The following is a 230686-nucleotide window of genomic DNA, read 5'->3' on the forward strand; positions in this document are numbered from 1 at the left end:
TTCCGGCAACATTGTGAAGCCTTCGCGGGAAGCCAGCATAGGAATCGAGGTGAGGGCAACCAGCAAAGAGGCCAGCAGGGCGAAAGTAACGGTCAGGGCCTGATCGGCAAACAGGGCTCCGGCAATGCCGTCGACAAATACCAAGGGCACAAATACCGCCAGCGTGGTCAGGGTAGAGGCAAAAATCGCCCCGGCCACCTCTTTGGTTCCTGTGATAGCGGCCTGGCGGCGATCCATCCCCTGAGCCTTGCACCTGTCGATGTTTTCCAGCACCACGATGGCGTTATCCACCAACAGCCCCACCGCCAGCGCGATACCGCCGAGCGACATGATGTTAAGACTGATATCGGCAAAATACATCATGTTAAAGGTGGCTATCACAGAGAAGGGGATAGAGATGGAGATGATCAGGGTCGGGATGATGTCTCGAAGGAACAGGTAGATCACCAGCATTGCCAGCAGACTGCCGATAAGGGCTGATGAGGTCACTTTGCTGACGGCGCTTTCGATAAACTCCGACTGATCGTAAATTATTTCAGGCACTGGCGTGGCGCTGTCTTTGGCCTCAGAGCGCATCTGTTGTAACTGGCTCTTAAGCTTATTGGCTACGGCTACCGTGTTGGCATCGCCCTCCTTATAGATGGCGAGCTCAATGGACTCCTTGCCGCCGATGCGGGTGATATCGCTGCGCTCTTTAAAGGCATCCTTCACTTCGGCTATTTCGCCAAGACGTACCAGGGTATTGCCCTTTTGATAGACAATCACATTGGCCAGCTCATCGAGGGAGTGGAACTGGTTAACGGTGCGCACCAGGTATTCGCGGTCGCCCTGGATCACCTTACCGGCAGAAAGGTTGACGTTTTCTTCGCTGATGCGATTGCGAATGGCTTCACTGCTGAGATCCAGCTGCGCCAGTTTCTCTTGATTGAGCAGAATATGCACTTCCTGCTCCAGCCCGCCGGAAAGGCGCACGGCAGCGACTCCGGAAAGTGACTCGAGCTCCCGCTTAAGCTCCTCTTCGGCATAAGTCCGCAGGCGCTTGAGCTCGGCTTCTGTGGCCTTGGGGGCTGGCAGTGCCAGGCGCATGATGGGATCGAGATTGGGATTAAAGCGCAGCAACAAAGGCTTTTTTACATCCAGCGGCAGCTCTATGGTGTCGAGTTTTTCCCGCACATCGAGACTGCCCATATCCATCTCTGTGCCCCATTCAAATTCGAGCACTACATCGGACATACCGGAGCGGGAAATCGAACTTATCTGCCTCAAGCCTTTAACAATACCGACCGCTTCCTCGATAGGTTTGGAGATAAGCTGCTCCACCTCCACGGGTGCCGCGCCCTCGTACAGGGTGCGTATGGTGAGTGTGGGGTAGCTCAAGTCAGGCAACAGCTTTACCGCCAGACGGGAGAAACCCACCATGCCGAACAGGATAACGGCCAGCATAAACATCCAGACGGTCACCGGACGCTTGACCGAAGTGGTAATAATAGACATAAGAGGTGGTCCTTGTGACAGTTAGTTGGCCTTGGCCAGATCCAGCGGAGCTATCACTTCCACCAATGATTGATCCTTGAGATTGTGTTGACCGCGAACCACCACCTGTTCACCAGGACTTATGCCCTCAATGATTTCCACTTTATCGTCCTGGCGGTAACCCAGTTTGACCTCGCGGCGCTGCGCCTTGCCCTCTTCGATAACATAGAGCGCCTTGCGATCATCCTGATTGATGACGGCGTTATAGGGCACCACTATCACATTGTCGTGGGTGTCGTATCTGAGTTCCACCCGGGTAAACATCCCGGCCTTGAGACTGGCATCCTGATTGGGGATCGAAAGGGTTACCTTGAAAGTACCGCTGGTAGCTTCCACCACAGGGCTTATTCTGAGCACCTTGGCCGCCACTTGCTGCTGGCGGGAACTGATGACTTCGGCTTCCTGACCTATGCGCAAACTGCTCAGTTGCTGCTCCGGCAGATTGACTATGCCGTAGAGCTCATCCTGATTGACCAGGTAGAACAGCTCTTCAAACTCCTTGGCCATATTGCCCTGTTTGACAAAACGTTTGGCGACGACGCCATCTATGGGAGAGCGGATTTGGCTTTCTTCCACGTGCAGTTTGGCCAAATCCCGACGCGCCTTGGCGGCTTGCAGGTTGAATTCCAGTTTGGCCATGGCATCGGCACTGACAAACTCACGATTATTCATTTTCTTCAGCCGGTTGAGCTCCTGCTCTATGATTTGCACCTCGGCTTCGGCCTTATCCAGTTCATAACGTTGGCGACGGGAGTCTATCACCGCCAACAACTGTCCCTTGCTGACTCTGTCACCTTCCTCGACTTGCAGAGTTTCTATCAGCCCGGCAATACGGCTGACCACATGGGCTTCTTGTGGCGCTTCCAGTGTGGCTGTGGTGGCGTAGAAGGAGGAAACCTGGCCTTGAGTGACTATGCTGGTCTCGACCGGAATGGCAAAGGCTTGTTGTTCTTCTTCCTGCTGCTGTTCACTGCAGCCGCTGGCCAGAGACCCAAGCAGCAAAACCGTGCTCAGGGTGTAGGTGAGGTTACGCTTCATGTGAAAGTCCTTATCTTGATCTTTGTTGCGATAAAGCAAAACTGGTGCCAGTTTTAAATTTCCTTTTAAAACAATTGGTAATGGTATTTTTGTGTTTGCCCTATTGCGGTGTTTGATGCTAATGTAGCGAAAAAGTTTATTTTGTGATGTTTTTTGCCAGTGGTGTTCATTATAGCGTTTGGCTTTATGGGCAAAGAGTGAAAATAGGCCAGACTGAAGACTTCATACTGGCTCATTATGTAGCTTGGACAAGTAAAGAAGGACGCTGGAATAAGATTCGAGCCGGTAAAAGGTCTTCACTCAGATACAAGGCTCTGCTGGATGGTGAGTTGCAGCAAGCATAAGAAAATCCGATGACTTAAAGGCCATCGGATTGGGTTCTTTACTGCAAGCGTCGAACGCTTTTGTCACAAGGGTTATATGACACACTGATCGGCGGGTTGGCCCAATGCTGTGTTAGAAGCGGTAGCTGACGCTCAACTTGGCGTTGCGTTCAGCACCAGGCATGCCGCCAAGGAACATTGCCTTGTCGTAGTAGCGGGTGTTGAACAGGTTATTGAGGTTCAGCTGCACATTCCAGTCATCGGCCTTGTAGGCGATGGCCGAGTCCCAAACCGTGTAGGCGGGCACTTTGCCATCCGGGATCCCGAAGGAATCCGAGTTGGTGCTACGCTCATCGACATAACGAACCCCAAAGCTTATAGATAAGGGGTGCGGCAGCACCTGCCACTGATGACTGTAAGTGACCCAGGCACTGGCACTGACCTGAGGAACCCCTTTCTGGCGGCTGTTGTAGCCGCTGGAGTTGGGGTCATTCTTGTTGCGTGCATCCTGATACAGACCATTGAGGTTTATCAACCATTCTTCATTGAGGTGGGCGTTGAGATCCAGCTCGGCACCTGTGGTCTTGTCCTTGCCATCGTAGAAGAATTCGGGCACTGAGATGTTGTAATCAGGCGCGCCTTCTTTGTCATTGTATTCCGGGTTGCCGTAGCGCAGGTTAGTGCGCTCGCTCTGGAACAGGACCAAGGAGCCGAGCAACTGATCGTCAAAGCCCTTGAAGCGCATACCGAGGTCATAGCTCAGGGACTCTGAATCCTTTCTGTCCGCTGCACGGCCACTCTGTGCGCCCGTTACGGCACCGAGCACGCTGTAAGCCGTGCGCCCCTTGGCATGATTGACGAAGAATGACAGGTTATCGGTCGGCATATAAGTCAGACCCAGATTATAGGTCATACCGTGATCTTTGGTGTCCTGCTCCGGGGTCGGATCTTTTTTAGGGGTGCCCAGATGACTGTATTTCTGCTCAATCTCATTGAACGCCACACCCACCCTGGCAGTAAAGGTTTCACTCAGGTAACCCACATACTGCATGCCCAGCCCCCAGGCGCGGACTTGTTTGTTGTAGTTGTCCTTGAGATCCGGGTTGTAGTCCTCAAAGGCTTTGTCACCCCAGTTGGGATTGCGGATATCCAGAATATAAGGCAGTTCACCGCCGCCATCTTTGTCGTACAGTGCCCAGCTCTTGTAGGCAATATCTCTGTCTTCCAGATTGGCATTCAGCAACAGCTCACTGTCTATGCCTGCCAGGCTGAAGTTGTAGCGCATATCGGCAAAGTACTGCCAGGATTTCTCGTGGGCATCTACCTTGCGGTATTCCTGTCTTCTGGCGGCATAAGGATACAGGACATCATCAATCACCAGTGGCGCGCGGGGATCGGCATTGATCACGTCTACGGATTTGACCTTGCGTTTCCAGTACACATAGTTATAGGCGCCAGTTTGGCGGATGAACCCGGACTGGTAGTCTCTATACTGTAACTGCTGATTGAGCTGCAGATTGTCACTGAGGGCAATGTTGTGGTTCAGCTTGAAGCGCCACTCTTCGCCTTCATTGGGCCTGCTGATGGGAGAGGCCAGGCTGGTATCGCCTATGTCGAAGGGTTCGATTCCATCGCTCGCCACCAGGGAGTCGGCCAGTTGTTGCCGCTGCGCCTCAGTCAGTTGAATGCCGGCGCCATTGGGGTCGTTAACCAAATCTTGCCAGCTGACTTGTGCGCCGCTCAGGCCGCCGGTAGAGGCGGCGTTGTAGATACGTATCGGGTGGCCTACAGAGTCCACCTGCACAGAGTCTTTAATCCAAGCGGCCGACAGCACCAGATCTTGAGAGTTTGAAGGCAGAATTTTCAACGAGGCATAGACTTCATCTCTGTCGCTGCCGATATCACGATAGCCATCGCTACGGGCATGTTTGGCCACCAGGCGATAGGCCAGGGTGTCGCTCAAGCCTCCGGTAGAGTCGAGCCCCAGGCTGTAACTGTTCCAGGAGCCCACTTCGGCGCTGACTTCTGTGCTGTCCTGAAATTGAGGTTTCTTTTCAATAAGGTTGATGATCCCGCCGGCGCTGCCCATACCATAGAGCCCGGTCGCCGGGCCTTTGAGCACCTCAACCGCTTCTACATTAGTCATGGAGCGAGTGGGATTAAAAGTGTTGCCGAGTCCTGCGCCGCCGTACATGCCGTCATAAGTGTAGTTGGCGTCCAGGCCACGGATCACCAGGTTATCACCTATGCCGTAGTTGTTGCCGGCTTGGGTAACACCACTGATGTTACGCACCAGATCCTGCAGAGAGTCGGCCCCCTGGGCGGCAAACAGCTCTTTATCTATCACCACCAAAGCCGCCGGGGTTTCCATCAGAGACATATCTGATTTTGTCGCCAGCCCTGAATTCATTACCACCTTGTTTTGTTTGCCATAAACGGTAATGCGTTCCACATCCTGTGATACTTGTTGTGACTGAGTCGCTTCGTTTGCCTGTGCGGCCTGTGCCATGGTCAGCGACAGGCAAGCCGTCACCGCCAGAGATATTGCGGATTGCTGCATTTGAGATCATCCCCCTCTAAAGTAGGGTGCGAATGATAATGGTTTTTATTTGTGTTGCAACAAAAGTTTCAAACTGTGTCAACCGAGTGGATATTTTTTGACTAAGTCACTTGGATCCTGTTTCGGGAGCAAAATAGGCAAGTTTTTGAAAAAAATTTAAAAAAAATCGTTTTTTTATTGCTGCTGACCAAAGAGTTGGCCTGTGTTGATCACTATACGCAAGTCGTGAAAAACGGATCTCGATCACATTTAATTCTAACCTTTACGTAAAGGTTAGAATTAAACGCTCGTTTAATATCCATCACGGTTGCATTATTGTTAACTATTTATTTTTGTTGGTTATTTGAAGTTGACCCTGACGAGAGTTCGAAACGGATATTCGCGGATTAGACCTAAGTTTTAATGATATTTTGTGGAAATTAATTTTTCCTTTTTGTTATTTAATTACGTAATAAATTACTTTGTCGTTTGTGTGGTCAAGTTGTCTGACATTTTTCTGTAACCTGCAGCATGAGTCTTTGTGGTTTAATATTTTTTATTCTAAAAACAATCAATTGCTCTTTGGCTTTTGGCTTGGTCATACCAATTTTGAGTCAAGTTAAAGCCTATGTTTTGACGTTTTTTTAGACATGTCGACTGTTGCAAATACAAATGTTTATCGATAGGTTTTAGTACGAAACGAACATTTGCAGGGTTTGGCAGCCTTATCTGCCATCCAGGGAGACAGCAGCATGATAGCAGAGACAGTCGCACAGCAAGGGCTCAGTATAAAGGGGGCCGAAATACCACAGCAGCAGAGCCTTTTTACTGAAGGTGCGCTCAACTTCCTCGAGGCTCTGTGTCGGGAGTTTGCTCCGGAAGTGACCAGCTTGTTGGAAAAGCGTGAGCAACGTCAGCAGCGGATAGACGATGGCGAGTTGCCGGACTTTTTACCGCAAACCCGAGCCATTCGAGATGGTGATTGGCAAATTCGCGGTATACCGGCGGATCTTAAAGATAGACGGGTCGAGATCACCGGGCCTGTGGATCGCAAGATGATCATCAATGCGCTCAACGCCAATGTAAAAGTCTTTATGGCTGACTTCGAAGATTCGCTGGCACCCAGCTGGCAGAAGGTGGTCGAGGGTCAAATCAATCTGCGTGACGCCGTCCGCGGTGAAATTGACTTCACCGCGCCGGAAACCGGCAAACACTATCAATTGCAGGCCAACCCCGCGGTATTGATTGCCAGGGTGCGGGGGCTGCACCTGCCGGAGGCGCATGTCGAATTCAACGGTAAGCCTATTCCCGGCTGCTTATTCGACTTTGCTTTGTACTTCTACCATAACTATCGCCAACTGCTAGCCAAGGGTAGCGGACCTTACTTCTATATTCCCAAGCTCGAGAGCCATCTTGAGGCGCGCTGGTGGGCCAAGGTGTTTGCCTTCGCCGAAGAGCGTTTCTGCCTGCAGAGCGGCACCATCAAGTGCACCTGTCTGATTGAAACGCTGCCGGCCGTGTTCGAGATGGAGGAGATCCTCTATGAGCTGCGCTCCAACATAGTGGCGCTCAATTGTGGCCGTTGGGATTACATTTTCAGCTATATCAAAACCTTGAAGAAGCATCCCGATCGTATTTTGCCGGACCGCCAACAAGTGACCATGGATAAGCCGTTTCTCAGCGCCTATTCACGCCTGCTGATCAAGACCTGCCACAAGCGCGGCGCCCTAGCGATGGGCGGCATGGCAGCCTTTATTCCCGCCAAGGATCCGCAAACCAATGCCCAGGTGCTGGAGCGGGTTCGCAAGGACAAAGAGCTTGAGGCCCGAAACGGCCATGACGGCACCTGGGTGGCGCACCCTGGCCTGGCCGATACCGCCATGGGGATTTTCAACGAATATATAGGTGAAGAGCACGCCAACCAGCTGCATATCACCCGCGATGTGGACGCACCCATCCTGGCGGCCGAGCTGCTCAAACCCTGTGATGGTGAGCGCACCGAAGAGGGGATGCGACTCAATATCCGTATTGCACTGCAGTACATAGAAGCCTGGATTGGCGGCAATGGTTGTGTGCCCATCTATGGCTTGATGGAAGACGCAGCCACAGCGGAAATCAGCCGCGCCTCTATCTGGCAATGGATCCAGCACGGGCAAAAGCTTTCCAACGGCAAGCCGGTGACCAAGGCACTATTCAGCGCCATGTTGAAAGAGGAGTTGGCCAATGTGCGTGAAGAGCTCGGCAGCGAGCGTTTCGATAACGGCCAATTCAAGCAGGCAGCAAGCTTATTGGAAGAGATCACCACAGCCGATGAGCTGGTGACTTTCCTGACCTTGCCGGGCTACGAGCTGCTTACCCGATAACCCCATAACCATTAACGGCGGCCGCCCGCGGGGGCTGGGTGGCTGCCAAATTACCCTACGAAGGAGAGTCAAAATGACCAAGGCAACACAGAATTCACGTCAGGCGCAGATAGAAGCTTTGAAAAAGGATTGGGCTGAAAATCCACGTTGGCAGGGCGTTCGCCGTCCATTTACCGCCGAAGAAGTTGTGGCATTGCGCGGTTCAGTGGTTCCTGAAAACACCATCGCCAAGCGCGGCGCAGCCAAGTTGTGGGAGCTGGTTAACGGCGGCGCCAAGAAGGGTTATGTCAACTCTCTCGGGGCTTTGACCGGCGGTCAGGCCGTGCAGCAGGCCAAGGCGGGTATCGAGGCTATCTACCTCTCAGGCTGGCAGGTGGCGGCCGATGCCAACCTGGCGGGCACCATGTATCCGGATCAGTCACTCTATCCGGCCAACTCCGTGCCTGCCGTGGTGGGGCGAATAAATAACTCCTTCCGCCGCGCCGATCAGATCCAGTGGAACCAGGGTAAAAACCCGGAAGATGAGGGTTATGTCGATTACTTCCTGCCGATTGTGGCCGATGCCGAAGCCGGATTCGGTGGCGTACTGAACGCCTATGAGCTGATGAAGTCCATGATAGATGCCGGCGCCGCCGGGGTGCACTTCGAAGATCAGCTGGCCTCGGTGAAAAAATGTGGTCACATGGGCGGTAAGGTTTTGGTGCCGACTCAGGAAGCGGTACAGAAGCTGGTGGCGGCCCGTCTGGCAGCCGACGTATCCGGAGTGGATACTCTGGTGATTGCCCGTACCGATGCCAACGCCGCTGATCTGCTGACCTCAGATTGCGACCCCTATGATCGCGACTTCATCACCGGAGAGCGTACCCAGGAAGGTTTCTACCGGGTGAAAGCTGGTTTGGATCAGGCTATTTCCCGCGGGCTTGCCTACGCACCTTATGCCGACCTTATCTGGTGTGAAACCGCCAAGCCGGATCTGGAAGAGGCGCGTCGCTTTGCCGAAGCCATCCATGCCCAGTATCCGGATCAACTGTTGGCCTATAACTGTTCACCTTCGTTCAACTGGAAGAAGAACCTGGATGACGCCACCATTGCCAAGTTCCAACAGGAGCTTGCCAACATGGGCTACAAGTACCAGTTCATCACTTTGGCCGGTATTCACAACATGTGGTACAACATGTTCGATCTCGCCTACGACTATGCCCGTGGCGAAGGCATGAAGCACTATGTTGAGAAGGTTCAGGAAGCCGAATTCGCTGCTGCGCAGAAGGGATATACCTTTGTGGCGCATCAGCAGGAAGTGGGTACAGGTTACTTTGATCAGGTGACCAATGTTATCCAGGGCGGCCAGTCCTCTGTCACGGCTCTGAGCGGTTCGACCGAAGAAGAGCAGTTTTAATCCCCTGTGTTGGCGTCCTCGGGCGCCACTTCCCCGGAAATGAACCTACGCCATTTTCGGGGGTAATTTGTGACTTCCCAGTCATTTGAGCCTTGTTGCTTGTGTTTTGGCGACTCATTGAGTCGCCTTTTTTTGTTGTAATTGTGTTATTTCTTTGAAGTTTGTGCTTTATTCATAACAAGAGTTCCATTCTCAAGCCCACCGCTGGGCCAATACCTGAAAGAGTTGAGTCGTATTTGAAATCAGCCAACAAGGGGATGGATTACTGGACCCGCAGGATCAGTGATCAGGAAATGCCCGCACTTTGCTCAACAATAAGGACGTTGGAAAAACTCGCCAAGGACGATGTGTCCTCCATGGCGATTCTGGGGCGCAGCATAATGCACGACAATGCGCTCACTTCCCGTATTTTGCGGGTGGCCAACAGTGCCATCTATAACAAGGGAATAAGCCCTGTCACTACGGTCAGCCGCGCTGCCGTGGTATTGGGGTTCGACACCATTCGCAATATTTGCATTACTGCCAAGCTCCTCTCCAGTTTGCTGGAAAGCAAAAATCTGACTCCCTCGGTTTATCAAAGGTTACTGAAGCTGATGGCCCTGGCGTTTCAGGCCGCCATGTTGGCCAAGATGATGCTCGATGGTTACGATGAGGAGTTGCAGGAAGAGGTGTTTATCGCCGCGCTGCTCTATCACTTGGGTGAGAGTGCCTTTTGGAGCACGGGAGCCGAGCTGGCCGAGGAGCTGGATTCAGCCCTCAGCGCCGAGAGCGATGCCGTAAATAGGCTCAATCTGGTGCGCGAGGCGCTCGGGGCTTCATTCAATCAGCTCAGCCAGGGGCTGGCCCGCAGTTGGGGCCTGGGTGAGCTCTTGTGCAAGTCGCTCAGCAATCCCGATGAACGCACGCCGGAAATTCGCAGTATTTTTCTGGCCAATAAACTCAGTGAAGCGCTGGCCGGAGCCGCACTCAAACCCGAGGAGCTGGAACGGCGCCTTAAACAAGCCGCCGATATGCTTAAGCTGGATACAGATGAGTTTCGTGGCCGGGTCCTTCGCTGCTCCAACGCTACTGTTAAGTTGGCCGAAGCCTATGGCGCCAAGGTGCTTATCGAGTATCTGCCGGACACAGATCTGTTGCTGCCGCAGGAGAGGGGGACTGAGGTTGTGGTGCGCGAGGCAAATCTTGCGTTCCAGCTTAAGAAACTCAGAGAGCTGACTGGCTTTGCCGTCGAGAAGACTGATTTCAATAAGGTAGTGACCACGGCATTGGAGGGAATACTTGAGGGTATTGGTCTTGACCGCTGCGTCGTGCTCTTGCTGTCACCGAGCAGGCGCATGTTGCAGCCGAGGGTCGCGCTTGGAGACGGCGCCGAGGAGATGAGAAATGACTTTGTTCTTGAACTGGAAGGCCGTGGTACTTTGCTGAAGGATTGCATCGAAAATCAGCGCCTTGTCTGGCAGGGCGAGGGCGCTGATCAAGCCGTGCTCGGTGAACAACTGGCGAGAAAAGTCCCCGCCAGTGGTTTTTTGCTGGCACCGTTACAGGTGGATAATAAGGTGATAGGCGTCTATTACGCTGACAGAGCCAGTTCTGGCCGGGATATTTATCCCGACGACTTTGATAGTTTTAGTCACTTTGTACAGCTGGCCAATATCTGTTTCTCAGTTGCCTTCAGGCACTGATTTATTTAGCTCGGCCGGCTGCTTTTTGCGATACAGCTTTATCTGATCGGTAATTCTGGGCGCCAGGGCGTTGGGAATCGGGAAACTCAGACTGTACTGCAGTATTTGCCAGCCTTGTTCAGTTTTGACAAGCGTGCCAGTGCCCCGTCCAAGCCCATAGGACTGGCTGTCCAGCAGTTCATCGAACACTATCACATCGCCGTGCTGCACCAAGCGGCGCGAGAAACTTTGGTAAGTCCAGCCCTTGGTGGCACGGGCATACTGCTCAAATTCAACCATATTCCAGTATTCACTGGCATCTGTACCAATAAACCCCGCATCGGGGCTGAAGAGGCTAAAGTAGCTGTCCCAGTCGGCATTGGCGGCACTTATGTGCAGCTTATCCAATACCGAAGCGGCCTGAGCTTGGTTTTCATTGGGTTGGCCGGTTTGCTCCTGGCCGTTTTGATTACCGGCTTGCGGGCTATTTGCCAAGGCTGAATGGCCGTAAATTGGTAGCAGCAGCGCTGTAGTCAGCAACAGAGGTTTAAGGTACAACATAATGTTTCCCATTATAATTTTTTTATTATCTGTCCCAGCTTAACCCAATTGGGTACAAGATGTGAGCCAAAGGAGTGGGGGAAGCGTACAATTGTGCAGTTGCAAGGGGGATCTACTGCCAATTCAGGGGATCGAGACGATAGAAGCGGCTCAGCTCCTGGTAAAGTTCTGGATAATCAGCTTTCATCTGTTGCGGTTGCTCAAAGAACACTTCGCTTATTACGGCAAAGAATTCGGCCGGATTAGTGGCGCCGTAGTAACTGAATAGGCTCGGCTCACCACTGGCGGCCTGAGCCTGCAGTTTGGCAAACTCCTGCCCCAAAACCTGCGACCACACAGGGTAGGCGTTGAACTCACCGAGTCTGGGAGCGCCATTGGCATCACCTGCTTCCTGATCCAGTTGATGGGCAAACTCATGGATCACGACATTCCGGCCGTCTGCCGGATCGGCGGCGTCATCCAGAGTATTCTGCCAGGAAAGGACGACCTTCCCCTGACCCCAGGATTCTCCCGCCAATAACCTTTGGCTGTGCCATTCCAGGCCATTGGCATCCCGCTGCTGCTGGCGAACAATAAAGGCCGATGGGTACACCAGAATTTGTCTCAGGTTAGGGTAATAGTCGGTTTGGCGATTGAGCAACAAGAGACAGGCTTGCGCGGCTATGGTCACGCGGATTTCATCATCTATCTCCAACCCATCGCAACCGACAAACTGTTTTTCTGCCAGAAATACCTGGATGTGTTTCTTGAGCTGCAGTTGCAAGTCACTGGGCAGGGAACGGAAATAGGGCATACGTTTTTTCAGAATAGTGCGCCATTCCTTGGGAAAAGGCTTGGCGCGTATTTTGTTTCTGCGTCTGCGATCCCGCCAGGATTGGCTGAGGATCCAGCCTATGGCGCTGGCGCCGGCGGTAAGGGTGATTAGAATGGCCAGCATGATCCGGCTCCATGGCTAAAGCGTCTAATCCGATCTGTGGGGGCTCAGTGGGAATAACTCAAGCTCGGCGCATGAAAAACAAGCAAAAAAAAGCTGACAGCAAAGAGGTTGAAACCTGTTATCGGCTGTCAGCAAAGGGTGGGAGTGTCAAACAGTCCACGCAGTTCAAGGGAAAGAGTTAGTCCGGCATAAACTTCTGCTCCAACTCGCGGCGCTCTCGCGGCGCCAGGCTGTGATGATGCTTGATAAGCAAACGTATCAGGCGTGACTTGGCAATATCACAGTCGCTGGCCATTTCGGCCAGGTGACTGATGGCCGCTTCACTCAGGGTAAAAGTCGCCTTGCGAAAAGGTTCGTGGCGGCGTTTGGGTATCAGCTTTTGCTGAGTCGCTTCCTGATTGGTGGAAGCTGCATTGGAATACCGCTGTTCAACCGGCATAGTGGCCGCCGCTTGCTGTGTTTGTCCCATGGCGTAATAGATGGCGCCGTCGATAAACTCATCGAGGGATTGCATGGCCAACATACGCTTACGGGCATCGGCCTCAGATGGCGTAACGTTTTTCTTCAGATCGGCCAGTCCCATACTGAGTCCTCATGCTGTTGAGTTGGTTGGTCATCAGACGGCTGCGGATCTCAGTGGCATTCTGTGCCTGCAGCATTTCGCAGGCGATGGCACGGATCTCGCTGGCGGCCTTACCCTTGGGGTCGAATTCGATTACCGAACGGCCGGACTCTTCACTGTCGTCATAGATGTTACGGCTGTAGGTGATAGCATCCAGTACATTGATATCGTAGGTTTTACAGACTTCCTTGGCCTCGAGAATACGGCTGGCCTGATTGGGTAGGTTAGGACATTGGGTGATAACAAAAGAGGCGCGCATTTTGGGGTTTATCATCATGCAGGTGGCGACTATATCATCCATATGGCTAACCGTCTTGAGATCGCGGCGCTTGGGCCTGAGGGGCATAAGTACATGGGAGGCCACTGACATGGTGGCACGCAGCGCCAGGTTGTCCTGACCACCGCAATCGACTATCACATAGTCATAATGTTGCTCCAGGCTCAGCAGATCGTTGCGAATTTTGCCATAGAGTTGAACACAGTTGATCCCGGCTAGCTTGCTGTCGTTGTTGCGGGCCTGGATCCAGTCCGAGGTGGTTCGCTGAGGGTCGCAATCCACCATGATCACCGATGCGCCACATTCCACAGTGAGAAAAACGGCAATGTTTTGTGCCAGGCAGCTCTTGCCGCTGCCCCCCTTTTCACCGCCAACGAGTATGATCATTGTCTTGCCCTCTGAAAGCTTGCTTCTTAAGTTATTTGCTCTTTCCCTGATGGCTTACAACTTTCCTTTGTTCGGGAGTGTTCCCAACTTGATGTTTACCGTGTCGTTGCTTTAAGGCTCTCCAAGGCTGTCGCTGACGGAGGTGAACAGTGAACGGTAAAACAAATGTAAAAGTTAAATTGTTTTTGGTCAACTTGATGATTTTTATTGATTTTTATTGATTTTGCCGCGTCATGTTTTTGGCGTTGCCCCTTGGGTTGTCGTAATAATGGCGGTGCTATCTATGAGTAAGGGAGCCGGAGAAATTATCAATAAAATTATATCGTTAAAGAAATGTTGCCGCGTCATTTATTTGTTAAAACTGAACTGTGCCCGGAACCGAACCACCAGAGTCTCTTTTATGACGTCGCCAATACTATATATAGGAATTAAAAGTTTTTTTTTAGATTTAAAAGATATAAATAAATGTGATCTTTGTCGATTGGGCTGTTAATCAAACGCTTGGGGTGTCTATGGGCCGAGCAGGGAGTAGTCTTTTATTACTTTATGCCGCTCGGTGAGCTTAGCAACTGTCATTTCTTTGCCACAGAACTCTGCCATGTTGGGATACTCCCCAGACTTTTATCTGGACGTTCCAACCATCTGCATTTATGCAAGGAGGCATTTATGGGCCAAGTACTCAACCAGACCAGTCGCTTTGAAGTTGCAGAGTGTTGTCTGGCAATCCATGAACTCTTGTTGCTTAGAGACAGGGCTGGCCTGCCTGTGCATGGCTTGGACGACAGTTGTTTGCCTGCCAAGCCGCTGCTGTCCTTATGTATCAGGGAAAGCTCCGGTGGGGAAAATTTGCAGGAGGGACAACTGGTGGCGCTGGCTTTGGTGCGAAGTGGCTCAGCAGCTGGATCCTGTCGGGAGCCGGGACACTATCTGCTACAGGATTTTCTGGTGTTGCCTGAGTTTCGCCATCTTGGACTCGACAGCTTTTTGTTGGAGACAGTCATTGAGCGATTATCGCTTCTGGGCTCGCCTAAATGGCAACTGATGCTGGAAGTGCTTCCGGGGGACGAAGTCCTGGCGCAGCGCCTGGGGTTCAAGCCAGGCGGCCACAGTGTGCCGGGAAATCTTTGGCTGAGAAGCGTAGGTTGAATTGAAAGCCTGCCTCTCTGTTTGGGACCAGGCTAACGCTGCGTTGGTTGAGTTATCAAGTCGGCAGTTATTTGTGCAGTGGGTCGCCTATACTTTGCTGAATTTCCCCCAGAAAAAGGTTGGCGATTTCTCTTGCTGCCCCCAGGCCCTGTTCAGCAGATATGCGCCTTGAGGCGCTCCTGATGTCAGCGGAATATCTATAAAGGTCTGATTTAGCCTCCATTTGCATCGGCTATCATTTTGCCCTCGGGAGGATAGCTGCGATAACCATTGGCTTTACGTTGACGGTTTTCAGCAGCCCCATACTTTCATAGAAGCGGATCTGCGAGGGTGCCAGGCCGGTTTTCTGAGCCAGTTCACCAATTTTCATCTTTGTTCGTTCAAACTTGATTAATACTGCTTTCCGGATGAGCAATGCAGATTGGCAGGCTTTCCACTCAAGTTTACTTTTCCGGAGTATACTGGCAACTTTAGCCTGAAACGGAGAGAAGATGCAGCCGGAACAGCAGTTGTTGGAAGCGATTAATCAGACCATGCCTTTTGGCAAGTACGCCGGACGCAAGTTATTGGAGCTTCCCGAGCCTTATCTGGTGTGGTTTCACTCCAAGGGGTTCCCTGAGGGCAAACTTGGGCAGCAATTGGCGCTTATCTATGAGGTGAAGCTCAATGGTCTTGAGTCTATGCTGCGGCCCTTGCTGCGTCCTTGAAGCTGTCAAAAGTGTGAACCCTATTAGCGATTTATGAAATAACACATGTTTTAATGGCGTAGTATTTCCAACGACAACAGGAAGCAACAGACAATGGCAAAATTGGCAAAGATCTTGGCGACCGCGGCTTTGGCTCTGGGTATATCTTCAGCCTGGGCACAAGGTGCGGTACATGAAGGCACAGTGGTCGACACCATGAACAGTGGCGGTTATACCTATGTGCAGATTAAAGAAGCCGATAAGACCTTTTGGGCGGCAGGCCCTCAGGTAGCTGTGGCCAAGGGTGATAAGGTGCAGGTTACCGAGCAGATGTGGATGAACAACTTCACCAGCAAGACCCTCAACCGGACTTTTGACAAGCTGATGTTTGTTGGTGAAATCGATAAGAAGTGATTTCATCCACTCTCTGTTAAAGTCGCGACTCTGTTCGCGGCTTTTTTTTATTTGCGCTTAAGGGCTTTGCCTGAGCACAAATGTCGGGCAAAATGCCTGCAATTCAACTGTGTTGGTACCAATTCTCATGTTGCGGGTAGAGGTTTACTCTCATTCTCGTCACAGGCACTTGGGGGAGCAGATAGCCAATCTGTACCACAGTGCCGTTACTGCCATAGATGATGCCCGCTATAGTGCGGCTCAGCGTCTGGCTTGGTCGGCGGCGCCGCGCTCAGGGCGATACTGGCAGCTAAGGCTCAAACGGGCTCAGGCCTGGGTGATGCTCAAGGGCTGTGAGCAAAGTCCTCTATGTGTGGGCTTTGTGTTGCTGGAGACCACCTTCCGTGAGCGAGGTTACATAGCCTGCCTTTATGTGGCACCCGATAGCCAGCGTCAGGGTGTTGCATCATCCTTGATTGAAGCCGCCAAGAAGTGGGCACTTACCCAAGGCTATCATCACCTGACAACAGATGCTTCGGCGCTGTCCAAACCTGTGTTTGAACGCGCCGGGTTTCGTTTGCGTCACAAGAGCTACCAGGAAAAATCCGGTCAAATGTTCGGCAGCTACTTTATGAAGCTGATACTGCCGCCTTTGGAGCACGAAAGCTAAGCCGCCTATGATTTCACCAACGCCCATTCAAGCCGAGCACGGCTTTATTGTTCGCCAAGGTCGCCCCGAGGACAGCGCGGCCATCGCCGAGCTGTTTCATCTGGTGGTAAACGCCAGTACTGAGCAATACAGCCAGGCGCAATGCCAAGCTTGGTCGCCTGCACAGCGCAGCGAAGATGAGTGGCGGAATCGTTTGCAGGGGACGGCGCTCTGGGTTGCCGAAGATGGTCGCAATTTGCTCGGATTTATTAACCTAAAGCCTTTGAATGTGCCGGGTGAAGCCGAGATAGACTGCCTTTTTACTCACCCCAAGGCCCAGCGCCGGGGGATTGCCGCCGAGCTCTACCGGCAGCTATTGAGATACGCCGTCGATTCCGGGGTGCAGTGTTTGAGGGTAGAGGCTTCTTTCTATGCCAAAGCGTTTTTCGGCAAGCAGGGCTTTACAACCTTGAAGCGCAATCAGCATCAACGTCACGGGGAAGTGCTGACCAATTTCAGTATGCAGCTGCCGTTATAACCCAAGCCGCCCTGGAAAATCACCCAAGTGAAGTACCAAGGCGGCCTATGGACAAACGCCAAGAAATGCTGCTTGTTATGGCAAATCAAACACCAGGGCTACGGCACGCTTGTTGCTGGCCTTAATGGCAAACTCCTCAAGTTCGTTGATGTGAATGCCATCGCCACTTTGCAGGGTTTCACCCGCCAATTGCAGCTCTCCTTCCACCACTTGAGCATAAAAGTTACGTCCCTTTGCCAGCTTGAAGCTTGTCTGCTCGGCAGCGGTCAGCTCCAGGCGGTAGACGCTGGCGTCCTGTTTGATGGACAGGGTGCCATCGCGGCCATCGGGAGTGACGACCGGGGTCAGGGCCGAACTCTGGGCAAAGGCTTTTTGCTGATAACCCGGGGTGCCACCCTGGCTGCTCGGTTGGATCCAGATCTGCAAGAAATGCAGTGGTTCAGTTGCCGAGGCATTGTACTCACTGTGATAGATCCCCGACCCGGCAGACATAAGTTGGAACTCACCGGCCGGCAGGGTTTTCACATGACCAAAGCTGTCTTTATGGGCTATGGTGCCGGAAATCACATAGCTGATGATCTCCATATCCTTGTGGCCGTGGGTATCAAAACCGGCGCTTGGTGCGACTCTGTCATCATTGATGACCCTCAGGGCCGAGACCCCCATAAACCTTGGATCGTAATAGTTGCCGAATGAAAAACTGTGTTGGCTCCTGAGCCAGCCGAAGTCGGCCCGGCCGCGCTCATCGGCATGACGTACATAAATCATAATTCAGTTCTCCTGCTGGGAAGGTGCAGACAAGTCTTTTATGTGCTCTTCACAGACTTACAGGTCAAGATGCAAGGCCTGTAAGCAGTGAATGGCTTAAAGCAAGATGTGTGCTTCACAAGAATTAATGTGTCTTGCTGGCAATCATGTTGTCGACGGACAGTTTACCGGCGCCGGAAATCGCCAGGGATACAGTGGCGGCCAGCAATGCCAGACCAAACTCGTAACCGTTGTTGGACATAAACAAACCGTTGTCCAGGTGCACTGTGACTATCGCCATCAGCATGGTGAAGGCCAACACCGCGGAAGTGGGGCGAATCAGCAAACCTGTGATAAGCAGCAGACCGCCGAAAAACTCACTGGAACCGGCCATCAGCGCCATCAAATATCCGGGAGTCAGGCCGATAGAGGTCATCCATTGTCCAGTGCCTTCCAGGCCGTAACCGCCGAACCAGCCAAAGAGCTTCTGGGCGCCGTGAGCCATAAAAGTGATACCTATAGGCAGGCGCAGCGCCAGAGGCGCGAAACCGGCATCGGTGCGGAGCAGTTTTATTATCAGGTGTTTCATAATGGTGTCCTCAATGAATTTGAATAGGGTGGATAGGCTTTCCTGTCCAGTTACTGTGCAGTTTATTCTTGACCTTTGCGGCTGAAAATCGGAACATTTTGACATTGAACTTCAAAAAAATTGAACATAGGTTTTGTCATGCACTCTGTCATTAGCCTGGATGCGCTTAAAGTATTGGATGCTATAGATAGAAAAGGCAGTTTCTCGGCAGCGGCCGAGGCGCTTTTCAAGGTGCCATCTGCCTTGACCTATCAGGTTCAAAAGCTGGAGAGTGAGCTGGGAAGCAGATTATTTGAACGTAAGGGCACTCGGGCTCAACTTACCGAAGTGGGACGTTTGGTGTTGACCCAGGGGCGGGAGATCCTGGCGGCCACCGCCCGGCTTGAGGATGCCGTGAGGCAATTGGAAACCGGTTGGGAGGCGCAACTGACCCTGGCGCTGGATACGGTTTTGCCGCAGGCACCGCTGCTTTCACTAATTAAAGAATTCACTGAGCTGGGTAAACAGCTCACCGTCAGCGTGACCCATGAGGCCCTTGGCGGCGGCTGGGATGCGCTTTATTCCAACCGCGCCGATATCGCCATAGGCGTCACAGGTGAATTGCCAAGAGGTCAGTATGAACTGCAAAAGCTTGGTGAGCTGGAGTTTGTGTTTGTTGTGGCGCCTGAGCATCCCTTGGCGCAATTTGACACTGAGATAGCTTCTGAAGCCTTGTTGCAATTTCCATCTATCATAGTGGCAGATACCTCGCGCTCCTTGAGTCAGCGCTCCTGTGGGGTGTTTGACAGTCGTCAGCTTATCCGGGTGTCGTCGATGGAAGCCAAGATCACCGCACAGAAGATGGGAATAGGGGTGGGTTTTCTGCCTGTGCATTTGATCCGGGATGCGTTGGCCAAAGGTGAGTTGGTGCAGCGTGAAGTGGCCTTGCCCAGGCCTTCGCTGCCCATCTATATGGCCTGGCGAAAAGGGGAGATGGGAAAGGCGCTTGGCTGGTTTGCCGAGCGCCTGCAAGGCAGTGACTTTGGTTTATGAAGCGGTTGGTTTATGGAACCATAGGTTTATGAAGGCGGTAGGTTTATAAAGCAGTTTATAAAATGGCTTACAACCAGGGTTTAGGAGCAGAGCTTATGGCCTTGAATGGTTGCTTTGCCCGCACAGGGGCGAGGGATAACCGCGCTCAATGTGGCAGGCTTATTCGCCGGCTGCTTCGGCTCTGTGGCTGGTATAGTGCACATGGGGCAATAGCAACTCATCCAGTTTGGGAGCCTTTTTCAGGAAGTTGATGAAGGCGCCCGGCAATGTCAGTGATGGCATGGACTCCTGCCAGCGGGCTTGCAGCAGAGGCTCATAGCCTTCTTTCCCGGCCGTGGTGTAGCAGGTGGACACCCCGACATAATGCTGCTCTGGTGCCAGCGCTTGCCACAGGCCATTTGCCCGCAACAGCTCCAGCCGGAATAGTCTTTCTCCCTGCTGTCTGCGGCCATCATAGAAATATCTCAGCCCATAGGTATAGGGAAAACTGCCGGCGCCGGTACCTCGCACACCGTTGTTGGTGGCGGCGTTGATGGCCGACTCCAGTGCCTGGTAGAGGTGTTCCCCGGCGATTTCATATTTAACCAGCGGCAATTCAAACGGCAACAGGCGCCCGAGCACATCGGCTTTGGTCAGTTGTCCTTGGGGCACAGATTGACGCACGCCGCCGGCGTTATGCAGCGCAAAGTCTACTCTTTGGTCTTTGGCTCTGGACTCCAGAAACATACTGCGGCTGACCCAGGGGGCTATTTCACTGCCGTGGGGCAGGGTGCGGCTTGGCAGACGGGTATGCACCAGAGGTTTGGATACCAGGGCAAGCACCTGATTTTCCATGCAGCTTATCGCCGGGCGGAACTCGTTGGCTATCACTTGCTCCATGGCTTCATCGTTATCATCCCAGTGAATACCTGGGTGTTGCTCCAAGATCGCCTTGGCGGCTTGATAGTCGGCTTCGGTGGCCGCCTGGGGGCCGCTCAGCAGAAACTGACGGTCCAGCATAAAGATGTTACTGCCTTCGAGTCGGGTCACCCGGCCCGCGTCATCGAACTGAATGTCGGCGAGCCCCAGGGTTTCGGCATGTTTACCGGCATGGAGGATAGGCACGCCGTTGACGCTTTCACCATAGGGCAGGCATGGCAGGCCAAAACCGCGGAAATCACCCATCAGGGTATGGGTGTGGCCGCCGACGATCAGGCTGATCCCAGGGATGGTTTCGGCCAGTAATCTGTCTTGATCCAACCCTAAGTGACTGAGCACTATGATATGCACTATGCCTTTGGCTCTGAGGGCTTCAACAGTCTTCCTGGTAGTGACAAATGCATCGGTAAATTCGGTATCGGGATCCGGCCTGGCGATGGCTTTCATTTGATCCAGAGTAATACCAACTATCGCCAGCTGCTTGTCGTGGAAAGGTTTTATCAGGCAGCGGCCGATGCCTGAGGTAGTATCCAGATCATAGAGGTTGTCCAGCCCTCGAAGACGCCCGGGCTTATCTTCAGCTTCGCCGCTGAGATCCATATTGGCCGCTAGCACAGGGAAGCCGACCTCTTTGATAAAACCGGCCAGCAGAGCGTTGCCATCGTCAATATCATGGTTGCCTATGACCATGGCATCGGGTGCCAACATCTTTAGCAGTTTGGCGTTGGCCCGGCCTTTGAACTGGCTGTAATACAAGGTGCCCTGGAAACAATCGCCGCCGTGGAGCAGGATAAAAGGCTGGTTTTGTGCTTGGGCAGCGTCTCTTGCGGCCTTGACCTGAGCCGAGATCCGAGCGTAGCCACCACTGTGGCTGTGAAGATCAAACTCGCGTCCCTGAGAGTCAATCTTGAACTGAACCCGGCTGGGATCCAAGTGTGAGTGGGTATCGTTGAGATGGGCAAGTCTTAAAACATAATCTGTGTGCATATCATCCTCATTCTGCGAGCGGGGATTGTACACCTCCAGAGGCAGATGAAAAAGGGGGAGCTCAAGCTCCCCCAAAATGATGACTGTATTGATGGGTGGGTCGTTAGCCTGTCACACTATCTCCCACTAGGATGACATTTGTGTTAAAGCGCTGAATTAATAATCTGCAATCAGAGCCCTTGGGAGTCAGTGACCGGCTCTCTGTCATCCGAGAGGCGGATCCCTTTGTCTTTCATGCGACGTTTCCAAAGTCGCCTTGCCAGTTGCTGCATGTCGGTGGCCGGGTCGTTAATATCGACAATCTCCAGCCCCAGCAAGGATTCGATTATGTCTTCCAGTGTCACCAGCCCCTGACCGCTGCCGTACTCGTCAACCACCATGGCTATCTGAGCGTTGCGTTTGATCATCAGTTCAAACAGCGGCAGGATGCGGGCGGTTTCCGGCACTATCACCAAATTGCGCTTGAGGTTCCCTAGGGGCGCATCTGGGTTATCCCGTTCACTCAGCAGCACATCGGTACGATTGACATAACCTATAATGTCGTCGTGATCCTTGTCGAAAATAGGCACCCGGGTGAAAGGCTTATTGATATGCTGGCTGACAAATTCATGTTGAGTCAGGGCGGCCGGCAGAGTGAACATCACGGTTCTTGGAGTCATGATGGCGGTAACCGGCATCTCCTTGACGCTCAGCATCTGAGTCAGAATTTTGCTTTCCTGTTCATCCAGTTCACCGGATTCATGGCCTATTTTGGCCATGGCGCTCATTTCCTGACGGATATACTGGCCAGAGTCACCTTTGCCGAGCAAACGGGTAACCTTATTGGACATCCAGATAAGCGGCAGGGTGATGCGTTCCATCCACACCAGGGCAACAGACACACTGGGGGCCATGGCTCGCCAGTAGTTGGCACCTATGGTTTTGGGGATGATTTCGGAAAAGAATAGAATGAGGAAGGTCAGTACCCCGGAGAATACCCCCAACATCTCATCGCCAAACACTTTGGCGGCCTGGGCACCGGCCACGGCCGCACCTACGGTATGGGCTATGGTGTTGAGTGTCAAAATGGCGACCAGAGGAGATTCGACATTGTCTTTCTGTTTTTGAAGACGTTCGGCAGCGTCCGGGTTGGACTGGCGCTGCGACGCGATATAGCTGGGCGTTACCGAAAGCAGCACGGCTTCAAACACACTACAGAGAAAAGAGACGCCGATGGCGACCAATACAATAACGATAAGCGTTAGCATAAGGGGGGAATTATCACTCCGATGCAAAGGCCAACATTAGCCCAGCGCTATTCTATCATAGAGCTTGTGAGCTGAAGCTTAATTTTATGCTCGGTAGAGCGAAAGTAGGGTATAAGGGGAACCGCTGAATTACTGGCTATAGTTGCGGCCTATCTGTATAATTCGCCGCCCTGCTGCAGGTTTTGGTGTTGAGGAAAGTCAAATGAGTGAAAAAAAGATCAATCTTTTGGATCTTGATCGTAAGGCAATGCGTGAGCTTTTCGTCGAGTTGGGCGATAAGCCGTTTCGTGCCGAACAGCTGATGAAGTGGTTGTATCACTTCGGGATCAGTGACTTTGACCAGATGACCAATATCAACAAACACCTGCGGGCCAAGTTGAAAGAGCGCTGTGAAGTGGTAGCGCCGGAGATCTCCAGCTATCAGAAGTCGGCCGATGGCACCATCAAGTTTGCCATTAATGTCGGCGAAGGTCAGGAAGTGGAAACTGTCTATATTCCGGAAGATGATAGGGCGACTCTGTGTATCTCATCCCAGGTGGGATGTGCGCTGGAATGTACTTTCTGCTCCACGGCTCAGCAGGGCTTTAACCGTAACCTGACAGTGTCTGAAATTGTCGGCCAGATCTGGCGGGTATCCCACTTCCTCGGTTTTCAGAAGGAAACCGGTGAGCGCCCGGTCACCAATGTGGTGATGATGGGCATGGGTGAGCCCTTGCTGAATCTGGCCAATGTGATTCCGGCGATGGATATCATGCTGGATGACTTTGGTTTTGCCCTGTCCAAACGGCGGGTAACGGTTTCGACATCCGGCGTTGTACCTGCGCTGGATAAGTTGGGCGACGCCCTCGATGTGGCGCTGGCGGTCAGTATCCATGCCCCCAATGACGAGCTGCGTAACGAGTTGGTGCCTATCAACAAGAAGTATCCGCTTAACGAATTTTTGGCCGCTATTCGTCGTTATATCGCCAAGTCCAACGCTAACCGTGGCCGGGTCACACTGGAATATGTGATGCTGGATCATATCAACGACAGCACAGAGCAGGCCCATGAGTTGGCCAAACTGATGAAGGATACTCCTTGCAAGGTCAACCTTATTCCGTTTAATCCTTATCCGGGATCTCCTTACGGGCGTTCTTCCAACTCCCGTATCGACAGGTTTGCCAAAGTGCTGATGGAATACGGTCTGACTGTAATAGTGCGTAAGACCCGCGGCGATGATATCGATGCCGCCTGTGGCCAGTTGGCCGGTGATATACGTGACAGAACCAAGCGTCTGGCGAAAAAACGCATGCAAGCCAATCAAATTTCGGTCACAATGGATTAACTCTTTGTTTGTCCAGATTTATAGGTTTGCCAATGAAGCACGGATTGCCAGGTTTAACGCTCGCGTTACTGCTAGGGGCCATGTTGCCCGGATGTGTAACCGAGCGAACTTATGCCGGCACGGACATTCCGGTCTCGCAACGCCAGTTTGATAAAATTGCCGCCGCCAAGGAACGGACGCAGCTAGGCCTGACCTATCTGCAAAAAGGTAACTCCCAACAAGCCAAATATAATCTAGACAGAGCCATGGAATACGCCCCTCACCTTGAGGATGTGCATATTGCCATGGCTTATTATTATCAAACCGTGGGTGAAGTGGTGAAGGCTGAGCAAGCTTATGAAGCCGCCATAGATACCCGCAATGCCAGCGGCGACTCGATGAACAACTTTGGGGTATTTCTCTGCCAGCAGCAGAAATATGCCAAGGCAGAGAAGATGTTCCTGATGGCAATCGACAACCCCAGATATACCCGCACCGCCTCCAGCTATGAAAACCTGGGTATTTGCAGTCGGGATGCCGGGGAAAGAGAAAAAGCGCGACACTATTTTGAGATGGCGCTAAAGTATGAGCCCAGAAGACAGGTCTCATTACTGGAACTGACAGAATTGGAGCTTGACGCCCATAACTACGCCGCGGCCAGAATGCAATTGGAACGCCTCCACCGAGTAGTTCCTGAAACCGCGGAAAGCTTGGCGTTGGGCATTCGCATTGAGCAAGGGTTAAATGATGACGCGGCCGCCAAGCGATATGGAATATTGCTGCAGGCCAAATTTCCGGCGTCTCCCCAGGCTAAACAATACCGGGCAAGTATGCACTGATGACAGAGTTGAATAACCAAGTCAACAAGGATGAAGACGAGAACCCAAAGGTTCCCGGGCAAGAGGATACGCTCGGGTCATTACTGAAAAGCGCACGCGAACAAAAAGGTATCACTGTAGAAGATGCGGCTACCAGGCTGCACTTGCGCCCCTGCATAGTGACCGATATTGAAGCAGACTGTTTCAGCAATATCGATTCCTCCACCTATGTCCGCGGCTACGTGAAGAACTATGCCCGCATATTGGGCGTGGATAAAGAAGCTATCAACAATTGCCTGGCACGGCAGGTCCCCAAGGTGACTGAGCCGGCGATGCAGAGCTTTTCGCGCAAGACCAGCCGTCAGGCTACCGACAGCCGTTTGATGCTGGTGACTTACCTTATCGGTTTTCTGCTGCTGGCCCTGCTGGTGGTGTGGTGGCTGCAAAAACCTTCTGTGGTTTCCGATGTCGATTTCTCCCAACCTACGGCAGAAGAGGTGCAGCAGGCCAGAGAGTTTGAATCGCGTCAGGCACAAATAGCAGAAACCGAACTTCCGCCTGAAACTTCAACCGAAACACCTACCGCTGAAGTAGAGAAGAGTCTTGTTGAGGATAACAATACTGATGAAGTCAACTCTGGTGTTGTTAACTCAGATGTCGATATGACCGAGCAACCGGTGGCAACAGAGGCAACGCAGGCTTCTGTCGGTATCGAGCTTGATGGCGACTGCTGGATTAAACTTACAGATGCCAACGGCAAAACTTTGATAGATGGCTTGAGATCGCCAGGACAAACCATCAGGGTACAAGGCAAGGCGCCTTTTAAACTGGTCTTGGGCGCACCGCAGACAGTGAGTCTGACGTTTAACGGCCAGGCTGTGAGCCTTGCCGATTTCCCCAGCGGCCGGGTAGCCAGACTGACCCTGCCACAGGCATAATAGCACCAAGCAGGATAATTGAAGTGGCGCACTCATGGCGCCGAGTCAACAGAGCAGAATACGATGTACAGTGAAAATCCCATAAAACGCCGTCCTTCCACCCGCATCTATGTCGGCAATGTTCCCATAGGTGATGGCGCTCCGATTGCCGTGCAATCCATGACCAATACCCGCACCACAGATATAGAAGCCACAGTAGCGCAAATCCGGGCGCTGGAAACTGTGGGCGCTGATATCGTACGGGTGTCTGTGCCTACCATGGATGCCGCCGAGGCGTTCAAGCTTATCAAGCAGCAGGTCAAGGTGCCGCTGGTGGCCGATATCCATTTCGACTACCGCATAGCGCTTAAAGTGGCGGAATACGGTGCCGACTGTCTGCGTATTAACCCAGGCAACATAGGCAATGAAGAACGTATTCGTGCCGTGGTTGAGTCTGCCCGTGACAAAAATATCCCAATCCGCATCGGGGTAAACGGCGGCAGTCTTGAAAAAGACTTGATGGACAAATACAAAGAGCCCATCCCGGAAGCCTTGCTGGAATCGGCAATGCGCCATGTGGATATTCTCGACAGGCTCAACTTCGACCAGTTCAAGGTCTCGGTGAAGGCATCGGACGTGTTCCTGGCCGTGGAGTCCTACCGTTTACTGGCGAAACAGATTAAACAGCCATTGCACCTTGGGATCACCGAAGCCGGTGGTGCCCGTGCCGGTGCCGTAAAATCGGCTGTGGGCCTGGGTATGCTGCTTGCAGAAGGCATAGGCGACACTTTGAGAGTGTCCCTGGCAGCCGATCCAGTAGAGGAGATCAAAGTTGGTTTCGATATCCTTAAGTCGCTGCGTATTCGCTCCCGCGGAATTAACTTTATTGCCTGTCCATCCTGTTCAAGACAAGAGTTTGACGTGATAGGCACGGTCAACGCCCTGGAGCAACGCCTGGAAGATGTGACCACTGCCATGGATGTCTCCATCATAGGCTGTGTGGTCAATGGCCCGGGGGAAGCCCTGGTGTCTCATATTGGCCTTACCGGCGGTAACCGCAAGAGCGGTTATTATGACGAAGGCGAGCGTCAGAAAGAGCGCTTCGACAATGACAATCTGGTCGATGCCCTTGAAGCCAAAATTCGCGCTAAGGCGCAAATGATGGAAAACCGTATTTCAGTCAAAGAAGCCGAATAATCCCTGATGACGTGAATGTGAACTGGCCAGCGCTGGCCAGTTTTACGTTTGCCGGTGAAGCGCCTATAATGGCTGGCATTTTTGAATTTTTAGCCCCAGAGCAAAACGAGTCGAGATAGTGGCAAAACAGATCCAAGCGATTCGCGGAATGAATGACATTCTGCCAACCCAAAGCCCCGTATGGCAAAAAGTGGAGGCGGTACTGCGCGCCTCGGTTGCCTCTTTCGGTTACAGTGAAATCCGCACACCTATCGTTGAGAACACAGACCTGTTCAAGCGTTCGATAGGGGAGGTGACAGATATTGTCGAGAAGGAGATGTACACCTTCGCCGATCGCAACGGTGACAGTCTCACCCTGCGTCCGGAAGGCACCGCCTCGACAGTTCGTGCCGGTAACGAACATGGCCTCTTGTACAACCAGGAGCAGCGTCTGTGGTATATGGGCCCCATGTTCCGCCACGAGCGGCCACAGAAAGGGCGCTATCGTCAGTTCCATCAGTTCGGGGTTGAAGTTTATGGCATCAAGAGCGCCGATATTGACGCCGAAGTGCTGATGTTGTCTGCCTCTTTGTGGCAGAAGCTTGGATTGACCGAACATGTTTCGCTCGAGCTGAACACTTTGGGTGACAGCGACGAGCGCGCCGCCTATCGTGAAGCGCTGGTGGCCTTCCTCGAGCAACATAAAGACAAGCTGGACGAAGACAGTCAGCGGCGCATGTACAGCAACCCACTGCGGGTACTGGACTCAAAAGATCAGCAGGTTCAGGCCTTGCTGGCCGATGCCCCGGCGCTGATGGATTACCTGGGTGAAGACTCCAAGGCACATTTTGCCCGCTTGTGTGAACTCCTGGAGGCCGTTGGTATCCAATACAGGGTTAACCCACGCTTGGTACGCGGATTGGATTACTACAACCGCACCGTATTTGAGTGGGTCACCGATAGTTTAGGCGCTCAGGGCACTGTGCTGGCCGGTGGTCGTTACGACGGTCTGGTGAGCCAGCTTGGCGGTAAAGAAACGCCGGCAGTGGGCTTTGCCATGGGGCTGGAACGGATTGTTCTGCTGCTGGAAACCCTGGAGCTGAACGCCGATGTTGCTGCCGAAGTGGATGTCTACGTGACCGCCATGGGCGATGACTGCGTAATTGAGGCGATGAAAATTGCCCAGGAACTGCGTGAGAAGCTGCCCAAGCTTAAGGTGATGAGTCACTGCGGGGGTGGCAACTTCAAGAAACAGATGAAAAGAGCCGATAAGAGCGGCGCGGGTTTTGCGCTGATTATCGGTGAGACCGAACTGGCCAATAACAAGGTGGCGGTGAAACCGCTGCGGGGTGATGGCGCTCAGCAGGATGTTGAACGCCAGGCCCTGGCCGACTATTTGGCAGAACTGATTAAATAATTTAGAGGGGAAGTGCGGGTGGAAATCTACAGCACAGAAGAACAACAAGTTGAGGCGATCAAGCAGTTCTGGAGAGACTATGGTGTTTCGATAGTCGCTGGTGCCGTAATAGGTCTGGGTGGCCTTTATGGCTGGAACTATTATTCCGATGTCAAAGTCGAACGTGCCGAAGCTGCCTCTCAGGCTTTTAACCAGGCCTTGATGCAAGGCGGTGATGAAGCCACAGTGATGGCTGCCGCTGCCGAATTTGACAAGCAGCACGCCCAGGCCGGTTACTCGGCGCTGATGCAACTGATTGTTGCCAAGAGCGCGGTAGAGGCCGGTGACCTGGCAAAAGCTGAAGCTGCCCTCAAAACCGTGATTGCCGCCAAGCCGGGTGATGCCCTGACAGCGGTTGCCACACTGCGTCTGGCACGAATTCAGGCTGAACAGGGCCAGGTTGCTACCGCTTTGACCACGCTTGAGCAGGTTAAAGATAGTGCCTTTGCTACCCAAAGAGATGAATTCAAAGGCGATCTGCTGTTGCGTCAAGGGGAAACCGACAAGGCGAGACTCGCTTACCAGGAAGCCGTTAAAAATGGCGGCGTGACAACCAGTCCGGCGCTGCAGATGAAACTCGATAACCTGAATCAGGCATAAGGAAGGCCAATGAAGTCGTGGTGTAAAACTCTTTTGGCCTGTGGCATGGCCATAGGCGCACTGACGGGTTGTGCTTCCAGCGATGTGGAAGAAGAACCTGTAAGCCCGCTGCTGGAGCTCAACGCCAGCGTATTCCCAGAGGTCAGTTGGAGTGCTTCGGTTGGCAGTGGTGTTGGCGATTATTACTCCCGCCTGCGTCCGGCAGTGCGCTACGGCAAAATTTTTGTTGCCGACCGCTATGGTGAAGTAACCGCCTTTGACGAGAGCAGCGGCGAGAAGGTCTGGAGCACAGACTTCAGTGAAGCATTCCGTGATGGTGCCCTGAAAAAGAACAAGGGCGCTCGTCTGGCATCCGGCGTGACCGCGGCCCGTAACAAGGTGTTTGTCGGTGGAGAGAGCGGCCTTTTGGCGGCGCTTGACGCTGAAACCGGTGAAGTGCTTTGGCACGCCGTAGCAGAAGGCGAACTATTGTCCTTGCCCGCAGTTGCCGAAGACATGGTGGTGGTCAACAGCAGCTCAGGCTCGCTGGATGCCTTCAATGTAGATACAGGTGAAAAGCTTTGGAGCTATGAAGCTTCCTTGCCAAACTTGACTCTGCGCGGCAGCAGTTCTCCTGCGTATGCTCAGGGTGGTTTCTTTGTTGGTACGGCCGATGGCAAGGTCGCAGTTATTATCAAAAACAATGGCCAGCCAGCTTGGGAGCAACCGATTTACACCCCTAAAGGCGGTAACGAATTCAGCCGTATGGCCGATGTCGATATGACGCCGCTGTTGTTGGGTGACAACCTGTACGCCGTGAGCTACAACGGTAACCTGGTGAGCATGGAAATGCGCAGTGGCCGTATTGTCTGGTCGCGCAAGTACTCCAGTTTCCACGAGCTGGACACTGCGGGCTTGAGTCTGTATTTGGTGGACGATCACAGCCGTGTATACTCAGTGGACAGACGTAACGGTCTGGAGCTTTGGAGTAACTCGGATCTGACCAACCGGGATCTGACCGCTCCGGCAGTATTCCAGGACTATGTGGTTGTGGGTGACTTTGAAGGTTATCTGCACTTTATCGATCGCAGCAACGGCCAAATTGTGGGTCGGGTGCAGATCGACAGCTCGGGCCTGTTCAGTCAACCTCTGGTGGTTGACGACAAAATCTATCTGCAAACCCGGGATGGCAAAATTGCCACAGTAACTCTGCCCTGATCCCAGGCTTTGATACTGCCAAGCCCCTGGGAGTGTGTTCCGGGGGCTTTTTATTGAGAAGTTTTAAAGAGGCAAAAAGATGATTCCTGTAGTGGCCCTGGTAGGGCGACCCAATGTCGGTAAGTCGACCCTGTTCAATCGTCTGACCCGCACCCGTGATGCACTGGTGGCGGATTATCCAGGCTTGACGCGGGATCGTAAATACGGTCGTGCCTATCTGTCAGGTTACGAATTCATCCTGGTGGATACCGGCGGTATTGACGGCACCGAAGAAGGCATAGAAACCAAGATGGCCGAGCAATCGCTGGCGGCTATCGAAGAGGCTGATGTAGTGCTGTTTTTGACCGATGCCCGCGCCGGTTTGACCGCGGCCGATCAGGCCATAGCCCAACATCTTCGCAGTCGGCAAAAGACCACCTTCGTGGTGGCCAACAAGATTGACGGTATCGATGCCGATTCCGCCTGCGCCGAATTCTGGGCCCTGGGCCTGGGTGAGGTGTATCAGATGGCGGCGGCTCACGGCCGCGGCGTTACCAATATGATTGAGTATGCGTTGGCTCCTTTTGCCGAGGCGATGGGGATTAATCCTGATGCGCCCGAGGAAGAGAAGGTTGACGAGCGTCAATACACAGAAGAGGAAGCCGAAGCCGAACAGGCCAGACTGCAGGACTTGCCTATCAAGCTGGCAATTATCGGCAAGCCCAATGTGGGCAAGTCGACCCTGACCAACCGCATCCTCGGTGAAGAGCGGGTAGTGGTTTATGATGAGCCGGGCACCACCCGCGACTCCGTCTATATTCCAATGCAGCGTGAAGGCCGCGAGTACGTCATCATAGACACTGCCGGGGTGCGTCGCCGCGCCAAGGTGCATGAAGTCGTTGAAAAGTTCTCAGTGATTAAAACCCTGAAAGCGGTTGAAGACGCCAACGTGGTGCTCTTGGTTATTGATGCCCGTGAAGGCATCGCCGAGCAGGACCTTGGTTTGCTCGGCTTTGCCCTCAACGCCGGCAGGGCGCTGGTGATTGCAGTCAACAAGTGGGACGGCATAGACAACGACGTCAAGGAAAGGGTCAAGAGTGAGCTGGACCGTCGTCTGGGCTTTATCGACTTTGCCCGCATCCACTTTATCTCGGCGCTGCATGGCACAGGCGTGGGTCATCTGTATGAGTCCATCGAAGAAGCTTACGACAGTGCTACCAGACGGGTATCCACTTCGCTGCTGACCAAGATCATGCAGATGGCGCAGGACGACCATCAGCCGCCTCTGGTCAATGGTCGTCGGGTCAAACTCAAGTATGCCCATGCTGGTGGTTACAACCCGCCAATCGTGGTAGTACACGGCAACCAGGTATCCAAGCTGCCGGACTCCTATAAGCGCTATATGATGAACTACTACCGCCGCTCGCTGAAGGTTGTGGGTACGCCCATCCAGCTGCGCTTCCAGGAAGGGGCCAACCCCTTTGAAGGCAAGGGGGAGAAACTGACCCTGAGCCAGGAAAGACGCCGCAAGCGGATGATGGCGCACATCAAGAACAAGAAAGCCTGATAGGATTTTCGCAAAACAAAGCCGGGTTTAACCCGGCTTTGTTGTTTCTGATGACCAATATTGCACTTTAATTCAGTGAGTTGTGTTTAATAAAGGGCCTGTGAACTGGAATAACATTTGCTAACGATTCACGGGTATTTTTAATTTGGGCTCCTTCTCCAGCGAAGAGCCTTTATCTGATTGATGCTATTCCTCAATAATGGCTTCTATTCTTGAGAGCAGCACGCCCTGTTTCAATTGGGTGCGCATCTGCTCGCCGACCACGGCGTCCTCGCTGTTTTCCAGGACTTTACCGGCTTCGTTCTTGCTTATGCTGTAACCTCTGGACAGGGTCGACAGCGGGCTGACACTTTCCAGCGAATGGGCGCTGGCACCCAGGCGCGCCTTGGCCTCTTTCAGTTTATCGGCCATGGCGTCCTGCAACTGTTGACCGAGATAATTCAATCTGCCGCCTTCCAGGCTCAGTTTGTGGGTCGGGCTCTGGGCTTCGAGGCGGCTCTTGAGCTGCAGCTGTCTGTGTTCCAGCCGGTGCAGGCGATTGTTGATGGCGGCCGTCATTCTCAGTTGCTGCTCATCAAACTGCTGTACCAGCTGTTCCAGCCGCCGCTTGGGATCCTGGCGCTGCAACTTGTGATCCAGCAGCGACAGCTGTTGGCGCTTGGCCAAGTGCCAGTGTTGCCAGCCCTGGCGCAGCCTGGCCATGGTAGTGGTCAGCTTTTGCCGTTTATTATCGACATCCTGGGATACCAGTTCGGCGGCGGCCGATGGGGTAGGGGCACGCAGATCGGCGACATAATCACTGATACAGGTATCTACCTCATGACCCACAGCTGAAATTACCGGCAGGGCACTGTTGTAGATGGCGTGGGCCAGATTTTCATCGTTGAAACACCACATATCTTCCAGGCTGCCACCGCCGCGGGTCAGCAGTAACAGATCCACCTCCAGCCTCTGGTTGGCCAAGGTGAGCGCCTCAATAAGCTGGTTGGCGGCGGTACTGCCCTGAACCTGGGAAGGATAGATCACCACTTCGATGGAAGGATCGCGGCGTTTCAGCACATGCAGTACATCGCGAATGGCGGCGCCTGTGGGGGAGGTGATCACCCCGATGCGCTGGATGTTGGCCGGTAGTGGCCGCTTGGTATCGGCGGCAAACAGGCCTTCGGCCGCGAGTTTCAGCTTCAGCGCTTCATACTGCTGCGCCAGTAAGCCATCACCGGCAGGCAGCATGGTTTCGATAAGCAGTTGATAATCGCCCCTAGGCTCATACACACTCAGGGCTGCACGCACCAGCACTTGCTGGCCGTTGACCGGGCGGAAGGTCACGTTCTGATTGCGACCACGGAACATGGCGCAGCGAATTTGCGAATGATTGTCCTTGAGAGTCAGATACCAATGGCCCGAGCTTGGGCTGGCAAAGTTGGAAATTTCACCATTGAGCCAAATTCTGCCGAGGTTTCCCTCCAACAAGGCACGTACTTCGGCATTGAGGCGGGAGACGGTATATACCTGTTTTTTGAGCTCTGGCATGGAATTTGCGTTCAAATTGGAATTTTTCTCTATTTTCCCATTTACCACCCCGGGGTTGCAAGGTATAATGCCGCCGCAATATTTCACCTTCAATCTAACCCCCGGGGAGATGTTGCAATGCTACGATTAATTAAAGAAGCGCTTACCTTTGACGATGTGCTGCTGGTTCCGGCCCACTCGACCGTTCTCCCTAATACCGCCAATCTCAAGACCCGTCTGACCGACAAAATCGAACTGAATATCCCCCTGGTGTCCGCTGCAATGGACACAGTGACCGAAGCCCGTTTGGCAATCGCCATGGCGCAGGAAGGTGGCTTGGGCTTTATTCATAAGAATATGAGTATTGAACAGCAGGCCGAAGAAGTTCGTAAAGTGAAGATCTATGAAGCAGGTGTGGTTCAACAGCCTGTGACAGTAACACCTTCCACGACACTGGCCGAGCTTAAGGTATTAACCGAAAAGAACGGATTTGCCGGCTATCCGGTAATCAATGACGCCAACGAATTGGTGGGAATTATCACCGGCCGTGACGTGCGCTTCGTGACCGATACCAACCGCCTGGTTTCTGAAATCATGACCCCGAAAGAGCGTCTGGTGACTGTACCTGAAGGCACCAAGTTGGATGAAGTACAAAAGCTGATGCACTCCAACCGCATTGAAAAAGTGCTGGTTGTGAATGATGAATTCCAGCTCAAGGGCCTGATCACAGTTAAAGACTTCGAGAAAGCCGAGCGTAAGCCCAATGCCTGTAAAGATGAGCTGGGTCGTCTGCGTGTTGGTGCCGCTGTTGGTGCCGGTGCCGGTAACGAAGAACGTGTTGATGCGCTGGTCAAAGCCGGTGTCGATGTACTCTTGATTGACTCTTCCCACGGCCATTCTGAAGGGGTACTGCAGCGTATTCGCGATACCCGTGCCAAGTATCCGGATCTGCAAATCGTTGGCGGCAACGTGGCGACCGCCGAAGGCGCCCTGGCGCTGGTAGAAGCCGGTGTGAATGCGGTTAAAGTCGGTATTGGCCCTGGCTCCATCTGTACTACCCGTATCGTTACCGGCGTGGGTGTACCGCAAATCACTGCGGTTTCCGATGCTGCTGCTGCCGTTAAGCATCTGGGTATCCCTGTGATTGCCGATGGCGGTATCCGTTTCTCAGGCGATCTGGCCAAGGCGCTGGCCGCCGGTGCATCTTGCATCATGGCAGGTTCCATGTTTGCCGGTACCGATGAATCTCCAGGTGAAACTGAACTCTACAAGGGCCGTGCCTATAAGTCTTACCGCGGTATGGGGTCACTGGGCGCCATGTCTCAGGGCTCTTCCGATCGCTACTTCCAGAGCGACAACGCTGCCGACAAACTGGTACCTGAAGGTATCGAAGGCCGTGTTCCTTACAAAGGCAAAATCAAAGAGATTATCCATCAGTACATGGGCGGTCTGCGCTCCTGTATGGGCCTGACAGGCTGCGCCACCATTCAGGAATTGGGTGAAAAGGCCCAGTTCGTTAAGGTGACTTCAGCCGGTATGGGCGAATCCCACGTTCACGATGTGACTATCTCCAAAGAAGCGCCGAACTACCGTTCAGGTGTTTAATAAATTCGGGGCGGCATGAGTGTCGCCCTTGGTTTATAAGCAGATAAAAACTGTGCCTGTTACGGCAGGCACTGCAATCAAACTAAAGAGATAAAGGTTATCAATGAGCAATATTCATGAGCACAAGATACTGATCCTTGATTTCGGATCCCAGTATACCCAGCTGATTGCCCGTCGTATCCGCGAAATTGGCGTCTACTGTGAACTCTGGGCCTGGGATGTCAGTGAAGAGCAGATCCGCGAATTTGCCCCTCAGGGCATTATTCTGGCCGGTGGTCCCGAGAGTGTCACCGCTGACAACTCTCCCCGAGCCCCTGAGTATGTGTTTAACGCAGGCGTGCCTGTACTGGGTATCTGCTACGGCATGCAGACCATGAGCGAGCAGCTGGGCGGCAAGGTTATTCAGGGCATAGGCGAGGGCGAGTTCGGTTACGCGCAAATCGAACTGCTGGCCGAATCTGCACTGTTCAAAAACATCGAAGATGCCGTTAATGAAGCCGGTCGTCCATTGCTGGATGTATGGATGAGCCACGGTGACAAAGTCTCGGCCATCCCTGAAGGCTTTGTCGCGGTTGCCAAGACCGAAACCTGCCCATTCGCCGCCATGGCCAATGAAGCCAAAGGTTTCTATGGCGTGCAGTTCCATCCTGAAGTGACCCATACCCGTCAGGGCAAGCGCATGCTGGAGCATTTCGCGCTGGAAATCTGTGGCTGTGAAGCCAAGTGGAAACCCGCTTCCATTATCGAAGACGCCGTTGAGCGCCTGAAAAAGCAGATAGGTGACGACGAAGTAATCCTGGCGCTTTCCGGTGGGGTCGACTCTTCTGTTACTGCCATGCTGCTGCACCGCGCCATCGGCGACAGACTCACCTGTGTGTTTGTCGACAACGGCCTGCTGCGTCTGAACGAAGGCGAGCAAGTGATGGAGATGTTCGGCGACCACTTTGGTCTCAATATCATCAAGGTTGAAGCCGAAGACAGATTCCTCAATGCCCTCAAAGGCGAAAACGACCCTGAAGCCAAGCGCAAGATCATCGGCCGGGTATTTGTGGAAATCTTCGACGAAGAAGCCGGTAAGTGCGTTAACGCCAAGTGGCTGGCCCAGGGCACCATCTACCCTGATGTCATCGAATCTGCCGGCAGCGCCACGGGCAAGGCCCATGTGATCAAGTCACACCATAACGTCGGCGGTCTGCCGGAAGATATGGAGCTGGGTCTGGTTGAACCGCTGCGTGAACTGTTCAAAGACGAAGTACGCAAGATTGGCCTGGAGCTGGGTCTGCCTTACGACATGCTCTATCGCCACCCATTCCCAGGCCCAGGCCTGGGCGTACGGGTACTCGGCGAAGTCAAGAAAGAGTACTGCGATCTGCTGCGCCGCGCCGATGCCATCTTCATCGAAGAGCTGCGCAAAGCCGAACTGTACGACCGTGTCAGCCAGGCCTTTACTGTGTTCCTGCCGGTTCGCAGCGTAGGTGTAATGGGCGATGGCCGTAAGTATGACTGGGTTGTGTCTCTGCGCGCCGTGGAAACCATCGACTTTATGACTGCCCATTGGGCTCACCTGCCGTACGACTTCCTCGGCCGGGTGTCCAACCGCATCATCAATGAAATCGACGGTATCTCCCGCGTGGTGTACGACATCTCAGGCAAGCCACCGGCAACGATTGAGTGGGAATAATGCTCCTTTAAGAAAGGTCTGGCATTAACAAGCACTAAATCATACTTAAGTCCGCGTAATTGCGGACTTTTTTCGTTTTTGGCTTAGTCATTTTTGGCAATGTCTGGCAACGCCAAGCACGGTTTGACCGTGGTATTTTGATGGGTATGATTCATCGGTAATGCCATGGATTACGCCCGATACCATGCTGAGTGTTTTTGATGGGGCATGGTATTAAATTTACATATCTATCTGTTTTATAAAGATTAATATCTATTTTTTTAGAGGTTTTTCAGCATGGTATCAAACAATAATAATAGGTCGATACATGCTGACTGATACCAAGCTACGCAATCTCAAACCCAAAGATAAACTTTACAAAGTCAATGACCGTGATGGCCTCTATGTTGCTGTGACCACTGCGGGCTCTATTTCTTTTCGCTACAACTACTCGATCCATGGCAGACAAGAAACCATTACCTTTGGTCGCTATGGAGTAGGAGGCATCACGTTAGCAGAAGCGCGTGAGCGTCTCAATGAAGCGAAGAGAATGGTTACTGATGGAAAGTCACCGGCCAAAGAGAAAGCACGTGCGAAGGCGAGAACCAAAGATGCTGAAACCTTTGGTGCCTGGGCTATAAAATGGCTGCGTGGCTATCAGATGGCCGATTCTACCCGAGATATGCGTCGATCAGTCTATACCCGAGAACTTAAAGATAAATTTGGTAACTGGAAGCTTACAGAAATTACCCATGAAGATCTGCGAGCACTGACTGACGCAATAGTAGAGCGTGGAGCGCCCGCAACGGCTGTACACACACGTGATATTGTACTCCAGGTGTATCGATGGGCGATTGAGAGAGGGCAGAAAGTTGAGAACCCGGCAGACCTGGTGAGGCCCGCAAGTATCGCGCGGTTTGAGCCAAGAGACCGAACGTTAACACCGGCTGAGATTGGTTTGATGTACCGCTATATGGAAAAGGTAGGAACCACCCCTTCGATTCGTGCTGCGGTAAAGTTGCTATTGCTGACTATGGTACGCAAAAGCGAATTAACCAATGCAACCTGGAGCGAAATTAACTTTAGCGAAGCGTTGTGGACGATTCCTAAAGAGAGGATGAAACGGCGTAACCCTCACCTGGTATTTTTGTCACGCCAGGCTATGGACATTCTGATTGCCTTGAAGACATTTGCCGGTGGGTCTGATTACATTCTTCCTTCCCGTTATGACTCAGATGCCCCAATGAGCAGTGCGACAATGAATCGTGTATTGGCTTTAACGTACAAGGCTGCGCAGAAGGATGGGCAGTCACTAAGTAAGTTTGGGCCGCATGACCTACGTAGAACAGCGAGTACACTGCTGCATGAAGCAGGATACAACACTGATTGGATAGAAAAATGCCTGGCGCACGAACAGAAAGGAGTGAGGGCTGTTTACAACAAAGCCGAATACCGAGAACAGCGCGCGGCCATGTTGCAGGATTGGGCAGATATGATTGATGAGTGGGTTGTTTAATTTAGGGGATGTGTGCTTGTACAAATATACAGACTTGTTATATGGTTTTTCAAAATTGTGATTTAATGTTCATTAATAATATCAGCTAACTGATATTATTAACCATGTAATGAACCTAGTAGATAAGGATATAAAATGGCGTCAATTAAGCGCTTTGTTATTCATGAGCTATTTAAAGATAAAAATCCTGATGTAGCGAGTGAAATTTTAAATTTAGAAAACGATGTCATTTTAAAACTTGCTAAAGATTTAGTTAAAATTAAAGATAATAGAACAGCTGTTCTTTGGGGGCAATTCAAAGGAAATGGTGATTTCCCATTGAAGCTAAAAGAGTTAGATATTGATCAAACTGATGAGGAGAGAAATAAAACTTTCCTAGAGTTAACTGAGAAAACCATGAATTCCTTGTATGAAGAAATTGTTCATACAAATAGTAAAGGTGGATACATATGCTTTATTGAGTATAAATCATTTCATGATCATCGTTTAATGGCTGCAATGATTACTAATACTTCCGGTATCAAACTGACTAACTTAAAGCCAACGTCAGAAGTTCATGTTGATCTTAGCAAGTTACATCAAGCTGTTGATATAAATATGACTGGATATTTTAAATCATTAAATGATGAGTACAGTAAAAATTATTTAAGCTTTATTGGTAAAGGAAAGCACACAGACTATTTTACAAGTGCATTTGATTGTATTAATAAAATCACTCCTGCTAAAGCGGTTAATAAGGCCCCTGTAGTCCTAAAAGACTTTCTATCACAATTTAATGTCGATAATATTACACAAAAGAATGCTAGAGCACAGCTTGTTAAATACTTAACAGATAATACGCGAATTCAACTCCGAAGTGCACCACTCGCTAAATTAGGCTGCCTTGCGTAATTCATTGAATACCGCAATAGGTTGCCTGAAGCCGAGGCACTTTCTCGGTCTGGCATTTAATGCCCGTTCAATCTCACTAATTTGCTTATCTGTTACCGTCCGCAAATCGGTGCCTTTCCGTATGTATTGCCGCAGCAAACCGTTGAAGTTTTCATTCAGTCCGCGTTCCCAAGACGAATAAGGGTTAGCGAAGTAAACATCCGTTTTAAGCTTTTCTGCGACCTGTTCGTGGTCACAGAACTCGCTGCCGTTGTCCGCAGTGATAGTTCGAACATAACCTCGATATTTCCACAGCATACCAACCATGGCCCGGGCCACATCGGCTGCGCTTTTCGCTGGCACTTTGCGTATCAGGTACAGCTTACTTTTTCGCTCAACCAGGCTGACAATCGCGCCCGTACCTTGCTTGCCCAGAACCGTGTCAGCTTCCCAGTCTCCGAACCGCTTTTTCTTGTTCACGATAGCGGGACGATGCTCTATGCCTACGCGATTCGGGATAATCACACGCTTCGCACGGTTACCTTTACGGTATCTTCGGTGACTCTGGCGGAGCTGTTTGTACAACTTGCCGCCGCATAATTTATCACGCTGGACATAGCCATAAATCCACTCGTGACTGACGTTATATCCGATGATTTTACCGACACCGGCTATTTGTTCCGGACTCCATTTCTCATTGAGACCGAACTCAACAAAGGTGATGGTCAGTCCAGATATTCTAGACTTCGCGGACTGACAACGGCGTTTTAGTGCCTTCGCCTGAGCGACTTCCGGCAAGTAATGGTTATCCCGAATTCGATTGCGATTTACTTCTCGGCTGATTGTGCTGTGACTGACTTTCAGACGTTTTCCTATCTCCCGATAACTGAAACCCTCGCGTAAATAGGCCTCAATCTGGTATCGTTGTCCCTCGATCAACTGCTTGTAATTCATGGTAACTACTCATGTTTGTTTGGCGACTACAGAGTATCACCAACAGGCAGTTGATCTCTCCTCACCGTTTAACCATGAGTGGTGCACTTATTATCTGAATTCGGGTATAGGTAAGGAAGTACATCTTTCAAAAATTGAAGAAATAGCAGTATCTCATTTACCTGATAGTTGTACAGAGGAAGAAAAGCAAAGCTTTATTGCATTTAGTAAACAAGATAAATATGAAATGCCTGCGACCTTTGAAGCAAGAAAAAATAATGTAGACAAGTTAGCTAAAATTTACTATTCAACTGAGTCATTTAGTCTTAATTTTGATTTGGAAATTATAGGCTTAGTTGGGGTTGAAGCTGATTCAAATAAGCCTATATTATTCAATAAAGACAATGATGATATTATAATCAAAGGTAGAATGATTACACCAGAAGTTAGAGCTGCTATTGCGCAAGTAACACTCATAGATGAAGATGGAAATGAATAATAAGGTTGATACTTTATTTGACTATACTGTCAAACTATTTAAGTCTTTCGGAGGAAATATATCCTGTGAAAATGGTTTTTTACGTTTGACTAATAGTGTTGTTTTATCTGAAGACCAGGTGCCTTTACTAAAATTTCTGTTCGATAATAAAGACAAGTTTAGAAGGTTTGAGCTAGAGATAGATTGGGATGAAGCAAGAGCTGAAGATATATTGCCTGATAAAGAATGTACCGAATTTAAAATTGAATTTAACCTTTACAGTGGGAATGAGTTTAACTTCTATACTAATGAAAATGATTTATTCGAGAAGCTTTCACAATACTTAATACAAGGCAAGCGTCTACCAAAAAATTATTACTTTATAGAAGAGGATTTTAGAAGTGATAGTAATTTAGTATTACCATCATTGATTAAATTAGATTTAATTTGTAAGTGGATTGATTTTTTAACTAGAGTTTCAGATATAGATAAACAAACTGATGATGGTATAGCTCTTTACTACTTTATAAAGGGTGAGGATGATAAGTATGCCAAACCATTGGAAATTAAAATCAACAGCATGGTTGAATTGGTAAATATCGAAGACATATCTTCTATTGAAGATATTGAAAGTTTGATTTCAGAAGATGAAAATGGGAATCTGCACCATAGGGATAGGCAGTCTTTCTTTAAGTTAGCTTTAGTTGATACCTTTAAAAATATAGTAAAACGGGATTCATCAAATAAATCAGAAGCTGTTTTATTATTTGGTAATTTAGATCAAATCAAAAATTCTTATTATGAACATTACGATATATTTATTCATAACTTTGCAATAGGTGAATTTCAGCAACAAGTTGAAGAGAAAGGTTTTGATTATTCTGAGAAAATAAGCTCAGTTTTAAATGATATTCAGATAAGGCTCTATGCAATCCCAATAGTGTTAGTTAGCTTGGGTGCTTTAGCTAAGGTTGATAATATATATAGTTATTTATTCATTATTAGTGGTGTTGTAATAACCGCTATATTCAATTATTGGATGATTAACGATCAAGTCTTAAGGTTAGACCAGATTAAAAAAAGTAGCTCATTTACTTTTGATAAACTAAAAACCCAAGGCCATGAAAAATTAGAATCCTGCGAAACTTTAAATAATCTGGATGAAATTGTTGGTAATATTGAACGTAGAATTGATGATAGAAACACTAAAATAAAGCTCTATAAGGTGTTTTGTTGGGTTCCAACTGCAATTACCGTTATTCTTTTTATTGTGAAAGAGAAGGATGTTTTATTTGGATATTTTTCATTCAAATTAAGCAATCCAACTTTGGATGATTTTTTATGTATAGTTCTAAGTACTGCAAGAATTATAAATTATATTGTTATTAACTATGTTATCTAAGTTAGATAAATCTTTCATTTATTAGAAACTCTTCACGAATTGACTTTATCGCTTTCGAAACAGCTTGATTTGACAACTGCTTACCAGTGATTTCACCCAGCAATATACCAATCTGTTTATTAGAGTGGTTCTGTTTACGAAGAACCAGCATGCGTTTTTTATTGTCCGTTAGCCGAGAATCTACCATCTTTCGGGCTAAGTCGCGCAGTTCGGGCACATTAGTTGGGTTCAGTGAAGAGTCCAGCATGTAGTGGTAAAAGTACTCATCAATTAATCTATCTCCGGACTTAGCGTTATGACGGTCTGGATGCGCGATTTGGCGTCGTAATCTCAAGACTTCTTGCTCAAACTGTTCTGCAGAGCGTTTGGCTTGCTTATATAGAGAATTCCAAGAACCATCATGAAGCTTGGGACGATGGTTTAGACAGTAATTCGTACTCAGATCTGGTCGCTTTTTCTTTCCTTCTTTTTCATCATTGTCACTATCATTGTTTTCTCTCTCAATATATCCGTTTTTTGTCCATGTGTGCATGAACTGTGAAAACTCTGTTGGGTTTCCACACAGATGACATATTCGTGTTTTTTTATCCGCTTTAAAACTGATATCAGGCGCTAGTTTTGACCTATTAGGTTTCTTTCCTTCACAAATCATAAACAATGATTTGAGCATATCTTGAGTCGATATGAATATTATGTCTTGCTCTGTGTGGGAACTATTATCAACAAAGTCGCGTAAATAAAAGTGAATTTGGTCGACCGTATAACGAAAACCTCTCAACTTGATGAGGTCACTATAGTTACACTTTTCTCTTGAGATAGGGCAAAAGGACAAATACTGGCTTGGAAGGCTACTCAAGTATTCCGATACCACGGGATCAATCACCTGTTTAATCAAGTTTATGATGTTGTGGCTTTTAGACTCTTCCGAGTATGAATGCCATTTCTCCCTAAAAATGCGAATGGCATTTGCCACAGAGTTGTCAGAATTCTCCCATACAGGGATATAAAACTGACCTAGTCGTTCTGACGCATCCATCTCAGTTTCAAATATTTTCATATCCAACTTTTTTGTCCAATGATTAGTCTAATCTACAGGCAGCTCCTGGCATTATCAACCCAAGAATGTTGAAAAGGAGAGGGTTATGAATCCATCAATGACAAACAAAACGCTGATAAATCGCAAGACCTTACTCAGCATGATTCCTTTGTCTGATCGAACCATCTATAACCTGGAACAGCGGGGTGAATTTCCTCGTCGTATTGTTCTGACCAGCCGAAGTGTTGCTTGGGACCTTGCTGAAGTGGAGAACTGGATAGAAGAAAAGCGCAGGTCTGCGTTAAAAGCCGCAAGACCTGGTTTTATTTGGTAAGTCTGAGTTCACATGACGCTTAAAGATGTAACGGATGTTCAGGCTAGGGGAACTACTCGGCAAAAAAGTGCCTCGGGTGCCAGCGGTAAACTAGATCTAAGCACGAAATATATAGACAACATCATAGCAATCCAGGAGTGCAGTGCTCAGGAGGCTAATGAACTCGGTTTTATTGCTCGGCTTCTGATTCAAGCAACCATACCGCACAGTAAGCCAGAATCGAATGAGTGGAGTCGGAAGAATGGTAATTTCACAATGCACATGATGGCCCCCTCATCTGTAGGTTTGCCTTACGGTTGCTATGCACGTTTGCTTCTGGTTTGGATGACCACTCAAGCAGTAAGAAACAAGTCCAGATTGGATAAGGGTTATATCGGTGAGACAGAGGCGCGTAGGCTTGAATTAGGGAATTCTCAGAGAAGCTTTATGGCCGAACTAGGGTTATCGGGAACTGGAGGGAAAGATGGTTCTATTCCGCGTTTGCGTGAGCAGATGAGCAAACTTTTTAAAACCACCATTAGCGTTATGTTTACGGAACATAATGAAGGTGATGAATATATTTCTGAGGATGAGATTGGTGCCAGAGTAGCGGATGTTTCACATATATGGTGGAGCACAAAGCATCCAGATCAAAATTCATTATGGGGCTCTTGGGTAGATCTGTCGCCAAAGTTTTTTCAACTGATAACAGATAAACCAGTTCCTCTAGATATGAGGGTATTACGGTTGATTAAGCGTTCTCCTATGGCTCTCGATATATATTGCTGGGCAACATACCGAGTCAGCTATTTAAAACGTTCAACAGTCATTCCTTGGGAAGGGCTAATGGACCAAATAGGAGCCAATTATCCTAATACTTCTCAGGGGCATCGAGATTTCAGAAAACGGTTTCTCGACGGGCTTAAAAAGGTTCAATATGCATGGCCAGAGCTAGATGCTACTTCAACCGAAAAAGGATTGCTTTTGAAACCAAGTGCTCCGCAAGTACCTCGACGGACAAAGAGGTAGAGTGAGCGGCATGAAACATTATGTACGCACCATTCTTGATGTTATTAAGCCTGGGTATTTAGAAAGTTATCCACGCATGTTCTGTCCCGCTTTAAAGGGGGTATTTTGCGCATGTTCTGTCCCGGCTTACGCATGTTCTGTCCCGGAGTGCGCATGTTCTGTCCCGCGAAGTGCTAAAAATCTTTTTAATAACAGGTGGTTGTAGAACCCCCTATAGTACTTTCCTGTAGGTATACCTATATAAAAATTAACCTGTAGTTAAGCAAACAGATATTGTGGATAAGATTGATAAAAATAAATGGCTTAAAACTGTCAATGAAATCATTTTTTTGGAAGTTATGTATTTTTAACTTAATGAAAATAAAGCATTTTTTATTTTTTCTCCTTGGCGTCTAAACATTCATTGACACTTGAGGGGCAGTTAAACACGAAGGCTTTGAATTTAGCCTAGAGCGGAAAGTGTAGGAAAGCTGTGTTTTTCTGTGTCGTGATATTGAGTAAAGCCAATACAGATAAATCACTATAAGACCGCTATTTTAGCGCTATTAAATCACTATAAGTGCGGTGTCATACCGTGATAAGTGGCGGACTTATCGGTTAAACAGGTTTACACGGGAATAAACAGTTAAATACAGAGAAATGCACAAGGGCATGCATAACTTTCCGTGATAAAACCAAAGTTGAAATGCGGGCAGGATGTGTGAAGTAGGCCCTCCATGCAAGCATGGCGAAGCCTCTTCACTTATGACTTATTCGCACCTTCGGCACTCAACGTTGATCCTGCCCTGCGGGGCCTGAGAGAGGATACACAGATGGAGAACAACACAAATAAGACGACGAGAAAGAATAGTCCTCCGATTAAGGTCTATTGCCTACCGGAAGAGCGTGCGCTGATCGAATCCATGTCAGCACAGGCTGGGCTCAGTGCTTCGACCTATTTGCGCGAAGTCGGCCAAGGCTATCGTATCCAGGGAATTACCGAAGCAGAGCATGTACGCGAGTTAGTGCGGGTTAATGGTGACTTAGGACGTCTGGGTGGATTGCTGAAGTTATGGCTTAGTAATGATGCCAAGGTGGCACATGTTGGGGCCAATACGATCTTGGCAGTGCTTAATCGTATCGAGGCGACGCAAGATCAAATGAGTTCACTTATGGAGTCTATTCTTCGCCCGAGGGCGGACCAATGATCGCCAAGCATGTACCGATGCGTTCTCAGGGGAAATCTGACTTTGCAGGCTTGGTGAATTACATCACCGATCACCAGAGCAAAGAACATCGACTTGGTAGCGTTCGTTTAAATAACTGTGAAGCGGAAACCGTGCGCGATGCGATCAGTGAGGTGTTGGCGACTCAGTTTGCGAACACCCGAGCAAAGAGTGATAAAACCTACCACCTCATAGTGAGCTTTCCTAATGGTGAACAGTTAGAAGCGCATACTTTATCCGCGATAGAAGAGCGCCTTTGCCAAGGCTTGGGCTATGGCGAGCATCAGCGTGTCAGTGCTGTGCACAACGATACGGACAATCAACATATCCATATCGCGATCAATAAAATTCATCCTACGCGTAACACAATCCATGAGCCTTATTACCCACATAAAAAGCTAGCGGAAATGTGCGAGGCCATCGAGCAGGATTTTGGTTTGCAGCAGGATAACCACATACCGCGCAAGCGCGGGGCCGAATCGCGTGCCATGGATATGGAGCGGCATTCGGGTATTGAAAGCTTAGTGGGTTGGGTGAAGCGCGAATGCATGGACGAGATTAAATCAGCCAATAGCTGGCAGGCGTTGCACCAGGTCATGCAGGACAATGGTTTGCAGTTAAGAACCAGAGGAAATGGTCTAGTGATCGTTGCCGACGGTGAAGCGATCATCAAAGCAAGCACCTTAGGACGTGAGTTTTCTAAACCCAAACTCGAAGCGCGCCTTGGTCCCTTTGAAGCGACTGCATCGGATTCTGTTAAGCCGAGCCGCCAATATACACACCGACCTGTTCGCTTGAAGGTGAATACCACCGAGCTATATGCCCGTTATCAAGCAGAGCAGAAACATGCCGCAGAGAGTAAAACGCAAGCCCTTGAACAGGCTCGTCGTGATAAAGATCGACAGATTGATAACGCCAAGAGGAAAGGGCGTGGCCGTCGCGCAGCGATTAAGTTGACCGGTAGCAATAAGCTTACTAAGAAGCTTTTGTACAAACAGGCCAGCGATGCATTGAAAAGCGAGCTTGAGCGTATTCACAAGCGTTACCAAGAGCAACGGCAAACGATATATCAAAGCAATAAACGCCAAGCCTGGGCGGATTGGTTAAAAAGCCAAGCATTGCAGGGAGATAGCGAAGCCCTCAAAGCGCTACGTAGCCGAGAGTCTGCACAAAAGCTTAAAGGCAACACACTGAACGGAGATGCAGTTCAGGCAGAGCTCAAAGCAACGGTCGATACGATTACGAAAAAAGGCACCATTATTTATCGAGCAGGTAACAGTGCTGTGCGTGATGATGGTGAGCGTCTACAAGTGTCGACGGCTTCCAACCAAACCAGTGTTTTAGCTGCGCTAAAGGTAGCAATGGAGCGTTACGGTGATCGTATTACCGTGAATGGCTCGCCTGAGTTCAAGGCGCGAGTGATCAAGGCGGCAGTAGATGGCAACCTGTCTATAAAGTTTGCCGACCCAGGGCTAGAGCGTCGCCGTCAGGCATTAATAGCCCAGAGCAAAAAGGCCAAACGGTCAGATAAGCCTGGTGTGTTACCGATTGGCAAAGTGCCACCTTCACGCCGTGGCCGGTTGCAGAATCTATCTCAGTTAGAGGTTTTAGCTATTCAGTCAGCCCCTGTAACTGAAAAAGCGGTGGTCATGCCAGCATTAGAGCAGCGTAAAGCCAAGCTGCAAGCTGAGCAGGCAGCTAAAAAAGCGAAACGACAACATAAGAGCCGATCACGTTGATATGATGGCAAAGGAATCGACGGAAGCCCTAACCGCTTCGGTTGGTAATGACACCGATGTTTAACCCTATTTGACCGCGCGTTTAACGGTGTCGCGCTGGTCGGGCACCGAGATAGTAAGTGGCGAGCTAGCTCTGTACAGGCCCACATTCACCGCTGGTAACGGCAGGAGTAGAGATCAAGTTTCTACAGGTTGGTGAATGCAACTTTTAGTCATAACAACTAAGAGTAATTAACCATGCTAAAACGAAAAATTTTAGCGGCTAAAATTCCCGTGCTTGCCATCTCCTTGGCGTTAAACCTTTCTAATCCTGTATATGCGGGGATTCCGGTTGCTGATGGTACGAATCTAGTTCAGAACATCATGTCGGCAATGGAAGCTGTTACACAAACTGCTAAACAAATTCAGCAGTATCAAACCCAGTTGCAGCAGTACGAAAATATGCTGCAAAACTCGATGGCCCCCGCTTCTTATATTTGGGACCAGGCGCAGCGCACCATCAACGATCTGAACCAGGCGACCAACACGCTCGCCTATTACCAGAACCAGCTTGGTAGCCTCGATGCTTACCTAGGCAAGTTCCAGGACGTGGCCTATTACCGCAGTTCACCTTGCTTCTCGGCTGTGGGGTGCAGTGATGCCGAACGTTCTGCGATGGCTGAGAACCGTCGCCTTGCATCTGAATCGCAGAAAAAGGCAAACGACGCACTGTTTAAGAGTCTGGAACAGCAGCAAGACAACTTGGAAGCCGATGCCCGTCAGCTCAACCGTCTGCAATCTGGTGCTCAGAGCGCGGATGGCCAACTGGCTGCTATTGGTTACGCTAATCAGCTTGCTAGCAACCAAGCTAACCAGCTCCTGCAAATCCGCAGCTTGCTGATCGCTCAGCAGAATGCCGTTGGTACTCGGATGCAGGCGGATGCCGACCGCGAAGCTCAATATCAAGCATCCCGCGAAAGGTTGTTTGATATGGGCGAGCCAACTGACCGTTCAGAAAACAGGGGGTTCTAATCATGAAGAATATCACCCGAGTTTTTATCGTTAGCGCGTTGGCCTCTTTCGTTCTGGTGGGGTGCGGTGAAGATGAAGGGCCTAAGCCTGCAACGATCAACTGTGACAATCCGAACCTGACGAAAGATCAGAGGGAAGAAGGACATTGCTTTTGGGATATGGGGGAACCCACAGATCGCTCCAAGAACAAGGGGTTCTAATCATGAGTAAAATATTCATTCGACTTGTGATGACTCTGATCGTTTTTCTGACTTCGCAAACAGCATCAGCGGCCATTGAGCCTAATGGTGTCTTGGATGAAGTGGCCGTGCGTTTCATGACGGCCAGTGCTACTTGGGGCTCGGTAATTACAAACTATGCCGCCTGGCTGTTCTGGACGCTGGGCACTATATCCCTTGTTTGGACTGGCGGGACCTTAATCCTTAAACAAGCAGATATAAGGGAGTTCTTTGCCGAGTTCGTGCGCTTCATCCTGACGTTTGGTTTCTTTCTCTGGTTGCTCAGAAACGGCCCAGACTTTGCGACGTCAATCATCGACTCGTTGAGAATGATCGGTGCTCAAGCCGGTGGCCTTCCGAGAGATCTAACCCCGTCAGAGCCTATTAGTATTGCGTTCGACATTATTGTGAAAGCTGGTGAGTCCTATAGCATCACAAGCCCGATAGATAACTTATCTATCTTCTTAATCACGCTGGCAATTTTAGCATGTATGGCGGTAGTGGCGGCCAATGTGTTGTTGGCCTTGGTGACGACTTGGATATTGATCTATGCCGGTGTCTTCGTGCTGGGTTTTGGTGGTTCGCGCTGGACTTCAGATATAGCAATCAACTACTTCAAAAGCGTATTGGGCGTTGCTTTGAAGTTGATGACAATGACGTTGCTCATTGGCATTGCCATGTCGATCATGGACGGTTTCTATGCCGATCTATCCAATGATGCCCCTATGCGTGAACTGCTGGTGATCTTTGTCGTTTCACTGGTTCTCGTGATGCTCATTCACTCGGTTCCCAATGTGGTCGCCAGCCTGGTTCCTGGAGGCGGCGCGGCGGCAGGTGCAGGCAGTATCAGTGCCGGAGCGATGGCCGGAGCGGCTGTTGCCACTGGTGGTATGGCTGCCGGTGCAGCAATGGCTACCGCCGGTGGTGCGTCTGCTATTCAGGCTGCATTTGCAAAAGCAGGTGAGAACGTAGCGAACAATACTGACGTTATGTCGAGCCTGGGTGGAGCATTTAGCGGTGGCGGCGATTCTGATGAAGCTGGCTCCTTTTCCCAAGCTTCCGGTCAATCTTCTAGTGGTGGCGAATCCTCTGGCGGCGGCTTTAAAGGCAGCGCTGTAAAAGCGGGTCGTATTGCAGCAGATACCGGTGCGAATTTGATGAAGGGTATGAGTGATATGGCCGGGGATCGAATTGGCCGCACTGCTGGAGGTCGTTTAGCTAGCTCGATCCGAAACGGTACGAAAAATGACGGGGATGACGACGACAAGGAGGGCGACTGACGACGCTTCCCCTGCATTTGACAACGATAGCTTAGGCGGTGTCGGCACTGGCTGGATGAATCAAACAGGCGGCTTTGATGGCCTGTCCAGTGAGGACCAAGAAGAAGCCCGCCAAGCACACGCAGAATGGCAAGAGCGCGACCCGGAAAAGCACACCTTCGACGTTGAGGACTACGTGTCGTATGCCCAGGAACGCCAGCAGGAGCGCAACGAAGAGGTTGCCAGTTTTGTTAAAAAAGGTCGCATGACCTAACTAGATAAGGATTACTCATTATGGAGTTTAGCTTTCCACCTCAAAACCTTGCGGAGGTATTTGGTTTCTTCGCCGTGATGTTCATTGTGATGCTGGCCTTCTATTTTTTTGGGCAGTGGCTGCACAACACCGGGCACGGCCCGAAGATGAAAGCGATTGCCGACAAAATGGAGGTATTCCAAAACAAGCTGACCGGGCGTGCCTACAAGGACATGACGAGATCGGTCGATCAAATCGACAAAATGAGACGCTGGCCGTTTGGCCGACGCAAGTAGTTAGAAAGCACACGGGTCGGTGATTATGTAACGGCCCGCATTTACAAATACCACCTGCCAGATATGTCCCTCTTGGAAGCTGTTGCTATATGTTCAGTTTCCCCCCGAGATTGTCATAAGTATATTTGTCGATAGTACTAAATCTAATGTTAGTAGTTGGTTGAAAAGGGAGGCCTTTTCGATCGCAAAAATTAGACGTGAATGCTAGTATATCAGTCAGTTTTTATATGATTTAGCAGGTTGAAGAGGTCCTTTAGCCAAAAGCTAAAGAAGATAGATGATTATTTTAAATAATGCTCCTAAAGCATAGTGGTTTTTCTGGTGTTTAAATGAAAATCAATGACTTAAAAAAGCTTCCTGCTCTAACTAGGCTGTTTTCAGCTGCCGTCTTTAGAGAGATGGCAAGGAAGGGGCAGTCAGCTTTGTTCACTCGGTTGCTAAAAGAGGCAGGAATAGTTGACCAGTTGGCACCCAACGCAACAGTAGGTGAAGCGTTCGATTTTGCATTTAATATACTTAAAGTTGCTGGTTACCGTGATGAGTACATATATCGAGCAGCTGTTAGTCAAAAAGTGCTTCTGGGTACTCATTCACTGCGCACGGCTTCAATGCTAAGCGAGTTTCGAGCCGGTAGCTGTAAAGCGGACCTAGTAATTTTAAACGGTACAGCAACTGTTTATGAGATAAAGTCTGAGCGAGATTCTCTTACTCGGCTTGAACATCAAGTCGAAAACTACAAACGAGTGTTTGCCAAAGTTAATGTGATATCCAGTGAAGAGCATATCGATGGTATCCTTAAAGCCGTACCGGAAGATGTTGGAATTATGTGCCTAACTAAGCGTTATCAGATCAAAACTATGCGAGAGGCCCTAAATTGTCCTGAGAGAATCTGTCCTAGTACTGTATTTGACTCCTTGCGCATCTCTGAATGCGTCGAAATTCTTGAGAGCTTAGGGATAGCCGTACCCGTGGTGCCTAATATTGAAAGACATGCGGCATTGCGTAAATTGTTTTCTGAAATTGATCCGGCTACTTTGCACTTTGAAATGGTTAAAACATTAAAACGGACACGGGATCTTGCTTCACTTAGAGATTTTGTTGATCGTTTGCCAAAGTCCTTACAAACTGCTGCATTATCAGTGTCTGTACGTCTCTCTGATCAAACAAGACTGATCGATGCTACGGAAACTCCGTTACATGCGGCAATGACATGGAGTTAATCGACATATGTACTACCCATATTTTCGTGGAAAGCAATTTGAGTTAATAGCGATTCGTGAAATGGCTCAGCTTTTGGCTGACAATAACTTTATACCAGTCATTGAGCCTGTTCGTGAGTCATTAAATGGCCTCAAAAGAGCATTAGAAGCGATTAATGAAGCAGGTGGTAAAGCAATAGTTATAGTTAATCCCTACTATGGTGATCATCAAGATAATGGCGCTAATATCAGCAGCTTTCTTGAGGAAGGATTTTCTGGTTCGGATAATATATCTGCAGGAATCCTTCTGCGTAACGGTATGTCGGTTGATGACGCTATGTCTTGCTTCGAACAGCATGCATCCCATAATCGGGTTCTAGTCCATGCAGGTTTCACTGAGCCAAAGGATTTGGCGACTAAATTTGAAAGCTATATGTCGGAGCTAACAAATATATTTATAGATGATTACTCAAAACTATTATACCGAAAGCATTTTGGATCGAGTAAGCGTATTTTGATTCGTGATGGATTCAACCGCCAGCGCAATGCAGATTACCCTGAAGTTGAAATGTTTTCAGAACTCCATGCTACTTATCCTGAATTAGGGATGGAAGGGTTTGGAGACTTCTTGATGGTTGGGGATGCATACACCGAAGGTGGCGGGCCAGCTTATGCGGTAGCTATACATCTTACTTTCATAGATCGTAACAAGGATGATGTGATGTACATTTATCATTTCGTCTCAGATACAAAGGATACTCCTACGGACCCTGCAGGGAAGTTTGGTCAAGCTCTTGGAAAATTAATCAGGAAGCTTGAAAGTGGAAACTCTGGGCTTCTTGAAACTAATGCCATCAAAGAGTTTAAAGAACTTTATGAAAAACGGCACTTTCCCGGTTTAGGTTATGTGAAAAAGCTTTCGATGAAGCACCATATCGAAACGCTTATAGATTATTTGAAGTGAGGTCGCTATGGCTAAGCGTTACTGCTGCCCTGAATGTTTTGGCGATCGTGTTCTGCGAGATGAAATATTTCCTACTCTTGAGCCGATGCTAGGGAATTGCGACTTTTGCGGAACAATTAATACAACACTAGTTGAGCCTGCTGATTTAGCGGACTATTTTGAGCTTCTAGTTAACGTATATGAACCCGATCATGATGGAAAAACACTAGTTGAGTGGATGAAAGATGATTGGTTGATATTTAGCCATGAGCGTATGGACAACGCTCATGCAAAAGATCTACTTAGTGAAATTCTTAATGATGGTGAAGTAGTCCGCCGTCAGTTTAAACCTTCAAGTAGTTATAATAGTGATGGTCTAGCACTGTGGGATAAATTGCGAGATGAAATGATGCACTCGAATCGATGGTTTCTAGATGTAACTATCGACGAGGAGCGCCTCAAAGAGCTATTAGAGATGCTAATAGCTAAAGAGCTGCCTTCGAAGTGGTATCGTGCTCGAATCAAAACTGAGGATGAGGTTTTTCGAGGGTGTTCAAAATTCTGTGTCACGTTAAAAATCACAGATCGATGTGAGCATCCAGTCGTCCTTCAAAATGGATGGACAGCTGAGATAGCGTTAAATTCCAGTTTTGAATCGGGTGTGACCACCGCTCCTGAGCCTTCAATATACCGGCGTAGAGCAGTTTGAGTAAACTGTTCTCGTTGGCAAAACCACCCTTGGTTTTCGTCAGTTTACGAAACTGACGATGTACGGCCTCAACCGCGTTCGTGGTGTAGATAGCCTTACGCACGTATTCCGGGTACTTAAAATAGGTCGATAACAGCGCCCACTTGTTGCGCCAGGACTTGATGACCACAGGATATTTGTCGCCCCATTTGGCTTCTAGCTCGTCCAGCGCCATCTCAGCTGCATTGAGGGTTGTGGCTTTATAGACACACTTTAAATCAGCCATAAACGCCTTCTGGTTTTTAGACGCTACGTATTTCATTGAGTTACGAATTTGATGAATGATGCATGACTGCACCTCTGTATGTGGGTAAATGGTTTCAATGGCTTCAGGGAAGCCTTTAAGGCCATCGACACAGGCAATCAGGATGTCTTTAATACCGCGACTATGAAGATCGGTTAGTATACTTAGCCACTGATGTGCACCTTCAGTGTCTGAGATATACAAGCCCAACAGCTCCTTTTTTCCTTCTACATTGAGCGCCAGAATGGTGTACACAGCTTTGCTGACAAAGCGGCCATTCTCTTTGATTTTATAGTGAATAGCATCAAGCCAGAGGATGGGATACAGGGCTTCTAAATCACGTTCACGCCAAGCCTGAAGCTCAGGTAGCAGTTTATCAGTAATGGCGCTGATGGTGCCATTGGGGACTTCAATGCCGTAGATATCGGCGATATGGGCACGAATATCCTGATAACTTGTGCCCAGTGAAAATAGCGCAATGATTTTCCGCTCCATCTCATCGGTCAGGTATGTCTGGTTCTTTTTTACAACCTGAGGCTCGAAGGTGCCATCTCGGTCACGCGGAGTATGCAGCTCAAAGCTACCGGTAGCGGTCTTCAGTGTCTTACTGGTCTTGCCATTTCTGCGATTACCAGGCTGCTTATCTTCAAGATGTTGGTCGAGCTCAACATTGAGGGCCGCTTCAGTAAGCTGTTTAATGAGTGGGGTGAGAATACCATCTTTGCCGGTCAGGTCTTTACCTGCACGCAGAGCTTCAATGGCGGCTTCCATGTCGAATGTAGGTTTGGTCATTTGAATATCCTTTTGGGTGTATATTACTCAAATGACACAGATTTATGAACACTACCGGTTTTTCCAATAGATAAGATGGGGGCTCCACCTAAAAGGCGCTCTTCAAATGGACGAGCAAACCCGGCTGGTATTCCTTACCTCTATTTAGGTTCATTACCTGAGACTGCTGTTGCGGAAGTTAGGCCTCATACTGGGGAGGCCGCTTGTGTGGCTACTTTTGAAATTCCAGGCATTAAGGCTGCAGATTTGCGAAACCCTCGTGAACTTGTTTCTCCCTTCATTTTGGAGGACGCTAGGCAAATCGCCCAATTGCGGGCTGATTTACCTTTTCTAGAGCGCTTAGGTGAAGAGTTAACAAGGCCAGTTCAGCCGTCAGGTGCTGCAATAGACTACATACCTAGTCAATATTTATGTGAGTTTATTAAAAAGAAAGGCTTTGATGGAGTTGTTTATCGCAGTTCTGTTAGGGAAGGTGCGAATAAGTCCGAGATATGAGATCATCGTGTTGTAACCTGACCCCTGAATGAGTAACCGGATGAGCCAGCAACTGACTTTTGCCGACAGTGAGTTTTCCAGTAAACGCCGCCAGACCCGCAAAGAAATCTTCCTTGGCAGAATGGATAACTTGCTTCCCTGGGACAAATTACTTGGCGTTATCGAGCCTGTGTATCCCAAGGCCGGTAATGGTCGCAGGCCCTATCCGCTGGAAACCATGCTGCGTATTCACTGCATGCAGCAATGGTACAACCTGAGCGATGAGGCCATGGAAGATGCCCTCTATGAAATCGCCTCCATGCGACAATTTGCTCGCCTGTCACTGGATAAAGCCATTCCAGACCGCACTACCATCATGAATTTCCGGCATTTGCTGGAGCAGCATGAACTGGCCCGCAAAATCTTCAGTACCGTTAATCACTGGCTAGCAGAGTGTGGCGTTCTAATGACCCAGGGCACCTTGGTGGATGCCACCATCATTCAAGCCCCCAGCTCTACCAAAAACAAACACAACAGCCGTGATGAAGACATGCACCAGACCAAGAAAGGTAACCAGTGGTACTTCGGCATGAAAGCGCACATTGGCGTGGACGCCAAAAGTGGCCTGACCCACAGTCTGGTGACCACGGCGGCTAACGAGCACGACCTCAATCAGGTTGGCAAGTTACTGCATGGCGATGAAGAATTTATCTCAGCCGATGCTGGTTATCAGGGGGCCGAAAAGCGCGATGAGCTCAGCGATGTCAGCGCAGACTGGCTTATCGCCAAGCGTCCCGGCAAAGTGAATGCATTGAAGCAACACCCGCGCAAGAACAAGCTGGCCATCCGTTACGAATACCTGAAAGCGAGTATCCGAGCGAAGGTTGAGCATCCATTTCGGATAGTAAAATGTCAGTTTGGTTTCGTCAAAGCCAGGTACAAGGGGCTGGCTAAAAATGACAGTCAACTGGCGATGTTATTCACCCTGGCGAACCTGGTTCGAGTTGACCAATTGATACGGGCACAGGCGAGATCTACCTGAAATGAGGAAATTGGCCTGAAACAGGGCCAAAATCAGCCACGAAGAGACGATTTTGGGCTGAAAATTGGAAAATTTAGCCACAGGACGTCGATAAAGGACGGTTTGGGGCGTCATATTGGGAGCTGCGAACCACTTAATCGCAGCTTCCTTAGTGAAGGGATTAATCTTGCCTTGTTTAATCCCAAACAGGCTGTAGGTGGTCAAGTCTCCGTATATAACGTAGATCGAGTTTCAGTTCAGGTTGCGGCCTTAGAAACGCAGACCGATTTTCTATAAATCTTGGGGTGATTATGAGAGGTAATGATTGGCTCTTTGAGAAAGGTTTGTAAATGAATCATATATCGAAAATGACCAGTGTTATCGCTTTGACTTGTGAAGAGAAGCAAGAGCTTCGTCGTGATATGCAAGAATCGTCAACCTGGGCCAAATCTGAGCTAAAACGTCGACGAGCAGCAAAAAATCAAAAAAATTCTGCGCATGGTATAGATGATGGTATCGAGAAAAGTTGTCTATCTAACTAGCTGTTATGTAAATGCATTTTCTTCTCATTGATATTCGAGTGGGAGTGACGGGCACTGGCTGGCAATGTCTAGCAACGGCAGGCATTTCGGCTGAGGGTAAAAGAACTTTCCGCTAAGCGATAGACTGTATGTAAACACAGTATTGCAAGGACGCGGAACATGCCTCATGTGGCGGCCAGGACGGCCAGCCGGGATCGGGATACTGGTCGTTACCAGAGCCACCGACCCGAGCAAACCCTTCTCTATCAGATCGTTGACGAGTATTACCCGGCATTCGCTGCGCTTATGGCAGAGCAGGGAAAGGAATTGCCGGGCTATGTGCAACGGGAATTTGAAGAATTTCTCCAATGCGGGCGGCTGGAGCATGGCTTTCTACGGGTTCGCTGCGAGTCTTGCCACGCCGAGCACCTGGTCGCTTTCAGCTGTAAGCGTCGCGGTTTCTGCCCGAGCTGTGGGGCGCGGCGGATGGCCGAAAGTGCCGCCTTGCTGGTTGATGAAGTACTGCCTGAACAACCCATGCGTCAGTGGGTGTTGAGCTTCCCGTTTCAGCTGCGTTTCCTGTTTGCCAGCCGGCCCGAGATCATGGGGTGGGTGCTGGGCATCGTTTACCGCGTCATTGCCACGCACCTGGTCAAGAAAGCGGGCCATACCCACCAAGTGGCCAAGACGGGCGCGGTCACCCTGATCCAGCGTTTTGGATCGGCGCTCAATCTGAATGTTCACTTCCACATGCTGTTTCTCGACGGTGTGTATGTCGAGCAATCCCACGGCTCAGCGCGTTTCCGCTGGGTCAAGGCGCCGACCAGCCCAGAGCTCACCCAGCTGACGCACACCATCGCCCACCGGGTGGGTCGCTATCTGGAACGGCAAGGCCTGCTGGAACGGGATGTCGAAAACAGCTATCTGGCCTCGGATGCGGTGGATGACGACCCGATGACACCCCTGCTGGGGCACTCGATCACTTACCGTATCGCTGTCGGTTCACAGGCGGGGCGAAAGGTGTTCACTTTGCAAACTCTGCCGACCAGTGGTGATCCGTTCGGTGACGGGATTGGCAAGGTAGCCGGGTCCAGCCTGCACGCCGGCGTGGCGGCCAGGGCCGATGAACGCAAGAAGCTCGAACGGCTGTGCCGGTACATCAGCCGCCCGGCGGTATCCGAGAAGCGGCTGTCGTTAACACGAGGCGGCAACGTGCGCTACCAGCTCAAGACGCCGTACCGGGACGGCACCACGCACGTCATTTTCGAACCATTGGATTTCATTGCAAGGCTGGCCGCCCTGGTACCGAAGCCCAGAGTCAACCTAACCCGCTTCCACGGGGTGTTCGCACCCAACAGTCGGCACCGGGCGTTGGTCACGCCGGCAAAACGGGGCAGGGGCAACAAGGTCAGGGTGGCTGATGAACCGGCAACACCAGCACAACGGCGAGCGTCGATGACATGGGCGCAACGGCTCAAGCGTGTTTTCAATATCGACATCGAGACCTGCAGCGGCTGCGGCGGCGCCATGAAAGTCATCGCCTGCATTGAAGACCCTATAGTGATCAAGCAGATCCTTGATCACCTGAAGCACAAAGCCGAAACCAGCGGGACCAGGGCGTTACCCGAAAGCCGGGCGCCACCGGCTGAGCTGCTCCTGGGTCTGTTTGACTGACGAGCCTGAAGGCCAACGATACCAATCAAAATGCTGCGTTCACAGCGCCGCGGCAGGGATCCGCCGTGCTGGTTGTCGGAAAAGGAGCCGCTAGTGGGAAAGAGGAGGGTAAATTTTCAGCGTTGCTGGCTCCCCGTCAGCCGGATTGGGTTGCATCGCAGGGGTGTCGAAAGAGTCAACTGCGGTCCAAAGCTGTTGGACTTGGGTGAAAAGGGCGTTTATTCTTCCTATACGTATGATTCAAACTGCAGATGAGTTACATTTGAAAGAAAAGGTGAAAAAACCAATTGAGAAATTATTGCATGTGCTTAATGCCTCAAATAAAAAATTAATTATTCAATACCGATCATTATGAAACTATCATTAATTGTTGCCATGGATAAAAATTTTGGCATTGGTAAAGACAACGATTTGTTATGGAAATTGCCGGCTGATATGAAATTCTTTAAAGAAACTTCAACAGGTCATGTAGTAATAACCGGACGTAAAAATTATGAATCTATTCCTGAGAAATTTAGACCCTTGCCAAATCGTGAAAATGCCGTTTTAACTCACCAAATCGGCTATCAAGCACCAGGAGCTCATGTCTTTTTTTCACTTACTGAATGTTTAGAGTTCTATAAAAATGAAACCGAAAGAACTGTTTTCATCATTGGTGGGGGACAAATTTATGCAGAAGTTATGCAGCGAAACATCCTTCAAGAAATGTATATCACACAAGTAGATGGAGTGTTTGACGCAGATACTTTTTTTCCTAAATTTTCTGAATCTGAGTGGAATAGTGAAACTGTACTGAAACAGGGTATTGATGAAAAACACGCTTTTGCTTTTGAAATAAAAAAATATACACGTAAATAACTCTAAAACTTACTGTTTTTGTTGAAATGTTTTGTATGTAACGGTTTCAAAACTTCAACGACCTTACTAACTTTGCCTCCTTATGATTTTATGTATAGCTGAAAAACCTTCTGTGGCAAAAGATATTGCCGAAGTAATTGGTGCAAAACAACGCAACAACGGCTTTTATGAAGGAAATGGCTATTGGGTAACCTGGACTTTTGGCCATCTGTGTACATTGAATGAACCCCATGATTACAAAGAAAATTGGAAATACTGGAAATTGGAAGATCTGCCAATTGTACCTAAAAAATTTGGCATTAAACTAATTGATAACGATGGAGTAAAAAGGCAATTTGCTGTTATTGAAAAATTGGTAGCATCTTGTTCTGAAGTCATCAATTGCGGGGATGCCGGGCAGGAAGGGGAGTTGATACAAAGATGGGTATTGGCACCTGGTCAAGAAAGCGGGCCATACCCACCAAGTGGCCAAGACGGGCGCGGTCACCCTGATCCAGCGTTTTGGATCGGCGCTCAATCTGAATGTTCACTTCCACATGCTGTTTCTCGACGGTGTGTATGTCGAGCAATCCCACGGCTCAGCGCGTTTCCGCTGGGTCAAGGCGCCGACCAGCCCAGAGCTCACCCAGCTGACGCACACCATCGCCCACCGGGTGGGTCGCTATCTGGAACGGCAAGGCCTGCTGGAACGGGATGTCGAAAACAGCTATCTGGCCTCGGATGCGGTGGATGACGACCCGATGACACCCCTGCTGGGGCACTCGATCACTTACCGTATCGCTGTCGGTTCACAGGCGGGGCGAAAGGTGTTCACTTTGCAAACTCTGCCGACCAGTGGTGATCCGTTCGGTGACGGGATTGGCAAGGTAGCCGGGTCCAGCCTGCACGCCGGCGTGGCGGCCAGGGCCGATGAACGCAAGAAGCTCGAACGGCTGTGCCGGTACATCAGCCGCCCGGCGGTATCCGAGAAGCGGCTGTCGTTAACACGAGGCGGCAACGTGCGCTACCAGCTCAAGACGCCGTACCGGGACGGCACCACGCACGTCATTTTCGAACCATTGGATTTCATTGCAAGGCTGGCCGCCCTGGTACCGAAGCCCAGAGTCAACCTAACCCGCTTCCACGGGGTGTTCGCACCCAACAGTCGGCACCGGGCGTTGGTCACGCCGGCAAAACGGGGCAGGGGCAACAAGGTCAGGGTGGCTGATGAACCGGCAACACCAGCACAACGGCGAGCGTCGATGACATGGGCGCAACGGCTCAAGCGTGTTTTCAATATCGACATCGAGACCTGCAGCGGCTGCGGCGGCGCCATGAAAGTCATCGCCTGCATTGAAGACCCTATAGTGATCAAGCAGATCCTTGATCACCTGAAGCACAAAGCCGAAACCAGCGGGACCAGGGCGTTACCCGAAAGCCGGGCGCCACCGGCTGAGCTGCTCCTGGGTCTGTTTGACTGACGAGCCTGAAGGCCAACGATACCAATCAAAATGCTGCGTTCACAGCGCCGCGGCAGGGATCCGCCGTGCTGGTTGTCGGAAAAGGAGCCGCTAGTGGGAAAGAGGAGGGTAAATTTTCAGCGTTGCTGGCTCCCCGTCAGCCGGATTGGGTTGCATCGCAGGGGTGTCGAAAGAGTCAACTGCGGTCCAAAGCTGTTGGACTTGGGTGAAAAGGGCGTTTATTCTTCCTATACGTGCCGCGTTCCAGGCGGCGACTATGAGGGCTATGTCGATGCCCATGTGCGCCGGCTGGAGGCGCTACGCCGGGCCGGTATCGTCGAGCGGATCGACGCCGACCAATGGCGCATCCCCGATGATCTGGTCAGCCGTGCCGCCGCCCATGACGCCGGCCGAGACAGTCAGGCCAGCGTTCGCGTCCTTTCCCCGGTCGATCTGAACAAACAGATCGGATCGGACGGCGCGACCTGGCTGGACCGGCGGCTGATCCACGGCGAGACGGCCGACCTTGCGCCAACCGGCTTCGGGCAACAAGTCCGCGAAGCCATGGACCAGCGCCGCGAGCACCATATCGAACAGGGCGACGCCACCCGCAGCCGGGACAGCCGCGTCTTCTACCGGCGCAACCTTCTCGCCATCCTGCGGGAGCGCGAGGTAGCCGGCGTCGGATCGGATATGGCTTTGAGTAAGGGCCTGCCGTTCCGCGCCGCCACGGACGGCGAGAGCGTCAGCGGCAAGTTTACCGGAACCGTGCATCTATCGAGCGGCAAGTTCGCCGTGGTCGAGAAATCCCATGAGTTCACCCTTGTCCCGTGGCGGCCGATCATCGACCGCCAACTCGGCCGCGAGGTTATGGGCATCGTGCAGGGCGGGTCGGTGTCGTGGCAGTTAGGGCGGCAGAGGGGGCTGGAACGCTGAGTGCGCCCATGCCGCATTGCGAAGCAAAAGATAATCGGATAAAATGTAGCAATTCATATTCGTAAGCGTGGAGTAATCAGATGGGAAATTCCAAGTCAGCAGACAAGTAAGCCGCAACAACCAGTATTGTTGTTGCGGCGCTCTGTAAGGCTAGTCTCATCTGATTGCTGACGAGCAGACGTCGCCCGGTATTCCTTAATCGAGGGTTGATTCGTCATGACCACCACACGCCCCGCGTGGGCCTATACGCTGCCGGCAGCACTGCTGCTGATGGCTCCTTTCGACATCCTCGCTTCACTGGCGATGGATATTTATCTCCCTGTCGTTCCAGCGATGCCCGGCATCCTGAACACGACGCCCGCTATGATCCAACTCACGTTGAGCCTCTATATGGTGATGCTCGGCGTGGGCCAGGTGATTTTTGGTCCGCTCTCAGACAGAATCGGGCGACGGCCAATTCTACTTGCGGGCGCAACGGCTTTCGTCATTGCGTCTCTGGGAGCAGCTTGGTCTTCAACTGCACCGGCCTTTGTCGCTTTCCGTCTACTTCAAGCAGTGGGCGCGTCGGCCATGCTGGTGGCGACGTTCGCGACGGTTCGCGACGTTTATGCCAACCGTCCTGAGGGTGTCGTCATCTACGGCCTTTTCAGTTCGATGCTGGCGTTCGTGCCTGCGCTCGGCCCTATCGCCGGAGCATTGATCGGCGAGTTCTTGGGATGGCAGGCGATATTCATTACTTTGGCTATACTGGCGATGCTCGCACTCCTAAATGCGGGTTTCAGGTGGCACGAAACCCGCCCTCTGGATCAAGTCAAGACGCGCCGATCTGTCTTGCCGATCTTCGCGAGTCCGGCTTTTTGGGTTTACACTGTCGGCTTTAGCGCCGGTATGGGCACCTACTTCGTCTTCTTCTCGACGGCTACCCGTGTGCTCATAGGCCAAGCGGAATATTCCGAGATCGGATTCAGCTTTGCCTTCGCCACTGTCGCGCTTGTAATGATCGTGACAACCCGTTTCGCGAAGTCCTTTGTCGCCAGATGGGGCATCGCAGGATGCGTGGCGCGTGGGATGGCGTTGCTTGTTTGCGGAGCGGTCCTGTTGGGGATCGGCGAACTTTACGGCTCGCCGTCATTCCTCACCTTCATCCTACCGATGTGGGTTGTCGCGGTCGGTATTGTCTTCACGGTGTCCGTTACCGCGAACGGCGCTTTGGCAGAGTTCGACGACATCGCGGGATCAGCGGTCGCGTTCTACTTCTGCGTTCAAAGCCTGATAGTCAGCATTGTCGGGACATTGGCGGTGGCACTTTTAAACGGTGACACAGCGTGGCCCGTGATCTGTTACGCCACGGCGATGGCGGTACTGGTTTCGTTGGGGCTGGTGCTCCTTCGGCTCCGTGGGGCTGCCACCGAGAAGTCGCCAGTCGTCTAACCGACGACTGGTAGCAGGCCCGCTCCGATGCGGCGCACTAACCATCGAAACCTCGTGAATGTCGGTATCCTGTCTGGCAGGATACCGCTCATTTCCCTTGTTCAGTTCATCGCCGTCGCCGAGCATCTGAATTTTCGGCATGCGGCCAAGGCACTTGGTATCAGCCAGTCGAGCGTCAGCGCGCGTGTGAAAGCGCTGGAGGATAACCTTGGTGTCCTGCTATTTGAGCGCCATGCGCGGGGCGTTCGGCTAACAGACGCAGGCAGGCACTTCATGGAGCGTGTCACGGCGGGTGTCGATCAACTCGATCACGCAGTGAAGACCGCGGAGTGACGGGCACTGGCTGGCAATGTCTAGCAACGGCAGGCATTTCGGCTGAGGGTAAAAGAACTTTCCGCTAAGCGATAGACTGTATGTAAACACAGTATTGCAAGGACGCGGAACATGCCTCATGTGGCGGCCAGGACGGCCAGCCGGGATCGGGATACTGGTCGTTACCAGAGCCACCGACCCGAGCAAACCCTTCTCTATCAGATCGTTGACGAGTATTACCCGGCATTCGCTGCGCTTATGGCAGAGCAGGGAAAGGAATTGCCGGGCTATGTGCAACGGGAATTTGAAGAATTTCTCCAATGCGGGCGGCTGGAGCATGGCTTTCTACGGGTTCGCTGCGAGTCTTGCCACGCCGAGCACCTGGTCGCTTTCAGCTGTAAGCGTCGCGGTTTCTGCCCGAGCTGTGGGGCGCGGCGGATGGCCGAAAGTGCCGCCTTGCTGGTTGATGAAGTACTGCCTGAACAACCCATGCGTCAGTGGGTGTTGAGCTTCCCGTTTCAGCTGCGTTTCCTGTTTGGGGTCGTTTGCGGGAAGGGGCGGAATCCTACGCTAAGGCTTTGGCCAGCGATATTCTCCGGTGAGATTGATGTGTTCCCAGGGGATAGGAGAAGTCGCTTGATATCTAGTATGACGTCTGTCGCACCTGCTTGATCGCGGCCGCGATAGCTAGATCGCGTTGCTCCTCTTCTCCATCCGCGTTCCAAGCTGCGGAAAGGCACCCATAAGCGTACGCCTGGTCGAGCAGGCGACGCGGATCGACGTCCAGCGCACGAGAGAATGCGTCCGCCATCTGTGCAATGCGTCTAGGATCGAGACAAAGGTCGTCTCTGTCAGCCGGATCGTAGAACATATTGGCGGCGCCAAAGCCCACTTCACCGACCAGACCGACGGGATCTATCACCAGCCAGCCGCGACTGGAGAACATGATGTTTTCATGATGCAGATCGCCATGTAGCCCACGCAGTTCCGAGGCATTGCTCATCATTTGATCGGCTATAATCGCCGCGTGGACGTAGTCAGTTTGACAACCTGCGTTTTGATCATCGCGCGCCCGCTGAAACAAAGCTGCAAAGCGATCCCGGATCGGGAGAAGGGCAGAAGGCAGGGGTTCCTCAGATGCGGCATACAGCTTCGCCATTAGTTCCGCTGCAATTTCGGTCGCCTGGTAGTCGCCGTGCTCGGCAACGATGTGAGAGAGCATTCGCTCCCCGGCATATTCGAGCAACATCAGATTGTTCTCACGACCGAGCAACCGGACTGCTCCCCTCCCATTGCGCCATACCAGATAGTCGGCCCCGCGCAGTTCATCAGCAATGTCTTCTATAGGTTTCAATCCCTTGACGATTGCAGGAGTCCCGTCTGGCAATGAAACTTTCCAAACGAGGCTGGAAAAGGTGTCCGCAATGAGAACAGGTTGCGAAACGTGCCAATGAGCAGGAAAAACAGGCGGCATGAAGGGGTCGTCTCAGAAAACGGAATCTATGGTCACTCCCGTTTTTGCAACACCGATTTTGACGACAAGTTGGCTTGCTTGAATCTATCCGGCGTCTGAATGGGATTTTATTCCCGCGCCTCGATGAGTTCCGCGCCTGATGAACCTCCAGAAAATATACGGCTTCAATGAGCCTTTCCGTTTTACAGGTTCCTCAACAGGCCGGTGGGCCGTTAGTATCATCAATATCAGTATTCGCAAAACCAGATGAATGATTGTTTAAACTGGTGTATTTCTGCCTTTATGCTTCGTAAGTTTGCTGTCGCGCCGTCAGTGCCCAGGCTATTCTGGCCAGCTTGTTTGCCAGAGCACAGGTGACGACAAAGTTGCTTTTCCGACACAACAACTCCCTGACCCAGTCGGCCAACTTGCCAGACTGGTGTTCCAGTTTTTGTATGAATACCCTGGCACACTGAACCAACAAAGTTCGGATCTTTTTGTTGCCCCGCTTGCTAATCCCTAACAATGTCGTCCGACCTCCCGTGCTGTACTGTCGGGGTACCAGCCCTGTTGCCGCCGCAAAGTCACGGCTGCTGGCGTACTGCTTCCCGTCGCCAATCTCAGTTGAAATAGTACTGGCAGTCAGCGTTCCAACGCAGGGAATACTCAGCAAGCGCTGTCCAACCTCATCTTCGTCCAACTTTCGTTTCAACTGAGATTCCAGATCTTTAATCTGCTCAACAAGATAGTGATAATGCTGTTGTAATTTCAGCAGTAACTGGCTGAGATAAAGAGGCAAACTACTGTCCTCAAGAAGGGTACTCAGTCGACTAATAACGGCAGCACCTCGCGGAACGCTGATACCAAATTCCAGCAGAAAAGCATGCATCTGATTAGTTGTTTTCACCTTATCCTGAACCAGGGATTCACGGACACGATGCAGAGCTCGCATTGCCTGCTGAGATTCGGTTCTGGGCTGCACGAAACGCATAGATGGACGTGATGCTGCTTCACAGATAGCTTCAGCATCAACGAAGTCATTTTTGTTGCTTTTAACGAATGGGCGGACAAATTGCGGTGATATCAGCTTTGGAAAATGCCCTAACTCTGCCAGCTTGCGTGCCATAAAGTGAGAACCGCCACAGGCTTCCATCGCGATGGTTGTTGCCGGGCATGTCGCCAGAAATTCGATTAGCTTTGGTCGGGTGAATTTTTTACGGTAAACGGCCTTCCCACGATGATCCTGACAATGAATATGGAAAGAGTTCTTACCCAGATCGATACCAATAAGCGCAATGTTTTCCATGATGGTTCTCCGAATGAAAGCCTGTCCTCAGCATAGTACTGGGAAGGAGGGAGTGACCATCTCATTAAATAAAGCACGCTAAGGCGTAACTACCCTCGGCTACACCGCGTCGGCACCACGCGGCTCTTTCTCCCCTTGCAGCGAAGCAATCAGCGGGCAAGAAACGTTCCCTTGCCGCGCATGGCAGGCGAACACAAGTTCGGATAGCACGGTTTCCATGCGCGCCAGGTCGGTCATTTTTTCGCGCACGTCCTGAAGCTTGTGCTCGGCCAGGCTGCTGGCTTCCTCGCAGTGGGTGCCGTCATCCAGCCTCAGCAGCTCTGCGATCTCGTCGAGGCTGAATCCGAGCCGCTGGGCTGATTTCACGAAGCGCACCCGCGTCACATCCGCCTCGCCAGAGAGGCCGAGCGCGGCCGTGAGGCTTGGACGGCTAGGGCAGGGCATGAAAAAGCCCGTAGCGGGCTGCTACGGGCGTCTGACGCGGTGGAAAGGGGGAGGGGATGTTGTCTACATGGCTCTGCTGTAGTGAGTGGGTTGCGCTCCGGCAGCGGTCCTGATCAATCGTCACCCTTTCTCGGTCCTTCAACGTTCCTGACAACGAGCCTCCTTTTCGCCAATCCATCGACAATCACCGCGAGTCCCTGCTCGAACGCTGCGTCCGGACCGGCTTCGTCGAAGGCGTCTATCGCGGCCCGCAACAGCGGCGAGAGCGGAGCCTGTTCAACGGTGCCGCCGCGCTCGCCGGCATCGCTGTCGCCGGCCTGCTCCTCAAGCACGGCCCCAACAGTGAAGTAGCTGATTGTCATCAGCGCATTGACGGCGTCCCCGGCCGAAAAACCCGCCTCGCAGAGGAAGCGAAGCTGCGCGTCGGCCGTTTCCATCTGCGGTGCGCCCGGTCGCGTGCCGGCATGGATGCGCGCGCCATCGCGGTAGGCGAGCAGCGCCTGCCTGAAGCTGCGGGCATTCCCGATCAGAAATGAGCGCCAGTCGTCGTCGGCTCTCGGCACCGAATGCGTATGATTCTCCGCCAGCATGGCTTCGGCCAGTGCGTCGAGCAGCGCCCGCTTGTTCCTGAAGTGCCAGTAAAGCGCCGGCTGCTGAACCCCCAACCGTTCCGCCAGTTTGCGTGTCGTCAGACCGTCTACGCCGACCTCGTTCAACAGGTCCAGGGCGGCACGGATCACTGTATTCGGCTGCAACTTTGTCATGCTTGACACTTTATCACTGATAAACATAATATGTCCACCAACTTATCAGTGATAAAGAATCCGCGCGTTCAATCGGACCAGCGGAGGCTGGTCCGGAGGCCAGACGTGAAACCCAACAGACCCCTGATCGTAATTCTGAGCACTGTCGCGCTCGACGCTGTCGGCATCGGCCTGATTATGCCGGTGCTGCCGGGCCTCCTGCGCGATCTGGTTCACTCGAACGACGTCACCGCCCACTATGGCATTCTGCTGGCGCTGTATGCGTTGATGCAATTTGCCTGCGCACCTGTGCTGGGCGCGCTGTCGGATCGTTTCGGGCGGCGGCCGGTCTTGCTCGTCTCGCTGGCCGGCGCTGCTGTCGACTACGCCATCATGGCGACGGCGCCTTTCCTTTGGGTTCTCTATATCGGGCGGATCGTGGCCGGCATCACCGGGGCGACTGGGGCGGTAGCCGGCGCTTATATTGCCGATATCACTGATGGCGATGAGCGCGCGCGGCACTTCGGCTTCATGAGCGCCTGTTTCGGGTTCGGGATGGTCGCGGGACCTGTGCTCGGTGGGCTGATGGGCGGTTTCTCCCCCCACGCTCCGTTCTTCGCCGCGGCAGCCTTGAACGGCCTCAATTTCCTGACGGGCTGTTTCCTTTTGCCGGAGTCGCACAAAGGCGAACGCCGGCCGTTACGCCGGGAGGCTCTCAACCCGCTCGCTTCGTTCCGGTGGGCCCGGGGCATGACCGTCGTCGCCGCCCTGATGGCGGTCTTCTTCATCATGCAACTTGTCGGACAGGTGCCGGCCGCGCTTTGGGTCATTTTCGGCGAGGATCGCTTTCACTGGGACGCGACCACGATCGGCATTTCGCTTGCCGCATTTGGCATTCTGCATTCACTCGCCCAGGCAATGATCACCGGCCCTGTAGCCGCCCGGCTCGGCGAAAGGCGGGCACTCATGCTCGGAATGATTGCCGACGGCACAGGCTACATCCTGCTTGCCTTCGCGACACGGGGATGGATGGCGTTCCCGATCATGGTCCTGCTTGCTTCGGGTGGCATCGGAATGCCGGCGCTGCAAACAATGTTGTCCAGGCAGGTGGATGAGGAACGTCAGGGGCAGCTGCAAGGCTCACTGGCGGCGCTCACCAGCCTGACCTCGATCGTCGGACCCCTCCTCTTCACGGCGATCTATGCGGCTTCTATAACAACGTGGAACGGGTGGGCATGGATTGCAGGCGCTGCCCTCTACTTGCTCTGCCTGCCGGCGCTGCGTCGCGGGCTTTGGAGCGGCGCAGGGCAACGAGCCGATCGCTGATCGTGGAAACGATAGGCCTATGCCATGCGGGTCAAGGCGACTTCCGGCAAGCTATACGCGCCCTAGGAGTGCGGTTGGAACGTTGGCCCAGCCAGATACTCCCGATCACGAGCAGGACGCCGATGATTTGAAGCGCACTCAGCGTCTGATCCAAGAACAACCATCCTAGCAACACGGCGGTCCCCGGGCTGAGAAAGCCCAGTAAGGAAACAACTGTAGGTTCGAGTCGCGAGATCCCCCGGAACCAAAGGAAGTAGGTTAAACCCGCTCCGATCAGGCCGAGCCACGCCAGGCCGAGAACATTGGTTCCTGTAGGCATCGGGATTGGCGGATCAAACACTAAAGCTACTGGAACGAGCAGAAGTCCTCCGGCCGCCAGTTGCCAGGCGGTAAAGGTGAGCAGAGGCACGGGAGGTTGCCACTTGCGGGTCAGCACGGTTCCGAACGCCATGGAAACCGCCCCCGCCAGGCCCGCTGCGACGCCGACAGGATCTAGCGCTGCGTTTGGTGTCAACACCAACAGCGCCACGCCCGCAGTTCCGCAAATAGGGGTCGTTTGCGGGAGAGGGCGAAATCCTACGCTAAGGCTTTGGCCAACGATATTCTCCGGTAAGATTGATGTGTTCCCAGGGGATAGGAGAAGTCGCTTGATATCTAGTATGACGTCTGTCGCACCTGCTTGATCGCGGCCGCGATAGCTAGATCGCGTTGCTCCTCTTCTCCATCCGCGTTCCAAGCTGCGGAAAGGCACCCATAAGCGTACGCCTGGTCGAGCAGGCGACGCGGATCGACGTCCAGCGCACGAGAGAATGCGTCCGCCATCTGTGCAATGCGTCTAGGATCGAGACAAAGGTCGTCTCTGTCAGCCGGATCGTAGAACATATTGGCGGCGCCAAAGCCCACTTCACCGACCAGACCGACGGGATCTATCACCAGCCAGCCGCGACTGGAGAACATGATGTTTTCATGATGCAGATCGCCATGTAGCCCACGCAGTTCCGAGGCATTGCTCATCATTTGATCGGCTATAATCGCCGCGTGGACGTAGTCAGTTTGACAACCTGCGTTTTGATCATCGCGCGCCCGCTGAAACAAAGCTGCAAAGCGATCCCGGATCGGGAGAAGGGCAGAAGGCAGGGGTTCCTCAGATGCGGCATACAGCTTCGCCATTAGTTCCGCTGCAATTTCGGTCGCCTGGTAGTCGCCGTGCTCGGCAACGATGTGAGAGAGCATTCGCTCCCCGGCATATTCGAGCAACATCAGATTGTTCTCACGACCGAGCAACCGGACTGCTCCCCTCCCATTGCGCCATACCAGATAGTCGGCCCCGCGCAGTTCATCAGCAATGTCTTCTATAGGTTTCAATCCCTTGACGATTGCAGGAGTCCCGTCTGGCAATGAAACTTTCCAAACGAGGCTGGAAAAGGTGTCCGCAATGAGAACAGGTTGCGAAACGTGCCAATGAGCAGGAAAAACAGGCGGCATGAACATCAACCCCAAGTCAGAGGGTCCAATCGCAGATAGAAGGCAAGGCGTTCGCGGTCGGGGGCTTCGATCCCCAATACATTGAATAGGACAGCGAAGGCGCGCTCTGCTTCATCTGGCGCTGCCCAGTTCTCTTCGGCGTTAGCAATCATGAGTGCCAAATCGGCATAGCGATCTGCTGTTCCGAGCCGCCCAAGGTCGATCAGACCCGTGCATTGAAGAGTTTTAGGGTCCACCATGAAGTTCGGCATGCAGGGATCACCATGGCAAACAACCATATCGGTGCGCTCTTGGTCGAGCCGCACCGGTAGCTCTCGTTCGACACGAGCCAAAAGATCGAGCTGCGGCGTACTCTTGTCCTCGTCCGGTAAGAAGTCGGGATTGACGGCATTGCGGGACACCACATCAACGGCGCGTCCGAACATTCGCGACAGCCTGCGCTCAAACGGACATTGATCAACCGATAGGCTGTGAACAGCGCCAAGTTGCTGCCCCATTGACGGCCACGCTTTGAGCAAATCCGCTCCAGACAGATCAGCCGCCGGTACTCCCGGAATTGCCGTTATCACCAAGCATGCACCCTCCTGTTCCTCCTGCCAGTTGATCACCTCGGGGCAAGCCACACCTCGACCTTTGAGCCAAATGAGGCGGTCACGCTCTCCAGCGAGCTCACCGCGGCGGGAAGCAGGTGCGATTTTCGCGAAGGCATGCCCGTCACCACGTCGAAAAACAAAATCACCAGATTCTCCGCCTCTGACAGGCAACCAGTCAGAATGCGATTCACCAAAAAAAATATTAGTTCGATTCAATGGAGGTTCCTTCAGTTTTCTGATGAAGCGCGAATATAGAGAAATATCCCGAATGTGCAGTTAACGAATTCTTGCGGTTTCTTTCAGCGCCGCCAATACCGCCAGCCCGTCGCGCAAGGGGCGCGGCTCGTGTGTGCGGATGAAGTCAGCTCCACCTGCGGCGGCGGCAAGCTCTGCAGCGAGTGTCGCGGCCCCGACATCCCCCGGACCACGGCCTGTGAGCGCGCGCAGAAAGGATTTGCGCGAAACAGACAGAAGCACCGGCAAATCGAAGCGCAGCCGCAATTCATCGAACCGCGCCAGCACCGAGAGCGAGGTTTCGGGAGCAGCCCCCAGAAAAAACCCCATGCCGGGATCAAGGACAAGGCGGTTGCGTTTGATACCGGCACCCGTCAGCGCCGCGATGCGCGCGTCAAAGAACGCCGCAATGTGATCCATGATGTCGCCAGCGGGTGCCTCGCGCCGATCTGCCTGCCCGTCTTGCACCGAATGCATAACGACGAGTTTGGCAGATGATTTCGCCAATTGCGGATAGAACGCAGCGTCTGGAAAACCGCGAATATCATTGAGATAGGCTACACCACGCGACAAGGCATAGGCTTGCGTCGCGGGTTGATAACTGTCGAGCGAGACGGGAATGCCATCTGCCTTGAGCGCGTCCAGCACCGGCGCGATACGCGCGATTTCTGTGTCGGACGAAACAGGCGCGGCGTCGGGATTGCTGGATGCCGGACCGAGGTCGATCACATCTGCCCCCTCGGCCATCAGCTTACGCGCCTGCGCAATGGCTGCGTCTGGCGCCAGATACCGGCCTCCATCGGAGAAACTGTCCGAGGTTATGTTGACGATGCCGAAAATGATGAGCGATTTATTCATGGGGGCTTCTATAATAATAATAATCGAGCATGAGTCTCATACGGATGCTCGGGTCGAAAGGGAATCCCCAGGCGAGTAACCTGTTTGCGGTGATCCATTAGCTGCAGGAGCAGAATAGCATACATCTGGAAGCAAAGCCAGGAAAGCGGCCTATGGAGCTGTGCGGCAGCGCTCAGTAGGCAATTTTTCAAAATATTGTTAAGCCTTTTCTGAGCATGGTATTTTTCATGGTATTACCAATTAGCAGGAAAATAAGCCATTGAATATAAAAGATAAAAATGTCTTGTTTACAATAGAGTGGGAATAAGCCCTCTCGGGATAGTGATTAAAAAAAGGCGCTTCGGCGCCTTTTTTCTATTGGTACTTATATCAATTTGTGAATACTTTTATAGGTTTTTTGGGGCAGTGGCTGCACAACATCGGACACGGCCTGAAGATGAAAGCCATTGCCGACAAAATGGAGGTATTCCAAAACAGGTTGGCCGGGCGTGCCTACAAGGATATGACGAGGTCGGTCGATCAAATCGACAAAATAAGACGCTGGCCGTTTGGGCGACGCAAGTAGTTAGAAAGCACACGGACCGGTGATGGTGCACCGGCCCGCATTTCCACATACATCAAACCGATTATGGTGAAGCTGTAACTTGTTTCTGGACAATTTCGAGTTAAAGCATTAACTCTAACTAGTCTGCTTCGGATAAAAATATCTATGGGTTAACGCCCGCCAGCAGAGGCGCAGCTTCGCTGCGTCCTGCTGACTGGCTTTGTTATGTCTTATTCGCAAAATGCAAAGGTTACAATCTCTTTGAGAGTTGACTCACATCTTTCCGTTAATTCTTGTGTGCCATCGATATAATCACGCACTCTCTTCCATGAGTTAAAAGGTTTATCAGTGGACTTAACAGATTCATTCTGCTCTTGATCCCAAAGTACGTGTTCAAACGTGTCGTCAACCAAGAAAACTCTTTCAGCGCTTGCTATGTTCGCTATTTTTTCGTTGGCCTTAAACGGATGAATTGCCGCTTTCTCCTCGAGTTCATCATCCGAAAGTCCTTTCCTGTCGGTGTCATGAATAACTCGATAATCAATATCTAGTGCATTTAGTACTTTAGCCAGTGCTGGGATCGTCCATTTTCCTCCAGCCGAAACAACAGTAGCGTCTCTATCGAGACTACCGTCAACTCCTAGCTTCTTGGCTAATTCACCAATCATACTAAATACTGCCACCTCTGTGTCGCCTTCAACTAAAACAACACGTTTTGCAAACAAGCTTTCGCAAACTGTAGGGTGAAAATCTAACGCGGCTCTCAAGATAGTGCGTTCGTCATACTCACCATCATTTTCAAAAACATCACTTTTTACTTGGTGAACTTGCCGCTCGTTCCCATTATCCCTTTTTATTAGCTTTAAAGACTCTGGTTTCTCAGCAAGATTTATAAGAAAAGGGGAGTGTGTCGAGCAAATAACTTGCCACTTAGGTAAGTCCGACCTTTTTTGCAAGGTTGATTTTAACCTTCTCATTAAATGTGGGTGAATATAAAGCTCTGGCTCCTCATATAAAACTATAACCGTTCTTTGCTCTCCAGATACTTCTGATTCAACCGCGGCATTACTTTCAAGCATTGCAAAAGCTAAGGCTCTTTGAACACCACTACCCTGATATTGAAGGCTTGTTTCAATTTCCTCATCCACGAGGAAAGTTGCTGCTTTCATAAACAAAGGTTCAATATCAATATCCCCAACAGCAAGCCTAACCTTTGAATCAAAGTCTAGAATCTGATTCAGCGTAGTTGAAACCTGCTCAAGTGCATCGCCCAATCCTTCTATTTCGCTACCATCATCTGCTTGCCCCTTCAACTTTTTCTGCAGTGATTCAGCCTTAGTTATGTAATCCTTATATGTATTATCGTTCTTAACCTGTGGAAATAGCTTATTAGTAAAAAGAAATGAAAAGGGACTGTTGTTTGTAGCTTTAAGCTCATCTTCTATTTTGAAACTTGCGGGAACATACATTACATGTGGGACAGCTTGCTGTAATGAGTTAGCAAACTTCTTAACGTGCCAATCTTCAGACTGAATAACATGGTCTGAATGATTTTCTAAAGCGTGAACCTCCAACTCAGTAGTTCTATCTTTGAAGGCCGCAGCTGATGTAATCCCTAACTCATCAAAAATAGCCTTACACGTTGCATCTTTCTTAGCATTTGAAAAGGTTTCGCCCGACCACGGAAATTTAGCTTCAGTGTTATAAACGGAATATTCGTAACTGTAGTCGGTTTGTTCCGCATTCCATTTAGCTGTTACGCGGATCTTTAGCCGATCACCAAAGAGTAACTTTGATATCGCTGGCTTGTTCTTTTCCCATTCCTGAAGATCACCAAATTCACATACAATTTCCATCAGTTGATCTGATGCTTTTTGACCCGGCCAATCCTCTAATTTAGGCTTCTTGTTATCAAGCACTAAGTGAATAGCATTTAATATCGTTGACTTTCCGATATTATTTGGACCCACAAGAGTTGTAAAATTATTAATATCGATTTCAGCAAAACCAATGCCTCGAAAATTACGTATGACGAGTTTTTCTAATTTCATAACTCTCTCCTTGATTCAAATTTCCATGAAAACATAACATTTTATTAGTGCGCATGCGCGTTTACCTCGTTGGACCAGTGAAAACGCGCATAGTTAACTATTTGTATGTAATGAACCCCGAATTCAGATAATAAGTGCACCACTCATGGTTAAACGGTGAGGAGAGATCAACTGCCTGTTGGTGATACTCTGTAGTCGCCAAACAAACATGAGTAGTTACCATGAATTACAAGCAGTTGATCGAGGGACAACGATACCAGATTGAGGCCTATTTACGCGAGGGTTTCAGTTATCGGGAGATAGGAAAACGTCTGAAAGTCAGTCACAGCACAATCAGCCGAGCCCGAATTCAGATAATAAGTGCACCACTCATGGTTAAACGGTGAGGAGAGATCAACTGCCTGTTGGTGATACTCTGTAGTCGCCAAACAAACATGAGTAGTTACCATGAATTACAAGCAGTTGATCGAGGGACAACGATACCAGATTGAGGCCTATTTACGCGAGGGTTTCAGTTATCGGGAGATAGGAAAACGTCTGAAAGTCAGTCACAGCACAATCAGCCGAGAAGTAAATCGCAATCGAATTCGGGATAACCATTACTTGCCGGAAGTCGCTCAGGCGAAGGCACTAAAACGCCGTTGTCAGTCCGCGAAGTCTAGAATATCTGGACTGACCATCACCTTTGTTGAGTTCGGTCTCAATGAGAAATGGAGTCCGGAACAAATAGCCGGTGTCGGTAAAATCATCGGATATAACGTCAGTCACGAGTGGATTTATGGCTATGTCCAGCGTGATAAATTATGCGGCGGCAAGTTGTACAAACAGCTCCGCCAGAGTCACCGAAGATACCGTAAAGGTAACCGTGCGAAGCGTGTGATTATCCCGAATCGCGTAGGCATAGAGCATCGTCCCGCTATCGTGAACAAGAAAAAGCGGTTCGGAGACTGGGAAGCTGACACGGTTCTGGGCAAGCAAGGTACGGGCGCGATTGTCAGCCTGGTTGAGCGAAAAAGTAAGCTGTACCTGATACGCAAAGTGCCAGCGAAAAGCGCAGCCGATGTGGCCCGGGCCATGGTTGGTATGCTGTGGAAATATCGAGGTTATGTTCGAACTATCACTGCGGACAACGGCAGCGAGTTCTGTGACCACGAACAGGTCGCAGAAAAGCTTAAAACGGATGTTTACTTCGCTAACCCTTATTCGTCTTGGGAACGCGGACTGAATGAAAACTTCAACGGTTTGCTGCGGCAATACATACGGAAAGGCACCGATTTGCGGACGGTAACAGATAAGCAAATTAGTGAGATTGAACGGGCATTAAATGCCAGACCGAGAAAGTGCCTCGGCTTCAGGCAACCTATTGCGGTATTCAATGAATTACGCAAGGCAGCCTAATTTAGCGAGTGGTGCACTTCGGAGTTGAATTCGCGACTTATCAGCATTTTGCTAAATTCACCATCTGGAAAAACGCGCATGCGCGTTTCCCAAACCTATTATCTAACCTAATATTTCTGTAATTACATGATTTTAATCATATTTATTTATCTTGAAATGTGAAAATGCGCACAAAGTTGGGACAAAAATCGTTATGATTGCAATATGACTGTATACCCGTCCAGCTTTTAGGCATTTCAAAGAAGGACAACATTTGAGTGAAATGAATGAAAATTTGTAGGCGAGAAAGTCTGCGTTTGACTTCGCCACAGAAAACGACTCAACTCGTTTGGGGGCAAAAGTGTGTTTTGGATTTTAGCAAAAAGAGTCAGTACTGCTTACTCTGACTCGATATTGAGGTAGCGTTACTTGGTCGAGGATTTGCTCGGCTTTAAGCCCGGAGTGTTTCTTGGAGTTTTTTTGTTGTCACGTCGACGTTGATCTGGTTTACCGGTCGACTTGGCTATTGGTTTTGGCCCTGGTTTCAAACCCATGATTTCATCCTTGTTTATGATGAGGTTATTCCTCACTGTATACTATTTGGTCAATGCTAATGGTTTTCAAGATGTGTATAAAAAATAATCTAAAAATACGCTTAAGGTTCCTTGGTGGTAACTCATGTTTTGATACGCTATCTAAAATTTACAACGACAAGTTGGAGATACAAGGTGGCTAGAGTTACATCGGGACCGCGAATGCTTACTACCGAAGAGAAACAAGAGCTTCGTCGTGATATAGCAGAATCCTCCGCCTGGGCCAAAGCTGAACTAAAACGTCGACGAGACGTAAAAAATCAAAAAAATTCTGAGCATGGTATCGATAAGGGCCACTTTTCTAACTAGCTGTTATATAGAATTATTTTCTTCTCATTGATCTTCGAGTGGGAAGTGTAGTGCAAGTTAGGACTTACGCGACAACGCAGTCAGAGCAAGAAAAATGGTTCTTGACTGTATCTCATTTGAGATACCTGATAAAAGTCAAGCTAACAGTAGGAGATATAATATAACGATGGTCGCTCAAACATCCATTCTACACATATGTGTAGACGACATAATCCCGGCTTGTCTGTCTTGGATGCTGTACGTATCTTTTTAACCCGCGTATCCAAAGAAGGTGGCTTGTCCGCCGGTTTGACCATTGATCCGGAAGCACACGACAAATGGTTCCGGGCCCAAGTACGCGAAGCCCTGGCCGACACTCAACCGGGCGTACCTCATCGGCAGATTATGGATGAGGTGCAAGCCTTGATCGATAGGAAGTGCCAGTCCTGAACTTGAATGGTCGAAACAAGCCCGCGCCGATTTGCTAGCGATTGTTGATTACATCTCGGACGACAACCCGGGGTGTTAGTATTAAGCTTTAGCCGATTTGTACCATACAAGTCCCTGAGGGATGAATAGATCAACAACCGGCTGCTCCATTCCGGCGTGGATCCCCAAGTTGGTCAGCGCCACAGCAAACTCGGCATAGTGACCACGAGTCGTGCCGCTTTCTTCGCCGTAACGGGCGCCATGGTGCCAAATAGCCAAGTTGCGTTTAATCCCATCTTCAAAGCTCAGCGCATCTTTGTGAATGATCCCCCACAGCGCCAGATGTAGGGTAAAGTAATTGCTGCGGAAGGTAATTTTTTTGCTGGGCTTGGCGGTGTATTCGTCCAGACGTTTTTGGCAATGGGCACTGGCCTTATCATGGTCGCCGTTAAACCAGGCTTTTAGGGCATGCACCAAATCATCCGCAGTATCCGGTTTGGGGTTGCCGGGGAAGTGCCCTTCCGGGTACAGCAAGCAGGCTTCTTTGGCGAGCGCCAACTCACCGGCGGCCATGGCACAATTGAAACAACTGACAACATCAATAGCTTGATTTCCTCGAGATACCTTTTCGCCGATAAACTCCGGGTCAGTCGGGTCAAAAGCCATTTTCAGTGGCCGTAACTGATACTCGGCGGCTTTTTTGAAAGCGGCCTTGGCCTCATCAAATTTTTGGTTCAGTGCATAGGACATGGCCACAGAGGCTTGATCAAAACCGCGGCCACTGTAATAACTTTCTTTTTCATAATCCTTGTAAAATCCGGCTTCATCCAAGGCTTTTTTTCGGGCGATATCATCCAGATCAATTTGAAGTTCAGTAGCAAGCTGCTTCGCCGAGAGTTGGGGGATTTTTTTGGTCATGGTTATTTGTTTCCTTTCAATGCGTTTAATCCATCGGCAAATGTACTCTTGACTGTCTCAAACTCAGGGATGGTGAACTCTTGGAGTGTCCCCTCTTTAGGCGGCAGCAGGTTACCTGATTTATCTTGCCAAAAGTAACGTACCTTGCCAGTTTCGGTGTTGGTAAAGATTGCCAGGTGGTTTTTCTTACCCTCTTTGTCCAAGATACTTTGCCACAGCGCTTGTTCCTTCTGCTGATAGGGACCACCCTTATGGTTGGAGGCTTGACCGACTTTGGGGGCTTTTTTCTTCATCCTTATCGCCCAGCGTCGATTTTTTATTTGACCCTTGTAATTCTCCAAATTGATTGCGACTGAGGCGGGTACTATCGCTGTTGTAACCTTTGCGCTCAATCTCAACCAGGCCACGCTTTTGACAATCCATCATATTGTCGCAGCCGTGATAACGGTGGCACTTCTATGCCGCTAAAAAGTCGGCCTCATGAACAGAGGCCGATATTGTGCGGAAGTGATTTAAAATGTAGAAATTAAGCTAAAACTTATCGCTGGAACTGATAGACGCTGCCGAGTTTCATTATCTGAGTCAGTTCATCCAGCGCGGTACGGGACTCGACTATCAGTTGTGGGTCGGCCAAGTCTGCGGGTAACAAGCGGTCGCGGTAGTGTTTGTCCACCCAGGCGTTGAGGCGAGTAAACAGGTTATCGTCGAGCAGTACATGTTGATTGATAGCTGCCAACTCGGCATCATTCAGGGCGACCCGTAGGCGAAGGCAAGCCGGGCCACCACCGTTTTGCATGCTTTGTTTAACATCAAAATATTCAACTTTCTGGATTGGTGTATCCAGAGTCAGCAATTCATCCAGATAGGCTTTTACCGCCGGATTCTCGGCACAATCGGTTGGTGCTATGATAACCATCTTGCCGTCACTCATGCTCAATAGCTGAGTGTTGAACAGGTAGGATTTGACCGCATCCTGAATACTGACTTTGGCGGTCGGTACTTCAATGAAATGGATATCACCTTCCAGCTTGGCCCGGATCTCTGCCAGCTTGGCCTTGGTATCGACAAAGGCCTGCTCGTGATGGAAAAGCACATTGCGGTTACCGACAGCGATCACATCATTGTGGAATACGCCTTGATCTATCACCTCAGGATTTTGTTGAATAAAGACAGTGTTGTCTTCATCGAGACGATGTAAACGGGCGATAGCCTGTGAGGCTTCCAGCGTTTGTCTGGCGGGAAACTTCTTCGGTTTTATGGCCTGAGGGCTGGTAGCTTCCTGGCCGTAAACAAAGACTTCGACTCCGGCATGACCATATTCCTGACATAGGCGGGTGTGGTTGGCAGCGCCTTCATCACCAAAACTGCTGTGTTCCGGCAGGTGCTGGTGGTGTACAAAATAGCGACTGTCGCTGAAAATGGCCTTGAGAATGTTGCCAGTGGTTTGCGGCTCGATTGAGCGATGCAACTTATCCACCAGGTTGGCCGGAGTAAAGTGAACGCGGCCATCATGGGTATCGGCGCTTGGGGATACGGTTGCGGCATTGGCGGTCCACATGCTGGAAGCACTACAACAGGCTCTGAGCACAGCTGGTGCCTGCTCGGCCGCCTTTTGCAAGACTTCTTTATCTGTGCCGTTAAAACCTATCCTTCGTAGTGTATGTAGATCAGGGCGTTCTTGCGGCGCCAGCATGCCCTGGACCATCCCCATGTCGGCCAGGGCCTTGCCCTTTTGCAAGCCCTGTTTGGCCGCTGCCTTAGGGTTGGCTACCTGGGCGGCATTGTTCAGGGAGGCGACATTGCCGAACGACAGGCCTGCATAGTTGTGGGTGGGGCCCACCAATCCGTCAAAATTCGCTTCAAAATGCTTCATTGCTTGTCCTTTTGGGGTATTTGAGGTTGTTATAGAGGCCCAATCCAGGCCTTGGACTGGCTCCAGTATACTTGAGCCCCAAGGCTTCACAAGTCGACCAGGAAGGCTGCAAAAAGTGCTTTTTCATCACAAATGCATAACTATTACTTGCTTGCCGTGAAATAATGAAATATTAGTTTTTAATTACGCAATATTATTTTGTACAATTTTTTAACCCTGCTTAAAAATTGAGTCGCCGGTACACATAAAAGAGGGATTAACTTGAAAGTCCGTGGACAACCCTCTATATATGGTGCCAATTTTCACCGTTCTGAGATCGTTTGGCGCAAATCACACTATGGGTAAATCGCTAGTTATTGTCGAATCGCCGGCTAAAGCCAAGACTATCAACAAATATCTTGGTAAAGAATTCATCGTTAAGTCGAGTGTGGGTCACATACGTGACTTGCCGACTTCCTCCTCCGCCGACGCCAACGGCAAGGCCAAAAGCGCCGCTGAAGTGCGTAAGATGTCACCTGAAGAAAAGGCCAAGTACAAGAAGGTGAAAGAGAAAAAGGCTCTGGTTGCCCGTATGGGGGTTGATCCTGAGCACGGCTGGAAAGCCAACTACCAAATTCTGCCTGGTAAGGAGAAGGTGGTAAAAGAACTGCAAGCGCTGGCCGATTCTGCCGATGAAATCTATCTCGCGACGGATTTGGATAGAGAAGGGGAAGCGATTGCCTGGCACCTGCAGCAGGTGATAGGCGGCGACAATTCGCGTTATAAGCGGGTGGTGTTCAATGAGATCACCAAGAGCGCCATTCAGGATGCTTTCAGCAAACCCAGTGATCTTGACAACAATATGGTCAATGCTCAGCAGGCTCGGCGATTCCTCGACCGAGTCGTGGGCTTTATGGTTTCGCCACTGCTGTGGAAAAAGGTCGCCAGAGGCCTTTCTGCTGGACGGGTTCAGTCGGTAGCCGTGCGTTTGGTAGTTGAGCGGGAAGCCGAAATCAAAGCCTTCGTGCCGGAAGAGTTCTGGGATCTGCATGCACAATTGGCGACTGCTACCGATGATGCTCTGACCATGCAAGTGGTTAAGCAAAACGGCAAAGCATTTGAGCCGGTCAATGAATCCCAGGCGCTGGCTGCGGTGGCAGCGCTGCAATCGGCCAGTTATGAGGTAATTGGCCGCGAAGACAAGGCTACTCAAAGCAAGCCCAGCGCTCCCTTTATTACCTCGACACTGCAGCAAGCCGCCAGTACCCGTCTCGGTTTTGGAGTGAAGAAGACCATGATGATGGCCCAACGTCTTTATGAGGCGGGTCATATCACTTATATGCGTACCGACTCTACCAATTTGAGCCAAGAAGCGCTGGATAACGTCAGAACCATGATTGCCAAAGAGTTCGGCGATAAGTACCTGCCGGATGCACCGATTCGTTATGGCAGCAAAGAGGGCGCACAAGAAGCTCACGAAGCGATTCGCCCTTCAGATGTCTCTGTGCATGCTGCGTCATTGACCGACATGGAACGTGACGCTCAGCGGCTCTATGAGCTTATCTGGCGCCAGTTTGTTGCCTGTCAGATGACTCCGGCTCAATATGATGCCACCAGACTCACGGTTAAGGCCGGTGTGTTTGAGCTGAAGGCCAGTGGCCGTACGTTGAAATTTGATGGTTGGACCCGGGTACAATCTGCGGTCAAACGCAAGAATGAAGAAGAAGTCACTCTGCCATATCTGGCCAAGGGCGATAAACTGGATCTGAAACAACTGGATCCTAAACAGCACTTTACCAAGCCTCCGGCGCGTTACAGTGAAGCCTCTCTGGTTAAAGAATTGGAAAAGCGCGGCATAGGTCGTCCCTCTACTTACGCCACTATTATTTCCACCATCCAGGATCGTGGTTATGTGAAAGTGGAAAACCGCCGTTTCTACGCCGAGAAGATGGGTGAAATTGTCAGTGAACGTCTGGTGGAAAACTTTGCCAACCTGATGAACTATGACTTTACCGCCGGTATGGAACAGACCCTGGATAATGTCGCTCAGGGGCAACTCGACTGGAAACAGGTGCTTGATGGCTTCTACAAAGACTTCACCAAGCAGTTGCAACATGCTGAGCTGCCACCGGAAGAGGGCGGTATGCGCCCCAACCAGATGGTGCTGACAGACATAACCTGTCCTACTTGTGGTCGCCAAATGGGGATCCGTACCGGTACTACAGGTGTGTTCCTGGGATGTTCCGGTTATGAGCTGCCCCCCAAAGAGCGTTGTAAGACCACGTTGAACCTGACTCCGGGTGAAGAAGCTATTAGCGAGAGCGAAGATGCTGAAACCGAGGCGCTCAGGGCCAAGCATCGCTGTGGCATCTGCGGTACTGCCATGGATAGCTACCTGTTGGATGAAACCCGTAAGCTGCATGTTTGTGGTAACAATCCTGCCTGCTCTGGATATGAAGTCGAGAAGGGGCAGTTCAAACTCAAAGGCTACGAAGGCCCAGTGATAGAGTGTGACCGCTGCGGTAGTGATATGGAGTTGAAGAACGGCCGTTTCGGTAAGTACTTTGGCTGCACCAACAGCGAGTGCAAGAACACCCGTAAACTGCTCAAGAATGGTGAAGTTGCGCCACCTAAGGAAGATCCAATTCCTTTGCCTGAGCTCAAGTGCAGCAAGTCAGACGCTCATTTCGTGTTGCGTGATGGGGCTTCGGGTATTTTCCTGGCTGCAAGTACTTTCCCCAGATCCCGAGAGACCCGTGCACCATTGGTCTCTGAGTTGGTGGAGTACCGCGAGTTGCTGTGGCCCAAATATCAGTTCCTGGCTGATGCGCCGGTGAAAGATGACGAAGGCAACCCGGCGCTGGTGAAGTTCAGTCGTAAGACTAAAGAGCAGTATGTGGCCAGCGAAGTTGACGGTAAGGCGACCGGTTGGGTTGCTCATTATCGTGATGGCAAGTGGTTTGCTGAAAACAGCAAGAAAAAGAAAGCCAAGAGTTAAGTTTCAGGTAAAAACCTGAGTTAAGAAAGCCCTGCTGTTGCAGGGCTTTCTTGTTTCCGGCGGCCCATGTTTGACTGTTATTGGAAACAACGGTTACCCGCTTGGACTATTCAAGATGGATTTGGCTGAGAGGGGATTGGGTTAATAGAGACTTGATTGGACTGGATTAAGCCAAAAGCACCCTGAAGGTGCTTTTTGAACTTTGTTTGTCTGAAGCTACTTTAGGTCAGTTGGCGGCTTACCATTTTTTCTTAGGCTGGAACAACACATCGATATCATCTTCATCGCTTTTAGGTTTTGGAGCACTGGGCTGAGCCATCTTTTGCGCCCCCATGATTTCATCGAGCAGTTGCTTGGCTTCATCCACTTTGCGGGCAATGAAAGGATCGTTCGGGGTTTGCGCCTTGATGGTATGCAAGGTGCCGAGGGCCTTGGTCACCATTTGCCTCGATGAACCGTATTGTTTCATATAACTGGCGGCGCGGGCGCGGGATAGCATACTTTCGACATTGATCCTGAGTTGCAGGCTGTCGATACGGCCTTCTTCAGTGGAAAAAACAGTAGGGTCGACTTTGCCCTTATTATGCTCGGCACGCAAAATCGCCTTGAGTTTTTTCAAAGTCTGCACCAGCACCAATACCTGACGGTCATTGTCCGGCAGACGAAAACTCTCTATCGCAGGTGTTTGTTGGGGACTGTTTTGCAGATTGGTGATCAGCGCGTCAAGGTCGGTTAGCCGCCGTTCATAGTCACTCTTCTGGTTGGCCTTACTCAGGGTAACGGCAATTCTTGCGGCATCCTGAATGCGCTTGTAGAGCACCAAAACGATTTGTGAAGAGCAGGGAAACATACCGGTATTGGAGAGAACTTCTTCAGTTTCGTCCAAAATCGCTCGCTGACGAGCCAACTCAGTACGACGTTCGGCCTCGACTCGCTCTTTTTGTTGCTGAATAACATTGATACCGATAACCAGCAGAAGAAGCGCACCTATCAGCAGCAGTACAAGAGTAAATGCCATAGCCTGTCCGTAAATTTTATCATTCTGTTAATGCTACAATAAATCAATAAACTAGCCTAGTTATCTTAGCCCAGCACCAGGTATCTGTCCTGAAGATAGCTCGCATTCGCGGCTATATTCCTGTTTGATTTAGTTATTGCTTTATACTATAACCATTAATTATAGATGTCCGGTATTCCAACACTCAATTCTGCTCCTGAATGGGGCCGAAGTTCAAGGATCTAAAGATGAAACTGCAACAGCTCAGATATATTGCAGAAGTGGTCAATCATAACCTCAATGTTTCCGCGACCGCCGAAAACCTTTATACCTCCCAGCCAGGGATCAGTAAGCAGGTACGTATGCTGGAGGATGAACTGGGGATCCAGATCTTCGGTCGTAGTGGCAAACACTTGACCCATGTGACTCTGGCCGGCGAGCAGGTTATCAAAATTGCCAACGACATCCTTGGTAAAGTCGAAAGTATCAAGAAGGTGGCCGAAGAATACACCAAGCCCGATCAGGGGGAACTGAACATTGCCACCACAGATACCCAAGCCCGCTACGCTTTGCCACAGATTATCCGGCAGTTTATTGAGCGTTATCCCAAGGTAAATCTGCATATGCATCAAGGTACGCCATCGCAGATAAGCGAAGCCGCCGCCCGAGGTGACGCCGATTTTGCTATCGCCACCGAGGCGATGCATCTCTATTCCGATCTCATCATGCTGCCGTGTTATCACTGGAATCGCTCTGTGGTGGTTTCTCGGGATCACCCGCTGGCCAGCCGCAGTCAGATTAGCATTGAAGAGTTGGCGCGCTTCCCCCTGGTCACTTATGTGTTCGGTTTTGATAAGGCCTCGGAAATTGAGCGGGGTTTCCATGGTGCCGGGCTTGAGCCCAGGGTCGTCTTCAGTGCCACAAGTGCCGATGTGCTCAAGACTTATGTCAGATTGGGGCTCGGCGTAGGAGTGATAGCTTCCATGGCGATTGATCCTGTAATCGATAAGGATCTGGTCGCCATAGACGCCAGCCATCTGTTTGCCCACAGTACTACTAAGATAGGCTTTAGAAAGGGCAGTTTCCTGCGTAGCTACATGTATGATTTTATTGAGCGGTTTGCGCCGCATCTGACCCGGGATGTAGTGGAGAAGGCGGTGGCATTGCGTGATGCACAGCTGATAGAACAGATGTTTGCGGATGTCGAATTGCCGCTGCGCTGAAACCGATGCATGAAAGCCTTGTCTTCGGTCTGAGCCGGTTTTATAGACTGACGACAAGTATCAGTTCCGTGCTTTAAGCTCCAACCCTGTAATAGGGAGATTTTTCTTCTCTTTATGCAAAGTCCTTGCTCATTGCTGCGCTATGGTTCGGTTATCCCGGCTGTGCCATGGCGTAAGTGGACGGCGTTTGTCAATAATTAGCATAGCAGCCACCAGTCTAATCCCCTTAGGGGCTAGACTCGTTGTGTATATCTCTGGTTTCACCACTGTGTTAAGTTAGCGTACAGCGTAAGCAGTTGGGGGAAAAAATGAAGATAGTGGTTGTTGGAACAGGTTATGTTGGCCTGTCAAACTCAGTTTTGCTGGCACAACATAATCAGGTGTGGGCGTTGGACATCTCATCAGAAAGAGTGGCAATGGTCAATGCCGGTCGCTCGCCCATAGCCGATGAGCTTATTGAGCAATACTTGGTGAGCAATAAGTTGCAGTTAACTGCCACAACGGACAAAGAGGTCTATCGGGGCGCAGATTATGTGATTATTGCTACGCCAACGGATTACGATCCCAAGACCAATTACTTCGACACCAGCACGGTAGAAGCCGTGGCAAAAGATGTGATAGCGGTTAATTCTGCCGCTTGTATCATCATTAAATCTACTGTGCCTGTTGGTTTTACCAGAGCATTGCGAAACAGGCATGGTACGGCCAATATCATATTCTCACCTGAGTTCTTGCGAGAAGGTAAGGCTTTGTACGATAACCTTTATCCTTCTCGAATTATTGTTGGTGAACGCTCAGAGAGAGCCGAACGATTTGCTCAATTGCTTGTTGACGCAGCGTTAAAGCCAGATATTCCCGTACTCTTTACCGGTAGTACGGAGGCTGAAGCCATTAAGCTCTTTGCCAATACATATTTAGCTATGCGAGTCGCATATTTCAATGAACTTGACTCTTATGCGGAAACCAATGGCCTGGATCCAAAGCAGATAATAGAGGGGGTGTGTTTGGATCCCCGTATTGGCGCTCATTATAACAATCCTTCATTTGGTTACGGTGGCTACTGTTTGCCTAAAGATACCAAACAACTACTGGCTAACTACAACCAGGTTCCCAACAACCTGATAGCGGCAATTGTTGATGCCAACCGAACCCGTAAGGACTTTATTGCCGATTCCGTCATTGCCAAAAGACCCAAAGTAGTTGGCGTATACCGACTGATCATGAAGTCCGGATCTGATAATTTCCGCGCTTCGGCAGTGCAAGGCGTGATGAAACGAATTAAGGCCAAAGGGATTGAAGTGGTGGTGTATGAACCTGTGCTGGAAAGTGATGAGTTTTTCCGCTCTAGAGTGATACGCGATGTTACTGAATTTAAAAAAGTTTCAGATGTCATTATTTCCAACCGTATGGTTGATGAACTAAAAGATGTTGCGGATAAAGTTTATACCCGGGATCTGTTTGGTAATGATTGAAAGCGGCTTGCGTAAACGGAAAGTTAAATGAGAAGATCGGTATGAAATATTTGGTTACCGGCGCAGCCGGTTTCATCGGTGCCCGTGTTTGCGAACGTTTGTGTGAAGCGGGATTCGAAGTTGTGGGTATCGATAATCTCAATGATTACTACGATATCAGTTTAAAACAGGCCAGATTGCAAAAGCTGGCTGATTTTAACCATTTCCAATTTCAAAAGCTTGATTTGGCCGACAGGGAGGCCATGGCTGAACTCTTTGCCAAAGGTGGTTTTAAGCGGGTCATCCATTTGGGGGCTCAGGCCGGTGTTCGCTATTCAATTGAAAACCCTTATGCTTATGCGGACAGCAATATTATCGGTATGCTTACTATATTGGAAGGCTGCCGTCATCATGGCATAGAACATCTGGTATATGCCTCTTCCAGCTCGGTTTATGGTCTCAACAAGAAGATGCCGTTCGCGACGACTGATTCGGTCGACCATCCGGTGTCTTTTTACGCGGCGACCAAGAAAGCTAATGAGATGATGGCACATAGCTATGCGCACCTTTATGGCTTACCCGCAACAGGACTGAGGTTTTTCACTGTCTATGGCCCATGGGGACGCCCGGATATGGCGCCTATGCTGTTCGCAGATGCCATTACCTCTGGCAGGCCTATCAAGGTGTTCAATCAGGGGAATATGAGCCGCGATTTTACCTTTATCGATGATATCGTCGAAGGCATCATCAGAGTGGCAGATAAAGTGCCTACGCGGCAGAGTGATTGGACGGTAGAACAGGGGACCCCGGCAACCAGCAGTGCGCCATATCGTGTTTATAACATAGGTAATGGCAGCCCGGTTCGCTTATTGGATTTTATCAGTGAGCTTGAAGCTGCGCTCGGGCAAAAAGCCGAAAAAATTATGCTGCCTATGCAAGATGGTGATGTCCAGGCCACTTGGGCTGATACCGAAGATCTATATAGTGCCGTGGCTTATAAGCCTAGAGTTGGGATCCGTGAAGGGGTCAAAGCCTTTGCCGATTGGTATAAAGCCTTTTATTAATAAAAGAGCCATAGCGCGCTGCAGATCTGAAACGCGCTATGGATTTATCTCATCATTTTGCAGTGTTCATGCGGCGTATTTAGTTCTCTTTATTTAACCTGTAGTTATCAGCCAGGCTGCCGGTGATGCGGTTGCCTTCTCTGTCCAGCATAAACAGCTGATTTTCCCCTACCAGATATTTACTGCCATCCTCCAGGGTGATTTTGCTGCCGCTGGCATCCCAGGTGAACTTGCCGGTTTCGCTGAATATGCTCTCGTCCTTACCTTGATACACTTGCTGCAGGCGATAGCTGTTATCTTCTTTGAGCGTTAGCGTAGTTTCTATTCCTGAGCAATCTGCGCAGGGAAGCAGTCCTTTATAGCTTCCGTCCCAGTCCAGCGAGTTTTGACTGGTATCACCCATAGGTATTTGGGCTGTTTGTTCAGCCGGGGCCGTAGCGGTTTCTGCTGGGCCGTTTGTCCCTGGAGATTGGCTGTCCTGATCTTGGCAAGCAGCCAGACCCAGCGCCATACCACTTGTCATCAGCAGCGCAAAAATAGTGGACTTGTTCATGGTTTATTCCCTTAAGTTACCTAAGTTGGCCTTCAGGCTAGCACAGCTGATTTGCCGGGTGTAAGGCTTTTGTCACACCATCTGGGTTATGGTTCAGAGCCTATTCAGTCACGTAACCGGCTTGTTTACGCGATGCAATCGAAAGGCTATCGTCCTATGACTGCGACTCCTGCTACAATCCCTCCAATTACCGTTTTTTGTGTCTCTTGATGAAAGCTCAATCTCTCCCTTTATCCGGCCTGATATTGTTTACGCCCGAGATCTTCAATGATAATCGGGGCTATTTTATGGAGTGCTTTCGAGCCTCTGTCTTTGAAAAAGCCTTGATGGATAGCGGCCAAGCTCCAGTTGCTCTGGTGCAGGAGAATCACAGCTGTTCTGGCGTGGGAGTGCTTAGGGGACTTCATTTTCAGCGCCAATATCCCCAAGGTAAGCTAATTCGGGTTATCAGCGGTGAGATCTACGATGTCGCCGTCGATATTCGTCCCCAATCTCCCACCTTTGGGCAGTGGCACGGTTTGCATTTATCGGCACAGAACCGCTGTCAGCTGTGGATCCCACCGGGTTTTGCCCATGGTTTTTACGTGACCAAGGGACCGGCCGAGGTGATATACAAGTGCAGTGATTATTATCAGCCCGGCGATGAAGGTGCCATTGTCTGGAACGATGCTGACTTAGCGATAGACTGGCCGCTGAATACCGCACTGGGTGAGCCATTACTCTCAGCCAAAGACAGACAGGCCAAGTCTTTTAACGCTCAACACTGGGCTTGAAAACTCATGCAACTACTGACTTCCAATCTTTGACTTAGAGAGTGGTTAAGCAGAATGGTTTAGTAGCAGGTTTGTGTTTTTTAGATGGCAGAAATGGCCGTAATTTCAACTGGTTAGGGAGCCGTCAGAGAATAGTTGGACAACGACAGAATGCCACGCCCTAAATTAGTGTTTGCTTCTTTTTAGATTACGACAATCTGATTTAATCGTTAGTCGAGAATAGGTTTCCTCACTACCTTGGAATGAACAGCGACAGGCCATATTCGTCGCTGTTTAACTGTGCCCGTTTGTTAAGGCGCGCTAACCAAAGGCGCCGGCATTCGCGGCACTTGAATCGGGAAAGTGGCTTATCCCACGCCCTTCACCAAGGAAGAGGACTTCCAACATGAAATCAAGTATCCCATCTCTGACCGCGGTGGCGCTGTCTGTTGCCATGGTTTTTGGCGCAGCCGCTACCCAAGCGGCGCAGTCGCAATCGGCTGTTCAGCCTCAGGCCGCAACAACCAACGCCTACTGGTGGCCGCAGCAACTGGATCTATCGCCACTGCGCCAGCACGGCGCTGAATCCAATCCCTACGGCGCCGATTATGATTATGCCAAGGCCTTTGGCTCTTTGGATTTGGACGCCGTCAAAGCCGATATCAAAACTACGTTAACCACTTCCCAGGACTGGTGGCCCGCCGACTATGGTCACTATGGCCCTTTCTTTATCCGTATGGCCTGGCACAGTGCCGGTGTTTATCGCATCTTTGACGGTCGCGGCGGTGCCAGTGGTGGTCAGCAACGTTTTGAACCTCTCAACAGTTGGCCTGATAACGTCAGTCTCGACAAGGCACGCCGCCTACTTTGGCCAATTAAACAAAAGTATGGCAGCCAGATCTCTTGGGCTGACCTCATGGTACTGGCCGGTAACGTATCCCTGGAGTCCATGGGTTTTAAAACCTTCGGGTTTGCCGGTGGCCGCACTGATGACTGGGAAGCCGAAAAGGTTAACTGGGGCGCCGAAAAACAGTGGCTCGACAATAAACGCCATAATGAAAAGGGTGAGTTGGCCAAACCCTTGGGAGCCACCCAGATGGGGCTCATCTATGTGAACCCTGAAGGTCCCAATGGCGTACCCGATCCCTTGGCATCCGCCCAGGAAATACGCGATACCTTTGGCCGTATGGCCATGAATGATGAAGAAACCGTGGCGCTGATCGCCGGTGGTCACACCTTCGGTAAGGCTCATGGTGCCCATGACCCAGCCAAGTGTGTCGGCGCAGAACCCGCTGCCGCCGGAATAGAGGAGCAGGGCCTTGGCTGGAAAAACCGCTGTGGTAAAGGTCATTCGGAAGATACGGTTTCCAGCGGCCTGGAAGGTGCCTGGTCTTCCAACCCCACCAAGTGGACCATGGAATACTTAACCTGGCTTTACACCTTCGATTGGGTACAAACCAAGAGTCCGGCCGGCCACATTCAATGGATCCCTGCCGATGGCAAGGCCGCCAATTTGGTACCTGACGCCCATATCCCTGACAAGCGCCATGCTCCTATCATGTTCACCAGTGATATCGCGCTGAAGGAAGACCCGATTTACCGCGAGATAACGACCCGTTTCCTCAATAATCCGGCCGAGTTTGAGCTGGCCTTCGCCAAGGCTTGGTTCAAGTTGACCCACAGAGATATGGGGCCGAAGAGCCGCTACCTGGGTAAAGATGCGCCTTTAGAAGATTTGATCTGGCAAGACCCGATCCCAGCCGTCGATCATCAATTGATCGACGCGGCCGATACCAAACAGTTGAAAGCGGCTATTTTGGATTCAGGCCTCAGCGTGCCTGAGCTGGTAAAAATAGCTTGGGCTTCGGCGTCATCTTTCCGTGGCACAGATATGCGTGGCGGCGCCAATGGTGCCAGAATCGCCCTGAAGCCTCAGAGCGATTGGGCGGCAAATGATCCCAAGGTATTGGCGAAAGTCATTGGTAAGCTTGAGAAAATCCAAAAGGATTTCAACAAGAAAGCCAAGGTCGGTAAAAAGGTGTCGCTGGCCGATCTCATTGTCTTGGGCGGCAGTGCGGCCATAGAAAAAGCCGCGGCCGATGCCGGTGTTAAAGTCAATCTTGCCTTCCATCCCGGGCGGATGGACGCGACTCAGGCCCAAACAGATGTAAACTCCTTTGCCGTACTTGAGCCCAAGGCCGATGGCTTCAGAAACTATTTCAGTGAACAAAGCCCGGTATCACCGGCCGAAGCACTGATTGAAAAGGCGAACTTCCTTAACCTGACGGTTCCTGAAATGACGGTATTGGTCGGCGGTCTCAGAGTGCTGGATGCCAACAGCGGCAGCAGTAAGCATGGGGTGTTCACCCAAAGCCCCGGCAAGCTCAGTAACGACTTCTTTGTAAACCTGCTGGATATGTCCACTCGTTGGGAAAAGGGCAAAGAGCCAGGTCTCTATCAGGGCCTTGATCGTCAGTCCGGCAAACTCAAATGGACGGCTACGCCGGTCGACTTGGTGTTTGGTTCCCATTCAGAACTCAGAGCCGTCGCTGAAGTGTATGCAGCAGACGATGGCAAGACCCGCTTCGTTGAGGACTTTGCCAAAGCCTGGAGCAAGGTGATGGAGCTGGATAGGTTCGATTTGCAGCAATCGTTGACGGCTGATGTAAACAAGTAATAGAGGGGATAACCCACTCCATGATATCGGCGCAGGCTTTGGCTTTACGCCGATTTTTCTTGGGGCTTTCCCAAGCGCTATTTCCATTGGGTTTGGGGATGAGGTATTTGGCCGAATACCCAACTTAAGCTACCGGCTCGTTGCATACGCCGTTATTTTTTTGGAATGAGACTCTATTGATTCACATATCAACGGGCGTGCAATTGAGTCAGATAAAGTTTAGCCCATGGTCAAACAACCAAATTGGCTGATTGGATTGATAAAAGGGCATAATCCGTGTGGATAAAGCCATTCGCCGCTATTGAGCCAGATTGGGGGATTGCCTACAATATCGCGAGTTTTATTTACCCAAGATGAAGATTATGACCGATACCAAAGTACCACCCACTCTGCCGGATCGCCTTTCTATCAACCCACGCAGTCCACACCATGTGGCCGAAGTGTTTGAGTTTGATGTGGGTATTCGCATCAATGGCAAAGAGCGCAATGACGTGGAAGAATACTGCATCAGCGAAGGCTGGATTAAAGTCGCCTCTCACAAAGCACTCGACCGCCGCGGCCAGCCTCTGCTGATGACCATCAAAGGCACAGTAGAAGCCTTTTATAAGTAAGCTTTTTAGCTGTAAATATTGCATAAAGGGCCATCTGCAAAGATGGCCTTTTTATCAGTGAGTACCTTGTTCTGAGATATTCGCTCAACCAATGTCGTAAATCCATTTTTTGGGCAGTAACGCGTAAAAATCTAATAAAATTCAGATGTTTGTTTAAAGTTGGCCCGGCGGCGGTGCAGAATTCTCGACAAAGTTTGTATGTTTAAAAAAACGCCCCGGATTGAAACCAGCTTAGGCTTTTGTAGTTTGTGACGCCTAAAAAAGCCAGGGAGGACCCTGGCTCGAGCAAGCACAAAGCTTAACAGATTTTTTGAGCTACTTAATCTCTTTGGGTTTGTATGGACCATTAGGTAAGTAGGTCGATTGATCGCTATAGAAAACCTGGTAGTTAGCCATCCGGGTAAGAGGCATATAATCGGGAGCCGCGCGGTTAATTGTTGCTGTGATGACAGCCCCTATGAGATCGGCCAACGGGTTACCGGTAGAACTATTTTGGGGGGTATATTGCATTTTTTTTGAGGTTTGCCAAATCGTATCCCCGGTTTTGTTTTTGAATGCGTATGTAAACTCTACTTCTGTCGTACTTGAAATAAGCATATATGTGGTATCCCACCGCTCTATCGTGACATACAGAACCACATCTGCACCAAACATTTGTACCAAAGAGGTCACGGGTAGCTGATGTATCTCTTGAGGCTCGTAAAGACCTTCATATTCAAGGATTGTCTTCACTGTATTCGATGGATAGACATAGTAACCTTTCTCTGCAAGCATTACAGGTAAAGAGCTATATACAGCAAGCGGCGCATCGACATCAACGCTGTGGTTTATGACTGGGAGTATGAGAATTGAGCTTGGCTTGTGTTCTTCAAAACCAGTTTGACGTGGAGCTGTCGTTGTTTGACATGCGGAAAGTAAGGCAACTAACGCAACTGAAAAAGTTAATTTGATAAATTTCATTGCTTATTACCGTTTTGACGTTGAAGGTTTTGCACTAGAGTCTTCATTAAGGCTGCGCTCTCCGGCCATGTATTCGCTTCTTTTTCATAAAACGATATTGCTCCGGTTATATCGCCTGATTTTAGCTTGAAAGTTCCGACTTCAGCATATAACCCAGGTGCTGGTCGTTGTTTATTATCTTCAATTTGTTTCAGGTGATCTTCAAGTGCTATAGGGAACTCCTTAGCTGCGACGGGATCGTGATAGTATTCGTACAGGCCTTCATCATAAACTCCCCAGTTATATAACGTTGTCGATTTACAGCCAGCTAAGCCAAACACTACCAATACACATAGGCCAAGTTTGAGACGGCTCATTTGATCAGGACCTCTTTTGTCACACCATCGGATACATAGATTTTCTGCGATGAAATAACAGTATCACCATTTAGGATCTCAATAATGTGAGTACCAGGAAGAATACGCAAAGCTTGAGTACCATTAGTGAATGGCGCGACAGGTCCATTGTCTAGTCCGTCAACTATTACACGCATTCCTTCTACACCAGAATTATCGCTTACTTTAAATATAATTTGAGGACGATTGTCTACAGTTGAACTGGTAGTGGTTGGCATTTGTACACAACCTACATTGAGGGATAAAACACTCAGTATCAGGGCTAATTTCAACTTCATTATTTCGCCTCCACCACATTAAGTTCTGTGTATTTAAGACCATCAATTGAACCGCTGGAAATAGTGGTTATTGCGCCTTCGTTTGTTTCATTGTCGCCAAAAAGCTGTATTACTGAAACAGTAGCGACTTTCTTGCCAGGTAATGTAATATCGAAACCAGTTTGTTTGGACTTTACGACTTTTCCCTGAGTTTCGATATTAAAACTCATTCCTTGTTTTATACCTTGTGACTTACCGCCACTGATGTAAATCATCCCGTCTTCAACAGCTAGAATGTCGGTTTGCCAAGGACGGGTTTGCATTTCGGCGGTCAATTTGCTGATAGCATCTGATATCGCGTTAGAAATCGCAGCATCATTGAGTGTTCCATCGTAGGCAGCTTTAGAACCAAAGCCTGCAACAGAAGCGGCCTCAGAACTACTTTCCCCTGCTCCTGATAGAGAATGGTAAACCAGCCCAGTTTTGCTATCGACTAAGCGTAAGTCAACTTTAGCAAAGGCGACTTGTTTTTTAGTGGAAGAAAGAAATCCACTTTTCCCTTCTGTTTTACGGCCAAATTCAGTGAGAGAGCCGATTATTAAAGTATCAACACCTACTAGGTTTAACTCTTGTCCAGTAAGCTTTGCCTCATCTTTAAGGCGCTCAATATCTGGACGTTCAAACACGAGATATTGGCCTGACTCTGTCAGAGCTTTTGACAACATGTCGGTCACTTGCTTACCAAGTACATCGCCTTTGTCATCTCGCAAAAGGCTTTTGCCGTAGATGGTTTCATTAGTAATTCTGCCAAGAGCTAATTTACGTTTTAGGATAGGATTGGTAACCGATGCCTCCATGGCTGCTTTTTGTGCTTCAATTTGAGCTTGTTGAGAGTGAGGGCTTTCCTGGGACTCAACTTGTGGAGATTGGGTTGCGCATCCACTGAGAGCTAAAGCGAGTGCGCTGGCAGTAAATAAACTGCGTTTCATTTTTGGGTTCCTTAATTATGGGTTACATTTTGCAACATAAGTTTATTTAATGTAAATATTTTTTTGTGGGTTAATGTTCACATTTTATATTGATACTTTGGCCCCGCACATTCCCTAAGTTTGGGAGCATTAATAGAGTGCTTAGCCTATAACTTTAAGAAACAGTGTGAGACCAAGTACTTTAAAGTGTTAAAAAAATGACTCTTTTATTTTGTTTATCTTACAAAAGATGGTATTTGAAGATATCCCGTTGCCTGGTTGAAAATCAAGTGTAAATGAGCGTATTGGGTTGTGCATGACATAAAAAAGCCAGGGAATACCCTGGCTGGAGGATTAAAGAGGGCTGAGATTAGCTGGCGTCCTTCATGGTACGGGTAAAGTCGGCCAAAGTGCTCAATAGCATATCGGGCGCATTTTGGTGTTGTTCAATGATCCTGACCACGGCAGAGCCCGAGATGGCACCGGCGGCGCCGGCGGCAATTGCGGCGCTGACCTGAACCGGCTCGGCGATACCGAACCCCAACAGTGGAGGCGGCGCATCGAAGGCTTTGAGCTTGGCCAGTACCTCATCCACCGGCATACCTGCCTTATTGTCGGCGCCTGTTACCCCGGCGCGGGACAGCAGATAAGTGTAGCCTTCAGCGGCTTCACTCACCGCCTTGAGGGTATCATCATCGGCATTGGGTGGCGCAATAAAGATAGGCGCTATGGCATGGGCCTTGGCGGCGTCTATAAAAGGTGCGGCTTCCTCAACCGGCACATCGGCTATCAGCACTGAATCCACCCCGGCCTCGGCGGCGCGGCGATAGAAGTTGTCGATGCCGTTGGCGTATACCAGATTGGCGTACAACAGCAGGCCGATGGGCAACTCGGGATAACGGCTACGTACCTCGGCGATAAGCTCGAAGCACTTGGCTGGAGTAGTGCCGGCAGCCAGCGCCCGTAAGTTGGCGCCCTGGATCACCGGGCCATCGGCCAACGGATCGGAAAAGGGGAAGCCCAACTCAAGGGCGTCGGCACCATGGGCAATCAGGGTGTCGATAATCTGCAACGACAGCTCAGGGCCGGGATCGCCCAGTGTCACAAAGGGAACAAAGGCGCCGCGGCCTTCGGCCTGCAGCCGGGCAAAAGTGGTTTGATAACGTGTACTCATGCCTGTGACTCCTGTGATTTATCTGACTGCGCAGATGCAGCCTGGCGCTCTGCCAGGATATCGGAAACGGTAAATATGTCTTTATCGCCGCGGCCGGAGAGGTTAACCACCAGTATGGTTTCTTCGCGGCACTCTTTGGCAAGCCTGATGGCATAGGCCAGCGCGTGGGCCGACTCCAGCGCCGGAATAATCCCTTCGCTACGGGCCAATAACTGAAAGGCCTCCAGCGCCTCTTCATCGGTGGCCGACTCATAGGTGGCGCGTCCGGTGGCGTTGAGGTGGGCGTGTTGCGGGCCGACAGAGGGGAAATCCAAACCGGCAGAGATGGAGTAAGATTCTTCTATCTGGCCGTTGCTGTCCTGCATCAAGGGCGCCTTCATGCCAAAAAAGATGCCTGTCTTGCCGTGCCGCAGCGGCGCGCCGTGCATCGGCGTATCTATGCCTTTTCCGGCCGGCTCAACGCCTATGAGGCGCACCGAGGCTTCATCTATAAAGTCGGCAAACATACCTATGGCGTTGGAGCCGCCGCCGACACAGGCAATGACGGCGTCCGGCAGTCGGCCTTCACGCTCAAGGATCTGCGCCTTGGTTTCGGCGCCTATCATGCGCTGGAACTCCCTGACTATGGTGGGGAAGGGGTGAGGCCCGGCGGCGGTACCCAGCAGGTAGTGCGCCTTGTCATAGCTGCCGGACCAGTCGCGCATCGCCTCGTTGCAGGCATCTTTGAGAGTGGCCGAGCCTGAGGTGACAGGAATGACCTCGGCGCCCATCAAACGCATGCGGAACACATTAGGGCTTTGGCGCTCCACATCTTTGGCGCCCATGTAAATTTTACACTTAAGGCCCAGCAGGGCGCAGGCCAGGGCGGTGGCCACCCCGTGTTGACCGGCGCCGGTTTCGGCGATGATCTCTTTTTTACCCATGCGCTTGGCCAGCAGCGCCTGCCCCAGCACCTGGTTGGTCTTGTGGGCGCCGCCATGCAGCAGATCTTCCCGCTTGAGGTAGATTTTCACCTTGTCATTGGGTGACAGGTTACGGGTCAGGGTCAAGGCGGTGGGGCGCCCGGCATAGTTTTTCAAAAGCTCGGTGAACTCGGCCTGAAAGGCGGGATCATTCTGGGCTTCGACAAAGGCGCTTTCCAACTGTTTCAGCGCCGGCATCAAAATCTGCGGCACATACATGCCGCCGTATTCCCCGAAATAAGGGTTGAGTTTTAACTCGCTCATACTGCTTTCCTTAGGATACTTGTTGCGCCTGTCTGACAGGCGAATACTGTTGTTCTTGTCAGGCGTTGAGCTGCTTAAACACCACCTGCAGTGCCGCTCTGTCTTTGATGCCGGGGGCGCTTTCCACCCCTGAGTTAAAGTCCAGCCCGAAAAAGCCCTGGGTGGCAGCCAAGGCGGCGTTGTCCGGACTCAGGCCACCGGCAAGCATGGCACGCTCACGCTGGGCAAGCCCTTGCTGCCAATCGAAATGTTTGCCGGTACCACCAAAGCTGTCGCCGCTTTTACTGTCATAGAGATAGCGGTCGGCGCCTTCCGGCAAGGTTGGCAGCTCGCCGCCGTCGACATTGACCGGGACTGCCTTCCAGATCTCGGTCTGATGCCCGTTTTGCTCAAGCAGCAGCTTGAGCTTGGCAATATCTTCACTTGATTCACTGCCATGAAGCTGCAGCGCGCTCAGTTTCAGTTCATTGGCCAGCTCGGCCATCTTAGCCGGTGATTCATTGACAAAAACCCCTACCATTGCCAGTTTACGCGGCTGCTCGGCGTTATAACGGCACAGCTCGGCGGCGTGGGCGCGGCTGACACAACGGGGGGACTTGGCGGCGAAGATGAGGCCGCCATAGACGGCGCCGGATTTTGCCGCATCCAGCAGATCCTGCTCTCGGGTCAGGCCACACACCTTATTGTTGCCATAGATAAGGCGGCGACAGGCCAGATCCAAATCGGCTTCGGCCATCAGCGAGCTGCCTACCAAAAAGCCGTCGACCAGCGGGCTGAGGCGGCGTACATCCTCACGGCTGTAGATCCCGGATTCGCTGATGATCAGTGTCCCCTCGGGGATCTTGGGGGCTAAGTATTCTGTCATTGCCAGATCTGTACTCAGATCCCTGAGGTTGCGGTTGTTGATGCCAATAATCGGCGCGCCCAGAGCCAGCGCACGCTTGAGCTCTTCCTCGTTGGAAACTTCCGTGAGGGTGTCGAGGGCATATTGCTCGGCTTCGCTCGCCAGCAATCGATACTGCTCATCGCTGAGTACCGATAGCATCAGCAAGATGGCATCGGCGCCCTGATGGGCCGCCAACTTAACCTGATAAGGCGAAACAAAAAAGTCTTTGCACAATACCGGCTGTTTGATTCTGGCCCGCACCTTGGGCAAATAGCGAAAGTCCCCCTGAAAGAAGGCTTCGTCTGTCAGTACCGACACCGCGGAGGCGTAGCGGCTGTAAACATCGGCAATGGCAACCGGATCGAAGTCTTTGCGGATAAGCCCTTTGGAGGGGCTGGCCTTCTTGCATTCCAGAATAAAGCCGGCGCCTTTTGCACTGAGTGCCTGATACAGGCTGCGATCCGACGTCTTGGGCGTCAGGCTCTCTTCGGGAAAACGCAGCTTGAGGGCTTCAATATGCTGCTGCTTGGTGGCGACGATACGCTCAAGCACGTTACTCATGATATAGCTCCTGCCTTGCTGGGTTGTGGTGAGTTGGCGTCATTGTTTTCAGTCTGGGTTTGGTGGGCTTTGTCCGCCAGGGCGTTGAGTTTGGCGCAGGCGCGGCCATCATCCAGGGTGGCCAGTGCCAGTTGGGTGGCCTGCCTGAGATTGTCAGCCTTGCCGGCGAGATAGAGCACGCAGGCGGCATTGATGGCCACGGCGTGACGCTGGGCGGCGCTGCCTTTACCGGCGAACAGTGCTTGGGTAATAAGGGCGTTTTCTGCCGGGGTGCCGCCTTCCAGCTCGGCCAGCGTCGCTTGTGGCACGCCAAAGTCTGCCGGGGTGAGGCGATATTCCACTATCTCTGCACCCTTGAGTTCGGCCACCTGGGTTTCGCCGTGCAGCGCCACTTCATCCAGGCCGCTGCCGTGAACGACCATGGCGCCTTTGACGCCAAGGGCCCGCAACACCTCGGCGATGGGGCGAACCAAGCTCGGGCTGTAGACCCCGAGCAGCATATAGTCGGGGCGAGCCGGATTAATCAGCGGGCCGAGTACATTGAACAGGGTGCGGGTCTTGAGCGCCTGGCGTACAGGCACAGCGTGCCGCACTCCACCGTGATAATGGGGTGCAAACAGAAAACACAGGCCGTTGTCTGCAAGGTGTTTGGCGGCGCACTCGGGCGACATGGTCAAGTCTATGCCGAACTGTGCCAGCAGATCGGAAGAGCCCGACTTGCTGGACACCCCGCGGTTGCCGTGTTTGGCAACATTGACCCCGGCTGCGGCGGCAACAAAGGCGGCCGTGGTAGAGATATTGATGGTGTTGTGGCCGTCACCGCCGGTGCCGACAATATCCACTACCCTTTGGCATTGGTGCGGAAACGGCTTGGCCGCGGCCAGCAGAGCATCGGCGGCGCCGCTGATCTCGTCTATGGTTTCGCCCTTGAGCTTGAGCGCGATCAGCATGGCTGCCATCTGGCTTTCACTGAGCTTGCCGTCGATAAGTTCGGCAAACAGGCTGGCGGCCTGGCTACGGCTTAAAGACTCGCCCCGGTACAGGCTGTCGAACAGAGGTTGCAGTTCAGTCATGGCAGGTTTCCTCGCGGCTCATGGTCAGGTATTGCAGTGTTTGCACCAGCAAGGTGCTGCCAAGGGTGGTGAGAATCGATTCGGGGTGGAACTGGAAGCCGACTGCGGCATCACAGCGATGGCTGATGGCCATAGGCATGCCTTCGGTGGTGGCTATCACCTCCAGGCAGTCGGGCACCTTGGTTGCCACCAGTGAATGATAGCGGGCCACAGGCAAGGGAGATGGCAGGTTGGCAAACAGGCCGTCGCAGTTGTGCTCTACCGGGCTGGCCTTACCGTGTACCACTTGGGGGGCACGCTCAACCTTGCCGCCGTAATGTTCAACCAGGGCCTGGTGACCAAGGCAGATACCGAGAATCGGCAGTTTGCCGGCCAGCAGCGCAATAAGTTCCATCATGCAACCGGCTTCTCCGGGGGCGCCCGGGCCGGGAGACAGAATAAGCGCCGCCTGCCCCGGCTCCGCCAGCATCCGCTCGGCGAGCGACTGAGCACTGACATTATTGCGATACACCAGCACTTCAAAGCCCAGGCTGCGGAACTGATCCACCAGGTTGTAGGTGAAGGAGTCGAAGTTATCCAATAGATAGAGTTTCACAGGCCACCTCCCATCTTGATTGCACTGATCACTGCCTGCGCCTTTTGCGCGGTTTCGTCGGCCTCGGCCTGGGGATCTGAATCATAGACCACTCCGGCCCCGGCCTGGATGTGCGCCATGCCTTCGCTGACGAAGGCGGAGCGGATCACTATGCAGGTGTCCATATCACCAAGGGCGTTGAGATAACCTACGGCGCCGCCATAGCTGCCGCGGCGCTGCTGCTCGGTTTCACGAATGAGTTGGGCGGCGCGCACCTTGGGGGCGCCCACCAGGGTGCCCATGTTCATGCAGGCCTGATAGGCGTGCAGGGCGTCGAGATCTTCCCTAAGCTGCCCGGTTACCCGGCTGACCAGATGCATCACATGGGAGTATCTGTCTACCTTCAGCAGCTCGGCTACTTTACGACTGCCGCTCTGGCTGATGCGGGCGATATCGTTGCGGGCCAAGTCCACCAACATGATGTGCTCCGACAACTCTTTCTTGTCCAGTCTTAGCTCCAGCTCTATTCGGCTGTCGAGATCGAAATCTATCTCGCCATCTGGGGTCTTGCCGCGTTTGCGGGTACCGGCGATGGGGTAAACCTCAACCTGATTGCCCTTGGCTTCATACTTGAGGGCGCTTTCCGGAGAGGCGCCAAACAGGGTGAAGTCGGCGCTGCGCAGGTAAAACATATAGGGGCTGGGGTTGGTCAGTCTCAGTGCCCTATAGGCGCCCAGAGTATTGGGGCAGGGCAGGCTGAAACTGCGTGATGGCACAACCTGAAAGATATCACCGGCGCAGATATGCTCCTTGAGGCGGCTCACCTGGCGGCAAAAATCGGCGTCACTGATATTGACGCTGGCCTCGGCATGTACGCCGCTTAAAGGGGCAACATCTTCCAGCAGCTGGCAGTTGGTTTCTATGGCATCCAGTCTTGCGCCAAGCTCGGCTTGCACCTCGCTGTTACCATTAAACTCCATCACCACGGCTTCGGCGCAGCCCTTTTGGTGATCTACTGTTATCAGGGTTTCAGCCAGATAAAACAGATAGTCGGGGCAGTGGTTGGCGCCCTGGCTTACGCTTGGCAGCGGCTCTGTGCTGGCGATAAGGTCGTACCCCAAAACGCCGCCCAGAAATCCGGTTTCAAACTGGCTCTCTTTTTCATCAATCAGACCCTGCTGCAGTAATCTCAGGCCATCGAGCGGCGAGCCTGCCTTGAGTCTGGCATCTTCATCCAGCTCGGCAGTGATGGGGCGCAGCACGACCTTGAGGCTCTGCTGCTCCAGGCTGACCTCACCGCGCGAGTTAAAGAAGTCGTGAATCGCGGGCAGCAGTCCGGCGCCGTTGTCTGTCAAAGCCTCGAAGCTCAAGGTCGACCCGTCACAGCGAATGGCCAGCGCCGCGTGGCTGAGGATAATGCTTTTCAGGTGATCCTTGCTGTCGATTTCGGCCGACTCCAGCAACATGCTGTGAGGCTTGTCCCGCGTCAGTTGCTGATACAGTTTCAGGGGATCGTCGTAATAGGGCAGTGACCGCGTCTGGCGGTGTACTCTGGCGATTGGCTCGATTCTGTTCATCTGTCCTTCCTGTTGTTCCGCTGTTTAGCCTGGCTGCGGGGTTTTCCTGACCGTTAAGCACAAAAAAGCCCGCAATCTCTTGCGGGCTCTTTGTTGAATTTGGCTGCGTTATTTTCAATCGTGCACAGCGCTTCACACTACCCGCGTTAAGGGAAGTGCCACCACCAGATGATGTTGAGTGAAGCGTTGAAGTGTGTCATTGAAAATTTGTCCTCTCGACGTTTGACCTATAGAAAAACCCAGCTGCCCGCCAATGTCAATTGAATATTTTTAATTTATGCAAATTTCTGCCAATTTGCCGTCGCCCAGCGGAGATAAATCGCATTTTGCCAACAAAACCAAGTACAATAGCGCTATGATAACTGAAAATACTTTGGCCGATCTTCACAGCCATACCACAGCCTCAGATGGCCAACTGACACCGTCTTTGCTGCTCGAACGCGCCCTGGAAAAGGGGGTTGAGCTGCTGGCGATTACCGATCATGACACAGTCGCCGGGCTGGATGAGGCCCATGCCTTCAATGCCGGGCAGAGCGCGCCTTTGACCCTGGTAGACGGGGTTGAGATCTCTACCCGTTGGCACGCCTATGATATTCATATCGTGGCGCTGGATATCGACCGCCACGACGAAAACCTGCTTGTCTTTCTCGAGCGTCAACGTGAGCTCAGGGAAGAGCGGGCTCGCGAGATAGGCGCAAGGCTTGAAAAGGCCGGTATTCCAGGGGCTTACGAAGGCGCCAGGGCGCTCGCCGGTGATGCGGCGCTGAGCCGTGGCCATTACGCCCGTTTCCTGGCCGAGCAGGGGCACGCGCCGGATAGCGCCAGCGTGTTCAAGAAGTTTCTCGGCCGCGGCAAGACGGGCTATGTGCCCAACAACTGGGGCGAGATGGCGACGGCCATAGAGGTAATTCACAACGCAGGTGGAGTGGCCGTGTTGGCCCACCCCAGTGGCTATCAACTGTCGGCCAAGTGGCTCAAACGCCTGGTGCGTGAGTTCAAGGCCGCCGGTGGTGATGCCATGGAGGTGGTGCTCGGGCAGCAAACCACAGACGACAGAAATAATTTAGGGGCGCTGGCCACTCTCAACGGCCTCTACGCCTCGGTGGGATCCGATTTCCACTTTCCCGGCCGCTGGCTGGAACTGGGCAAGAATCTGTATCGGCCCCAGGGATTGAACTGGGTCTGGCAATGCAAGCAATGGACAATAACTAAATGAGTCAATTTTTCTACGTACATGAGGTGAATCCTCAAACCCGTCTGATAAGCCAGGCGGTGAGCATTCTGAAAAGCGGCGGGGTCATAGTTTACCCCACAGATTCCGGCTATGCGCTGGGTTGTATGATTGGCGATAAAGACGCCATGAGCCGTATCGCCAGAATTCGCCAGATAGACAATGATCATAACTTTTCGCTGATGTGCCGCGACTTATCTGAGCTGTCGACCTATGCCAGAGTCGATAACCAGGCGTTTCGCATTCTGAAGAACAACACACCGGGTTGTTACACCTTCATCTTCAAGGCCACCAAAGAAGTGCCAAGAAGGCTGCAAAACGAAAAGAAACGCACCATAGGCATTCGGGTGCCGAACAATGTTATCGCCCTGGCGCTGCTGGAAGCTCTGGGTGAACCCTTGATGTCCACCAGTCTTATTCTGCCCGGCAACGACTTTACCGAGTCGGATCCCGAGCATATCCGCGATATTCTCGAACATCAGGTAGATGCCATTCTCCACGGCGGTTACCTGGGCGAAAAGCCCACCACAGTGATAGACATGTCTGAAGGCGAAATGGTCATAGTCCGTGAAGGCAGTGGCGATATCAGCCCATTTCTTTAACCGCTCAATAAAGGTATAATCGCGCGTTTGGTCGGCCTATGCCGCCTTAAGGATGCTGCCAGAGGAGAGAAAACGGCTTGAGTGAAGGCGTTCAACAGAGTCTGCCGCTTGCCGTAGTGCGGGGTGAGGCGCTTAGAGAGCTGCCTGCCGATCTCTTTATTCCTCCCGAGGCGCTTGAGGTGTTTCTTGAGGCGTTTGAAGGGCCGCTCGACTTGCTTTTGTACCTGATCCGCAAGCAAAAAATGGATGTGGTAGATCTGCCCATTCACAGGATCACCGCCCAGTATCTTGAATATATCGAGCTGCTGCAGGGCGCCAGGGTAGAGCTGGCGGCCGACTATCTGGTGATGGCGGCAACATTGGCGGAAATCAAGTCGCGTTTGCTGTTGCCAAGGCCGGAGCTGGAAGCCGAGGAAGAGGAAGACCCCAGAGCCGTGCTGATCCGCCAACTCAAGGCTTATGAAGCCATCAAAGAGGCCGCGGTGCGGCTGGATGAACTGCCAAGGCTCGAGCGGGACGTATTCCAGGCCAAGGCGGGCAAGGCGCCGGATATCAAGCCCTTGCTGGTGCCGCCGGATGTGTCTTTGGCCGAACTGGCCCGGGCCTTTGGCGAGGTACTCAAGCGGGTGGAAGCCGGCACTTCTCACCAGGTGCAGCGCGAGCAGCTTTCTACCCGGGAGCGGATGAGCCAAATTCTGGCCATGCTCTCCAGTGAGCATTACACCCCTTTTGAAGCCCTGTTCAAGGTGGAAGAGGGGCGCGCCGGAGTGGTGGTCAGCTTTCTGTCATTGATGGAATTGGTAAAGGAACTGCTGGTGGAACTGATCCAGGCCGAACCTTTATCGCGAATTTATCTCAAGGCGTACTGACGGGAGCCGACTTGGCGAAGATTAACGACCTTCAGCTGAAACAACTGATCGAAGCCAGCCTGTTTGTGCTGGCCAAGCCCATGACCTTGAAGGCTCTGAGAGAAACCGTGCTGGCCGATTTCAGTGTCTCCCGCGAGCGTATTCGCGCCGCGGTGGATGAATTGACCCTGGATTATCAGGAGCGCGGAGTACAACTGGTCAAGGTTGCCGGCGGTTATCGGTTTCAGACCCGCGACAGCCTCAGCCCCTTGCTGCAACCTCTGTGGCAGGAGCAGGCGCCCAAGTACTCCAGGGCAACATTGGAAACTCTGGCGGTTATCGCCTACCGTCAGCCTGTGACCCGCGGCGAAATTGAGCTGGTCAGAGGGGTGGCTGTCGGCAGCCAGATTATCAAGAATTTAACAGACAGACGCTGGATCCGCGTTGTGGGGCACAAAGAGGTGCCGGGAAGGCCTTCGTTATACGCCACCACTACAGAGTTTCTGGCTTACTTCGGTCTGGACAGCATAGCGGATCTGCCGCCTCTGTCTGACGCCGAATCATTAGAGGCGGTATTTTCGGGGATGAAAACACCGCCGGAACCCTTAGAAGAGTCAACTTGAATGAGCGAAAAATTGCAGAAAGTCTTGGCCCGTGCAGGCCATGGCTCCCGTCGTGAGATGGAGGCATGGATTGCTGCAGGTCGCGTGAGTATTGACGGAGAAATCGCCAAACTGGGTGATCGCATCGAAGCCGACGCCAAGGTACGTATCGATGGCCGTGCGGTATCGCTGAAATCTGCCGATGATGTGATCTGCCGGGTACTGGCCTACCACAAGCCGGAAGGGGAGATCTGCTCGCGCAAAGATCCCGAAGGTCGGCCCACAGTATTCGATCGTCTGCCCCGCACCCGAGACAGCCGCTGGGTTGCAGTGGGACGTTTGGATATCAACACCTCGGGTTTGTTGCTGTTCACCTCGGATGGTGAACTGGCCAACCGCCTGATGCACCCCTCCAATGAAGTGGATCGTGAGTACGCCGTGCGTACCTTCGGTGAAGTGCCGGAAGCGGCGCTGCAGCGTTTGCGCAGCGGCGTTATGCTGGAAGATGGCCCGGCCCAGTTTGACCATATCAAGGCCGCCGGTGGCGAAGGCATCAACCAATGGTGGCACGTTACCCTGCGCGAAGGGCGTAACCGTGAAGTGCGTCGTCTGTGGGAATCCCAGGAAGTGCAGGTGAGCCGCCTTATTCGGGTGCGTTACGGCATGATAGAATTGCCCAAGAGCCTGCCTCGTGGCGGCTGGGTCGAACTGCCGCTGGAGCAGGTCAACTACCTGCGCCAACTGGCGGGCATGGATCCGGAAACCCGCTCCATGCTGGGCGCCGATAAACACAGCGTGGCCCGTAACAAGGTGCGCAGTGCCAAGGTGCGCCGCGCCGTGCGTAAACACAAGACGGCGGCGGGCAAGCCCAAACCAACCCGGCAGCGCAGCTGATACTGCCAAGGCTTTCGGCAGTGTGTTAAAGCTTGTCGATAGCCTATCTAATCCCATCTAAAGATGTGATTCCAATGCAATGAAAGGTCGCCGCAGCGGCCTTTTTTGTTGCTGTTTTTCTAATCTTTTTCAACAGTTTCTCGCTGCTTTTTTGCATAGTTTTTACGTAGTTTTTGCGTAGTTTTTGCCATAGCTTTTTACCAAAGTTTTTTGCCATCACTTTTTACCGTAAAAAGTTCACTTACCTTGGCGCAGTTCAGTAATGGTATAAGATAAAGGAACAGCAACTCAGGGAGCCAAGGCATGCAGCTGATCTCACACACAAAAATTTGGGACCAAGGCGAACACAACGCCTTTTGCGATCTATGCCGCTGGCAGGGGGCGCTCTACTGCGTCTTTCGGGAGGGCCAGGCCCATGTGTCTGATGACGGTGCGCTGAGAGTGCTTAAATCCAGCGACGATGGTCAAAGTTGGCAAGCCGAGGCGCTTATTCAAAGCGAGCTTGGCGATCTGCGTGACGGCAAACTGCTCGCCCATGTTGGCCGTTTATGGCTTTTTGGCGCCGCCTCCAAACATGGCAAGGCGCCGTTGCAGTCCTTGATGTGGCACTCGCTGGATGGCATCAACTGGTCGGCCCCCGAAAAAGTCGCCGATACCGGATACTGGCTCTGGCGGGTGACCGAGGCCGAAGATGGCCTCTACGGCGTGGGCTATCGCCCAGGCGCCGATGGTGATGTCAGGCTCTATCGCAGTGAGCGCCTGCAAGCATCACAAACCGGCATGCTGCAATTTACGCCCTGGGTGGCCCCCTTGCAAAATGACGGTTATGTCAACGAATCATCACTGCTGTTTCGGGGCGGCGAGCATACTCGCTCTGCTCAATCCTCTTCAAACACAGAAGCGCTTTGCCTACTAAGGCGCGATCCTGTGTGGGACGCACAAGAAACCGGGCTGCTCGGCAGAGCCAAGGCACCTTTCAAAACCTGGCAATGGCAGCAGCTCAGTTGCCGTATCGGTGGTCCGGTGGCCTTTTTCTATAACGACCGCCTGTTGGCCGTGGTGCGCCTCTATGACAATAAGGTGCGCACCTCGCTGGTGGAAATCGATAGCGCCACAGCCAAGGTCACCGAGCTCTTAACCCTGCCATCCGGCGGCGATACCAGCTACGCCGGTATCGAGTTGGACGGTGATGAACTCAAGCTGGTGTACTACTCAAGCCATGAGGGCAAAACCGCCATCTATTTCGCCCGTATCGGGCTTAAAGGCTAAAGTACCAACCAACAATACCTGTCTGCTCGACACCAGCCAGCGTGACTGAATCAGGTTTAATAACAGGGAAAATCGCTTTAGATTTCAAAGTCAGTCAATTCTGTTGCAAAAATCAGCCAAATCAGGGTTTTGTGGCCTTTGTAGTGAATACAGGACAGCCATATCTTTTTGATGTTTCGCCCAGGCTTGACTAGGCTTTGAAATACCCATCAAAGCTCAGTCGAGGTTGGTTATGACCACCGCCCGTCGCCAGTTGATAGATGCTGAAAGTACACCCTTTTACCACGTGATTAACCGTTGCGTTAGAAGGGCATTTTTGTGTGGTGAACGAAAGACAGGACAGCCATATCTTTTTGAGAAACAAAAATACAGGACAGCCATATCTTTTTGATGTTTCGCCCAGGCTTGACTAGGCTTTGAAATACCCATCAAAGCTCAGTCGAGGTTGGTTATGACCACAGCCCGTCGCCAGTTGATAGATGCTGAAAGTACGCCCTTTTACCACGTGATTAACCGTTGCGTGAGAGCGAAAGACAGGACAGCCATATCTTTTTGAGAAAGACAGGACAGCATGAGAAAGACAGAGAGAAAGACAGGAGACAAAAATACAGGACAGCCATATCTTTTTGAGAAAGACAAGACAGCATGAGAAAGACAGAGAGAAAGACAGGAGACAAAAATACAGGACAGCCATATCTTTTTGATGTTTCGCCCAGGCTTGACTAGGCTTTGAAATACCCATCAAAGCTCAGTCGAGGTTGGTTATGACCACCGCCCGTCGCCAGTTGATAGATGCTGAAAGTACGCCCTTTTACCACGTGATTAACCGTTGCGTGAGAAGGGCATTTTTGTGTGGTGAAGATGCACTGTCGGGGCGCAGTTACGAGCATAGACGTGGCTGGATAGTGGATAAAATCAGGCAGTTGTCGTCAATATTCTGCATCGACGTTTGCGCTTATGCGGTTATGAATAATCACTACCATTTGGTGCTCAAAATCGACCTTACTGCGCAACAAGCGTTGTCGCCATTTGAAGTCATTGAGCGTTGGACCGGGCTCTTTAGTGGCAATCCTGTGGCGGCAAAGTTCCTCAAGGGCGATAGTCTCTCGGAAGGCGAGCGAATACAGTTGGATACGCTGATTAGCGATTGGCAGGAACGCCTTGGCAGTATCAGTTGGTTTATGCGCTGTTTAAACGAAGATATCGCCCGCAAGGCCAATCGAGAAGATGGTTGCAAGGGCGTATTCTGGGAAGGACGTTTTAAGTCGCAGGCACTGCTCGATGAACAGGCGCTGCTGGCCTGCATGATGTACGTGGATTTAAATCCCATTCGCGCAGGTATTGCAGATTCACTGCAAGCTTCTGATTATACATCCATTCAGGAGCGCATAGAGGAAGTTGCTGAGCCAGCAACTGCCAACATTTCACTTAAGCCACTGTTGCAATTTGATGGTGCAGCCACTGCCGCCGAACAAAGCGGTATCCCGTTTCACTTTGCCGACTATCTGGAACTGATTGATTGGACAGGCCGGGCGGTGCGGGAAGACAAGCATGGCTTTATTGCCTGTTCCAGGCCCAAACTACTGCTTGAGCTTGGTATCAGTGACGATGCCTGGATAACTTCCGCCAAGGAGTTTCGCCGTCAGTACAGTGGCATGAGTGGCCGATGGGATGCCATGTGTGCCATGAAGGCCAAATATGGTGGTAAATGGTGCCGGGGTAAGCAACAAAGCCAAGCAATACATCCCCATTAACCTTAAACCCTTGGTGATTTTACAGAAACAGGCTTAAGCCTGCCGCAGGCATGCCTGACTATCACAGTTTTTGTATGAACCTCGCAGATTTCTCGTCTCAGAGAGCCTACTTCCAAAAATCCGTCGTTATTTATCAGAGACTGACCCTGCAACGAGCTTCTTTGCAGCTCAGAAAGTGTTTAGGATGTCCTGTATATCGCGTGCCCGGCGTTGAACCGCTAAAACTGGAATATGACAATCTGGGGCGGATAAGCCGGGTGCTTCAAGGGATCCAGAGTCACAAGTATACTTATTTGGGGCAAAGTGCCCTGGTCACTGGGGTGGTGGACAGCCAAGGCAAACGCCAGCACTTCGAATATGATACCGAAGGCAATCTGGTCAAAGCGACTGATGCCAATGGCAACAGCCAGCAATATCGTTACGGTGCGTTTGACCTGTTGCAAGCCAGTATCGATCCTTTAGGCCATGAACTGCAGCTGTTCTATAACGGAGAATGCCAGTTTGCCGGCATTGCCAACAGCAAAGGTGAGCAGTGGCGATATCACTACAATTCCAGCGGTCAAATTGTTGAAGAGCGTCACCTTGATGGTCGTCGTAACCGCTTCGATTACGATAAGGCCGGCCGGGTAATATGCAAAACCCAGGCTGATGGCAGCAGCATTCATTTCTTCTACGATATCTGTGGCCGTTTGCTGCAAAAGCAAACCCGTAACTCGCAGCAAATGGTGATGAACAATAGCCATTTTGAATACGACGGCGCCGGTCAACTGCTTAAAGGCCGTAATGCCGTGTCTGAGCTGGCGTTTAGCTATGATGCGCTTGGCAGGCTGATTGCTGAAACGCAAAATGGCCAATCGATTGAGTATCAATACACTGCCGCGGGTCGTCCAATTCGTGCCAATGGCTTATTGCTTGAGCAACAGCAGACATGGCAACACGGCCGTTTGGCAACGATTGCCGCTTCTGGGTTTGAGCCGCTGACACTGGCATACGACCGTTATGGCCGGGAAACCAGTCGCAGTAACCAGGCTGGATTCTGCCTGCAACAGGAGTACACCCCGGAGGGACTGCTCAAACGTCAGCACCTGGATGCCTGGAGCCCACAGGGGACAGAGCAGCAACTACCTGGCCGCTTTGGTGGCATTGCCCGCAGTTATGAATATGACGCTCTGAGCCGGATCACCGCCATCGAAGACGGTCACTGGGGCCGCAGTGAATTTACCCAAAATGCCCTTGGGCAAATCGTGGCAGAAAAACGCACCAGCGCCTGGCATGCGCGCAGTGAGCGGCGCCAATTCAACTATGACTCCGAACTCCAACTGACGGCCATAGCCTCTTGGGCTGAGGACGGGCAAAACAAAGACCAGCTTAGCAACAGTTCCCCGAATAGCACTTCAAATAGCCGGATTATCGACTTCGCCAAAAAGCGCCAGGAAAAGGCACTGGAATATCAGCAAGCCGGGCGGGTAGTGCGTCAGGGAGACAATGTTTTCCGCTACGATGCCAATGGCCGTATGGTCGAGAAAACCCTGAAACGCGATGGTTTCAGGGCTCAGACTCGCTTCTATCATTGGGATGAAGAAGATCGCCTCATTCGTGTCAGTCTGCCCAATGGGGATATCTGGCATTATGAATACGATGTCTTTGGCCGCCGCTGTCGTAAATACCGGCAGCAACCAGCACCGCAGCCAACATCAGCGCAATCACTCACTCAACAAATCAGCCAAGGCGATATCCGCTACCTGTGGTTGGGTGATCAACTCAGCCAGCAGCAAAGTTATTATGCCGATGGCAGTGTGGCAACTACCCAGTGGCTATATGAGCGCGGCAGTTTCAGGCCGTTGGCACAGATAAGGCAACTGGATACACCCAATGACCCCGGCAGGCCCGAATTACATTATGCGGTGACTGACTTAGTGGGCAATGTTAGGGAGTTGTGCGATCCACAAGGACAAATACACTGGCGTGGCGAACAGGGTTTATGGCAGGACTTCCATCAATGGCGGCTCAGCGGAACCCCGAAAAAGTATCTTGAACAAGCCGCCAATGAGCCTCTACACTGTGACCTGCGCTATCAGGGACAGATTTATGATCGGGAAACCGGGCTCTATTACAACCGGCACAGATATTACGATCCGGAGATTTGCCAATACCTGAGTCCAGATCCGATAGGGCTGGCAGGGGGCACGCGGCCACAGGCCTATGTGCACAACCCGCTCGAATGGGTGGATCCGCTAGGATTAGCAAGTTTATTTGACATTGGTACGTATGGGAGCCTGAATGGGAGTTTGCATGTTGGTGATAACCTTCAAGCACATGAATTTATAAGGCATGAGTTTCTAAGACAAGAAGGTTTAGCTGGTGATTCTCGTCTCTCGGATAACCCTTCGATTGCTCTAGATTTGGATCATCATACTCGTGGGCCAGCAAAAGATACCAGAGGAATTGGTGGTGTGCACTATCATGAATCTGTTGTCAGGGCAGAGAAGGGGTTAGGAAGGAATCAATTTGCATCTAGTTTTGATGAAGAACTTGAAATTTCAAGCGAGGCTATGAGGAGAGCGGGAATTCCTGAAGATCGTATTTCTGTTCTCAAAGCAGATTCAACAGCGTTTTATGAAAGAATTAAAAAATGTGGGGAAAAATAGTATGGATACTGTATATCAATTAAAAGCTAATACTTCTGACGACGGTTCTGGGGTTGTGTTTGGGGGAGGTACTCACATTGCCTTTCCTTGGCCTGTAAATCCTTTGGGGGAGGAGTTAGCGCTAGTTGTTACGATTGATTGTTCAGTACTAAATCATAAGATTGGTGAAGAATTATTCCCTGCGGGTAAAGTATTATCAGTATTTTCAACATATTCAAGCGATAGATACTTTTTAGATGATATTACTTTTCATGGTGACAGTGAAGAGCTTGAACATATCAGTAAAGGCTATTCTAGAGTGCTTTTAAGTGAAAGGTCTGATGATTTTATAAATGAGAACTATTTTGGCCCAATATCTGTTGAGGTTACTAAAAGGGAAGTTAATAGTGAAGATTTTCCTGCGTTCTCTTTTGTATCTAAGGTAATTCCTAGAGGTTTGATTGGTTATGGCGTATTAGGTGATGAATATTACTTTGTCGCACAAATATACTCTGGAGATATACCGTTTGATGATGGTGGGATTTTAGGTCTCTCGGATGCAACTGGTTATTTGTTCTTACGTAAAAGAATAGATGACTTTTCTAATGCTGGAGTTTTCTTTATTCAAGTATCTTAAATAATGATTTGAAAGAGTAAATTCCGGAGGCTATAAAATTTCGGTGTAAGTAGCTGTTTATCATAACTACACCTGGTCATGGCGTTGTTGCTCAAATCAGGTCTGAGCTAGTACACTTTATGAGATTGTCTGGCGTACAGGCATAACGAGTCTTATGACTTTGTTTAACGCCTTCACGCCAGTCAATGCTTCACCCCGTTGTTCGTTATAGTCTCGCAGACTCAATTGGGGGCTAATAAGTTGTTTGATGGCCTTGATGATTTGTTCTTCGGTGTAACGTTTCTTCATGTTGAGATCTCAATTGGCTCTAAATAGCTATTCCTAAATGTAGGTCACTGGCCTCATTAGTCATCATCGTGCTTAGTTTAGCATCCTTTAGCAAGGAGCCTTGTAGTACAGGGCTTTCCGAGTGTATGCGTATAAACTCAGGCCAAATAAGGCTTTCAGCAGGGTGTAGCACAATTAGGAACACTTATTTAGTGTATTGGAAATCTCATCAATGTCATGGTCTTAAATTCGGGTGAAAGGTCAGTTGGTTTTTGGTGAGGAGTATTGGTTAGAGTGCTTTTTAGTTGGTCGTAGTTTCCGATGGACGGGTCATAGCGTACAACTATCAATGAGCTTCGATGCTTAATCGAAGCTTGCCTTCACTTATCGTTTTGATGCGACGGATAAATTTCCATCAGCAGCTGTCTCAATGTACTCACTCCACCAGTTCATCATAGGACGTCGCCGCTCTAGGAAGTCGGAGCGGTTATATGCCGCCCGTACTGAATTGGCATCGACATGTGATAACGCTGATTCGATAAGGTCAGATTCAAACCCTTCTTCATTGAGAATGGTGCTTGCTAAGGAGCGAAGACCATGGCTAACAAGTCTTCCACCATATCCCATACGTTTTAAGGCCATATTAGCTGTCTGCGTATTGCAGTGAGTTTTTGGATCTCTATCTGATGGAAATATAAATTCTCTGTGGCCACTTATTGGCTTGATGGCTTCGAGTATGCCGAGCATCTGTTGGGTAAGCGGAATAACGTGCACTCGACGCTTTTTCATCTTCTCTGCAGGTATTGTCCAAATTAGCTTCTCCAAATCTAATTCATCCCAGCGTGCCATGGCGGCTTCAGAGGGACGTGTCATAGTGTGTAACTGCCACTCTATAAGACAGCGTGTTACACGTTTAATGGAAGCTTGGGAAAGCGAGCGCATGAGTTCGGGGAGCTCTGATGGGGCTAGGGTAGCCATGTTCTCTTTTTTGGGCTTCTTAAATGCAGTATGAATTTTTACTAACGGATTCGCTACGATGTAACCGGAGTTGACACCATGGTTCATAATTTCATTTAGCCGCTGACTCAGGCGTTTAATGGTCTCTAAACTGCCTGAAGCTTCTATTGGTCGAAATAGCTTTATGACGTTTGGAGCAGTGATTTTAGTGAGTGGGTAGTTACCAAATTCAGGGAAAACATGTCTCTCTAATGAGCGCCAAGTTTTAGTGGCATGATCTTCTGTTACTTCGTGCTTTTTAATCTCTAACCATTCAGCTGCAACATTCCTCAGCGTGTACATAGTTTCTTGTTTGTTTTTGAGTGATTCTTGTTCGCGTTTTTCTTTCGGGTCTACACCTGTTGCTACTAGTTGTCGGTATTCCAAAACTAACTCGCGCGCTTTCGCTAGACCAATTTCAGGGTAGGGACCAATACCTATATTAACCCGCTTTTTGGTGATGGGATGATAATAGTTGAAGTTCCAAAGCTTAGAGCCGTTAGTTCTGACTCGTAGTTGTAACCCTCCACCATCAGATAAGACAATGTCCTTAGGGCCTGGCTTTTGATTCTTGATTTGGGTGTTGGTGAGACGCGTTGTGCTGGTGGCCATATTTACCCCCGATAGCCTCAAGTTGGATAATTTATAATCATGGTATTCCAAGAGTAAGTCAAATCACCTTGGAATACCGTTTGGAATACTAAAGCTGTGAGATTCAGTGAGACTATTTGATACGTCTTGGTACGCAAGCTGTTGATTTTGTTGTTTTTTAGGCAATAAAAAAGACGTCCGAAGACGTCTTTTTACTTTGAATTGGTGGAGGCGGCGGGACTTGAACCCGCGTCCGAAAAACCTACGCTCAAGGCGCTACATGCTTAGTCTCTCTTTTATTTAACCGGTTGAACTCCGAAAGACAGGATTCCAAACGGTGAGCCTGGTACTGTTTCGCGGTTCACCCCCAGACAAGGTTCCCTCGCTAGCACTATGTAAGGTGACCATCAAATCCACTGCCCATGTGCGAGACCTGTGGTAGATGGCTAGCGGCCTTAAGCTGCTAGAGCGTAGTTATCGTCGTTTGCAACTATAACTGTGCGGCTTTTTACGAGGCCAACCGCCCCTCGGCATGCTCCCGGAGTTTCGCGAATCCCGTCGAATCCAGAATCGCCCCCGTGATGTGTTGATTGTAACCTCTTTGCCACCTGCTTACCAAGGCTTTAATTAGCAAAGGACAATCACTTGCTGGTTATCCGTACAATTGGTGTGCGAAATAACAACAAATATCAGTTACTTGCTCTTCATGACCCGGGCTTTTTCGATAGCCCAGTCACGTTGTTTAATATCGTCGCGCTTATCGTGGGCTTTCTTGCCCTTACCCAAGCCTATCTCAACCTTGACCCAGGCACCTTTGCGCCAGTACATGGAGATGGGCACTATGGCGTAACCCTGCCTTTCAACCAAGCCGGCCAGACGGTCCAGCTCACGGCGATTGAGCAGCAGTTTACGCATGCGGGTTGGGTCGCAGACCACATGAGTGGATGCCGCGCTGAGTGGGGTGATATTACAGTTGTGCAGGAAGGCTTCGCCATTTTTCAGCATGACAAAGCTTTCCGACAGATTCACCTTGCCGGCGCGGATGGATTTGACCTCCCATCCCATTAGGGACAGACCCGCTTCGAATTTTTCATCAAAGCGATATTCAAAGGTCGCACGCTTGTTCCGGGCAATGGTTGCCGGAGCGTTTGCGGATTTTTTTGCATTCTTCTTAGCCATAGGCTGGCTATTATACGCAGCAGCAGCCAATTTGGAATTGGCCTGGAAGAATATTTTGAGTTGTGGGCAGTAGCTTAGGGTTTTGTTGCTGGCTTTTTGAGCGCTTACAGAGGCAGGACTCATTGCGATGGAACAAAGGATGCGTTTTTTGACCGGCATGCTAAAATCCGGGTCTGTTTTTGAGTCAGCCAAGAGTATCAACCAACGGATGCCACAGATTTCCCGCAGTGTTCTGGTGCGTTACAGTGCGAAGCAGATGTACCAGCTAGTCAATGATGTTGAGTCTTATAAAGAGTTTCTCCCTGGTTGCGTTGGCGGCAAGGTGTTGGAGTTTGATGGTAAAACCATGCTGGCGTCGGTAGATATCAGTAAGGCTGGGATCAGCAAGACCTTTACCACACGTAATCAGGTGGTGGAGGGGAGGAGTATTGAGCTGCAACTGGAGAATGGTCCTTTCAAGCATTTGACCGGTCATTGGTATTTTACCGAATTGGCCGAAGATGCATGTAAGGTGGAGTTTGAGTTGAATTTTGAGTTCTCCAGCACTTTGGTGGGTATGGCATTCGGCAAGGTATTCAAAGAGCTGGTTACCTCTATGGTTACGGCTTTTACTCAAAGGGCGAAGGAAGTATACAGTGGCAAGTGAACAGGAAAAATTCAGTGTCGATGTCATTTATGCCTTACCGACACAACAGAAGGTGATCAGTGTTTCCGTGACGCCGGGTACCAGTTTTATCGAGGCTGTACGTCAGAGTAACATCCAGGCTTTTTTCCCTGAGATTGACTTGGAAACGGTGAAACTCGGAACCTTCAGTCGTCAGGTCAAACATGATGACGAAGTTGAACCCGGGCAGAGAATTGAAATCTATCGTCCTTTGATTGCCGACCCCAAAGAGGTTCGCCGTAAGCGTGCCGAGAAGGCTGCGGAAGAAGGGCGGATAAATAAAGTAACCGGCGCCAAAATAAGCTGAGTTACTTTGCTGAACCCAAGATCTTAAAAAAGCGCCTGTTGGCGCTTTTTTAAGATCTTGGGTTCAAGCTTAGGCCTAAGCCGTTACTTACGGTCCTGTTCGTGCTTGTTCATCTTGGTTGGATCCTGCTCTTCAACCAAAGGTTTTTCATCGCCGCGCTGCTGAGGGATCTGCGGCGTTAGCTCAGGGCTGTTGGCCATTGGCAGGTTACTTTGTTCCAGCGGGGTATTGAATTCATTGCTTAGTTCGTAATCCCCAGTGACCTTGGTCAATTGATCGCCGCTAAAGTGCAGGATCAGTTCTTTGTGGGTAATGCTGGCATCACGACCACTCTTGTAATGGTATACATAGTACCAGGTATCATCCTTGAAGCTGTCCCGCAGTACAGGACGCCCAAGCACAAATTCCACCTGTTCCTTGGTCATGTCGATGCGCAGCTTTTCCACTTGCTGAGGCTCCATATAGTTGCCCTGTGGAATATCAGGCTTGTACACCAGCCAGTCAAAGACACTGCAGGCACTGAGTGAGAGGGTGAGCGCACTGACGCTCAGCAGGGTAAGACTTTGCTTTTTAATTGACATTGAATGTGCTACTTCATGAAAAACTGTCGGCCATAATACCCAAGCCCAGCCCGTGCTGACAAGGGCTATTGACTTGGCGCTTGAGGCTTCGACAACATAAAAGTGACTTGGTTCGTCTCTCTGTTGCCAAATTGTTGTCTTGGTTCAAATTAACTCCCGGCAAATAGAATAAGTTAGCGGGGGCGGCGGCTGATTTTAGTCGTTTCAGTTAAATGGGTTCCAGTTAGACTGCCAAGAAATTTGAAATCGTTTTGCCGGCTTGCAATAAGCCTGCTGCATCATTGAAAACCATTTGTATTTAAAAGACTTATTTTTAAATAGGTTCAAAATTTCGGTTATCAAGGCCTATAAAGCTGGCTATACTGAAACTCCCGTGATAGGCCCGAGTCAAACTTGCTTTGGGCCATTTAGATCATCCATGCCTTTTATCCCTGTATATAAGTGTGGCAAACAACAGCCTTCTATTGCTATTTGTTAAGGAGTCTCGATGGAACAGGCCGGCATTTTTACCTCTGTGCTCATGTTTTTGCTCGCTGCCGTGGTGTTGGTTCCACTTGGCAAGCGCTTTGGTATAGGCCCCATACTTTCTTACCTTGCCGCCGGTGTACTGCTTGGACCGGGCGGTATTGCTGTGGTTTCCGAGCCGGCAGCTGTGCTTCATTTTGCCGAGCTTGGGGTGATCCTCATGCTGTTTGTCATGGGGCTTGAATTGACTCCTGGCAAACTCTGGGAACTTCGCAGTGCCATATTTGGCCTAGGCAGTGGTCAGTTACTGCTGTCCTGGGCAGCGGTCAGCGCTTTGGCATTCGGTGTCGGGCTTTCCATTGAAGCCGCTATCATTGTCGGTGCAGCTCTGTCCCTGTCTTCTACAGCATTTGCGGTGCAATTAATGAATGAGCAGCGACTGCTCACTACACCAGTGGGGCGTGATGCCTTTGGGGTATTGCTGATGCAGGATCTGGCGGTGATCCCCATGATGCTGCTGATTGCTTATCTGTCGCCAAGCGGCGCCGATCCGGCTCATCATGCCGTACCCTGGTATTGGACCTGTGTAGCTTTATTGGGATTTTTGCTGGTGGGTAAATATCTGCTTCCCAAAGTATTGCAGTTGGTGGCGGCCAGTGGGGTGCGCGAAGTGCTGACGGCGTTTTCGCTATTGCTTGTGATGGGCAGTGCGGCGTTAATGGCCTGGCTCGGGCTGTCGGCCGGTATGGGGGCGTTTTTGGCCGGTATCATGCTGGCCAACTCGGGTTATCGCCATCAGCTTGAAACCGATATTGAACCTTTCAAGGGTTTGCTGTTGGGGCTGTTTTTCATGGCCGTAGGCATGACCATGGATCTTGGCTTACTGCTGAAGGAGCCTTTGGCGTTGTTGGGGATCCTCTTTGGCATGCTGGCGGTGAAGACTTTGGTACTTATGTTGCTTGGGAAGTTTAGACACCATACCTGGCGCAGTGCCATGGTGTTGGGGTTGATCCTGGCCGAAGGCGGTGAATTTGCTTTTGTACTGCTTTCCCAAGCGCAGTTGTCAGGGCTTTTATCCGAAAAAATCAGCCAGATGTTGGTGTTGGCTATAGGTTTGTCGATGGCGATAACGCCTTATTTGTTGAAATTGTTCAGGCTGCTAGGCAAACCGGCAGAAGCGAGCCGTTTACCTGATGTGATAGAAGCGTCAGAAAGCGAGGTGGTCATCGCCGGTTTTGGCCGCATGGGACAGATAACCGGCCGTATTTTGGCATCCTCGGGGATCCCGTTTGTGGCGCTGGATAAAGATGCCCGCCATGTGGATGTGGTGCGCCAGTTTGGGGGGGAAGTGTATTTTGGTGATGCCAAGCGGCTCGATATGCTGTTTTCGGCCGGTTTGCCCAAGGCGCGGGTGATCCTGGTAGCGGTCAACAATGTGGAAGATTCATTGCAGATAGTGACTCAGGTGAAGACGCACTTTCCCCATGTAGCCGTGGTCGCCAGGGCCCGTGACCGTAACCATGCTTATCGTTTGATGAGTCTTGGAGTGACGTCGGTATTTCGGGAAACCTTCGGCTCGGCCCTCAGTGCCAGTGAAAGTGTGTTGCAAACACTGGGACTCAGTCAGGTACAAGCCAATGAGCGGGTGAAGATATTTGCCGAGCACGACAAGGCACAGGTTGAAGCCGGAGCCAAGCACAAGGACGATCTTAAGGAGCTTATTCGCTTGTCCAATAAGGGCAGGGCAGAGCTGGAGTCCTTGATGCGAGCTGATAAAGACAAGGGGCTATAATGGAAGGAGCGAACAAGTCCCATGTGTGGTCTGGGGCGGCTTACTAACCGGCAAGCTAAGCTCTACAACAGAGAACACCACGGGGAATTATTCGCATCTTTTTAAGCGTGGTCGGATAAATGAGAGCTTGTCTTACGTTTCTTGCTTGGATGTTTGATCTAGGTTTTGGGCAGTTTTTATTCGGCTTATGGTGAGTTTAGCTTTATAAGCCAGGTTCTATACCCAATCATCATTATCTCAAGCCTTATAGGAGTGACTGTTTCAAGCGCACAACAGGAAATTGAAGTGGTTGCAGTTTGCTGAGGATAAAGGGCTGATAGATATTAAAGAGGTACAAAAAATCCGATGACCAGAGGTCATCGGATTTGGACTTTAAACACTTAGATTTAACGCTTGTCCAGTTCCACGAAGTCGCGGGAAGTCGCGCCTGTGTAGAGCTGACGTGGACGGCTGATCTTGTGACCAGGCTGATCCAGCATCTCTTTCCAGTGGGCAATCCAGCCAACGGTGCGGGCCAGGGCAAAGATAACGGTAAACATGGAGGTTGGAATACCAATCGCCTTCATGATGATACCTGAGTAGAAGTCGACGTTTGGATAGAGCTTCTTGGAGATGAAGTATTCATCTTCCAGGGCGATACGCTCAAGTTCCATGGCAACATCCAGCAGAGGGTCGTTAACCTTGAGTTCGGCCAGCACTTCGTGACAGGTTTCACGCATCACTTTGGCGCGTGGATCGAAGTTTTTGTAAACCCTGTGACCGAAGCCCATCAGACGGAAAGGATCATCCTTGTCTTTGGCGCGTTCGATAAACTCAGGGATGCGATCCACAGTACCGATTTCTTCCAGCATACGCAGACAAGCTTCGTTGGCACCACCATGGGCAGGTCCCCACAGCGAAGCGATACCGGCAGCGATACAGGCAAATGGGTTAGCACCTGAAGAGCCCGCCAGACGCACGGTTGAGGTTGAAGCGTTCTGCTCGTGATCGGCGTGCAGGATAAAGATGCGATCCATGGCACGTTCCACAATCGGGTTCACCTTGTATTCTTCACAAGGTACAGCGAACATCATCGACAGGAAGTTACCGGCATAGCTCAGGTCGTTGCGTGGGTACACGAACGGCTGTCCTATGGAGTACTTGTAGCACATGGCGGCAATGGTTGGCATCTTGGAAACCAGGCGGAAGGCTGCAATTTCACGATGACGGGCATCGTTGACATCCAAAGAGTCCTGATAGAAAGAAGACAAAGCGCCTGTCACGCCACAAAGCATGGCCATTGGGTGAGCGTCACGACGGAAGCCTCTGAAAAAGAAGGCCAACTGCTCATGCACCATGGTATGAGTTTTAACTGTGTAGGCGAATTTTTCATACTCTGCCTTACTTGGCAGCTCGCCGTACAACAGCAGGTAACAGAGATCCAGGTAGTCGGATTCTGTCGCCAGTTGATCTATCGGATAGCCACGGTGTAACAATACACCCTGCGCACCATCGATATAGGTAATTGCAGATTCACAGGAGGCCGTCGCGAGAAATCCTGGATCAAAGGTAAAGTAGCCTTTACTGCCGAGTTTACTGATATCGATTACGTCGAAACCAGCAGTTCCTTGTTTCACTGGCAGTTCAATCGAGTCGTTCCCTGGTAATTCCAATTTGGCTTTTAAATCAGCCATACCCCGTTCTCCTTACTTCATTCTTATGTGAGTGCGGCATGTCAAACGGCCATTACTTTACAGCCAATCCAGATCACATTTCAATTTAAATAAGCGTTTAAATTCGTTAGACCATGGTATAGGTAAGACCAATTTCCCTGATAACACCAGCACTTATCCTGTAAAAAGGGCAAAAAAACAAAATTTGGATAATGTGATGTTTGTATTTGACATTTACGACGAGTATACTTGCTGCGGCTCGCAAGAGCTACAAACGGCGGGCTTGGTTAGCATATCACTAATTAACTAATTTTGTGTGTTGTCAACAAGTTAGCTTTTTGTTTCAACCTTCTATTGTGAAACCCTTCTCTGTGACTTCAGTCACAGAACTGTGTAAGAGCAAAATCGGTTCACATAACAAAAAAAATGCTCAATGGAGCTGAGTGAGCAGAACGTGAAAAAGCAAAGACCTGTCCATTTAGATCTGCAGACCATTCGCTTCCCGGCGACTGCAATTGTGTCCATTCTACACCGGGTATCCGGTGTCATCATGCTGTTCGCTGTTGGTATACTTCTCTGGTTGCTGAATGCCTCGCTGGCGTCGGCCGAGAGTTTCCAAGGCGTACAATCTCTGTTAGACAACTTCGTGGTGAAGTTTATCCTGTGGGGCATTCTGACCGCACTGGCTTATCATTTGCTGGGCGGCTTGCGTCACCTGGTAATGGATACCGGTCGTTGGGAAGAGCTACCTTCGGGTAAGGCATCGGCCAAGGCAGTATTTGTCCTGACCGCAGTGTTTTCTGTATTAGCGGGGATCTGGGTATGGTAACCAATGCAGCGAGTTTTGGACGCAGTGGTGTTCATGACTTCATCCTATTACGCGCAAGTGCCGTCATTCTGGCCGTTTACACTATATTCCTGGTCGGATTTGCAGCTTGCAGTTCACCTCTCACCTACGACGTCTGGCATGGGCTGTTTGCTTCACTGCCGATGAAAGTCTTTACTCTGCTGGCGCTTATTGCGCTGCTTATCCATGCCTGGATCGGTATCTGGCAGGTACTGACTGACTACGTCAAAAACGTAGCACTGCGTGGGGTTTTACAGTTTGTCTTTGTCGTGACCGCCTTTGCTTATCTGGCGTCGGGCATAGTAATAGTGTGGGGTGTTTAAGTGGCTATTCCAGTACGCGAGTTTGACGCTGTCGTGATTGGTGCCGGTGGTGCCGGCATGCGCGCAGCACTGCAGATTTCTCAAGAGGGCAAGAGCTGTGCGCTCCTGTCCAAGGTTTTTCCTACACGTTCTCACACGGTTTCGGCTCAGGGCGGGATCACTGTTGCTCTGGGTAATGCCCACGAGGACAACTGGGAACACCATATGTACGACACGGTAAAAGGTTCCGACTTCATCGGTGACCAGGATGCCATCGAGTACATGTGTCAGACCGGCCCTGAAGCGGTTATCGAGCTGGAGCAGATGGGTCTGCCATTCTCACGCTTTGAAAACGGCACTATTTATCAGCGTCCTTTCGGCGGTCAATCCAAGAATTTCGGTGGTGAGCAGGCGGCCCGTACCGCGGCTGCGGCTGACCGTACCGGCCACGCGCTGCTACACTGCCTGTATCAGCAGAACGTCAAGAACAAGACTCAGGTATTTTCCGAGTGGTATGCCTTGGATCTGGTTAAAAACGAAGACGGTGCCATCGTAGGTTGTACTGCAATCGAAATTGAAACCGGTGAAATCGTTTACTTCAAAGCCAAGGCCACAGTATTGGCTACCGGCGGTGCCGGTCGTATCTTTGCTTCTACTACCAATGCTCACATCAACACAGGTGATGGTGTTGGTATGGCGGCCCGTGCCGGGGTTCAGCTGCAGGACATGGAAATGTGGCAGTTCCACCCAACCGGGATTGCCGGTGCCGGTGTTCTGGTGACTGAAGGTTGTCGTGGTGAGGGCGGTTACCTGCTCAATAAAGACGGCGAACGCTTCATGGAGCGCTATGCGCCCAACGCCAAAGATCTGGCTTCACGCGACGTGGTTGCCCGTTCCATGATGACAGAGATTCGTGAAGGCCGCGGTTGTGAAGGTCCTATGGGCCCACACCTGAAGCTGAAGCTGGACCATCTGGGCAAAGAAACCCTGGAAGCGCGTCTGCCTGGTGTATGTGAACTATCCCGTACCTTTGCTCACATAGATCCCGCCGATGGCCCAATTCCGGTTATCCCAACTTGTCACTATATGATGGGTGGTCTGCCAACCAAGGTATCCGGTCAGGTGATCCATAAGAACGCCGATGGTACTGAAGAAGATATCAAGGGTCTGTTCGCCGTGGGCGAAATTGCTTGTGTATCGGTTCACGGTGCCAACCGTCTGGGTGGTAACTCACTACTCGACTTGGTAGTGTTCGGTCGTGCAGCCGGTCAACATCTGGGTAAAGCGCTGGATGAAACCGCAGATCCCAAAGCTGCGACTGAAGCCGATATTCAGAAGTCTCTCGAGCGTCTGAATCGTTGGGAAAGCAATAAAGACGGTGAAGATCCAGCGGTTATCCGTAAAGATCTGCAGATGTGCATGCAACTGAACTTTTCGGTATTCCGTAGCGGTGATGCCATGGCCGAAGGCCTGAAAGAACTGCAGAAAATTCGTGAGCGTCTGGCCAATGCCAAGCTATCTGACAACTCCAGAGAGTTCAACACTCAGCGTATCGAGTGTTTGGAACTGGATAACCTGATGGCAACAGCTATCGCATCTGCTTACGCAGCCAACTTCCGTACCGAGAGCCGTGGTGCTCACAGCCGTGAAGACTTCCCTGAGCGTGATGACGCCAACTGGCTGTGTCACAGCCTGTTTGACCCAGTCAACGAAACCATGTCCACCCGTGAAGTGAACATGGCGCCCAAGACACGTGAAGCCTTCCCGCCGAAGAAGCGTACCTACTAAGGAGTTGCGAAGATGAAATTGGATATTGCAGTTTATCGCTACAATCCTGATGTAGACACTAAACCCTACATGCAGGATTACAGCCTGGAAGTGGCCGAAGGCACCGATATGATGGTATTGGATGCCCTGCTCAAGCTTAAAGAGCAGGACCCAAGCCTGTCTTTCCGTCGCTCTTGTCGCGAAGGGGTTTGTGGCTCAGACGGCATGAATATGAACGGTAAAAACGGTCTGGCCTGTATCACGCCTGTATCTGCATTCAAGGGCAAGAAGATTGAAATCCGTCCTCTGCCCGGTATGCCTGTGGTGCGTGATTTGGTGGTTGACCTGAGTCAGTTTTACAAGCAATACGAGAAGATCAAGCCGTACCTCATCAATGATGAGAAGAAGCCGGCCCGTGAACATCTGCAGTCACCGGAGGAGCGTGCTCACCTGGATGGTCTGTATGAATGTATCATGTGTGCTTGTTGTTCTACGGCTTGCCCATCATTCTGGTGGAACCCGGACAAATTTGTTGGCCCCAGTGGTCTGCTGCATGCCTATCGCTTCCTGATAGACAGCCGTGATACTGCGACCGAGGAGCGTCTGAGCGAGCTGGATGATGCATACAGCGTCTTCCGTTGCCACGGCATTATGAACTGTGTGGATGTTTGTCCGAAAGGCCTGAACCCAACCAAGGCCATCGGACACATCAAGTCCATGTTGCTGAAGCGGGCTGTATAAATGCAAGACGACGAGCTTAATCCAATAATTACATAGGCTCGTGGGGAGTCACTTTCTCTGGGCAGAAAGTGGCTCTTTGTGTGTAAAGGACTACAAAAGGCCGTAACATCCGGATGTCCCAGGGGCGGCTGAGACCCTGCCTAGGCAGGGAAAATATGGCTAAGCACGTGTATCAAGTTTGAAAGGATAAGAAATGCACCAAGGCAGCATGAAAGCCTGGCTCGAATCATCTCACTTGAGTGGGGCGAACTCGACCTACGTTGAAGAGATGTATGAAGCCTACCAAGAAGACCCCACCTCGGTATCTGACGACTGGCGTGCGGTGTTTGAGCAACTCCCTCCCGTGAACGGTGCCTCTGCTGATGTACCCGAAGCTTCTCACTCCAAGATCCGTGACTATTTTCGCTCCCTCGCACAGGAAGGCCGTAGCAAAGGTACCAGCCGCGTGTCCGATCCTGATGTCGACGCCAAGCAGGTAAAAGTTCTGCAATTGATCAACGCCTACCGTTTCCGTGGTCACCAGAGTGCCAATCTGGACCCGTTGGAACTGTGGAAGCGCGACACAGTTGCTGAATTGGATCCGGCGTTCCACGGCTTGACCAGCGAGGACATGGAGCGGGAGTTCAACACAGGTTCTTTTGCTTATGGCGGTGATACCCTGAAACTGGGTGAGCTGGTGAAGGCGCTCAAGGCGACCTATTGCGGCTCTATCGGCGCCGAATATATGCATATTACCGATACCGAAGAGAAACGTTGGATCCAGCAACGTCTCGAACCTTCACTGGGTAAGGGCAGCTATGATAAGGCAGTCAAGACCCGGATCCTTGAAGGATTGAATGCCGCCGAAGGCATGGAAAAGTATTTGGGTGCCAAATTCCCCGGTGCCAAGCGCTTCTCCCTCGAAGGGGGCGACTCGCTGGTGCCCATGATGCGCGAAATTATCTATCGTGCCGGTGAAGCGGGTACTAAAGAGATAGTCGTGGGCATGGCTCACCGAGGCCGTCTTAACGTTTTGGTTAACATTCTGGGCAAGCGTCCTGCCGAACTCTTTGATGAGTTTGCCGGCAAGCATCATGAGACGCTGGGTTCAGGGGACGTTAAGTACCATCAGGGCTTCTCTTCCGATTTTGAAACGCCCGGTGGCAATGTTCACCTGGCATTGGCGTTTAACCCTTCACACCTGGAAATCGTTAACCCGGTAGTGATGGGCTCGGTGCGCGCCAGACTGGATCGCCGCGGTAGCGAAGATGGCCTGCAGGTCATGCCAATTACCATTCATGGTGACTCGGCCATTGCCGGACAGGGTATTGTGCAAGAGACATTCAACATGTCTCAGACCCGCGGCTTTAAAGTTGGCGGCTCTATCCGCATCGTGGTCAATAACCAGGTGGGCTTTACTACCTCCAACCACCAGGATGTGCGTTCTACCGAATACTGTACCGATATCGCCAAGATGGTGCAGGCGCCGATTTTCCATGTTAATGCCGACGATCCTGAGGCCGTGGCTTTTGTCTCTCAGTTGGCTGTGGATTACCGCAATACCTTCAAGCGCGATGTGGTTATCGAATTGGTATGTTATCGCCGTCACGGCCACAACGAGGCCGATGAGCCCAGTGCGACTCAGCCACTGATGTACGCCAAGATCAAGAAGCACCCAACGCCACGTAAGATCTACGCCGACAAGTTGATTGCCGAGAACAGCATTGCGGCCGACGATGTCACCGCCATGATTAATAACTATCGTGATGCGCTGGATCAAGGGGATTGTGTGGTCAAAGAGTGGCGTCCAATGACGCTGCACACTGTGGACTGGACTCCTTATTTGAACCGCGAGTGGGATGAGTCTTTTGAATCCGGCATGACCCGCGAACGTCTGCAGAATCTGGCCGACAAGATAAGTTATGTGCCGGAGAGCCATAAGCTGCACTCACGGGTTGCCAAAATATACAACGACCGCGTCGCCATGGCCAAAGGCGAGAAGCTAATGGACTGGGGCTTTGCCGAGACTCTGGCCTATGCCAGCATCCTCGAAGACAAGCAAAGAGTCAGGATCACGGGTCAGGACTCGGGTCGTGGCACCTTCTTCCATCGCCACGCCGTGCTGCACAACCAGAACGATGGCACGACTTATCTGCCGCTGCGCCATGTGGCCGAAGAGCAGGGCCCTATCGACATCACCGACTCAGTGTTGTCTGAAGCCTCAGTGCTTGCGTTCGAATACGGTTACGCCACAGCTGAGCCAGGCGGCCTGACTATCTGGGAAGCCCAGTTCGGTGACTTTGCCAACTGTGCCCAGGTGGTGATTGACCAGTTCCTGTCATCCGGTGAGCAGAAGTGGGGCCGTCTGTGCGGTTTGACCATGTTGCTGCCACACGGCTATGAAGGTCAGGGGCCTGAGCACTCAAGTGCTCGTCTGGAGCGTTTCTTGCAACTGTGCGCCAATCACAATATGCAAGTGTGTGTGCCTTCGACACCGGCTCAGGTCTACCACATGCTGCGTCGTCAGGTAGTGCGTCCAATGCGTCGTCCGCTGGTGGTTATGTCTCCCAAGTCGCTGCTGCGTCACCCGCTGGCAGTGTCTTCCCTGGACGAGCTGGCCAACGGTCAATTCCAGAACGTTATCGGTGAAATCGATACTCTGGATGCCGCCAAGGTCGATCGCGTGGTGTTCTGTAGCGGTAAGGTTTACTACGAGCTGCTGGAACGTCGCCGCAAAGAGAATATCGATAATGTCGCTCTGGTGAGGGTAGAGCAGTTGTATCCCTTCCCACACGAAGAGATGGCAGTTGCCCTGAAAGATTATCAGCATGTGACCGACTTTGTTTGGTGTCAGGAAGAGCCTCAGAACCAAGGTGCCTGGTATTGCAGCCAGCATCACTTCTGGGCAGCCATTCCAAAAGGTGCCCAGCTCAGCTACGCTGGCCGTGACGCCTCTGCAGCGCCGGCTTGTGGCTATCCTGAGTTGCATACGCATCAGCAGGAATCACTGATCACTAGCGCATTAAAACTGAAGTAATAGAAATTTATACAAAAAGGAAAGCTTTCCATGAGTATCGAAATCAAGGTACCTGTACTGCCCGAATCTGTTGCCGACGCGACTATCGCCACTTGGCACGTTAAGCCTGGTGAGCCGGTTTCCCGTGATCAGAACCTGGTTGATATTGAAACAGATAAAGTGGTGTTGGAAGTTGTAGCACCCGAAGATGGCCAGATCAGCGAACTGTTGTTCCAGGAAGGGGATACCGTCCTGGCCGAGCAGGTTATCGCCAACTTCGTTGCCGGCGCGGTTGCCGGTCAGGAAGTGAGCAAAGAGCAGGCCGAAGCCGCTGTGCCTAAGGCTGAAGAAGCCGCGGCAGAAGGCAACGATGCCCTGAGCCCATCAGTACGTCGCCTGATCGCCGAACACAATCTGGATGCCGCTAAAATCAAGGGCACAGGTGTGGGTGGTCGTATCACCAAAGAAGATGTGGAAGCCTTTGTTAAGTCAGGCTCTGCCAAGCCTGCCGCTGCTGCTGCCACAGCACCTGTGACTCTGGCGGGCGATCGCAGTGAGAAGCGTGTACCTATGACGCGTCTTCGCAAGACTATCGCCACTCGTCTGCTGGAAGCCAAGAACTCCACCGCCATGCTGACCACCTTCAACGAGGTCAACATGAAGCCTATCATGGACATCCGTAAGAAGTATCAGGAAGTCTTTGAGAAGAAACACGGCATCCGTCTTGGTTTTATGTCTTTCTATGTGAAAGCCGTAACCGAAGCGCTGAAGCGTTATCCTGAAGTCAACGCTTCTATCGATGGCAGCGACATCCTGTACCACAACTACTTCGATGTCAGCATCGCCGTTTCCACGCCTCGTGGCCTGGTAACGCCTGTGCTGCGCGACACAGATACCATGAGCCTGGCCGATATCGAGAAAGCGGTTCGCGAACTGGCTATCAAGGGCCGTGACGGCAAGTTGACAGTGGAAGATATGACAGGTGGTAACTTCACTGTGACCAACGGTGGTGTGTTTGGCTCCTTGATGTCGACGCCTATTCTGAACCTGCCACAGAGCGCAATCCTCGGCATGCATGCCATCAAGGATCGCCCAATGGCAGTCAATGGCCAGGTGGAAATCCTGCCCATGATGTACCTTGCTCTCTCATATGACCATCGCATTATTGATGGTCGTGAGTCAGTTGGCTTCCTGGTGACCATTAAGGATCTGCTGGAAGACCCAACTCGTCTGCTGCTGGACTTGTAAGCGCCGCCAGACAATAACCTCGTGACTGGCCCTTCGGGGCCGGTTGGATTTAAAACGTAGTATACGGATAGATCATCATGAATTTGCATGAGTATCAGGCAAAAGCCCTATTTGCCGAATATGGTTTACCAGTGTCAGAAGGCTATGCTTGTGACACAGCTCAGGAAGCTGTTGAAGCAGCCGGTCGCATTGGCGGAAACATGTGGGTAGTCAAGTGCCAGGTGCACGCTGGCGGCCGCGGTAAGGCAGGTGGCGTTAAAGTCACTGGCGACAAAGAAGAGATCAGAGCCTTTGCCGAACATTGGCTGGGCAAGAATCTGGTCACTTATCAGACTGATGAAAAAGGTCAGCCGGTTGCCAAGATTTTGGTTGAAAGCTGCACTGATATCGCCAACGAACTCTATCTGGGTGCCGTTGTCGACCGTGGCACTCGCCGCGTCGTGTTTATGGCTTCTACCGAAGGTGGTGTGGAAATCGAAAAGGTGGCTGAAGAGACCCCTGAGCTGATCCACAAAGCCATTATCGACCCTATCACAGGTCCTCAGCCTTACCAGGCGCGTGACCTTGGCTTCAAGCTGGGTCTGAACCCAACTCAAATCAAGCAGTTCACCAAGATCTTTATGGGTCTGGCGACCATGTTCCTGGAGCATGACTTTGCCCTGCTGGAGATCAACCCTCTGGTGATCACCACCGAAGGCAACCTGCACTGTCTGGACGGCAAGATTGGCGTAGATGGTAACGCTTTGTTCCGTCAGCCAAAGATCAAAGACATGCATGATCCTTCTCAAGATGACCCACGTGAAGCCCACGCAGCCAAGTTTGAACTGAACTATGTGGCTCTGGACGGTAACGTAGGTTGCATGGTAAACGGTGCCGGTCTGGCCATGGGTACCATGGATATCGTTAACCTACACGGTGGCAAGCCAGCCAACTTCCTCGACGTAGGTGGCGGCGCGACCAAAGAACGTGTTGCCGAAGCCTTCAAGATCATTCTGTCTGACAGCAATGTGAAGGCCGTTCTGGTGAACATCTTCGGTGGTATTGTGCGTTGTGACATGATCGCCGAAGGTATTATCGGTGCAGTGAAAGAAGTCGGTGTGAAAGTGCCTGTGGTTGTGCGTCTGGAAGGTACCAATGCCGAGCTGGGCTCTAAAGTACTGGCCGAATCAGGTTTGGATATCATTGCTGCGACAAGTCTGACCGACGCTGCTCAGCAAGTAGTTAAAGCTGCGGAGGGCAAATAATGTCTGTTTTAATCAACAAAGATACCAAGGTTATCTGCCAGGGTTTCACCGGCGGTCAGGGTACTTTCCATTCTGAGCAGGCGATTGCCTATGGTACTCAAATGGTCGGCGGTGTGTCTCCAGGTAAAGGCGGCACCACTCACTTGGGCTTGCCAGTATTTAACACTGTGAAAGATGCTGTTGCCGCCACCGGCGCCACTGCATCTGTTATCTATGTACCTGCGCCTTTCTGTAAAGACGCTATCCTGGAAGCCATAGATGGCGGCATCGAGCTGATCGTATGTATCACCGAAGGTATCCCAACTCTGGATATGCTGCAGGTGAAAGTGAAGCTGGAAGAAACCGGCGTGCGCATGATTGGCCCTAACTGCCCAGGCGTTATCACTCCAGGCGAATGTAAAATAGGCATCATGCCAGGTCACATCCACAAGCCGGGTAAAGTGGGTATCGTTTCCCGCAGCGGTACTCTGACTTACGAAGCCGTTAAGCAGACTACTGACGAAGGTTTCGGCCAGTCTACCTGTGTCGGCATTGGTGGTGACCCAATCCCTGGTACCAACTTCATCGACGTACTGGAAATGTTCCAGAACGATCCTCAGACTGAGGCCATAGTGATGATAGGTGAAATCGGTGGTACTGCCGAAGAAGAAGCGGCGGCTTACATCAAGGCCAACGTCACCAAACCAGTGGTTTCTTACATTGCCGGTGTGACAGCACCAGCAGGTAAGCGTATGGGCCATGCAGGCGCCATTATTGCCGGTGGTAAGGGTACTGCCGCCGACAAGTTCGCTGCTCTGGAAGCCGCAGGCGTGACTACCGTACGCTCGCTGGCCGAAATCGGCAGCGCGCTGCGTGAGAAGACCGGCTGGTAAGCACAGTCGTTAAGCTCACAAAAGGCGCCGAGAGGCGCCTTTTTTATTGGCTGCTGTGATGAAGCTCTGATGCCCCCGGCTGGATATTTGATTGGGAAAAGGTTAGATTGGGGTCTGGTTATTCCTTCGGGGAGTCTTGGTGCATTAATGCGCTAAAAATATAAAAAATTCAAATTGTTATCAATCATCCCTCTTGGGGTTGTCGGTTTGTTGTTATCTGGAGCCGAGTAGTGGGCTGCGCCAAGACAGCCACTGACGCGGGTATCCGAGTCAACTCAGAGGGTTTGATGTCGTGTTAACACCATTTCAGCGCCGTATTGGTTAGCCCAATGCGGCGCTGAAGTGCAATTCGGGGGCGAAAGCGTCCGAAGATCAAGCTGAATTTGTCTGAAACGCCTGTCAGGCGATTTTCAGCGATTGGGTATTGGCGTCAACCCTCAATGGGGGAAGGGATGACCCGATGTGGGGCCGCTCAGGCGGCTTTTCTGAAAAGTAGAGGATTGCTGTGAGTACACAACCTAATATCGTAATTTCTGAAGTGGATATGGATCGCCTGGAGCGTTTGCTGGAGTCATTGCCGGCGAATGCCTTTCCCGGCCATCAAGCACTCGAGGCTGAACTGGAGCGGGCAGAAATCAGGCCATCCAAGGAGATGCCGGATAATGTGGTAACCATGAACTCTGAAGTTCGTTTTCGTATGTCTTCCTCCAATGAAGAGTTCACCTTGCGCCTGGTTTATCCAAAAGATGCCGATGGTAGTGCCGGTAAAATTTCGATTTTGGCACCTGTTGGCGGTGCCCTGTTGGGCTTGGCTCAGGGGGATGAAATCGAATGGCCGGGTCCGGGTGGCGGCATGGTGAAAGTGCGGATTGAAGAGATCATCTATCAACCGGAACGTTCAGGTGATTTTCACCGCTAGGCGCCGGAGCCGGTAAGGCTTTGGACGGACACGAGAGTGACAGATCTTTAGGTCATTCGAAATGCACCAACGACAGGGAAAGGAGATAAAGATGAAGCAGTACTTTGTCCACAATGGTTTTTCTGCCGGCAGCGGTAAATTACCGGCGGATCCACAGTTGATCAGTGAACATGATGCCGACAAGCTGATGCAGTTTGCCGGTCTGGAACCCAAGCATGTGAGTAATCTGACGCCTCCGGCGCAGTTTGCAGAAGAGGGAGACTGGTTATTTCGGCTTTTCGCCAATAATCGTTTCCTTTGTTATGCGGACCCGATGCTTTTCAATCATGCCTGCCCAAGGAAGAAGGGTGAGCCTTTGGCTTTGAATTGGTAATTCCAAGATTACCGACAATAAAAAACCAGCGCTTGGCGCTGGTTTTTTTAATTATCACTCTTGGCCGTGATCGCACTTGTCGTTGGTGCAGACACCATAGAGGTAGAGGCTGTGATTGGTGAGCTTGATATTGTGACGCATGGCAATTTCATGCTGACGACGTTCTATAAGGTCATCGGAAAACTCGATCACTTTGCCACAGCTCAGGCATACCAGGTGATCGTGATGATGTTGGGTGGAGAGTTCAAATACGGCTTTACCACTTTCGAAGTGGTGACGGCTGACAATACCGGCATCGTCAAACTGATTTAATACCCGATAAACGGTAGCTAAACCTATCTCTTCGCCGATATCCAGCAATTTCTTATATAAGTCTTCGGCACTGATATGCTGGTTTTCCGGTTCTTGCATCAGCTCCAGGATTTTGACTCGTGGCAGGGTGATTTTCAAACCCGCTTTTTTCAGCGCTTGATTTCCATCTGTCATGGCTAATCTCTTGATTGCAGAACCCTTGGTATTACACATAGGTTCGTCCGTGGATAATAGACCCCATTATATGTGTACTGTTCTAAAACTTAAACCTCTGATCCGGCTTTTGGTACTTCTGTGGGGCAACTTAGCTATAATCGGCATAATTTTGAATAAAAACAAGCAATTTAAGCATACATTTTGTATGGTTATACCAAGGCATAATTGCGCTGTTGAGTCGCTATTGGCAGGATGGCAGAAAAACAAAAGGATACCAGATGCATCGTCGAATCGTGATTTTAACCGGCGCCGGGATCTCTGCTGAGTCCGGTTTACGTACCTTCAGGGATCAAGATGGTCTGTGGGAAGAACATCATATCGAGGATGTGGCCACTCCTGAAGGTTATGAACGTGACCCTGAACTGGTTGAACATTTTTACAATGGTCGTTGGCAACAACTGCACTCGGGCAATATAGAACCCAACGCCGCCCACACGGCGCTCTCTCGCCTCGAGCAGGAATTTGAAGGTGAGCTGCTTATTGTCACCCAAAACATAGACGATCTCCACGAGAGAGCTGGATCCAGGCGCTTGCTGCATATGCACGGTGAGCTTTCCAAGGGGCGTTGTCCGCGCTCGAGGCAAACTTTTACATTGCACGACCCCTTCGGGCCGGAGAATACCTGCACCTGCTGTATACCGGCGCAGCGATTGCGGCCTCATGTGGTTTGGTTCGGTGAAATGCCTCTGGGAATGGATAGAATTCACGATGCGCTGGATCACTGCGATCTTTTTATTGCCATTGGCACTTCTGGCACTGTCTATCCCGCTGCCGGTTTTGTCGACAGCGCCAATCATCATGGTGCGCTCACCGTTGAGGTCAATCTGATGCCGGCAGACAGACACAGCCAGTTTCAGATCCATTTGCAAGGAAAGGCCAGTGAGATGGTACCGCCATTGGTGGAGCGTATCCTTGCGGGTCAGTCTATTTGTAACCAAACCGGCCATAACTGATGCCTGAGCCCCGTACTATCGATGGTAACAGTCGCTTGGCGATCATCATGCGCGGTCTGCCCGGTAGCGGCAAATCCTACTGGGTTCGGCAGTTTATCCAGGAGCTATCTGTAGAGCTTGTACAGAGTATTACTGAAAAGGGCCTTTGCTCAACCGACAGTTTCTTTTATCGAAATGATCGTTATTTTTTCGATGCTGCGCGTTTAGCGGAATTTCATCAGCTTAATCTGAGTCGCTTCATAGAGGCGTTGGCAACGGGTGTGCCTGTGGTTATCTGTGATAATACCAACATGGCGCTGTGGGAGTTCGCTGCCTATCAAGCGGCTGCGAAGGCCTTGGGTTATCGGGTGCATATTCAGCAAATTGGCGATGTTCGCAGCAAAACACATCTGCATGAATGTGCCAAGCGAAATAAACATGGTGTTAGTCTTAAATCCATTCAAAGAATGGCCAGCCAATTTCAAACAATTGAAGAATAACTTCTTGATGGAAATTAAAATGCCCGATTTCAGAAATTGCAATATATCGGTATAAAATGGTTCTACTAAAGAAATAGCCGAGTTGACTCTTATTTAAAATAAAGGCAGTGGTTAATATTGTTTTGTTTTTAAGGTTGTTTTAATAATTATATTCGTATTAATTTGTTTCCTTGTTATATCTTGTGTCTTTGGTCACTCTTTTGTTTTATTTTTGGTCATATTATTTCCGCGGGTCAGGATAGACCCCTTAATCATTATTATAACTTTCGCTTAAGTTTCGGGAGTCGAGATTGTTCGCCATAAAATAACGGCCGAGCAAACAGTATGCCTGTGCTTGGGCAGGAGAGAAAGATGACCATATTGAAAAAGAAAAGAGTTGCTTTGATGGTGATGGCGATACTGCTTGCAGGCTGCAGTGATGGTGATGACGGTCGAGACGGTGCGCCGGGCGAGCCAGGGAAACCGGGGGAACCGGGAAAACCCGGGACAAATCCTCCTGTAACCCAATCGGTTGAAACCCAAGTTAAAGTGATTAATTACACTTTGGGCGAGGGGACAATTACCTACGAGTTCGAAGTGACAGATGAAAATGGTAATTTAATTAATGACCTTACCGATGTTCAGGCAAAAGTGGCTGCTTTGACTGCCAAAGGTTTTATTCTTAACCGGGACGAAAACCCTATTAATAATGTAGAGGACAATGTTCATATCGGTGGCGCAGTCACTCAGGCGACAGAAGGTGCCAAGTTAACTCAAGTTGATGATGGACATTATATATTTGAAGCGCCGATGGCGGGCGTTAATGCGGCTACTGAGGGTATTGTTTGGCTGCGTGTTGGCGGTAATGATGCCATTGCCCGTTCCAAGGCATTGGTTGTCAATAAGCCGGAGGGTCAATTCAGCACTACCACTGAAGCCTGTTATGCCTGTCACGTGGATTACTCCCAGAGCCCACGTCGTCACGCCGGATATGTGGCTGAAGGCATGGACGGTGAAGTAGATTTTATTGCCGGCTGTTTGGTTTGTCATGGCTCAGTCAGCAAGACAGTGACCAACGATGAGGGATTCTCTATCGGTGGTTATGCCAGCAATACCTTATCCAAGATAGGTCATATCAATCACAGGGAGTTCAGCAAAGACTTCAGCGTGCTCAACTGCAGCAGTTGTCATACAGATGCGCCTATTAACAGCAACTTTACCGGCCCTGGTTGTATCGATTGCCATGGTAAAGAAGGAACCCCGATAGGCGATATAGTGCCTTCAAATGGTCTGGATTTCCGTGAGCTGCATGAGCAGAAAGCCGGGATCACCAAGTTGCAAGCGCTACGTGCGGCTTACACAGTTGAACTTTCTACTCCTGAATCCGATGGTGCCGGTGGTTGGTGTTCTACCATCAGTGTCAAGGATAAAGAAGGTAATCTGGTCAATATCGGCAACAACTATAATGCCGACGCTGCCAATGCCGGTTATGTTGCCGCCAAGCCGATAGTCTATGCCGGTGCATATCTGCATGCCTATGACAATCATGGCCTGGTGGGCCGCCCGGGCGCCCGTAACTCAGAAACCAAGACGGACAATGCCGATGGCACCCGCACTGTGTGTTATGCTGCGGCCAACATAGCGGCAGGGTATGAGAATGCCGGCTATATGTTCTCGGCGCGGGTGACTTTCTCCAGCGAAGGTTGGCAGGAGTATGATGGCAAGGTGCGTGGTCAAACTCGCGATCGCATTCGTGCCAATGGTTATGACGGCTCCATGGGGGTCTCCTTCACGGCTTATTCTGATGTCGTCAATCCAACCGATGGCAGCAAGATCTCCGGCTTTGATCGGCGTCAGGTGGTGGCCGACAGCAGCTGTATTACTTGCCATAACGATGTGACAGCCTTCCACAAGAACGGTGAGTTCGACAACGGTGGTAAGGGTTGTATCGCTTGTCACGGCAACGGAATGGCCCGTACCAGCGCCGATTATGGTGCCGGCTTCGGTCCCATGATCCACAGCTGGCACTGGGGCAAGGGGGCAACTGTCGGTGAAGTGGCTCAGGATGCCGATGGCAACTGGAGTCAGACAGGAAAAGCCAACGGCGCCGCAGCCATAGCTCCGGCCAGCAGTTGTGTGGCCTGTCACCAGGATGGCCTGTCGCTGGCCGCTGTGCCCAACCAGTATATTCTGGAGCCCGGCAGCAAGATGACCAGCCCGGTCACCGCAAACTGTTATGCCTGCCACACCAGTGATTCAGCCAAGGCGCATATGAGTCAAAATGGCGGTGATATCAGTGTGGATATCCCGGCTGTTGAGTGGTTCAAGCAGCCAAGTGCCGAATCCTGTGCGACTTGTCATGACACAGGCAGAACCTTTGGTATCGATAAGTACCATAAGTTCTAATTAGCGTTTTATTGAGTAAACATTCCCTGCAAGGCTTGGTTTACCTCAAGACAAAGCGGCTCATTTGAGCCGCTTTTTTTGCTGTCCTGAGTAGAGTTGAGGTGTTCTAGGCTCAGCCGTGGCTGACGAAGGCGCTGTCATCTGCTGCATGCTCGCTCGTCAGTGCGGCCACTTCCAGCATGGCCCGGCTCAGGCAGCTCAGCTCTTCTGCGCTGATACCATAGGGCGGCATGATATAGATGAGTTTACCAAAGGGGCGGATCCACACGCCACGGGCAACAAATTCGGCCTGCAGCGCCGCGGTATTGACCTGTCTGTGCATCTCCAGTACGCCAACGGCGCCAAGCACCCGTACCGCTTTGACTCCCGGCAGGGCCGCTGCTGGTGCCAGTTCCTGTTTAAGCTGAGTTTCAATGGCCTTGACCTGAGCTTGCCACTCACCGCTTGCCAGCAGGGCCAGGCTGGCGCGGGCGGCGCTACAGGCCAGAGGATTGGCCATAAAGGTTGGCCCATGCATAAATACGCCGGCAGGGGAGCTGTCTATGCCCGCCGCCACTTTATCGCTGCACAGCGTCGCCGCCAGACTGATATAGCCGCCGGTGAGCGCCTTGCCGACACACATGATGTCCGGTGCTATGTCGGCATGTTCGCAGGCAAACAGCTTACCTGTGCGCCCAAAACCTGTGGCGATTTCATCCAGGATCAGCAGCACATCGTACTTGTCGCACAGGGCTCTTGCTGCCTTGAGATAGTCGGCGCTGTAAAACCACATGCCACCGGCACCTTGCATTATGGGTTCGAGGATCAGCGCGGCGGTTTGCGTGCCGTGCTCGGCCAGCATGGCCTCGAGTCCGGCGATGTCATCTGCTTTAGCGGCTTCACCAAAGGGTGTGCTCGGCGCCGGGGCAAACAGTTGCCGGGCCACATTGTCACCAAACATGGTGTGCATGCCGCCCTCCGGGTCGCAGACGCTCATGGCGGCGAACGTGTCGCCATGGTAGCCCTGCTTGACCGTCATGATGCGGTTTTTTTCTGTCTTGTTTTGTCCTTGCCAGTACTGCAGCGCCATTTTCAGCGCCACTTCCACCGCAATGGAGCCTGAGTCAGCCAGAAACACCTTGGTCAGCGGCTCCGGGGTGATATTGATGAGCTGGCGACACAGTTCGATGGCGCTCTCATGGGTGATCCCTCCGAACATCACATGACTCAGGCGTTTGAGTTGCTCTTCCATGGCGCCGAGAATTGCCGGGTGGCTGTAACCATGAACGCAGGCCCACCAGGAGCTGGTGCCGTCGATAAGCTCACGACCATCCTCCAGCGTCAGGCGTACGCCCTCGGCGGCTTTGACCCCATAAACGGGTAGGGTGTGGCTCATGGAAGTGTAGGGATGCCAGATGTGCTGACGGTCAAAACAATAATCTATGCTCATATATTAACCAAAGGTAAACCTGTGCAACTGGTTGGCGTTGACAGTGAGGGTGTCGCGGGTATGCTAACGAAAATAATTCAGGCCTTCAAGCAGCCAACTGAACCCGGAACCCCGAAGGATTAATCGGCAAAATCGGCTTCAGCAACAAATAGATCAGACTCAGGTAACACAGAATATGTCCAATACAGAGCTGCGCCATGACTGGCGCCGCGAAGAGGTTGAAGCCCTCTTTGCCCTGCCTATGAATGATTTGTTGTTTCGTGCCCACAGCGTGCACAGAACCCATTTCAATCCCAATGAAGTTCAGGTCAGTCGTCTGTTGTCAATCAAGACGGGGGCCTGTCCGGAAGACTGCAAATATTGCCCCCAGAGCGCCCGCTACGACACAGGATTGGAAAAAGAGCGTCTGCTGGAGATGGAAAAGGTACTGACAGAGGCCAGAAGTGCCAAGGCCGCCGGTGCGACCCGCTTCTGCATGGGAGCCGCCTGGCGTAACCCGCATGAGCGCGATATGCCTTATCTCAAGCAGATGGTGCAGGAGGTTAAATCCCTGGGAATGGAAACCTGTATGACCCTGGGTATGCTCAGCGAAAACCAGGCCAACGAGCTGGCCGAAGCCGGGCTGGATTACTACAACCATAACCTGGATACCTCGCCGGAATACTATGGTGATATCATCACCACCCGCACCTATCAGCAGCGATTGGACACCTTGGCCAATGTGCGCGCCGCCGGTATGAAGGTGTGCTCCGGCGGGATTGTCGGCATGGGCGAGCAGGCCACCGACAGGGCGGGTTTGCTGCAGCAGTTGGCTAATATGGAGCAACATCCCGACTCTGTGCCTATCAATATGTTGGTCAAGGTGGCCGGTACGCCGCTGGACAGCCTGGACGACCTGGATCCACTGGAGTTTGTGCGCACCATAGCCGTGGCCAGAATCATGATGCCTTTGTCACGGGTACGCTTGTCGGCCGGGCGTGAAAGTATGACAGATGAGCTGCAGGCCATGTGTTTCTTTGCCGGCGCCAACTCGATTTTCTATGGTTGCAAGCTGTTGACCACCACTAACCCGGAAGAAAATGACGATATGAGCCTGTTCCGCCGTCTGGGATTGACCCCGGAGCAGGGCAAGGCCGCCACGGTCGAGGAAGAGGGCGCCGAAATAGCCCGCGCCGCGGCCAAGGCAGAGGCTATCAATAACAAGGCTCAGGGACAGTTTTACGACGCCGGAGCCCTGTAACTTGACCTCATTGCTCGACAAAATGGCCCGCCGCCGTGAGGAGCTTGCGCGCGGCGGCTTGCTCAGGCAAAGATGCTGCTTCGCTGCAGCGCCCGGCCGTGAGCGACTATTGCATCCTGTTGCCCATGCAACAGATAGTGGCAAACCATTGCTGGATTTTGCCGCCAATGATTATCTGGGCCTGGCCCGTCATCCCAAGGTCATCTCTGCGCTTGCCAAGGGGGCAACTCTCTATGGCTGCGGCAGCGGCGCTTCACCTCTGGTTTCAGGTTACAGCGAGGCGCATCTCAAGCTGGAACAAGGTCTGTGCCGGGCACTCGGTGCAGAAGCGGCGTTATTGTTCAGCTGTGGTTTTGCCGCCAACACTGCGCTGATGAAAACCCTGTTTAGCGCTGAAGATACAGTGATTGCCGACAAATTGGTGCATGCCTCCATGATAGATGGCCTGCGCGACTCAAAGGCCAAAATACGGCGTTTTGCCCATAACGATATGGCGGCCGCCACAGCGCTTTTGGCCCGGCATCCCGGCAGCGCTGTGCTCACTGAAACCGTGTTCAGCATGGATGGCGACAGGGCGCCGCTCGGTAAATTGAGCCACTTGTGCCAAGCGCACAGCAGCCCGCTTATTCTCGATGATGCCCACGGCTTCGGCCTATTTGAGTCTTCACCCTTGCCGGTATTTGCCCGTTTGGTGACCTTTGGCAAGGCGCTCGGTGGTCAGGGCGCGGCGATTGTGGGCTCGCAGGAATTGATAGACTATCTGGTGGCTAACGCCCGTGAATACATCTATTCCACCGCGCTGTCACCCGCCTGCTGTATGGGCGTACTCGAGGCTCTGGAGCTGATCCAGCAAGAGCGCTTGCTTGAGCGCCTCAACGCCAATATCGCTTTGTTTCGCCGCAGCTGCCAAGTGGCGGGGATCTCCTTGATGCCATCTGAGTCGCCAATTCAACCTTTGTTGGTGGGTGAGAGTGGCAAGTGTATGGCGCTGGCGGCAAGGCTTCTGGAACGCGGCTTCCTGGTGGGGGCGATTCGGCCACCCACAGTCCCCCAAGGCAGTGCCAGATTGCGTATTACCCTGAGCGCCGAGCACAGGGAGCAGGATATACTGGCCTTGGCCTCGGCACTGGCGGAGCTGATGGCATGAGCAACATGAGTCATGAGCCTCTGGCCAATCATACAGGCCTGGTGCAATCCGTGCCGCTTGGTGACGTCGCCGGGCGTTTTTCCAAGGCGGCAAGCGCTTATGAGCGCCACAATAGGGTGCAGCGTCTGACGGCCGAAGCCTTACTTGACTGGAACGATTGCCCACACTCAGGAAAACTGCTGGATATAGGTGCAGGTCCGGGCACGGCTTTTGCCACGCTCGGCCCCCAAAGCGTGACTGCCCTGGATATCGCCAGCGGAATGCTCAAGCAGCTGAAGGGAAATTTCCCCTATTATCAGGCTGTTTGTGGCAATGCCGAGCAGCTTCCCTTTGGCGACAATAGTTTCGATGCGGTTTATTCCAACCTGGCGCTGCAGTGGTGCGGCGATATTCCGGCTGCCTTGGCGGAGATTTTTCGGGTCATGCGCCCGGGCGGCTCGGTACGCCTTGCCATAGTGGCCCGGGGCAGTTTGCCCGAATTACAGACGTTGGGGCTGCGAGTCAAGGCGTTTGCAGCCGAGGATATGTTAGAGCAAGCGCTGGGCCAGCATCCCTGGCAGAGCTTGCACACGCAAAGCCGCACCTTCCAGTGCCACTTTGCCAATCTCAGGGAATTGCTTTACTCCATCAAGGGGGTCGGCGCTTCAGTCGGCGCCGACAAAAACTCAGGCGCCGGGCTCAAGGGAAAGGGTTTTTGGCATACACTTAACGGGCAGGCCGAGGTCCTTAGAACGGACAAGGGATTGCCGCTGACATACAGGATAGTAATGGTTCAGGCTCGAAAATAACCATTGATGTTTTGGCTGTAGGGGTAGTTCAGCGATGATTTTTTTTGTAACAGGTACAGATACCGACAGTGGCAAGACTCAGGTCGGAGCCGCTCTGCTGCATAAGGCACGAGTCGAGCATGGCTTGAAAACCTTGGGGGTAAAACCCTTGGCCTCGGGTTGCCATAACACTCCTTACGGGCTGAGAAACCCGGACGCCCTGGCCTTGATGGATGAATCCACTCTGAAACTGCAGTACGACAAGGTAAATCCTTTCAGTTTTGAGCCGGCGATTGCCCCTCATATTGCTGCCGCCGATCTCGGCCTGGATATCAGCCCAGAGGCGGTACTGGCGGCACTGGATTTTACCCAATATGCCATGGCCGATTTCTGCCTGATAGAAGGTGCCGGTGGTTGGCGTTTGCCTTTGGGGGAGGGGCGTTTCTTATCGGAAGCGGTGCAGGGGCTGGCTCTGCCCGTGATTCTGGTGGTCGGAATGAAGCTTGGCTGTCTTAATCATGCGGTGTTGACCCAGGAGGTGATCTGCGCCGATGGACTTGAAATCGCCGGTTGGGTCGCCAACCGCGCCGAAGCCGATATGAGTCGCTTCGATGAAAACCTGGCCAGCCTTAAAGACTTGATGCAGGCGCCGCTATTGGGAGTGGTGCCGCATCTGGCTCATCCCAGTGCCGAGGCCATGTCTCAGCACCTGGATTTGAGCCCTCTGCTGGCTAAACCACATGGTTGAGCTCTGGAGTTAACAAGCAGCAAGGCCCCGTAGGGCCAAGTGTTTTTTAGCTCAAAAGATTGGAAAGATCACTGCCTACAGGCACGGGGATCTCCTGCTCTACACCGCTGAACAGATAAGCTTCCTTATCTCCCAAAAGACTCAGTTTATTGTTCTGCAGTAACAGGGCGCTTCCTTCCTGGATGGCCAGTACCGGCGTCTTGGGATCGACACAAGTAAACTCAAGTAAACGCTGGGCTCGGGTTTCACCATTGTGACCCGGTGCCTTGTAGTTGCTGTAATGCGGATTGATCTGCAGTGGCAGCAGGCCAAGGGCACTGAATGACGGCGGCTCTATGATAGGCATATCATTGGTGGTACGTATGCTGAGGCCTGCAATATTTGAGCCTGCACTCCAGCCGATATAAGGTTTGCCAGCGGCGACTTCCTCTTTGATCAGATGCAGCAGATCGTAGCGGTACAATTCATGCAATAGGTGGAAGGTGTTGCCACCGCCAACCAGAATGCCGTCAGCATCGCGAATGGCTTGCTTGGGGTCGCCATGTTGATGAATAGAGGAGATATCCAGCCTCAATGGAGCCAGGCCATTAACCACGGCTTCCAGATAGTTGTCGTAGCTCATGCTGACACCGGCGTAAGGGATAAATATCCACTTGCGGGCTTTTTCTGCCATGGGCTTAATATAGGGCAGGGCATGTTCCAGGTAGGGGGTGTCGCCAGCGCGGGAGCTGCTGAGCAGCAGAGTATTTATTGTCATAATCGTCGCTGTCCTTCTGATTGATTTGCGTTGTTTGATGGTAACAAAAAGCCTTTATACTCAACAATCGCCACAGCTGTTTTTGGTCGCGTTAAAAAGCCGCACTTGGCAATTGATTAAGTTTGATTTAATCAAGTCTACCTAGACTGCTTCCTCTGCGTAGCCGGGGCGTTTGGGCAGGAAAGCTAAACAATAATTTACCTTTTTCCTCTTGAATTCCCGCCAGGTGGACATATTATGTCTGCAATGACGCAATTCCGGTACAAGGGTACCTTACAGGAGCTGATATGAAGCGTGTATTTCTATTGATTTTGACTAACCTTGCCATCCTGCTGGTGGCATCGATTGTCATGTCTATTTTGGGTGTCAATACTCAAACCATGGGTGGCTTGCTGGTGTTTGCGGCGATCTTCGGTTTCGGTGGCGCCTTTATCAGCTTGGCGATTTCCAAATGGATGGCCAAGAAAACCATGGGCTGTGAGGTGATCACTCAGCCCCGTGACAACACAGAGCGTTGGTTGCTCGAGACCGTAGCCCGTCAGGCGCAGCAGGCCGGGATTAAGATGCCGGAAGTGGCCATCTACCAATCGCCTGAACTGAACGCCTTTGCTACAGGCCCAAGTAAAAACAACTCTCTGGTCGCCGTGAGTACAGGTTTGCTTTACGGTATGAGCGCCGATGAAGTGGAAGCCGTACTGGCGCACGAAGTCAGCCACGTGGCTAACGGTGACATGGTGACACTGACCCTGATCCAGGGCGTGGTGAACACCTTTGTTATCTTCGCCGCCCGCGTGGTTGCCGGTATCGTCAATAACTTTGTTGCCAGCAACGATGAAGAGGGTGAAGGCCTGGGCACTATCGCTTACATGGCTGTGGTATTTGTGCTGGATATGCTGTTTGGTATTCTGGCATCCATTGTGGTGGCATACTTCTCGCGCATTCGTGAGTTCCGCGCCGACGAAGGTGCCGCTCGCCTTGCCGGTAAGAACAAGATGATTGCAGCCCTTGAACGTCTGCGCACCGGGCCGGAAACCGGCGCCATGCCGGCCAATATGTCGGCCTTCGGTATCAACGGTAAGCGTTCAATGACTGAACTTTTTATGAGTCACCCACCGCTTGAAAAGCGTATCGAAGCGCTGAGAAACCGCGGATAATTTAGCAATACTTTCTCTAAAGGAGACCTGTTGGTCTCCTTTTTTATGCGCTTGAAACGCTTATTGATACAGATGTTTATAGGTAAATGAAATGTAAAATTCCGTAATTAACCGATGGTTACATGATTCAGCGCACATTTTGCTTTTGCGCAAGTTGTTAAAGTGGCGGCGACTCAGAATTAGTTTGCCAATTGGCAAAAGCTTGGCTAAGTTAATCCAAGTCGTGCTATTTACTGATAGTGAGACAAAGGTCATACCTGACATAAGAACCTTTGCTCGACTGTCATCATCGGAGGATATTATTGTGAGCAAGAAACTCTTGAGTGTGTTGTTCGGTGCCGGTTTGGCCGCACTGGCCATGTCACCATCTGCTTTTGCAGAAGATCAGAAGCTGTCAGATTTCCACGCGGATATGGGTGGCTGTGAAAGCTGTCATGCCGATGGTTCACCTTCAGCTGACGGCGCCTATGAATTTGAACAGTGTCAGAGCTGTCACGGTTCGCTGGCAGAAATGGACGCGGTACACAAGCCACACGATGGTGCTTTGATGTGTGCTGACTGCCACGCTCCCCACGACATGAATGTAGGTCAGAAGCCTACCTGCGATAGCTGCCACGATGATGGTCGTACTTCGGAAAGCACTCTGAAGTAAGCGCATATCGCACGAATGACAACGCCGGCTTGATGCCGGCGTTATTGTTTCTGGCTTGCGCTTATCTCGAGCCCTGTATGGTGAGCCAAGATCTCTGTCAGTCTTTATCCACCGGCGTTGTTGGCAGATATTTATTGCCTGAAAACATAGCAGAAATAATACCGGGCTGACGCTTACGCTCGGCGTGGATCACTGCAACTATGTGCAGCAATATCAAGAGAAGCAACAGATATACGCTGTAGACATGTACTTTCCCTGCCAAGCCCTTGGCGCCCTTAATCGCTGCAGCTTTGTCTGGATTAACGCCTGTGTCATCATAGGGTTTGAGGCTGGCAGGCTCAACACCATCGGCGGCGATATATTCCTGAACCATGCCGCCCAGCGGTGGATAGAAGATGTCAGTACCGGCTCGCACCAAACCTGTCACCATAATCAGGGTCAGCAGACCAAACAGAGCGATGACCGCCAGTTTGCCCGCCGGATTATGGCCGAGATATTGTGGGTTTTCGCCTTTCTTGAGTGCTGCACGATAGCCTGCCAATTCCCCTTTTTTGGGGAGTAGTTTACCAAGACGGGCTTTGATAGGGCCGAATAATCCCCACAGTAATCTGAATGCCAGGTTGATGGCAAAGGCATAACCTATCCAGACGTGCAGTGTCTTCAGGCCGATTTTGGCGTCGAGACCACTGATCCCGAAGTCAGATTTGAACATCATTACCCCGCCGATGGTCATCATCAGCAGCACCAAAAGCAGGTTTATCCAATGAAAAAGGCGAGTAGGAAGATCCCAGGCCTTATAGCGAGACAGGCGCACTTCGCCCGCAGTATTTGTTTGCATATTTGATCCCCCAGATCTGTTTTACCCCTTTATGTTAACGTCTGTAGCGGCGCTTGTTCAGTTAACTCTTATTCATTTTGAGTTTTTGGTAGAGATCTGTGCTTCCATTTCAAGCAGTTGTCTATTTTGATACGCATGTTCCGGCTATGTAGGTTTCGAGTTTTTAGCTGAGGGCAGCCTAGGTTCAATGTGATGCATTGGCAGGGGGGGCCAGATCTGCTCTGTTGACCGAGCTGATGGATAGCCGTTGGCCGCAGGAGTTTCTGGTGCGCTTGTCCTGTTTCTCCCCCGAGCGATGGCACGCTGATGCCTTGAGAGCCGATGTCGACATGCTGCTGGATTTGGCTACAGTGGAGTCGGCCTTGGGCTATAAAATCCTTAAACAGGCCGCCAAGAGCCGCAGTTGCAAAGTGGTGTTACTGCATTATCCCAAAAGGGTGGAGTATGAATGCCTGTTGTTGCCGTCTGTGGTCAAGGCGGTTTTCTATCCCGAGGCGAGCTTGGCACAGTTAGGCCGTGGCCTGGATATTGTGCAGAAGGGTGGCTGCGATATTCCTTTTGAGTTGCAATCTCGGCTGGCCAAGGGCGAGCTCAGTGGCGATGTGCTGACTTTCAGGGAGCGGGAGATGCTGCAGGCGCTACTGGCCGGGCTCAGTAATCAACAGATTGCCACTTCCCTGTATGTCAGTGAGAGTACGGTCAAGACCCATCTTTATCGGATGTTTGGCAAACTGAATGTAAACAATCGAGCCCAGGTGATGGCCTGGGCCCAGCGTCACTTGATGGCCGATGTGGCCGAGAGTCAAGGCTCTTAACCCAGCCAGGCCTTGGCTTTGGCTGGATCGGTGAGCTTGAGTGACACAGTATCTATTGCCGCCGGGTTGATAGGCAGTTGGCCTGTCATCAGTTCATCACGGCGGAAGAAGTGCAGCTCCAGACTATCGCCGGGCTCATATTGCTGCAGTTCATTTTCAAACAGAGCGCCGACCTGCAAACCATTGGCGGCAATCAACAGGTCCTGAGGCGCGAGCCCGGCGCTGTGAGCCGCGCTGCCGTTGGTCACACTCACAATCCTTAACCCCAGGGCTTCAGCCTTGTAGCGGGCTCCAAAGCCGATTTTTTGCCCTTCAACATCCCCACCGCCCTGATCCTGAGCGCCTTGGGCACTGCGAAGCTGCATCTCGATTCCGAATTGCGCCAGCAGGGGCGCCAGTGGCAACTCTTGGGTATTATCCAGAAAGGCAAATTCTGCGCTGGCATCCCGGCCAAGCAGCTCCTCATAAAGGCGGCGATGAGAGTCATCTTCAGTGCCTATCCCCTGGCTGCCAAAGGCCTGCCACAGCTTTTGCATCAGGTTATCCAGTGTGTATTTTCCCTGGGTTTCCAGTCTCAGAGTCAAGTCCAGATACAGGGCAAACAAAGCTCCCTTGGTGTAATAGCTGACGATGGCGTTGGCGGCGTTTTCATCCTGTTTGTAGAACTTGGTCCAGGCATTGAAGCTCGAATCTGTCAGGCTCTGCAACTGCCTGCCCGGCATGCGATACACCCGGGTCATGGTCTGGGATAACATCTCCAGATATTGCTCATTGGAAATCCTGTTGGCTCTGAGTGTCATCAGGTCATCATAGTAGGAAGTGATACCTTCATAAGCCCACAGCTGACGGGTGTAGCTCTCAGCCTCCAGCGCATAGGGAATAAAGCTGGCAGGCTTAATGCGTTTGACGTTCCAGCTGTGGAAGTATTCGTGACTGCAGAGCGACAGATAAGTGCGGTAATCCTTGTTGACCGGCATCTCAATACTCAGCGGCAGATCCTTACGGGAGCAGTGCAGGGCGGTGGAGGCTCTGTGTTCCAGTCCTCCAAAGCCATTGCCCAATACCTGGGTCATAAACAGGTAGCGCTCAAACGGCGCTTCACCGAAGAGGCGGATCTGGCTTTCGCAAATAGCCTTGAGATCGTCAAGCAGCCTGGGCATGTGGCAGCGGTGACGCCCGGTCAGTATCACATCATGGCGCACGCCACAGGCTTCAAAGCTGCCGTGGGTAAAGGTGCCCATCTCCACTGGATGGTCGATAAGCTCATCATAGTTGGCGGCGCTGAAACGGCCGAACTGCCACTCTTCACCTTCGGTTCGACTCAGGGTTGTTGCCAGCTGCCAGTTGGCTTCCTCTTTGGGAGGCTGAATTTCCAGCTCCAGCGGCTCAAGCTCTTTGCCGGCCACCGCCAAAAAGACGCTGCTGCCGTTGAAAAAGCCGTGGGTCTGATCCAGGTGGGCGCTGCGCACCGACATATCCCAGGCATAAACCGAGTAGCGCAGATGCAGCGACTCGGCATTGGAATCTATCTGCCAGCGCTGTTTGTCGAGCTGAGTAATGCTGAGCGGACGCTCCTGCTCATCAAAGGCTTTAAGATCTATGATATTGCGACAAAAATCGCGAACCATGTAGCTGCCCGGGATCCAGGATGGCAACCAAAGTTCTTGTCTTGGGGCTGGTGCCTGAATGGTGATTTTGACCTCGAACAGGTGAGCGTGGGGATCTATGGGGCAAATCTGATAACTGATCATCTGATATCCGTGTGAATCGTTGGCGAGTGCCGGGAGCCAAATTGGGTGCTATCCGGCTGAGCATGGCGACAATGCTGCCAAAAAAGCCAGGCTGCGGCAATTACTTGCCGAGTTTTAAATAGCTTGGGGTTCAAATCGCCGTGGCCGATTACATCTCCGGGCCGAATGGTATTATACTGCCAAGAACACAGAGGTTTGGCCCTTGGGCCGAGCCTGAACCGACACACCGGAGTGGCAAAATGGCCGAAGAAACCATATTCAGCAAAATTATCCGCCGTGAAATTCCCACGGACATACTGTATCAGGACGAACTGGTAACCGCCTTTCGGGACATCAATCCCAAGGCGCCCACCCACGTGCTGATAGTGCCCAATCATCTGATCCCCACGGTCAATGACGCCAAGGCCTCTGACGAGCAGGCCATAGGCCGTATGGTGACTGTGGCCGCCAAGCTGGCCACCGAGGCCGGGATCGCCGAGGACGGTTATCGTTTAATCATCAACTGTAATGAACATGGCGGCCAGGAAGTGTTCCACATCCACATGCATCTGCTTGGCGGTAAAGCCTTGGGGCCTATGGTGAGTTCAGCGTCATGAAAGTCAATCCGGAGTTTTTCCCGCTGACGACCCTGGCTACCCGTTTCGTCAACCAGTTGGCCCAGTGCCGCCGCCTCGGGCTCAAGGTGCATGAGGCCAGTGAGCACCATGTACTGATAGAATTGCCTTACAGCACCGAGCTGGTGGGTTACCCTGAAACCGGGGTTATTCATGGTGGGGTTATCACTACTTTGATGGATACTGCCAGTGGCTGCGCCGTGGTTTGTGCCATCAAGGACAAATATGGTTCGCTGGAGATCTCGCCGACTTTGGATCTGCGGGTGGACTATATGAAGCCCGCCGAGCCCCACAAGCCGGTGTATGGTTTTGCCGAGTGTTATAAGTTGTCATCCAGCGTAGCGTTCACCCGGGCCATTGCCTATCAGGACAGCATAGACGACCCCATCGCCCATGCGGTTGGCTCCTTTATGCGGATAAGCCCTGAAATGATAGGGGATACTTTCCGCAAGGCACTGATGGGTGAGGAGACGAAATGACAGATCCCAAGGCATCTCTGGATGTAAAAAGCATAGTTGCAAAAGTGACAGAAACCAATGATTTCAGTCACTTGCTTGAGCATGTGCCCTACGCCCGCTTTATTGGCATGTTGGTTGAAAGGTTTGGCGATGAACTGGTGTTTCGTCTGCCGGCCAAAGATGACAACATAGGTAACCCGGTACTGCCGGCCATTCACGGCGGGGTGATAGCCGGGTTTATGGAGATGTCGGCCATCATCCAGCTTATGGTGTTTATGCAAACCAGTAAGGTGCCCAAGGTAGTTGATTTTTCCATCGACTATTTACGTGCCGGTTATCATAAGGACAGCTTCGCCGAGTGCCGAATTACCCGTCAGGGACGGCGAGTGGCCAATGTCAATATCGACTGCTGGCAAACCAACCGCAAGCAGTTGATTGCAACCGCCCGGGCACACTTTTTGATTGATTGAGAATAAGGGATTGGCAGATGAAAAAAGTCTTGGTAATAGCAGCAACCCTGCTGGCTCTGGCAGGCTGCGCCAACCATACGGCCGGGGTGTATGCCAGCTCGACCGGTGAAAGCCGTATCGACAATAGCAGCTTTGCCCGCTCTGTAAGTGTCGGTGATCTTATGGCCAGAGGCGAGGGCGGCTTGCTCAGAGGCACAGCCACCATCAGCAGCAAAGTCGCTACCGATATGCGCATTCAATACAAATTCACCTGGTATGATGCCAGCGGCTATACCCTGGATGATGAAGGCGTGTCCTGGAAGTCGGTTAAGCTGCATGGTAAACAGCAGTTGCAGGTGAGCGCCGTGGCGCCGAATCCGACCGCCAGCCGTTTTGAGATCTATGTGCGCGAGGCCTTTTCAAACTAAAAGTTGCAACCTCGGCACCACTGCCGCCCGAGCCATTATTCCCGTTGAATGCTCAACACTCGGGAGTATTGGAGTGGGCGGTTTTTTTATGCCCTCAGGTACAATTTGGCAACCTGGCTCACTTTTGTTGGTAACTCGTGTATACTGGCCCGCGCCAAGGGGTGTTTACCGCATTGCGGTTGACTGAGATGTCGTATGACGAACCCTTAGAACCTGATCCGGCTAGTACCGGCGTAGGAATGGGCCACAATTCGTGCACTTTCAACTCGCTTTCTTATTGCCGGATCTCAAACTGTGAATATTTGAGGTCCTATGTCCAAGTTTACCGTACCTACTCTGCTTGCCAGCACCATTCAGATGCTGCTGTGGGCACCCGTTCATGCCGCCGATAATCCAGGCGTTGAAAATCAAGATGAGCAACAAGCCATGGAAGTGATAGTCGTCAGCGGCGACTTTCGTGGCCTGACGCTGGAGAAGATGCCCTCCAGCGTGACTGTTATCGATGAGCAGCGCATTGAAGATCAAGGCGCCGAGCATTTCGAAGACATGTTGGGTAATGTGGCCAACTTCAACTGGTCAGGTGCCAGCTCCCGACCAAGATACTTCCAGATCCGCGGCGTAGGTGAGCAGGAGCAATACCAGGGCGCGCCCAACTCCTCTGTGGGCTTTATTATCGATGATATCGATCTCTCCGGGCTGGGCAGCGTTTCCAGCCTGTACGACCTGCAGCAGTTTGAAGTGCTGCGCGGCCCCCAGGGCACCCGCTATGGCGCCAATGCTCTGGCCGGTCTTATCTATCTCAAGAGCAATGACCCCACAGACGTGTTCGAGCACGGCGCCGAAGTCTCGCTCGGTAATGATAATCTGCAAACCTTTAGCGGCTTCAGCTCCGGCCCAGTGACTGATTCCGGCAAGCTGCTCTATCGTGTGGCGCTGCAGCAACACAAGCAGAACGGTTATCGCGACAACCTGTATCTGGGCCGTGACGATACCAATGAGCGTGATGAATTCAGCGGCCGTATCAAGCTGCGCTGGTACGCCACCGACAAATTGCAGGCGGACTTCACTCTACTGCATGCCGATTTTGACAATGGTTATGATGCCTGGACTTTGGACAATAACGGCTTCGATACCATTACCGATGCGCCGGGCGTCGACAAGCAGCGCACCACGGGATCCAGTCTCAAGCTGAGCTATACCGGCTTTGAGGCTTTTGAGCTGGTGTCCCTGTCAAGCTATGCCGCAACAGATCATCACCACGGTTACGACGGTGACTGGGCCAACCCGGATTACTGGGCCGGGAAAGAGTGCGGCGGCGCACCCTGTGAGTACGATTACACCTGGGATAAACGCGGCGAGCGGCGCACTCTGTCACAGGAGTTCAGATTCAGCTCTAACGAGGCCGGGCGGATTTTCGGCGGCAGCACAGACTGGCTGGCCGGGCTCTATTTTATGGATCTCGATGAGGACAATGATCTCTACTCTGAATACAACAGCTGGCCGGATGAAGTGTTGACTTCCCGCTACAGCGCCAGTAACTATGCGGTGTTTGCCCAGTTGGACTCAGATCTGGGGGCGGGCTACAGCCTGTCTATCGGTGCTCGTATTGAGCGACGTGAGAGTGACTACAGCGACAGCAATGGTGATGCCTTTAGCCCATCGGAAAACATGTGGGGTGGCCATATTGCCCTGTCCAAGGCACTGGCTGAACACCATGAAGCCTATGTTCGGATAGCCAGGGGCTACAAGGCTGGTGGTTTCAATATGACGCTGCCCCAGGAGCTGGCCGACAAGAAAGAGTTCGATACCGAAATCCTCTACAACTATGAACTGGGGCTGAAATCCAGCTGGGCCGATGGCTTGCTGGATACTCGTCTGGCACTGTTCTTTATGGACAGGGAAGATCAGCAGGTAGCGGCCTCGCTGCAGGATCCTGTCGATCCCCAGCGCTTTATTCTGTTCACCGAAAACGCCGGCAGCTCCAATAACTATGGCGCCGAGCTGGAAGCCAACTGGTATCCCACAGATTCACTGCAGTTCTACACCAGCCTTGGGTATCTGCAGACAGAATACGGTGATTACCTGTATCAGGATAAATATGGCAACCCTGTGGATCTCAGTGGCCGGGAACTGGCCCACTCGCCGAGATGGACCTATAGTCTCGGCATGACCTGGCGCAATGACATGGGCTGGTTTGCCAACCTCAACAGCAGTGGCAAGAGTGCGTTCTACTACTCAGACAGCAATGATTCCCGATCTGAAGACTATCAGGTGGTCAACGCCAAGCTGGGATATGAGACCGACAAGTGGTCGGTTTACCTCTGGGGCCGCAACCTGTTCGATGAAAAATACGGCGTGCGCGGTTTCTACTTCGGCAATGAGCCGGATCAGGACTGGGCCGAGAAGCAATATATCCGCTACGGGGACCCACGCCAGATTGGTGTGACCTTCAACGTCAAATTTATCTGATGGCATAAGCCGTTGTCGGCCGGGGCGTGTAGCAGTGCCCCGGTTTATTACAGGAGATGTAAAATGAAGTTAACTGCCGAAATCAGCATGTATCCGCTCCACGATGAGTATCTGGAGCCTATTCAATGGTTTATCAAGCGCCTGGACACTTATGCCAACATAGAGAGAACCACCAATGCCATGGCGACACAGGTGTGCGGTGATTATGCCGAGGTGATGGCCATGCTGGCCACTGAGATGCAGGCAGCGCACGAGAAATTTGGCAAGGCGGTGTTTGTCTGTAAATTTATCGGCGGTGAGCTGAACTTGGGCCACAGGGAATAACCCATGAGTGAATTCTGGCACTGGCTCGCCGAGGCCGGCTCTCAGGCCCAGGGAATGGGCGCTTGGGAAGCGGTAGCCGTGGTATTGGCCTTGGCCTATCTGCTGCTGGCCATGAAAGCCAATATCTGGTGTTGGGCGGCAGCCTTTGCCAGCACTGCCATCTACACTGTGCTGTTCTGGAAAGTCGCGCTGCTGATGGAGTCAGTGCTCAACGTCTATTACATGGCGATGGCGTTGTACGGATACTGGCTCTGGCGCCGGGGTGGGGAAAACCATCAAGGAGTGGCTGTGACCTCCTGGCCCTGGCAGCGGCACCTGGTGCTGATTTTGTTGACTGGGTTGGTGTCTCTGTTTGTCGGTCATATGATGGCGACTTTCACTCAGGCAGCCTTTCCCTACCTGGATGCGGCAACCAGCTGTTTTGCTGTGATGACGACTTTTCTGGTGGCGCGCAAAGTGCTGGAAAACTGGCTCTATTGGGTGGTTATCGATCTGGTGTCCATCTATCTCTATTTAAGCAAGGGCTTGATGTTGACCTCACTCTTGTTTGTGCTCTACGTGGGGATGGCGGTAGCCGGATACTTTATCTGGCGCGCCAGAGCTAAGGAGTCCCGCGGTCGCGACTCCTCACTGCTTGAAAGCGGCGCGGCATGAAAGGCAAACCGCTGACAGCACTTGAAGCCAGTCTGGGTGAAGGTTTGAGCTGTGAGCTCAATGCCGCTCTTGAACGGCTACAGTTGTGGCCGCTTGAAGGGGCCAAGCCGCTCACTCTTGGGCTAAGCAACCAAAACTGGCTCTTGCAGGCCGGTAGCGAGTCAATGGTGCTGAGAGTCAACTCCCCGGGTTCAGACCGTATCTGCGACAGAAACAACGAACTGGCATGTTGGCGGGTTGCCGAGAAGGCGAACCTGGCACCAGGGCTGATTTGGGTCAGCGCTGACAAGGGGTTATATCTGAGCCGCTTTATCGAACAAGCGCCGCAAGCCAACTGGCAGCAGTTACTCGCATCCAAAGGCGCGGCCGAGATCGCAAGCGCGGCTCAAAAAGCCTATGCAAACTCAAAGAACCTCTCTGGCCTGCCTGAACGCAAACATGAGCCTAAACATGAATTTGGCTCAGGCGCTGTATTGGGAGCCAGGCAAGGCAAATCACCTCAGGCCTTACTGCTGGAGTTGCTGCTGGGGCTGAGGGGCTTGCCGGCCCCCAAGCTCGAAATCAGTGTTGCCGAGCAGTGGCGCATCTATCTGGAGCGGCTCGATGATATGGCTCTGAGCCGGGGGCAGCCTTCAAGCTGGCAACAGCGGCTCATGCAACTTCACTCGGCCCAAGGGTTATTCGAGCAGTGCAGCACTCGGCTGGAGGCCTGTCTGCTGAGGCCTCAGTATTGTCACAGGGATCTCAATCCTCATAACCTGTTGCTGGCCGAGGATGGACTCAAGTGCGTCGATTTTGAATATGCCTGCGCTTCCCACCCGCTGTTTGAGTTGGCCGGGGTGCTGTCATCCCATCAACTGAGCGCCGAGGGGCAACAGTGGCTCATCTATCACTATCTTGAGCAGCATCCGCATTTAACCGGCGATGCTCACCTGGCGGTGGCTGCAGCCGTCGATGTCTACTGGCTGTTTGCCTGCTGCTGGGCCTTGCAGATGGCCTGGGACAATCAGCAGCAGTCTTATCTCGACTGGTTTGATGACTTCTGGCATCTTGTAAAGCATCAATGAGTCAGGCAGGGAAGCTGTCGCCTGGCCTTAGCCAACTTAAAGTATTTAATGGATGAAACGCATTGTTATTGCCCTGGCGCTGCTTATTGCGCTCAGTGCCTGCTCCACCAAGGTCAGCTATTATTTCCTCGATTGGGCCATAGAGTGGCAGCTGGAAGATTATGTCACTCTCGACCGGCAACAGGAGCAGGCGTTTGACGCCATTCTCGACCCTTTTCTCGCCTGGCATCGCAGCCAGGAGTTACCCAGATACAGTGCCCAGTTAAAAACGCTGCAAACCGAGCTTGCCGATGGCACTTTAACGCCACAGAGTTGGCGCCATCATGTGGATATGGCAAGAGATCACTGGTTTCGGCTGTTTGCCCAGGTGTTTGACGATCTTTTGCCCCTTATCGCTTCTTTGAGTGACAAGCAGGTCGCCCAGGTGATAGCCAAACTGGAGGCCGATGAGCAGGAGCTGGTGGATGAATACAAGGACAAAAACCAGGAACAACTGATTGAAGATGCGGATGAACGGCTGGAGGAGCTGTTTGCCGATTGGCTGGGGCGTTTGAGTGAGCAGCAAAAGGCCCTGATCCATGAACACAATAGCCGCCGACTGGCGACCCTGGATATGTGGCTCGAGTATCGTCACGAGTGGCTCCGGCAGTTCAAACAAGCCTTGCTGCAACGCAGTGATTCTGACTTGTTGGCGCAGCGCTTGCGGCTGCTGATGACATCGCCCGATGAGCTCAAGTCAGATGTGCACAAGCAGAAATTGGCGCAGAACACGGAAAACTTCGGCATGCTGTTGTTGCAACTGCACCAGAGCCTGAGTGAGCGCCAGCAAAAACACTTCAAGCGTAAGCTGGGCAACTTGATTGACGATCTGGATGAACTGAGTCAGGTATAGCCCTGAGCTTATGGGGTCGTAAAGCGGGTCTTTGGTCTGTAGAAGGGGCATTGGGCCATTTGCCCGGAAAAACATGCCTTGCATCCAGGCCCTTAAGCGGACGCAGAGCAGGCATGGGGCTTGTTGGCACCTTTCTAAAGTAAAGACTGAAATAAAATCGCTTATTGCCGGGTCAACTGCAGCATGACAGGAATACTCCCCGAATAAGGAGGTTTTCATGCAAGCCATCATTCAAACCTATGCGGCATTTTTCAAATCACTGCGACACTTCGATGGCCTGGCACCGTTGGCATTGCGGCTCTATCTGGCGCCGGTGCTGGTGCAGGCCGGTTACAATAAACTCAGCCACTTCAGCGACACAGCGGCCTGGTTCGGTAATCCGGATTGGGGGCTGGGCTTGCCCATGCCTGAAGTGATGGTGGCGCTGGCGGCCGGGACCGAATTTTTTGGTGGCTTGTTGCTTCTGCTCGGGTTGGCCACACGGCTGGTGGCTATCCCCATGAGTATTACCATGTTGGTGGCGGCCTTCAGTGTGCACTGGTCCAATGGCTGGCTGGCGATTGCCGATCCCTCATCCTGGCTCGCAAACGACAGGGTGATGGCTTCGGTTGAGAAGCTTGAGCGGGCCAAGGGGATATTGCAGCAGCACGGCAATTACGACTGGCTTACCAGTTCGGGTAACCTGGTGATCCTCAACAACGGCATTGAGTTTGCGATCACCTATTTCATTATGCTGTTGGTATTGCTGTTTATGGGCGGCGGTCGTTACACCAGTGTGGACTATTTTATTGGCCGTAAATGGCTACCCAAAACCGTTAATCTCGGCTGATTGTTGCTTAAAACAACTCGTCCCGGCTTATTGCCTCTGGCGATCCGGGGCGGATTTGGTATCCTGTGAAGTCATTGATATCTCAGCTGAGGATCGCGCATTGGACGCACTTACTCTTCTTCTTACCCGACAATCATGTCCACGACTGCAGGCTCCGGCGCCGAATGAAGCGCAACTGAAAATTATCCTGGATGCCGCGGCCAGAGTACCGGATCACGGTGGCCTGGCGCCCTGGGAGTTTATTATTGCTACCGGTGAAGGGCTCAATCGCCTGGCAGATATTTTTGTTGCAGCCGCCACAGCAGATGGTGCCGACGAGGGCTTTATCAACAAGGCTGCCGGTTTGCCGCTCAGAGCGCCTATGGTAATCACTGTGGTTGCCAAGACCAAAGATCATCCCAAGGTGCCTGAGCTGGAGCAGCAATTGGCAGCCGGCTGCGCCGTAATGGCGATGCAGCAGGCCGCATTTGCCCTGGGGCTTGGCGGAATATGGCGCACTGGCGCCTTTGCCTTTGACTCTACGGTCAACACGGCACTGGGGCTCGATGGCAGTGATCAGATAGTGGGCTTTCTCTATCTGGGCACCCCTGTGGTTGAAGCGCCGCTCAAAGCCACCAAAGAGGGCAGCGCCTTTGCCCGCTATCTCTGATAGCTGCCGGACACTCAATGGCGGAAAGCTTGCCATGGGCTAAGCTCATGGCATCAAGCTATTGTACTCAGTTGCCTACCGCAACCCCCACCTCCAGGCGCTCGAACCAGTCGAGAAACTCAGGTATCTGTTCGCCCCTGAATATCCGCCCGTGCTGCGGACATAAATAGTCCAGCTCCAGCTCTCTTATTCTGGCTATCCAGTCCTGCTTGGCGCGGTTGGAGGGCATCCATCTTTGATGGAAAAAGCGCATCTTCTCGGTGTGACGGCCAAAGTCATCGACAAACAGCCCGGCATCCGCGTCTTCCAGTGCCGCACCTATATCGCCCGACATCAGCACTTTGCCGATAGGGTCGTAGACATGAAAATTGCCAGAAGCGTGCAGATAATGCGCCGGGATAAACTGCACCTCTACGCCATCGAGCGTCAGCTTGTCGCCTTGATCTTTAATGGCCTGGTATTGAATATGCTCCATTCCGAAATGGCGGATGAAACCTTCCCAAATCCAGGGCGCGTGCAGCTGGGCCCGCTCCAGAGTCTGATCCCACAACCCCAGGGAGGAGATGATATCGGGATCCTGATGGGAGGCGAATAGATGGGTGAGCTGCTCTATGGGGATGTGACAAACCACATTGGCCAGCATGGGGGCAAATAGCTCTATGCCCCCCGGGTCCATCAGCAGAGCCTGCTCGGCAGTGACCAACATATATTGATTGGTGTCTATGATGCCGTCGGGTTTGTCCGGATCCCGGCCAAAATAGATCCATTTGTGGCTATGGGTTTCCAACAAGAGTTGGCTCTTCATCCCTGTACTCCCTTATTGTTCAAGTAATTGAATCGCCTTATCTACCTGAGTGCGGATCGCGCCGGCAGCAGCATCGACCCGGTTGGCAACATGGTTGAAAGTGGCCTGGTCGGCGGGTTTTATCCGGCAGGCTTCGATGCGGCACAGCGAGGCCAGCACTTTGGCGGTTTTCAGCTGCTGGCAGAGCTCTTCCAGTTGCAATTCAATATCCAGGCTCAGGCGTTTGCACTGTTGCTCAAGGGCCGTAAAGTGTTGGCTGTTCTTCTCCAGCGCCGGCGTGATACTGTCGCCATAACGGGCTTTACGGGCTTTCTCCCTGGCGCGGGCAAATTGCTGCATCGCCTTGCGGACTCGGGTCTGCTCGCTGGTCAGGCGGCTGATGGTCTGTGCCAGATGATTGATTCTCGCGGCTGAGTGGGTGGTGAAATGCGCCAGTTCGTCGATGGAGTGGGTCAGCGCCTTAAAGCCCAGCGCCATGCTGCCGGCGCGAATCGATGCCGCCTGGGCATTGCTGGCGATAATATTAATCTCTTTGCAGTGGCCCTGAGTCTTTTCCAGTTCGGCGGCTATGATAGCGGCACGAACATAGAACTGACGCGTTGGTTGACGTTCTGATCCCATAATTCACTGTTTTACAGTCATAATCCTGTTTGAGAGTATAGAAGATAATTAACTTCCCAACAGGCGCGAGCTGATTTTTCCCATCAATGGATTCAAGCCATAACTCAAGCGCTTGAATTTGCACCTTGTTTAGCTTGAAGAACCGCTTTGAGAATAGATACTTAGTGTTGTAACCATATGAATTAAAAGTTTTATTTTGATTGTCAGCCCAAATCGAATGCTCTAGTATCCGCTGCTATCAGAATCGGCCCCTGCTTTATTCAAGTGGGGGCTTTTTAGGTTGTGGCTTTGTCAATAAATAGGCAACAACAGCCGCTGCATTTCAGAGAGGATACCCATTTGGTTTCGCTGTTAAACGATGAACTATTGGACAGGATTGCCGATGCACTTACGGACAAGGGATACATAGTGCTTGAGGATGTGCTGCCGGAGACATTGAGTAACGCATTGCTGGATAAGGTTAACCACTCGCCGGTAGAGAGCTTTCGCTGGGCTGAAATCGGCCGTGGTAATGAGCGCGTGCGCGAACAGGAGATACGTTCAGACAGGATCCGCTGGTTGAATGAACAACAACAGCCGGATGCCGACTATTTGGAATACATGGCCTGCTTGCGTCATGGGCTTAACCGGCGCCTGTTTATGGGGCTATTCGATTATGAAAGCCATTACGCCTTTTACCGCCCTGGTACTTTTTACCGTAAACACCTGGACGCGCTGCGGGGTAGTCGCAACCGGATCTTGACCACGGTCTTCTTCCTGAATCCCGACTGGCAACAGGGGGATGGCGGCGAGCTGATGCTCTATGAAGAAAACGATGTTCTGCTTGAGCAGATCCCGCCGAGAATGGGCACTCTGGTGATTTTCCTGAGCGAGCGTTTCCCCCATGAAGTACTGCCAACCCATAAAGATCGCGCCAGCATAGCCGGTTGGTTTCGGGTTGCCGGTAGTTATGAACTGCCATAAATAACACTACTGGCATGTTGCCTCTGGGCGGTATTTTTGAGCACAAGCTTAGTTCAGGGGCAGCAGGCTTATGCAGTAGCTTCAGCTAACACTCGGTGAGCGCAGAATCTCTTCATCTACCCAATGGAGCAGTTTCTTGATGGCTTTGGATAGCACCTGGTTCTGGCGCACTATGTAACCCAGGCTGGCGGAAGGGAAGCTGGGTAGTGGCGTCATGCAGGACTGCAGGTTGAGTTTGGGATGCAGGGCGAAGTCCGGCACTATAGCGATACCGAAACCGGCTTCGGCCCAATCTATTTGGGCATCCACGCTGCCCACTTCCATGATGCGGTATTCCGACAGTTTGAGCTCAGGTAGTGCCGGGTCAATCAGATCCCGGGTGCGGGTGTCGTGTCCCAGTAGTATTAAGGTCGGTGCTTCCTGCGGGCTGGAGACTTTTCCTCTTTGCCAGGCCTTGAGATCATTGCCCAAGGCGTACCATTTCACTTGTTTTAGCTCGGTAAAATGCAGCGGTTGACTCTCTTTTTGTGCCATCACAAAGCCAAGATCGGCCTTGGCGCTTTTTACCAGGTCTGCCGCTTGCGAGGAGGTGGTGTTCAGCAGTGTCAGGTCAATGCCGGGGAATTCGGCTTTGAACGACTGAAATGGACCTATCAGCAGCCATCTGGAAATAATATCGCTGGCGGCTATGGTCATGGTGCCCTGGCACAGATCATTGATGGCATTGAGATCGGCCTGGCAACTTTGCAGCTCCATCAGGGTGTTGTGTGCACTCTTTAGCAAGCGCTCACCGGCTTGGGTCAGCCGAAATGGATTCCGCTCAATCAGCTTTACTCGGGTGGTTTGCTCCAACTGTTTGATATGTAAGCTGACATTGGGTTGAGTCATATGCAGTTCATTGGCCGCCTTGCCGAAGTGTTCCAGGCGGGCCAGGGTGACAAAGGTTTTAAGCCAGTGGAGTTCGAGCATAACAGCCTCTTTGCGAGTTTTTTAAGCGGTACTTTTTAAGCGTTAGGGCAGGCGCTTTATGGTTGGCGGCTTGGCCTTGGTCTTAGTCATGGCCTTAATCATGGCCTTGGTCACGACAATTGCCCGCTATCTTCGATTCCGATGCAAAATATCCCGATATGGATTTCTTATCAAGCCAATAATGATTATTAATTTTTCTTATTTTTGCCGTGGTCATAGGATAGACAGGTTTTTGTTTAGGAGAACTGGAAATGTCGTCTATCGTTGTAGTTGGTGCAAACTGGGGTGATGAAGGTAAAGGCCGTATCGTGGACTATCTGGCAGATAGCGCGGCGGCGAGCATACGTTTTCAGGGCGGCAACAATGCCGGCCACACAGTTGTGAATGACTTTGGGACATTCAAACTGCATCAACTGCCTAGCGGCGTATTCAATCCAAGTTGCTTGGCAGTATTGGGCCCCGGCATGGTGATAAGCCCGGCGCCACTTTCCGAAGAGATTGCCGAGGTGAAAGCCGCCGGCGTCAATGTCAATCTGTGCATTTCCGATCGGGCGACTCTGTGCCTGCCAATCCACGCCATTGAAGATACTCTGGAAGAGGAGCGTCTTGGTGACGGCGCTTACGGTTCTACCCGCCAGGGCATTGCCCCGGCTTACGGTGACCGGGTAATGAAAAAAGGCATTCTGGTGGGTTGGTTGAAGCAGCCTGAAGTACTGCGTGAACGTATCCAGTTTATGCTGGACTGGAAACTGCCGCAGCTCAAGGCGCTGTATCCCTCCTTTGAATTTTCGCAAACCGCAGAAGAGATGACTGCCTGGTTGTTGGAAGTGTCCGCTCCTTGGCGTGATGCCATCTGCAACGTGAGCGAGCCGCTGAAAGCGCTGCAGGCAAAAGATGAAAATCTGCTGTTTGAAGCCCAGTTGGGCGCGGGTCGTGACCTGGTTTACGGTGAATACCCTTGGACCACATCTTCCAATGTGACCGCAGCTTATGCTGGTCTTGGCAGTGGTTTACCGGCACTACGCCCCGAGCGAGTGATTGCCGTAGCCAAGTCCTTCAGCTCATCAGTGGGAACCGGCACCTTGATAACCGCCATGGAAGAGCAGGATAACTTCCGCGAAGCTGCCAATGAGTACGGCGCGGTAACCGGGCGCCCTCGTGATATGGGCTATTTTGATGCCGTGGCCACCCGTAATGGTGTCGAGCTGCAGGCGGCCACAGAAGTGGCGCTCACTAAACTGGATTGTTTGAGTGGGATGCAGGATCTGAAAATCTGCATCGATTATCAGGGCGAACACAGCGAAAACCCGATTTGGCCACAAACTTCTGCCTTGGCGCCGGTTTACGAGCAGATGGAAGGTTGGAGTGAAGACATCACGGCTTGCCGCACCTTTGAGAGCCTGCCACTGGCAGCACAAAAGTACGTACAGCGGGTTGAAGAGTTGATGGGCGTGCCGGTGAAAATGATCTCTGTCGGCCCGGAGCGGGCGCAGATGATCCTGCGTTAACAAGGTTGCCCGTTTATGCCCAAGTCTCTCCGTGTGTGACATAGTCAAGGGAGGCTTGGGCATCACTATGCTAATTTCGCGCTTCATTTGGGTCATGCGCTTTCTCCGCTGTTAGCTATTTCCCCCTTCGCATTTCAATTTATTGCTGTCCCCTTTGAACTGACCTGCTGTTATCACTGGCTTTGTTTTTTACAATCGTTTTGAAAGAAACTGTTTGTTAACATTTCTCTGGTTTAATGATTTATTCATGTTAGTCTGGTATTTAAACAAGCGTTAAATCATCATCTTGCATTATTAGGGAGGCAAATCATGGGACTGGAAGCATGCTTGACCGGAGAACATGTGATCCTCGAACCTTTGAGTCAGGATCATCTGCCGGCGCTGTCGTTGGCAGTCGCCGATGGTGAGTTGTGGCGCTTGTGGTACACCAGCGTGCCGCATCCGGATGAGATGAAAGAGTATATCCAGCAGGCTTTGGAAAGTGAGCAGCGCGGTGAGGCCTTGGCCTTTGCAGTACGTAGCCGCGATAGCGGTGCAATTGTCGGTTGTACCCGCATTTGCAACTGGGATCAGGCCAACCGCCGGCTGGAGATTGGATATACCTGGTATGCCAAGAGTGTGCAGCGCAGCGCCATCAATACCGAAACCAAACTGTTGCTGCTGGAGTACGCCTTCGAGACCCTGGATGTGATGGCGGTGGAGTTCAGAACCCATTTTCACAACCAGGCTTCACGGGAAGCCATCACCCGTCTGGGAGCCAAGCAAGATGGTATCTTGCGAAATCACAGGCTGCTCAAGGACGGCAGTGTCAGGGATACAGTGGTTTACTCCATCATTGACAGCGAATGGCCTGAAGTGAAACAAGGCCTCAAGGACAGGCTGGCATTTTACAGTGATCAGTACCATGCCGAACTCGCACAGTGAGTGAGCACCATTTAGGACATTATTGAATCGAAGGGAAATCATTCATGCTAAAGCAAGTTATTCGGGCACAGTCACAGGACGCCGAGATTATCTCACCGCTGTTTGATGAGTATCGCCGGTTTTATGGATATCCCAGCCAGCCCGAACTGGCGTTAAGCTTTATCAGCCAAAGGCTTAAGCGGGATGAATCCGTGATCTTTTATCTGCCGGATGAGCAAAACCAGGCCTTGGGTTTTGTGCAGCTCTATCCCGGCTTTTCTTCGCTGCAGGCGGCGCCGCTGCTGATCCTCAATGATATCTATGTCACTCAACATGCCAGGTGTGTCGGCATAGGTCGTGCGCTGCTCGATGCCGCGCTGAATTACGCCAAAGCACAGGGCATTGATGAATTGATCCTCGAAACCCAGCGTAATAACGTTAGGGCGCAGGCGCTCTATGAGTCCATTGGTTTTGTCCGGGACAATGAATTTTTCCACTACAGTCTGACCCTAAAACCTTGAAATTCATCAGGCACTAAAGTAGCTTGCCTTCATTGATATCAAGAGGATCACCAAGATGTCCCATAAAACTGCTTTGTCTGTCTTTGTCGCTATCGGCTTGTTTTCCAGTGCCAATGTGTTCGCCGGCCCCGCCGAAGAGGCCTTTAGCGCCGAGTTGCAGCAATGCGCCGCCTATTATCAAATAAGTTCTGAAGCCATAGGGGCAATGAATGCACCGCAGATGGCCGCCGTTGGAGACAGGCTGAAACAATCCGCCAAGGACGCTGAGGCTTTGGCTGCCCAGTACAGTTCGGCGCAGGATGCCGAGAAAGGCGTGGCTGCGGCCCGTGCTGAAATGCTGGAAACCATGGGTAACAGCAAGAGTTTGGCTGGTTTGATGAGCCAATACAAAGACAGCTGCAAAACCATCTTGGCCGAGCCGCAAAAGCGCCTCGACTACTGGATAATGGCCAATATGTGATGCAATAAAATGCGGCCGCAGCCTGTCTCTTTGTCCAAGGGGGAGGCACTATGCTTTTGAGTCTGTTATTGGCCGCTTTTATCATCTTGCTCGCGCTTGCGATTGAGTCCTGGCCCAGGATCCGCTCTAAAGCCCGTGAACACCGGCAAGGGGCAGCTTGGGTACAGGAAAACCATAGCCGCGCCAGCGGACGTGAACAGCAAGACTGCTTTGCGGATCTCAGTTTTGCGCCCTTCTTGCTTACGGCTGCTCTGACCTTGATAGCCTGCGCATTTGAACTGATGCCGGCAACTTATGTGTTTGGTTTAATACTCTTTATTGTTCTCAACCTACTGCTCTTGATGGTCTGGCATCTCTATGACAGACTGCTTGGCGGGCAAAAAAGTGGCCAGAGCTTCTTGCCGCCGCTGCTTTACGGCCTCGCGGCCCTGTTTGCCTGGATAGGGGCTATGCCATAAGTCAGGCCATAAGTCAGGCCCTAAGCCCGATTCCAAGGCAAGAATTCATGAGCCCGGCCCGAATTACACCAAGAGGCGTTGCATCGGCCTCAAGCTGTTTGAGGCATCACAGCATTGGTTCTCGGGCGCTGAAATGTCAGCTTACAATTAGCTTGCGGCCCGGCGTTGGAATTTGGCATTAAATAGGGAACTTGCGCCTTTATCCAAGGTTCAAAGCTGCAGACAATAACAAGGAGTGGTTGAGCGCCGGTCGCAATACCCACCAAGAGCAATGATAAAGCTTCAACAACTTTGCAAAACCTATCAGATGGGCGACGCCTGTGTGCGTGCGCTCGATGAAGTCAGTTTCGACATTCAAGCCAATGAATTTGTGGCCATCATGGGGCCATCGGGTTCAGGCAAGTCGACGCTGATGAATATCATAGGCTGCCTGGATAAACCCAGCAGTGGCAGTTACCTGCTCAATGGCGAAGAGGTGGGACAACTGGATGATGATGCCTTGTCTGCGGTGCGTAACCGCCAGATAGGTTTCGTGTTCCAGAGTTTTCACCTCTTGCCGAGACTCACGGCGCTGCAAAATGTGATGCTGCCGCTGAGATACAGTCCTGAGGGGCAGGGCGATGAAACCCACGCCATAGAATTACTGAGGCGTGTCGGGCTCGGAGAGCGACTGGATCACAGACCCAACCAACTCTCGGGCGGTCAGCGTCAGCGGGTGGCGATAGCTCGCTCCCTGGTCAATCGCCCGGCCATTTTGTTGGCCGATGAGCCCACAGGGGCGCTGGACAGCAAGACTTCGCTTGAGATCATGGCGCTGTTTACCGAGCTGCATGCCGCAGGGCAAACCATTATTCTGGTGACCCACGAAGAGGAAGTGGCCGCTTACGCCCAGCGGGTTATCCGCATGCGTGATGGTTGCCTGCAGAGTGACAGGAGGGCAGATGCGGCTTGATTCTCTTTTACTGTTGAGCCTGGCGGTCTCTGGCCTGGCTTTTTCAAGCTTGGCTGTTTCAGAAATTGCTATACCGGCGGCAGCCGGATCACCCTCTTCTTCATTCGGGGCGCCAGGGGTCAAGGTGGCGGATTCCAAGTCGCAGCCCGCCGCGCAGCTGCTACTGACTGGTAAAGTCAGTTCCGCCAAGTCGCAGACTTTCAGCGTCCCCAAGGCTGGTGATGCCTGGCGCTATCAAATTCAGTGGATGTTACCCGAGGGCTCTTTGGTCTCTCCCGGGCAAGTGGTGGTGGTGTTTGACAAGAGTCAGGTAGCCAATCAGATAGAACAGTTGGAAGCCAGCATGCTCAGGGTGTCGGCGCAGGAGCAGAGCCAGTCCATAGAGCTCAAGTCCAAGGTATTGCAAGCCAGATTTGAGCTGAAAAAGCAGTTACTGGAGCAGGAAAAGGCGCAACTGGTAGCGGCCGTGCCGGCGGATTTTATTGCTGCCAAGGAGTACGCCGACAATCAGTTCAAGCTGTTGCAGATAAACGCCGAGGTGACCAAGGCCAAGCAAGCACTGGCCGAAGCTCTGGATACCGAGAAGGCGACTCTGGCACAGCTGAAGATTGACAAGGAAAAGGCGGCGCTCGAGCTGGCCCAGGCCTTCAAGGACTTGGACAGCCTGGAGCTGAAAGCCGAAATTGCCGGCCCCTTGCTGCTTGGGCGTGAGCCTTGGAGCAATAAAAAATTCGAGGTGGGGGATACGGTGCAAGTGGGGCGACAAATCGCCACAGTACCTGCTATGGAGGATCTGGAGGTGATCGCCTGGGTCAATGAGGTGGATGTAGATCGCCTGAAATCCGGGCAAGCCGTGACCATGCGTCTGGATGCGGAAATTGAGCGCGCCTTTCCCGGACAAATTGCCAGTATCGGTCGCCAGGCCATCAATCTACCGGCCTGGGGCCGCAGTAACTGGTTTGAAGTCGGGATCCGTTTCAAGGCGCCTGAGGATATCGCCATGATCCCCGGCATGAGTGTGCTGGTGGAAACCGGAGGCAAACATGAAGCGCTTTAGTTTAGCCTGGCTGGCACTGCTTGCGCTGAGCGCCTGCAGTGATGGGGTGAGCACTCAGGTGGTGCAAGGTCCCCTGAGTCAAAAAATAGAAGTCACCGGTGAGCTGGTGGCGGCCGATACCGTATCTTTAATGCCGCCTGTGATGCGGCGCATCTGGCAATACCAGGTCAAGCAGCTGGCGCCGGAAGGCAGCGAGGTGGAAAGCGGCGAGATGGTGGCTCAGCTGGATACCTCGGAACTGACCCAAAGGCTGTCGGTCAAATCGGCCGAGCTTGAGGCTACGGTGCAGGACTTGCAGACCTCCAAGCTGCGTAATGCCAAGAAGATGGAAGAGCTTAAGTTGCAACTGGCGGAGGCCAAAATGGAGTTGGACAAGGCCGAGCGTAAGTTTGCCCTCTCTGATGACACAGTGGCGGCGTTGGATAAAGAAAAGTACCAGCGTGACGCGGTGATCGCCCGTGACAAGGTGGCTCTGGTGCAGCAGCAACTGGTGCTTGAGGCCGAGAGCGCCCGGCAACGGGAAGCCATGCTCGACGGAGACCGGCAGAAGTTCGCCGCCGAAGTGGCGGCGCTGAAAAAGGGTATCGCCTCGATGACCTTGGTGGCGCCCCGTGCCGGTATGGTGGTCTATGGCAACGATCCTCAGGGCAACAAGCTCAAGGAGGGTCAATCTGTGTTTGCCGGTGATGTGGTGTTATCCATTCCAGATCTCGACAGCATGCAGGTCAATATGGCGATCCCTGAGGTAGAAGCCCGCAGAGTCAAACTGGGCCAGCAACTCAAGATCCGTCTGGATGCCAATCCTGATAAAGTCTTTACAGGGAAAATCAAAGAGTTGGGCGCGGTTTTTCGTAACAAAAGCCAGGAGGTTCCTCTGGTGGTGTTCGATGCGGTTGCCAGCATAGACGAGCCGGATACCGAGCTGATGCGCCCGGGAATGACCGCCAAGATCAGCATAGAAATTGCCGATGACAGCCAGCGGACTCTGGTGGCTCAGGATGCGGTGCATTACGAGGCCGGTCATCCTTATGTGCTGCTGGACGGGCTCTTGGGGGCTCGCAAACAGTCGGTGCGGGTTGGTGCCATGGGGGGCGATCAGGTTGAAATACTCTCCGGCTTGCAGGTGGGTGATGAGGTATTGCTGCCATGAAGAATCATTCGCTAATCGCTCTGGCCTTGATAACGCAGGCCTTGATAGCTTTGGCCTTGAGTGGCTGCCAACCGAGCGGCAACGATGGTGTGCTCACCATGACAGTCAGCCGCGGCGAGTTTCAGGTCAATATCCCCGCCAGCGGTGAGCTGGAAGCGGCGCAGTCCACTCCCGTTGTGGTGCCCACGGGGTTACGTGGGCCTCAGTCCCTGGCCTGGATCCAGAACAACTTTACCCAGGTCAAGGCCGGTGATGTGGTGGCCAGGCTCGATGATACCCGTGAGTCGTTTCGCTTGCAGATGGAAGCCTTCGACTTTGAGCGCCTGGCTCAGGATGCACAGATCCAGACGGAGAAAGATCTCACCTTGAGCCAGAGTTTGACTCTGGGAAGCAAGGTTACAGGTAATGAGCGGCAGTTGGCCGAGCGCTTTTTCAGTGAAGATGAGCGGGTCTACACCAAAATCGACATCATAGATCAGATGCGCAACAAGGAATATTTGGATGCCAAGCTGGATTATTTCCAGTGGGGCAGCACTCAGCACCAGGCGCAGGCCGATGCCGAGCAGGCGCTTATCAAGCTGAAACAGAAAGGCCATCAGGCCAAGATGGACAGGTATCAGGGCAATCTGTCACAGATGGAGATTATCGCACCGCACGATGGGCTGTTTGTCTATCAGGCTGGCTGGGATGGCGCCTTTCCCGTGGTGGGCGACATGATCTGGTCCGGATTCCCCATAGGTATATTGCCGGATACTTCCGTGATGCAGGCAAGGGTCTATGTGCTTGAATCGGAAGCTGTGGGGCTCGCCATCGGCAAGCAAGCCACAGTGACTCTGGATGCCTATCCTGAGCGGCCTTTTAGCGGCACAGTGACTCAGGTCGATGCGCTGGCCAAGCCCAAAGACAGAGACAGCCCGGTGAACTATTTCCAGTTCACCATCAGCCTGGATCAAACTCTGCCGGCCATTATGCAGCCGGGAAGACAAGTGAATGCCAAGGTACAGGTGCTGGATCTCAATGATGTATTGACTGTGCCCAATCAGGCTCTGTTTCAAAAAGACGGCCGCTACTGGGTGTTTCTCAAGCAGGGCAGCGGCTTTGTGCGCCGGGATGTGACTCCGGGGCACAGGTCCCTTAACCGCACCGAAATTACCGCCGGGCTCAATCCCGGTGACGTAATCGCCCTGACAACCCCACCCAAGAGGAGTCAGCTATGAGTTCGGTAATGGGGCTATGGCAAGGATTTGCCCAGGCGTTCGATGAGATGCGCCACCACAAACTGCGTACAGCCTTGACGTTGCTGGGGATGATATTCGGTGTCGGCGCAGTTATAGCCATGCTCAGCGTCGGTGAGGGTGCCGAGCGTGAAGCCTTGAAGATGATTGAATCCATGGGGGTTCGCAATCTGGTGGTCAACAGCCGCAGCAATGACGGCGAGGCGCTGAAATCGATTCGTGAACACAGTGTTGGTTTGAGCCTGCGTGATATCGACAGTGCCAGAGACACCTTGCCTTTTATTCAGGATTGGGGCGCCGCCAAGGAAGTAAAGGCTTTCAGCCTGTTTTCTGCCGAAGGGCGCAGCGATGCCAGTGTGATGGGAGTGACTCCCAGCTATTTTGGGCTGACGTCGCTCAAGCTCAGTGAAGGGCAGATTTTTACCGAGCAGGATGAGGTTTACTTTCGCCAGGTTGCCGTGTTGGGGCCAGAGGCGGCCCGCAGCCTGTTTCCCAAGGGCGATGCCCTTGGCAAGAACATCAAGATTAACCATCAATGGTTTACCGTGGTGGGTATCCTGGCCGATGCCAATCGCGGTAAGTCCAAAATCCAGGGCGTCAAGCTTGGGGGCGAGCGCAATCAGGTGTTTATTCCGCTGTCGAGCGCCCTGAAAAAGATGCAATTCAAGGCGCTTGAAGATGAGCTGGACATGATTAAGCTGTCGCTCAGGGAAGAGGTTGAGCCTTCGCTGGCGGCCAAGAGCCTGAATCATCTGTTGCAGCGCCGTCATGGCGGTGAGAAGGATTATGACATAGTGGTGCCGGCCGACCTTCTGGCCCAACATCAGAAGACTCAACAGATCTTCAATATCGTCATGGCCTGTGTCGCCGGGATCTCACTTCTGGTGGGCGGGATTGGCATTATGAACATTATGCTGGCCACCATTTTGGAACGCACCGCCGAGATAGGTTTGCTGCGGGCGCTGGGGGCCAGGCGCAAGGATATCGCCAGGCAGTTTTTGATTGAAAGTATCGCTATTTCGGCTACCGGCGGTCTGTTTGGCATAGTCGTAGGGCTGGGACTGGCGCTGCTTATATCAACTGCGGCCGGTTGGCCTGTGGCTTGGTCTCCCTTTGCGATACTGCTGGCACTCGGGGTTTGTATGAGTATTGGGGTCGGCTTTGGCCTCTATCCGGCGCAGAAGGCGGCCAAACTGGATCCTATTATTGCCTTGCAACGGGACTGACAGAGGTTTCTTTCGCCTCTGTCAGCGGCTTTGGCGTGTGTTCTGCAAAAGCGGCAAGGGTTAGACAGGCGCTTTATTGTCATTGTGTCGATGTTTCTTTGAAGAGAAACTGTCGGCACACAGGCCCTGCCTACAACTCTGCTCATCTGTTTGATCTTGTGATTAAATATAGGAACTTAATTCATTCAAGGAAAGCGGGCAGGTCATTTCATGGATGCATTGCAACAACACAGAGCCCAGGTCAAGCAGCAACTCTATCTATGGCATTCGCAACAACTTGTCTCGGGGGCTGCGTGGCGCAACGCCTTGGGATTACTGCCATCAGCCGGGGCCAAGCAGAGCCTGAGCTTTTTCAACCCTCTGCTGTTGGGTAGCGCTGCGCTCTGTTTTGTTTCGGCGCTTATCTGCTTTTTTGCCTACAACTGGGCTGCTTTGCCGCGCATGGGCAAGTTGGCGTTATTGGAAACCGGCTTGCTGGGCTGTTTGTTGTTGGCCTTTGCGTTGAGCCGACGGTTAAAGCCACCCCTTGCCGACAAGGCACAAGGCGCTTTGCCCTGGCTCCTGTTTGCGGCCTGTGTGTTTGTCGGCGTCTTGCTGGCCTTTATCGGCCAGAGCTATCAGCAAGGGGCTGACAACTGGCAGTTGTTTGCCGTGTGGGCACTGCTTATTTTGCCCTGGGTGGTGTTTTTGAAACTGGAAGCCGGTTATCTGCTGCTTATCTTGCTGTTGAACCTGGCCCTGTGCTTGTTACTGCAGATAACCTCATTGCCGTTTGCAGACCTGTTTAGCTTGCTGGGGGATGACAGGCTCGCTATCCCTTGGTCACTGTTTGCGCTTAATTGGCTGCTGCATCAATGCCTGCTTCGTTTTGCGCTGACAGACAAGCACGGCATCCCCCTCAGCGAGGTAACAAGCGGGCTGCTGAGTTGGGGCTTTTTGTTGTTGGCGAGTTGTTGGACGCTGTTCGACTCCTTGAGCGCACAGCAGTTTATTGCTGTGGTTCTCTACGGGGTTGTTGCCGCAGCGCTGATACGAGGCTATCACACAAGGCGTAAACTCTACGGCATGGCGCTCGGGCTTTTCGGCACGGCAGCGCTGTTTGATCTCTGGTTGCTGCGCTTGCTGTCTGAAGTACTTGATGGTGATGCCGTGGTACTGTTGTTTGCCCTGATGACGCTTTGTGTGCTGCTCAGTGCCTCAATCGCCGCCTTGCTGCTAAAGCGCTTGCAGGCTGACTATCTGGCCGCTGCACCAGAGCAACAGACCCAAAAACACAAAGATACGACAGCCGACACAGAGCCCAGTGAGGATGAGCAAATCGTCCCTAATGCGGGCAGCCTTTTCTGGCAACGGCTGCAGCAGGCAGGCATTGTCTCGGGGGATGTGACACAAGAGATACCAGAGTTACAAAGTCCCTGGTATCTCAAGGCGATGCTTATCCTGTTTGGCTGGTTAGCCGGGATCTGTTTGCTGGGTTTCATCGGCACCAGCCTGGCGTTATTGTTGGACGATATTCAGCCTGGGTTGCTGCTGAGCCTGGCGCTGGCGGCATCTGCAGTGGCCTTTGGTTTGAGCCGAGGTCAAAGTGGACTGTTTATCTCTCAGTTTGCCTTGAGCTTTGCCGTGGCCGCCTTGGTGCTCTATGGCATCGCCTTTGATGAGCTGCTGTTTGAGGTGGCTTCCTGGCGCTGGTGGTTGATGCTGGCTCTGGCGGCCTCGCTTCACTGGTATCTGCTGCCAGCTTATTTGACCCGGTCCAGTTGTGCGCTGCTGGCATTATTGGCCTTGATTGCACTGCTGCAGACTCTGGCACTATTACCCTTGGTGACGCCGGCACTGCTACTGGGCTTTGTGCTGCTCTGGCGCCATGAGGCCGACTGGGGCAAAGCGCCGCTTCGCTGGCGCTCCCTTGCCATGGCCATGACCTTGGCGCTGCTCTTTTGTCAGACGCCGCAATTGGTTTGGCTGGAAGGCGTCTGGGAGTTAAAGAGTTCCGGCATGAGCCTTGCTATGTTGCAAGGCGCGCAATGGTTACTTGAAGCTTTGCTGCTGTGGCAACTTTGGCGTCTTTTCGGCAGTCGAATGAACGCAATCCGGCATCAATTGGATGGGCGTTCGCAGATGCTGTTGCTACTGGGACTGCTGTCGGCCTTGGTTTGGTGTTGGTGGATCCCCGGGCTTATCGCTGGTGCGTTGGTCGCGGTTTTCGGCTTTGTGCTGGCCGAGCGCTTGCTGCTCTGGCTCGGGGTCTTGGCGATGCCGGTCTACTGCGGTTATTACTATTACTCGTTGCAGCAAACCTTGTTGGAAAAATCCTTGCTGCTGATGCTGCTTGGCGTGAGTCTGCTACTGCTCTGGTTTGCGCTCAAGCCTTTGAGTGACAGGCCTGAGTGGCTGGCGGCGCAGAATGGAGGAGAGCAGTAATGAAACCCAAATTGACGCCAAAAATCATGGGGTTGTGCCTCATATGGGGGCTGCTTTGTTTGCTGGTAATCAACATTTCCGTGTGGCAGAAAGAGCAACTCTGGCAGCACGGTGAGCCCATTTTGCTTGAGCTGGCCCCGGTGGATCCCCGCTCGCTGATGCAGGGGGATTATATGCAACTCGACTATAAATTGGCCCGGCAACTGGCCAATGAGCTGCGCGCAAAAGGGCAGTTTCAGGACAATATGCAGGGCTGGCTCAGAGTGAGTCTCGACGAGCAGCAGCGCGCCGCTTTTGTGGCGTTGGAGAGTGATCCAGAGGCTCCTTTGTTGCAGCAGCAAAGACGCTTGCCGTTTAAAGTCCGTCAGGGAGAAGTGCAACTGGCGAGCCAGGCTTTTTTCTTTGAAGAGGGCCAGGCCGAGCATTTCAGCCAGGGGCGTTATGGCGAGCTGAGATTGGGCGCTGACGGGGAGCTGATGTTGGTGGGCTTGCGTGACAGTCAACTTAAGCCTCTTTGAACCTAAGAGTGGTAAGGCTGTGTTCATTAGACCACTAGAGTGACTTAGGATTTTTTACTTTTTACTCCAAGCTAACTCATTGATAAGACTAATTAACTAACACTAAAGTTTGATAAATATTTTACATATTGCAACCTGGCTGTAACTTGTGGCCTTTATAGTGGCTGCTTCTCCGGATGCGGAGATGTGGAAATAACATTACTTATTGATAAATAAGAAAATCACTATAATCAGGATATATTTCAGGGGTCAATATGTTAACCAAGGCAAGTCTGCTTGCCCTGGCCGTGGGCAGTATTGCTGCCCAGGCTCAGGCGAGCGAGCAAGTGATCATTTCCGAGTATGTTGAAGGTTCAGGCAATAACAAGGCCATCGAACTTTTTAACGCCGGCAGCCAAGCTGTCGATCTCAGCCAGTATCAACTGGATATCTTCTTCAATGGCAGTAGCAGCGCAGGCAGCAGCATTGCCCTGAGCGGCATGCTGGCCGCCGGTGGCACTCATGTATTGGCCGACAATGATGCCGACGCTGCAATCCTGGCATTGGCGCAGCAAACCAGCAGCGCCAGTTTCTTCAACGGTGATGATGCCCTGGTGCTGAGCCGTAATGGTGAGGTGGTCGACAGCCTGGGCCAGGTTGGGGTGGATCCCGGCTCCGAGTGGGGCAGCGGTGATGTTTCCACTCAAAACAATACTATAAGGCGTAAGCTGGACAACTTGAGTGCGGATCTCGACCCCTTCGATGCGGTTGACCTCAGCGGTTGGGATGGTTTCGCCATCGATAATATCGACGACCTGGGGGCCTTTGGCGGTAATGCCGGCGAGCCGGGTGAACCGACAGATCCCGGTAATGGCACCTTGGTTTGCGGCGATGCGGCTACACCCATTCATGCGTTGCAGGGTAGCGGTGAGGCCAGTCCATTGGCCGGTGAAATCCTGGAAGTGGAAGCAATAGTCACCAGCAACCAGGAAGCGGGTCTCAAGGGATTGTTCCTGCAGATGGCCGATGCCGAGGCGGATGCCGATCCTTTGACCTCGGAAGGGGTGTTCCTGTACACAGGCAATAGCGCCAGTGGCTATCAAGCCGGCGACCGAATTCGAGTGCGGGCTCAGGTCACTGAATATCAAGGCCTGACTGAACTGACCAATGTCAGTGCCAAGGCCTTGTGTACCACATCACAGCCTCTGCCGAGTGCAGCCAGAGTGAGCCTGCCGGTCAATGACAGCAGTGCACTTGAAGCCTTCGAAGGCATGTTGGTTAGCTTTGAGCAACATCTTACGGTAAACGAAGTCTACAACCTTGGCCGTTATGGTGAGGTGTTGCTGGGTTCTAGCCGTCACTTTATCGGTACTCAGGTGGCCAATCCCGGCGCCGATGCCTTGGCGGTCACGGCAGCCAATGCCCTGGATTCCATAGTGCTTGACGATGGCCTGACGGCACAAAACCCGGATCCTGTTATCTATCCGGCCCCGGGTCTGAGCGCCGCTAACCCGCTCAGAGTCGGTGATACTGTCACAAACCTCACCGCGGTGATGCATTACGGTTTTGGCATTTACCGTTTGATGCCGGTCGATACCGTCAACTTTGTTGCCGCCAATCCCAGAGCATCCGAGCCTGAGTTGAATCGTCTCGATGCCTTGACAGTTGCCAGTTTCAACGTGCTCAACTATTTCAACGGCGATGGCCAGGGCGGCGGTTTCCCCACGTCCCGTGGCGCCGATACTCAAGATGAGTTTGAGCGCCAACGAGCCAAGATAATCGCGGCGATGAAAACCATTAACGCCGATGTCTTCGGTTTGATGGAAATCGAGAACGATGGTTTCGGCAGTAACTCGGCAATTGCCGATCTGGCCCGCGGTCTCAACGACGCCATTGGCACTGACAGCTATCGCTATCTGGCGCCACAGGTTAATCGTATTGGCAACGATGAGATCAGCGTCGGTATTTTGTATCGTCAGGACAGAGTCACCCCGGAAGGGGTAGCTGCGATTCTGGACAGCAGCAATTCGGCGCTGGATGACAATGGTCAGGTGTTGTTCAACGATGGCAAGAACCGTCCCATGCTGACCCAGAAGTTTAGCGTCAACGACAGTGAGGATAGCTTTGTGGTGGCGGTAAACCACCTCAAGTCCAAGGGCAGTGATTGTAATGCGCTGGGCGATCCTGACATGAACGACGGCCAGGGTAACTGTAATCTGACCCGAACCCGCGCAGCCATGGCGATAGGCCAGTTCCTGCAGGCAGAATATCAGGATGACAAGGTGCTGGTGATAGGGGATCTCAACGCCTACGCCAAGGAAGATCCGCTGACAACCCTGGCCAATGCCGGTTACGCCGAGCTGTTTGGCGAGCTTGGTAAGCCTTCAGCATACTCCTATGTGTTCTCCGGTGAGTCGGGACAGCTAGATCATGCACTGGCCAATGAAGCCATGCTGGCCAATGTTCGTGATGTGACCGATTGGCATATCAATACTGATGAACCCAGGGTGCTGGACTATAACACTGAGTTCAAGACGCCGGAGCAACTGCAAAGTTTCTACAGCAACGATGCCTTCCGCTCATCGGATCACGACCCTGTGATCATCGCTCTGGACTTTGCCGCGGCCAATCAGGCACCGGTTGCCGAGTTCTCAGTGCAGCAAAATGGTGCCGCAGTGGCGCTTTCTAGCACTTCGAGTGATAGCGACGGTGAGTTGGTGAGCCTGGAGTGGGATCTGGGTGATGGCTCTCAAGCCTTTGGCGAGCAAGTGAGCCATGAATACCAGCAAAGCGGTGTCTACCTCATCACTCTGACCGTGACTGACGACAAAGGTGCCCAGCACAGTGTCAGCCGTGAGGTAACCGTTGAGATAGCCCCTGAGCCGACCGAGCCTGTGGCGGTTATCCGTCATCTGGATCTCTGGCTGCTGCAGGTGTTTATCTCCGAGAGCTATGATCCTGACGGTTATATCAAAAAGCAACAGTGGCGCTTCAACGATGGGCGTAGATTCAACGGCCCGGTTGCCATGCGTATTGGCGGTCGTGCCAATGAAGTGACCTTGACCGTGACCGACAATGATAAGCAAAAGGCCAGCACCAGCCTTAGCTTCTAACCGCTTAAGACGAAAAACGCCTGCTGCAGCGGGCGTTTTTGTTGGTCAACTCAAAGGCTGTTTACCCTTTATCTGTTTTAGTTAGCGCTTGTTGAATAAGGCTTTCATCGCGTGATTGATTTCCGGGTAGTTGAATTCGAAACCATCGGCCTGGGCATGAACCGGTAATACAAACTGGCCTTCGGTCAGTAGGGTCGACATCTCACCCATTGCCAGTTGCAGTGCCAATGCCGGTGCCGGCAGACAAGCGGGGCGGTGCAGCGCTTTGCCGAGAGCCTTGCTGAAGTCGCGGTTGCTGACAGGCTGCGGCGCGGTGGCATTGTATATGCCGCGGCAGGCTTCATTTTCCAGCAGAAATTCAATAAGGCGCAGCAAGTCTTCGCGCATGATCCAACTCATTCCCTGACGACCATGGCCAATCGGGCCGCCAAGGCCCAGTTTGAAGGCAGGCAACATCTTGGCCAAGGCGCCGCCATCTTTGCCAAGCACTATGCCGATGCGAAAGATACAGACCCGGGTGAGTTCGGCAACCGCCAGGGCTCTTTGCTCCCATTGGGCACAGATCCTATGACTGAACTCATCATGGGGCGTGGCGTTTTCGTCTATGGGCTCCGGCCCCTGACGCCCGTAAAAACCCACCGCCGATGCGCTGAGAAAAACTTGGGGTTTCTTTTGGCTGTTGCGGACAAGCGTAGCCAACTGCTCTGTGATGTCCCAGCGGCTGTGGCAGATCCGCTGTTTCTGCTCATCGCTCCAGCGTTTGGCAACTATGGGCTCACCGGCGAGGTTGATGATGGCATCTATCTCCTCAAGCAGTCCGGGTGTTTGCAGCGAATCTATGTAACGGGTCTGTGCCAGCGCCAGCTTTTGTTCGGCCGCCGCGGGGTTGCGGCTCAAAATAGTCAGCCTATGGCGTTTTGCCAGCCGCTGCGCCAGTTCTGAACCGATAAACCCGGTTGCACCTGTGAGCAGAATATTCATGCCTTCTCCCTGACTTATTGAATGTTTCTCCAGAGTATAGACTGGCTTACGCCGGTTTACGGTAGCTCAGCTGCAGTGAAACCGAGTCGGCATACCTCAAGGCATGGGGCTTGTCGATTTCAACGCTGGCGTACTCTACCCATTCATGTTCGCTGGCAATTTCCAGTACTTTCCCTGTGAGGTGCTCCAGCAGGGAGAAGCGGTTGTCCTCCACCAGGTTAATGATCGCCTTGGTAATGGTGCGATAATTGAGCGCGTGCTCCATATCATCACTTCTACGCGCCTTGTCGGCACAGTAATGGATGCAGACATTAATGATCACATCCTGGCGATTGTTGATCTCCTCTTCCTTGATACCGATAAAAGTGCGCAAGCGCAGGTTTTTAATGCGTATAATAGCTAATTCGGGTTTCATCATGTCACTACTTTTTGTTGTTGATGCAACGGCTGATTGTGACAGAGAACAACAAGGAGTTTCAATTATGTCATCAGCCTATCGTCCGTCCATGGCGCTGAAAGGATTCGCTGTCATGGCCTGCCTGGTCATAGTGCTGGCTGGAATTAAGGCCGCCAGCGCCATAGTAGTGCCTTTTGTGTTATCGGCTTTTATTGCGGTTATCTGCAGCCCGGCCATCAATGCCTTGAGCCGTTATCGTGTGCCCCGCGCCCTGGCTGTATTTGTGCTGGTGGCGATTATTTTGTTGCTTGGGCTCTGGCTGGCTTCTGTGGTGGGCAGCTCCATCAACGAGTTTTCCCAGCAGTTGCCGCAATACCGATCGCAGTTGGTGGAGCAATTTGCCTGGATATTGGATAAGCTCAAGGAGCTGAATATCCACATCTCCAAGGACAAGGTGCTGGCCTATCTGGACCCCGGCATGGCCTTGTCTTTGACCACAAATACGCTTTCCGGCGTGGGCAATGTGATGGCCAACCTATTTCTGATAGTGCTGACCATAGTCTTTATGCTGTTTGAGGCACAATCTTTGCCGCGTAAGGTGCATTTGGCGCTGGATGACCCTGATATGCGTTTGTCCCAGATTGAGCGTTTCTTGCAATCGGTGAACCAATATATGGTGATCAAGACCCTGGTCAGCCTGGCAACCGGTGTTATTGTCGGTGTCGGTCTGGCGCTGATGGGGGTGGATTATGCGCTGCTCTGGGGCGTAGTGGCCTTTTTGTTTAACTATATTCCCAATATCGGCTCTATTATTGCCGCTATTCCGGCTGTACTGCTGGCCTTTGTGCAGTTGGGCACAGCGGGTGCCGGCGCCGTTGCCGCACTGTATCTGGCAACCAACATGGTGATGGGCAATCTGGTAGAACCCAGATTTATGGGGCGCGGCCTCGGGCTGTCCACTCTGGTGGTATTCCTGTCGTTGATCTTCTGGGGCTGGCTCTTGGGCTCGGTCGGCATGTTGCTGTCTGTGCCGCTCACCATGATAGTCAAGATAGCGCTGGAATCGAGCCAGAGTGGCAGTTGGCTGGCAATCTTGCTCTCGGACGATGCCAGTATTGCCGTGCGGGAAAATGCCGATAAAGAAGCGGCAGCCGATGCCGAATAAAGGCAGAAATAAGAAGTTGAGGATTTCATGCAGTTATTTTTGGAAGCCATCACCGACCTGACACCAGGCGATGAGTGTGGCCGTTTGTTTCATGGTCGTGGTGGCCGTTATCCAGGCAGCGAGCACTTATGCCTGGATTGGTTTGCACCTGTGGTGTTGCTGACCGCCTTTAAACCACTGACGCCGGAAGAACTGGCGCTGGTTACCGAGCGTCTGCAATTACGCTGGCAAGCCTTGGGGCTGGCCCTGAATCTGGTCTATCAATACCGCGCCGCTGGGCAGACCCGCACCGAGCTCATTGCCGGCGAGATACCCGAGCCACATCTGGCCAGCGAGCTTGGCTGCCGTTATCAATTGCATCTGTTACGGGGCCAGAATCATGGTTTGTTCCTGGACATGCGAAACGGCCGCGAGTGGGTGATGGCCAACAGTGCTCAGCGGAAAGTACTGAATCTGTTTGCCTATACCTGTGCATTTTCGGTGGCGGCCCTCAAGGGCGGCGCCGATGAGGTGGTCAATATGGATATGAGTAAAGGGGCGCTCGCCATCGGCAAGCAAAACCATTTGCTCAATGGGCTTACTGCCGGCGCCCGCTTTCTGGGGCATGATATTTTCAAATCCTGGGGCAAACTTAAAAAACTCGGGCCCTATGACTTGCTGATAGTCGATCCACCCAGCAACCAAAAGGGCAGCTTTGTGGCAACCAAAGACTACCTGCGATTGCTGCGTCATCTGCCGCAACTCTTGAACCCGGGGGCCGAGTTGTTGCTCTGTCTCAACGCGCCTGAGCTTGACAGAGCGTTTTTACAGAGCCAGGTCAGTGACGCCGCGCCAGAACTTGAGTTTGTTAAACAGCTGGATAACCCACCTGCCTTTGCAGACCGGGATCCTGACAGGGCATTGAAAGTGTTGCTGTACCGCTATGAGGGTGAACCGGGCTCGGACACTCAATAACCGAGGCGTTCAGAGAGCAGGGATTGGCCGCCTTCTTCCAACAGGGCGGCTATGCCTTCGACATCAAAACTGCTCAAGCCGGATGCCTGATGCAGTAGCCTGTCCTGGACATCCAAGGGCATCTGCATCCTTTCCATAAACATGCGCATTCCCAATATATCGCCACTGGCCAGCAGGGTGGCGAGGGTTCGTGCTTCAAAGTCGACAATATGATTCATGGCGTCGTCCTCTTGCTGATTTACGCTCCGGGGAGGCCTCCTTTAAGCAATAGCAGTTGCAGCGTCCGCTGCTAGACCCAATGCGTTTAAAAAATTTCGCCTCAGAACTAAGGGGCATATCAAACTGAAAGTCTTTCAGCGCTTCTTACATAAGTGGTGGATATTTGAGCCTTTAAAGGTGGTTTAAGCAGTTGGTGGTAACGAAAGTGAAAGTTTTCTGTAATTCCTTCTCTAGCCCTGTTATACTGGCGCCGCCTTAGGGGAAACACCCAGGGCTCCGAAAAGCCGGAATCGGGCATAAAGTGTCGTCGGAACCTGAACTTAACAGGAATCCAAGAAAAAGATACGCCCTGTACCCTACAGAATAGACTGGAGTTGTTATGGAAATTCATGAGTACCAAGATGCTTACTACCAACTGCAGGATGAAGTGATTGAATCACTTCCGGTAGAGAAAGACGAAGAAGCATTTTTGGATTAAGCCTCAGCCAGGCAGCTCAAATCTTGAAAAAGCGGCAACCTCAGGGTTGCCGCTTTTTTTGTTGCCATTGAATTACAAATGAGTCATTCGAGGGCGGAGCCGGGGTAATAATGCTCGATAAGCTGGGTCAATATCTGCTGCTGTTGAGTAAGTTTTTGTCTTTGTGTCTGGCGCAGCAAGCCTCTGAGTGCATGATACTGAGGCTTGATTTCAATACCCTGGCTCTCGCTCAAGTGCTTGAAGCGACTGATCACTTCAGTCACGCTGAAATTCTCGGCGTATATATCCAACAGGTGAGAGCGCATCAGCCAGCGAATACCTTGATAGACACCTATGTGAGGCAGGGAGTGATGATCTTCGTCACTGAAAAACTCACTGTGAAATATAAGTTGCTGAGAGGGCAGCGCCGACAGATGTTTGGCCAGCGCCAGATTTCGCTGTTTGTGGTAGTCATTGCGGCCAAGTCCTGGGGTGGTGGCCTGGTTACTTATCGCCATGTACAGGGGCTTGCCTGTTAGCTGGCCCTGAGTGAGTGCCTGTTCGAGCTCATCGGCATAAGTCGGGCTGTCGTACCAGAGACTGGCATCCAGCACTAGGTAAGCATTGAACATAGGTTGTTGTCGGCGCAGCGCCTCCAGTGTCAACAAGCCCCCAAAAGAGTGACCGATAAGTACAGTAGGGCCAGGCTGCCCAAGCTTGGCATTCAGCCAGGGGTTAAGTTCCTGGTCGAGAAAGTCGAGAAAAGTGCCGGCATTCCCCGATTGCTGATAAAGCGGCCCTGCGGGTCTACCACCGGGCAGTGTTTCCAGTTTCACCGGAGTGAAGTCCCGAATACGGTTACGGTTGATGATGCCAACTATGACGCCTTCAGGTATCGCAGGATTAACCCCGGAAGCCAGATAGTCCAGCATGGGCGCAAGATGCTCAAACTGCTGCTCGGCATCCAGGATTACATATCGGGCAAAGCTCTTGCTGTGCCTGGCATCCCAGTGTTTGGGAAGGCGCAGTAATACTTCCCGCGATTCTCCCAATATGTTGGAGTTCAGCGTCAGTCGCTGTTGTTTCCCGGCGCCTTCTTTATCCAGGCTTTGGGCGCTGCAGCCTACCAGCAGACCTAACAATAGCGTCAGAGGGATAAACAGTGATTTTTTCATGGAAATTTTTACTCGGTAAAGGTGACATTTTCAGCTTGAAATTCAGCCCTGATGGGCTTTTGAGTGGCCTGGCTCACATTCGCATTATTACATTGTAAATGATAACCAATATCATTCCTATATTGTAAAGATTATGCTACTTTTTCGCGCCATGGAACCAGGGGCTTTACCTGGATTTACTCAAGAGCAATAACTTACAAGGCGCAATTGTCGCCGCGATAATCGGGGGAATAGAATGAAACTGGATAAGTGCCGCAAACTGCTTACCTTGAGCCTGGTCGCCATGGCTGTCAGTGGTTATACCCAGGCAGATGAAGGTGAAATGGAGCATATAGTCGTTACCGCCAGTGCCAAGGATCAGCAACTCAGCACTGCGCCTGCCTCAATCTCGGTGATCGATGCCGAAGCGATTAAGTTGATGCCGGTCAAAGATCTGGGGGATGTGCTGAGAAACAGCGTCGGCGTGAATGTGGTGACCAACGACTCGGGTCGAAACAGCATCTATATCCGTGGTATGGATGAAGACTATGTACTGATGTTGATCAACGGCAAGCGGGTTTCTTCTTCCAATGGTCTGTGGCGCGGCGGTAACTTTGACTTGACTGCTATCCCCATCGACGCCATCTCCCGGGTGGAGATTGTTCGCGGCCCGATGTCGGCTCTCTATGGTTCAGATGCGGTTGGCGGGGTCATCAACGTGATCACCAAGGCGCCAGATGATGACTGGCAACTGGTACTCGACAGCGAGTACAGTTGGATGCAGGACGGCGAGGGTGGCGATCGCAGTCGTACCAACCTGTTTGGCTCGGGCAAACTCACAGATAATCTGGGGCTGATGTTCACCGCAGAGGTGGCCGAGCAGGACGCCTGGCTGATGCCCGAACTGACCCCGGATCAGGACACCATAGAAGAGCGCAAGACTCGCAAGCTCTATGGCTCGCTCACCTGGCAGCTGGCAGACAATCAATCGCTGGACTTGGATTATCAATACGATAATGACAAGGTGCCCTTGACCACCTTTGCTGCCAATTCAAAGCGCGAGCAGAAGATAGAGCGCAACACCTTTGCTCTGACTCACAGAGGCGAGTGGAGCTGGGGTGGCACCGAGCTTTTGGCCAACCTGGAAAAGTCGGATATCTACGACTACAACAGCCGCTATTCGCTGCAGCCCCCTTTGGGACGCGACATCGAAGAGAAAAACACTACCTTCAGAGGCTCAGCCTTCTTTAACCTGTGGCAGCAGGACTGGACAGTCGGCGCCGAGTACTTTGAAACTGAAGTCGACGATCCTGTGCAATATCCACTTACCGGTGGTGACAGTGTTGAACAATACTCGCTGTTTATTCAGGATCAGTTCGATTTCCTGGATGATTTCACCCTGACCCTCGGCGGCCGCTACGAAGACAACGAAAAGTACGGCAGCCATTTCAGCCCCAGGGCGTATCTGGTTTACCGTGCTTCGGATGCATTGGTGCTCAAAGGTGGTGTCGGCACGGCATTCAGGGCTCCGGCACTGTTTGAATCATCTCCGACTTTCTCTTCAGTCAGTTGCCGCGGCGCTTGTACTGTAGTGGGCAATGCAGATCTTGAGCCCGAAACCAGTGTCAACTATGAGTTGGCAGCCTTGTGGAGTCAGCCTTCCTATGAGCTGTCTGCAACCTTGTTCCATAACAAGGTGGAAGATCTGATCACTGTTTCGGCTTGGGATGGCTCCAGCCCAAGCCGTACTTACTACAACGAATCCAAGGTGACTTTGCAAGGGGTAGAGCTGACCGCCAGCGTGGATATCACGGCGGATCTCGGCCTCAAGGCAAACTACAGTTATCTCGATACCGAGACAGGTGACGGTGATGAACTCACGGGGCGTCCACGCCAGAGTGCCAATGTGCAACTGGATTGGTATCTCACCGACGATTGGCAGCTGTATGTTGCCGGTAACTATTTCGGTTCATATCTGGATAGCAGTGCCGTGCGTCAGGATGGCTACAGCCGCTTCGATATCGGCAGCAGTTATCGGCTGAACGATCACCTGAAACTACGCGCCGGGGTAACCAACTTTACCGACGAACAACCGGCCGAGGAAGACACCAACAGCGATATGATACTGCAAGGCCGTGCCTTCTTTGTCGGTGTCAGTTTGAGTCTCTGAATACCTTGAATGATAATAGATACTCACTATCATAGGTCTTTTAGTTCAAGCCGTTATATAACGGCTTGAACTTTAGGGGATACGAGTTTGCTGCTTGGGTGTTAATTACTTTGTACCGGCCTTATTGTGGTAACAATTCGGGGTTGCTGTTCATTCATACGGACATGATCTGACAGGGATAGGTGTTTGTTGCTTATTCAAGAGAGATTGTCTGCCATATGTTTATTGTTTCATTGAGTTGGCTAAAAATGCTGCCGTTATAGGGCCAACAAACGGGTGAGTAGGTTAGGCTTAAACTTATAGCAGGAATCGTATTATACTCTGGCGCCGCACTGACGACGGACAGATAGAATGACAGAGAATCGCGACTTACATTGGATGCAGTTGGCCATGGAGATGGCGCAAAAGGCGGAAGCCCTCGGGGAAGTGCCAGTAGGGGCCGTGCTGGTCAAAGATGACCAGCTTATTGCCTGCGGCTGGAACCAGCCTATTGCCGCCAACGACCCCTGTGCCCACGCGGAAATTCTCTGCCTCAGGCAGGCGGGCGGTCAACTGGAAAACTACCGTCTGCTGGATACTACCCTCTATGTGACGCTGGAGCCTTGTGCCATGTGTGCTGGGGCCATGGTGCATGCCAGGGTGGGGAGATTGGTATACGGGGCTGCCGATCTTAAAACTGGCGCGGCTGGTTCAGTGTTGGATCTGGTGCGTCATCCCCTGTTCAATCACAAGTTGGCCGTCAGTGCCGGGGTGATGGAACAGGAGTGCAGCGAACAGTTGAGCGCCTTTTTCAGGCGACGCAGACAGGAGCAGAAGGCATTGAAGCAGGCAAGGAAACTTAATCTGCCTGCTGCAGAAAACTGAAGAAAAGTTTGTGACGGTTGAGAATGCGTTTGTGACGGGTTTTAACCAGGCTGCGGCGACGGGCCATTGCATTGTTAATAGTCTTTCTTTTCATAAGCTTACCTTAAGGTGTGTTCGTAAGTTTTTTGCATCAATGACAAGCTAACAGCTTATTTAAGCTTGCGCCAGCCCCAAAGGGCGGCTTGTGTATAAAAGCCAGACTGTTTGGCGCGAAAATGAGTGGTATGCAGGATTTTCAGTCGGGCTGGGCGCCACTGAGTTCGGTTGCTTCCTCGCTCTGTAGTTGCGCCTTAGCCTGGGTTTCTTGCTGGGCCTGTTCTTTAGCCAGCATTTCCTGCTTGGCTTGATTGTCTATCCACACCAGGGTGTCGTAGTAACGGCGAATACTGTCTACATAGTGCACCGCCTCGTTACCTCTGGCATAGCCATAGCGGGTATTTTGGTAGTATTTGCGCTTTTGCAGCAAGGGTAATACCTGCTTGAGATCTTTCCAGGCGCTGGGATTAAGGCCTCTGGCCTGTGCCAGTTTACGGGCATCCTCCACATGGCCATAGCCTATGTTGTATGAGGCGAGGGCAAACCACATCCGCTCCTCCTCTGGAATAGACTCAGGCAGGCGTACCAAAATGTCGCTCAGATAGCGGGCGCCGCCACGGATGCTTTGTTCGGGATCGAGGCGATTCTCCACTCCCAACTGTTTGGCGGTTGCCAGCGTTAGCATCATCATGCCGCGCACACCGGTCGGTGAACGAGCCCTGGGATTCCAGTGCGACTCCTGATAACTGGTGGCGGCCAGCTTGCGCCAGTCGAGTTCACCGGCATAGGTTTCAAACAGATGGCGGTACTTGGGCAGCTTGCTGTCAACGGCGCGGATAAAGGCGCGGGTGTCGACATAGTCGAAACGTTTGACATGGCCAAAGTATTTTTCCACCAAGTGTTCCAGCGTGCCGTCTCTTTGTTCCTGGTGCCAGAAACGCAGCAGTTGGCTCATCAGCTGATCGCTGCCTCTGGGGGGCAACAGCCAGACCACAGCCTGTTGCTGCTCCAGCACCTGGCCGTATCTCAGCTCAGGCATAAAACGGCGATTGATATTGATGCTGGTGGAATCTGAAATGGTATAGCTGAGCTCGCCGCTGGCTATCATGCTCAGCAGCTCTTCATTATCTTTATCTGCAACCTGTTGCCATTCCAGGTTGGGATTATCTGTCTTGAGTCGGTTGAGGGTTTCCACAAACGACGAGTCGGCTATTACAGTGACAGGCGCATCCAGGGCGTTGAGATCTTTGGGGACAGGAGTGCCGGCGCGGTAGACCATCACCTGATTGACCCGATAAAGCGGCGGTCCGAGACGAAACTGTTGTCGGCGGCTGCGGGTATCCGATAGTCCGGCGGCAATCAAATCAATTTCATTTTGCTTTAGCGCCTGGTAAAGCTCACTGATATTGCCATAGGGCTTCATTTCCAGCGGCTTGCCGAGAAAGTCGGCAAAGCGCGCCGCCATCTCATAGTCAAACCCAGTGTTTCCTTGAGTAGAGGAGACAAATATTTGTGGGCCATAGAGGGTACCCACCCTGAGCTCTTTGATTTCTTTCACCGCCGGGGTTACCTGAGTTTCATCCACGACAGCTTGCCGACAGCCGGCCAGCAAGATGATCAGGGTGAGAGTCGCGGTAATTCGTTTCATTATCTATCGGTAAAAGCCTTTAGTCTGTGGTTTGCTGCCGGGATAGGGCTTATCCCCTATGTCTGATATGTTTGTAAACAAATTCAATGAATTGTGTATTGGTTTTCGGCGCTGTTTCCTGCTGATTTAGGCGAAGGTTTTGCGCCGGAGGGTATATTACCCCATAGGATTACTTTATATCACAGGAAACACTGTTTTGAGCAAAGTCTGAGGTGATTTGTAGGGCGCATTTACCTATAATAGCGCCACCTCTGACCCTGTAATTATAAATAATAAGGTGATAAGACGTGATGGAGATCATCCGCGGAGCCCCCGCACTCTCGGCATTCAGAGTGCAAAAGCTGATGCAGGCCTGTGAAGTCGCCCAGCTTCCGGTAAAGCAAATCTATGCCGAATACGTTCATTTGGCTTATCTGAGCGAAGCGCTCAACCCCGATGACCAAGCGCAGTTGAGTAAGATTCTTACCTACGGTCCGGCCATCGAATCTCACGAACCCCAAGGCATTCTCCTTTTTGTTACTCCCCGTCCCGGTACTATTTCTCCCTGGTCATCCAAAGCCACCGACATTGCCCACAACTGCGGCCTCAAGCAGGTAAAACGCCTGGAGCGCGGGCTGGCTTACTATGTGGAATCCGACACACTGAGCGGCGAACAGCTCAAGAGCCTCAAGGCGCTGCTGCACGACCGCATGATGGAAGTGGTACTGGACAGCTTTGAAGCGGCCGATATGCTGTTTGCCCGCACTGAGCCCAAACCTTTTGTCAGCGTCAACATTCTCGGCGAAGGCCGCAGAGCGCTGGAAATCGCCAACCGCGAAATGGGCCTGGCGCTGGCCGACGATGAAATCGACTACCTGGTCACCAATTTCCTGCGTCTTGAGCGCAACCCCAACGACATTGAACTTATGATGTTCGCCCAGGCGAACTCAGAGCACTGCCGTCACAAGATCTTCAACGCCGACTGGACCATTGACGGCGAAGTGCAGCCCAAGTCGCTGTTCAAGATGATCAAGAATACCTATGAGAAGACCCCGGACTATGTGTTGTCGGCCTATAAAGACAACGCTGCGGTAATGACAGGTTTTGAAGCCGGGCGTTTCTTCCCCGACAGTGACGGCGTTTATCGTTATCACACAGAGCCGATGCATATTCTGATGAAGGTGGAGACCCACAACCACCCGACCGCCATCAGTCCCTATCCTGGTGCAGCCACCGGCTCGGGCGGTGAAATCCGTGACGAAGGCGCTACCGGCCGCGGCTCCAAGCCCAAGGCGGGTTTGACCGGCTTCAGCGTATCCAACCTCAAGATCCCGGGCTTTGTGCAGCCTTGGGAAGGCGACTACGGCAAGCCGGACCGGATTGTGACTGCCTTTGACATCATGATTGATGGTCCTCTGGGCGGCGCCGCTTTCAACAACGAATTCGGTCGTCCGGCCCTGCTGGGATACTTCCGCACCTACGAGCAGCAGGTTTGCAGCCACAATGGTGTCGAGGTGCGCGGTTATCACAAGCCTATTATGCTGGCTGGTGGCCTTGGCAACATTCGTGAAGAGCACGTACAGAAAGGGGAGATCTCCTTAGGCGCCAAGCTGATTGTACTGGGTGGCCCGGCGATGAACATTGGCCTTGGCGGCGGCGCGGCTTCCTCCATGGCGTCCGGCCAGTCCAGTGAAGATCTGGACTTTGCCTCGGTGCAGCGGGAAAACCCGGAAATGGAGCGCCGCTGTCAGGAGGTTATCGACCGCTGCTGGCAGATGGGCGATGCCAACCCAATCCAGTTTATTCACGATGTGGGCGCCGGTGGTTTGTCCAACGCCTTCCCTGAGCTGGTAAGCGATGCCGGTCGCGGCGGTAAGTTTGAGCTGCGTAACGTGCCTTCCGATGAGCCAGGCATGAGCCCGCTGGAGATCTGGTGTAACGAATCCCAGGAGCGTTATGTCCTGTCTGTGGCAGCCGAAAACCTCGATACCTTCGCCGCCATTTGTGAGCGCGAGCGCGCGCCATTTGCCGTGGTGGGCGAGGCGGTTGCCGAGCAGCACCTGAGCCTGAGCGACGAGCACTTTGACAACAAGCCTATCGACTTGCCGCTGGAAGTCTTGTTGGGCAAACCACCGAAGATGAGCCGAGATGTAGTGAGTCAAAAGGCGCAGTCTGCGGCGCTGGATGAAGCTTCCATTGATCTCGCACAAGCCGTTAAGCGGGTGCTGACTCTGCCAACAGTTGCCGACAAGAGCTTCTTGATCACCATAGGCGATCGCACGGTAACCGGCTTGGTGAACCGCGATCAGATGGTCGGCCCCTGGCAGGTACCTGTGGCGGATTGCGCCGTTACCGCCGCCTCGTTCGACAGTTATGTGGGCGAAGCCATGTCCATGGGCGAGCGCACTCCGCTGGCCTTGCTGGATTTTGGCGCCTCGGCGCGGATGGCCGTGGCCGAATCCTTGCTGAACATGGCCGGTGCCGATATCGGCTCACTGAAGCGCATTAAGCTGTCGGCCAACTGGATGTCTGCAGCCGGTCACCCGGGTGAAGATGCCGGCCTTTATGAGGCGGTCAAGGCAGTGGGCGAAGAGCTGTGCCCTGAGCTTGAACTGACCATCCCTGTGGGCAAAGACTCGATGTCGATGAAGACCGCCTGGGAAGACAAGGGCGAGCAGAAGGCGGTTACCGCACCTATGTCGCTGATCATCACCGCCTTCGGTGCGGTGCGCGACATTCGCAATACCGTGACTCCTGAGCTGCGTACCGACAAAGGCGAAACCGTATTGCTGCTGGCCGATCTGGCCAAGGGCAAGACTCGTCTGGGCGGTTCCTGCCTGGCGCAGGTGTTCGGTGAGCTGGGGGATATTGCGCCGGATCTGGATCAGGCAGCCGTATTGAAAGGTTTCTTCGAGGTGACTCAGCAGTTGGTGGCCGAGCGGAGTTTGCTGGCTTACCACGACAAGAGTGACGGCGGTCTGTTCACCACCTTGGTGGAAATGGCCTTCGCCGGTCACACTGGCCTGAAGGTGGATATTTCTGCGCTGGCCGGCAGCGCCCTGGCGCGCCTGTTCAACGAAGAGTTGGGCGCTGTGCTGCAGGTGAGCAAAGATCAAGCCGCCGAGATTATCAAGGCTTACACTGGTGCCGGTGTGGATTGTCATCCGATAGCAGAGCTGAGTGACGATGGCCGCATCCGTATCCAGGATCAGGGCGCCGAAATCTATAGTGCTTCACGTACCGAGCTGCGTAAGCTCTGGTCTGAAACCACCTATAGAATGCAGGCGCTCAGGGACAACCCTGAGTGTGCCCGTGAAGAGTTTGACCTCAAGCTGGATGAAACCGATCCCGGCCTGACGGTTAACTTAAGCTTTGATCCGGCAGAAGATGTTGCCGCGCCTTATATCCTCAAGGGCGCTGCACCCAAGATGGCGATTTTGCGTGAGCAAGGGGTCAACTCGCATATTGAGATGGCAGCCGCCTTCGAGCGTGCCGGTTTTGAAAGCCGCGATGTGCATATGTCGGATATCCTCAGTGGCCGTATCAGCCTGGAAGAGTTTCAGGGGCTGGTGGCCTGTGGTGGCTTCTCCTACGGTGATGTATTGGGCGCCGGTGAAGGTTGGGCCAAGTCTATCCTGTTCAACAGCCGTGCCCGTGAGGACTTCAGCCGCTTCTTCGAGCGTGCCGACAGCTTTGCCCTGGGTGTTTGTAATGGTTGCCAGATGCTCTCCAACCTCAAGGAGATCATTCCGGGTACCGAGCATTGGCCGCACTTTGTCCGTAACCGCTCTGAACGCTTTGAAGCGCGTTTCAGCCTGGTGGAAGTGCAGCAAAGCCCATCGCTGTTCTTCAGCGGTATGGCCGGCTCCAGAATGCCGATTGCCGTTTCCCACGGGGAAGGGCGTGCCGAGTTTGCTTCAGCTGCCACCATGGCAGCAGCCGAGCAGAGCGGTACTGTGGCGCTGCGTTATGTCAACGGTAAAGGTGAGGTGGCCAGCTTGTATCCACAGAACCCCAACGGCTCACCCAACGGCTTATCCGGGATCTGTAGCCTGGATGGCAAAGTCACCATCATGATGCCCCACCCTGAGCGGGTATTCCGCACAGTCGCCAACTCCTGGCATCCGGAAAACTGGGGCGAAGATAGCCCTTGGATGAGAATGTTCCGTAACGCCAGAGTGAAGTTGGGATAAGGTTAAAAATCATCCCATAAAGGGTAAAAAAAGGCGGGTATTTATAACCCGCCTTTTTTATTTGACTTTTGTCCTACAGGAAAAGCTTCATATCATCAATAGCTTGCACTTTTTTCAATATATTCTTATGTGTTGAAGTGTCAAAATGTACGCTTTACAGCGCTTAGTAGGCTAAAGCCGGTCTAAGACGGCAATCTCTTTTCATTGGTTCCTGTTATGAAAAAGCCCCATAGGTAACCCTATGGGGCCGTTTTGCGCTAACAAAACTTCAAGACAAGCCTCTATTCAACTGTGATCAGTACACCAATTGAGACTTATAAAGTTCAGCAAAAACAGGCTTGTACCAGTTAACCAGACGTTCGAAAAGTTTTTTCATAGCAATATCTCCACACAAAGTTCAATCATTGTGCGCGGAGGAAGGTCTGCAGATATCGATATCGACCGACCTGAGCGTCTCCTTAACACAGGCTATATAGTAGTCAATTATATCGAGCTTATCAAACGAGAAATAATACATAATAAGATTAGTAAAACTAATGCCTTATTTGGTTATGTTTTTTGGCTATTTTATTTTTATTATTTTTTACCAATTAAAACAATTAGTTGGCGTTGTGTTTGTTTGGGTTTTAATTTTTGCTGTTAGCATATTTAACTTGTAGATTTATTAAAAAGTTTATTCTACCAGGTTTTTGTTTAAATTTTTCTGAAACTGCCAAAAAGTGAGGTTATGTTGTATTGCTGTAAAGTCGCTAACACATTGCTTGTGGCTTGTCAAGCTGTTTTCTTGGTGCCTGTGTCCCTTACCGCAAAACCCAGCTAAAGGCCGGAGTTTGATTGATTTGCGTCAAATTCAAGTGGTATAAAATCAGGGCAAATCTTAGCTGAACTAATAGCGCAAGTGACTGATATTAAATAATTTGCAAATATTAGAACACTGGCAAATGCTGATGCTGATCGCATAAGTCTGCAAAAGCGTGATTCGCCTCTCGCTCTGGCTGGAAAAAGCCGATTTTTGAGCCTTTGGAAGGCAAGGGAGAGGCAAGGCGAATCATTTGGGTGGTTTATCCGGGTTTCCGGGTAGATAAGAAATTAATGAACTAAGCTATCCAACTCACCTCCTGCTGTCTTTGATGGGGATCTAAAGGCAGTGGGCGGAGCACCATGTAAGGAGTCACAAATGATAGTTGAAGAAGTCGTTGAGCTATCGCGCTTTCAATTTGCGCTGACAGCCATGTATCACTTCTTGTTTGTTCCTTTGACTTTGGGTCTTGCCTTTCTGCTGGCAATCATGGAATCACTTTATGTGATGACTGATAAGCAGATCTACAAGGACATGACCAAATTCTGGGGCAAGCTTTTTGGTATTAACTTTGCCCTGGGGGTTACCACAGGTCTGGCAATGGAGTTCCAGTTTGGTACCAACTGGTCTTATTACTCACACTATGTGGGTGACATTTTTGGTGCTCCTCTCGCCATCGAGGGTTTGATGGCATTCTTCCTGGAATCCACTTTCGTGGGTATGTTCTTCTTCGGTTGGGACAGATTCTCCAAGCGTCAACACCTGGCAGTAACCTGGTTGGTGGCCTTGGGAAGTAACTTGTCTGCGCTGTGGATCCTGGTTGCCAACGGCTGGATGCAAAACCCTGTGGGTAGCGTGTTCAACTATGAAACCATGCGCATGGAAATGACCAGTTTCGCAGACGTGGTACTCAACCCTGTTGCACAGGTTAAATTTGTCCACACTGTGGCCTCCGGTTATGTGGCTGGTGCCATGTTTGTTCTGGCTATCAGTGCCTACTACATCCTCAAGAAGCGTGACTTACCTTTTGCCCGCCGTTCTTTCGCTATTGCAGCTAGCTTCGGTATGGCTTCTATTCTGTCCGTTATCGTTCTGGGTGACGAATCCGGCTACAAGGTTGGTGAAGCTCAGCGGGTCAAGCTGGCCGCAATCGAAGCTGAATGGCATACAGAACCTGCTCCAGCAGCCTTTACTGCCGTTGGTTTCCCTAATCAGGAAACTATGCATACCGACTATGCCATCAAGATCCCATACGCCATGGGTATTATCGCCACTCGCTCTATTGATGAAGAAGTGACAGGTATCAAGGATCTGGTTGCGGAACACGAAGTTCGTATCCGTAACGGTATGAAGGCTTATGCTTTGCTTGAGCAGCTGCGTGCCGCCAAAGCCGACCCTGCTATTGAAGAAGACCCTGCGGTTCGCGCAGCCTTTGAAGAGCAGAAAGTTGATCTGGGTTATGGCCTGCTGCTGAAGCGTTACACAGACAAAGTGGTTGATGCCACCGAAGAACAGATTAAGGCTGCCGCGCTGGATTCTATCCCAAGTGTTGCACCACTGTTCTGGAGTTTCCGTATCATGGTTGCCCTGGGTGTTGTGATGTTAGTGGTGTTTGCTGCCGCATTCTGGCAGAGCACTCGTCACCAGATTGAAGAGAAGAAGTGGGTCCTCAAGGCCGCGCTTTACAGCTTACCTCTGCCTTGGATTGCCATCGAGTGTGGTTGGTTTGTAGCTGAGTATGGTCGCCAGCCTTGGACTATTTCAGAAGTGTTGCCGACCTTTGTGTCTGCATCCAGTCTGACCGTGAGTGATCTCTGGTTCAGTATCATCAGCATTACTCTGTTCTACACTGTGCTGCTGGTTATCGAACTCTTCCTGATGTTCAAGTTTGCGCGCCTGGGTCCCAGCAGTCTCAAGACCGGCCGTTATCACTTTGAAAAACTAGAAGCCTGAGCAGAGGGATTTCATTATGTTTGATTATGAAATAGTAAGATTTGTCTGGTGGTTGTTGGTTGGCGTTTTGCTTATTGGCTTCGCTGTGACCGATGGCTTTGATATGGGGGTTGGTGCCTTGTTGCCAATCCTCGGTAAAGATGACACTGAACGTCGGATCATGATTAACACGGTTGCTCCTCATTGGGATGGTAACCAAGTATGGTTGATTACCGGTGCCGGTGCTTTGTTCGCCGCTTGGCCAACAGTTTACGCCGTATCATTCTCCGGCTTTTATGTCGCCATGATCTTAGTGTTATTGGCGCTGTATCTACGTCCTGTGGGTTTTGACTATCGCTCCAAGATAGAAGATCCACGCTGGCGCAAGAGCTGGGATTGGGCCTTGTTTGTCGCCGGTTTTGTACCGCCACTGATCATAGGTGTTGCCTTTGGTAACCTGCTGCAAGGTGTTCCGTTCAGCTTTGATGAATATATGCGTGCCCATTATGATGGCGGCCTGCTGGGTCTGCTTAATGGCTTTGGCTTGCTGGCCGGTCTGGTCAGTGCCTGTATGTTCATGATGCAGGGTGCTTGCTGGCTGCAGATGAAGACAGAAGGTGAGCTACGCAATCGCGCCGCTGCTGCCGCTCAGTTAACTGCTGTGCTGCTGATCGTGTTGTTCGGGGCTGCCGGTGTTTGGCTGGCTACCGGCATCGACGGTTATGTGGTGACTTCGGCTCTGGATACTAACGCCGTATCTGACCCAACACAGAAGACAGTTGAAGTGGTTGCCGGTGCCTGGTTGGCCAATTACGACAAGTATCCATTGACTATGTTGTTCCCGGCACTGGGCCTGTTGGCACCTGCCTTGGTACTGCTGACCAGCCGTTTCGGCCGTAGTGGTTTTGCCTTCCTGTTCAGCTCACTGGCCATTGCCGGTATTATCCTGACTTGCGGCGCAGCTATGTTCCCATTCGTGATGCCTTCATCACTGGATCCTAACGTCAGCTTGACCATGTGGGATGCTACTGCCAGCCAGATGGCACTGAACGTTATGACTTGGGTGGCAATTATCTTTGTTCCTATTGTGCTTAGTTATACTTGTTGGACCTACTTCAAGATGTATGGTCGCTTGAATCGCAAGCACATTGAAAACAACAGCGCATCACTGTACTAAGGAGCCTGAATTATGTGGTATTTCACTTGGATACTCGGCATTTTATTGGCTTGTTCTTTCGGCATCATCAATGCTCTCTGGCTGGAAAATACAGAGAACATGGATAGAGATACTGAAGATAAGTGATAGCTTGAGTTAAACTCAAAGGCCTCCGCTCTGCGGCAATGTAGATCAGATAAGGATCGGTTGACCGATCCTTCTGATGAGAGACAATCGGAAACCTGTTTGTAGGTTTCCGATTTTTTATGTCTATTCAAAACTGCTTTGCCGACTTTCTTGAAGAGAGTCCTGTTGATGTCGCTCAGCTAACCACCTTCTCCGAGCATATTCCTGACGAGTGGATTGCTAAAGCGGTAACACTTTCCGATAAAGCGACGATTCGTCGACGTCGCTTACCGAGTGATATGGTTCTTTGGCTTATTGTTGGAATGGCGTTTTTCCGCAACGAACCGATTGCCGAAGTTGCACGGCGAATGAATGTCTGTGCCGAGGGGTTGGCTAATGAGGAGCTGTTAGCAAAAAGTGCTTTAACGCAAGCAAGGCAACGCCTCGGCAAAGCAGCCCCAGAATGGTTGTTTAGGCAATGCAGCCATAGGTGGGGGTTAGAGCGTTACCCTGAGGATACATGGCAAGGTTTGCAAGTCTTTGCTGTGGATGGCGCGCTTTTTCGAACCGCTGACACACCGGAACTAAGAGACCATTTTGGGTCAGGTAATACATCCAGCGACAGACAGACGCCTCATCCAGTATTAAGGGTGGTGACCATGATGAATGTTCGCTCTCATGTCATTGTCGATGCCGCTATAAGCCCTTATCGTCGAGGCGAAATTCCTCTTGCTATGCCCTTTATTGACTCCTTACCGGATAATTCCGTGACCTTATTGGATAAGGGTTTTTATGGAGCAGGCTTACTTCTTTCTCTCCAAAATAGTGGTGCTAACAGACATTGGTTGTTACCGGCGAAGAAAGGGGTGAAATACACCCTGCTGGACGATGAAGAGAGTGACGACATGCGAGTCGAAATGAAAGTCTCTCCACAAGCACGCAAGAAAAATCCTAACCTACCTGAAACATGGCAAGTGAGAGCCGTGACTTATCAGGTACAAGGTAAGCCAAAAACCGTATTTACGTCTCTTCCCAGAGAGCAGTACGATGCGGGAGCAGTCGCGGCGCTTTACCACGAGCGATGGGAAATTGAATTAGGGTATCGAGACATAAAAAGTTCGATGCAACACAATGCGTTAGTGCTGAGGAGTAAGACAGTCGAACTTGTCTATCAAGAGTTATGGGGGCTGCTGCTTGGTTATAACTTGGTGAGACGAGAAGCGAGCCAAGCGGCAGTAGAGCATGGTCGAATGCCCAATGAAATCAGCTTTAAGTACGCTTGTCAGTTCATCGCAAGTCAGCTCAAAGTCATGAGCAAAGCGGTGTCACCAGGTAATACGCCGAAGCGTCTAAACAGTCTACGAGGAGACTTGTCCATCCTCTTTATAGACAAACGCCCTAAGCCAAATCGGCCTAGGGCGGTAAAAATATCAAAGACCCGATATCCTGTTAATCACAAGGCAGCTCCGCTTAAGTGAACTACGTTGCCGCTCTGCGGGGGCTTTTGTCTTTTTAAGGGGGCTATGGTGGCAAATGATAAGCTTGAGTCGAGAGGGCCGCAGCAGGTCAGCGAAACCGAGGCAGTCGAGCTGATCAAAAACTGGCTCAAGCAAGACAGGATGCGGATGCAGGCACTTGAGTGTGTTGCAAACCTTGGGCCTATTGATGCCTGGCTGGCGGCGGGGTTTGTTCGTAACCTGGTGTGGGACAAGTTGCACGGCACTGTATCCAGGCTCAGCGATATAGATGTGATCTACTATGAGCCAAACGACACCTCGGAAGTCACCGACAAGGCCTATGAGGCCAAGTTGGTCGCCGCGCTCGACTTACCTTGGTCGGTAAAGAACCAAGCCAGGATGCACCTTAAAAACAATCATCAGCCCTATGTTTCAGTGTCTGATGCCATGAGTTACTGGCCTGAGCAGCAAACGGCCCTGGCTGTCAGGTTGAGGGCAGGGGAGTTGCAACTGCTTAATCTATTCCCGCTAGGCCCTTTGCTGGCGTTGGAACTCAGCCCTAACCCCAAGAGCACTCCCGGAGTATTCGAGAGTCGGCTCAAGGCCAAGAACTGGTTGGCAGACTATCCGTTAATAAAAACTCCATTACTCGAAACATTGTTCTAGGCTCACACACTCAAGCGCCTGTGGCTCCATTATTTTCGTTGAATCCCTCCTCACTTGAACACTTGGCTTGCTGTTATTTCAGATGAATATCTTCTGTCGAGTGGCCTCTATTTTTGATTTTTGTTCTCAAATATTCGTTGATCTCTCCGATATGTTTTAGTTGAAAATACCGCTTAAAGAACATTTTTTAGCATTTATATCTGAAACCGGTTGTTAAGTTTTGGTTGCTTTTTGTTTGGGTGCGTCTGTTCGAAAAATGTACTTTTATTTCACTTTAGGGATAGTGAAGTTTTGAGCTGGCTCACTTAATTTAAAGGTGCAATATCAATAAATCTTTGGTTTGTGTGATCTGTTTCGCGCTTGGGCTATCTAAAACTAGGTATCACTCAAAACGCTTGATGCAGATCAAAAATGTGAAGGGTTAAATCTGGCAGTGTGGCCTCAGTTGTTATGGATGTAATAAAAAACAAAGCGCTGTGTTGTCGCTACGGAGTGAGATGATGAAAAAAAATATCGTATCAGGATTGATTGCCGCTGCCCTTTTTTCCACTGTTGCTGCCCCTGCGCTGGCTCACAAGGCCGGTGACTTTATCGTTCGTGCCGGTGCCGTTGTAGTCGCCCCGGATGAATCCAGCCAAAATGTTGTTACCCCGGATCTGGGAAACCTTGGCACCTTTAGTGTGGACAATAACACCCAGTTGGGTCTGAACTTTGGTTATATGCTGACAGATAACTTTGGTATCGAACTGCTGGCCGCGACCCCATTCAGCCATGATGTTTCTCTCGGAGAGCTGGGCAAGATTGCCGAAACCAAACACCTGCCACCTACCTTGGTAGCCCAGTACTATTTCGGTAATGCCGAGTCCAAGCTGCGTCCTTACGTGGGTGTCGGTGTTAACTACACCAATTTCTTCGACAATGAATTTACCAATGATGTCGGTGGCAAACTCTCGGATCTGAGTATGAGTAACTCTTGGGGCTGGGCCGCGCAAGTGGGTCTGGATTATCAAATCAATGATAATTGGTTGGTGAACGCTTCAGTTTGGTATGCCGAGATCAGTACTGATGTTAAGTTCAACTATCACTATGGCACCAGCAATAGTGAAGTTGCTGCTGTGACTATCGAAACCGATATCGATCCTTGGGTCTATATGGTCAGCATAGGTTACACTTTCTAACGTCTTCCAAGCCCAAGCTCCCAACCCAAGAGCTCTCAACCATAAAAAAAGGCGCCTCCGGCGCCTTTTTATGAAAAACAATAAGAAGTTTATTTTATCTCTATTGCCCTCTGCGTTTCTTCACCTTCCAGTGGCGGGTATTGTAGATAAACTCGGGCAGCAGTTTGGTGAGCCAGGCAACCGTCGCCCAGCGTTTGGTGACATAGACCCGGCGCTTGCCTTTTTGCAGGGCGCGGATGATTTGCCCGGCTACCACATCTACGGGTGATAACCACAGCTTACTTTGTTGCAGCGCAGCTTTATCCAGCAATCCCAATTGAATATCCGTAATGGTGATCGGTAGCTTGAGCCTTTGGGCATGCATGGAAAGCCCTTCGAGATAGTTCATTCCAAAGGCTTTGGAGGCATGAAAAGCCACGCTGGGGCCACCGCGAAGACCGGCAATGGAGTTGATGGCCGCGAGTTGGCCATAACCCTGTTCGCGAAACAGCCTGAAAGCTGTGTTGCAGACGGCGGCAAAGCCACGGACATTGACACTGATGATCTCATCTTCAAGCTGCCAGGGCAGATCCGGATGATAGGAGTTGAGTCCGGTATTGACCAACACCAGATGTGCCCCCCCCAACTGTTGCCAAATCTGTTCCAGCTCGGCTATCAAGGTTTGCGGTTTATCTATGTCCAGGCCAAACACTTGAGCCTCGGTTGCCAGGGTGGCGGCAAACTCTTTCAATGAGTCGGGATCCTGTGCCAGCAATGCCAGTTTAGTGCCTTCATCGGCCAGGCGGCGGGCTATTTCACGGCTGAGGAGTGAGCTGGCGCCCACAATAATCGCAGTTGCTTGTGTCATAAGGATATTTGAACTCAAAAATGGAGTCCTATGATAGGATTATCCTCACAGGTTCTCAATGATTAAACTTGGATGTATAGACATCCAGAAGTCTTTGTGTATGATTAGGAGCTAGCAATGAAAATGACAGGCAACTGGCTGCGCATGCCAATGATGGCGGCTGTAGCAGGAATGATGGCACTCACAGGTTGTGCAACCCCGAATGCCACAGTCGAAATTGATGGCGATGTCTGGTACCGCGAGCGCATTGCCCTGCCACCGGAAGCCGTGTTGACGGTTCAGGTTCAGGACGTTTCCAAGGCGGATGCTCCGGCAGAAGTGCTGGCGGTTATTCAGCGCGACAGCGTAACCAGCCCAACGCCTTTTAAGTTCATTCTTGCCCGGGATCAGTTCCAGAGTGGCCACAGCTATAGTATCAGTGCCAGGATCACCCTTAAGGGTGACTTACTCTTTATCAATACTCAGGCTTATCCTGTCAATATCGACAAGGTTGAGCCGGTATCCGTCATGGTGCAAAAGGTAGGGCGCTAACAGGTATACCAAGCCAAGCGCCTTGCCCTGAAAGTTCAGGAGAGGCGCTTTATGCCCGTAAGAATACCCGATAACCTGCCAGCCGCCGGTGTGCTTGAGTCGGAGAACATTTTTGTTATGTCCGAGAGCCGGGCGGCAATGCAAGATATACGGCCGATGAAGGTGTTGATCCTCAATCTGATGCCCAACAAGATTGAGACAGAAACCCAGTTGCTGCGGCTGTTGGGCAATACTCCGTTGCAGGTGGATATCGACCTGCTGAGGATCCACGACAAAGAGTCGAAACATACGCCGAGCGATCATCTCAATACCTTTTACCGTGACTTTGAAGATGTACGCCATCGCAACTATGACGGCCTGATCATCACAGGCGCCCCCCTGGGACAGCTGGATTTCGAGGAGGTCACCTACTGGGATCATATCCGCGAGATTATCGATTGGTCACAGGAGCATGTTACCTCGGTACTGTTTCTCTGCTGGGCGGCCCACGCCGGTTTTTATCACCTGTATCAACTCGAGCGTAAGATCCTCGCTGAAAAATGCTCCGGGGTTTATCAGCACAGCCGTATTCGCGCCCATGTGCCCTTGCTGCGCGGCTTTGATGATGAGTTTTATGCTCCGCACTCCCGCTATGCCCAGATGGATGTGGATGAGCTTAAGGCGCATCCCGAACTGACAGTGCTGGCCGAGTCGGACCAAGCCGGTGCCTATCTGGTGATCAGTAAGGACAATCGCAATCTGTTTGTGATGGGGCATCCAGAGTATCGCAAGTCGACCCTTAAAGATGAGTACCAAAGAGATCTGGCGGCCGGGTTGGCGCCCAAGATCCCGCAAAACTATTTCCGCAACGATGACCCAGAGGCTGAAGCGATTGCCCGTTGGTATAGTCACGGTAGTCTGTTGGTGAGCAACTGGCTCAACTATTATGTCTACCAGTTGACCCCTTATGACTTATCGGATCTCAGTGCTATTACGCCCTGGGAACAGAGTGGCTGAGCCGCAAATGCCAAACGTTTTGTTGGCGGGAGTCGCAGTCTTGTGACTCAAGGAAGGTGCGAACAAGTCCCATGTGTGCTCTGCGCCGGCTTACGGGCCTGGATGCAAGGCGTGGTTCGCAGCAAATGGCCCGAGTCCTTTGCTAGAGGCACAACACAGCAGGCAGGCCTGTAAGCCACGCCCTTCGGGGCTTTCACAGCAACCGGCTCTCTGCGTTATCCGACTTCGCCAGGCCCCGGCATGCCTTCAGTCAGATGCCTTGAACGCCAATTGCTGTGTAAGCCAGAGTGCCACTAGGACTTATTGGCACCTTCCCTAAGTCCTAAAGGGCTTAGTTCATATCAAGCCAGATGGCGTCAGCCTCTACGGCTTATGCTTCTTCAAACTGATACTTCCTTCCCTAAAGCTCATACGCATACGGGTAACTAAGCCGTAGTGTTTTGGCTTTATTTCAGGGCACAAGCTGTCATCCTGCTGTAAATCCTCCCTGACAAAAATATCTATAAACAGAGCCTGTATTAGACTAATTAGTACTTGCCTTACGTTCGCGTAAACGTCAAAGTGGCAACAACAGAGTGCAAATTTGCTGCACCTAACACCGCCGGCCTGCTGTTGGGCCGGTGTTTGGGTGCCCAACAAGGGAGTCAACAATGAGTCGTCCTCAGGATATTGTTATCGTCGCCGCCAAACGAACCGCCATGGGCGGTTTTCAGGGCTGTCTTTCCACAGTGCCTTCTCCTCAGCTGGCGGCTTCCAGCATCAAGGCCTTGATGGAAACTACAGGAGTGAAGGGCGAACAGGTCGATGAAGTGCTGATGGGATGTGTATTGCCGGCTGGTCTGGGTCAGGCCCCTGCCAGACAGGCGGTTTTGGGGGCAGGTTTGCCCCAGTCTGTTGGCGCAACCACGGTTAACAAGGTGTGCGGCTCAGGGATGAAAACCGTGATGCTGGCGCACGATCTTATCAAGGCCGGCAGTGCCAATATCGTGATTGCCGGTGGTATGGAGAGCATGAGTCAGGCGCCGTATCTGCTGGATAAGGCTCGCGGCGGCATGCGCATGGGCCACGGCAAGGTGCTGGATCATATGTTCCTCGATGGGCTGGAAGATGCCTACACAGGTGGCGCCATGGGAACTTTCGCCCAGAAAACCGCCGACGATTTTGGCCTGACCCGTGAAGCCATGGACGCCTTCGCCCTGAGCTCACTGGAAAAAGCCAATGCAGCCATCACCTCAGGTGCCTTCAAGGAGGAGATAGTCCCGGTAACCGTAAGCAGCCGCCGCGGCGATACTCTGATTGATACCGATGAGCAGCCCGGCAATGCCCGCCCTGACAAGATCCCGGCGCTACGGCCCGCTTTTGCCAAAGACGGCACCATTACCGCCGCCAACTCCAGTTCGATTTCCGACGGTGCCGCCAGTTTGATGCTGATGAGCCGTGAGCAGGCCGAAAACCTGGGGCTGGCAGTGATGGCCACCATCAAGGGTCATGCTACCCATTCCCAAGAGCCGGCCATGTTTACCACGGCGCCCGTGGGTGCCATGCAAAAACTCTTGGCACAAACCGGCTGGAGCAAGGATGAGGTCGACCTTTTCGAAATCAACGAAGCCTTCGCCATGGTGACCATGTTGGCCATCAGCGAGTTGGGGCTGGATGCCGCCAAGGTCAACGTCAATGGCGGTGCCTGTGCGCTCGGTCATCCGATAGGTTGCTCCGGCGCCCGTCTGCTGGTGACTCTCATTCATGCGCTCAAGGCCAGAGGCCTCAAGCGTGGTATGGCATCGCTGTGCATAGGTGGCGGTGAAGCCACTGCCATGGCGATTGAGATCTGATATCCAGTCGGCCGCGACAGCGGCCGGCAACAAATTAAAGTAATCAACAAGACAGGACACGGCGCCATCAAAAGCAGCCACAAGAGCTGTAGGTGCGTCGTCCCACTACCTACAAGGAATTCTTATGAGCACACAAGTCAAGCACTACATAGATGGCGAATTCGTCAACGGTTCCGGCAGCAAGCAGATCAATGTTACCAATCCGGCCAATAATGAAACCATCGCCTTTATCAACTGTGCGACCCAGCCGGAAGTTGAGCGCGCCATCGCCAGCGCCAAGGAAGCCTTCAAGAGCTGGAAGGAAGTGGCTGTTTCCGAGCGTGCTCGGGTAATGCTGCGTTATCAGCACCTTTTGAAAGAGCACCATGATGAGCTGGCTACCATTTTGGCTCAGGAAACGGGTAAAACCTTTGAAGATGCCAAGGGCGATGTCTGGCGCGGCATCGAAGTGGCCGAGCATGCCTGCAACATCGCCTCCTTGCTGATGGGTGAAACGGTTGAGAACGTGGCCCGCAGCATAGATACCTACTCCTACACTCAGCCGCTGGGGGTTTGCGCCGGGATTACGCCATTCAACTTCCCGGCGATGATCCCGCTGTGGATGTTCCCGCTGGCTATCGCCTGCGGCAACACCTTCGTCCTCAAGCCGTCCGAGCAGGACCCAATGACGCCGCAGCGTCTGGTGGAGCTGTTCGAACAGGCCGGGGCTCCCAAGGGCGTGCTGCAGTTGGTTCACGGTGATAAAACGGCGGTTGATGTACTGCTGTCTCACCCGGATATCAAGGCGATTTCCTTTGTGGGCTCTGTGGGTGTGGGTCAGTACATCTACAAGACAGGCACTGACAACCTCAAGCGGGTGCAGGCCTTTGCCGGTGCCAAGAACCACTGCGTGATCATGCCTGATGCCAACAAGCAGCAAGTGATCAATAACCTGGTGGGTGCCTCGGTTGGCGCTGCCGGTCAACGCTGTATGGCGCTGTCGGTCGCTGTGTTTGTCGGCGCCGCCAAAGAGTGGATCCCTGAGCTGAAAGAAGCCCTGTCCAAGGTGCGTCCCGGTCTTTGGGATGACAAGGAAGCCGGTTACGGCCCACTCATCAGTCCGGCCGCCAAAGAGCGGGTGCTCAAGCTTATCGCCGAGGGCAAGGCCGAAGGCGCCGAGTGTCTGCTCGATGGTTCCGACTGCACTGTACCCGGTTATGAGTCAGGCAACTGGGTTGGCCCGACCATGTTCGACAAGGTAACCACGGACATGAGCATCTACAAGGAAGAGATCTTCGGCCCTGTGCTCTGCTGTATGGAAGCCGAGTCGCTGGAAGATGCCATTGAGCTGGTTAACGCCAGCCCTTACGGCAACGGCACCTCTATCTTTACTGCCAGCGGCGCCGCGGCGCGTAAGTACCAGCATGAAATCGAAGTGGGTCAGGTGGGTATCAACGTGCCCATTCCAGTGCCGCTGCCATTTTTCTCTTTCACGGGGTGGAAGGGCAGTTTCTACGGCGATCAGCACGCCTACGGCAAGCAGGCGGTGCGTTTCTACACAGAGACCAAGACCATCACCAGCCGTTGGTTCGAGTCTGATATCGCCTCTGGTCCCAACATGACTATCGCCCTCAAGTAACAGTGTGAGCCCAAGGGCAGCGGCAATGGCCGGTGCCCCTTTTTAATCGCAACAGTAAATAACAAGAGATCCGGCATCACCGGATCACCGCAAGACGCAGAGATCTGCGCACAGGAGTCAAGCATGGATTTCAATCTCAACGAAGATCAGCGCCAATTCACCGAGCTGGCCCGCCAGTTTGCCGCCGATGAACTGGCCCCATTTGCCGCCAAATGGGATGAGGAGCATCACTTTCCCAAAGACGTGATCCAAAGAGCCGGGGAGCTGGGATTCTGCTCACTCTATTCTCCCGAGTCGGAAGGCGGCATGGGCCTGTCGCGTCTGGATGCCTCGATTATTTTTGAAGAGTTGGCCAAGGGCTGCACTGCCACCACAGCCATGCTGACCATTCACAACATGGCCACCTGGATGGTGACGACCTGGGGCCAGCAAAGTCTGCGGGCCGAGTGGTCTGAAGCGCTGACCACAGGCAGCAAGCTGGCTTCTTACTGCCTGACCGAACCAGGTTCAGGCAGTGACGCTGCTTCACTTGCCACCCGCGCCGAGCGCGACGGCGATGAGTATGTGATTAACGGCTCCAAGATGTTTATCTCGGGCGCCGGCGCCACCGAGCTTTTGGTGGTGATGTGCCGCACAGGTGAGGCCGGTCCCAAGGGAATTTCGGCGATTGTCATCCCGGCAGACGCCAAGGGCGTTATCTACGGCAAGGCCGAGGACAAGATGGGCTGGAACGCCCAGCCAACCAGACTCATTACTTTTGAAAACGTGCGGGTGCCGGTCAATCATCTGTTGGGTGAGGAAGGCCAGGGCTTTACCTTCGCCATGAAGGGCCTGGATGGCGGCCGCATCAATATCGCCACCTGCTCTGTGGGTACTGCTCAGGCTGCGCTTGAGCGCGCCACCGAATATATGCATGAGCGCAAGCAGTTCGGCAAACCACTGGCCGCCTTTCAGGCGCTGCAGTTCAAGCTGGCCGACATGGCCACAGAACTGGTCGCCGCGCGGCAGATGGTGCGTCTGGCGGCATTTAAGCTGGACAGCGGCGATCCCGAAGCCACGGCTTATTGCGCCATGGCCAAGCGTTTTGCCACAGATATAGGGTTTGCCGTGTGTGACAGCGCGCTGCAAATTCACGGCGGTTACGGCTACATCCGCGAATACCCGCTGGAGCGACATTTCCGTGATGTACGGGTACACCAGATCCTGGAAGGAACCAATGAGATTATGCGCCTTATCATCGCCCGCCGTTTGCTGGATGAGCATGCCGGCGAGATCCTCTAAGGCCAAACCCATTTAACCGAATTGCAAGGAGTCATTCATGTCTTTTTTGATTGAGCATATCGAAGGCCACACGGCTGTTCTGACCATCAACAATCCACCGGCCAACACCTGGACGGCCGAGAGCCTCAATGAACTGCGCCTCAAGGTGGAAGAGCTCAACAATGATCCAGATATCTATGCCTTGGTACTGACAGGGGAAGGGGAGAAATTCTTCTCGGCCGGCGCCGATCTCAAGCTGTTTGCCGATGGTGATAAAGGCAATGCCGCCACCATGGCACGCTGTTTTGGCGAAGCATTTGAAACCCTGAGCGCCTTTCGCGGTGTGTCTATTGCCGCCATCAACGGTTATGCCATGGGCGGCGGTTTGGAAGTGGCATTGGCCTGTGATATCCGTATCGCCGAAGAGCAGGCGCAGTTGGCATTACCCGAGGCCACAGTCGGTCTGCTGCCTTGCGCCGGCGGTACCCAGAATCTGACCGCTCTGGTTGGTGAGGGCTGGGCCAAACGGATGATCCTTTGCGGTGAGCGAATCGATGCCGCCAAGGCCCGTGAGATTGGCCTGGTCGAAGAGGTAGTTGGTAAGGGTGAGGCCCTGAGCGTTGCCATTGCGCTGGCGACCAAGGCTGCCAAGCAGAGCCCATCGAGCGTGACCGTTTGCAAGCAGTTGATCCAGGCCGGACGTAATATGCCAAGAGCTCAGGCGCTGCCGCTGGAGCGTGAGCTGTTTGTGGCTCTGTTTGACACCCAAGATCAGAAAGAAGGGGTCAATGCCTTCCTGGAGAAGCGCGCAGCCAACTGGAAAAACGCATAAGGAGGGCGGTGATATGAGTCATGAAGTGGTATTTCAGACCCTGGGAACCGCCAGCGGCAAGTTGATTGGTGTGGCCACACTCAATGTGGAAAAAGCACTCAATGCACTGAATCTCAACATGGTGCGTTTGCTGGCCAAGCAGTTGGCTGCCTGGAAACAGGATGAACAGATTGCCTGCGTGATCCTCGACGGCAGCGGCGATAAAGCCTTCTGCGCCGGTGGTGATGTGCGGGCGCTGTATCAGGCGCAGCAGGCCAATCCCGGCAGTTACACCCAGGAAGCCCGGGTGTTTTTCGAAGAGGAGTATCGGCTCGACTTTCAGCTGCACACCTTCGGCAAGCCGGTATTGGTTTGGGGCGACGGCATAGTGATGGGTGGTGGTCTGGGGCTGATGATAGGTGCCAGCCACAGAGTATTGACCGAGCGTTCGCGCATCGCCATGCCTGAGGTCACCATAGGCCTTTACCCGGATGTCGGCGGCAGCTATTTTCTCGGCCGCATGCCGGGCAAGACTGGGCTGTTTCTCGGCCTGACCGCCTACAATATGAATGCGGCCGATGCCCGTTATACCGGCATTGGCAATCATTTTCTGGCCTCAACGGATAAAGAGCGCATGCTCGATGCCATGGCGACGGTGAACTGGGGCAATAACACCAGTCTCAACCAGCAGAAGCTGCATGATCTGCTCAATGAACTGGAAACCCAGAGTGAAGAGCGTCCCGGCAGCAGTCGCTTGAAGGGCCATCAGGCCCAGATTGATGAGCTGATGACCGGAGATATGGCCGAAATTCTCGCCAAGATGCAGGCCCTGGAAACCCAAGAGAGTTGGTTGCAGCGTGCCCGTGACACCATGCTGAGCGGCAGCCCGCTTAGCTGGGCGCTGGCCTACGAGCAATCAAGGCTTGGGACTGACATGAGCCTGGCGGATTGTTTCCGCTTCGAGCTGGGGCTCAGCCTCAACTGCTGCGCCATAGGTGATTTTTGTGAGGGTGTCAGGGCGCTGCTTATCGACAAGGACCGTAATCCCAACTGGCGTTACGGCAAGGGCAAGATAGCACCGCAAGAAGCGGTATCTGCCTTGCTCGAGTCACCATTTGAACATGAACACCCATTGGCCGATCTGTAACAGATGCCGGCAAACAAGATTCCAACAGGGAGAGCAAACAGATGACAACAGTGGCTTTTATTGGTTTGGGCAACATGGGTGGGCCGATGGCGGTTAACCTGATCAAGGCCGGGATGACTGTTCGGGTATTCGATCTGGTACCGGCGGCGATGCAGAGCCTGGCAGAGCAGGGAGCTATAACGGCCCAGAGCGCCTGTGGCGCAGCGGCGGGTGCCGATGTGGTGGTAACCATGTTGCCGGCCGGCAAGCATGTGCGTAGCCTGTACCTCGGCAGCGAGCAGCAGCAAGGGCTGCTGGATGTTGTGGCCGAGGGGACCTTACTTATCGATTCATCTACCATAGATGCCGACAGCGCCCGCGCTGTGGCGGCTGCATCGGCCGCCAAAGGGCTTGAATTTGTTGATGCGCCGGTTTCCGGTGGCACCGCCGGGGCCGCGGCCGGTACGCTGACCTTTATCTGCGGCGGCAGCGACGCAGGTTTTGCCAAGGCCAAACCTGTTCTCGAGTGCATGGGCGCCAATATTTTCCATGCAGGCGGTGCCGGCGCCGGTCAGGTTGCCAAAATTTGCAACAACATGCTGTTGTCTGTTTTGATGGTAGGTACCAGCGAGGCACTGAGTCTGGGGATAGATAATGGTTTGGATCCCAAGGTGCTGTCAGATATCATGAAAGTTTCGAGCGGCGGCAACTGGACCTTGGAGAAATACAACCCCTGTCCCGGGGTGATGCCAAGCGTACCATCGTCCAATGACTATCAGGGCGGGTTTATGGTGGATCTTATGGTCAAGGATCTCGGCCTGTCCCAGGAAGCAGCGCTGTCCAGCCAGTCGAGCACTCCCATGGGCGCACTGGCGCGCAGCCTCTATGTCAATCATGCCCGCAAGGGCAATGGTCGTCGCGATTTTTCCAGTATTTTTGAACAATTCAAGCAAGAGAAATAAGGATAACCCAATGGATGTAAAAGGTAAGGTAGTCGCCATCACAGGTGGAGCCGGTGGACTGGGTCTGGCGATGGCGCAGGAGTTGGCCGCAGCCGGTGCCCGTCTGGCGCTGATCGATGTGGATCAGGACCGTCTGGAGCAAGCCTGTGCCCTGATGGGCGAGACCGAAGTGCAGGGTTATGCTGTAGATATCACAGATGAAGAAGATGTGATGGCAACCTTTCAGTACATTCTGGAAGATTTTGGTCAGCTCAATGTGCTGGTAAACAACGCGGGTATTTTGCGTGACGGCATGTTGATCAAAGCCAAAGAGGGTCAGGTGACAGACCGTATGTCGCTGGAGCAGTTCCAATCGGTTATTAATGTAAACCTGAGCGGCAGTTTCCTCTGTGGCCGTGAAGCCGCCGCCGCCATGATAAGCTCTGGCCAGGAAGGGGTGATCATCAATATCTCCAGCCTGGCTCGAGCCGGCAATGTGGGGCAGAGCAACTATGCCGCCTCCAAGGCCGGTGTCGCTGCCATGGCGGTGGGCTGGGCCAAAGAGCTGGCGCGCTACAAGATCAGGGCCGCCGCTGTTGCCCCCGGGGTTATTGCCACCGAAATGACCGCCGCCATGAAACCGGAAGCGCTGGAGCGTCTGGAGAAAATGGTACCGGTCGGCCGTTTGGGTGATGCCGCTGAAATCGCCTCGACAGTTAAATTCATCATTGAAAACGACTATGTCAATGGCCGGGTATTTGAAATTGACGGCGGTATCCGCCTGTAATTCAATGCGTTGAGATCAAGGCCAAAATAGATATCATCCCTGTTCTTTACCGCGTTTTAAACAAGGACAGGGATGATGTCTTCTTCCTCCACCAGGCAGCTTGTTTGTTAATTTTCTTTTGCCATTATGCGCTGCAGCTCTATGTGAACGACGGCGATAAGTTGGTGAATATCTTCTCTGACCCCATGTACTTCTGGCCAGTGAGCGGGATAAAACTGGTGAACGTGCCAGGTTCTTGCAAAAGTTATCATTCTGCAATTGTGAGGGGGAGATACTTGTCCGCTTTGTATTACAGACGTTGACAATTCTTGTCCCGGATTGAACAATCTCCCTAATAAAAGTTAAAAGTACCAGAGGTAACGACACTCACCCATGCATTGGTTGGAGAAACAGATTAAGCGCCTGCTTTTGCTGGTGGGAATCGCGGGTGTCATGGTAATCTATTTTGGATTCTTCTATCTGCTTCTCAGCGGTCGCTCCACTGAACCCATCACCTGGTACTATTTGCTTTCACCTTGGATCTGCATCTTTTTTGGATTATCCAGTTTGCAGCAGTACAGGGTGTTGCAGTGGTTCTTTGCCAGATATAAAAATAAGAAAAAATAAGAAAACACAAGACTTACGTTGTAGTAGTTTCAACCTGCCTGTGGGTGGGTGTTGGGGGAAACGAAACCATGATTTTCAATCCCGGAAAGCAAATTTTGGCCGTAGCGCTGATGGTGTTAGTGCTGCAGGGGTGCGGTCAACCTGCGCAGGAGCAACAAGCCCTTGCTGACAATGAGCAGAGGATTAGCGCGGCTTATGGCAGCTGGGTCTCGCCTTTGGGTGCCGCCGAAGTCTATGGCAGTGCTTCGGCAATAGGTGAGCTGCAGAGTGTTGGTGATGCGATTTATTTCTCGGAATCCAGCCCGGCCAAAGGCGGCAAGGTGGGGATAAAGCGTCTTGAAAAAGATGGCAGCATTACCAGTGTGGTGGCACCGGCCTTTGGTATCGGCAGTCGGGTTCACGAGTATGGCGGTGGCGATTTTCTTGGTATAGGTCAGAGCCTGTTTGTCACCAAGGGGCAGGATCAGCTGTTTTACCGGATAGCGCCGAATCAGGAGGCGCTGGCTCTGACTCCCAATGGCACCCGTCACGGGGAATGTATCTCTTACCCCAAGGGCTCACGGATTATTTGTGTTCGGGAAGATCATCGACAACCGGGTGAGCCCAAGGCCAGTTTGGTGACCATTAACCTGAATTTCTCCGGTGAAGGGGATATCTTTGTCGATGGGCACGACTTTATCAGTTCTCCGGCAATCAATGCCGACAATACTCAGCTTGCCTGGATCACCTGGGAACATCCCAACATGCCTTGGGATAATACTCAGTTGTGGCTTGGGGATCTCAATCGCAAGGGGCAGTTGACTAACATTCGCCAAATCGCACCCGAGCGCAAGGGCGCACTGATGCAACCCCTATTTAGCCCAAACGGCGTGCTCTACTTTATTGCCGATTATGACAACTGGTGGAACCTCTATCGACTTGATGCCAAAGGCGATATCGAACAGGTTACCCAACTCAAGGCCGAAATCGGCGGCCCTGCCTGGAAGTTGGGGCAGCATGCTTACGCCTTTGAAAATGAAAATACCTTGATAGCCAGTTTCAACAAGGAAGGCGATGCCGGATTGCTGCGACTGGATCTGCAGACCGGGGTTATTGAAGTGCTGGCTGCCGACTTTGCCGATATCAAACAGGTGGTGCAGGGGGCCGACGGGGTTTATTTCGTTGGCAGTAGGCCAACACCCGAGCGCGGCATCTACAAGGTTTCCGGCCGCGGCACAGAACTTGTGTATGCACCTAAAATTTGTGGTCTGGATCCCAGATACATCTCCCGCGCCGTCAATGTTGAGTTTACCACCAAGGGGGGAGACAAGGCTCACGGCTATTTTTATCCGCCGGTAAATGGTGATTACCAACCTCTGCCGGATACCCGGCCGCCTCTTTTGATGATGTTGCATGGTGGGCCGACCGCCAGCGCAAATAGAGCATACGACAGCGCCATTCAATACTGGACCAGCCGCGGTTTTGCCGTGTTTGAGCTCAATTATCGCGGCAGTACCGGCTTTGGCCGCCAATATCGCCAGAGCCTCTATGGCAACTGGGGCAAGGCAGATGTTGAGGATGCTGTCTGGGCTGCAGGTTTTTTAGTTGACCAAGGCTGGGTCAATGCTGAGAAATTGGCTATCCGCGGCGGTAGTGCCGGTGGCTTGAGCGTGCTTTCAGCCTTGGCTTTCCATGATAAGTTCAAGGCCGGGGTGAGCTATTTCGGGATCAGTGATATCGAGGTGCTGGGCAAGGAAACCCATAAGTTTGAGTCAAGATACCTGGATCAACTGATAGGCCCTTACCCGGAAATGAAGGCAGTGTATCGTGAACGCTCGCCCCTGTACCACCTGCAGGGTTTCAACGAACCTTTGCTGCTTTTGCAAGGGCTTGAAGATAAGGTGGTGCCACCGAGTCAGTCGCAGCATATCTACAAGGCGCTGAAAGACAAGGGGGTGCCCACAGCATTTATCGGCATAGAGGGGGAAGGGCACGGCTTTCGTCAGCCCCATAACAAGATACTGGCGCTGGAATCTGAGCTGGTGTTCTATGGTATGGTGTTTGATTTCACCCCGGCGGGCACACTACCGGCACTGAAGCTGGACAATGCCGCAGCCTTGGCGCGGCCCGGACAACAAGTTGAGTGATAGCTTCAGGCCTGTTTGGTTTCGCTGGACAGGCCATCTATGATGGCGCATTCAGACTGATTGCCGCCGCGGCACTGGGATACCAGTTCGCTCAGTTGGGCATGCAGCGACGCCAGTCTGGCCATCTTGTCTTCCAACGCCTGCAGGTGCCCTTTGGCCAGACGTTTGACATCCTCGGCGCAGCGCTTGGGATTGTGTTTCAGTTGCAACAGATCCCGGCATTCATCCAAGGTAAAGCCCAGCTCGCGGCAGTGCTGTAAAAACTTGAGCGCCTCGATTTCAGCGGCCTGGTACTCACGATATCCGTTGTCGCCTCTGTGGGCCTCAACCAAGCCTATGTCATGGTAATAGCGGATACTCTTGATACTCAGACCTGTTGCCTTGGCCACTTCGCCTATTTTCATCGCTGAACTCCTGCCGTGTTGGGTCTCTTGTGGGCTATTTTGTCGCGCCGCAAGCGCATTGTTGAGAGTCAGAGCACCTTTTCTGTTATGGATAATTATTCGGGCTTGACTCTCCTGCTACTGGAGACTTTAACCTTTATATCAGTGTTGAGCCAGCCTCGCTTGCGAGGGGCAAAGAGGGGAGTTTCCAATGGATCAGATACAATTCACCATAGTGAATATGAAGTGCGGCGGCTGCGCCCGTAAGATAAAGGCCCTGTTCGCCGATTATACCGGCGTAGAAGCCGCTACCGAGGTGGCAGATAAGTCGTTGACGCTGACATTCGCCCCGGACGCAGAGCTCACCCCCGCCGCGGCGCTGGCGAAACTGAAAGACGCAGGTTATGACGCTGAGCAGGCCGAGATTGCGGCTACCGGCGCCGGTGACAGCGCGCAAAAGCCCAGCCCAGAACCCAGCCCTGAAACCCCTGCCAGCTTTAACTTCCATGTTGCCGATATGAACTGCGGCCACTGTGAGAGTAAGCTTCGCAGGGCGCTGGCTGATGAGCTTGAGGTAGACGTCGACCTTAAAGGCAAACAGCTGCGGCTGAAAAGTCACAAGAGCGCGGCCGAACTGGCCGAATTGATAACAGGCGCAGGCTTTACCCTGCCAACGCTTGCGCCAGGTAATACAAGTGAGCCGGAAAACTTCCACTTTTATGTTGGTGATATGACCTGTGGTCATTGTGAGGCCAGTATTCGTAAGGCGCTAAGCGATGAAGCCGAGGTGACAGTCAATCTGAAACAGAAACGGCTAGCACTGAAAAGCCAAAAAACCGCCGCCGAGTTGACCGAGCTGTTAAAGGCCGCTGGGTTTACCGCCGAGCCTTGGCGCGATGAGTATGCCGAGGCTGATACCGAGACTGAGACAGAAGCTCAGGCTGACACTTTGAAACCGGCAGTGGCCGCAACTACAACAGAAACCGAAACTAAAGTCGGTAACCATGCCGATAAAGCCGTCAGCCACAAGGCCGCCATGGCTCACTCAGCCAACCCCACACTGCTGTTTGTACCGGATATGAGCTGCGCCAGTTGCGTGGCCAAGATAGAAAAAGCCTTTGCCGCCAAAGAGGTTGAGGCCAGAGTCAATCTCGCCGACAAGCAGGTGAGCGTGGCCGCTGGGCTGCCTGTGGCTGAAGCCGTTGCGCTGCTGCTCTCGGCCGGGTATCGCGCCGAGCCGATAACGGATGCCGCCAGTGCCATGGCCGACAAAGCCGAGCATGATGCCAGGGAATATCGCACCCGGATCAGGCAGGCCATTGCTGGTCTTGGGCTGGGGATCCCCTTGATGATCTGGGGCCTGGCCGGTGGTGACATGATGATCCACGATAGCCAAAGCCAACTTATCTGGGGCGCCATGGGGCTGCTGACCTTGTTGCTGCTGGTCACCACTGGGGGGCATTTCTTCAGTGGTATGTGGCGTTCACTCAAGGCCAAGAGTGCCAATATGGATACGTTGATCGCCTTGGGTACGGGCACGGCCTGGCTTTACTCCATGCTGGTGGTGCTTATTCCCGGCTTTTTCCCCGACGGCACCCGTCATGTGTACTTTGAGGCCAGTGTGATGATCCTCGGCTTGATTAACCTTGGGCACGCATTGGAGCTGAGAGCCCGCGGCAAGACCAGTGAAGCGGTGCAGAAGCTTATTGGCCTGCAGAGCAATACGGCCATCAAAATCACCGAAAACGGCGATGAAACCGTGGCCATAGCAGCGCTGGTGGTGGGCGACAAGCTGAGACTGCGCCCGGGTGACAGAGTGGCGCTCGACGGTGACGTGCTTTCAGGCAGTTCGCTGCTCGATGAGTCCATGCTCACAGGCGAACCCATTCCCGTGGCTAAATCCGTGGGCGACAGTCTGAGCGCCGGCACAGTCAATGGTAACGGCAGCCTTATTTACCAAGTTACTGCCGGGCCTGCCGATACCCGCCTGGCGAAGATTATCGCCCTGGTTCAGGAGGCCCAGACTTCCAAGATGCCCATAGGGCGCCTGACAGACAAGATAGCCGCCGTGTTTGTGCCTGTGGTGGTGGTGATTGCGCTGCTGGCGGCCATCATCTGGTATTTTGCCGGCCCAGAGCCTGCGCTGTCTCATGCGCTGGTGGTGCTGACCAGTGTACTGATTATCGCCTGTCCCTGTGCCTTGGGGCTGGCGACGCCCATGTCCATCATGGTATCTGTCGGCCGCGCCGCTTCCATGGGGGTGTTGGTGAAAAACGGTGAGGCGCTGCAAACCGCCAGCAAGGTCAGCTGTGTGGTGCTGGATAAGACCGGCACCATCACAGAAGGTAAGCCCGCCGTCACCCAGGTGGATATTTTTGATGATGCCTTTGATGAGCGCGAGCTGCTGCGCGCTGTGGCCAGCCTTGAGCAACACTCGGGCCACCCCTTGGCGGCGGCGCTGCTGGATGCCGCCAAAGCCAAAGAGGTTATGCTGAGTGAGCCGCAGGGGTTTGACTATCGCCAGGGGCAAGGTCTGCTGGGGCAATTTGAAGGCCGGCAGTGGGCGGTCGGTAATAGCAAGCTAATGGACGCACTGGGCATTAGGCTGACCGAGACGCACCAGGCAAGACTGGAGCAGGGGGCGGCGCTTGGACACACCCAGGTGCTGGTGGCCCGAAATAATCAGCTGCTGGCGTTGGTGGGGATCAGTGACCCAATCAAAGCCGATGCCAAAGAAGCCATGGCTGCGCTCAAGACCCAGGGCAAACGCTTGGTATTGCTCAGTGGTGATAACCAGGCCACAGCCGAAGCCGTGGCGCGTCAGGTGGGGATTGAGGAAGTCATCGCCGGGGTGTTACCGGATGAAAAGCAATCCTGGGTCAATAAGTTTCAAGCGCAGGGTGAAGTGGTGGCCATGGTCGGTGATGGGATCAATGACGCCCCGGCGCTGATGGCCGCCGATGTCGGCATTGCCATGGGCTCGGGCACAGAGATTGCCATAGAGAGCGCCGACCTGACCTTGCTTAACCCAAGGCTGGGGAGCTTGGCCGGGGCATTTGCCCTGTCGCGGGCGACGCTTGGCAACATCAAGCAGAACCTGTTCGGCGCCTTTATCTACAACACTCTGGGGATCCCGATTGCGGCCGGGGTGCTGTACCCGCTGACAGGGATCTTGCTGAGCCCTGTGGTGGCCGGCGCGGCAATGGCGCTGTCTTCACTGACTGTGGTGACCAACGCCAACCGCTTGCGGCGTCAGTCTTTGGATTAAGGTCTTTCAGCGTTTGAGCCGGGGAAATTGCCCCGGCTTTTTTATTGCTTTCTTATTTTTTCACCTTGTTTTTCCTGTTTAAATAAGGGGTTTGCCTTTGCTCAGCACCAATGCTTGCCGAAAAACGCAGCCTGTGGTCACGGCTTGAGCCCTTAGCCTGTCAAAGCCTTTAGTCTATAAGAGCCTTTGGTCAATATAAGCTTGGGGCTGGATATCGCAGGCCAAGTGAGTCACAGCAAGGGCAACAGGGAACAAGAAAAAATGGGAAGGAGCTGGAAAATGCAATCCAGAAAATTAACCGCGGCAGCTAAGCTGAGTCTGCTAGGCGGCGCCTTACTGCTCAGCGCCATCTCTGTGTCTGCTCAGGCGGGCTGCGGCGAGAAAACCACTGAGTGCATAGTGATCAAGGGTGACAGCCAAAAGACCCTGGAGTGTGAAATCACGGTTTGTGCCAATCTGCACTCATTTCTCAGTCGCTGGCAGTTGGCCGATGGCACCACGCTGAGCACGGATTACACCGATGACAGCGAGAGCATCACTATCAATGGTGAGCCGGGATATGCCTTGCCAGCGGATATTTTGCGCGCTGAACTTGGCTGTTACAGCACTTTTGCAACAAACAAGGCGGAAACTACCTTGGTGTGTGGCCGCGATCTGGATTTTTAATCTGCTTGCAGAAGATTTTTAAAGTCTTTTATAAACAGGTGGTTGCACTGCTTTATCTCGCTGGTTGCATGCGAGTTTGGTTGATAATTCACGCAGGAATGTTATAGTGCCCGGCTTTATTTACCCGGCCAATCACAGGCCTTGGGCTCTTGGACGGCGCTTTACATGGCCCGGTCCCGCATCTGGATATTTTGGAATCATACAGTGATAACGACAGCTAACATCACCATGCAGTTTGGCGCCAAGCCGCTGTTTGAAAACATCTCGGTTAAATTCGGCGAAGGCAACAGATACGGCCTTATCGGCGCCAATGGCTGCGGTAAGTCTACCTTTATGAAGATCCTTTCCGGTGAGTTGGAGCCAACCTCGGGTAATGTGTCGCTGGATCCCAATGAGCGTCTGGGTAAGCTGAACCAGGATCAGTTCGCCTATGAAGAGCACAGCGTTATCGACACAGTGATCATGGGTCACAAAGAGCTGTGGGCGGTGAAGCAGGAGCGCGATCGCATCTACTCCTTACCGGAAATGAGCGAAGAAGATGGCATTAAAGTGGCCGATCTTGAGATGCAGTTTGCCGAAATGGACGGTTATACCGCGGAGAGCCGCGCCGGTGAGCTGCTGCTCGGGGTAGGTATTCCGCTGGAGCAACATTTTGGTCCCATGAGTGAAGTGGCACCGGGTTGGAAACTCAGGGTGCTGCTGGCACAGGCCTTGTTCTCTGATCCCGATGTGTTGCTGCTCGACGAACCGACCAACAACCTGGATATCGATACCATTCGCTGGCTGCAGGAGATGCTTAACCAGCGTAACAGCACCATGATCATCATTTCCCACGACAGATACTTCCTCAACTCTGTCTGTACCCATATGGCGGATCTGGACTATGGTGAGCTGCGGGTCTATCCGGGCAACTATGATGAATATATGACAGCTGCCTCTCAGGCTCGCGAGCGCCTGGTGGCTGAAAACGCCAAGAAGAAGGCACAGATTGCCGAGCTGCAAACCTTCGTGGCGCGCTTCTCTGCCAACGCTTCCAAGGCCAAGCAGGCCACATCCCGTGCCCGTCAAATCGACAAGATCAAGCTGGATGAGATCAAGGCTTCCAGCCGGGTTAACCCCTACATTCGTTTCGAGCAGGAGAAGAAACTGTTCCGTAACGCTTTGATTGTTGAGAATATGAGCAATGGTTACGATGAGTTGCTGTTCAAGGATGTGAACTTTATCGCCGAAGTGGGCGAGCGTATCGCGATTCTGGGTGAAAACGGTGTGGGTAAGACCACCTTGCTGCGTACTCTGATCCACGAGTTGCCACAAAAGAGCGGTACCATTCAATGGTCTGAAAACCATCGTATCGGCTACTACGCCCAGGATCATGCCAGCGACTTTGAAAATGATATGAACCTGTTCGACTGGATGGGTCAGTGGCGTCTGGAAGGCGATGACGATCAGGCGGTGCGTTCAGTGCTGGGCCGTATGCTGTTCAGCGCCGACGACATCAAGAAATCTGTCAAGGTACTGTCCGGTGGTGAGCAGGGGCGTATGCTGTTTGGCAAGCTGATGCTGCAAAAGCCCAATATTCTGGTGATGGACGAACCAACCAACCACCTGGATATGGAATCGATTGAGTCGCTGAACAACGCCCTCGAACTCTATGAAGGCACCTTGCTGTTTGTCAGCCATGACCGCGCCTTCGTGTCATCTCTGGCCAACCGTATCATAGAGATAAGCTCTGAGCGCGTGACCGACTTCAAGGGCACTTATGATGAGTTCCTGGCCAGCAAAGGCATTGAAGCCTAAGTCTTTTATGGCGAGCTTGGTTTAACACCAAGTGAAAAAATCACAATAAACAAGGCCGGTTCATTGAACCGGCCTTGCTGTTAATGGCTTTAAACAGAAGCACGCCGACTTATTCTCCTGAGGCATCAAGCATCTGGGTGCGGATCAAAGGTCTGCGACCATTGCCTTCTTGAGTAGCAACACCACAACAATATCATTTGAACTTTATAACCGATTCACTTGAGTCGTTTTTGTTCATTGATTTCCAATAGTTCAATATGAGTCGCTGACGTTAGCTAAGGTTTAGGTATACAATCGTCGGCTTTCTTGCCTCAAAGGGCGTGTTGTAGGAAATGCTTATATATGTCGGTTGTATTGCCTAAAAAGTTTCGTTATGACATTAACGGACTAAGAGCTTGGGCTGTTGTTGCAGTTATTTTATTTCATTTTAAGGTGCTAGGATTTGCTGGAGGGTTTGTAGGAGTCGATATTTTTTTTGTTATTTCGGGTCTGTTAATGACAAAAATAATAGTGACAGGCTTAGAAAGTAACCGTTTCTCCTATAGCCGTTTTATGCTCGCAAGAGCGAAACGAATTTTTCCCGTATTAGCCGTATTATGTTTAACATTATTGGTTTTCGGTTGGTTTTGGTTGTCAACGATCGATTATCAAAAATTAGGCACTCATATTGTTGGTGCGGCCTTATTTATTTCTAATCATAAGCTTTACAGTGAGGCCGGTTATTTCGATGCGGCATCTTACGAAAAATGGTTACTTCACTCTTGGTCGCTGTCAGTTGAGTGGCAGTTTTATTTATTGTTGCCACTGGTGTTGATGTTGGCTTGGCGCTGGCGTGGTAAACAAGCTGTATTACACTCTTTGTTAGCTATTGCGCTGGTTTCCTTTGCGTTGTCTGAGTATGCCGTTGAGACTAATCCTAGTGCGGCATTCTATCTTTTACCTTTTAGGGCTTGGGAGATGGTAACTGGTGGGCTTATTTGGTGGGTGATGAGACATAAGCAACTAGGACAGATGGCCAGTAAAGTCATAGAGTTGCTCGGGTTTGCGTTAATCTTAACGGCTATTTTCGGCTTTAATGAGGCAACGCCATGGCCTGGAGGATATGCTTTAGTGCCGGTGCTTGGGGCTGTATTGGTGTTAGCTGCCAACCGTCAAGAGTCTCCTTTGACTGCTAATCCAGTTATCGCACGTGTGGGATTGATTTCTTATTCACTTTATTTATGGCACTGGCCTATTGTCGTGTTTCTTGCTTATGCGGGTGAGCAAAATAATCCCACTTGGATTGTTGCTGGTATCTTGCTTACATTTGCATTAGGAGAGCTATCGTATCGATTTATTGAAACTCGCTCTAGCTATTACCTAGGTCAATTTAGCTTTAAAAAGGCAGCATGGGTATTATTTTGCATTCTATTATCGGTAGAGTTATTAGCAGTAGCCGCACGACATTTAGAGGTTGAGGGACGGTTACCTGAAAAAGTTGAAAAAGCAAGTCAAGGGTCGTTTGACCGTAACCCTAGACTAAATGAGTGTCTTCTTGGACCTGGGCGAGATATTCCCGAATCTAGCTGTATACATGGCACAGGAAAAGTACAAGCTGTGGTTGTTGGCGATAGCCATGCCAATGCGGTGATATCGAGTGTAACATTAGCTGCTGAAGATAAAGGAAGTGTTGTGGAGATGACCTATAATGGCTGCTCAACCCTAATCGGAGCCAAGAGTCATATACCTAAATCACAATGTGACCTGTTTAATCAACATGTGATTGATACCTTATCTACCACCAGTGATATACCTGTAATTTTAATTTCTCGCTTAACCGGTAGTGTTTTTGGTTATAACGAACGGCACAAATTCCATAATAGACCATTGATCTACTTTGGTGATAATCCTGAACAAACTAGTGACGAGGTGTATCGAGACTTTGTGATGAAACAGATCGAAACTGTGTGTCAATTAAGTCAATACCGTCCGGTATACCTGGTTCGTCCGCTACCTGAAATGGATGTCGATGTACCAACCACCACTTATCGTAACTTGATGTTTTCCAATGAATTTAAAGACGTTTCTATTGCTGAGCAAGATTATGTGCAGCGTCATGCCCCTATTTGGCAAGCACAGGATAAAGCAGCGGCCGCTTGTGGTGCTAAAGTACTTAATCCATTGCCTTATCTTTGCGTTAATGGGCGTTGTATGGGAAGTAAGGATGGGCGTTCGCTTTATTATGATACTAACCACTTGAGTGAATACGGAAATAAATTTCTGACACCCATGTTTAAACCTTTATTTCAATAGCAAGGGTAATCCTCCCTTTTTTAACCGCAGTTAAAAGTAGAGGTTAAGCGACCATTAAAGGTGGTCGCCCATGGTTGGCTTTGTGTGGCCTTTCGTGATTGGGGGCCAATATTTAGTTGCCCCTATTGAAATACTCAGGTGATAACCACAAAAAGGTATTTAGCCGTAACCTAACCGCAGGCCTTTTGCCCTTTGCCTTTGCGGCCATCTTTATCCAGCGGGCAATCGGCGCACATTTGGGTGCAGGGAAGCTTGTGCCGCAGGCAACAGGCGATACGCGGGCTTTGTTGCTGCTTGAGCCTTAACTTACGCCAAAACGGATGGGCAATAGGTGCAACATAGGTACGTGACTGCAGCTCAGCTTGCTCGAACATCTCTCTTATCAATTGTTGTTGCCAACTGACGGGGAGTGACAACTCACCCAGATACCAATGCACAATATAGGCTTGATGGCTGAAGTGCAGCTTTGATGGCACTGGGCCCAGCTCTGCCAGGCGCTCGACAATGGGAATGAGCAACTGCTCGAGTAAGCTTTCCCAACTGGCAAGTTGCCCGGCGGGAGCCGGATGGTTGACATCTGCATCAAGCAGCAGATAGAAGGTTTCCGCCCGGCCGTTATCAAAAGGTTCAAGATACCAGTTGCCACTGCAAGCTGCAGCCGCAGTGGCGCGGTTAAGTGCGCTGCCGGGCTGACTGGCAAACAACCACAGCAGCAGGGGTGGCAGTTGCAGGCCGAAAAACCACTGGCTCCACATGGAGTGCAAGGCCCGGGCGTCTATCTCGGGCTTTGTGGCACAAGTCGTGGACACCTTGGCTTGATAACTCAGGGCAAATTGCTGCAGCAGCGCCGGGTAATGTGCCTGGCTCAAGACTGAGTTCAAGCTGATGGCTTCTTGGGGTAACTGATCCAGACTCTCTATGGCCTTGAAGTGTTCGCCATAGAAGGCGGCTTTTTGTGCCAATAGTTGGTTGAGCTCGCTGGCAATACTCATTCCCATGACGGCAGTCCTCCGGTGGCAGTGTTGCTCGAATCCTCCCCGCCATGGCGCCCGGCGGCTCTGGGATTTACTCTGGGTCTGGGGATAATCATCGGGCAGTTGGCCTCGGGATCTGTGATTATGCTGGCATTGATATCGAACACCTGTTCCAGCAGGGCCTCGGTCAACAGTGACTCAGGCGCGCCGCCTGCAATCAACTTGCCATCACGCATCAACAGCAAGTGATCGCCGTAGCGCAGAGCCTGGTTGATGTCGTGCAGCACCAATACCAAGGTGCGGCCCTGATCCACCAACGCTCGGCAAAAGTCGAGTACTGCCAGCTGGGCGCGGATATCGAGAAACGAGGTGGGTTCATCGAGCAGCAACAAGTCGGTTTGCTGCGCCAATACCATTGCCAGCCAGACTCGCTGTTGCTGGCCGCCTGAGAGCTCGGCCACCGGCCTTTGTGCCAGTGTCGTTAACCCTGTGGCAGCCAGGGCTTGGGCAACCGCCAGTTCATCTTGCTCTGACCATTGGTGCCACAGGCTCTGATGAGGGTAGCGGCCGCGACTGACCAGCTCCTGCACATCTATTCCTTCCGGTAATTCAGGCTTTTGCACCAGTAGTGCCAGCTCCCTGGCTCTGGCCTTGTTGCTCAACTGCGCCAAGGGGGTTTGACCCAAGATGACCTGGCCGCGTGTAGGCGGCAGTACCTGGCTCAAACACTTGAGCAGGGTCGACTTGCCACAACCATTGGGGCCAAGGATCACCGTCAACTTACCCTTGGGGATGGCCAGGTTCATGGCGCTTATGATGGGCCGCTGGCCGTACTCGAGATAAAGCTCATGCCCACTGAGGGCAATGTCATAGTCAGGGTATTGGGTCATGATCTTTCTCCTTTCAGTCCCTTGGCCTGTTGCGGTTGTCCCCGGATTTCGCGGCTCAACAGCAGCGCCAGATAGGCGCCACCGATGAGGGCGGTCAATACGCCCACCGGCAGCCTTTGGTTGCCCGGCAGCAATAAGGTAAGAGTGTCGGCCCCGAGCAGCAACAGCGCGCCTATTAGCGCCGAGCGCAGCAGTGCCAATTGACGATTGCCAAAGCGGGCCAGATGCGGCGCCACCAAGGCGACAAAGGCCACCGGGCCGGCGCAGAGTACGGCTCCCAGGGCCAGCAAGGTGGCAAACAGCAGCGCCAGTGTTTGACTTTGGCGCACCGGGTTACCAAGCGCCTGAGCCAGTTCCTGGCCCAAAGCCAGCAGTGACAGACGGCGGGAGAGTAGCAACAGAGCGGGCAGCGCCAGCAGTAGCACTGAGGTTATCAGCAGCACATCACCCCAGGTGCGGTGTGCCAGACTGCCGGACAGATACCCCAGCATCTGCTGCGCCTGCTCTCTTTGCACCAGTGTCAGCACAAACTGCACCAGGGCGATGGCAAAGGCGTTGATGGCGATGCCCATCAATACCAGATTGCGGGAAAATTGCCATTGGCGTCCGAGCCCTGCGAAAAACAGCAGGAGCACAACCCCAGTGCCCAAGAGGGCGCCGGGCAGCAATGGCAGTTCCGGCAGCCATAATAACCAGAGGACGGCGCCGGCACTGGCTCCGGCATTGACCCCGAGAATATCCGGGCTTCCCAGCGGGTTACGGCTCAGGCTTTGAAACACGGCGCCGGAGAGCCCCAGCGCCATGCCTGCGCCGAGGGCGCACAGGGCCCTTGGCAGGCGTGATTGCCACAAAAGCCAGTTTTCATAGTTGGAGGCTTCGGCAAACAGGGCCTTGGCAAGGCTCATGGGAGCCAGGCCCTGATGTCCCAGCATCAGGCTAAGTAGCAGTGCACCGACAAGCAAAAGTGCGGCCAGCAAGGCGGTCCTTATGGCGCCGGATGAGGGGGCTCTTAAGGTTATCGGGCCCCATTGCCAGATGGGAAAACGGGTTGGTTTCATGACGCCTCCTTCAGGTTTTGCCCACGGGCCATCAGGTACAGAAACGGCGCTCCCAGCAGGGCGACCATGATGCCAGTCAGCAGCTCGGCCGGCGGCATCAATACCCGCGCCAACAGATCTGCCAATAACACCATGGCGCCGCCTATCAAAGCGGCTCCCGGTAATAGCAGGCGGAAATTGAGCGTCAGATAACGCCTGGCCAGATGGGCACTGGCCAGGCCGACAAAGGCCAGCGGGCCGACAATGGCTGTGGCTGCGGCGCACAGCAAGGTGGCACTCAGCCAGGCGAGCTGCCCCTGCCAGCCCTGCGAGGCACCGAGCGCCTTGGCGGTATGATTATCCAGCAGCATCAGATTCAGCGCCGGCGCCAGCAGCCACAAGAGTGCCGCGGCGGGCAGCAGATAGGGCCAGAGCGCATGAAACTCCGGCCAGCCCAGCCCGGACAGGGAGCCCGCCATCCAATACCTGAAACCATCGAATAGCTGCGGGTTCAGCAGTACTCTGGCCTGGACATAGGCCCCGAGCACGGCGCTGATGGCGGCGCCGGCCAGGATCAGCCTGACCGCAGCGGATTGCCCCTGGGATTGCTGTGCCCTGGACATCATATACACCAAGGCGCTGGCCAGAAGCGCCCCGGGCAAGGCCTGCCAGAAGAGACTCAAACCCGCTGTTGCGCTCCATAGCCCCAGAGTGACCAGAGAGGCGCTGGCGCCGGCATTGACGCCAAGCAGACCGGGATCTGCCAAGGGGTTGCGGCACAGTGCCTGGATCACGCAACCGGCCATTGCCAATGCCATGCCGGCCAACATGCCGCACAGCAATCTTGGTAGCCTTGCCTGTAACACCAGCGACAGATGATCGTCTGCGGCCGGTTGCCAGAGCTTGCCCAGCATAGCCAGCGGTAGCGTGCGGGCGCCAAACAGCAGGTTGGCCAATACCAGCAGCGCCAGCATCGTCAGCAGCCCAAGCAGGGTTAAAGCGTTACGTCCAAGACGGCTCGGGGACTGGGTAGCTCCAGGTTGCAGAAAAGTTTTTGGGTGAGTCATCCCGGCCTCCCGTTTTTATTCGATGGCGCGCCTGTATCTGCGCCAGCCTGTGTGTCTTGATGCCGGTATTGGCGAGGGTTTTCTTTTTGCTTTGCCAGGGTTTGTTGCAGTTGCGGCATCAGCTTGGGGATAGCCCATTTAACGCTCAGCAGCGAGCCGTAGGAGCTGGCCATCACCAGCGCCGGGTCGGTTATTGCCAGATACCGACCGCGGCGCATGGCGGGCAGACGACGGATAACCGCCATGGCTTCTACCTCGGCTCTGGCCTTGTCCGAGCTGTACCAGCTGAGCAGCAGCTCGGCATCGTCCAGCATGTCGGCGTGCTCCAGTCCTATGTGGGCGGCGAAGTGGCCTCGGCTGGCATTGAGCCCAAAAAGTTGTGGCGGCAATACAAAACCCAGCGCCAACAGCAGATCCACTCTGGGATCGCCTGTGACATAAACCGAGAGATTGCCAACTCGACTGGCGGCATTGATATAGGCCAGGCGCACGCCATTGAACTCAGGATTTTCGGCGGCGACTCGGGCGATATAAGCCTGTTGCTGTTTCAAAAGTGCTTTGGCCTGCAGTTCTTTGCCGAGCGCCTTGGCTATCAGTTCCACCTGCTGCTTAACCGGTGTCAGCCAGGGTTTGTCCGGATAGGCGATGACGGGGGCCAGAGCGCTCAGCTGCAAAAAGCTTTCGCGGGTGATACCGGACTGGGGCGCTAGAATAAGATCCGGTTTCAACGCCAATAATCGCTCCACATCCAGTTCGGGGTAACTGCTGATGATGGCGGGCAGCGGCAGCTCTTGCGCTTCCAATGCCTGGCGAAACCAGGGCAGATAACCCTCTGCATCGCCGCCCCAGTAATGGGGTTCAATGGCGATGGGGACAACCCCTAAGGATAGGGTCCAGTCTTCGGCCCCGGCTCCCAGGGTCACCACTCGCTTGGGCGGCGACTCGATGCAGCTGGTCCCGTGGGCCGTGGTAATGCAAACCGGATAACCGTTTTGCAGCGGTGTTTGGGCTTTGGGTTGCTGAGGGTCATAACAGCCCGTCAGCCCCAGGCTCAGAAACACAATAAGCGCCAATAGGCGCCTTGCTTCACACAACATATTTGTTATTCGCCCCGCTGTGCGGGGCGCTCCTTATGATGGATAATTTCACGGCATAACGCGGCTCAGAAACGGTAGTCCAGGGTGACGCTGAAGTTACGCGGCGCGCCGTACTGGTATTGGTCATAGAAGCCGAGCTGGCTGTAATAGCTCTTGTCGAGGGCGTTATCCAGATTGGCCCTCAGGCTCAATTGTTCATTGAACTTGTATCTCGCCATCAACTTCACCAGGGCATAGCTGCCTTGTTCCACTTCAACCTTTTTCCCGTCCGGTTTTGAGACTTGGCTATAGATGCGGCTCTGCCAGTTGACCCCGGCGCCCAGCTGCAATCCGTGAAGCCAGCCATCAAATTCATAAGTGGTAAAGAGTTTGAGCTGCCGCTCCGGGTTGGTGGTGTTGATTTTTTGCCCTTGGGGATTTTCGGTATCAAACTGGGTGTAGCCCAGGTAAAGATCCCAGTTGTCATTGATGGAGCCGTTGACCTCAAACTCGAAACCTCGGGTCTTGGTGCCGTCGACACTGCGGTAGATGGGGATAGTGCTGTTGGGTAGGCTTTCGCCGGTTCGCTCACCAACATTGTCCTGACGTATCTCAAAGGCGGCCAGTGACAAGTCCAGCGCCTCATCGAACAGGCTGGCCTTGATCCCGGCCTCATAGTTGCTGCCCTTGATGGGGTCCAGGTAACGGCCATCGGCCTGAACCTTATTTTGCGGAGTAAAAATGTCCGTGTAGTTGGCATACAGGGCATATTCGTCGCTCAGGGCATAGGTCAGTCCCAGGTAACCGGTGAACTCACCATCGACCTCATAGTCATGTTTGGCACCAAAGTTATCCTGATCTGTCTCCCAGTTATCCAGGCGGCCACCGAGTACCATGGACAGGGCATCGGTCAGCTCAAGCTGGGAAGCGACATAGACAGACTGTTGTTTGGTTTCACCCCAGGAGCCGTAAAGCACCTTATCGCTCCATTGCGGTTTTGGGTAATCAAAGCCGGGTTGGCGGAAGTCTCCCAAAGGTGGCCTGGCGCCGAGTGCGCCATAGTAGGGATTGGCAAAATCCTGTTTTTGTTGATTGGCACCGGCCACCAGTTGATGGTTGCGGCCAAAGGCGTTGAAGTTGCCGGACAGCTTGAGATCAAAGGTGTGCTGAGTGCGACTGCCGTCGATAAAGGCCAAAGAGCCGGGGACCATGCCCTCATTGGTGACGGGATCCGGATTTTTCATGGGCCAGAGCACATCAAATTCCAGGCTGTTGTCGCCATAGATATAGCTGCCTTTAAGGGTCCAGTCTGAACTGAAATGATGCTCCAGAGTCACAAAACTGTTGAGAGCATCTGTCTTGGCGGAGGCCCAACTGGGGGCGGTGGACACATGGCGGTCGTAATTGGTGCGGTTACCGTCACTGTCAAACAGCGGCAAGCCGCCGGACATGGTGCCTTCCGGCCTGGTATGTTGGAAGTCACTGCCCAGGGTTAGCAGGGTATTGGTCCCCAGATCCGCTTCCAGGATGCCATACAGGGTTTGTCGCTGCTGCTCATATCTGTGTTGCCAGTTTTCCCTGTCCTGATAGGCCAGCACTACCCGGCCACGGATGCTGGCATCCTGATTGAGGCCGCCGGAGAGGTCGACCACGCCGCGCAGCATGTCCCAGGAGCCGCTGCTCAGGCTAACGCTGCCCTGAAACTCGGCAGTAGGCCGTTTACGCACCAAATTGATGGCGGCAGAAGGGCTACCGGCACCCAGCATCAAGCCGGTGGCGCCGCGCACTACTTCAATGCGCTCGTAAAGGGCGCTGTCCATCAGGTTGTCGCCATAGTTGAAGCGGGTGTCATAGGTGGTTGCCACGCCATCATAGAGAATGCTGCTGACCGAGATCCCGCGGGCGCTGATGGAGTATCTGTCGTTGTCCGAGGGGCGGGCGTTGATCCCGGCGACACTGGTCATAACATCTATGACAGAGTTGAGCTGCTGATCTTCAATGGCCTTGGCGGTAACGGCTGTGACAGACTGCGGCGTCTCGAGAAACGACAGCTTCATGCCGGTGGCCGTGCTCATGTCGCTCGCCTTGTAGCTTGCGGTTTTGTCTTTGGCACCGACGATTGTCAGTACCTCCATCTCTTTCTCCTGTGTCTCGCTCTTGTCGGCGGCGAACGCCGGGGCGCTCAATAGCACAGAGCAGAGAAGGGCGATGGGGGTCGGCTTGAAGCCATTAAGGGTTTGCATATTAATATCCATTTTCCTGTTACTTCCTGGAAGGTTTACAAGACCGGGTCAGCAAGACGCTCGGCCTGGGTTGATGTCATGCCAAAACTGTGGCTGACGGCAAAGGGGTGCAGTGGATTGTCGATATCTCCGGCAAAGCGCAGGTTCTTCTCCCTGTCTTCGAGATCTATCATCTGCTGGTTGTTGTTGAGCTGGATCCGGTTCAGGCAGGTGCGGACAAAGGTCGGCTGGAACAGATCGTAGCGGTGATACTTATCGGCAAACTGGGGGTGGGAGGCCTGATAATCACGTACCTTTCCGGCCACCAGGCTCCAGAAACCCTGTTCACTCAGGCTGGTGTGGCTATCGAGCAGCGGCGCCATAAAGCGGAAGATACAGTCGAAAATATCCAGCAGTATGTAGTTGAGCTTCATCTCCTCTTCGAGTGAGACCGCCAGTTGCGCCACCCGTCCCGGCAGCGGCGCACTGCCGTTGAGAATTGCGACTTCTTCGCCTATGTCCTTCATCAATATGGTGACAGGCACCTTGTCATCCAGCACCAGAATAAGGTTCTCGCCATGGGGCATAAACACCAGATCGTAGGCAAAGAAGGCGTGCAGCAAGGGGGTAAGGTAGAGATCCAGCAGCCGGCTCATCCAGTCGTGGGCGCTCAGGGGGGAAGCCTCGATAAGCGCCGCCAGCAGGCTCTGCTGCTGATTGTCCTGGTGCAGCAGGGCCGCCAGGGTCATCAGTTGCTGTCCGGGTTTTACTAAAGGCTCGCCCTGGAAGCTGAGAGCATAAGGGCTTTCACGCCACAGTGCCGAGAGCATCTTCTTGTAGGGAGTGTCTTTCTCCAGCGCCTGCTCATAATACCTGTGGTGATAGCCTATGGCGGCGATCTCCCTGAGCAGCACAAATCTTTGCTTGGCAAAGAAAGGGTCGCTGTCGATAAGCTCGGCGACAAAGGTGTTGATCTCCGGGGTGCGGCCCATGTAGTAGGGCGATAAACCCCGCATAAAGCCCATATTGAGAATCGACAGTGCCGTCTTCACGTAACAGCGCTTGGGTTGGCTCAGGTTGAAGAAGGTGCGAATGGATTGCTGCACCTGATATTCATCACGGCCTTGTCCCAGGTGAATGAGGCGATCGCGGGCCAGATCGGCGGCGAATATGCGGCTGATCTTTTCGCGCCACTGCCATGGATGAACGGGCATCAGAAAATAATCGTCCGGGTTTTTGCCCTGTTGCCGGATCTTCTGCTCAAATCTGAGCAGCAAGGCATCGCCCAACTCATCTTGCAGCAGTTGTTGATAGTCGAGCCCTGCTATCAGCGCCAGACTGGTATGTTCACTGCTGACCGCCAGCCACTCGAGTTGCAGCGGTTGGCCGCTCTCCGGCGTAAAGGCCCGCCAGTCATCGACATCAAAACCTATGCGGCCGTTGTTGGCGACAAACACAGGATGGCCTTCGGTCATGGCCGCTTCTATCTGCTGATAGTCGCAATTCACCAGCTCCTGCACCGGCTTTGCCTGCCACAGAAGTTTGAAGGCCTTGCTGTAGAGGGTGCTGGTGATCTCTTCAAGATAGGTGGGCAGCAATGCATCGCTTATGCCGAGTCTCTCCTTGAGGGCAATGATAAGCAGCATGGCGTCCGGCTGTTGCTGCTCGCCATCTTTGAAACACTCGATGGAATCCGGCGCTATCTGCAGCTGATCCAGCTGATAACGGCGACCGCTGAAGCGGTAGCAGAGCTGGCCATCCCGGGTATCCAGCTTGAGCTGCCAACAGGCCTCTTGCTCTGCTTCTGCTTGCAACAACAGCTCTAGCGCTATCAGTTTTTCATGACTGAATTCACTGAGAATTTTCGCCAGCAGATGGCGGCTTGCCTGGTTCCAGATAGCAGGCGTCAGATGGCTGAGGCGGGTCTGTTCGATAATGGATGCTGTCATTGTGTGGCTCCTGTTGCCAGTGCGGCACTGAACCCAGGCAGGGTGCAAAAACCCAGCATGGCTTGTTTGTTTTCCAGTTGAATGGCGTGGCTGTAGCAGATGCCTACCGCACGGTTCAGCGGGTGAATCTTTTGGTTGTTGATATCCGGCTCTACCACCAGGCGGGCAAAGCCCAGATGCTGCAGTATCAGAGACACCACAGCCGTGATGGCCTGGCGGCTGAAACCGCGCTTAGGCTTAGTGGGAGGAGCCAGCAGCAAATGCATGCCGCAATCGCCGTGTTGGCAGTCAAAGTGTTGGCCCACTTCATCAACGCGGGGATCGTACAGCTCGGTATAGAGCACAGGCTCAGCGCCGCGATAGGCCATCAGGCCAAACTTATCTGCAGTGGGGGCGAGCTCAACGCGGCGCTCGGTGGGCGTTAAGGATTGCATGCCCCAGAAGGCGGCATAGTCGCGGCCGAGCCAGTCGCTCAGGGTGTCAAAGTGCTCGCTTTCCCGATAGGCACAAAAATCAAAGTCGTTGACCTTGAGGCGCTTGCCCGGCGCAAAGCCGTATCTGGCGCTGAAGCCGGCTGTGTCGGCAGGTGGATTAACTGCTGTTTGAGAGGCCATCAGCTGGCCTCCCGCTGCAAAGCTTGATTGCTGCTGTGCCGGCGTTTGGGCGCACTGGCGTCTTGCTTGGGAATACCAAAGCTTTGGAAGGCAATTTGCTGCTCTATCTCGTAAGGTGCTTTGCCCAGGATCTGCCGCAATATGGTGGCGTTGCGATAGCAGCCCATTCCCAGATCCGGCGAACACAGCCCGTGGGTGTGCAGCCCCAGGTTCTGAACAAAAATTCGCCCGGCCTTGTCTATGTGATAATGACGCTGGACATCTGGATCGCCCTTTTGATCGAACAGCAGCTGCGAGTGGAGCGGCTCGAGAAAATCCGGCAGTCGATAGCAGTAACCTGTGGCCAGTACCAGTGCCGAACTGGTCAGCTCGAACTCCTGCTCAAGCTCTGTATGTCTGCAACCCAGCAGCAGTTGCTGTCCGTCGCTGTGAACGCTTTGCAGTGCCGTGTTGGTTAGCAGCTGTACATCAAAGTCACAGTGCAGGCGTTTTTGGTAAAGCAGATCATAGATGCTGTTGATCAAATCGGCGTTGATCCCCTTATAGAGGCTCTTTTGTGAGCCGATAAGTTCGCGGCGCTGTGCCTCGGGCAGGGCGTGGAAATAGTCGATATATTCCGGCGAGGTCATCTCCAGTGTCAGCTTGGTGTACTCAAGCGGGAAGAATCTTGGCGAGCGGGTGAGCCAGCGCAGGCGATAACCGAATTTGTCGATATCCAGCAGCAGATCTTCGAAGATCTCTGCCGCGCTTTGGCCGCTGCCGACTACGGTGATGTCATTTTGGCTCTGCAGCGCCTGTTTACGGTGCAGATAGTTGGCCGAGTGCAGTACCCGCTTGTCGGCGCCGGGGCAAAAGTGGGGTATCCAGGGTTGGGTGCCGGTTCCCAGCACCAGGTGACGGGCGCGCAGGCTCAGTTCTTGGCCACTGACTCTGTCCTGCCCCTTGACCAGATAGGTGTCGGTTTCGGCATCGAAACTGACCCGGGTGACCTTGAAATTGAATTTAAGGTTACTCAGCTCGGCGCAGACCCATTGGCAGTAGCGATTATATTCCTGCCGCGGCAGGAAGAAGCTTTCGCGGATATAGAAGCTGTAGAGTCGGCCGGTTTGTTTGGCGAAGTTCAAATAGCTGTAGCGACTGGTGGGATCGGCCATGGTCACCAGATCCGACATGACAGGGGTCTGCAATCTGGACGATTCCAGCAACATGCCGGGATGCCAATCGAAACCGACGCCGGCATCGACAAACAGACACTCAAGACCGTCAAGCGGCTCGACCAGGGCCGCCAGGCTCAGGTTAAAGGGGCCGATGCCTATGCCCAGGATATCGTAGACTTTGGTTTGCATCAGTTCCTCCTCAGGCGCTGTAAAGCGCGCTGGTCTTGTAGTGACGGGCCTGCTCGCGACCGATTTTGCAGATGTCGGTCAATACGGCTTCGATATCCTCGAGACGGGTGTGAGGGTTGAGCAGGGTAAACTTGAGATATTGGCTGCCGGCCACCTTGGTCGCTGCAATCATGGCGCGGCCTTCGCGGGCCAGACGGGCGCGGATATGGCGATTGCATTCATCCAGTTCGGCGCTGCCGAGTGCCGGGTCGTTGAAGCGAAACACCAGGGTAGTCAGCGACGGGCGCTGCGCCGTCTGCAGCTCGGGGAAACGGCTAAAGCTTTTATAAAGCTCGGCTGTGGTGGCAATCAGGGTGTCGAACATCTCGCCTATGGCATCCGGCCCGGCGGCTCTCAGGCTTAGCCACAGCTTGAGGGCATCAAACCTGCGGGTGGTCTGCAGGCTCTTGTTGACCAGATCCGGCACTCCGGCCTGGGTCTGGGCCTCAGGGTTGAGGTAATCGGCATGGTAGGTGAGGTAACCGAGCATGCCTTTGTCCTTGACCAACAGCGCCGAGCAGCACACGGGCTGGAAGAATGACTTATGGAAATCCAGGCTGACAGAGTCGGCCAACTCTATGCCTTCAAGGCGTTGGCGCTGGGTGCGTGACAGCAACAAGGCGCCGCCGTAGGCCGCGTCTACATGCAGATAACAGCCGAATTCGCGGCAAAGGGCAGCTATGGGCGCTATGGGATCTATGGCGCCAAAGTCAGTGGTCCCAGCGGTAGCGACCACGGCAATGGGGATCAGTCCTGCCGCTTTGAGCTGCCTGAGTTTGCCCGCCAGTGCCTTGGGATCCATGCGCCGATTGGCATCACAACCGACAGTCATTACCGCCTCATGTCCCAACCCTAAAAGTGCGGCCGCTTTTTGGATGCTGAAATGGCTGAATTCAGAGCAGAGAATGCGGTATCGGTGAGCATTGGCAGCCAGGCCCGCCAGAACATTGCCTCTGTGACCCGCCTCAAGGCTGCCAGCCAACTCTCTGGCAAGCAGCAGCGCCATCAGGTTGGACTGGGTGCCGCCGGTAGTGAATACACCGTCGGCATATCCCTGATATCCCACGCGCTCGCAGGCCCAGTCGATAACCTTCTGTTCAATCAGAGTCCCGCCGGCGCTCTGATCCCAGGTTTCCACCGCGGTATTGATGGCTGAACTCAACTGCTCGGCCAACAAGGATGTGAGCATTACAGGGCAGTTGAGGTGGGCCAGATAATCCGGGTGTTGGAAATAGATGGCGTGGCTGAGATAGAGCTTGTCCAGTTCGGCCAGAACTTGCTTCATGTCCCCAAGGGGGTGGTCGAGATTGATATCGGAAAATGCGCTTTGCAGTTCTTCGGGGCGAATGCCACTGCTGGGACCATCCAGCCGTTCAAGGCGGTGTTTCAGGGTATCCATGCCCAGTTGCATCAAGTGGGAGTAGTGATGTTCGGGTGCGATACCAAAGAGCTCAGTGTGGGGAGCGAACGGCA

Annotated in this window: 202 protein-coding genes, 1 other RNA gene, 9 pseudogenes and 1 riboswitch (2 of these 213 cut by a window edge); of the genes and pseudogenes, 140 read left to right on the plus strand and 72 right to left on the minus strand. The window is 52.2% G+C overall.

All coding sequences use genetic code 11. The features are described 5' to 3' along the window. The 3 genes from WKR14_RS07370 to WKR14_RS07380 all read right to left on the minus strand — a co-directional run. On the minus strand, positions 1 to 1494 hold the 5' portion of the coding sequence (locus WKR14_RS07370; protein WP_339087572.1) for an efflux RND transporter permease subunit. The gene continues 1755 nt to the left of window position 1, outside the view; only the first 1494 of its 3249 coding nucleotides appear in the window; it begins with the start codon at positions 1492 to 1494; its stop codon lies off the left edge, out of view. Between the two features lie 21 nt (positions 1495 to 1515). Further along, positions 1516 to 2571 carry an efflux RND transporter periplasmic adaptor subunit gene (locus WKR14_RS07375; RefSeq protein WP_226564785.1) on the minus strand — a complete coding sequence of 352 codons (1056 nt, stop codon included), beginning with the start codon at positions 2569 to 2571 and terminating at the stop codon, positions 1516 to 1518. A 456-nt stretch (positions 2572 to 3027) separates the two neighbouring features. Continuing rightward, a complete protein-coding gene (locus WKR14_RS07380; protein ID WP_251767125.1) occupies positions 3028 to 5454 on the minus strand; it encodes a TonB-dependent receptor in 2427 nt (808 codons plus the stop codon). A gap of 731 nt (positions 5455 to 6185) precedes the next feature. On the opposite strand from WKR14_RS07380, the gene aceB reads away from it, so the two are divergent. From aceB to WKR14_RS07395, 3 genes are all read left to right on the plus strand, one after another. After that, positions 6186 to 7796, plus strand: a complete 1611-nt coding sequence (aceB, locus tag WKR14_RS07385; protein ID WP_101056226.1) for a malate synthase A — start codon at positions 6186 to 6188, stop codon at positions 7794 to 7796. Positions 7797 to 7869: 73 nt separating this feature from the next. Continuing rightward, the gene (gene aceA, locus WKR14_RS07390; RefSeq protein ID WP_028779181.1) at positions 7870 to 9192 is read left to right on the plus strand and encodes an isocitrate lyase; all 1323 of its coding nucleotides are present in this window, start codon (positions 7870 to 7872) and stop codon (positions 9190 to 9192) included. A 257-nt stretch (positions 9193 to 9449) separates the two neighbouring features. Next, on the plus strand, positions 9450 to 10874 hold the full coding sequence (locus tag WKR14_RS07395; protein WP_339087736.1) for an HDOD domain-containing protein: 1425 nt from the start codon (positions 9450 to 9452) through the stop codon (positions 10872 to 10874). Here the strand turns inward: WKR14_RS07395 and WKR14_RS07400 are convergent. From WKR14_RS07400 to WKR14_RS07415, 4 genes are all read right to left on the minus strand, one after another. Beyond that, on the minus strand, positions 10854 to 11414 hold the full coding sequence (locus WKR14_RS07400; protein WP_335923186.1) for a nuclear transport factor 2 family protein: 561 nt from the start codon (positions 11412 to 11414) through the stop codon (positions 10854 to 10856). The two genes, WKR14_RS07395 and WKR14_RS07400, sit on opposite strands and share 21 nt — an antisense overlap. Positions 11415 to 11526: 112 nt before the next feature. Further along, positions 11527 to 12351 (minus strand): zinc-dependent peptidase, encoded by an 825-nt coding sequence (locus tag WKR14_RS07405; RefSeq protein WP_101056222.1) that lies wholly within the window; start codon positions 12349 to 12351, stop codon positions 11527 to 11529. Positions 12352 to 12529: 178 nt separating this feature from the next. After that, positions 12530 to 12934 carry a CopG family transcriptional regulator gene (locus WKR14_RS07410; protein ID WP_101056221.1) on the minus strand — a complete coding sequence of 135 codons (405 nt, stop codon included), beginning with the start codon at positions 12932 to 12934 and terminating at the stop codon, positions 12530 to 12532. Then, on the minus strand, positions 12894 to 13637 hold the full coding sequence (locus WKR14_RS07415; protein ID WP_101056220.1) for an AAA family ATPase: 744 nt from the start codon (positions 13635 to 13637) through the stop codon (positions 12894 to 12896). The genes WKR14_RS07410 and WKR14_RS07415 overlap by 41 nt, the downstream gene beginning before the upstream one ends. A 666-nt stretch (positions 13638 to 14303) precedes the next feature. Here WKR14_RS07415 and WKR14_RS07420 point away from each other — a divergent pair. Beyond that, entirely contained in the window at positions 14304 to 14783 is a 480-nt protein-coding gene (locus WKR14_RS07420) for a GNAT family N-acetyltransferase (RefSeq protein WP_101056219.1), read from the plus strand. Between the two features lie 235 nt (positions 14784 to 15018). Here the strand turns inward: WKR14_RS07420 and WKR14_RS07425 are convergent, their stop codons facing one another. Next, complete coding sequence (locus WKR14_RS07425) at positions 15019 to 15153, minus strand: MerR family DNA-binding transcriptional regulator (RefSeq protein ID WP_229839789.1); 135 nt, start codon at positions 15151 to 15153, stop codon at positions 15019 to 15021. 121 nt (positions 15154 to 15274) lie between these two features. On the opposite strand from WKR14_RS07425, the gene WKR14_RS07430 reads away from it, so the two are divergent. The 4 genes from WKR14_RS07430 to WKR14_RS07445 all read left to right on the plus strand — a co-directional run bounded on the left by WKR14_RS07430 (position 15275) and on the right by WKR14_RS07445 (position 17049). Continuing rightward, complete coding sequence (locus WKR14_RS07430) at positions 15275 to 15490, plus strand: DUF3820 family protein (protein ID WP_028779188.1); 216 nt, start codon at positions 15275 to 15277, stop codon at positions 15488 to 15490. Between the two features lie 93 nt (positions 15491 to 15583). After that, positions 15584 to 15883: a hypothetical protein gene (locus WKR14_RS07435; protein WP_039035081.1), complete on the plus strand. Its 300-nt coding sequence runs from the start codon at positions 15584 to 15586 to the stop codon at positions 15881 to 15883. Between the two features lie 109 nt (positions 15884 to 15992). After that, positions 15993 to 16532, plus strand: coding sequence for a GNAT family N-acetyltransferase (locus WKR14_RS07440; RefSeq protein ID WP_224866739.1), 540 nt, complete (start codon positions 15993 to 15995; stop codon positions 16530 to 16532). Between the two features lie 7 nt (positions 16533 to 16539). After that, complete coding sequence (locus WKR14_RS07445; RefSeq protein ID WP_339087573.1) at positions 16540 to 17049, plus strand: GNAT family N-acetyltransferase; 510 nt, start codon at positions 16540 to 16542, stop codon at positions 17047 to 17049. A 75-nt stretch (positions 17050 to 17124) separates the two neighbouring features. Here the strand turns inward: WKR14_RS07445 and WKR14_RS07450 are convergent, their stop codons facing one another. Continuing rightward, positions 17125 to 17817, minus strand: coding sequence for a pirin family protein (locus WKR14_RS07450; protein ID WP_339087574.1), 693 nt, complete (start codon positions 17815 to 17817; stop codon positions 17125 to 17127). A 124-nt stretch (positions 17818 to 17941) separates the two neighbouring features. Continuing rightward, complete coding sequence (locus WKR14_RS07455) at positions 17942 to 18385, minus strand: DoxX family protein (RefSeq protein WP_165564854.1); 444 nt, start codon at positions 18383 to 18385, stop codon at positions 17942 to 17944. A gap of 138 nt (positions 18386 to 18523) precedes the next feature. Here WKR14_RS07455 and WKR14_RS07460 point away from each other — a divergent pair, with 138 nt between their 5' ends. After that, positions 18524 to 19417: a LysR family transcriptional regulator gene (locus WKR14_RS07460; protein WP_101095786.1), complete on the plus strand. Its 894-nt coding sequence runs from the start codon at positions 18524 to 18526 to the stop codon at positions 19415 to 19417. A 159-nt stretch (positions 19418 to 19576) separates the two neighbouring features. Here the strand turns inward: WKR14_RS07460 and WKR14_RS07465 are convergent, their stop codons facing one another. Next, positions 19577 to 21322 (minus strand): bifunctional metallophosphatase/5'-nucleotidase, encoded by a 1746-nt coding sequence (locus WKR14_RS07465; protein WP_339087576.1) that lies wholly within the window; start codon positions 21320 to 21322, stop codon positions 19577 to 19579. Between the two features lie 170 nt (positions 21323 to 21492). After that, complete coding sequence (locus tag WKR14_RS07470; protein WP_039035077.1) at positions 21493 to 22569, minus strand: CNNM domain-containing protein; 1077 nt, start codon at positions 22567 to 22569, stop codon at positions 21493 to 21495. Positions 22570 to 22771: 202 nt separating this feature from the next. Between WKR14_RS07470 and WKR14_RS07475 the strand changes: the two genes are divergently transcribed. The 8 genes from WKR14_RS07475 (at position 22772) to der (ending at position 31582) form a co-directional block, all read left to right on the plus strand. Next, positions 22772 to 23893 (plus strand): bifunctional tRNA (adenosine(37)-C2)-methyltransferase TrmG/ribosomal RNA large subunit methyltransferase RlmN, encoded by a 1122-nt coding sequence (locus WKR14_RS07475; RefSeq protein WP_039035076.1) that lies wholly within the window; start codon positions 22772 to 22774, stop codon positions 23891 to 23893. A 32-nt stretch (positions 23894 to 23925) separates the two neighbouring features. Further along, positions 23926 to 24711 (plus strand): type IV pilus biogenesis/stability protein PilW, encoded by a 786-nt coding sequence (pilW, locus tag WKR14_RS07480; RefSeq protein WP_039035075.1) that lies wholly within the window; start codon positions 23926 to 23928, stop codon positions 24709 to 24711. Beyond that, complete coding sequence (locus tag WKR14_RS07485; protein WP_101095784.1) at positions 24711 to 25628, plus strand: RodZ domain-containing protein; 918 nt, start codon at positions 24711 to 24713, stop codon at positions 25626 to 25628. Before pilW ends, WKR14_RS07485 begins: the two co-directional genes overlap by 1 nt. A gap of 63 nt (positions 25629 to 25691) precedes the next feature. Further along, entirely contained in the window at positions 25692 to 26804 is a 1113-nt protein-coding gene (ispG, locus tag WKR14_RS07490) for a flavodoxin-dependent (E)-4-hydroxy-3-methylbut-2-enyl-diphosphate synthase (protein ID WP_215773123.1), read from the plus strand. A 118-nt stretch (positions 26805 to 26922) separates the two neighbouring features. Then, positions 26923 to 28200 carry a histidine--tRNA ligase gene (gene hisS / locus WKR14_RS07495; protein ID WP_025009765.1) on the plus strand — a complete coding sequence of 426 codons (1278 nt, stop codon included), beginning with the start codon at positions 26923 to 26925 and terminating at the stop codon, positions 28198 to 28200. Between the two features lie 18 nt (positions 28201 to 28218). Then, the gene (locus tag WKR14_RS07500) at positions 28219 to 28839 is read left to right on the plus strand and encodes a YfgM family protein (protein WP_039035071.1); all 621 of its coding nucleotides are present in this window, start codon (positions 28219 to 28221) and stop codon (positions 28837 to 28839) included. A 9-nt stretch (positions 28840 to 28848) separates the two neighbouring features. Beyond that, complete coding sequence (gene bamB / locus WKR14_RS07505) at positions 28849 to 30036, plus strand: outer membrane protein assembly factor BamB (protein WP_339087579.1); 1188 nt, start codon at positions 28849 to 28851, stop codon at positions 30034 to 30036. 79 nt (positions 30037 to 30115) lie between these two features. Then, on the plus strand, positions 30116 to 31582 hold the full coding sequence (gene der / locus WKR14_RS07510) for a ribosome biogenesis GTPase Der (protein ID WP_101056206.1): 1467 nt from the start codon (positions 30116 to 30118) through the stop codon (positions 31580 to 31582). Between the two features lie 186 nt (positions 31583 to 31768). Here the strand turns inward: der and xseA are convergent, their stop codons facing one another. Next, complete coding sequence (gene xseA, locus WKR14_RS07515) at positions 31769 to 33112, minus strand: exodeoxyribonuclease VII large subunit (RefSeq protein ID WP_339087581.1); 1344 nt, start codon at positions 33110 to 33112, stop codon at positions 31769 to 31771. A 117-nt stretch (positions 33113 to 33229) separates the two neighbouring features. Between xseA and guaB the strand changes: the two genes are divergently transcribed. The 4 genes from guaB (at position 33230) to WKR14_RS07535 (ending at position 38763) form a co-directional block, all read left to right on the plus strand. Then, positions 33230 to 34696 (plus strand): IMP dehydrogenase, encoded by a 1467-nt coding sequence (gene guaB, locus WKR14_RS07520; RefSeq protein ID WP_101056204.1) that lies wholly within the window; start codon positions 33230 to 33232, stop codon positions 34694 to 34696. 103 nt (positions 34697 to 34799) lie between these two features. Then, positions 34800 to 36377: a glutamine-hydrolyzing GMP synthase gene (gene guaA / locus WKR14_RS07525; RefSeq protein WP_028779200.1), complete on the plus strand. Its 1578-nt coding sequence runs from the start codon at positions 34800 to 34802 to the stop codon at positions 36375 to 36377. Positions 36378 to 36684: 307 nt separating this feature from the next. Further along, positions 36685 to 37872, plus strand: coding sequence for a tyrosine-type recombinase/integrase (locus WKR14_RS07530; RefSeq protein WP_000954583.1), 1188 nt, complete (start codon positions 36685 to 36687; stop codon positions 37870 to 37872). A 135-nt stretch (positions 37873 to 38007) separates the two neighbouring features. Further along, positions 38008 to 38763, plus strand: coding sequence for a nucleoid-associated protein (locus tag WKR14_RS07535; RefSeq protein ID WP_339087583.1), 756 nt, complete (start codon positions 38008 to 38010; stop codon positions 38761 to 38763). Here the strand turns inward: WKR14_RS07535 and WKR14_RS07540 are convergent. Then, complete coding sequence (locus WKR14_RS07540; RefSeq protein WP_115389073.1) at positions 38746 to 39696, minus strand: IS30 family transposase; 951 nt, start codon at positions 39694 to 39696, stop codon at positions 38746 to 38748. The genes WKR14_RS07535 and WKR14_RS07540 overlap by 18 nt on opposite strands. Between WKR14_RS07540 and WKR14_RS07545 the strand changes: the two genes are divergently transcribed. Beyond that, on the plus strand, positions 39695 to 40174 hold the full coding sequence (locus WKR14_RS07545; protein WP_339087585.1) for a nucleoid-associated protein: 480 nt from the start codon (positions 39695 to 39697) through the stop codon (positions 40172 to 40174). The two genes, WKR14_RS07540 and WKR14_RS07545, sit on opposite strands and share 2 nt — an antisense overlap. After that, positions 40167 to 41555 (plus strand): hypothetical protein, encoded by a 1389-nt coding sequence (locus tag WKR14_RS07550; protein WP_001060888.1) that lies wholly within the window; start codon positions 40167 to 40169, stop codon positions 41553 to 41555. Before WKR14_RS07545 ends, WKR14_RS07550 begins: the two co-directional genes overlap by 8 nt. A 1-nt stretch (position 41556) precedes the next feature. Here the strand turns inward: WKR14_RS07550 and WKR14_RS07555 are convergent, their stop codons facing one another. Then, positions 41557 to 42612, minus strand: a complete 1056-nt coding sequence (locus tag WKR14_RS07555; protein ID WP_000688180.1) for a hypothetical protein — start codon at positions 42610 to 42612, stop codon at positions 41557 to 41559. An 85-nt stretch (positions 42613 to 42697) separates the two neighbouring features. Here WKR14_RS07555 and WKR14_RS07560 point away from each other — a divergent pair, with 85 nt between their 5' ends. From WKR14_RS07560 to WKR14_RS07610, 11 genes are all read left to right on the plus strand, one after another. After that, on the plus strand, positions 42698 to 42925 hold the full coding sequence (locus WKR14_RS07560) for a helix-turn-helix transcriptional regulator (protein WP_001069954.1): 228 nt from the start codon (positions 42698 to 42700) through the stop codon (positions 42923 to 42925). Positions 42926 to 42937: 12 nt separating this feature from the next. Continuing rightward, positions 42938 to 43933 carry a replication protein RepA gene (locus tag WKR14_RS07565; protein WP_000172730.1) on the plus strand — a complete coding sequence of 332 codons (996 nt, stop codon included), beginning with the start codon at positions 42938 to 42940 and terminating at the stop codon, positions 43931 to 43933. A gap of 812 nt (positions 43934 to 44745) precedes the next feature. Beyond that, complete coding sequence (gene traJ / locus WKR14_RS07570; RefSeq protein WP_001929520.1) at positions 44746 to 45120, plus strand: conjugal transfer transcriptional regulator TraJ; 375 nt, start codon at positions 44746 to 44748, stop codon at positions 45118 to 45120. Further along, positions 45117 to 46877, plus strand: coding sequence for a TraI/MobA(P) family conjugative relaxase (gene traI / locus WKR14_RS07575; RefSeq protein ID WP_000560767.1), 1761 nt, complete (start codon positions 45117 to 45119; stop codon positions 46875 to 46877). Before traJ ends, traI begins: the two co-directional genes overlap by 4 nt. 237 nt (positions 46878 to 47114) lie before the next feature. Continuing rightward, a complete protein-coding gene (gene trbJ / locus WKR14_RS07580) occupies positions 47115 to 47888 on the plus strand; it encodes a P-type conjugative transfer protein TrbJ (RefSeq protein WP_000919697.1) in 774 nt (257 codons plus the stop codon). Between the two features lie 2 nt (positions 47889 to 47890). Next, the gene (locus tag WKR14_RS07585; protein ID WP_000790453.1) at positions 47891 to 48088 is read left to right on the plus strand and encodes a hypothetical protein; all 198 of its coding nucleotides are present in this window, start codon (positions 47891 to 47893) and stop codon (positions 48086 to 48088) included. A 2-nt stretch (positions 48089 to 48090) separates the two neighbouring features. Continuing rightward, positions 48091 to 49386, plus strand: a complete 1296-nt coding sequence (gene trbL, locus WKR14_RS07590; protein ID WP_001929523.1) for a P-type conjugative transfer protein TrbL — start codon at positions 48091 to 48093, stop codon at positions 49384 to 49386. A gap of 55 nt (positions 49387 to 49441) precedes the next feature. Next, positions 49442 to 49639, plus strand: a complete 198-nt coding sequence (locus WKR14_RS07595; RefSeq protein ID WP_001076798.1) for a hypothetical protein — start codon at positions 49442 to 49444, stop codon at positions 49637 to 49639. A 20-nt stretch (positions 49640 to 49659) separates the two neighbouring features. Then, positions 49660 to 49914: a hypothetical protein gene (locus WKR14_RS07600; RefSeq protein WP_000395818.1), complete on the plus strand. Its 255-nt coding sequence runs from the start codon at positions 49660 to 49662 to the stop codon at positions 49912 to 49914. Between the two features lie 329 nt (positions 49915 to 50243). Continuing rightward, entirely contained in the window at positions 50244 to 51134 is an 891-nt protein-coding gene (locus WKR14_RS07605) for a sce7726 family protein (RefSeq protein WP_000700060.1), read from the plus strand. Positions 51135 to 51141: 7 nt separating this feature from the next. Beyond that, positions 51142 to 52077 carry a sce7725 family protein gene (locus WKR14_RS07610; RefSeq protein ID WP_000291753.1) on the plus strand — a complete coding sequence of 312 codons (936 nt, stop codon included), beginning with the start codon at positions 51142 to 51144 and terminating at the stop codon, positions 52075 to 52077. Positions 52078 to 52634: 557 nt separating this feature from the next. On the opposite strand, the gene WKR14_RS07615 is transcribed toward WKR14_RS07610, so the two are convergent. Next, entirely contained in the window at positions 52635 to 53840 is a 1206-nt protein-coding gene (locus WKR14_RS07615) for an IS256 family transposase (RefSeq protein WP_117199825.1), read from the minus strand. A 75-nt stretch (positions 53841 to 53915) separates the two neighbouring features. Between WKR14_RS07615 and WKR14_RS07620 the strand changes: the two genes are divergently transcribed. The 10 genes and pseudogenes from WKR14_RS07620 to WKR14_RS07660 all read left to right on the plus strand — a co-directional run. Continuing rightward, positions 53916 to 54335: an RES family NAD+ phosphorylase gene (locus WKR14_RS07620; protein WP_339087587.1), complete on the plus strand. Its 420-nt coding sequence runs from the start codon at positions 53916 to 53918 to the stop codon at positions 54333 to 54335. A 40-nt stretch (positions 54336 to 54375) separates the two neighbouring features. Further along, complete coding sequence (locus WKR14_RS07625) at positions 54376 to 55356, plus strand: IS5-like element ISEc68 family transposase (RefSeq protein ID WP_151532535.1); 981 nt, start codon at positions 54376 to 54378, stop codon at positions 55354 to 55356. A 680-nt stretch (positions 55357 to 56036) separates the two neighbouring features. Next, positions 56037 to 57530: an IS91-like element ISCR2 family transposase gene (locus tag WKR14_RS07630; protein ID WP_001120888.1), complete on the plus strand. Its 1494-nt coding sequence runs from the start codon at positions 56037 to 56039 to the stop codon at positions 57528 to 57530. A gap of 345 nt (positions 57531 to 57875) precedes the next feature. Next, on the plus strand, positions 57876 to 58388 hold the full coding sequence (locus WKR14_RS07635; protein ID WP_086371372.1) for a dihydrofolate reductase: 513 nt from the start codon (positions 57876 to 57878) through the stop codon (positions 58386 to 58388). A gap of 82 nt (positions 58389 to 58470) precedes the next feature. After that, positions 58471 to 58806, plus strand: a pseudogene (locus tag WKR14_RS21385) (toprim domain-containing protein); the annotation flags it as partial. A 13-nt stretch (positions 58807 to 58819) separates the two neighbouring features. After that, positions 58820 to 59848 (plus strand): annotated as a pseudogene (locus WKR14_RS07640) (IS91-like element ISCR2 family transposase); the annotation flags it as partial. A 30-nt stretch (positions 59849 to 59878) separates the two neighbouring features. Continuing rightward, entirely contained in the window at positions 59879 to 60763 is an 885-nt protein-coding gene (locus WKR14_RS07645; protein WP_001447541.1) for a DUF3363 domain-containing protein, read from the plus strand. A 216-nt stretch (positions 60764 to 60979) separates the two neighbouring features. After that, a complete protein-coding gene (floR, locus tag WKR14_RS07650) occupies positions 60980 to 62194 on the plus strand; it encodes a chloramphenicol/florfenicol efflux MFS transporter FloR (RefSeq protein ID WP_000214121.1) in 1215 nt (404 codons plus the stop codon). Positions 62195 to 62221: 27 nt separating this feature from the next. Further along, a complete protein-coding gene (locus WKR14_RS07655; RefSeq protein ID WP_001255015.1) occupies positions 62222 to 62527 on the plus strand; it encodes a LysR family transcriptional regulator in 306 nt (101 codons plus the stop codon). Positions 62528 to 62638: 111 nt separating this feature from the next. Beyond that, positions 62639 to 63043 (plus strand): annotated as a pseudogene (locus tag WKR14_RS07660) (IS91 family transposase); the annotation flags it as partial. 106 nt (positions 63044 to 63149) lie between these two features. Here WKR14_RS07660 and WKR14_RS07665 read toward each other — a convergent pair. From WKR14_RS07665 to tetR(A), 4 genes and pseudogenes are all read right to left on the minus strand, one after another. After that, on the minus strand, positions 63150 to 63980 hold the full coding sequence (locus WKR14_RS07665; protein ID WP_001391758.1) for an APH(6)-I family aminoglycoside O-phosphotransferase: 831 nt from the start codon (positions 63978 to 63980) through the stop codon (positions 63150 to 63152). Positions 63981 to 64260: 280 nt separating this feature from the next. Next, positions 64261 to 65265, minus strand: a complete 1005-nt coding sequence (locus WKR14_RS07670; RefSeq protein ID WP_000427614.1) for an IS110-like element IS5075 family transposase — start codon at positions 65263 to 65265, stop codon at positions 64261 to 64263. 99 nt (positions 65266 to 65364) lie between these two features. After that, a pseudogene (locus WKR14_RS07675) lies at positions 65365 to 65695 on the minus strand (MerR family DNA-binding protein); the annotation flags it as partial. 127 nt (positions 65696 to 65822) lie between these two features. Beyond that, the gene (gene tetR(A), locus WKR14_RS07685; RefSeq protein WP_000164043.1) at positions 65823 to 66473 is read right to left on the minus strand and encodes a tetracycline resistance transcriptional repressor TetR(A); all 651 of its coding nucleotides are present in this window, start codon (positions 66471 to 66473) and stop codon (positions 65823 to 65825) included. A 105-nt stretch (positions 66474 to 66578) separates the two neighbouring features. Between tetR(A) and tet(A) the strand changes: the two genes are divergently transcribed. Further along, entirely contained in the window at positions 66579 to 67778 is a 1200-nt protein-coding gene (tet(A), locus tag WKR14_RS07690; protein WP_276396203.1) for a tetracycline efflux MFS transporter Tet(A), read from the plus strand. Positions 67779 to 67809: 31 nt separating this feature from the next. Here the strand turns inward: tet(A) and WKR14_RS07695 are convergent. The 5 genes and pseudogenes from WKR14_RS07695 to WKR14_RS07715 form a co-directional block, all read right to left on the minus strand. Then, positions 67810 to 68325: pseudogene (locus WKR14_RS07695) on the minus strand (DMT family transporter); the annotation flags it as partial. Between the two features lie 107 nt (positions 68326 to 68432). Continuing rightward, positions 68433 to 69269 carry an aminoglycoside O-phosphotransferase APH(6)-Id gene (locus tag WKR14_RS07700; protein ID WP_000480968.1) on the minus strand — a complete coding sequence of 279 codons (837 nt, stop codon included), beginning with the start codon at positions 69267 to 69269 and terminating at the stop codon, positions 68433 to 68435. Further along, positions 69269 to 70072, minus strand: a complete 804-nt coding sequence (gene aph(3'')-Ib / locus WKR14_RS07705; RefSeq protein ID WP_001082319.1) for an aminoglycoside O-phosphotransferase APH(3'')-Ib — start codon at positions 70070 to 70072, stop codon at positions 69269 to 69271. Before aph(3'')-Ib ends, WKR14_RS07700 begins: the two co-directional genes overlap by 1 nt. Positions 70073 to 70132: 60 nt before the next feature. Beyond that, on the minus strand, positions 70133 to 70948 hold the full coding sequence (sul2, locus tag WKR14_RS07710; RefSeq protein ID WP_001043260.1) for a sulfonamide-resistant dihydropteroate synthase Sul2: 816 nt from the start codon (positions 70946 to 70948) through the stop codon (positions 70133 to 70135). A gap of 774 nt (positions 70949 to 71722) precedes the next feature. Next, complete coding sequence (locus tag WKR14_RS07715; RefSeq protein ID WP_339087589.1) at positions 71723 to 73543, minus strand: ATP-dependent nuclease; 1821 nt, start codon at positions 73541 to 73543, stop codon at positions 71723 to 71725. Between the two features lie 221 nt (positions 73544 to 73764). Between WKR14_RS07715 and WKR14_RS07720 the strand changes: the two are divergent. From WKR14_RS07720 to WKR14_RS07730, 3 genes and pseudogenes are all read left to right on the plus strand, one after another. After that, positions 73765 to 73884: pseudogene (locus WKR14_RS07720) on the plus strand (helix-turn-helix domain-containing protein); the annotation flags it as partial. Between the two features lie 106 nt (positions 73885 to 73990). Continuing rightward, positions 73991 to 74941, plus strand: a complete 951-nt coding sequence (locus WKR14_RS07725) for an IS30 family transposase (protein ID WP_115389073.1) — start codon at positions 73991 to 73993, stop codon at positions 74939 to 74941. Between the two features lie 1076 nt (positions 74942 to 76017). Further along, positions 76018 to 76251 (plus strand): type II toxin-antitoxin system antitoxin, RelB/DinJ family, encoded by a 234-nt coding sequence (locus WKR14_RS07730; protein WP_226565712.1) that lies wholly within the window; start codon positions 76018 to 76020, stop codon positions 76249 to 76251. Positions 76252 to 76332: 81 nt separating this feature from the next. Here WKR14_RS07730 and WKR14_RS07735 read toward each other — a convergent pair whose 3' ends face one another. The 3 genes from WKR14_RS07735 to astB form a co-directional block, all read right to left on the minus strand. Next, the gene (locus WKR14_RS07735; protein ID WP_226565711.1) at positions 76333 to 77148 is read right to left on the minus strand and encodes a hypothetical protein; all 816 of its coding nucleotides are present in this window, start codon (positions 77146 to 77148) and stop codon (positions 76333 to 76335) included. A 2-nt stretch (positions 77149 to 77150) separates the two neighbouring features. Beyond that, positions 77151 to 77441 (minus strand): hypothetical protein, encoded by a 291-nt coding sequence (locus WKR14_RS07740; protein WP_226565710.1) that lies wholly within the window; start codon positions 77439 to 77441, stop codon positions 77151 to 77153. 245 nt (positions 77442 to 77686) lie between these two features. Next, entirely contained in the window at positions 77687 to 79021 is a 1335-nt protein-coding gene (astB, locus tag WKR14_RS07745; RefSeq protein WP_339087591.1) for an N-succinylarginine dihydrolase, read from the minus strand. Between the two features lie 337 nt (positions 79022 to 79358). Between astB and topA the strand changes: the two genes are divergently transcribed. Next, complete coding sequence (gene topA / locus WKR14_RS07750) at positions 79359 to 81998, plus strand: type I DNA topoisomerase (RefSeq protein WP_339087592.1); 2640 nt, start codon at positions 79359 to 79361, stop codon at positions 81996 to 81998. A gap of 238 nt (positions 81999 to 82236) precedes the next feature. On the opposite strand, the gene WKR14_RS07755 is transcribed toward topA, so the two are convergent. Next, positions 82237 to 83016: a hypothetical protein gene (locus tag WKR14_RS07755; protein WP_101056191.1), complete on the minus strand. Its 780-nt coding sequence runs from the start codon at positions 83014 to 83016 to the stop codon at positions 82237 to 82239. 227 nt (positions 83017 to 83243) lie between these two features. Here WKR14_RS07755 and cysB point away from each other — a divergent pair, with 227 nt between their 5' ends. The 3 genes from cysB to WKR14_RS07770 all read left to right on the plus strand — a co-directional run bounded on the left by cysB (position 83244) and on the right by WKR14_RS07770 (position 86733). Then, positions 83244 to 84218 (plus strand): HTH-type transcriptional regulator CysB, encoded by a 975-nt coding sequence (gene cysB, locus WKR14_RS07760; RefSeq protein WP_339087593.1) that lies wholly within the window; start codon positions 83244 to 83246, stop codon positions 84216 to 84218. Between the two features lie 308 nt (positions 84219 to 84526). Continuing rightward, positions 84527 to 85690 (plus strand): nucleotide sugar dehydrogenase, encoded by a 1164-nt coding sequence (locus tag WKR14_RS07765; RefSeq protein WP_335916816.1) that lies wholly within the window; start codon positions 84527 to 84529, stop codon positions 85688 to 85690. A gap of 41 nt (positions 85691 to 85731) precedes the next feature. Then, the gene (locus tag WKR14_RS07770; protein ID WP_224866753.1) at positions 85732 to 86733 is read left to right on the plus strand and encodes an NAD-dependent epimerase; all 1002 of its coding nucleotides are present in this window, start codon (positions 85732 to 85734) and stop codon (positions 86731 to 86733) included. A gap of 79 nt (positions 86734 to 86812) precedes the next feature. Here WKR14_RS07770 and WKR14_RS07775 read toward each other — a convergent pair whose 3' ends face one another. Next, positions 86813 to 87286 carry a copper resistance protein NlpE gene (locus WKR14_RS07775; protein WP_226565708.1) on the minus strand — a complete coding sequence of 158 codons (474 nt, stop codon included), beginning with the start codon at positions 87284 to 87286 and terminating at the stop codon, positions 86813 to 86815. A gap of 209 nt (positions 87287 to 87495) precedes the next feature. Between WKR14_RS07775 and rfbC the strand changes: the two genes are divergently transcribed. From rfbC to WKR14_RS07790, 3 genes are all read left to right on the plus strand, one after another. Continuing rightward, positions 87496 to 88059, plus strand: a complete 564-nt coding sequence (gene rfbC / locus WKR14_RS07780) for a dTDP-4-dehydrorhamnose 3,5-epimerase (protein WP_101056186.1) — start codon at positions 87496 to 87498, stop codon at positions 88057 to 88059. A 385-nt stretch (positions 88060 to 88444) separates the two neighbouring features. Continuing rightward, on the plus strand, positions 88445 to 90715 hold the full coding sequence (gene katG, locus WKR14_RS07785; protein ID WP_339087594.1) for a catalase/peroxidase HPI: 2271 nt from the start codon (positions 88445 to 88447) through the stop codon (positions 90713 to 90715). Positions 90716 to 91077: 362 nt separating this feature from the next. Beyond that, positions 91078 to 91326, plus strand: coding sequence for a DUF3297 family protein (locus WKR14_RS07790; protein WP_101057490.1), 249 nt, complete (start codon positions 91078 to 91080; stop codon positions 91324 to 91326). A gap of 315 nt (positions 91327 to 91641) precedes the next feature. Here WKR14_RS07790 and WKR14_RS07795 read toward each other — a convergent pair whose 3' ends face one another. The 10 genes from WKR14_RS07795 to WKR14_RS07840 all read right to left on the minus strand — a co-directional run bounded on the left by WKR14_RS07795 (position 91642) and on the right by WKR14_RS07840 (position 100977). Then, entirely contained in the window at positions 91642 to 92286 is a 645-nt protein-coding gene (locus WKR14_RS07795) for a DUF799 domain-containing protein (RefSeq protein ID WP_101057487.1), read from the minus strand. After that, positions 92283 to 92642 carry a DUF4810 domain-containing protein gene (locus WKR14_RS07800; protein WP_101057484.1) on the minus strand — a complete coding sequence of 120 codons (360 nt, stop codon included), beginning with the start codon at positions 92640 to 92642 and terminating at the stop codon, positions 92283 to 92285. The genes WKR14_RS07795 and WKR14_RS07800 overlap by 4 nt, the downstream gene beginning before the upstream one ends. Continuing rightward, positions 92639 to 92959 carry a hypothetical protein gene (locus tag WKR14_RS07805; protein WP_101057482.1) on the minus strand — a complete coding sequence of 107 codons (321 nt, stop codon included), beginning with the start codon at positions 92957 to 92959 and terminating at the stop codon, positions 92639 to 92641. The genes WKR14_RS07800 and WKR14_RS07805 overlap by 4 nt, the downstream gene beginning before the upstream one ends. Next, positions 92959 to 93927, minus strand: coding sequence for a CsgG/HfaB family protein (locus tag WKR14_RS07810; RefSeq protein WP_101057480.1), 969 nt, complete (start codon positions 93925 to 93927; stop codon positions 92959 to 92961). The genes WKR14_RS07805 and WKR14_RS07810 overlap by 1 nt, the downstream gene beginning before the upstream one ends. A 349-nt stretch (positions 93928 to 94276) precedes the next feature. Then, positions 94277 to 95080, minus strand: a complete 804-nt coding sequence (trpA, locus tag WKR14_RS07815; RefSeq protein WP_339087595.1) for a tryptophan synthase subunit alpha — start codon at positions 95078 to 95080, stop codon at positions 94277 to 94279. Beyond that, the gene (gene trpB, locus WKR14_RS07820) at positions 95077 to 96306 is read right to left on the minus strand and encodes a tryptophan synthase subunit beta (RefSeq protein WP_071238359.1); all 1230 of its coding nucleotides are present in this window, start codon (positions 96304 to 96306) and stop codon (positions 95077 to 95079) included. The genes trpA and trpB overlap by 4 nt, the downstream gene beginning before the upstream one ends. A 58-nt stretch (positions 96307 to 96364) precedes the next feature. Continuing rightward, entirely contained in the window at positions 96365 to 97753 is a 1389-nt protein-coding gene (trpCF, locus tag WKR14_RS07825) for a bifunctional indole-3-glycerol-phosphate synthase TrpC/phosphoribosylanthranilate isomerase TrpF (RefSeq protein WP_339087596.1), read from the minus strand. Next, positions 97750 to 98826 (minus strand): anthranilate phosphoribosyltransferase, encoded by a 1077-nt coding sequence (gene trpD / locus WKR14_RS07830; RefSeq protein WP_051472749.1) that lies wholly within the window; start codon positions 98824 to 98826, stop codon positions 97750 to 97752. Before trpD ends, trpCF begins: the two co-directional genes overlap by 4 nt. After that, the gene (locus WKR14_RS07835) at positions 98819 to 99421 is read right to left on the minus strand and encodes an aminodeoxychorismate/anthranilate synthase component II (protein ID WP_208128200.1); all 603 of its coding nucleotides are present in this window, start codon (positions 99419 to 99421) and stop codon (positions 98819 to 98821) included. The genes trpD and WKR14_RS07835 overlap by 8 nt, the downstream gene beginning before the upstream one ends. Continuing rightward, positions 99418 to 100977, minus strand: a complete 1560-nt coding sequence (locus WKR14_RS07840; RefSeq protein WP_335919750.1) for an anthranilate synthase component 1 — start codon at positions 100975 to 100977, stop codon at positions 99418 to 99420. The genes WKR14_RS07835 and WKR14_RS07840 overlap by 4 nt, the downstream gene beginning before the upstream one ends. Positions 100978 to 101332: 355 nt before the next feature. Here WKR14_RS07840 and rnm point away from each other — a divergent pair, with 355 nt between their 5' ends. The 8 genes and pseudogenes from rnm to WKR14_RS07880 all read left to right on the plus strand — a co-directional run bounded on the left by rnm (position 101333) and on the right by WKR14_RS07880 (position 108177). Beyond that, a complete protein-coding gene (gene rnm / locus WKR14_RS07845) occupies positions 101333 to 102193 on the plus strand; it encodes an RNase RNM (protein ID WP_028780247.1) in 861 nt (286 codons plus the stop codon). Next, on the plus strand, positions 102190 to 102810 hold the full coding sequence (locus WKR14_RS07850) for an L-threonylcarbamoyladenylate synthase (RefSeq protein WP_025010668.1): 621 nt from the start codon (positions 102190 to 102192) through the stop codon (positions 102808 to 102810). Before rnm ends, WKR14_RS07850 begins: the two co-directional genes overlap by 4 nt. 77 nt (positions 102811 to 102887) lie before the next feature. Then, complete coding sequence (locus tag WKR14_RS07855) at positions 102888 to 103679, plus strand: ScpA family protein (RefSeq protein WP_339087597.1); 792 nt, start codon at positions 102888 to 102890, stop codon at positions 103677 to 103679. Positions 103680 to 103690: 11 nt separating this feature from the next. Continuing rightward, positions 103691 to 104281, plus strand: a complete 591-nt coding sequence (scpB, locus tag WKR14_RS07860; RefSeq protein ID WP_025010666.1) for an SMC-Scp complex subunit ScpB — start codon at positions 103691 to 103693, stop codon at positions 104279 to 104281. After that, positions 104282 to 105154 carry a 23S rRNA pseudouridine(2605) synthase RluB gene (rluB, locus tag WKR14_RS07865; RefSeq protein ID WP_208167492.1) on the plus strand — a complete coding sequence of 291 codons (873 nt, stop codon included), beginning with the start codon at positions 104282 to 104284 and terminating at the stop codon, positions 105152 to 105154. It begins immediately after the preceding gene. A gap of 303 nt (positions 105155 to 105457) precedes the next feature. Next, complete coding sequence (locus WKR14_RS07870) at positions 105458 to 106423, plus strand: sialidase family protein (RefSeq protein WP_339087598.1); 966 nt, start codon at positions 105458 to 105460, stop codon at positions 106421 to 106423. A gap of 451 nt (positions 106424 to 106874) precedes the next feature. Beyond that, positions 106875 to 106949, plus strand: a pseudogene (locus WKR14_RS21390) (transposase); the annotation flags it as partial. Positions 106950 to 107187: 238 nt separating this feature from the next. Further along, positions 107188 to 108177 carry a transposase gene (locus WKR14_RS07880; protein WP_339087599.1) on the plus strand — a complete coding sequence of 330 codons (990 nt, stop codon included), beginning with the start codon at positions 107188 to 107190 and terminating at the stop codon, positions 108175 to 108177. A gap of 312 nt (positions 108178 to 108489) precedes the next feature. On the opposite strand, the gene WKR14_RS21395 is transcribed toward WKR14_RS07880, so the two are convergent. Beyond that, on the minus strand, positions 108490 to 108534 hold the full coding sequence (locus WKR14_RS21395; RefSeq protein WP_373296867.1) for a hypothetical protein: 45 nt from the start codon (positions 108532 to 108534) through the stop codon (positions 108490 to 108492). A gap of 1157 nt (positions 108535 to 109691) precedes the next feature. On the opposite strand from WKR14_RS21395, the gene WKR14_RS21400 reads away from it, so the two are divergent. Both WKR14_RS21400 and WKR14_RS07890 read left to right on the plus strand, forming a co-directional pair. Further along, complete coding sequence (locus WKR14_RS21400; RefSeq protein WP_420884233.1) at positions 109692 to 110825, plus strand: RHS repeat domain-containing protein; 1134 nt, start codon at positions 109692 to 109694, stop codon at positions 110823 to 110825. Beyond that, on the plus strand, positions 110794 to 111441 hold the full coding sequence (locus WKR14_RS07890; RefSeq protein ID WP_339087601.1) for a DUF1963 domain-containing protein: 648 nt from the start codon (positions 110794 to 110796) through the stop codon (positions 111439 to 111441). Before WKR14_RS21400 ends, WKR14_RS07890 begins: the two co-directional genes overlap by 32 nt. A gap of 117 nt (positions 111442 to 111558) precedes the next feature. Here the strand turns inward: WKR14_RS07890 and WKR14_RS07895 are convergent. The 4 genes and pseudogenes from WKR14_RS07895 to smpB all read right to left on the minus strand — a co-directional run. Further along, positions 111559 to 111690 (minus strand): annotated as a pseudogene (locus WKR14_RS07895) (IS5/IS1182 family transposase); the annotation flags it as partial. A 402-nt stretch (positions 111691 to 112092) separates the two neighbouring features. Then, positions 112093 to 113316 (minus strand): integrase domain-containing protein, encoded by a 1224-nt coding sequence (locus WKR14_RS07900; RefSeq protein ID WP_037436616.1) that lies wholly within the window; start codon positions 113314 to 113316, stop codon positions 112093 to 112095. A 202-nt stretch (positions 113317 to 113518) separates the two neighbouring features. Beyond that, positions 113519 to 113873, minus strand: a transfer-messenger RNA (tmRNA) gene (ssrA, locus tag WKR14_RS07905). Between the two features lie 115 nt (positions 113874 to 113988). Beyond that, positions 113989 to 114474: an SsrA-binding protein SmpB gene (gene smpB, locus WKR14_RS07910; protein ID WP_025009743.1), complete on the minus strand. Its 486-nt coding sequence runs from the start codon at positions 114472 to 114474 to the stop codon at positions 113989 to 113991. A gap of 208 nt (positions 114475 to 114682) precedes the next feature. On the opposite strand from smpB, the gene WKR14_RS07915 reads away from it, so the two are divergent. Both WKR14_RS07915 and WKR14_RS07920 read left to right on the plus strand, forming a co-directional pair. Continuing rightward, positions 114683 to 115120 carry an SRPBCC family protein gene (locus WKR14_RS07915; RefSeq protein WP_101053103.1) on the plus strand — a complete coding sequence of 146 codons (438 nt, stop codon included), beginning with the start codon at positions 114683 to 114685 and terminating at the stop codon, positions 115118 to 115120. Then, on the plus strand, positions 115110 to 115445 hold the full coding sequence (locus tag WKR14_RS07920) for an RnfH family protein (RefSeq protein ID WP_100145313.1): 336 nt from the start codon (positions 115110 to 115112) through the stop codon (positions 115443 to 115445). Before WKR14_RS07915 ends, WKR14_RS07920 begins: the two co-directional genes overlap by 11 nt. Positions 115446 to 115528: 83 nt before the next feature. Here the strand turns inward: WKR14_RS07920 and WKR14_RS07925 are convergent, their stop codons facing one another. Next, positions 115529 to 116026 carry an outer membrane protein assembly factor BamE gene (locus WKR14_RS07925; RefSeq protein WP_339087603.1) on the minus strand — a complete coding sequence of 166 codons (498 nt, stop codon included), beginning with the start codon at positions 116024 to 116026 and terminating at the stop codon, positions 115529 to 115531. A gap of 487 nt (positions 116027 to 116513) precedes the next feature. Between WKR14_RS07925 and WKR14_RS07930 the strand changes: the two genes are divergently transcribed. Then, positions 116514 to 118283 (plus strand): monovalent cation:proton antiporter-2 (CPA2) family protein, encoded by a 1770-nt coding sequence (locus WKR14_RS07930; protein WP_339087604.1) that lies wholly within the window; start codon positions 116514 to 116516, stop codon positions 118281 to 118283. 386 nt (positions 118284 to 118669) lie between these two features. Here the strand turns inward: WKR14_RS07930 and WKR14_RS07935 are convergent, their stop codons facing one another. Further along, positions 118670 to 119956 carry a citrate synthase gene (locus WKR14_RS07935; protein WP_101052927.1) on the minus strand — a complete coding sequence of 429 codons (1287 nt, stop codon included), beginning with the start codon at positions 119954 to 119956 and terminating at the stop codon, positions 118670 to 118672. A 412-nt stretch (positions 119957 to 120368) separates the two neighbouring features. Here WKR14_RS07935 and sdhC point away from each other — a divergent pair, with 412 nt between their 5' ends. The 10 genes from sdhC (at position 120369) to WKR14_RS07985 (ending at position 131243) form a co-directional block, all read left to right on the plus strand. Next, positions 120369 to 120764 (plus strand): succinate dehydrogenase cytochrome b556 subunit, encoded by a 396-nt coding sequence (gene sdhC / locus WKR14_RS07940; RefSeq protein ID WP_025011017.1) that lies wholly within the window; start codon positions 120369 to 120371, stop codon positions 120762 to 120764. Beyond that, positions 120758 to 121105 carry a succinate dehydrogenase, hydrophobic membrane anchor protein gene (gene sdhD / locus WKR14_RS07945; protein WP_025011016.1) on the plus strand — a complete coding sequence of 116 codons (348 nt, stop codon included), beginning with the start codon at positions 120758 to 120760 and terminating at the stop codon, positions 121103 to 121105. Before sdhC ends, sdhD begins: the two co-directional genes overlap by 7 nt. Beyond that, positions 121106 to 122872, plus strand: a complete 1767-nt coding sequence (gene sdhA, locus WKR14_RS07950) for a succinate dehydrogenase flavoprotein subunit (RefSeq protein WP_071477404.1) — start codon at positions 121106 to 121108, stop codon at positions 122870 to 122872. Between the two features lie 12 nt (positions 122873 to 122884). Next, positions 122885 to 123592, plus strand: coding sequence for a succinate dehydrogenase iron-sulfur subunit (locus WKR14_RS07955; RefSeq protein ID WP_039032724.1), 708 nt, complete (start codon positions 122885 to 122887; stop codon positions 123590 to 123592). Positions 123593 to 123785: 193 nt separating this feature from the next. Beyond that, positions 123786 to 126608, plus strand: a complete 2823-nt coding sequence (gene sucA / locus WKR14_RS07960; protein ID WP_101052934.1) for a 2-oxoglutarate dehydrogenase E1 component — start codon at positions 123786 to 123788, stop codon at positions 126606 to 126608. 30 nt (positions 126609 to 126638) lie between these two features. Beyond that, entirely contained in the window at positions 126639 to 127835 is a 1197-nt protein-coding gene (gene odhB / locus WKR14_RS07965) for a 2-oxoglutarate dehydrogenase complex dihydrolipoyllysine-residue succinyltransferase (protein ID WP_165564880.1), read from the plus strand. A gap of 77 nt (positions 127836 to 127912) precedes the next feature. Beyond that, the gene (sucC, locus tag WKR14_RS07970) at positions 127913 to 129079 is read left to right on the plus strand and encodes an ADP-forming succinate--CoA ligase subunit beta (RefSeq protein ID WP_025888715.1); all 1167 of its coding nucleotides are present in this window, start codon (positions 127913 to 127915) and stop codon (positions 129077 to 129079) included. Continuing rightward, a complete protein-coding gene (sucD, locus tag WKR14_RS07975) occupies positions 129079 to 129951 on the plus strand; it encodes a succinate--CoA ligase subunit alpha (protein WP_025011011.1) in 873 nt (290 codons plus the stop codon). Before sucC ends, sucD begins: the two co-directional genes overlap by 1 nt. 505 nt (positions 129952 to 130456) lie before the next feature. Further along, complete coding sequence (gene rnk / locus WKR14_RS07980) at positions 130457 to 130870, plus strand: nucleoside diphosphate kinase regulator (protein WP_039032728.1); 414 nt, start codon at positions 130457 to 130459, stop codon at positions 130868 to 130870. A 91-nt stretch (positions 130871 to 130961) separates the two neighbouring features. Beyond that, on the plus strand, positions 130962 to 131243 hold the full coding sequence (locus WKR14_RS07985; RefSeq protein WP_101052938.1) for a hypothetical protein: 282 nt from the start codon (positions 130962 to 130964) through the stop codon (positions 131241 to 131243). A gap of 54 nt (positions 131244 to 131297) precedes the next feature. Here WKR14_RS07985 and fur read toward each other — a convergent pair whose 3' ends face one another. Further along, positions 131298 to 131729 (minus strand): ferric iron uptake transcriptional regulator, encoded by a 432-nt coding sequence (fur, locus tag WKR14_RS07990; RefSeq protein ID WP_025011008.1) that lies wholly within the window; start codon positions 131727 to 131729, stop codon positions 131298 to 131300. 260 nt (positions 131730 to 131989) lie between these two features. Here fur and cobB point away from each other — a divergent pair, with 260 nt between their 5' ends. The 3 genes from cobB to WKR14_RS08005 all read left to right on the plus strand — a co-directional run bounded on the left by cobB (position 131990) and on the right by WKR14_RS08005 (position 135588). Next, on the plus strand, positions 131990 to 132724 hold the full coding sequence (cobB, locus tag WKR14_RS07995) for a Sir2 family NAD+-dependent deacetylase (RefSeq protein ID WP_101052940.1): 735 nt from the start codon (positions 131990 to 131992) through the stop codon (positions 132722 to 132724). Continuing rightward, positions 132724 to 133203 (plus strand): AAA family ATPase, encoded by a 480-nt coding sequence (locus tag WKR14_RS08000; RefSeq protein WP_101052942.1) that lies wholly within the window; start codon positions 132724 to 132726, stop codon positions 133201 to 133203. The genes cobB and WKR14_RS08000 overlap by 1 nt, the downstream gene beginning before the upstream one ends. Positions 133204 to 133554: 351 nt before the next feature. Further along, positions 133555 to 135588: a multiheme c-type cytochrome gene (locus tag WKR14_RS08005; RefSeq protein ID WP_339087605.1), complete on the plus strand. Its 2034-nt coding sequence runs from the start codon at positions 133555 to 133557 to the stop codon at positions 135586 to 135588. 112 nt (positions 135589 to 135700) lie between these two features. Here WKR14_RS08005 and bioA read toward each other — a convergent pair whose 3' ends face one another. Further along, positions 135701 to 137017, minus strand: coding sequence for an adenosylmethionine--8-amino-7-oxononanoate transaminase (gene bioA / locus WKR14_RS08010; RefSeq protein WP_101052946.1), 1317 nt, complete (start codon positions 137015 to 137017; stop codon positions 135701 to 135703). A 175-nt stretch (positions 137018 to 137192) separates the two neighbouring features. On the opposite strand from bioA, the gene bioB reads away from it, so the two are divergent. Genes bioB through bioD form a run of 4 tightly spaced genes read left to right on the plus strand, consistent with a single transcriptional unit; the run spans position 137193 to position 140919 of the window. Beyond that, complete coding sequence (gene bioB, locus WKR14_RS08015) at positions 137193 to 138257, plus strand: biotin synthase BioB (RefSeq protein WP_101052948.1); 1065 nt, start codon at positions 137193 to 137195, stop codon at positions 138255 to 138257. A 1-nt stretch (position 138258) separates the two neighbouring features. Then, positions 138259 to 139404 (plus strand): 8-amino-7-oxononanoate synthase, encoded by a 1146-nt coding sequence (locus WKR14_RS08020; RefSeq protein ID WP_339087606.1) that lies wholly within the window; start codon positions 138259 to 138261, stop codon positions 139402 to 139404. Next, positions 139401 to 140192 carry a methyltransferase domain-containing protein gene (locus tag WKR14_RS08025; RefSeq protein ID WP_339087607.1) on the plus strand — a complete coding sequence of 264 codons (792 nt, stop codon included), beginning with the start codon at positions 139401 to 139403 and terminating at the stop codon, positions 140190 to 140192. The genes WKR14_RS08020 and WKR14_RS08025 overlap by 4 nt, the downstream gene beginning before the upstream one ends. 37 nt (positions 140193 to 140229) lie before the next feature. After that, positions 140230 to 140919 (plus strand): dethiobiotin synthase, encoded by a 690-nt coding sequence (gene bioD / locus WKR14_RS08030; protein ID WP_339087737.1) that lies wholly within the window; start codon positions 140230 to 140232, stop codon positions 140917 to 140919. Positions 140920 to 140965: 46 nt separating this feature from the next. On the opposite strand, the gene pepE is transcribed toward bioD, so the two are convergent. Then, complete coding sequence (gene pepE / locus WKR14_RS08035; RefSeq protein ID WP_339087608.1) at positions 140966 to 141676, minus strand: dipeptidase PepE; 711 nt, start codon at positions 141674 to 141676, stop codon at positions 140966 to 140968. 287 nt (positions 141677 to 141963) lie between these two features. Between pepE and htpX the strand changes: the two genes are divergently transcribed. Further along, on the plus strand, positions 141964 to 142830 hold the full coding sequence (gene htpX / locus WKR14_RS08040) for a protease HtpX (RefSeq protein WP_039032737.1): 867 nt from the start codon (positions 141964 to 141966) through the stop codon (positions 142828 to 142830). Positions 142831 to 143134: 304 nt separating this feature from the next. After that, positions 143135 to 143482 (plus strand): tetraheme c-type cytochrome CctA, encoded by a 348-nt coding sequence (gene cctA / locus WKR14_RS08045; protein WP_039032738.1) that lies wholly within the window; start codon positions 143135 to 143137, stop codon positions 143480 to 143482. A 97-nt stretch (positions 143483 to 143579) separates the two neighbouring features. Here cctA and WKR14_RS08050 read toward each other — a convergent pair whose 3' ends face one another. Next, entirely contained in the window at positions 143580 to 144320 is a 741-nt protein-coding gene (locus WKR14_RS08050) for a cytochrome b/b6 domain-containing protein (protein WP_101052954.1), read from the minus strand. A 236-nt stretch (positions 144321 to 144556) separates the two neighbouring features. Here WKR14_RS08050 and WKR14_RS08055 point away from each other — a divergent pair, with 236 nt between their 5' ends. After that, on the plus strand, positions 144557 to 145135 hold the full coding sequence (locus WKR14_RS08055) for a response regulator transcription factor (RefSeq protein WP_339087609.1): 579 nt from the start codon (positions 144557 to 144559) through the stop codon (positions 145133 to 145135). Here WKR14_RS08055 and WKR14_RS08060 read toward each other — a convergent pair. After that, on the minus strand, positions 145132 to 146886 hold the full coding sequence (locus WKR14_RS08060; RefSeq protein ID WP_339087610.1) for a PDZ domain-containing protein: 1755 nt from the start codon (positions 146884 to 146886) through the stop codon (positions 145132 to 145134). The two genes, WKR14_RS08055 and WKR14_RS08060, sit on opposite strands and share 4 nt — an antisense overlap. A 239-nt stretch (positions 146887 to 147125) precedes the next feature. Here WKR14_RS08060 and hinT point away from each other — a divergent pair, with 239 nt between their 5' ends. The 11 genes from hinT (at position 147126) to WKR14_RS08115 (ending at position 155719) form a co-directional block, all read left to right on the plus strand. After that, entirely contained in the window at positions 147126 to 147482 is a 357-nt protein-coding gene (gene hinT, locus WKR14_RS08065) for a purine nucleoside phosphoramidase (protein ID WP_101052958.1), read from the plus strand. Next, the gene (locus WKR14_RS08070) at positions 147479 to 147979 is read left to right on the plus strand and encodes a PaaI family thioesterase (RefSeq protein ID WP_028780462.1); all 501 of its coding nucleotides are present in this window, start codon (positions 147479 to 147481) and stop codon (positions 147977 to 147979) included. The genes hinT and WKR14_RS08070 overlap by 4 nt, the downstream gene beginning before the upstream one ends. Beyond that, positions 147976 to 148428, plus strand: coding sequence for a PaaI family thioesterase (locus WKR14_RS08075; RefSeq protein WP_039032743.1), 453 nt, complete (start codon positions 147976 to 147978; stop codon positions 148426 to 148428). Before WKR14_RS08070 ends, WKR14_RS08075 begins: the two co-directional genes overlap by 4 nt. A 17-nt stretch (positions 148429 to 148445) precedes the next feature. Further along, a complete protein-coding gene (locus WKR14_RS08080) occupies positions 148446 to 148835 on the plus strand; it encodes a YcfL family protein (protein WP_093983145.1) in 390 nt (129 codons plus the stop codon). Between the two features lie 147 nt (positions 148836 to 148982). After that, positions 148983 to 149092, plus strand: a riboswitch (TPP riboswitch). Between the two features lie 55 nt (positions 149093 to 149147). Next, the gene (locus WKR14_RS08085) at positions 149148 to 151304 is read left to right on the plus strand and encodes a TonB-dependent receptor (protein WP_335923018.1); all 2157 of its coding nucleotides are present in this window, start codon (positions 149148 to 149150) and stop codon (positions 151302 to 151304) included. Positions 151305 to 151367: 63 nt separating this feature from the next. After that, positions 151368 to 151628, plus strand: a complete 261-nt coding sequence (locus WKR14_RS08090; RefSeq protein WP_025887126.1) for a hypothetical protein — start codon at positions 151368 to 151370, stop codon at positions 151626 to 151628. A 3-nt stretch (positions 151629 to 151631) separates the two neighbouring features. After that, positions 151632 to 152282: a nicotinamide riboside transporter PnuC gene (gene pnuC / locus WKR14_RS08095; protein ID WP_335923017.1), complete on the plus strand. Its 651-nt coding sequence runs from the start codon at positions 151632 to 151634 to the stop codon at positions 152280 to 152282. After that, on the plus strand, positions 152279 to 153349 hold the full coding sequence (locus tag WKR14_RS08100) for a phosphotransferase (protein ID WP_335923016.1): 1071 nt from the start codon (positions 152279 to 152281) through the stop codon (positions 153347 to 153349). The genes pnuC and WKR14_RS08100 overlap by 4 nt, the downstream gene beginning before the upstream one ends. Positions 153350 to 153401: 52 nt before the next feature. Then, entirely contained in the window at positions 153402 to 154241 is an 840-nt protein-coding gene (locus WKR14_RS08105; RefSeq protein ID WP_335921175.1) for a DUF6279 family lipoprotein, read from the plus strand. 217 nt (positions 154242 to 154458) lie between these two features. Then, on the plus strand, positions 154459 to 155070 hold the full coding sequence (locus tag WKR14_RS08110) for a DoxX family protein (protein WP_286996892.1): 612 nt from the start codon (positions 154459 to 154461) through the stop codon (positions 155068 to 155070). Positions 155071 to 155170: 100 nt separating this feature from the next. Further along, complete coding sequence (locus WKR14_RS08115; protein ID WP_101052968.1) at positions 155171 to 155719, plus strand: NAD(P)H nitroreductase; 549 nt, start codon at positions 155171 to 155173, stop codon at positions 155717 to 155719. Between the two features lie 67 nt (positions 155720 to 155786). Here WKR14_RS08115 and WKR14_RS08120 read toward each other — a convergent pair whose 3' ends face one another. Beyond that, the gene (locus tag WKR14_RS08120) at positions 155787 to 156524 is read right to left on the minus strand and encodes an MBL fold metallo-hydrolase (protein WP_101052970.1); all 738 of its coding nucleotides are present in this window, start codon (positions 156522 to 156524) and stop codon (positions 155787 to 155789) included. Positions 156525 to 156536: 12 nt separating this feature from the next. Beyond that, a complete protein-coding gene (locus WKR14_RS08125) occupies positions 156537 to 157145 on the minus strand; it encodes a chemotaxis protein (RefSeq protein ID WP_219014238.1) in 609 nt (202 codons plus the stop codon). A gap of 339 nt (positions 157146 to 157484) precedes the next feature. Here WKR14_RS08125 and WKR14_RS08130 point away from each other — a divergent pair, with 339 nt between their 5' ends. Then, positions 157485 to 158108, plus strand: coding sequence for a 2OG-Fe(II) oxygenase (locus WKR14_RS08130; RefSeq protein WP_101052974.1), 624 nt, complete (start codon positions 157485 to 157487; stop codon positions 158106 to 158108). 81 nt (positions 158109 to 158189) lie between these two features. On the opposite strand, the gene WKR14_RS08135 is transcribed toward WKR14_RS08130, so the two are convergent. Continuing rightward, positions 158190 to 159077 carry a LysR family transcriptional regulator gene (locus tag WKR14_RS08135; protein ID WP_101052976.1) on the minus strand — a complete coding sequence of 296 codons (888 nt, stop codon included), beginning with the start codon at positions 159075 to 159077 and terminating at the stop codon, positions 158190 to 158192. 251 nt (positions 159078 to 159328) lie between these two features. Here WKR14_RS08135 and WKR14_RS08140 point away from each other — a divergent pair, with 251 nt between their 5' ends. From WKR14_RS08140 to WKR14_RS08200, 13 genes are all read left to right on the plus strand, one after another. Next, the gene (locus WKR14_RS08140) at positions 159329 to 160585 is read left to right on the plus strand and encodes an adenylosuccinate synthetase (protein WP_101052978.1); all 1257 of its coding nucleotides are present in this window, start codon (positions 159329 to 159331) and stop codon (positions 160583 to 160585) included. A 309-nt stretch (positions 160586 to 160894) separates the two neighbouring features. Beyond that, the gene (locus tag WKR14_RS08145) at positions 160895 to 161509 is read left to right on the plus strand and encodes a GNAT family N-acetyltransferase (protein WP_101052981.1); all 615 of its coding nucleotides are present in this window, start codon (positions 160895 to 160897) and stop codon (positions 161507 to 161509) included. 44 nt (positions 161510 to 161553) lie between these two features. Further along, positions 161554 to 162009, plus strand: a complete 456-nt coding sequence (locus WKR14_RS08150; RefSeq protein WP_101052983.1) for a GNAT family N-acetyltransferase — start codon at positions 161554 to 161556, stop codon at positions 162007 to 162009. A gap of 55 nt (positions 162010 to 162064) precedes the next feature. Further along, positions 162065 to 162469: a hypothetical protein gene (locus tag WKR14_RS08155; RefSeq protein WP_165564891.1), complete on the plus strand. Its 405-nt coding sequence runs from the start codon at positions 162065 to 162067 to the stop codon at positions 162467 to 162469. 50 nt (positions 162470 to 162519) lie between these two features. Beyond that, positions 162520 to 162927, plus strand: coding sequence for a hypothetical protein (locus WKR14_RS08160; protein WP_224868262.1), 408 nt, complete (start codon positions 162520 to 162522; stop codon positions 162925 to 162927). 271 nt (positions 162928 to 163198) lie between these two features. Next, positions 163199 to 163879 carry an ABC transporter ATP-binding protein gene (locus WKR14_RS08165; RefSeq protein WP_025011211.1) on the plus strand — a complete coding sequence of 227 codons (681 nt, stop codon included), beginning with the start codon at positions 163199 to 163201 and terminating at the stop codon, positions 163877 to 163879. 124 nt (positions 163880 to 164003) lie between these two features. Further along, positions 164004 to 164936: an HlyD family secretion protein gene (locus WKR14_RS08170; RefSeq protein ID WP_224868260.1), complete on the plus strand. Its 933-nt coding sequence runs from the start codon at positions 164004 to 164006 to the stop codon at positions 164934 to 164936. Continuing rightward, complete coding sequence (locus tag WKR14_RS08175; protein ID WP_028780452.1) at positions 164923 to 166086, plus strand: efflux RND transporter periplasmic adaptor subunit; 1164 nt, start codon at positions 164923 to 164925, stop codon at positions 166084 to 166086. Before WKR14_RS08170 ends, WKR14_RS08175 begins: the two co-directional genes overlap by 14 nt. Further along, complete coding sequence (locus WKR14_RS08180) at positions 166083 to 167303, plus strand: efflux RND transporter periplasmic adaptor subunit (protein ID WP_335921178.1); 1221 nt, start codon at positions 166083 to 166085, stop codon at positions 167301 to 167303. Before WKR14_RS08175 ends, WKR14_RS08180 begins: the two co-directional genes overlap by 4 nt. Continuing rightward, a complete protein-coding gene (locus WKR14_RS08185) occupies positions 167300 to 168547 on the plus strand; it encodes an ABC transporter permease (protein WP_224868256.1) in 1248 nt (415 codons plus the stop codon). Before WKR14_RS08180 ends, WKR14_RS08185 begins: the two co-directional genes overlap by 4 nt. Before the next feature lie 210 nt (positions 168548 to 168757). Beyond that, positions 168758 to 170971 (plus strand): DUF4401 domain-containing protein, encoded by a 2214-nt coding sequence (locus tag WKR14_RS08190; RefSeq protein ID WP_339087612.1) that lies wholly within the window; start codon positions 168758 to 168760, stop codon positions 170969 to 170971. Continuing rightward, on the plus strand, positions 170971 to 171489 hold the full coding sequence (locus WKR14_RS08195) for a GDYXXLXY domain-containing protein (protein WP_198552036.1): 519 nt from the start codon (positions 170971 to 170973) through the stop codon (positions 171487 to 171489). The genes WKR14_RS08190 and WKR14_RS08195 overlap by 1 nt, the downstream gene beginning before the upstream one ends. A gap of 254 nt (positions 171490 to 171743) precedes the next feature. After that, a complete protein-coding gene (locus WKR14_RS08200; RefSeq protein ID WP_339087613.1) occupies positions 171744 to 174581 on the plus strand; it encodes an ExeM/NucH family extracellular endonuclease in 2838 nt (945 codons plus the stop codon). An 81-nt stretch (positions 174582 to 174662) separates the two neighbouring features. Here the strand turns inward: WKR14_RS08200 and WKR14_RS08205 are convergent, their stop codons facing one another. Both WKR14_RS08205 and folX read right to left on the minus strand, forming a co-directional pair. Beyond that, positions 174663 to 175562, minus strand: a complete 900-nt coding sequence (locus WKR14_RS08205; RefSeq protein ID WP_224868188.1) for a TIGR01777 family oxidoreductase — start codon at positions 175560 to 175562, stop codon at positions 174663 to 174665. A 46-nt stretch (positions 175563 to 175608) separates the two neighbouring features. After that, complete coding sequence (gene folX, locus WKR14_RS08210) at positions 175609 to 175977, minus strand: dihydroneopterin triphosphate 2'-epimerase (RefSeq protein ID WP_096141612.1); 369 nt, start codon at positions 175975 to 175977, stop codon at positions 175609 to 175611. Between the two features lie 67 nt (positions 175978 to 176044). Here folX and WKR14_RS08215 point away from each other — a divergent pair, with 67 nt between their 5' ends. After that, on the plus strand, positions 176045 to 177124 hold the full coding sequence (locus WKR14_RS08215) for an AI-2E family transporter (RefSeq protein ID WP_165564895.1): 1080 nt from the start codon (positions 176045 to 176047) through the stop codon (positions 177122 to 177124). A gap of 27 nt (positions 177125 to 177151) precedes the next feature. Then, positions 177152 to 178078 (plus strand): class I SAM-dependent methyltransferase, encoded by a 927-nt coding sequence (locus WKR14_RS08220; RefSeq protein WP_093983276.1) that lies wholly within the window; start codon positions 177152 to 177154, stop codon positions 178076 to 178078. Here the strand turns inward: WKR14_RS08220 and WKR14_RS08225 are convergent. Continuing rightward, positions 178072 to 178296, minus strand: coding sequence for a hypothetical protein (locus WKR14_RS08225; RefSeq protein ID WP_208136886.1), 225 nt, complete (start codon positions 178294 to 178296; stop codon positions 178072 to 178074). The genes WKR14_RS08220 and WKR14_RS08225 overlap by 7 nt on opposite strands. Before the next feature lie 562 nt (positions 178297 to 178858). Then, on the minus strand, positions 178859 to 179929 hold the full coding sequence (locus WKR14_RS08230) for an alpha/beta hydrolase (protein WP_224868190.1): 1071 nt from the start codon (positions 179927 to 179929) through the stop codon (positions 178859 to 178861). A 235-nt stretch (positions 179930 to 180164) separates the two neighbouring features. Here WKR14_RS08230 and WKR14_RS08235 point away from each other — a divergent pair, with 235 nt between their 5' ends. Then, the gene (locus WKR14_RS08235; RefSeq protein WP_101053005.1) at positions 180165 to 182078 is read left to right on the plus strand and encodes a TonB-dependent receptor domain-containing protein; all 1914 of its coding nucleotides are present in this window, start codon (positions 180165 to 180167) and stop codon (positions 182076 to 182078) included. A 351-nt stretch (positions 182079 to 182429) separates the two neighbouring features. Further along, positions 182430 to 182942 (plus strand): tRNA adenosine(34) deaminase TadA, encoded by a 513-nt coding sequence (tadA, locus tag WKR14_RS08240; RefSeq protein WP_226564911.1) that lies wholly within the window; start codon positions 182430 to 182432, stop codon positions 182940 to 182942. A 235-nt stretch (positions 182943 to 183177) separates the two neighbouring features. On the opposite strand, the gene mltF is transcribed toward tadA, so the two are convergent. Next, positions 183178 to 184626, minus strand: a complete 1449-nt coding sequence (gene mltF / locus WKR14_RS08245) for a membrane-bound lytic murein transglycosylase MltF (protein WP_101053009.1) — start codon at positions 184624 to 184626, stop codon at positions 183178 to 183180. A 290-nt stretch (positions 184627 to 184916) separates the two neighbouring features. Between mltF and purL the strand changes: the two genes are divergently transcribed. The 7 genes from purL to ompW all read left to right on the plus strand — a co-directional run bounded on the left by purL (position 184917) and on the right by ompW (position 196112). Beyond that, positions 184917 to 188798: a phosphoribosylformylglycinamidine synthase gene (gene purL, locus WKR14_RS08250; protein WP_101053011.1), complete on the plus strand. Its 3882-nt coding sequence runs from the start codon at positions 184917 to 184919 to the stop codon at positions 188796 to 188798. Between the two features lie 1177 nt (positions 188799 to 189975). Then, complete coding sequence (locus WKR14_RS08255) at positions 189976 to 191550, plus strand: cytochrome ubiquinol oxidase subunit I (protein ID WP_101053013.1); 1575 nt, start codon at positions 189976 to 189978, stop codon at positions 191548 to 191550. Between the two features lie 16 nt (positions 191551 to 191566). Continuing rightward, positions 191567 to 192706, plus strand: coding sequence for a cytochrome d ubiquinol oxidase subunit II (cydB, locus tag WKR14_RS08260; RefSeq protein WP_101053015.1), 1140 nt, complete (start codon positions 191567 to 191569; stop codon positions 192704 to 192706). 12 nt (positions 192707 to 192718) lie between these two features. Continuing rightward, entirely contained in the window at positions 192719 to 192832 is a 114-nt protein-coding gene (cydX, locus tag WKR14_RS08265) for a cytochrome bd-I oxidase subunit CydX (RefSeq protein ID WP_039032771.1), read from the plus strand. A 119-nt stretch (positions 192833 to 192951) separates the two neighbouring features. Continuing rightward, complete coding sequence (locus WKR14_RS08270) at positions 192952 to 194289, plus strand: IS4 family transposase (protein ID WP_165564965.1); 1338 nt, start codon at positions 192952 to 192954, stop codon at positions 194287 to 194289. Positions 194290 to 194334: 45 nt separating this feature from the next. Next, entirely contained in the window at positions 194335 to 194934 is a 600-nt protein-coding gene (locus WKR14_RS08275; RefSeq protein ID WP_165564899.1) for a nucleotidyltransferase family protein, read from the plus strand. A 497-nt stretch (positions 194935 to 195431) separates the two neighbouring features. After that, complete coding sequence (gene ompW / locus WKR14_RS08280) at positions 195432 to 196112, plus strand: outer membrane protein OmpW (RefSeq protein WP_071475960.1); 681 nt, start codon at positions 195432 to 195434, stop codon at positions 196110 to 196112. Between the two features lie 100 nt (positions 196113 to 196212). Here the strand turns inward: ompW and WKR14_RS08285 are convergent, their stop codons facing one another. Beyond that, complete coding sequence (locus tag WKR14_RS08285; protein ID WP_101095039.1) at positions 196213 to 196959, minus strand: SDR family NAD(P)-dependent oxidoreductase; 747 nt, start codon at positions 196957 to 196959, stop codon at positions 196213 to 196215. A 117-nt stretch (positions 196960 to 197076) separates the two neighbouring features. Here WKR14_RS08285 and WKR14_RS08290 point away from each other — a divergent pair, with 117 nt between their 5' ends. From WKR14_RS08290 to WKR14_RS08340, 11 genes are all read left to right on the plus strand, one after another. After that, on the plus strand, positions 197077 to 197490 hold the full coding sequence (locus tag WKR14_RS08290; protein WP_420884227.1) for a YbaY family lipoprotein: 414 nt from the start codon (positions 197077 to 197079) through the stop codon (positions 197488 to 197490). Positions 197491 to 197541: 51 nt separating this feature from the next. Beyond that, entirely contained in the window at positions 197542 to 198486 is a 945-nt protein-coding gene (metA, locus tag WKR14_RS08295; protein WP_208242017.1) for a homoserine O-acetyltransferase MetA, read from the plus strand. 650 nt (positions 198487 to 199136) lie between these two features. Beyond that, a complete protein-coding gene (locus WKR14_RS08300) occupies positions 199137 to 200318 on the plus strand; it encodes a thiolase family protein (protein WP_101053026.1) in 1182 nt (393 codons plus the stop codon). A gap of 124 nt (positions 200319 to 200442) precedes the next feature. After that, a complete protein-coding gene (locus WKR14_RS08305) occupies positions 200443 to 201936 on the plus strand; it encodes a CoA-acylating methylmalonate-semialdehyde dehydrogenase (RefSeq protein ID WP_025009786.1) in 1494 nt (497 codons plus the stop codon). A 123-nt stretch (positions 201937 to 202059) separates the two neighbouring features. Beyond that, positions 202060 to 203217, plus strand: coding sequence for an acyl-CoA dehydrogenase family protein (locus WKR14_RS08310; RefSeq protein ID WP_339087615.1), 1158 nt, complete (start codon positions 202060 to 202062; stop codon positions 203215 to 203217). Positions 203218 to 203254: 37 nt separating this feature from the next. Then, positions 203255 to 204028, plus strand: a complete 774-nt coding sequence (locus WKR14_RS08315; protein WP_071475957.1) for an enoyl-CoA hydratase — start codon at positions 203255 to 203257, stop codon at positions 204026 to 204028. Between the two features lie 13 nt (positions 204029 to 204041). Beyond that, positions 204042 to 205154 (plus strand): enoyl-CoA hydratase/isomerase family protein, encoded by a 1113-nt coding sequence (locus tag WKR14_RS08320; RefSeq protein WP_107111006.1) that lies wholly within the window; start codon positions 204042 to 204044, stop codon positions 205152 to 205154. Positions 205155 to 205195: 41 nt separating this feature from the next. Beyond that, complete coding sequence (gene mmsB, locus WKR14_RS08325) at positions 205196 to 206095, plus strand: 3-hydroxyisobutyrate dehydrogenase (RefSeq protein WP_101053032.1); 900 nt, start codon at positions 205196 to 205198, stop codon at positions 206093 to 206095. Positions 206096 to 206105: 10 nt separating this feature from the next. Continuing rightward, on the plus strand, positions 206106 to 206861 hold the full coding sequence (locus tag WKR14_RS08330) for an SDR family oxidoreductase (RefSeq protein ID WP_025009790.1): 756 nt from the start codon (positions 206106 to 206108) through the stop codon (positions 206859 to 206861). A gap of 372 nt (positions 206862 to 207233) precedes the next feature. After that, positions 207234 to 207467, plus strand: coding sequence for a hypothetical protein (locus WKR14_RS08335; protein WP_101053034.1), 234 nt, complete (start codon positions 207234 to 207236; stop codon positions 207465 to 207467). 68 nt (positions 207468 to 207535) lie between these two features. Further along, entirely contained in the window at positions 207536 to 209593 is a 2058-nt protein-coding gene (locus WKR14_RS08340) for a prolyl oligopeptidase family serine peptidase (protein ID WP_420884228.1), read from the plus strand. A 5-nt stretch (positions 209594 to 209598) separates the two neighbouring features. On the opposite strand, the gene WKR14_RS08345 is transcribed toward WKR14_RS08340, so the two are convergent. Beyond that, positions 209599 to 209997 (minus strand): MerR family DNA-binding protein, encoded by a 399-nt coding sequence (locus WKR14_RS08345; RefSeq protein ID WP_234555487.1) that lies wholly within the window; start codon positions 209995 to 209997, stop codon positions 209599 to 209601. Positions 209998 to 210187: 190 nt separating this feature from the next. Between WKR14_RS08345 and WKR14_RS08350 the strand changes: the two are divergent. The 5 genes and pseudogenes from WKR14_RS08350 to WKR14_RS08370 all read left to right on the plus strand — a co-directional run. Continuing rightward, positions 210188 to 210841: pseudogene (locus WKR14_RS08350) on the plus strand (heavy-metal-associated domain-containing protein); the annotation flags it as partial. 171 nt (positions 210842 to 211012) lie between these two features. Next, entirely contained in the window at positions 211013 to 213244 is a 2232-nt protein-coding gene (locus WKR14_RS08355) for a heavy metal translocating P-type ATPase (protein WP_339087740.1), read from the plus strand. Positions 213245 to 213523: 279 nt separating this feature from the next. After that, on the plus strand, positions 213524 to 213910 hold the full coding sequence (locus WKR14_RS08360) for a hypothetical protein (RefSeq protein WP_165564903.1): 387 nt from the start codon (positions 213524 to 213526) through the stop codon (positions 213908 to 213910). 204 nt (positions 213911 to 214114) lie between these two features. Then, a complete protein-coding gene (locus tag WKR14_RS08365) occupies positions 214115 to 215707 on the plus strand; it encodes an ABC-F family ATPase (RefSeq protein ID WP_101053042.1) in 1593 nt (530 codons plus the stop codon). 342 nt (positions 215708 to 216049) lie between these two features. After that, positions 216050 to 217999, plus strand: a complete 1950-nt coding sequence (locus tag WKR14_RS08370; protein WP_339087618.1) for an acyltransferase family protein — start codon at positions 216050 to 216052, stop codon at positions 217997 to 217999. Between the two features lie 170 nt (positions 218000 to 218169). Here WKR14_RS08370 and fhuF read toward each other — a convergent pair whose 3' ends face one another. The 10 genes from fhuF to WKR14_RS08420 all read right to left on the minus strand — a co-directional run. Next, entirely contained in the window at positions 218170 to 218997 is an 828-nt protein-coding gene (gene fhuF / locus WKR14_RS08375) for a siderophore-iron reductase FhuF (RefSeq protein WP_101053044.1), read from the minus strand. Then, the gene (locus WKR14_RS08380) at positions 218988 to 219863 is read right to left on the minus strand and encodes an ABC transporter ATP-binding protein (protein WP_101053046.1); all 876 of its coding nucleotides are present in this window, start codon (positions 219861 to 219863) and stop codon (positions 218988 to 218990) included. The genes fhuF and WKR14_RS08380 overlap by 10 nt, the downstream gene beginning before the upstream one ends. Continuing rightward, positions 219860 to 220921 (minus strand): FecCD family ABC transporter permease, encoded by a 1062-nt coding sequence (locus WKR14_RS08385; protein ID WP_335921193.1) that lies wholly within the window; start codon positions 220919 to 220921, stop codon positions 219860 to 219862. Before WKR14_RS08385 ends, WKR14_RS08380 begins: the two co-directional genes overlap by 4 nt. Then, positions 220918 to 221967 carry an iron ABC transporter permease gene (locus WKR14_RS08390; RefSeq protein WP_339087619.1) on the minus strand — a complete coding sequence of 350 codons (1050 nt, stop codon included), beginning with the start codon at positions 221965 to 221967 and terminating at the stop codon, positions 220918 to 220920. The genes WKR14_RS08385 and WKR14_RS08390 overlap by 4 nt, the downstream gene beginning before the upstream one ends. Then, positions 221964 to 223064: an iron-siderophore ABC transporter substrate-binding protein gene (locus tag WKR14_RS08395; RefSeq protein WP_339087620.1), complete on the minus strand. Its 1101-nt coding sequence runs from the start codon at positions 223062 to 223064 to the stop codon at positions 221964 to 221966. Before WKR14_RS08395 ends, WKR14_RS08390 begins: the two co-directional genes overlap by 4 nt. Positions 223065 to 223129: 65 nt before the next feature. Then, positions 223130 to 225298, minus strand: coding sequence for a TonB-dependent siderophore receptor (locus tag WKR14_RS08400; RefSeq protein ID WP_226564898.1), 2169 nt, complete (start codon positions 225296 to 225298; stop codon positions 223130 to 223132). A 23-nt stretch (positions 225299 to 225321) separates the two neighbouring features. After that, complete coding sequence (locus WKR14_RS08405) at positions 225322 to 227214, minus strand: IucA/IucC family siderophore biosynthesis protein (protein ID WP_339087621.1); 1893 nt, start codon at positions 227212 to 227214, stop codon at positions 225322 to 225324. Beyond that, positions 227211 to 227828, minus strand: a complete 618-nt coding sequence (locus WKR14_RS08410) for a GNAT family N-acetyltransferase (RefSeq protein ID WP_234555481.1) — start codon at positions 227826 to 227828, stop codon at positions 227211 to 227213. Before WKR14_RS08410 ends, WKR14_RS08405 begins: the two co-directional genes overlap by 4 nt. Further along, entirely contained in the window at positions 227828 to 229174 is a 1347-nt protein-coding gene (locus WKR14_RS08415; protein WP_339087622.1) for a lysine N(6)-hydroxylase/L-ornithine N(5)-oxygenase family protein, read from the minus strand. The genes WKR14_RS08410 and WKR14_RS08415 overlap by 1 nt, the downstream gene beginning before the upstream one ends. 10 nt (positions 229175 to 229184) lie before the next feature. Further along, a protein-coding gene (locus tag WKR14_RS08420) for an aspartate aminotransferase family protein (protein WP_339087623.1) crosses the window boundary here: on the minus strand, positions 229185 to 230686 show its 3' portion. 67 nt of this gene lie beyond the right edge of the window; only the last 1502 of its 1569 coding nucleotides appear in the window; its start codon lies off the right edge, out of view; it ends in the stop codon at positions 229185 to 229187.

The sequence above is a fragment of the Shewanella chilikensis genome, assembly GCF_037953065.1.
GTDB classification, from domain to species: Bacteria; Pseudomonadota; Gammaproteobacteria; order Enterobacterales; family Shewanellaceae; genus Shewanella; species Shewanella chilikensis.

Bases quoted from the DNA above. Each gene is read 5' to 3' on its own strand.
- WKR14_RS08225 (WP_208136886.1), bottom strand. From the start codon at position 178,296: ATGAATCATATTGTCGACTTTGAAGCACGAACCCTCGCCACCCTGCTG.
- sul2 (WP_001043260.1), bottom strand. From the start codon at position 70,948: ATGAATAAATCGCTCATCATTTTCGGCATCGTCAACATAACCTCGGAC.
- WKR14_RS08230 (WP_224868190.1), bottom strand. From the start codon at position 179,929: ATGAAAAAATCACTGTTTATCCCTCTGACGCTATTGTTAGGTCTGCTG.
- ompW (WP_071475960.1), top strand. From the start codon at position 195,432: ATGATGAAAAAAAATATCGTATCAGGATTGATTGCCGCTGCCCTTTTT.
- rfbC (WP_101056186.1), top strand. From the start codon at position 87,496: ATGAAAGCTCAATCTCTCCCTTTATCCGGCCTGATATTGTTTACGCCC.
- WKR14_RS07655 (WP_001255015.1), top strand. From the start codon at position 62,222: ATGCGGCGCACTAACCATCGAAACCTCGTGAATGTCGGTATCCTGTCT.
- WKR14_RS08090 (WP_025887126.1), top strand. From the start codon at position 151,368: ATGAAGTTAACTGCCGAAATCAGCATGTATCCGCTCCACGATGAGTAT.
- WKR14_RS08270 (WP_165564965.1), top strand. From the start codon at position 192,952: ATGTCTATTCAAAACTGCTTTGCCGACTTTCTTGAAGAGAGTCCTGTT.
- WKR14_RS08285 (WP_101095039.1), bottom strand. From the start codon at position 196,959: ATGACACAAGCAACTGCGATTATTGTGGGCGCCAGCTCACTCCTCAGC.
- WKR14_RS07405 (WP_101056222.1), bottom strand. From the start codon at position 12,351: ATGCTGGCCATTCTAATCACCCTTACCGCCGGCGCCAGCGCCATAGGC.
- WKR14_RS07810 (WP_101057480.1), bottom strand. From the start codon at position 93,927: ATGAAACGCAGTTTATTTACTGCCAGCGCACTCGCTTTAGCTCTCAGT.
- sucA (WP_101052934.1), top strand. From the start codon at position 123,786: ATGCACCAAGGCAGCATGAAAGCCTGGCTCGAATCATCTCACTTGAGT.
- WKR14_RS08150 (WP_101052983.1), top strand. From the start codon at position 161,554: ATGCTAAAGCAAGTTATTCGGGCACAGTCACAGGACGCCGAGATTATC.
- WKR14_RS08320 (WP_107111006.1), top strand. From the start codon at position 204,042: ATGAGTCATGAAGTGGTATTTCAGACCCTGGGAACCGCCAGCGGCAAG.
- pilW (WP_039035075.1), top strand. From the start codon at position 23,926: ATGAAGCACGGATTGCCAGGTTTAACGCTCGCGTTACTGCTAGGGGCC.
- hinT (WP_101052958.1), top strand. From the start codon at position 147,126: ATGGCCGAAGAAACCATATTCAGCAAAATTATCCGCCGTGAAATTCCC.
- trpCF (WP_339087596.1), bottom strand. From the start codon at position 97,753: ATGAGTAACGTGCTTGAGCGTATCGTCGCCACCAAGCAGCAGCATATT.
- WKR14_RS07400 (WP_335923186.1), bottom strand. From the start codon at position 11,414: ATGTTGTACCTTAAACCTCTGTTGCTGACTACAGCGCTGCTGCTACCA.
- der (WP_101056206.1), top strand. From the start codon at position 30,116: ATGATTCCTGTAGTGGCCCTGGTAGGGCGACCCAATGTCGGTAAGTCG.
- cydX (WP_039032771.1), top strand. From the start codon at position 192,719: ATGTGGTATTTCACTTGGATACTCGGCATTTTATTGGCTTGTTCTTTC.
- WKR14_RS07770 (WP_224866753.1), top strand. From the start codon at position 85,732: ATGAAATATTTGGTTACCGGCGCAGCCGGTTTCATCGGTGCCCGTGTT.
- cysB (WP_339087593.1), top strand. From the start codon at position 83,244: ATGAAACTGCAACAGCTCAGATATATTGCAGAAGTGGTCAATCATAAC.
- WKR14_RS07395 (WP_339087736.1), top strand. From the start codon at position 9,450: ATGGATTACTGGACCCGCAGGATCAGTGATCAGGAAATGCCCGCACTT.
- WKR14_RS08220 (WP_093983276.1), top strand. From the start codon at position 177,152: ATGCAGTTATTTTTGGAAGCCATCACCGACCTGACACCAGGCGATGAG.
- WKR14_RS07620 (WP_339087587.1), top strand. From the start codon at position 53,916: ATGGGGGCTCCACCTAAAAGGCGCTCTTCAAATGGACGAGCAAACCCG.
- WKR14_RS07740 (WP_226565710.1), bottom strand. From the start codon at position 77,441: ATGAAGAAAAAAGCCCCCAAAGTCGGTCAAGCCTCCAACCATAAGGGT.
- WKR14_RS08310 (WP_339087615.1), top strand. From the start codon at position 202,060: ATGGATTTCAATCTCAACGAAGATCAGCGCCAATTCACCGAGCTGGCC.
- xseA (WP_339087581.1), bottom strand. From the start codon at position 33,112: ATGCCAGAGCTCAAAAAACAGGTATATACCGTCTCCCGCCTCAATGCC.
- WKR14_RS07805 (WP_101057482.1), bottom strand. From the start codon at position 92,959: ATGAAGTTGAAATTAGCCCTGATACTGAGTGTTTTATCCCTCAATGTA.
- WKR14_RS07730 (WP_226565712.1), top strand. From the start codon at position 76,018: ATGTGTAGACGACATAATCCCGGCTTGTCTGTCTTGGATGCTGTACGT.
- WKR14_RS07435 (WP_039035081.1), top strand. From the start codon at position 15,584: ATGGCAAAATTGGCAAAGATCTTGGCGACCGCGGCTTTGGCTCTGGGT.
- astB (WP_339087591.1), bottom strand. From the start codon at position 79,021: ATGAAGCATTTTGAAGCGAATTTTGACGGATTGGTGGGCCCCACCCAC.
- WKR14_RS08360 (WP_165564903.1), top strand. From the start codon at position 213,524: ATGCAATCCAGAAAATTAACCGCGGCAGCTAAGCTGAGTCTGCTAGGC.
- WKR14_RS08175 (WP_028780452.1), top strand. From the start codon at position 164,923: ATGAAGCGCTTTAGTTTAGCCTGGCTGGCACTGCTTGCGCTGAGCGCC.
- WKR14_RS08145 (WP_101052981.1), top strand. From the start codon at position 160,895: ATGGGACTGGAAGCATGCTTGACCGGAGAACATGTGATCCTCGAACCT.
- WKR14_RS08125 (WP_219014238.1), bottom strand. From the start codon at position 157,145: ATGGGATCAGAACGTCAACCAACGCGTCAGTTCTATGTTCGTGCCGCT.
- WKR14_RS08080 (WP_093983145.1), top strand. From the start codon at position 148,446: ATGAAAAAAGTCTTGGTAATAGCAGCAACCCTGCTGGCTCTGGCAGGC.
- WKR14_RS07765 (WP_335916816.1), top strand. From the start codon at position 84,527: ATGAAGATAGTGGTTGTTGGAACAGGTTATGTTGGCCTGTCAAACTCA.
- trbL (WP_001929523.1), top strand. From the start codon at position 48,091: ATGAGTAAAATATTCATTCGACTTGTGATGACTCTGATCGTTTTTCTG.
- WKR14_RS07555 (WP_000688180.1), bottom strand. From the start codon at position 42,612: ATGAAAATATTTGAAACTGAGATGGATGCGTCAGAACGACTAGGTCAG.
- fhuF (WP_101053044.1), bottom strand. From the start codon at position 218,997: ATGGGAATGAGTATTGCCAGCGAGCTCAACCAACTATTGGCACAAAAA.
- WKR14_RS08345 (WP_234555487.1), bottom strand. From the start codon at position 209,997: ATGAAAATAGGCGAAGTGGCCAAGGCAACAGGTCTGAGTATCAAGAGT.
- WKR14_RS08105 (WP_335921175.1), top strand. From the start codon at position 153,402: ATGAAACGCATTGTTATTGCCCTGGCGCTGCTTATTGCGCTCAGTGCC.
- sucC (WP_025888715.1), top strand. From the start codon at position 127,913: ATGAATTTGCATGAGTATCAGGCAAAAGCCCTATTTGCCGAATATGGT.
- WKR14_RS08025 (WP_339087607.1), top strand. From the start codon at position 139,401: ATGAGCAACATGAGTCATGAGCCTCTGGCCAATCATACAGGCCTGGTG.
- WKR14_RS08160 (WP_224868262.1), top strand. From the start codon at position 162,520: ATGCTTTTGAGTCTGTTATTGGCCGCTTTTATCATCTTGCTCGCGCTT.
- WKR14_RS07870 (WP_339087598.1), top strand. From the start codon at position 105,458: ATGCAGCTGATCTCACACACAAAAATTTGGGACCAAGGCGAACACAAC.
- WKR14_RS08355 (WP_339087740.1), top strand. From the start codon at position 211,013: ATGGCTCACTCAGCCAACCCCACACTGCTGTTTGTACCGGATATGAGC.
- WKR14_RS07595 (WP_001076798.1), top strand. From the start codon at position 49,442: ATGAATCAAACAGGCGGCTTTGATGGCCTGTCCAGTGAGGACCAAGAA.
- ispG (WP_215773123.1), top strand. From the start codon at position 25,692: ATGTACAGTGAAAATCCCATAAAACGCCGTCCTTCCACCCGCATCTAT.
- WKR14_RS07530 (WP_000954583.1), top strand. From the start codon at position 36,685: ATGCTGACTGATACCAAGCTACGCAATCTCAAACCCAAAGATAAACTT.
- guaB (WP_101056204.1), top strand. From the start codon at position 33,230: ATGCTACGATTAATTAAAGAAGCGCTTACCTTTGACGATGTGCTGCTG.
- aceB (WP_101056226.1), top strand. From the start codon at position 6,186: ATGATAGCAGAGACAGTCGCACAGCAAGGGCTCAGTATAAAGGGGGCC.
- WKR14_RS08200 (WP_339087613.1), top strand. From the start codon at position 171,744: ATGTTAACCAAGGCAAGTCTGCTTGCCCTGGCCGTGGGCAGTATTGCT.
- aceA (WP_028779181.1), top strand. From the start codon at position 7,870: ATGACCAAGGCAACACAGAATTCACGTCAGGCGCAGATAGAAGCTTTG.
- WKR14_RS08415 (WP_339087622.1), bottom strand. From the start codon at position 229,174: ATGCAAACCAAAGTCTACGATATCCTGGGCATAGGCATCGGCCCCTTT.
- WKR14_RS08100 (WP_335923016.1), top strand. From the start codon at position 152,279: ATGAAAGGCAAACCGCTGACAGCACTTGAAGCCAGTCTGGGTGAAGGT.
- WKR14_RS07665 (WP_001391758.1), bottom strand. From the start codon at position 63,980: ATGCCGCCTGTTTTTCCTGCTCATTGGCACGTTTCGCAACCTGTTCTC.
- WKR14_RS07485 (WP_101095784.1), top strand. From the start codon at position 24,711: ATGACAGAGTTGAATAACCAAGTCAACAAGGATGAAGACGAGAACCCA.
- WKR14_RS07550 (WP_001060888.1), top strand. From the start codon at position 40,167: ATGAATAATAAGGTTGATACTTTATTTGACTATACTGTCAAACTATTT.
- fur (WP_025011008.1), bottom strand. From the start codon at position 131,729: ATGACAGATGGAAATCAAGCGCTGAAAAAAGCGGGTTTGAAAATCACC.
- rluB (WP_208167492.1), top strand. From the start codon at position 104,282: ATGAGCGAAAAATTGCAGAAAGTCTTGGCCCGTGCAGGCCATGGCTCC.
- WKR14_RS08055 (WP_339087609.1), top strand. From the start codon at position 144,557: ATGGATAGCCGTTGGCCGCAGGAGTTTCTGGTGCGCTTGTCCTGTTTC.
- WKR14_RS08255 (WP_101053013.1), top strand. From the start codon at position 189,976: ATGATAGTTGAAGAAGTCGTTGAGCTATCGCGCTTTCAATTTGCGCTG.
- tadA (WP_226564911.1), top strand. From the start codon at position 182,430: ATGACAGAGAATCGCGACTTACATTGGATGCAGTTGGCCATGGAGATG.
- WKR14_RS08390 (WP_339087619.1), bottom strand. From the start codon at position 221,967: ATGACTCACCCAAAAACTTTTCTGCAACCTGGAGCTACCCAGTCCCCG.
- WKR14_RS07915 (WP_101053103.1), top strand. From the start codon at position 114,683: ATGCCACAGATTTCCCGCAGTGTTCTGGTGCGTTACAGTGCGAAGCAG.
- WKR14_RS07450 (WP_339087574.1), bottom strand. From the start codon at position 17,817: ATGATTTATGTACGTCATGCCGATGAGCGCGGCCGGGCCGACTTCGGC.
- WKR14_RS07380 (WP_251767125.1), bottom strand. From the start codon at position 5,454: ATGCAGCAATCCGCAATATCTCTGGCGGTGACGGCTTGCCTGTCGCTG.
- WKR14_RS07935 (WP_101052927.1), bottom strand. From the start codon at position 119,956: ATGGCTGATTTAAAAGCCAAATTGGAATTACCAGGGAACGACTCGATT.
- trpA (WP_339087595.1), bottom strand. From the start codon at position 95,080: ATGAGTACACGTTATCAAACCACTTTTGCCCGGCTGCAGGCCGAAGGC.
- WKR14_RS07455 (WP_165564854.1), bottom strand. From the start codon at position 18,385: ATGAAACACCTGATAATAAAACTGCTCCGCACCGATGCCGGTTTCGCG.
- WKR14_RS08005 (WP_339087605.1), top strand. From the start codon at position 133,555: ATGACCATATTGAAAAAGAAAAGAGTTGCTTTGATGGTGATGGCGATA.
- rnm (WP_028780247.1), top strand. From the start codon at position 101,333: ATGATAACTGAAAATACTTTGGCCGATCTTCACAGCCATACCACAGCC.
- WKR14_RS07900 (WP_037436616.1), bottom strand. From the start codon at position 113,316: ATGGCCACCAGCACAACGCGTCTCACCAACACCCAAATCAAGAATCAA.
- guaA (WP_028779200.1), top strand. From the start codon at position 34,800: ATGAGCAATATTCATGAGCACAAGATACTGATCCTTGATTTCGGATCC.
- WKR14_RS08070 (WP_028780462.1), top strand. From the start codon at position 147,479: ATGAAAGTCAATCCGGAGTTTTTCCCGCTGACGACCCTGGCTACCCGT.
- WKR14_RS07465 (WP_339087576.1), bottom strand. From the start codon at position 21,322: ATGCACACAGATTATGTTTTAAGACTTGCCCATCTCAACGATACCCAC.
- pnuC (WP_335923017.1), top strand. From the start codon at position 151,632: ATGAGTGAATTCTGGCACTGGCTCGCCGAGGCCGGCTCTCAGGCCCAG.
- WKR14_RS07565 (WP_000172730.1), top strand. From the start codon at position 42,938: ATGACGCTTAAAGATGTAACGGATGTTCAGGCTAGGGGAACTACTCGG.
- WKR14_RS07430 (WP_028779188.1), top strand. From the start codon at position 15,275: ATGCAGCCGGAACAGCAGTTGTTGGAAGCGATTAATCAGACCATGCCT.
- WKR14_RS07470 (WP_039035077.1), bottom strand. From the start codon at position 22,569: ATGCTAACGCTTATCGTTATTGTATTGGTCGCCATCGGCGTCTCTTTT.
- WKR14_RS08380 (WP_101053046.1), bottom strand. From the start codon at position 219,863: ATGACCCAATACCCTGACTATGACATTGCCCTCAGTGGGCATGAGCTT.
- sdhD (WP_025011016.1), top strand. From the start codon at position 120,758: ATGGTAACCAATGCAGCGAGTTTTGGACGCAGTGGTGTTCATGACTTC.
- WKR14_RS07775 (WP_226565708.1), bottom strand. From the start codon at position 87,286: ATGAACAAGTCCACTATTTTTGCGCTGCTGATGACAAGTGGTATGGCG.
- WKR14_RS08330 (WP_025009790.1), top strand. From the start codon at position 206,106: ATGGATGTAAAAGGTAAGGTAGTCGCCATCACAGGTGGAGCCGGTGGA.
- topA (WP_339087592.1), top strand. From the start codon at position 79,359: ATGGGTAAATCGCTAGTTATTGTCGAATCGCCGGCTAAAGCCAAGACT.
- mmsB (WP_101053032.1), top strand. From the start codon at position 205,196: ATGACAACAGTGGCTTTTATTGGTTTGGGCAACATGGGTGGGCCGATG.
- WKR14_RS07540 (WP_115389073.1), bottom strand. From the start codon at position 39,696: ATGAATTACAAGCAGTTGATCGAGGGACAACGATACCAGATTGAGGCC.
- WKR14_RS08405 (WP_339087621.1), bottom strand. From the start codon at position 227,214: ATGACAGCATCCATTATCGAACAGACCCGCCTCAGCCATCTGACGCCT.
- WKR14_RS07560 (WP_001069954.1), top strand. From the start codon at position 42,698: ATGAATCCATCAATGACAAACAAAACGCTGATAAATCGCAAGACCTTA.
- floR (WP_000214121.1), top strand. From the start codon at position 60,980: ATGACCACCACACGCCCCGCGTGGGCCTATACGCTGCCGGCAGCACTG.
- WKR14_RS07475 (WP_039035076.1), top strand. From the start codon at position 22,772: ATGAGTGAAAAAAAGATCAATCTTTTGGATCTTGATCGTAAGGCAATG.
- WKR14_RS07425 (WP_229839789.1), bottom strand. From the start codon at position 15,153: ATGAAAATTGGTGAACTGGCTCAGAAAACCGGCCTGGCACCCTCGCAG.
- bamB (WP_339087579.1), top strand. From the start codon at position 28,849: ATGAAGTCGTGGTGTAAAACTCTTTTGGCCTGTGGCATGGCCATAGGC.
- trbJ (WP_000919697.1), top strand. From the start codon at position 47,115: ATGCTAAAACGAAAAATTTTAGCGGCTAAAATTCCCGTGCTTGCCATC.
- WKR14_RS07615 (WP_117199825.1), bottom strand. From the start codon at position 53,840: ATGACCAAACCTACATTCGACATGGAAGCCGCCATTGAAGCTCTGCGT.
- WKR14_RS08300 (WP_101053026.1), top strand. From the start codon at position 199,137: ATGAGTCGTCCTCAGGATATTGTTATCGTCGCCGCCAAACGAACCGCC.
- WKR14_RS08085 (WP_335923018.1), top strand. From the start codon at position 149,148: ATGTCCAAGTTTACCGTACCTACTCTGCTTGCCAGCACCATTCAGATG.
- WKR14_RS08050 (WP_101052954.1), bottom strand. From the start codon at position 144,320: ATGCAAACAAATACTGCGGGCGAAGTGCGCCTGTCTCGCTATAAGGCC.
- WKR14_RS07420 (WP_101056219.1), top strand. From the start codon at position 14,304: ATGGGCCAAGTACTCAACCAGACCAGTCGCTTTGAAGTTGCAGAGTGT.
- WKR14_RS08215 (WP_165564895.1), top strand. From the start codon at position 176,045: ATGTCATCAGCCTATCGTCCGTCCATGGCGCTGAAAGGATTCGCTGTC.
- WKR14_RS08400 (WP_226564898.1), bottom strand. From the start codon at position 225,298: ATGGATATTAATATGCAAACCCTTAATGGCTTCAAGCCGACCCCCATC.
- traJ (WP_001929520.1), top strand. From the start codon at position 44,746: ATGGAGAACAACACAAATAAGACGACGAGAAAGAATAGTCCTCCGATT.
- cobB (WP_101052940.1), top strand. From the start codon at position 131,990: ATGCATCGTCGAATCGTGATTTTAACCGGCGCCGGGATCTCTGCTGAG.
- WKR14_RS07955 (WP_039032724.1), top strand. From the start codon at position 122,885: ATGAAATTGGATATTGCAGTTTATCGCTACAATCCTGATGTAGACACT.
- WKR14_RS08190 (WP_339087612.1), top strand. From the start codon at position 168,758: ATGGATGCATTGCAACAACACAGAGCCCAGGTCAAGCAGCAACTCTAT.
- WKR14_RS08195 (WP_198552036.1), top strand. From the start codon at position 170,971: ATGAAACCCAAATTGACGCCAAAAATCATGGGGTTGTGCCTCATATGG.
- WKR14_RS08315 (WP_071475957.1), top strand. From the start codon at position 203,255: ATGTCTTTTTTGATTGAGCATATCGAAGGCCACACGGCTGTTCTGACC.
- WKR14_RS07840 (WP_335919750.1), bottom strand. From the start codon at position 100,977: ATGAACAGAATCGAGCCAATCGCCAGAGTACACCGCCAGACGCGGTCA.
- WKR14_RS08180 (WP_335921178.1), top strand. From the start codon at position 166,083: ATGAAGAATCATTCGCTAATCGCTCTGGCCTTGATAACGCAGGCCTTG.
- sdhC (WP_025011017.1), top strand. From the start codon at position 120,369: ATGGAGCTGAGTGAGCAGAACGTGAAAAAGCAAAGACCTGTCCATTTA.
- WKR14_RS08060 (WP_339087610.1), bottom strand. From the start codon at position 146,886: ATGATCAGTTATCAGATTTGCCCCATAGATCCCCACGCTCACCTGTTC.
- WKR14_RS07925 (WP_339087603.1), bottom strand. From the start codon at position 116,026: ATGTCAATTAAAAAGCAAAGTCTTACCCTGCTGAGCGTCAGTGCGCTC.
- WKR14_RS07715 (WP_339087589.1), bottom strand. From the start codon at position 73,543: ATGAAATTAGAAAAACTCGTCATACGTAATTTTCGAGGCATTGGTTTT.
- WKR14_RS07545 (WP_339087585.1), top strand. From the start codon at position 39,695: ATGGTAACTACTCATGTTTGTTTGGCGACTACAGAGTATCACCAACAG.
- WKR14_RS08110 (WP_286996892.1), top strand. From the start codon at position 154,459: ATGCAAGCCATCATTCAAACCTATGCGGCATTTTTCAAATCACTGCGA.
- WKR14_RS08205 (WP_224868188.1), bottom strand. From the start codon at position 175,562: ATGAATATTCTGCTCACAGGTGCAACCGGGTTTATCGGTTCAGAACTG.
- mltF (WP_101053009.1), bottom strand. From the start codon at position 184,626: ATGAAACGAATTACCGCGACTCTCACCCTGATCATCTTGCTGGCCGGC.
- htpX (WP_039032737.1), top strand. From the start codon at position 141,964: ATGAAGCGTGTATTTCTATTGATTTTGACTAACCTTGCCATCCTGCTG.
- WKR14_RS07415 (WP_101056220.1), bottom strand. From the start codon at position 13,637: ATGATCATACTCGTTGGCGGTGAAAAGGGGGGCAGCGGCAAGAGCTGC.
- WKR14_RS07630 (WP_001120888.1), top strand. From the start codon at position 56,037: ATGCCTCATGTGGCGGCCAGGACGGCCAGCCGGGATCGGGATACTGGT.
- sucD (WP_025011011.1), top strand. From the start codon at position 129,079: ATGTCTGTTTTAATCAACAAAGATACCAAGGTTATCTGCCAGGGTTTC.
- metA (WP_208242017.1), top strand. From the start codon at position 197,542: ATGCCCGTAAGAATACCCGATAACCTGCCAGCCGCCGGTGTGCTTGAG.
- WKR14_RS08340 (WP_420884228.1), top strand. From the start codon at position 207,536: ATGATTTTCAATCCCGGAAAGCAAATTTTGGCCGTAGCGCTGATGGTG.
- WKR14_RS07625 (WP_151532535.1), top strand. From the start codon at position 54,376: ATGAGCCAGCAACTGACTTTTGCCGACAGTGAGTTTTCCAGTAAACGC.
- WKR14_RS07410 (WP_101056221.1), bottom strand. From the start codon at position 12,934: ATGGGACTGGCCGATCTGAAGAAAAACGTTACGCCATCTGAGGCCGAT.
- pepE (WP_339087608.1), bottom strand. From the start codon at position 141,676: ATGACAATAAATACTCTGCTGCTCAGCAGCTCCCGCGCTGGCGACACC.
- WKR14_RS07890 (WP_339087601.1), top strand. From the start codon at position 110,794: ATGAAAGAATTAAAAAATGTGGGGAAAAATAGTATGGATACTGTATAT.
- WKR14_RS08165 (WP_025011211.1), top strand. From the start codon at position 163,199: ATGATAAAGCTTCAACAACTTTGCAAAACCTATCAGATGGGCGACGCC.
- WKR14_RS07585 (WP_000790453.1), top strand. From the start codon at position 47,891: ATGAAGAATATCACCCGAGTTTTTATCGTTAGCGCGTTGGCCTCTTTC.
- traI (WP_000560767.1), top strand. From the start codon at position 45,117: ATGATCGCCAAGCATGTACCGATGCGTTCTCAGGGGAAATCTGACTTT.
- WKR14_RS08335 (WP_101053034.1), top strand. From the start codon at position 207,234: ATGCATTGGTTGGAGAAACAGATTAAGCGCCTGCTTTTGCTGGTGGGA.
- bioA (WP_101052946.1), bottom strand. From the start codon at position 137,017: ATGAGCATAGATTATTGTTTTGACCGTCAGCACATCTGGCATCCCTAC.
- WKR14_RS07930 (WP_339087604.1), top strand. From the start codon at position 116,514: ATGGAACAGGCCGGCATTTTTACCTCTGTGCTCATGTTTTTGCTCGCT.
- WKR14_RS07375 (WP_226564785.1), bottom strand. From the start codon at position 2,571: ATGAAGCGTAACCTCACCTACACCCTGAGCACGGTTTTGCTGCTTGGG.
- WKR14_RS07700 (WP_000480968.1), bottom strand. From the start codon at position 69,269: ATGTTCATGCCGCCTGTTTTTCCTGCTCATTGGCACGTTTCGCAACCT.
- WKR14_RS08135 (WP_101052976.1), bottom strand. From the start codon at position 159,077: ATGCTCGAACTCCACTGGCTTAAAACCTTTGTCACCCTGGCCCGCCTG.
- WKR14_RS07605 (WP_000700060.1), top strand. From the start codon at position 50,244: ATGAAAATCAATGACTTAAAAAAGCTTCCTGCTCTAACTAGGCTGTTT.
- WKR14_RS07460 (WP_101095786.1), top strand. From the start codon at position 18,524: ATGCACTCTGTCATTAGCCTGGATGCGCTTAAAGTATTGGATGCTATA.
- WKR14_RS08140 (WP_101052978.1), top strand. From the start codon at position 159,329: ATGTCGTCTATCGTTGTAGTTGGTGCAAACTGGGGTGATGAAGGTAAA.
- WKR14_RS08000 (WP_101052942.1), top strand. From the start codon at position 132,724: ATGCCTGAGCCCCGTACTATCGATGGTAACAGTCGCTTGGCGATCATC.
- WKR14_RS21400 (WP_420884233.1), top strand. From the start codon at position 109,692: ATGGTCGAGAAAACCCTGAAACGCGATGGTTTCAGGGCTCAGACTCGC.
- WKR14_RS08120 (WP_101052970.1), bottom strand. From the start codon at position 156,524: ATGAAGAGCCAACTCTTGTTGGAAACCCATAGCCACAAATGGATCTAT.
- WKR14_RS08235 (WP_101053005.1), top strand. From the start codon at position 180,165: ATGAAACTGGATAAGTGCCGCAAACTGCTTACCTTGAGCCTGGTCGCC.
- WKR14_RS08305 (WP_025009786.1), top strand. From the start codon at position 200,443: ATGAGCACACAAGTCAAGCACTACATAGATGGCGAATTCGTCAACGGT.
- folX (WP_096141612.1), bottom strand. From the start codon at position 175,977: ATGAAACCCGAATTAGCTATTATACGCATTAAAAACCTGCGCTTGCGC.
- WKR14_RS07610 (WP_000291753.1), top strand. From the start codon at position 51,142: ATGTACTACCCATATTTTCGTGGAAAGCAATTTGAGTTAATAGCGATT.
- WKR14_RS07795 (WP_101057487.1), bottom strand. From the start codon at position 92,286: ATGAAATTTATCAAATTAACTTTTTCAGTTGCGTTAGTTGCCTTACTT.
- WKR14_RS08410 (WP_234555481.1), bottom strand. From the start codon at position 227,828: ATGGCCTCTCAAACAGCAGTTAATCCACCTGCCGACACAGCCGGCTTC.
- purL (WP_101053011.1), top strand. From the start codon at position 184,917: ATGGAGATCATCCGCGGAGCCCCCGCACTCTCGGCATTCAGAGTGCAA.
- smpB (WP_025009743.1), bottom strand. From the start codon at position 114,474: ATGGCTAAGAAGAATGCAAAAAAATCCGCAAACGCTCCGGCAACCATT.
- trpB (WP_071238359.1), bottom strand. From the start codon at position 96,306: ATGAGCGAGTTAAAACTCAACCCTTATTTCGGGGAATACGGCGGCATG.
- WKR14_RS07850 (WP_025010668.1), top strand. From the start codon at position 102,190: ATGAGTCAATTTTTCTACGTACATGAGGTGAATCCTCAAACCCGTCTG.
- WKR14_RS08370 (WP_339087618.1), top strand. From the start codon at position 216,050: ATGTCGGTTGTATTGCCTAAAAAGTTTCGTTATGACATTAACGGACTA.
- WKR14_RS08290 (WP_420884227.1), top strand. From the start codon at position 197,077: ATGAAAATGACAGGCAACTGGCTGCGCATGCCAATGATGGCGGCTGTA.
- WKR14_RS07535 (WP_339087583.1), top strand. From the start codon at position 38,008: ATGGCGTCAATTAAGCGCTTTGTTATTCATGAGCTATTTAAAGATAAA.
- WKR14_RS07645 (WP_001447541.1), top strand. From the start codon at position 59,879: ATGCTGCGTTCACAGCGCCGCGGCAGGGATCCGCCGTGCTGGTTGTCG.
- WKR14_RS07445 (WP_339087573.1), top strand. From the start codon at position 16,540: ATGATTTCACCAACGCCCATTCAAGCCGAGCACGGCTTTATTGTTCGC.
- odhB (WP_165564880.1), top strand. From the start codon at position 126,639: ATGAGTATCGAAATCAAGGTACCTGTACTGCCCGAATCTGTTGCCGAC.
- WKR14_RS07670 (WP_000427614.1), bottom strand. From the start codon at position 65,265: ATGGAAAACATTGCGCTTATTGGTATCGATCTGGGTAAGAACTCTTTC.
- WKR14_RS08155 (WP_165564891.1), top strand. From the start codon at position 162,065: ATGTCCCATAAAACTGCTTTGTCTGTCTTTGTCGCTATCGGCTTGTTT.
- WKR14_RS08075 (WP_039032743.1), top strand. From the start codon at position 147,976: ATGACAGATCCCAAGGCATCTCTGGATGTAAAAAGCATAGTTGCAAAA.
- WKR14_RS07800 (WP_101057484.1), bottom strand. From the start codon at position 92,642: ATGAGCCGTCTCAAACTTGGCCTATGTGTATTGGTAGTGTTTGGCTTA.
- katG (WP_339087594.1), top strand. From the start codon at position 88,445: ATGAAATCAAGTATCCCATCTCTGACCGCGGTGGCGCTGTCTGTTGCC.
- WKR14_RS07790 (WP_101057490.1), top strand. From the start codon at position 91,078: ATGACCGATACCAAAGTACCACCCACTCTGCCGGATCGCCTTTCTATC.
- cydB (WP_101053015.1), top strand. From the start codon at position 191,567: ATGTTTGATTATGAAATAGTAAGATTTGTCTGGTGGTTGTTGGTTGGC.
- WKR14_RS07985 (WP_101052938.1), top strand. From the start codon at position 130,962: ATGAAGCAGTACTTTGTCCACAATGGTTTTTCTGCCGGCAGCGGTAAA.
- WKR14_RS08275 (WP_165564899.1), top strand. From the start codon at position 194,335: ATGGTGGCAAATGATAAGCTTGAGTCGAGAGGGCCGCAGCAGGTCAGC.
- WKR14_RS08395 (WP_339087620.1), bottom strand. From the start codon at position 223,064: ATGTTGTGTGAAGCAAGGCGCCTATTGGCGCTTATTGTGTTTCTGAGC.
- WKR14_RS07725 (WP_115389073.1), top strand. From the start codon at position 73,991: ATGAATTACAAGCAGTTGATCGAGGGACAACGATACCAGATTGAGGCC.
- WKR14_RS07755 (WP_101056191.1), bottom strand. From the start codon at position 83,016: ATGGCATTTACTCTTGTACTGCTGCTGATAGGTGCGCTTCTTCTGCTG.
- WKR14_RS07880 (WP_339087599.1), top strand. From the start codon at position 107,188: ATGACCACCGCCCGTCGCCAGTTGATAGATGCTGAAAGTACGCCCTTT.
- bioB (WP_101052948.1), top strand. From the start codon at position 137,193: ATGTCCAATACAGAGCTGCGCCATGACTGGCGCCGCGAAGAGGTTGAA.
- WKR14_RS07600 (WP_000395818.1), top strand. From the start codon at position 49,660: ATGGAGTTTAGCTTTCCACCTCAAAACCTTGCGGAGGTATTTGGTTTC.
- WKR14_RS08385 (WP_335921193.1), bottom strand. From the start codon at position 220,921: ATGAAACCAACCCGTTTTCCCATCTGGCAATGGGGCCCGATAACCTTA.
- WKR14_RS07735 (WP_226565711.1), bottom strand. From the start codon at position 77,148: ATGACCAAAAAAATCCCCCAACTCTCGGCGAAGCAGCTTGCTACTGAA.
- WKR14_RS08185 (WP_224868256.1), top strand. From the start codon at position 167,300: ATGAGTTCGGTAATGGGGCTATGGCAAGGATTTGCCCAGGCGTTCGAT.
- trpD (WP_051472749.1), bottom strand. From the start codon at position 98,826: ATGACTGAACTGCAACCTCTGTTCGACAGCCTGTACCGGGGCGAGTCT.